Origin of the sequence: Streptomonospora arabica (assembly GCF_039531585.1) — a bacterium.
Taxonomy (GTDB): Bacteria; Actinomycetota; Actinomycetes; order Streptosporangiales; family Streptosporangiaceae; genus Streptomonospora; species Streptomonospora halophila.
In genome coordinates this window covers 171,482-402,167 of record NZ_BAAAQI010000002.1, presented here as the reverse complement: position 1 = coordinate 402,167, position 230,686 = coordinate 171,482, and the positions used below count along the sequence as shown (strand labels likewise).

Sequence of the window (230,686 nt, the reverse complement as noted above, 5' to 3'; positions counted from 1 at the left end):
CTGCCGGTCGGTCCGCGAGTAGGAGCCGGTCCAGGCCGCGACCCGCTGCGCGAAGGAGCGGTCGAACTCGCCGCGCAGGTGCCGCACCCGCGTGTACAACTGCGTGTAGGCGTCGGCGAGGCTGGGCACGTCGGTGCGGCAGAACCGGATCGTGGTCGCCGCGCGGTCCACCCACCCGGTCTCGTCCATGTGTGCGGCCGTGCCCTCGGCGACGGTCCGCACTGCGAAGCGCCCGCCCGCGGTCCAGCGCAGGAGCCGGACGGCCGCCAGGGCGGCCGCCGCGTCGTGCCCGTTGCGGTCCAATCTGCGGTGCCGGCGCAGGTTCTCCAGCGCTTCCTCGACGTCGGCGAGGTCCTGCGGTGCGAGCGTGTCGACGCTGTCGGGCCGCAGCAGCTTCGCGATCTCCTGGCCGAGGGCGGACAGGCGTGCGTGCAGACCGGCGGTCAGCACGCCGCTGCCGCGGGCCACCGACTCGGCGCCCAGCGACCCGAGGATCTGCTCGGCCTGCCCGCCGATCTCGGCGGCCGAGCGGTGGTCGTCGCCGTCCATCATCCGCAGCATGGCGGCCTCGCAGGCGCGGCCGAAGCCGGAGAGCGTATCCTCGTCCGGCGCCTCCGCGCCGAAGAACCGCTCCCCGGCGCGGATCCACGCGTCCCGGGCGGCCGTGCCGCCGGTCCGCTGCGCCTGCAGAAGTTCGGCCAGCACGAGCCCGGCGGGCAGCGCGTCGTAGGCCTGGCCCTTGTCCAGCAGCAGGAACACGACCTGGGCGACCGGGCCGACCGCGGACTCCAGCTCGGCGCGCAGGCCGTCGCGCTCGTCGTCGCGCAGTTCGGCGAAGCGGCCCACGCGGGCGTGGTCGCGGGTCCAGTCCAGCAGCGCAGCGGCGTCGATCCGGTCGTCCTTGTCCTTACCGAACCGCACCGCGGTGACCACCCGCAGCGCCTCCTCGAGGCGGATCAGCCCGCCCGAGGCGTTCAGCGTGGTGGTGGTGCGGATGTCGCGGAGGGCGTCGGCGAGCCAGCCCCACCGCCGCGAGTACAGCCGCGGGTCCAGCGCGACCGCGTTCAGTTCGCTGAGCAGCAGCTCCCAGTTGTTGACGCGGTGCACCATCCCGCCGAGCAGCCGTCCCAGCAGCGCGGGCCCGAGGTCCTCGCCCGAGCAGGGGGTCAGCAGCACCTGGTAGTCGGCGCCCTCGAGCGGTTGGCTGAGCCGGTCGAGAACGGCGAGCACCGTGGGGGCCGCGGCGACGCGGACCCGCAGGTGCCGGTTCTCGAACTCGGCGGAGATCTCCGCGGGCCCGTCCCAGACGGGGGCGGCGGTCAGCGCGACGGTTCGGGCGCGGGAGCGCGGACGGCCGCGCTCGACGCGGTCGGCCTCCTGTTCCAGTGCGCGGATCAGGGCACCGGCGATCGCGTCGGCGGTGACGGTCTGCTGCGCTGCGGTGTCGATCGCGGTCATGCGGCCTTCCCCGGCGCCGTGTGCGGCGTGCCGTGCGCCCTGTGTGCCCTGCTGCTTGTCCTGCTCACGTGGTCTTCCGCACGGTGATCTCGATTTCCACCTCGGCGTCCGCGCCGACACCGAGCTCGTTTCGCAGTGCCCGGATGACCTCGCCCGGGTCGTCGTCGGCGGACAGGCGGCGGGTGGCCGTGTGCTCGCCGGTCTCGGGGAGGGTGACCTGCTCCTTCCCGTCCGACCGGTCGACGTGTTCGGGCGGCCTGGGACCCGGGTCGGTCGGGGGTGTCGGGTCCTTGCGCACCAGCAGCGAGAACGCCTCCCGGCCGACCCGCTCCAGTTCGGTGGCGATCCTGCGCTGCTGCTCGTTGTTGCGGGCGTTCTGCCGCAGTTCGTTGAGGAGGTCCGCCGCTGCCCGGCTGTGCTCGCCGCCCTGCTCGGCGCGTTCGGCCAGCGCCTCGATGTTCTGCCACTGCGCCGCCGCCAGCGCCTGCGCCACGGCGGAGGCGGAGTCCATGCTGGCGCGGTAGACCTGCGGTTCCTGCGACAGTTCGGCGTGGGCGAGAGTGGTGACGAGTTCGGTGTCGTCGGCCTGGCCGCGCATGCGCCTGAGCAGGTCGTGGGTCGCCTTGGCGGTCGCCAGCCGGGGCGCGTCCTCGTCCAGCCCGAGCAGCGCGGCGCGCTTGCGCAGCTCGGTCAGCAGCGACTCGGTGGCGGCCTGCCACCGGTTGGCCTGCTCCTTGAGCTGCTCGGCGAGCCGCTGCACGGCCCGCGCGTTGCGCACCGGCTGCTTCGGCAGGTTGAAGATCCCGGCCGCCAGTTCGTTGGCGCGGTCGAAGTCCTCGGCGGTGGGCAGCTCCTGGCGTTTGAGGACGATGTCGCCTTCGAGCTGGCCGATGCCGACCGCGGTGTAGCGCTTGCCGCCGCGCATCCAGGCCCGGTCGGACTGGATGGCGTAGACGAGCACGACGAGGTCCACGACGTCGTCGGGCAGTCCGGAGCCTTCGGCGGTGTCGCGGATCCACTCCTTGAGGTGGCGGACCCGGATCTCGGTGGTGTCGGCCTGGGCGCTGCGCGCTGCCTTGTCCAGCGCGGTCATCCAGTCGTCGCGCAGCACGAAGACTTCGCTGACCTGCGCGATCCGCAGTTCGTGGGCGACGCGGCGCAGCACCGGCAGCGCCGTCTTCGGCGGTTCGTAGCGCTGCAGCTTGTCGGCCTGGGCCGCCTCGACCGCCTCCAGCACGGCGGAGAGGTCCTGGCGGCGCACCGGGGTCCGGCTGCTGCCGCCGGCGGAGAGGTCCGGGTGCTCGGGGAACAGGTGGCTGAGCAGTTGCCCGCAGACGCGTTCCAGCGCCGCGGGAAACTGGCTTCCGGCTTCCAAGCGGATATTGGCGGCCGGGGGGAAGGCGTGGATGTGGCCGTCGATGAGGGACGTGTAGTCGGTGTCGTTGGGTTCGACCAGCCCGTAGGCGCCGCGCATCAGACCGCGGAGCTGGGTCTCGAGCTGCGAGCGCTGGTTGTCGAGCTGCGCGGCGGCCTCGCGGCGGTCCTCGGAACTCCAGTCGGGCGCCTTCTGCTCGATGACGCCGGGCTGCAGCAGGTTCTCCACCATCAGCAGCCGCCGGGCGTCCTCCAGCCGGGCGGGCGAGAGGAAGTTCGGCAGCCAGGCCACGGTCGCGGGCGGCTCGCTGAACTCGTCGCGCAGCCGCTCGACCCGTTCGCGGTCGTCGGTGGGGTGCTTGTCCTCCTCGTCGAAGGGGTAGTCGATGACGACCCGCAGCGCGCCCGCGGTGTCGGGCACGAACCGCTCGCGGTGCAGCCGGTCCTCGGAGCGGACGTTGCCGTAGTCGAGCTCCACGACCCGGCGGGTGCCGCGCCAGACGACTTCGCTGCGGGTGGCGCCGGGTTCCAGCGCAAGCTCGTGCCAGAGCAGCCGCTTGAACAACTGGTTCAGCGCGTGGTCGTTGGCGGCGCTGTAGACCTGGCGCATCAGCGACTCGGTGTCCACGCGCAGCAGGTTCAGCGAGACGGTGGGGTTGGTGGTCTGGTTGCCCACCCGGATCTCGCCGAACTGGCCGTTGAGGTCGCGGAAGAAGTCGGCGACCCGCTCGATGTCCTGCCCGGTGCGCCGGGCGCGGATGATGCCGTGGTTCAGGCCGATGAGGCGGCTGGCGGTGAGGTCCTTCAGCGCCGGGACGTTGGGCGCCAGCCCCGACAGCAGCAGGGTCTTGACCAGCAGGTCCTCGGCGCGGAAGGGGGCGCGGACGTCGAGGTTCGCCGCCTCCTTCTCGCCGAGTTCGTGGCGGTGCAGCAGCCAGGGACGCACCTTCTGCCGGTAGAAGGTGCTGATTTTGGTGTACTCGGCGCTGAGGACGTCCTTGAACGGGCGGTCCTCGCCGTCGTCCAACACGTCGAACACCGCCCCAAGGGGGACGAGCTGGCCCACGGGCAGGCTGTCGCGGTGGTTGACCATGAGCTGGCGCATCAGCTTCAGCGCGCTGCGCTGGCGCTGGAGCGCGCCGGAGAGGTCGACCATGACGTGCAGCATCGCCGGCGTGAACGGGTAGAGCGCCCGGAAGTCCTCCCAGGAGTCGGCGTCGCCGCCCTCGGAGTCGAGTAGGGCGTCCTTGACCTCGGGGCTGGCGTGGCGGGTGTTCTCGAAGGCGGTCGCGATCTCGTCGGCCGCGCTCTCGTTCTTGGGGCGCAGCAGGCGGTGCCGCACGACCTCGGTGAGGTTGCCGTCGGCGAGCTTGATGTGCCCGAAGCGGCCGTCCCAGTACTTCAGCGTCTGGTCGACACCCGCGGTTCCCGCGCCGAGGCCGACGAGTTCGCGCAGGTCGCGCTGACGGGGCACGAAGCTGATGACGGGCGCGGGCCGGTGGCTCTCGGAGGACTCCACCAGCTTGGCGACCTTCTGCACCTCTTCGTTGATCTGCCATTCCTTGCCGATGAAGGCGGTGAAGCGCAGGATCAGCTCGTCCAGGAGCAGGATGACCGCGTCGCAGCCCAGCTCCTCCTTGGCGTGCCGGCTGATGATGGAGAGCCCTTCGTCCATGGTGACGAAGGCTTCGGCTTTGCCGTGGACGGTGTCGGTGTAGCGGGTGAAGTGGTGCTCGAGCAGGGCGCTGACGAGCTGGAGGCGGAGGCGTTTGGCGTCTTCGTCGTCGGTGCCGGAAGGGACGGCGAACGCCTGGTCGAGTAGTTCGGGTGTCCACTTGCGACCGGAGGACCAGTGGCTGGCGCCCCACTGGGAACTCTCCTCGGCGGAACCGTCTTCCGGGATCTCGGGCAGCCCGTCGATGAAGGCCTCGTCGCCGATGGTGGCGCGCAGGTTGCGGGCGTCGGCCAGCAGGCCGTCCGCGCGGTAGACCGGCGGCACCGGCGCGTCGGGGTACTCGGCGCGGACTTGGCGCACGTAGCCGCCCAGGATGGCGGACTCGACCGACTCGGCGTCCACCAGATGGCTCTTGACCTGGATGAACCGTTTGCCGTTCAACCAGTTCTCGTGCCGGTCGAGGATGGCGGGCATCTTGGGGATGTCGCGCACGGCCGGGTTCTGCCGCAGGACCGCGTTGAAGACGGCCATGAAGTGGCTCTTGCCGGATCCGAAGGAGCCGTTGAGGTAGGTCGCGCGGGACTGGTTCTGCGCCAGCGCCCCCTTGACAGCGTCCAGCGCCTCGTTGAAGCACCCGGCGAGCTGGTCGGTGATGACGTACTGCGCGAGCGCGTCGCTCTGCCCGGCGTCTACCCCTTCCGCGAGCTTGAAGACCAGGTCACCATCGTGGATGGCTTCCGGAACTTCGATGAGGTCGCTGAGGACGCGCTTCGCACCGGAGGCTGGGGGAGCGGACATGGCTGCGCGGCACCTTCCGATTCCGTCGTCGGGGAGTCGTCAGAACGTCGAAGGAGCGAGACCGGGCGGGGGCGGGAGCGCTCTAGGTCAAGCCTATGGGGCCGCTCTCGGACACGACACAGGGTTGCGGATCGTGTGTGTGACCGATAGCGGCCGGTGAGGCGTGCGTGAGCTGGTGGTAAGGCGGTTGTGCGGCGGTTGGGTGTCGTGGGAGTGGGTGCGGTTAGGCGCCGCCCTTCTTGGTGCTCTTCTTGCCGCCCTTGCCGGGTGACGGGCGCCAGGCCTCCATGTCGGAGGCGGTGATGCCGGTGGCGTTCTGCAGTGAGGACAGGTCCTCGGCGGCGAGGTCGGCGGGGGTCTCGCCGTACTCGTCGCGTTCGGTGTGCCACTGGCGGACCCACGGCATCAGCTCGGCGATGCCCGCGAGGAGCGGCGTCATCCGCTCGTGGTCGGCGGCCCAGCCGTGCTCGTTGATCCGGTTGTGCGCGAGCGTGCCGAGCGCGTCGGCCTGCTCGGCGTGGTCCCAGCCCGCCCAGCCGAGAACGAGGGTGCCGTCCTCGTCGTCCTCGGCGCCGGGGTAGGAGATGAAGCGCTCCTTGGGGACGTCGAGCTTGCCGCGGTTGGACCAGTAGGTGGGTTTGCGGAAGTCGCCGGAGGTGTACTTGGGCGGCACGGGGATGTTGAGGCGCTTCTCGGGCTCGCCCTCGGGGAGGTCGGCGTTGAGGGCGTCCTCCTCGCGCTGCAAGTCCCAGACGTCCTCCCACTGCTTGCGCTTGCTCAGGCCGGAGTCCTTGTAGCGGAGCGCGGCGAGGTGGGGGACGTGCTCGGTCTGCACGATGTCCTTGATGACGGCGGAGAAGTCCTTGTCGGGGCCGTAGATCGACGCGACTTCGGCGGCCTCGGGGTAGAGGTCGCGGACGCGGTTGGCCAGGGCGCGGAGAGAGAGGGTGCGGGGGCGCTCCTCGCCGTTCTCATCGGTCCTGAACCAGAGGCGGCGGTCTTCGCACCGGTCGAGCAGCCAGGACTTCAGGGCGGCCTGCTGCTTCTTCTCCCAGGGTTCGGTGGCCCAACGGCGCTTGTATTCGGGACGCTCGATGAGGCCGATGTCTTTGCGGGAGGTGATGAGTTCAATGCGCTTTTCGACAACCTTGCGGTACTCCTCCGGCCACTGAGAAGGAATAGAGGTTATGGGAGCGAATCTGTGGTTGTGATGCGTGAACCACGTGGTCGACAACTCACCTTGCTCTCTCCTCCTGGCCATAACTATTGCGAAGGCTCGCTCGGCTGAGTCGATCTCCGGGAGGGCGGAAATATCGGAAAACAGGATTTCATCTCGCTCGCTGTCTGAGATTAATCCGTAACGGAAATAGAATTCCCAATCCAGTTCTTCCTGAAGTGCGATCATTTTCCGCCGGTGCTTGTGGTAGTCAGAATGGGCATCCTTAAGGCGGTTGCGCGTGGGGGTGGAGGAATCTGCGACAGCAGAGGGATCCAAGATAGAGAGGTGTCGTGCGCGCGAATCGATTTCGCTGGACAGATCGAGTGGCAGCTCTCTCGGTAGGGGGAATCCCTGGAGCTTCGTTCCTGTAAACTCATAGCGGTGTTCCCAGGGTTCGTCTGCCCCCGCTTGCTCTGCTCCGGGCCGCCCCTTATTGTGACTGACTTGCTTCAACCAGAAGCACGCCGTCGATGAGTTGAGGGCTCCGAGCAACTCTAGGTGGTGCTGCTCGGTCGCGGAATCCGGAAATTTAATTACCGGAGCCGAACGGTTAAATACTTTCCCGCCCCGGTCGAGAGTGAAGTGGTTGTGTGTGGCGACGAAAGCAAACGTAATCGAGAGGGGGTTCGAGTAGGCGGAAGTGGTGTGCTGCATGTACTCCCACCATTGAAGGCCCGAATCCTCCATGTTTCCTTGGAATGTCCGGCGTGCGGCCAATAGTGTGCGCAGGGGCCACAGGCCACGCTGTATAGATTGAACTGTTGTGCCGTTTGTGTAGGGGTAACAGATCATATCGTGTGGAGAAATCGACCAGTCACGTACGACTTCCCCTATTGCTAGAGGGAAAAAGGAGTTTCTGTGGGCAACGGGAGGGAGCGTGCTCCGCAGGGGCATCATGTAGGCTTCGTCTGCACCTGCGCGTATCGCGCGGCCGATGGGTTTCTCGATCCGAGTTGAAAGTTTATTCCCGGATTTCTCGACACGCTGGATAAGATCGCCAGTTCCACCACCGCTCAAACTCCACGGGTGGTATGTGAAACTTCCCCATGGAAAATCTGTGACACTCACCCATTCCGATTCCGAATCGTTTGCTTCATCGAGTTGCCCAACGATTGCGCGCCAGACCATTCCCATTGCGGCGTTCTGAGGCTGTTCCGGCTCCCCGCGGATTCCCAGAACAGCCCGCACGAACGCCTTGTGCGAATTGAGCATATTGCGGCCGATCAGGATTGCAGTGGGTGTTCCGTGCCCTGGTATATAAGCGCCCGATGTATCGATAACGTGTGTCAGGCGGACCTCGTTGCGGAAGAATCTTTCGATGAGCTTCTTGCCGAACTCGCGCTTCATGAAGGAATTGGCAGTGATCTGACCCACGTAGCCGGCGCCGATCTTATCTCCACCAGCACGCTTGGCGAGATTGAAGAACCGCTCAGCGAACGGGACGGACAAAGCGTAGGTCCCGGAGCAGCTTGCGTACCTGGACCGGTAGTTCTCGTTCTCCTTCTTGTCCTTGACCGTGATGTATGGCGGGTTTCCTACTACTACGTGGTAGCTGTGGACGCCAAGCAAATCGTGGTCAGCGGCGTAGTCGGAGACATCCTCCGTGGTGTATCGGTGAACACGGTCGTGCGCCGTCACCTCGCCTTTACGGCCTGGTGCCCCCCGCCCGTGTATAAGCGAGTCACCGGCTGCGACGACGATCGGCCAATCCGGGTTGCTTGCCATGAGCCGGGCGATGCCGGCTTCTTTCATGGCGGCAATGAGGAGGCGGAAGCGGGCGATTGCGACCGCGAAGGGGTTCTTGTCGACGCCGTGGACGCTCCGCAGGGAGCGGCTGATCAGGTCCCACTCGGAAGCGCCCGGCTCTGCCTTGCGCCACTTGTCGAGCAGGCGGTGGAAGGCGCCGAGCAGGAAGTGGCCGGATCCACAGGTGGGGTCGATCAGGCGGAAGCCCTTGCTCTCCGCCTGGTAGATCCGGTTGCCGTCGAGGCCGAACTCCTTGACAGCGGGTTCCAGGGTGTAGTCGAGGATGAACTCCTCAACGAACTCCGGTGTCTGCAGCAGCGCGAAGTTCTTGCGTGCCGACTCCGAGAGGTCCTGGTAGAGGTCGCCGAGGAAGCGGGTGTCCCAGGTCTCGTCGGTGAAGTCGTGGACCAGGTGGCCGTCGTCGCCGACCTCGCGCCAGAAGTCGATGAGGGCCTTCGCAGCTTGGTGAGAGGGCGTGATCGTCCACATCGGGTTGTGGTTCCGGTCGAACAGGCCGGCGGTGATGCTGGAGACGCTCATCTCCTCGAACGTGTGCACCAGCCAGTCGCGGTCGGTGCGTTCGGGAGCGTCGGGATCCCGCTCGCGCCACTCCAGGACCCAGGCGTCCTTGAGTTCCTGCGCGATGTCGTAGCGGTTGCGCTCGTCGCGCGGGCCTGAGATGTACGGATGCTCCAGCAGGCCGTTGTCCTCGCAGAAGCGCACGAAGACCGTCGACAGTACCCAGGCGGCCGCCGCCTGGGTGACCCGCTCGTCCCGCCAGGTCTCGTAGGTGGCTGCGGTGCGCTCGGCCTCGAAGGCGCGTGTGTGTTCGCGACGCAGTGCGTCCTCGAAGAACTCTTCCTGTCCGTCTTCGCCGATCTCTTTGATGGCGGTGGGATCCTCGCTGCGCTCCCGGAGGTCCTGTTCCAGCAGCTTGACCTGCTTCTGCAAGTCCTTGAGCAGGGATGCATGGTCGACCACGGCGACTCCTGGCAGCGCGGGGGAGGGACGATGTACTGCCTCTATTGTCGAGGATCCCGTGCTTGTGGTCACCAGATCGACTGATCATGGCCAGCCGGTAAACCGCCTGCCGAGGGGTCCGGCGGCGCCCGGACCCCTCGCGTGTGCCAGCGGCGCTACAGCAAGCCGCCCTTCACGTCGGCGAGGAAGGCGGACCACTCCGATACAGGGAGTGTCAGGTAGCCCGCACCTCGGTTCTGCGTGTCGCGGACCTTCACCTGCTCCGATGACTCCGCGACCTCCACACAGTCCTGGTGTGCCCCGCCGCTGTAGCTCGACTTATGCCAGGTATCGCACTCACTCATGCTCCAGTCCTTCCAATGTCTTCAGGATTAGCCGCGCGGACTCCTCCGGCGACAGTGCCGCTGCCTGAGTCGCACCGTAGAGTAGACGGAACTTGCGGACATCCTCGGGGGTGTCGATGACCTGGCCCGAGTGCGCGGATTCGGCATAGACCACATCGGAACCGCCAGGTGGCGAGATGATCTTGAAGGGTCCTGCCAGACCCGAGTGCCGCCCACTGACGATCTGTATTGACACCCGTTCGCGCTCTATCAGTCGGGCCACATGCGACAACTGCTCCTTATGTAGGTCGATCGATCCCATTTTGCGAGTGATTACTGATTGATCGAGTACTGCCCAATGGAGTGGTTTTTGTGACGCTAGAAACCGTTCCGCACGTTCCATTCGGTTCCGCACGCTGATGGCGGCCTCTTCCTGGGTGACCCACGGTGAGAGAGTCGACACCGCCGCCTTCGCATATGCCTCTGTCTGGAGCAGTGACGGAAACATCACCGTCTGAGATTCCATGATCGCGGTCGCTTCCTGTTCGAGGTCCGCCAACTCGTCAAGCCAGACCGATCGACCGCTTCCCGTTAGTTCTTCCCATAGTCGGACAAGATGTCCATCTGCTGACAGAGCCTTGTCGACCTGGGCGATGAGTGAACCTTTGGGGGTTCGTTCGCCACGTTCGATATTCGAGAGGTGTGAAGAGCTAATCTCCAGCTCTTTCGCAAGCTTGGCCTGCGTGATGTCTGCGTTTTCGCGCAGCCGTGAGAGTTCGCGCCCGAACCTCCGTGCCACGTCTTGAGTTGCTCCACTCATGGTTGTCATCTCAGCACAGAAAAACTCCCTGAGCCTCACCTATCCCCAAAATTGCCCGGTATCCAGTTCGCTATAGATACCTCACCTGCTCCGATGCAAAGTGGACGCATGAAAAGACCCCGGCGACGGCTGGCACCGTCCCGGGGCTTGGTCACCAGCTACAGAGGAGCTGACGACATGTCCGACCCTATCCAGAACGCGGTGCATGCCGAGCCGCTGATTCAGCCGTCGCGCGCCGACCGCCCCCGCCCCTACGTCCCTTCGCAACCCGCCATCCCGCCCGACTACGACCGCTTCTGCGAGGTGCACACCCGGCACCGCGCCCTGTGGCGCCTCACCTACGCGCCCGGCCACCCGGCGCCCTACCAGGCACACCACCGCCGCTACGAGTCCACCGCCCTCGCCGCCAGCAACCTGGACGCGCTCGACTTCGCTCTCGCGCAGTTCGCGCCGCCTCCTCCGCGCACGCGGCCCTACCTCGACAACCCGGTCGACTCCGACCTCCGCAACGGCCCCGACCCGGCGGCGGCCCCCCGCAGCGGGGCGGGAACCCCCTCCCGCACGGCGGCTCCCACCCGCCCCCTGGACCTGCGCGAAGCACACGGCCTGCACCAGATCGCCGACGACCTCATCGCGAGCCTCCGTGAGGAGACCTACTGGACCGCCGCCGTCCGCGAGGCCGCGCTGGAGATCCTCGCCCGCGCCGCCGCGCTCCTCGGCGACCACTGCGGCCGCCGCACGCCCGCAGCCTCCGACACCACCGCGCCACACACCACCGCTCCCAACACCACCGTGCCCGCACCCTGCCTGCGCCCGGCCGCCCACGACGGCAGCCACCTGGACGCCTCCGGCCGCACCTGGCCCAACGCCGAGGAGGCCGACCGATGAGCACCCCCCATGCCTTCGCCGACCGGCTCCACCCGCCCACCGGGTATCAGCGCCCCCGCCGCCAACCGACGACGATCCACCCGGCCGCTCGGCGCCTCAACGCGCTCTTCCCCGGTGCCACCGCCTGGTACGGCACGCACACCGGCACCTGGTGGGCGGTGCTGCGCGGCGGCGACCGCCTGTTGGAGGCAGCGACCGCCGAAGCGCTCGAACAGCTCCTCGCCGCCCTCCTGCCGGGCCAGAAGCCGCCGCCCACAACCATCATGCGGAGTACGGTGACGGCCCCGGCGCAGCCCTCCGCGTCCACGCCGACGCCGCCCCCTGCGCCACCTCCCGCGCCACGGACCGCGCCGCCGGTGTCGGCACGTGCATGGGCTCCACGGTCGTCGGTCTCCGCGGCGTGGCGATCCGCCGCCCACGGCAACCCGACCCCGCCGCCCCGGGCCGCCGCACCGCCGCCGCGACCGCCCGACGGACCGTCTGCCGGGCCACCCGGGTACTCGCAACCCCGCTCGTCCGCCGGGCGCCCACTGACACCGGATCCGACGCCTTACCGACCCGAACGGCCGAACCCGGACTCGGCCACCCCGCGGGGCCGCCCGACCGCCCGGTTATGACCCGCGCCGCCGCGTACGCCGGAACCGCGGCGTCGTGACCCTGCTGCTTCCGGCACGTCCACCGAACCGCTCGCCGCAGGCGCCGCCCACACGCCGGCGCCTGCGGCGAGCGAGCAGCACACCGGCGACAACACTCCCCGCGGCCACGCCCCCCGCCGCCACCGCGCCGACCAGCGCCCGCACACCCCGGCGCGTCCGGCCGCGGCCCCCTGCTCGGCCTCTCGATCGCCTTTCCGCTCGCCTCCCCGCGCGCTCCCGCCCGCCGTCGTCACCGCTGTCGCCGTCATCGTCCGGCGGCGGCTCCGCGCTCGCTCGGAACTCCTCGTCCAGGATGCGGTGGAACCGCCGCGACCGGCGCGACTCGGCCGTGCGCAGCCGCACCGCACGCACCCGGTTCCAGAACTCCCAGCCGATCCGGCCCGCGAACAGCCCGCGGGCGAGCACCCGCACATGCTCGTCGCCCATGGCGCGGGAGTCGTAGGCCATCTCCCACTGCGACACGATCATGTTCGTGTACATGCTCCGCCGCTGCTCCGCCCGATCGGGCATCGGCAGGTTCGCGCCCCAGCACCGCGCGTACTCGGCGTCCTCCATGGCCATCCGCAGCAGCTCGCTGTTGGAGTCGCGCAGCGCCAACTCCCTGGACATGCGGGTCTCGCGGGCCTGCAGCACCAGCGTCGCCACGACCCCGAGCAGGGCCAGTCCGGCGAGCAGCGCCGAAGCCGCACCGTAGGTCTGCCCGATGAAGCTCAGGTCCTCCCAGTCGTCGCTGACCCCTTCGACCGCCCCGAGCCCCAGCGGAGAGAGGACGACCAGCCCGACGACCACGACCGCCAACAGCGCGACGACGACGGGCGCGAGCACCCGCACGGCAGCACGGTCGCCGCGCGCCCGGCGCGCGTGCGGACTCGACCTGCTCACTTTCCCCTGCCCGTCCTGCCCGTCCTTCCGGTCCCGCCCGTCACGGGCCGACCGCGGGGGCGGGCAGCGGCGCGATCTCGCGCGCGAAGTAGTCCAGTAGCGGTGTCCCCCCGTCGAACAGCGCGGCCAGGTCGGCGACGGCCGCGGCGACGGCGTCGCGGTCCTCGATCCGCCAGGCGCCGAACGCCCGCCCCTGGGAGTCGTAGCGCACCAGGAACAGCAGCCGGTCCCCGAGCACCACCACCTCCGGCAGCGGCGCGCGCTCCTCCAGGTGGGCCACATCCGCCGCCGACACGGCGCGCAGCGACTGCCCCGCCTCGGACAGCAGGCGCAGGAACTGCATCTCCCACTGCAGGTACGGCGATACCGGGTGCTCCACGATGCGGATCCGCCGCGTCTCCATGCCGACCTCGCGGTCCTTGGCCGCCATGGCCTCCGCGTCGGCGCGGTCGGCTTCGTTCAACTCCAGGGCCTTCTGCCAGTCCCCGGCGGCGAACGCCTCCCAACTGGCGTCGCCGGGCTCCTCGAAGTGCTGCGCCCGCTCCAGCTTCCAGAAGACCCCGCCGCGCTCGTAGGCGGCCCAGTACTCGGCGTGGTAGTCGGGGCGGTCGAGCGGTCGGGCGGGCAGGTCGCGCAGCCGCTCAAGCATCGGGGATCTCCGGCTTCGCAGCGGTCAGCGTGACGCGGGGGATCACCACGAGCCGCTCGTCGCGGCCGACGCTGACCCCTTCGGGCAGGCGGCCCTGATAGGAGTCGGTCGCGTCGCGGCCGATGATGGCGATGTCGCCGTTGTCGAGCTCCCAGATGTCGGGGCACTCCGGCCCGGCCTTGGTGGTACCCAGGGCACGGGGCGCCGGGCCGATCCGGCGGCGGAGGTCAGCACTCGGGTCGGCTTCCCACGGACGGGGCATCGAGGACTCCTCGGTGCGAAGGGGCGGGCTACTAGAACTGCCCTCACGCTGCGTGCACGAAACCGCGCGCCGGTGACGGACCCGACGGCGCGCCGAACCTGTCTGTGGAGCCGGATTCGGCGCCGAATCCGGCCGCACGGACAGGCTCGGCGAAAGCCGCCCCGCTACGCCGCCGCCGACGGCTCGGCCGCGAACCCCCGCGGCAGCAGCACCTGCTCCGCGTCAGTGATGATCCCCGCGGGCACGGTGTCCAGCGCGGCCGGCGCCTGCGGGCTGCGCATCGGGCAGAGCAGCCACAGGCCGTACGGGGAAGCGTCGCTCTCACGGGCCTGCCCGGTCAGCTCGGTCAGCAGCTTGCGCCCGGCCGGGTAGCGCGCCAGCGGGGTCGCACCGTGCAGGAACACCGTACGGTCGGTCCCGGCGGCGCGGATGCGCTCGCCGAGCCTCGCGCAGGCGTCCGCGGCCAGGTTGGCGAACGCCGCCGGCCCGCCGTCGCGGTCGGCTTCGAGGACCACGTTCCACGGCGGCCCGCCGAACTCGGTGACCAGCTCGTTCAGCACACCGACGAACTCCGCGGAGACGTCGAACGCCGCAACGTCCTCGCGCGCCGCCAGCAGCTCCGCCGCCGCCTCGGCGTCGGTCAGCCACGTCTTCACCGCCAGGTAGCCGCCCCGCGACGCCGACCGCCCCAACTGCCGCAGCAGCCCGGCCTGCTCCGCGTCCGACACGGCCGTGCCGGGGCCGTGCCCCGCCGTGTGCGAGGGCGGCGCGAGGGTCGTGACCTCCGGCGGCAGCACCCATGTGATCTCACCCTGCTCATCCGTGCTCTCGACCAGCTTGGGGTGCTTCTCCGACAGCACCTCCCACAACTGGGCGTCGGTGGGCTCCGGCAGCCGCGGGAAGCGCGCCTTCACCCGGTCGCGCACCTGCTGCGGCGAAATACCGGGCGGTCCGAGGTAGCCGACCGCCTGCGCCAACGTCAGCGCCCGGTCCAGGCCCATGGACGCCGGGTACAACTCGCGCCGGATGGTCACCTGGGCGTTCTCCGACGCAGCGGCGGCCAGGTGCACGAGGTCGTGGTCGGACAGCGAGCGCATCGCGTCCTCCTCGACCCCCTCCACCCGGACGGCGCGCAGCGCCGCCCGCACCTCCTCTGCCGTGGGCAGCGGCGCGGTGGCCTCGAAGCTCACCAGCTCGTCGGCGCGCGCGCCCAGCGCCGCTGCGTAGTCGAGCAGGTCCGCCTCCACCGGCACCGTGGGGTCGTCGTCCACGATCTGGGCGACCAGCACCCGCGACCCGTGGCGGCGCACCGTGAACCGGGGGTTCTCCCGCCGCCCCTCGCTCTCGACCGCCACGCGCACCACGGCCAGCGCCAGCGCCAACCGCACCGCGGCCGTGTCCTGGCCGGTGCCGCGCAGCTCCAGCAGTTCCTCGGCGATCTGGCGCACCTCGCGGACGCGGCCGTGGCCGGCCAGGATCTGCACGACGTCGTCGCGCACCGCCCCCAGCAGCGACGAACTGCGTGTCCAGTAGGCGTCGGCGGCGGCGAGCTGGCGCGCCACATACTCCTGGTCCAGCCCCAGCTCGTCGGCGACCTCGGCGAGGGTGGGCCAGGCCAGGCGGCGCGGACCGGACTCCGGCAAGCCCAGCAGGGCGCGCACCACCCGGACCCAGGAGGAGTTGGCCTCGGTCGCCCGCGGCACGAACTGGCGGATGACCTTGTCCAGGCTGGCCTCGCGCTTGGCGCGGTCGTCGGCGCCGGGCGGCAGCTTGGCGCTGACCTGGACGTCCGGCTCGGGCACACCCAGCCGGTTGCGCCACGCGGTGACCATGCTGACCAGCTCGTTGCGGGTGTTGAAGGCGACACCCCGCCTGCGGTGCAGTTCGACCGTCGGGCGGTCCATCAGGTCGCCCACCGTCTCGCAGCGCAACACACGGGTTGCGGCGTCCAGGGCGAGCGGGCTGAGCCCGGCCAGGTGCAGCGGGGTCTCCGCCGTGGCGGATTCGGCGTTGCGGCGCCGGGTCTCCTCGTCCTCGGCCGATCCGCTCGCGACGTCGGCGGACTGGAACACCTGTTCCCAGGCGTTGCGCATGTCCTCCAGGGAAGCGAAGCGCTCCTGCGGGCGCCGGTGCAGCGCCTGGTCGAAGAACACGCGCAGCGCGGGGCGGAGCTGCTCGGGAAAGGAGTCCTCGGCCAGCCGCGGACGCACGGTCCTCGGCGGTAGGAACGCGAGGTCCACTCCGTCCTCGCTCCACACCGGCAACTCGCCCGAGGCCATCTCATGCAGGGTGGCCGCCACAGCGTAGCGTTCGGCCGCCTCGTCGTAGTGCCGCTTGGGCTCGTCCACATTCAGGAACGGGTCGAGATACCCGCGGGTCCCGGCCGCGGTGTTCTCCACCGGAACACCCGCCAGGGAGAAGTCGAAGAGGACCAGCTCAAGGCCCTTCTTGCGGGTGCGTTCGCGCACGCCCAGGTTCGCGGGTTTGAGGTCGCGGTGCAGGACCCCCTGGCCCTCCAGGTACTCGACCAGGTCGAAGAGGTGGCGGCCGAACCGGTGCAGCTCCACCACGCCCAGGCTGGTCTCCAGGTACTCCGCGAGGGTGAACTCGCCGGCGAGTTCGAGCGGAAGCACGGTCCGCTCCCCGATGTCGATGACGCCCTCGGCGGCGAGCCCGACGATCCGCGGGTTGTTCAGCGATGCGAGCTGGGCCGCTTCACGGCGCAGCTTGTTGGCCGCGGAGTCCTCGTTCAGCGCGACCTTGAAGACCTGCTCCTCGAGGTCGGCGTTGCGGCCGAGCCGGCGCACCAGGAGCGCCCGCGACGTGGAGCCCTTGCCCAGGACGCTGGCGACCTCCCAGCCGTCGTAGACCTCCTGGCCCTTGACAGCCACCAGGGGGTCGGTGACGACCTCGGCGCGGTTGAGCTGCTCGTCGATCGTGTCGAGGCTGCGCAGGAACGCGCGCAGCGAGCCGGTGCGCTCGTTCGGCCGCCACCGCGTGGCCGCCCGCACGAGCGAGTCCATGGCGGGGGTGACGTCGTCGCTGGCGGCGGCCGGGGTCAGCTCGCCCTGCTCGCGGATCTGCTTGCTGACCTCGCCCGGGTCGTCCCCGGGCGCCCGGCCGCTGAGGACCAGGAACGCGACGGCACCGAGGCCGAACATGTCCATGGCCTGGGCGTCGCCCCCATGTCCGGGAAACTCGGGCGCCAGGTAGGGCAGCGCCGCCTCCTCGACGTGGGCGGTCAGCGCGCGCCTGCCCAGCAGTGCGGTCGCGTTGCTGGTCGAACGGAACGCCGGATGCTGGCGTGAGGCGACCTGCCAGTCGGCGATGCGCAGCCGGGGGTACGTGCCGTCCAGCTCCACCCAGATGCTGCACGGGGCCAGTGCCCGATGGAAGAGCTGGTTGCCGTGGGCGTGCTTGAGGGCGTCGGCCAACTGCCGGACCATTTCGACCCGGGTGCCGAAGTCCAGGTCGTCGCCGTGTTCGCGCACGAAGTGGTCCAAGCGCTGCCAGGAGTCCCTGTGTGCGAAGGCGATTGCCGGGCCGCGGTGCTCGATGACGCCGTAGGACTCGGCCCGGACGATGCCTTCGTGGGCGATGCCGTCCAGCGAGCGGAACTCCCGCTCGGCGGCGCGCCGCACCGACTCGCGGTCGTCGTCGGTGTCGGCGTCGTCATGGTGGAAGATGCGGATTCGGGCCTTCTTGCGGCGCAGATCGGCGTGGGTGCCCAGGTAATCGGTCCAGGTCGGACCGGAAGCATGAGTGCGGCTGTCGAGCGTGTAGCCGCTGAACTCGAGCTCGCGCTCGATCGGCTGCGCCCCGATCGCCTCCATCAGGCGCCGGACGTTCTTCAGGAACACGGAGGAGGGGCGCCCGTTGCGGCTGGGGCGGCTGAGGAACTCGTTCCACACGCCGCCGAGTTTGGTTTGCTGCTCCAGGCCGTCGCGGCCGAACACCCGCTCGCTCTGCACCTCGTCGAAGTCGCACACCAGGTCAGGAGACGAAAGGAAGACGCCGGCCTCGATGAACGGAATGCTGAGGCCCGGCTCCTGCAGACGACCCGCCGCCCAACGGAGCCGGCTCCGCAGTTCCTTGGACTTCTGGTCGGTGGCGTGCAGCGGGTTGTCGAAGGGGCGCTTGTCGATGGAGAAGAACCACGTGCCGCCCCGGTTCGTGGCGCGGCCGCGGTGGGCCTTCAGCTCCAGCAGGAACACACCGTGAGGCGCGACGAGGAACAGGTCGCACTCGTGCACGCGCCCGCCCCTGGCGGTGAACGAGAAGCACTGCCAGGCCCGGTAGGGCTCGCGATCGGGCATCTGCTGCTTGATGTGTTCGAGGCCCTGCTGCTCCCACTCGAACTCGGAGGGCTCTCCCCACCACCGTTCGGCCATCGAGCTTCCTTCCGGTCGGGGGGCCACCGCTGCGCCCAGGATAGAGGTGATCGAGGGGCAGGTACTCCGCCTGCCGTCGCCGCGCCCTCATGCGATGCGCGTACCGCGGAGGCTCTCGCGGGTAGCCGGGGCCGCGTCGCGGCACGACAGGCTGAGGAAGGGGCCGACGGCAAGACGGCGACCGGGGCCGCGGCCGTCCGGGAGAGCGCGCCGGTGTCCGCCACGAGCGCTGGGTGGGACGCATCCACCGACGGGTGGAACCGGACCACCCGCCGGACGCGCCTGTCCACCGGTCCCCGGGGCGCAACGGACCGTGGCGCCGCATCACCTACAGGACGGGAACACCGAGTTCCTTTGCCAGGAAGCGGTTGGTCTCCGGGTCCGTCGAGTACAGCACTGCGCCGCGCAGCCCGCGGGTCGCCAGGACTCTATAGGTGTGGCGGACCAGGAGGTCGAACTCGGGAGCGCTCTTGACGCTTCTGTCCATGTTCGCCGATGGATTCGTCTCCCAGCCGTTGCCGTTCCAGACGAGATCGGGCCCGAAAATGACCCCCGCGTAGTCGTACTCGAAGCCCTGCGCGGTGTAGATGCATCCCACCTGGTCGAAACCACCGTCATCGGTCGCCCATAGGGAGGACGGCGGTGCGCCCTTGATCGCCTTGTCCGTATTGGCGTTCCAAGGACGGTGCCAATCGTCGATCACCACGTCCGGTACCAGCGTCCCGTCAGGGCGCGGATCGTGCCACGGCCAGCAGTATCCGGCCGCGATCCGCGAACTGTATCCCTCGTCTAGTCTGGCCTGCAGGTACTCCTCCATGACACTGGGACTCGAGGCCACGTGCAGCTCGAAGTCGCCTTGGGGCCGCCACGGCTCCGGGGGATTGCCGTCCCCGTCGAGGCCGAGGAGCCGCTCGGTCCACGACAGGAACTCCGGCGACCCGCCGCACCGGAACTGGTGCCGAAGATCGATGGTGTGGACGCCGATCCCCATGGCTTCCGCTGCCTTGGTGATGAGCTCGACCGACCCCACCTCGCTGGGCCGGACCCGCTGATGTTCGTCGAGCAGGAAAACGGGGACGCGCGCTGCTCGGATCAGCTCCTCGACCTGCGGGGACTCCTGCGCGTTCGATCGGCGTCCGGAGCGGAGCCGGTGCGCCTCGTCGGCGATCACAGCGTCGAGATCATTGGGGGCGGCCCCGGCGAAGTTGTTGAAGTACTGATAGATCTGCCGAGCCCGGCGGCTGTTGTTGTCCGCCTTGTTCCGCAGGGTGATGTGAATGCCCTGCTGCCGGTGGCGTGGACCGCGCGATGGCGGCTTCGACTCAGCCAGTCGAGCAGTTCCAGGGCGATCACGCTCTTCCCCGTGCCTGGACCGCCCACGATGAGGACGACCTCCTTGCGGTCGCCCTTCTTGCTCTTTGTGACCCGCGACTTGACGTAGTCGTAGTCTTCGCGCTGCTCATCCAGAAGAGTGAAGACGGACCGGCTCCGGACCCCGGCGCTGACTGCCGACATGAGGGGTTCGGTCGGAGCAACGGGAGCGTCCAGCAGTTCCCGGGCATGAGCGTCCGCGTTGTCCGCGGTGAGGATTTCTCCCAAGGCCCTCTCGAAGAAGTGCTCCTCTCTGCACCCGTACATGCGTGTGAACGGGCGCATCTCGCCGACCTCGCTCAGTTGCTGAGCAGAGGGCGTGATCGCGTTGAGCACTGCCCTGTCGGCGTTGTGCATGTTGATCATGCAGAACACGTCCGCATCGCGCAGCAGCGGGATGAAGTCGAGCATGACCTGGCGATATCCCCAGACTTGGTTGGCCGGTGGACACGCAGCGGCCCGGTCCGGGTATTGCCGAGTCTGACGAGTTCGGAGTCGGAGTGGGGGGCGACCATCGACCACTGCTTGTTCTCCACGACGACGACCGACATCCGGCCATCGCCGGGACGCGAGCCAACGAGGACCATGTCCATGCGGATATCGGTGATCGGGGTGCTCATCTCGAGCAGCACCTGGACTCCCCCCAGCTCGGCCGAGGTCAGCCGCTCGACAACGGTGGGGATGCTGTTGCGCCACGATTCGACTTCTTCGCTGTCCACCGGCCTGCCGAAGATCTGCGAGAAGCGCCGCTGCATCTCAACGAAGAACCGCCTGTCGGTGATGTCGGAGGCGAGCTGATCTGCAGTCCCTTGATAGAGGTAGCGCGAGCCCATGGACCGGATCCTCCTTTCGGGGCGGTAATGGATTGGAGAGTTCAGGTCGAGGGCCGACCTTATACCGGATATCGGACACTTCCGTATCTCCGCAGGACAGTGAGGCCGGTGGTGCCGGAAGTCGCGTTCTGAGCAGCAGACGGCTATTACGCGGATCGGGAGCGACCTATATCCGGTATCCGAGTGCTGCCGAGGCGACCAGCGCAATGGCTCGGAGCGATGTTCAGCGCCGGGCTCCGCGATGCTGTGGAGTCGGAGCCGGCCGATGGCCGCACTTGTCATACCGAGAGCGGTTGCGACAGAGCGGCACCGGCAGGACACACCAGGGGCGCCGAGGCTCCGGAGGCGGAGGGTGTCCGCGCGGTCACCGATCGATCCGTGCTTGGGGGACGCCGCTGGGCCGCTCGGCCCCGCCTGGGAACGTCCGGCATAGGGGATTCGTCCCAGGACTTGCGGCCTTAACGGATAGTCGCGTATCTATCGGTAACAGCAGTCGAAGTAACGGTCGCATTCTTCCTACCCAGGCGATAGCGAGGCCGCATTCCGTGCTGACCCGCTCCACCTATTCCCATCCGACCTGGCAGCTCCGCGTCCTGAGAGAGACCCCGCACCGGCCCGGGAACAGCCGAAACGTCCACGGCGGCGCCGTTTTCTTCCCACCGGACCTCGTCGTGACGTGTGCACACGTCGTATGCAGTGCTGTGGGGCTGGTGTTCGCCACTGGGGTTGCAGCTCCCGATAATCCTGTTTATCTGGATTCTGTTTCGGATGATTGGCGCGGCGAGGCGAAAGTTGTGCCGGAGTGCTGGTTCGTTGATGAAAACGGTGTCGATCTCGCCGTCCTCCGGCTGACCACGCCGGCACCCTTGAGGGCGGAGGCGCCGGTGATCCGGCTGCCGAACCAGCTCAACGGCGGTCTGCTCACCAGCGTGGGATATCCGCCACGGCTGGAGGCCGGCGACCCGGTGGAAGTGCGCATCATCGGCCAGGGCGGACGCAGCAGCGGACTGCTGAAACTCGCCAGCGTCTCGGCCGTTGCCGGGCATATGGAACCGGGTTTCAGCGGGTGCGCAGTCAAGGACGGAACAGGCGCGGTCTGCGGCATCGTCGTGGATACACGGGTCGTCGGCAGGCGTGGCACCGGCGAAGCGTGGATGCTGCCGATGACCGAGATCCAGCGGCGCTGGCCGAGCGGCGCGCAGTGGCCCGAGCCCGATGCGCCCGTACGGCGGAGCGGCGGATACCCCGAGCTGACCACCGCCCTGATGCGGCTGGAGGTCTTCCGCCGCGCCCTCTCCGCGGACGAGATCGACTGGCTGTTCCCCCGCGGGCAGTGGCCGCCCCACGTCTCAACGGGCGGTGGCGCCGGTGACGCGGTGCGCAGCATCGTCGAGTCCGCTCCCGACCGCTGGGAGCTGCTCGCCTGCCTGCAACGGGTGCAGGATCTCCAACGGGACCTGGGCGACTACTCCGAAGCGACGGCGGATCATGTGCTCAGGGCCGCAGAACCGTTGGTGCGACAGCTCGACCGTGAGCTGACCGGAGCCGATACCTACGCGGCACTGCATGACTTCCTGGATGCCATTCCTCTGCGCGACGTGAACCGCCACCTGCACGCCTTCTACCGCGGTCACTACGACGGGATGAGTGAACGCCTGCGTGCAGGGGCGTCTGCTGAAACAGCATGGACCGCGTTCGTCCGGATGTGGACATGGCCGCGGCCGGACAGGGACTCGCCGCCTCCGCGTGCCGTCTGGGTGGAGCTGATGGTCCGTGAACGCCCATTTGGGCTCGTGCCTCCCGCAGTCCGCCGCTGGCTGGACGATCAGCGCAGCGACCACCGTCCCCACGACTGGGAACGCGCAGTTGGCCGCTACGCGGTCGCAGCCAAGGAGCTTGAGGCTTCCGACGATGCGCCGGTACGGCTCGTCGCATCCGTCATTCCGGCAGCTCAGGGATATGACCTGGCATTTTTTGTCGGCTTCCCCGAAACGGAGGGCGGTGGGGCCAACAGCACGATGCAGACGGTCCGTTGGCGGAGTGCGCCTCACCGGCTCCGCGCGGCCGACCGGAGCGCTCTATCGACCGCGATCGTGCGCGCGGCCAGGGATGTCGAGGAGACCCTCCCTTCCCCGTATACCGGGCGTTCCGTGGTGGTGGAACCTCTCGTAGCCATGGACGACCTCGACTTGGGCCTGGCGTCGCGCCGGATGGACGGCCGCGGTCGCGAGCCGGCGCATATCGGCTCGCAGTATGCGATCCGCCTGCATTTGAGGGACCGCCGAGTGGGCCGGCGTTTCGCAGACAAGTCCGAGCTGGTCGACGGCGGACGCGTGGTGTGGGTGCGCGATGTCCCCCCGGAATTGCTGGCCTCCGCTCTCTCCGCCCACGACGTCGTCGCCTGCGTGCTGGACAGGCCGCCCTGGCACGATCCCCACGCATTCGAGTATGCCGTCGACGGGCATGTTCCGATCATGCTGTGGGCACGCGAGGACGCAGTGGGGGGAATCGGAATCCGTGGGGCCAAGGGGACGCCGGTGATCCCGACGCCCGAAAGGGATTTCGGTCTCGGGCTGATCAGTGGACTTATCTCCCCAGGACACGAGGATGCGCTTGCCGGTGCCCAGCGGGATTTCGCCAGGTGGGGCCTCATCGGGCTCCCCAGGATTCTTCTGAAACTCCGCAGCAACAGTTACGACGAATCAGATTTCGATACGGCTGGGCTGAGCTATAGTATTGATTTCTTGTACGACACCATGGCCGATCTTGCCGGCGGCTCCCCGTTCAAAGGCCGCATGCGTCTGACCGCAACGCCCTACATTCCCGTCGAGTGACCTGGAAAGAGTCCATGGACCACGTCCCGCCCGAAGGGGGCGACGGCGCCGCTCCGCCGACCGCGGCCGCGTGGTGGGTGTACAAGGGGACGGGCCGCCCTCGCTCCGAGATCGAGTGCCCCGCTGCGCTGCTGCCCGACCCTCCGCCTTGGCGCAGATTCGGTGGAAGCTCGCCGTCAGGAGGGCTGCAGCCACCGCCTCCCGATGACGACGGCGAGGCAGAGCAGCATCTCGGGCCGGTCAGTGCTCCCGAGCCCGCGGTCATCAGCACCGCCGAGGTCGACGCCGTCAATGCGAGTCTGTTCCTGCGCCGCCCGCTGATCGTCACCGGACCGCCCGGAATCGGGAAGACCTCGCTGGCATACAAGGTGGCCCGGGAGTTGCGCCTTGGCCGGGTGCTGCGGTGGGAGATAACCACGCAGAGTGAGTTGGGTTCCGGGCTTTACCGCTACGATGCCATCGAGCGACTGCGTGATGTCTCGAGTCGCGGGTCCGATCACAAGCGCCCGGCCTCCAACGGCCCTCCCGACGATCTCTCGCAGTACTTTCGTCTGGGACCGCTCGGCACAGCATTACTGCCTTATGAACACCCCCGCGTTCTACTCGTCGACGAACTCGACAAGAGCGATCCCGATCTTGCCAACAATCTCCTGCATGTTCTGGAAAAAGGCCGCTTCCAAATACCTGAGATCGCGAACAGGATGCGCTCCTCGGTGCCGGTGTCCCTGCCTGCGGACGACCCCGGCCATACAGCCGAGGTGCACCCTGAGAAGATCATGTGCCGGGCGTTTCCGATCGTGGTCATAACTTCGAACGGTGAACGGGTGTTTCCATCGGCATTCCTGCGGAGGTGTATCCAGCTTCATCTGGACGACCCGGGGGAGGAACAGCTCGCGGACATGTTGCGGGTGCACTTCGCCGCAGGCGGTCAGGGCGGGCATGACCCGGCAGACGCGGAGATGATCGCCGAATTCCTGGAGTGGCGTCGGCGTATGGGAAGCCTGGCGGTAGACCAACTCCTGAATAACTCATATCTGCGCGGGTTTGCGCAGAGCTCGCAGGAGCGGGAACGGATAGTCGACCTCCTCTACCAAAGGCTCTCGGAGGGGTAAGGCGAATGTACAGCGACAGCGGGGCTCGGTCCGAGGATGCAGCCCTCACGCTGGCGTCACTGCGCGACTACATCTGGCTGCGCGCTCAGCAGACAGCCCGCCTGCCACCGGAAGAGCCTGAGGGTGGGCCTGCGTCATCCCGGTCGGCGCCTTTCCCGAGCGGCCATGGGCACATGCGGCCTCCCGAGGGCGCGGCCCCGGTCGCAGACGAGCCTGAGCCGTACGGATCCGCGGCAGGAGCGGACGGCGAGTCAGCGGAACGGATCCAACCGCCGAGTCCGGTCGGCGCCGAACCTCCCCCCGTGGCCGGTGACCTGTCCGCGGAGGCGGTACCCCCGGCCGGGCTGCCTGCACCGGAATCCAAGGAAAGCCTCGCATGGTCGGCCGCCCTTCCGCGGAACCGGCCGCGCCAGGCGCTGCGGACAGCATTGCGTCCTCTCGGCATGCGCTGCCCTGATCCCCGCCGCCGAGTCATCGATGTGGCGGCCACTGTGCATCAAGCCGCCGACGCGCGGGCGCGCCTGGGCCGGCTCCCTCACGGCGGCTGGCCGCCCGTCGAGCCGATCATGCGAAGCGAGCAGCGGCGGTCACTGCGGCTGACCCTCGTCATCGACGGCTCCTACACCATGCGGGCGCACCGCGGCCACGTCGATGACCTAGTCGCTCAGATCCGCACCGACGCAGGGGCGAGGGGCGTCCGCGTGCTGTATGCGGCGGTCGAGGGATGCGAGACCGAGGGACTTCGGCTGCAACACGAGGACCGGCGGCCGGGGCCGGCCCCGCGTGAACTGTTCGCCGGGGACGGCCACGATGTGGCGCTCGTCCTCACGGACGGCTGCGCCAAGGAGTGGGACGGCGCAGTGCTGCCGGGATGGCTGTACCACTGGGCCCACGACGCCGCTGTTGCCATATGGCATGTCTTGCCGCGGCAGATCTGGGACCGCACCGCGATACCCCCGCAGCTGCTCACGCTGCGCGCTCCGGAACCCCCCGTCCCGGGTACGGTCGTCCCCAACCATCGCTACAACCGGGTGGAGCGAGGCCCGAGTGCGCCCGATCGGGCCGTCGTCCCCGGCGAATTCGAGGCACCCGCCGCAGAGGCGGCCGGGGCAGTGTGGATCCCGGTGCTCTCCGCCGACCCGACACAGCTGTGGCGCTGGACGCGGTTCCTCGCCCGCGAGGACTTCCAGGGCGGCCTGCTGGCCGATGCGTTGGCTGTGCGCACAGTCGGCGACCCCGTCGGCGCGGTCGGTCCGAACCCTTCGGGTGCCCCCGCGCTATCCGGGCCGTCCAGGGCAGAGCCGGAGGAAAACGATCCCCAGGCCCGGGTACAGCGCTTCCTCTCGTACTCCTCGCCCGAGGCGGTCGACCTCGCCGCACGACTGGCCGCCGTGCCTCTAGCGGCGCCGCTGATCGAAGCGGTCCAGGACGACATGGCTCCGCCCCCCTCGTCGGCCGCTATGACCGAGGTTCTGGCGGGGGGACTCCTCTACCGCACCGGTGACGACACCGGCGACGTCGGCACTCCCGAATTGGAGTTCCACGTCGGCGTACGGGAACGCCTGATCGCGGCCGCGGGGGACAGCCGGGTCACCGACCGCGTGTTGAACACCGTCGCCGAGCGGTTCGGCGACCAGGTGCCGGTCTTGGCCGATCTGCGCAGCGCGCTGCGTACGGGTACCGGAGCCGTACCGCTCCGAACGCTGTCGACGACCGGTCGCCGCTTCACCGATGCGCTCCTGCCTGCTCTCGAACTGCTGCCCGATCGCAAGCACCGCGCCGTGGCGGCGGCTTGGCGCCGTACCTCCTCAGCGGGTGCCTCAGGCGAAGGAGGAGGCGATGAGGCCGAAAACAGCTCCGGTGAGTCCAGTCAGGCGCTACGGTTCACAAACGCCCTCGAGGGCGGTACCACCCGGCCCGTTGATTCCGATGCGCCTTCGACAGCGCAGTCGACCTTCACGGAAGCACCCATGCAGACGAATCTCCATCGCCCTCCCGTGAGTGAGTCCCCCATGGGCGGACCTCCGGATCCGCCGGCCCCCGCCGCCCCGGCCGAGACGGCCCCCCGGCGCCGACCGCGCGGTCGTGCCGTGATCGGCGGCCTACCGGGGCAGAACATGCACTTCACAGGTCGATCCCGCGAACTTGAAAGAATGTCCGCCGAACTCGATGAGTTCCCCGGCATGCCGCTTGTGCTGAACGGGATCGCGGGGGTCGGGAAGTCGGAGTTGGCCGCGCATTTCGCCTACACCCACTTCGACAAGTACGACGTCATCTGGTGGGTGCCTGCGCATACGTCGACCGAGGTCGAGTCGTCACTGGTGCGGCTGGGACACGCGCTCGGCGTCCCCGAGCCTTCGGGCCGCCTGAGGGAACAGGCCGAGACGGTCCTCGCTGCCCTGCCCTCGGGCACCCTGGTCGAGAACTGGCTTCTGGTCTACGACTCAGCGGGCGATCCCGAAGACCTCATGCCCATGCTTCCGACTGGACGCATGGGTCATGTGCTGGTCACCTCCACCAGCGGAAGGTGGGCCCACCGCGGTAGCGCCCGCACGTTGGAGATCCTGGAGTTCCAAAGGGAGGAGAGCGTCGAGCTGCTCCTCCGAAGGGGGCCCGAGACACTCACGCGCGAGGAGGCGTCCCGCCTGGCCGAGAAGCTCGGCGACTTCCCCTTGGCTCTTCCCCAGGTCGCTGCTTATCTAACGGACACTCTGACGCCCCCGATGGACTATCTCGAGATGTTCGACCGCCGTGCAGCCGCGCTCCTTTCGTCGGCAGCGCCCGTTGACAACTACCGGTATCCGCTGGTGGTGGCCCTGAACCTCTCGGTCGACCGGTTGGGCAGCTCCATTGGGCAAGGCGAGGGTGAAGTGTCGAGCCGCACCTCGCAAGAACAGGGGGCGGCACTGCGACTGCTTCAGCTGTGCTCGTTCCTCGCGCCCGCGCCCATTCCACGGGCGTACCTGTTGCGCGGCAGCGACATCGGAGGCCCAGCGGAACTGGAGCACCTCCTGGGTGATCCCCTCCTGCTGAACAGTGCGATGGCCCGGACCAGGGACTACTCGCTGCTGAAGTTTGACACCAAGAACAAGACCCTGCAGATGCATCTTGTCGTCCAGGTCGCTGTACAGGCTTCGATGACGGACGAAGAGCGCGCTTTGATGCGCGACTGTGCTCTGCGTCTGCTCAGCCGCAACCAGCCGATGTCGCCGGAGCGATCATCGAATTGGGATGCGTACCGCACACTGCTTACCCATGTGATCCACACCGAAGCCTGGAGGTCCGAAAATCCCCAGGTCCGCGACCTCGTACTCAACATGGTGCAGTTCTTGCGTTACTGCTCCAACTATGAGGGCGGTCGGATCATGGCCGAGCACGCGCTGGAGAACTGGCGGAACGACGAGTACCGCAGCCTTCTGGTGCGGCTGCACCGGACGGAGCTGCTTCTCCTTCTCGACAGGCTCGATGAGGCGCACCGGGAGGCTGCCGCCCTCGTGGAACGATTCGGCGCCCTGCTCGGGGAGGCTCATGAGGACACGCTCGGCGCGACCTGGATGCTGGCGGCATCCCTGCACCTCAGGGGTGAGCTGGTGGAATCCCACAGGTTGTTCGAAGAGGTCCTCGAACAGCGTACGGCTGCACTTGACGACGACGACCCGCTGATCTTCCACGCGGCGCACAGTCTCGCCTCCTCCTTCCAAGCGCAAGGACGCTACTCCGAAGCCCTGGAGATCGACCGGCGGAACCTGTATCGCCGGCGCGTGGCTCTGGGAGAGGACGATCGCGAAACCTTGCGAAGTCAAGCCTCCACCGCGGTCAACCTGCTGGCGCTGGGAGACCTCGAAGAGGCCGCCAGCCTCCTGGAAGACGCTTACGCGCGGTGGACGGACACCGTCGGACAGTCGAACGTCAACACCCTCGACACGCGTATCCTTCTCTCCGTCGCGCTGCGCCGAATGGGTCGGTATTCGGATGCGCTGGCTCACTCGGAAGAGGCGGTCGAACTTTACAGCCAGCACTACAGCGATTCATTCTCCTTCGCCATAAAATCACTTATTGTGCACGGGGAGAACCTTAGTCTGGTGGGACGCCCCGGTGAAGCGGTTCCGATTCAACAGGCGGCTCACCAGCGTATACTCAATTCTACTTCCATTGACAGGGCAAGGCTGGGATACGCGAAACTCGGACTCGCCCTGGCGTTGCGGCATACCGAACGCCAGGTCGAGGCGCACGAATTGGACGCTGAGGCACTCCGCCTGCTCACCACCACACTGGGGGAGGAGCACCCGGGCGTTCTCGCCTGCCGGATCAACATTGGGAACGACCTTTTCAACCGGGGGCAGATCCGCAGCGCCCGGGAATCCGACAGCGAGGCGGCCCGGATGTGCGATCGCCTCCTCGGAGACCGGCACCCGTATACGCTGGCCGCTCACCGCAATCTGGCGCTGACGCAGCAGGCGCTGGGCGAGATGAACGCCGACGGTCTCGTGGCGGAAGCGGCTGACCGCTATCGGAGGCGGTTTCCGCTTGGCCACCCGCTCATCGACTCCTTGCGGGAGGCGGCACGGGCCGAATGCGATCCGTTCCCCGCCCTCTAGCGAAGGTGGCACCCGTCCGGCCCGCCTTCCGCGTCGGCGAGTACGGCAAGCAGCGCTGTCCACTCACTGCAGGGGAAGCTCAGGTTTGCGCCGTTCCGGTCCGTGGAATCACGGAGGGACACCACCCCCTGGCCCTGGATAACGAGGAACAGAAGCTCGCAGCACTCGTTCATGGCAGCCGAATACGTTGACTTGATCCAAGTTTCGGTTGCTAATCGGCTGGTATTCTTGTTTTCGCTCACATGTATCCCGCGCGGTCGCAGCTGCACCATCGAGCAAGATCCAACACGGACTTTGCTCCTCGCATGCCCCTGTAGATCATAAAATACTGGTCCGAATTTTCCTCTAGCCTTATGGCGACCCTCTTGCTTGGGAGGCATGTCCGATGTCCGATATCGTGAGGCTGACCGTGGACGGTGACGACGTGATCGGTATCGCGACGGTTGATCCAGATGGCATCGTGCGCAGTTCAGGCGTTCCTGCGCTCCTTGACCGGATACGCGTCGAAGATATCGCCGATAAGGTGGCCGCCGTCTGCCGAAGGATCACTGACAGGTTGAATGCGGGGCCCATGCTTCCAGCTGAGACCACTGTGGAGTTCGGAGTCTCCGTCAGCAGCGAAGCCGGCACGTTCATCGCCTCGGCCGCGGGCCAGGGCAGCGTCAAGGTCATGATGACGTGGCGTCCTAGGGAAGGCGTCGAGTAGCCCCGGTGACCGCTGCCGTGCCGTCGCCCAACCCCGAAGGCGGTGACTCCCGCGGACGCCTTCAGTGCTGGGGTGGCCGGATCCGGCCGGACCCCGATGAGATCGTCATGGGGTGATCGGCGGTGGGGACGCCGTACCGAGAGGGCGGCTCCTGCTCCATCGAACTCGCCGCAGCCTGGCGCATTGTCCGGCAGTCGCGAGGCCGTGGGCGCGCTCCCTGGGGGAAATGGTGCCGTTCCTGGCACATTCCACGTGGAGATCCGCTAGGTCGGATGCGCCACCGACGCGATTCAGCGCTGAAAACCGGCCTGCAGCTTGAGCACTGCTCCGCCCCGGCGCCGGCTTCAAGGCTGCGGCGGCGCGCTCCCGGCGGCGGGCAGCACGACGGTGACGGTGAGCCCGCCCTCGGGGTTGGGGGTGCCGCCAACGGTGCCGTGGTGGCTGTGGGCGATGGCGCGGACGAGGGTCAGGCCGAGGCCGTGGCCCGTGGCCTGCGTACGTGATCGCTTTCGGTGGAACGGCTCGAACAGCCGCTCGGCGAGTTCGGGGCTGATGACCTCGCCGCTGTTGGTCATCGTGATCACGGCCGAATCCTCCTGCGCGGAGACCTCCAGCCGCGCCGTGCCCTCCGCCTCGTTGTGGCGGACCGCGTTGTGCAGCAGGTTGATCAGCAGGTGATGCAGCAGGTCCGCATCGCCGTCGACCACGACCGGACGCAGATCGCTGCGCACGTCGATCCGCCGGTCCGCCGCTTCCTGCCGGACCTGCTCCACGGCGTCCGCGGCCGCCTTCGCGAGGTCGACGGGCTGCGCGGCGTCGATGCCGTGATCAGCTCGGGACAGCGTCAGCAGGGACTCCACGGTCGTGATGCTGCGTTCGTTGGTCTTCAGGAGCTTGGACGTGAGGGCGCCGACGTCGTGGTCCTCGGGGTGGGCGCGGGCGACCTGGAGCATGGTGCGGGTGGTCGCCAGCGGGGTGCGCAGTTCGTGTGCGGCGTTGGCGGCGAAGCGCTCCTGGGCCTGGAAGCTGGCGTGCAGGCGGTCGAGCATGGTGTCGATGGTGTCGGCGAGGTCGGTGAACTCGTCCCGGGGTCCCCTGAGGCGGATCCGCTTGTGCAGGGTGGGACCGGCGATGACGCCGGCGGACCGCGTCATCCGGTGGACAGGGGAGAGGATGCGGCCCGCGATGAGCCAGCCGAGCAGGAACGCGATCAGGGTCATCGCCACCAGGGCGGCGACGGAGAGCTGCAGCAGGACCGAGAGGACGTCCTGCTTGCTGGTTATCGCGACGGCCTCGCTCGCCCCGGAGGGTCCGCTCGGCTGGACGGGTCTGGCCCGTTCCGCCTCGACGGCGGTCACCTGCACACTGGTCGCCGCGGCCAGGTTGTAGCTCGGGACGAACCACATCAGTGTGTACAGGATGGCGATGAGCACGGTGCCGAACGTGAGCAGCATGGCGCCGTAGAGCAGGGTGAGCCGGGTCCGGATGGTCAGCCGGCCCCGGCGGAGCCCCTCGGAGGCGCTCATGCCGCGGCGGCCAGGTAGTAGCCGACGCCCGTGGCCGTATGCAGCACGGGCGGGTCGCCGAGCTTGCGCCGCAGTGTCGAGACGGTGATGCGGACGGCGTTGGTGAACGGGTCGGCGTTGGCGTCCCAGGCCTTCTCCAGCAGCTGCTCGGCGCTGAGGACCGCCCCCTCCGCCCGCATGAGCAGCTCCAGGACGGTGAACTCCTTGGGCGTCAAGGACAGGGAGAGGCCACCGCGCTCGGCGCTGCGGCGGGCCGGGTCCAATCGGATGTCGCCGCGGGTCAGCACGGGCGGCTGCGCGGGTGCGGAGCGCCGCTGCAGCGCGTGCAGCCGCGCCACGAGCTCGGGGAAGTCGAACGGTTTGACCAGGTAGTCGTCCGACCCGAGCCGCAGCCCGGCGACCTTGTCGGCCAGCCGATCGGCCGCGGTCAGCATCAGAATGCGGCACTCGGGGTGGTCGGCCACCACGTGGCGGCACACGTCGTCCCCGTGCACCCCGGGGAGGTCGCGGTCCAGGACCACCACGTCGTAGTCGTTGACCGCGATGTGCTCCAGAGCCGTGTCACCGTCCAGCGCGATGTCGACCGCCATGCCCTCGCGGCGCAGACCGGACCGCAACGCATCGGCGAGGAACTCCTCGTCCTCCGCCACCAGCACCCGCACGCGGCTGTCCTCCTCGTTGATCCGGCTTCCTTCGCAATTCCTTGGAAGTTCCTTCAAATGCGTCCGCGCACCGCCGCCGGTGCAGGCGGGAACGGAACGCCACGCCGCGCTCATGATCCGCGCACCGGCATATGGGCGAGTTATGGGAACGGCCAAACACGGACGATAAGTCCCGACTGGCTTACTGCTCGTGGCGGTCGCAGCCAGCCACGGCGGCCGCTCCCGGTGGAACGATCCCCGGGATGCTCCGCGGAGCAGTCCAGCCGTACAGAACGGGATGTCCCATGTCTTCCTTCCGCAAGATCGCAACCGTCGTCGCCGGTGTGGCGCTCGCTGTCGGAGGGGGCGGTGCCGCCGCGTTCGCCTCCGGCACGGCTCCGGAGCAGACCGTGGAGGTGCCGGCGGGCGTCGACGCCAAGCCCGCCAAGCCGAGCGGGGAGGCCGAAAAGGGCGAGAAGCCCGCTAAGGGCGAGGCGATCCGCATCATCAAGGACGGAGACGGCGTCCGGACCATCAAGGGCGAGGGCGGCGAGGTTCCCGTCGACGCCGAGCCGGCCAAGCCGACCAAGCCCGCCGAGTAGAGGTAGCGCGGTCCAGCGCGCGGTCGCGGATGCCGGTTGAGGCGTCCGGGACCCGCCGGGCGGTTCGCGGGGCGGGCGCACCGCGAACCGCCTCCCCGCATGACAGACTGCGGCTCTCGTTCCGGCGCGCCGCCACCCGCCGCCTGGCCCGCCCGGGACTCGCCCGGCGGCGGTTCGTCGACCCACGTGCGGAGGCGGGGCACGCCCCATGGTCGGCGACGTCGCGCTCGACCGCGCTGCACGCCGACTTGGGCCCCGCACCAAGCCCACGACCACCTTGGTCGCCCCGGCGCCCTCTATGCCCCGTACTCCGACACCTCCACCCCCGAGGCGAACCCGGTGCAGTCACTGCGCGGGTCGGCGGCCGCGACGGCGAAGACCCCGCGCCCGGGCCCCGCGTCCGCGGCCAAGGCCTGGGAAGTGGATTCAACACAACAGGCGCGACACCGTTCACGGCGGCGTGTACGCCGCTGTCCCGGGCCACCGAGCCGGAACGTCCCCGCAAGTGCGAGCTTCCGCCCCGGAGCTCCTTCTTGATCAGGACCCGCTCTCCTGCAGGCGCCCGCGTACCACCCCGCGATCGACGCCGAGTCGCGCCAGCAGTTCCGCCGCGGGATCGGGCCGTTTCCGATCCAGGAGGACGTGCAGCAGATGGACGGTGTCGATATCGCGGGTCCTCGCTTTGGCGTTCTTGACAGCCTGGGAAAGCACGGCCTGGGCGGTCGAGGTCAAGGGCGGCGCCGTGCGCGCGGGCGCCGACAGGGCCGGGGCGAGGTCGCCGACATCCACGCCGATGGCGTGCAGCGCTTCCCGGTCGAGTTCCTCCAGGGCCGCGTAAGCGGCCTCCAGGTCCACGCCCAGCGCCCGGACCGAGGCGGATCCGGTCTCGTGGAGCAGGCCGAGCAGCAGGTGCTCGGTGCCCATACGTTTGGCGCCGCGTTGGCGCGCCTCCTCGCGGGCCGCGGTGACGACCACGACAAAAGGGCTGCTGGTGAACTGGTCGAACACCGTTCCTCACTTCCCGTGCTTGGTGTGGGCGGACTGGCGCGACATGCCCAGCGCGTCGCCGATCTGTTCCCACGACCACCCCTGCCGGCGGGCGTGGCCGGTGGCCGCGGCTTCCACCTGCTCGGCCAATCTGTGCAGCGCGCCCGCCGCCCGCAGGCCGAGGGCCGGGTCGTGTGCTTCGACGCGCTGGGTCAGGTCCTCACTGCCGTGTTCCATGTCTGTCAGATTAGTTTGACAAGCACGCGGTGTCAAAAGAAATTTACAGACATGAATCATAGAGGCATGACGACGACTGTTCTGCTGCGGTCAGGGATCTTCGCGGGTCCCCTGTTCGTGGCCGTCTTCCTGATCGAAGGCTTCCGGCGCCCCGACTACGACCCGCTGCGCCATCCCGTCAGCTCGCTTGCGCTGGGCGAGGCGGGCTGGGTCCAGACCGCGGACTTCCTCCTCGCCGGATCGCTGACGGTGGCATTCGCGCTTGGAGCCCATCGCGCGCTTCGCCGACACGAAACGAAGACCTGGGGCCCGTCGCTGATCGCGATCTGGGGGGCGGGTCTGCTCGGGGCCGGTGCCTTCCTCACCGACCCGGTCGGCGGCTATCCACCGGGCACTCCGGCCGTCCCCGTGCACGCCAGCACGCTTGGCACCCTGCACGATCTTCTCTCACTGATCGGATTCGCAGCCCTGGTGGCGGCGTGCGCCGCGTTCGCCCGGTGGTTCCTACGCTGGCACCGGCGGGCGTGGGCCGCCTACTCGGCCGCGACCGGCGCCGCCTTCGTCATCTTCGTCCTCCTGGCCACCGGTGGACTCGCCCAGACCGAACCGCTCGCCGCCGTCGGCGGACTGTTGCAACGAACCGCGGTCGTGATCGGTTGGGCGTGGATCACCGCGCTGGCCGTCCACCTGCTGCGACGCACGCACGACGACGCGGGCGGCTGATGGGGCAAGCAGCACGGGGGAAGGCTGAGATCGGCGCGGATGTCGGATGGTTTTGCGGAGTTCAACGACCACCGCCGAGGGCTTCGTTGTCTTCGCAGAGACCGAACCAGGCGGTGGCCGTCGGTGTGTCCGGAGGCTCCCTCAGGTCAAGGGCTCGCCGATCGAATGACTACGACAAGACGATCAGCGCCCAGGAAATCCGGACCTGAAACCGGGAGCATCAGCAGGCGGGAATATCGCGAGGCGACGAGCGCGGACGACTTCAAAAAACCATCTTGCACAAGGCGCTCCCAAGAATTGTCGCAACCACCGCGCTGTGGCGGGTCTACGGCGAGTGGCGGGTCGTCGGGGTGAACAGCCGCGGTGTCGGCGCCGAGTGCGGTGCTCTGCCCGACGTCTACACCAGCATCGGTGCCCACGACCGGTGGATCACGCGGGTCATCCGCTGACCCGAGCCCGGGTGCGGGCGCGCGGCCAAAGTATTCACCCGCGCGCCCGCACCCGGGAAGCCGTCCTCGGCCAGCCTGGAAAAGCGCTCACTGACCCCGAACTGCGGCAGCTCTCCTAGCCGGGGCCGGAATAAACCTGATGCCGGGCGATCAGGACCGGCGATTAACCATTGTCGGTCGTGGATTGAAAACGCGAGAATTCCGGGGCTCTGCCGGACAACTGCGATAACAGAGCCCTCGGGTCGCTCTGGTGATTTCAACGGCCACCGCCGAAAGATTCGTTGTCTTCGCAAAGACCGGAATCCGGCGGTGGCCGTCGGTGTGTCCGGAGACTCCCGCAAATCAGGGGCCTGCCGATCGGGTGGCCCCGCCACGGCGCTCAGGGCTCTGGTGCCCCGGACCTGCAACCGGGAGCATCAGCAGGCGGGAATCCCCGGGTAGGAGAGGTAGTGTCCGCTGTAAGTGTAAGCGTCACCCCCCGCGGTGCGGTACCAGTAGTTGCCGTAGCTGTTTTGGAGTCGGCACTGAATGTAGATGTGGGTGCCGGCCTGTACAGTGCCGATCTTGTGGCTGCTTCCATAGGGTCGGGTGCGATAGGGAGCATCGTACGCCGCCACGATCTTGATGCTCGCCGCCTGCGCTTCCTCCGCGCCGACTGCGGCCGGACTCGACTGTTCTTCCTCCGAAGGGGATACCGAGGCTGACGCCGAAGCCGCCGAAAGTGACAGTGCAGCAGCGAACGAAGCGATGAGCACGGACGACTTCAGAAATCCACTTTTCACAAGGCGCTCCCAAGAGAGTAGTCGTGACCACCGCGCTTTGACGTCGACTCCGCGGCGAGCCTTTCCCGATCGGGGATCGAAATACAACCAAGGCGGCCCCCGGGGCGTCAAGTGCGTAAAACGGCGCCATCTGAGAAGTGAGATTCGCGAATGATTATTCACGTCCTTGGGTGGGGAAAGTGTGGAGGGTATGGCGAGCGCCGCGTTTGCGCAGGTAGGTGGCACAGGGGTTGCGATGCAGAATTTCTGCACCGGATGCGCCGAATGACAGTGCAAGAAGAAACTCGCGCTCCCCGCTGACGGTTCCCTAACGTGTCCCGAGGTATTCCGGCGGATATCAACGCCGGAGGCGCGGTAGGAAACGGAGCGGCAGTGCGAACGGCGACAACTCAATCGAACGGAACGGGTGTGCGCGGATGGACGCGCGCGCTGACTGGTGCGGCGCTGTCCGCGGCCGTCTCCCTCGGCGCGCTGACCCAGGCCGGGGCGGCGCAAGCCGACGAAACGGCTGAGCCCCCCACCCCCAAGATCATCGGAGGGCAGCCCGCCGACCAGCCTTACCCCTTCGTCGGCTCCCTGCAGTACGAGCGGGACGGCAACCCCGACCACCACGGCTGCGGCGCGGCGCTCGTCGACGAGCGGTGGATGGTCACCGCCGCCCACTGCGTGGTGACCGAAGGAGAGGGCTCCGACCCCTACAAGCTGCGCGACCCGGACATCTTCCACGTCCGGCTGGGCTCCAACGACCGGACCGCCGGCGGGACCGTCGTCAAGCTCGACGACATCGTGGTCCACCCGGACTACGTCTACTACACCGACCATGAAGAAGGCCGGGACATCGCGCTGCTCAAGCTCGACTCTCCGGTGGATGTCGAGCCCGTCAGGCTGGAGCGCCGCATCCCCCGTCCCGGTACCGAAGTGCGCCAGGTCGGGTGGGGCTACACGTCCAACGACGACACCGACGACCCGGCGAACCTGCCCGAGGAATTGCAGCAGCTCGACACCACCCTGCTCTCGCCCTCGGACCGCCGGTGCCAGGTGGACGAGAACGGCGACGGCTCCTGGGGCGTCCGCAAGGGCGACGTCTGCACCGACAACCCGGACGGCGTCCGCGGCCCCTGCTACGGAGACTCCGGCTCGCCTCTGCTGCGCCGGGTCTACGGCGAGTGGCGGGTCGTCGGGGTGAACAGCCGCGGTGTCGGCGCCGAGTGCGGTGCGCTGCCCGACGTCTACACCAGCATCGGCGCCCACGACCGGTGGATCACCCGGGTCGTCCGCTGACCTGAGCCCGGGTGCGGGCGCGCGGCCGGACTGTTCACCCGCGCACCCGCACCCGCCCCACTCGCTCCACCCCGCCGAGACGCTGGCCCGGGCCTGTTCGCGGGTCGGATGGGCTGGGGAGTTCTGGAACCGGGCGCGTGGCGCTGGGTCTGCGCACCGCCGAAGCGCGGCGGTCGCGGCCGTCGCGGCGGTTCCACCGGATCCTGGACGAGGAGTTCCGGTGTAGTGCGGAGCCGCCGCCCGACGCGGAGGGCGGTGGGCGGCGACCCGCAGGCGGGTGCGGGCGACGGTTCCGCGAGGCGTGGCCGGCCGTGGGGGCCTTCGCCACCGGGCCTCGCTGGGCTGCTGCTCGATCGCCGCAGGTGGCCGAGGAGGGCGCGGCGCCTGCGGCGGGCGAGCCACCGGCGGTGGCGCCGGCGGCTCGGCGGAGGGCGCCTCCACCTCACCACCGCCACCTCCTCAACAGGGCATCGAGCGGTGACGGCGGGAAGAACCCGGCGGCGCCCGACGCTCAGAGGCCGATCTGGTCGGAAGACTCGTTGTGGTCGCTCAGCTGTCCCACCCGGTCGTAGCGGAACTCCGCCATGTCCTGGCGAGACATCACCCAGTACGTGCGGATGTCCTCACCTTCGGGCGACAGGCTCGCCCCCCATTCGGCGATCAGGCACCAATCGCGTCGCCCGAGCACCTCTGCCTTGTCGTAGATAAGGCAGGGGTCGTCCTGGATGTTGGCCGGGTATCCGCCCATCTTCAGCACCTCGCGGCCTTTCACCGACTTCTCGGTGTTCCGCCTGTTGGCCCGATTGGCACTGGCCAACTGCCGTCTGTAGGGAGAGAACAAGCCGTTCAGCTCATCGTCGAGGAGGAGCACGGCGTGGCTGGTGTCGGGCAGGCTCCAGTAGGCGCTGCACCGGAGGGGGAACGGGGCGCGGAAGTGATCCGGCTCCTCCGGAGACTCGTCGAGCGTCCACTCCCGCACCGGTGTGTCCGCGCCGACGTGCAGCACCGCGCGCGAGGTGGTCGACAAGTCGTGTTCCATGGCGGATTCCGCGTCCCTGGTGGCGAAGAGGAGCAGCGAGCCTTCACCGGGCAGCGCCAAACCCGGTGGGCTGGGCGGGAGGGCAGCGCAGTCGACCGAGGCGATGTAGTGCGGATAGTCGCCCAGGTCGACATCGAGCGGAACGCGCGGATGCCCGCCGTACCACCCCGCCGGGCGCTCTCCCGCCCGCAGTTCGGCGTCGTCCATCGGGGTGAACACCAGTTGGGGAAGAGCCAACCCGAGCCACCGGTCGGCGACGGTCTCGGGAACCCCGGATTCGAGCAGGTGAGGCTTGAGTGACTGCAGATCGTCCATGGGCGGTCAAGCTACACCGCCACAACGTCAATCCGCGCTGACGCAGGTTCCGGCCGTGATCACCGCCACCGGCCGACGCCTATCGCGCGGCATCTGCCGGATCCAGGCCGAAATCCGGAAAGAAACCGCGCAATGGATGCTCGGGGCGCCGACGGGGCCGGGGCGAGCCTCGTTGCCCAGTAGTACTTCGTTGAGTTCCTGCATTCCGTGTGTTGATCCTGGACGATCACAGGCATGGATCCGGCCGCCGTCGACGCGCGCTGCGAGGAGCTCGACGCGTTCTGCGCCGAGGCCTCCGCCTCGATTCCCCACCAATGGCAGTGCCACACGGCGGGCCGCCAGTAGGCCGAAGTGTCAGCGCCGCCGGTTGTGTGGTGGGCCCGGAAGCTCTCACGGATTCCCGGGGAGGTTCCGCCGTCCGCGGCGACCGATCACTGCAACGTTCATATCGGATCCCTGGCTGTTGTCGGCCGGCACGGGAGAATTTGCAGGCCGCAAACATGACCGACTTTGTGGACATCCGCGTCGGTGATGCACTCGAAACCATTCGCCAAGACATCGGCGCCCGATCGACATGGTGCCGCTCGACGGCGCCCTCAGCCTCTACCGCCCTCCTCGAACCACACTGCGCGGCGGCGCGCTCGTGATCGGCGAGAACGCCATCGAGGAATCGGCCGATTACCTCGACTACGTCAGCAATCCCGACAACAGCTACCTCTCCCCGCCCTTGCGGTTCGACCAGCAACGAGGCAACGAACTCTCCCTCCGGACCCGATAGACGCGCGCTAGGCACAAGCTCGACTGGCCGTACGACACTGCGCAGATGTCGGTGCTTGGTCAGACCAGGTCCACCGGGACCCTGCGTTTTCGAGGCGCATCCGATCCGACACCGCTTCCTCATCTGCCGATGTAAACGCCTGGAGAACTTGAGGCGCGAGAGATCGGGACTGCGTCCTTGGAATTTGAGCGGCGCAGGAAGCGGTAGCCGTACCGGGACCACGTGATTGGGTCGGACCGGGGTTTGGAGTTTTCTGTGAGCGTGCCGCCGCCACGGCGGGTCGGCGGGTGACGGTGCACGGTCGGGATCCGGATTTCTCAGAGTTCTCTCAGAAGCTTTCAGAAACCGGTCAATCGGGTCCGCCAGGATCGGCCCCATGACAGCGATTGAGGTACAGGGGCTGACCAAGCGGTACGGCCCCGAGACCGTGGTGGATGACTTGTCGTTCACTGTCGAACCGGGGAGGGTGACCGGTTTCCTCGGCCCGAACGGCGCGGGCAAGTCCACGACCATCAAGATGATCCTGGGCTTGGCTGCCCCTACCCGCGGTTCGGTCACCATCGGTGGCCGCCGCTACGACGAGCTTCCCGCACCGATGACCGAAGTGGGCGCGCTGCTCGACGCCGGCGCCGTCCACGGCAGCCGCAAGGCGTACGACCACCTGCTGGCGCTCGCAGTGAGCAACGGCCTGCCCCGGCACCGGGTCGACGAGGTGCTCACTCGGACCGGGCTGGAGAAGGTCGCCGGCAAACTGGCCGGCGGATTCTCGCTCGGCATGCGGCAGCGCCTCGGCATCGCCGGGACACTGCTCGGCGACCCTCGGGTGCTGATCTTCGACGAGCCGGTGAACGGACTCGACGCGGAGGGTATCCGCTGGGTACGGGACTTCATGCGCTCCCTCGCTCGGGAGGGTCGGGCGGTGCTGGTCTCCAGTCACCTCATGAGCGAAATGGCGCAGACCGCCGACCATCTGGTCGTCATCGGCCAGGGCAGGCTCATCGCTGACACCGGTATCAGTGAATTCATGCGCGCGGGCGGCGACGGCACCGTGCTCGTCCGCACACCCGACCCGGGCTCCTTCACGCGCCAGCTCGCCGCCGCCGGGGCCACCGTCCGCGAAGGCCTCGAATCCGCACTGGTCGTGTCCGGCATGACGAGCGAAGAGATCGGCAAGCTCGCCGCCTACCAGGGCGTCGCGCTCAGCGAACTCACCCCGCAGCGGGCCTCCTTGGAGGAGACCTTCATGGAGTTGACCAAGGACAGTGTTGAGTACCAGGGGGTCGTATGAGTTCGCCGGCCACTGCGGCGGGCACGAGTTTCGGCCGCACCCTCCGCGCGGAGTGGATCAAGTTTCGCAGCCTGCGCTCCATGCGGTACACGCTGGCCGGCCTGTTCGCGGCCGGATTCGGCCTTACGATGCTGTTAATGGGCTCCGCCGGACAGAAGTACCAGGAGGTCATGGTCGAAGGCGACGTTTGGGATCCGACCTCTTTCACTCTTCAGTCGTACATCCTCGCGCAGTTGATCATCGGTGTTCTGGGCAGCCTTGTCGTCACTTCCGAGTACGCGACCGGCATGATGAGCACGTCGCTGACCGCTACGCCCCGCAGAAACCAACTGCTGTCGGCCAAGGTGATGGTGGTCGCCGCCGTCGCCGTTACCGCAGGCACGGCGTTGATGTTCGCCGCCTTTTTCTTCGGGCAGGCCGTGCTCATCGCGCAGGACGTGCCGCACGCGGCGTTGGGCGACCCGGGTGTGCTCGCGGCCGTGGCCGGCGGCGGGCTCTACCTCGCGGTCATCGCGGTGCTCGCGGTCGGTCTCGGCGCGATCATGCGGGCTACGGCGGGGGCTCTGGTCGCTCTGGTAGGGATCGTCTATCTGGTACCGGGCTTCGCGGGCGCGTTCCCCCCGTGGGTGCAGCCGCTCTTCGACTTCTGGCCGACCTTGGGCGCTGCCGCGATCCTCGAGACGGTGCCGAACCCCGATTTCCCGAATCCCTGGCTGGGGTTCGGCGGGATGTGCCTCGGCGTTGCCGCCGTGCTGGCCGCCGCATTCGTCGTCTTCCGGCGCCGTGATGTGTGAGGCCCGTCGGCGGTTCCAGGTGTTCGTATCCTGACCGCTATGGAGAGAGCAGGCAAGGAGCGGAGCGGGCCGTGACATCCGGGAGAGCCGCCGAGCGGCTATTGGTGGTTGACGACGAAGCCACCGTCCGTGAACTGCTGTCCGCGGCGCTGCGTTTCGCCGAGTTCCAGGTGACTGCTGCGGCGACAGCCTCCGAGGCGGTCGCCGCAGCAGCCCGGGAGCCTCCCGATCTGGTATTGCTCGACGTCATGCTGCCGGACATGGACGGCTTCGAGGTGGTCCGGCGGCTGCGTGAACAGCATCCGCAGCGCCGCGGCGGGGCGATGCCCGTCCTTTTCCTCACCGCCCGCGATCGTCAGGCCGACAAGATCACCGGGCTCTCCCTCGGCGCCGACGACTACGTGACAAAGCCGTTCGACCTGGAAGAGCTGATAGCCCGCATCCGCGCGATCCTTCGCCGTACCACGGGTCAGCAGGCCCACGTGCTGGCGGTGGGCCCGCTTGAGCTCGACGCCGATGGACACCAGGTGACGCGGGCGGGGCGGCCCGTACGCCTCTCCGCCACCGAGTTCCGGCTGTTGAACTACCTGATGGAGAACGCCGGGCACGTGGTCTCCAAAGCACAGATCCTCGACCGCGTGTGGCACTACGACTTCGGTGGTGACGCGAACATCGTCGACACCTACATCTCCTACCTTCGGCGCAAGGTCGACACCGAGGAGCCCAAACTCATCCACACCGTGCACGGCGTGGGCTACGTCATGCGGGAGCCGCGACGGTGAGGCACTTGGCGAGCCGGCTGTCACTCCGGACCAGGCTGCTGCTGCTCACCGCGAACCTGCTGCTGATCGGGCTGACCCTCATCAGCGCCGTGGTCTCCGACCGCCTGGAGCACTACCAGCTGAACCAACTCGACAGCCAGCTGCGCTCGTTCACCACGCTTATCTCCCGCGCACCGGCCACCGGCCTGTCCGATACCAACGCCGTCACCGCCTACCCGGAGCTCCTCGACCCGGCGCTCGACGTGTTCGGCGTCCCGTACGGCGTGTACCTGGACGCGAACGGCAAGGTGGTCGGGAGCATCCGCTCCTCCCGGCTGGAGGGCGCCAGTCTGCCGCCACTCGGCGCGCTACACACGGTCCCCACCGACGGGACACCGGTCACCCTGAATGCCGCTGAGGGCCCGCAGCGCTGGCGAGCCGTCGCCCGGCCGACCGCCGCATTGGAGGGGGTGTTCATCGCTGCCGCGCCGCTCACCGAGCTCGACGCCATGATCACCCACCTCCGGATAACCAGCCTGGTCAGCGGTGCTGCGCTGCTCGCTCTACTCACGGCGGTCGGCTGGTTCGCTCTCGGGCGGGGATTGCGGCCGCTCCGCCAGATCGAGCACACGGCGGCCGCGATCGCGGGCGGCGACCTGACGCGGCGTGTCCCCGGCATCGCGGCGCCGAACACGGAGATCGGACACCTCGCGACATCGCTGAACACCATGCTCGGCCAGCTCGAACGAGCCTTCGCCGACCGGGCCGTGTCCGAGGCACGGATGCGTTCCTTCGTCTCCGACGTCAGCCACGAACTGCGCACCCCGCTGTTCGGTATCAAAGGCTCGACCGAGCTCTACCGGATGGGTGCTCTTCCCGAGCGTGCCGACGTCGACGAAACGATGCAGCGCATCAACCGCGAGGCTGCCAGGCTCACCGCTCTCACCGAAGGCCTGCTGCTACTCGCCCAACTCGACGAGGCGCCCGAGGACAAGCTCGACCGGGCTCCGATGGACCTGCGCACGCTCGCGGGCGAGGCCCGCCACGACCTGCGCGCCCTCGCCCCCTCCCGCCAGATCGAGCTCACCGGGCCGGGAGGTAGCGGCCCGCCCGGCCCTGCCCCGGTCTACGCCGACGAGGACCGGCTGCGGCAGGTCGCCACCAACCTCGTGGGCAACGCAGCCGCCCATACCCCGCCGGGCACCCCTGTCCGCATCGGCGTCGGCACGGTCGCCGACCGCGCCGTACTCGACGTGATTGACCAGGGCCCGGGAATGACGGCGGAGCAGGCCGACCGGGTTTTCGACCGCTTCTATCGGACCGACCGCTCCCGCAACCGCACGAGCGGCGCCAACGCGGGGCTCGGGCTCGCCATCGCCCGATCCCTCGCGCGAGCCCACGGCGGCGACATCGAGCTGGAGACATCCCTCGGCGACGGCGCCCGCTTCCGGCTCGCCCTGCCGCTGCAGGAGGTCGGTCAGACCGACAGCGGACTTTGACGTGAGAGGGCCGGCCCCTTCCCGCCGCATTGCTTGAAGATCGATCATGATGGCGCCGTCTCACGCCGCGACCGGCCTGCCAGCAGTTGTTCTCACCGCCGCCGCTTTCGACCGGACGCCGCTGGAGGAGGACCCGGCGATGGTGATGGCCGTCCTGGACAGGCCCCGCCGGTTCAACGGCATCAAGCGCCGCCTCGAAGGTGTGACCCAGCGGGGCCTGACCCAGGCCCTGCGCCGCCTGGAATACAACGGGATGCTCGAACTACTCCCGGAGCTGCTCAGAGACGTGGCCAATATGGAGAACTACTTGGTCGGATACGGATTTCGGTGGGCAGGAGCGTCCCCCTCGATGTAAGTACGCGGCGGAGAGGCGCCCGTACTCGGGCGTTCACCTCAGCGCGGAACGCGCGCGCAGGTAGCGGCAGTATCCCCAGAAGGCGGCGAATACGACGGCCACTCCGGCGTCGAAGAGCGCCGTGAACGGGCCCAGCGTCGCCAACCGGTCCATGAAAGCGAGCGTGCTCACCAGCAACAGGGCCTGGGCCACTGCGGCGACCAGGGCGAGTGGAACCGCGAATCGGGAGCGGAACAGCACCAGGACCGGCGCGGCGGCTGCGGCGAGCAGCGCGGTCGTCCAGAGCAGGCGCAGGACGATCGGGTAATCGGTGAAGTAGGCGATCCCGGAGGGACCCCACCCCTGGTCCTCGATGTAGGCGGTGTTGGGTTCGATGAGATTGAGGTAGTCCCAGAGGCCGCCGCCGGCGAGCAGCAGCATCATCCCGGCGATCGGCCACAGGTGCCACGGGGCGCGGGAACGGGCACCGGGTCCGGGGGCGGCGGCTTCACCGGTCGTCGGCCTCCGCTGTCCCGGCCGGTCCTTCTTCGCCGCCATGGGCGCTCCAAGCAGGTCGGGGGATCATTCTGCGGGAACCTACCCGAAGCGGAACCGATGCACGCGGTGCTTCGGATGCGTTGTGTACTCGCTCGTGCCACCGCGACCGGGATCGAGTCGGCGGCAAATTCACGGACCAGCGAGTACATTACTTTGGAGTACGTTCTCACCGGCGAAACAGGCTGCGGCCCGCTTCAGGATCTGGTTTTCGGCTTCAAGTTGCTTGCTGCGGCGGCGCAGCTCGGCGAGTTCCTTCTTTTCCGCACTTGTGGGCCGGGCGGCCTCGCCGGCCGCTTTCTCCTCGGCGGCGGCCCGGGCCACCCAGTTCTGCAAACACGAGCAGCTGATGCCGAGGTCCTTGGCGAGCTCGGCGGTGGACTTGCTGCCCTGGCGCGCCGGCTCGACAGCGCGGCGGCGGAGCTCGGGCGAGTGTGGAGAGGGCATGGGCGACATCCTTCCTGATGATCACGCCTGTCCTCACCTCAAGTGTCCGCGCTACGCAGGGAAGCTCACCTGGCCGTGGACGGCGCGCGCCGCGGCGACTGCCCCTCAAAAGTCGAAGGCTGACAACGCGGAGAACTGAGGAGGACTATCGAGCAACGCCCGCTACGGACCCCGTGATCTTGCCGTCCGGGTTGTGGACGGAGCAGGTCAGCACGTAGTCGCCCGCGTCCCAGCTGCTCTCCGAGGGCGTGTACCACATCAGGTAATACATGGACGAGTCATAGCCGACGCCGACGTAGGACGAGAACATGTCATCCTTGCATCCCGCCTGCGCCTCCGCGCCCAAGGTCTCCGCGCCCGGCCATGCACGGTTCCCGTCGACTTCGAGGAACCCGAATACCTCGGCATCATGCGGCTCCGCGCAGTCGACGATGAAGACCACCGCCGTGCTTTCCTCACTGGGGTCGTTGTAGCAGTCGCCCACCTGGATGTTGTCGATGTCCGTGGCTACCCCGGGAGGCGCGGTGGCAACGGTCGTGCCGTCCGGTTCCCCGGCCTCGGGCTCCACAGGCGGCTCTACGGTCTCGGACTTTGGATTTCCTTCACCGCCTTCGGACGCGGCGTCTCCGGCGTTCTCGGACGCCGTGCTCTCTCCGGCGCTCTCGGACTCCGCCCCAGATGCGGCGCCGCTGTCGGCCTGCGGGTCGCTTCCACCCTCGCTGGTACCCCCACCGCCTTCGAGGGGTACCAGGATGTTGTCGAGCAGCGCGCCCATCACCGCCGCCACCATGAGGGCGCCGGCGACCAGCAAGGCGCCGATACCGATCAGCCAGGGCTTCAGCCGGCTGCCCGGCTTGCGGGCAGGGGGCTGCCCGTAGGGCGTGTCCCATGTGTTCGGGGGCATGTCCGTGGGCGGTGACATGGTCGTATGCGGGTGCATGCCCGTGTTAGGGGACATCGCCGTCGTCGCCGTCACGCCCGCGGGCGCGCCGGTACCAGAGACGGCGGTCTGCGCGTCACGCATCGCCTGGCTGAGACTGTCCGGGTTGGCGGGGGTTCCCTGGCGGCCCAGCAGTGTCATCAGGACATCCACCGCACTGGGCCGCGCTTCGGGGTCCTTGCTCAGCGCCCTCCGCACCAACGGGCGCACCTCGTCTGGTACTGCGCTCAGGTCCGGCTCCACGTGCAGCACGTTGTGCAGCACGTTGGCCACCGTGTCCGCGTTGAACGGCGAAGCGCCCGTCGCCGCGAACACCAGAACGCCGCCCCAGGCGAACACGTCCGAAGCGGCAGTCGCCTGCCCGCTCGCGATCTGCTCGGGCGCCATGAACGCCGGTGTTCCGATCGGGGAGTTGGTGAGGGTGGCAGAGGCTTCCGTGTTCTGGGCGATCCCGAAGTCGATCACCCGTGCGCCACCGTCTCCGAAGAGGACATTGCCGGGTTTGAAGTCGCGGTGCACGATGCCGGCCTCGTGGATCGCGACGAGCGCCGTGCCGGTGGCGACGGCGAGGCGGCCGAGGTCTCCGCCTGACATGGGCCCGTCCTGGCGAATGCGCTGAGACAGCGACCGGCCTTCGACGTATTCACTGACGATGTAGGGCGATTCCGCCTCGAAGTCGGCCGCCAGCACGGTCGCTGTACAGAAGGAGGCGACCTGCCGCGCCGCCTCGGCCTCGCGGACGAACCGCTGCCGAATCCGGGGGTCCTCCAGCCCCGCGGCACTGAGGCACTTGATGGCGACGAGAGACCCGCCCTGCGCCTGTTCCGCGAGATACACCGTCCCCTGACCTCCCGCGCCGAGGCGACCGATCAGGCGGAGTCCTCCAATCTCGGTCGGGTCGTCGTCCTTCAGGGAGAGGGGGCTAGGCATGTGAGTGCTCTCCAGAGGGTCCATCGCTGGGAATTGCCCAAGGATCGACCATTTCGGTCGCTACAGGGATCTGACGCTACCCCGTGCCTAGCGGTTCGTGCGACAGGTGGAAAATTCCGTGACGGCCGGGTGGCAGGTGGGTCGGCAGCCGGCGACCGCCGACCCCGAGCACTTCGCAAAACCGAACCGGATTCGGCCGATGAAGGTCTTTGGAGCACGAGTCACGAGCTACTTTGCGGCTCGCCGTAGCTTCGGGAGAACTGGGACGGATAGGGTCGATTCGTCTATGTGATCACCGATGCCCTGGGTTCGGTGCACCCCGCGGAGCCGTCGATGCGCCGCTTCGATTCCAAGTACGCCGCGCGTCTGGCTGCCTACGGGACCGCGGCTACTCGTCTGTCGTTGTTGAGCGACCGGCGACTCGGTGACGTCGTCTCTTCAGCCTCTGCGGTTGTATCCGGCATCGGCGGCAGGTCCGCGGAATTGGACATCGACGGGACGCGGGTCTTCGTCAAGAGGGTGCCGTTGACCGAAGTCGAGGCCCAGCCGGAAAACGTCCGGTCCACGGAGAACCTCTTCGGCCTGCCGATGTTCTACCAGTACGGAGTGGGCTCGGCCGGGTTCGGTGCCTGGCGGGAGCTGGCGGTTCATACCATGACCAGCGACTGGGTCCTGGAAAGGGAGCACGAGGGTTTTCCCCTGATGTACCACTGGCGTGTCCTGCCCGATTCCCCTCCCGAAGGCTTCGTGGACGAGTTCGGTGGCATCGACGGCGCGGTCGCCCACTGGGAGGGCTCACCGGCCGTGCGCGAGCGGCTGGAGGCTATCGGCCGCTCCTCCCGCAGCCTGGTGCTCTTCCTTGAGCACGTGCCGCAGACACTCGGTGCGTGGCTGAGCGAGCACCAGGAGAATGCGACTTGGCTGGCGCCAGCTCTCTCTGGCTGTGGGTGGAGGACGCCTTGGCGCGGGGAGCGGCATTCATGAGCTCTCGCAGGCTCGTGCACTTCGATGCTCATTTCAACAACCTCCTGACCGACGGTCGGCTGATCTACTTCGCGGACTTCGGACTGGCCCTGAGCTCAGGCTTTGAGCTCTCAGCGGACGAGGAGCAATTCCTTTCGGACCATCTCGCGTACGACCGCCACTACACCGCGAGCCATCTGCTCCACCATCTCGCCGACCGCCTTCAGGGTGATACGGAGACAGACGTGTTCCTGCAGGAGTGGAGCGCAGGTCGAAGGACCAGCGGTGTTGTGCCGGAGATCGCGGCGATCATCATCGAACGGCATGCCCGGGCCACCGTCGTCCTGGACGGCTTCCACCGCCAGCTGCTTACGGAGAGCAAGCAGACACCCTTTCCGGCCGCCGAGCTCAACCGTGCCGCGGCCGCCGAGGAGCACACGGTTGAGGAACTCGGCTATCCCTCCTAGGGGTGAGGAGGCTGCGGGTCGAGACTGGCAGGAGCCGACAGTGCCCGGACCTCCGGGGCGGGCAGGGGCAGTACGTACCTCGACGCCCTTGGTTGGGTCCCCGCCCGGCAGTAGGTCGGCGTCGGCGTGGGCGGCTACCCAGGTGAAGAACGCCGAGAGGTGGGCCAGGTGGTTGTTGACCGTAGCCGGGGCCATCGGAGCCGGCAGAGCGCCATGGCGTTGGATGCCCTGCTCGGCGAGGTGGTCGCGCCAGGCGGTCACTTCGCGGGGGGTCACCGCTCCGAGGCGGTCGTGGCCGAACCCCTCCAGCATCCAGGTGCGGAACCCGGGCCTGATTCCGGGTGATCTTGGCGGCGACCTCCTCGGAGCGGCCCCCGCGCACCGCCGCGGAGACATAGGTCTGCGTCCACGCGGCGAGGGTGGTGTCGCTGTCCGCGGGAGCGCCGAGGACGGTCAACACCTTTCGTGAGGGAAACTCATGCGGATCCTGATCGGTGTTCGCCGGGGTCGTGGTGGCCGCCATGCGCGGTTGCCTTCACAGAAGAGCTGTTTCCTGAAGAGGACCGTAGCGGCCCCGGAAGTGTTCTACGGGCCGGGGAGTCTACGACCGGGGCAGCGGAGAATCCGCGTCCCTGTCATCAGGGGTCTGCACGAGTATCGGCGCTCAGCAGGGCAGCCCTCGTGAGAGGCTGAACCTCTCATCCAGCGGCGGAGTGGCCGGAAGCGGAGGTGAGAGCGGCGTGATCACGATACCGGTGCAGGCCGCAGACTACTTGCCGTACATCATGAGGGCGGCCGAGCGCGGGGGCTATCTGGGGCTCATGGTGGTACTGGCCCGCACGGCCGAGGCGAGAAGCCTGCACCAGGAACTCACCCGCGACTGGACCAGCATCCACGACGTCACCGGGCACGCATTAGCCGTCTTATGCCCAGAACCCCACCTCGAGCCGGAGCGCAGGGCTACCTCCGTCGAGGAGGCCCGCATGCATCAGCCCGAGGCAGTCCGCAGACATGAGTTCCTGAAGCGCGCCGCACTCCACGACATCCCCCCTTTCGACTACACCCGGCTGGTCACCCCCGGGATCCAGCGCACCCCCATCCCGCGCCACCCGCCGCAGCTCCAGCACGCCGCCTGGACCGAGGCCGTCTCACGCTGCGCGGGATTCTTCGGCGTGCCCGAACAACGATTGCCCGCGCTGCTCGTCGTCTGCCTCCGCGAAGACACCGACGTCCTCATTCAGCTCCGCGAGGACACCAGCGTGTACGAGCTGTGCAAACGGATCGCCTCCCACCCCGGCTACCTCCCCGGGGATTACGGACTGCTTGCGGAGCGGGATGAGATCAAGACCGCCCTCGACATGTGGGGAGTACCGGCGGTACGGAAGCAGACGCCGCCCGAACTGCACCGAATGCGGCACCTGGCCGAACTGCCGGCAGTACGAAAACAGACGAAGGGACTGCACCAACATCTGGATACGGTCGCCCACGTCGCCCCCGGCCTCCGCCGCGAGGTAGCGGAGGGCCTCCAGCGGCACATTGAGTCCGACGCACCGGCGGACGAGGTGCAGGCATGGCTGTCCGGCATGGCGCACCGTGCCTTCACCCATCCCCGCAAGACCGAACTGCTCCGCCTACACGCCAAGCTGCGCAAAGTGGCCCATGCGCTGGAAAAAGCGCGCCCGCATGAGTCAGACATCTGGGATTTTGGACGCGACAGGCTCGCCGAGATGAAGCGGCGACTTGCCGCCCGGCCCGGACTGGCGGCGGCGTGCGAGGACGCCGCGCGTGAGGTACTGGGGGATTGCGAGACCGGACCACTGGTGGATACCGAAGAGTACAGGTGGCTGTACCGGCAACATGACACACGGCGCATCCGCACCGTGTGGCCGGTCGGCCGCCCGCCGCGCCCGTCACCGGAGGAAGAAGGCGGAACGCGCAACACGCTCTGCGCGACGACCGTGCACGGCGCCGCGGTCCAAGCAGGGACCATCGACGCCCTGCACCTCCACATCCACGGTGACGGCGGCAACGCCACATCCCCGCGCCCCGAACGCGGCTGGCGCGCCTGGTTGCGGCGTGCCCGGGGCCGCGGAGGTGAGTAGTTGAGGTACGGGATGGAGTCCTGAGAGCGATCGCGGTCGTGAGCTGGGGTCTCAGCGTTCAATCATCACGGCTTCGCCACTGGAGCGGGATTCGGGGCTCTCACTTTGTCAGAGCGGCGAAGTCGACGTGTCGCTCCGGTAGACCGATGGCGGATTCTCCGCGTTCGCTTCAAGGCTCGATGGCATGTCATCGAGTGGCGGAGATTCCACGCCACTCAAACCCCAAGGTCACACCGAAGGTCGTGTTTCCAGAAGTCACCCGGCCAGTCTACTTCAGGAAATGCATGTTTCCAGAAGTAGAAACGACTCCTCCGGCGCGGCGCCGAGTCCACCGCGCCGAAGGAGCCCGGGTCCAGCCGACCCGTGCGGCGAGAGCGCCGATGACGGCCAGCACAATCAGGATGAGGACGGGATCGAAGCCGTTGCCGGCGTTGCCGGACGAACGTGCGGGGGTCGGCGACGGTCCGCGGTTGGCGCGATAGTGGCCGCGCACCGTGGTGCCGTCGGATCGGACGTAGCTGCGCACGCGGTGCCGGGGATAGCGGGAAGCCAGGACAGATCACAAGGCGAGCTGGTTGCGGTCGCCGTCTGTGGCGATCGGGGAATGTGGCCGTTCTGCGAGGGTGCTTCAGGTGGGCGCCGGCCGCCTCTGGGGCCGGCGCTCCCGCGCCCGTGCACCCTGGTGCACCCTCGGCGGGGGCCGGATGACGGGATGGAGCCTGGATAGAAACCGGCGGCGGCGAGGTGGTGCACACTCGCGTGCACCCTGGGCGCTAAAAAAGCCCTGCCTGTTCGATTTGATATCGCAGGTCAGGGCTCTTTTTCGTACAGAGCGGATGACGGGAATCGAACCCGCGTTATCAGCTTGGGAAGCTGAAGTTCTACCATTGAACTACATCCGCGTCGCTGCGGGGATTGCGGTCTCCCGCCGACTCAGGACAGCTTACCGGATGTCGGCGGGGAGCGGGTAACCGGAGCGCGGGGCGGCGGTGGGCCGGTGGGAGGCGGTAGGTTCTGGAGGGTGCTGCTCTCCGATCGCGACATCAGGTCTGAAATCGAGTCCGGGCGGGTCAAGATCGATCCGTACGACCCCGGCCTCGTCCAGCCGTCGAGCGTGGACGTGCGGCTTGACCGGTACTTCCGGGTCTTCGAGAACCACAAGTACCCGCACATCGACCCCGCTGTGGAGCAGCCCGATCTGACGCGCCTGGTGGAGCCGGACGGGGACGAGCCGTTCATCCTGCATCCGGGGGAGTTCGTGCTGGCGTCGACCTACGAGGTGGTCGCGCTGCCCGACGACATCGCGAGCCGCCTGGAGGGCAAGAGCTCGCTGGGTCGGCTGGGACTGCTCACCCACTCCACGGCCGGCTTCATCGACCCCGGCTTCTCCGGGCACGTGACGCTGGAGCTGTCGAACGTCGCGACGCTGCCGATGAAGCTCTACCCCGGGATGCGCATCGGGCAGCTGTGCATGTTCCGGCTGACCTCGCCGGCCGAGTTCCCCTACGGCTCGTCCCAGTACGGGTCGCGGTACCAGAACCAGCGGGGCCCGACCCCCTCGCGGTCGTACAAGAACTTCCGCTGGGGGACGGGTGAGGGAGCCGCGCAGGCGTAGTCGGGCGACGCCGACCGCCGACCGCCGACCGCCCCCGCGACCGCCTACCGTGGCGCCCCCACTCTTGCTGCCCCTCGCCGTGCGGCTCCCTCTGCGCGCCCTTCGACACGCGTCGCCCGGCCCGGCCGCTTCGGACTGCCGCTCACCCGCCCCATGCCGCCTCCACCACGCGGTCCTCCTGCTGACGACCGCCGCACTGCCGCCCCGCCCCCGCCGACCGCCCCCGCTGACCGCCCCCTCAGCGCGGTCCTACCGCGCGAACGCGTCCACCCCCGTCAGCTCGGCTGACAGCTCCCACAGCCGGGCGGCCTGCTCGGGGTCGACGGCGTACGCGCGCACCGCCGACGGCGTGCTCGCGTCCCCGGTCTCGACCATCTCGGCGATGTCGCAGTCCTCGCAGTACACCCCGCCCATTCCCGCGAGCTGCGGTGAGGTCGCCGCCCACACCTGGGTGGCCGCGCCCTGCTCGGGGGTCTTGAAGGCCGGGTTGATCGGATTGCCCTGCTCGTCGATCCAGCCCGCGGCCACCATCTCCTCCTTGGGGAGGTGGCGCTGCAGCGGGGTGAGGATGCCGCCCGGGTGCAGCGAGAACGCGCGCACCCCCGACTCCCGGCCCAGCGCGTCGAGGTGGACGGCGAAGAGCACGTTGGCGGTCTTGGCCTGCCCGTAGGCCTCCCACTTGTCGTAGGACCGTTCGAAGTGCACATCGTCCCAGCGCATGGGGGAGCGGTGGTGGCCGCGGGAGGAGACCGAGACGACGCGGGCGCCACCGCCGGAGGCGATGACGGGCCACAGGCGGTTGACCAGGGCGAAGTGGCCGAGGTGGTTGGTGGCGAACTGCGCCTCCCAGCCCGGGCCGACGCGGGTCTCCGGGCACGCCATGATCCCGGCGTTGTCGATCATGATGTCGATGCCGCGCCCCGTGGCCAGGAACCGGTCGGCGAAGGCGCGGACGCTGTCCAGGTCGCCGAGGTCGAGCTCGTCCACCTCGACGCCCTCGACGCCCACGACGCCCCCGGCGGACCCGCCGGCCTGTCCGCCGATCCCCGCGAGAGCCTCCTCGGCCGCCGCGCGGCGGCGGGCCGGGACGACGACGTGGGCGCCCGCCTCGACGAGCGCGCGGGTGGTCTCCAGCCCCAGGCCGGAGTAGCCGCCGGTCACGACGGCGAGCTTGCCGCTGAGGTCGATCCCCTCCAGGACCTCCTTCGCGGTGGTCCGGTTCGAGAAGCCCGAGCCGATCGGGCGCTGCGGCGTCTGCTGTGTGGTCATGGCCGCGATGCTAGGACTTCGAGTGCCCTCTAACTCAAGTGTCGCCGGCGTGTTCCGCCGCCGATCCCGCTCCCGGAACGGTTCGGGCCCCGCGCCCGCTCCGCCCCTCCGCATCCGCGGCGGCTCGGCCCCGCGTGCGGCGAAGGCTCCTAGCGCAGCGGTGCTCCGTACCCGCCGTAGCCCCCGGGCCCGGGCCCGGGCCGCCCGCCGTAGCCGCCGTTCAGCTCGCGCCGGCTCTGGCGCCGGGGGAGCACGTAGGCCGCGAACAGCCCGCCCAGGAAGCCGAACAGGTGGGCCTGCCAGGAGACGCCGGTCTGCTGGGGCAGCACGCCGAAGATGAGCGTCCCGTAGAACAGGATCACGCAGATCATGATCACGATGTCGACGGTGCGCCGTTCGACGATGCCGCGCAGCACGGTGTAGCCGAAGTAGCCGAAGACCAGGCCGCTGGCGCCCACGGTCAGGGTGCCCTGCGGGCTGAGCAGCCAGACGCCGATCCCGCTGGCCGCCATCACGATCAGCGTGGTCCACGCGAAGCGCCCCAGGCCGCCGATCGCCACGAGCGCCCCGAGCACCAGGAACGGGATCGAGTTGCTGATCAGGTGGGTGAAGCCGGCGTGCATGAAGGGGGCGGTGACAACGCTCCAGACGTTGTCGAAGGTCCACGACCGCAGACCGAAGACCATGTCGAGCGCGCCGCCCATGACGGTGTCGACGATCTCGAACACCCACATCGCGGCCAGCATCGCCGCGACGGTCAGGAAGCCGACTGTGCGTGAGTGCGTCACTCTCTCGACTTTACGCGACGGCCTCCAGCCCGACCCGGGAGCGGTTCCGGGTCTGTGGACGGAGGGTGTACCGGCCTATAGCAGAGAATCACGGTACACACACGCGAACGATCTGAGCGTAGCCGTTTTGAGCTGCCAAGACACCGGAACAGTGATCGTGGTCACCTCGGTATGAAGTGTGGTGTAGATCACATTCAGGCGGCATCGCGTGGTCCAAGTGCGGTGCGCACGTCCGCTTTCCGGGGGGTGCTCGACAGTAAACGTGTTATCTCTCCGTGACGATGCCGGCGGCAAGTCTTCGCACTTCGTCGGTAGGGTTCCTATCACCATAAATGGGACTTAAAGAGCGGTAAGGACGTGGCGCGCGTGCAGGGCCCCGATCCGGCAGGGGCACTCATGAAGGTGTGGACCGACAAGCCCGGTAACGGAAAGTAAGTCCGGCGCGCATCGCCGAGGCGCGCGCAGGGCCGCCTCCAGGGGCGTCCCTCGGGTGTGCCACTGGACAGAGCCAAAGAGGAGACCGTGCCAGCAGTACGCGCAGACAAGCTTTACAAGATATTCGGCAGGCGCCCGACCAGGGCGGTCGAGCTGCTGGCGGACGGTCGGCACCGCGACGACATCAAGTCGCTGAACGTCACCGCCGCGGTCATCGACGTCTCCTTCGAGGTGCAGCCGGGCGAGATCTTCGTGGTCATGGGTCTGTCGGGCTCCGGCAAGTCCACGCTGATCCGGATGCTCAACGGTCTGTTGCCGCACACGTCGGGGACCGTCGAGATCGACGGGACCGACATCACCAAGCTGGGCAAGTCGGAGCTGCGCAAACTGCGCAGCGACAAGGTCAGCATGGTGTTCCAGCACTTCGCGCTGTTCCCGCACCGCACGGTGCTGGAGAACGCGGCCTACGGCCTGGAGGTCCGCGGCGTGCCCCGCGCCGAACGCGAGACCAAGGCGCGCGAGGCGCTGGCGATGGTCGGCCTCGACGGCTGGGAGGTGAAGGTCCCCGGCCAGCTGTCCGGCGGGATGCAGCAGCGCGTCGGCCTGGCGCGGGCTCTGGCCGCCGACACCGAGATCATCCTGATGGACGAGGCCTTCAGCGCGCTCGACCCGTTGATCCGGCGCGACATGCAGACGCAGCTGCTGGAGCTGCAGGCGTCGCTGGGCAAGACCATCGTCTTCATCACCCACGACCTCAACGAGGCGATGCGCCTGGGCGACCGCATCTGCGTGCTGCGCGACGGGCGCGTCGCCCAGATCGGCAAGGCCGAGGAGATCCTCAACGACCCGGCCAACGACTACGTCGCTAACTTCATCGAGGACGTCGACCGCACGCGCGTGCTCACCGCCTCATCGGTCATGGAGAAGCCCATCCCGGTTATCGACCCGGGCCAGGGCCCCCGCACGGCGCTGCGGACCATGCGCGACAACCAGACCCCGTGGGCGTTCGTGGTCCAGCGCGACCGCAGGCTGATGGGCGTCGTCGGTGAGAGCGCGATCGCCGAAGCCGTGCGCGACAACGTCAAGGAGCTGGCCGGGCTGGTCGGCGCGGCCGAGCGCGTGTCGCCCGACACCGCGGTCGCCGACATGTTCGTCCAGGCCGCGGAGAGCTCTTACCCGCTGGCCGTGATCGACGACGACGAGCGGCTGGTCGGCGTCATTCCCCGGGGCACTCTGCTTGCCGCCCTGGCCACCCCCGGCGGCGGCGAGGAGAACGGTGCGGACGAGGCGGCCGAGACCGCGTCCGCAGCGGACGAGGCCTCTCGTGCCGACGAGTCGGCATCCGGTTCCGGTGCCGGCGACTCCGGCGCCGACGACTCCGGGGCCGAACCCGGCGACGACGCCCCGGCCACCGAAGGGAGCCGGCGATGAGCCTGATGTCCTACGCCGTTCCCGTGCCGCGCGTTCCGGTCGGCACCACCTTCGACGCCGCCATCGAGTGGCTGCGGGTGACCTTCGGCTCGTTCTTCGACTTCGTCGACCTGATCATCCAGGCGTGTGTCAGCACGCTGTCGACGCTGTTCTTCATGCCTTCGGCCACCCAGTTCACGCTGCTGGCCGCGGCGTTCGTCGCCGGCGGGCTGCTGGCGCGCAAGCACCGCAAGCCGACGCTGATCGCCATCGCGGTATGGGCCGGGTTCTACGTCGCCGAGCTGGCGGCCGGACTGGCCTCCGCGGTGATCACCTCGCTGCCGGCCCCGCTGTTCCTGTGGGCCATGAACCTGTTCGGCGCCGAGTACGTCTACCCGCCGCTGATCCTGGCTCTGCTGCTACTCACCGCGCTGGTGGCCATCAGCTTCACTGCCGCGCGCGAGCGGCGCCAGCAGGTCGTCGCCGTCGCGTGGACCGCCGCGCTGCTGCTGATCCTGGTCCTGCACTTCGTCCTGGGCGTGCAGCTGTCCCTGATTGTCGCGGTCCTGCTGTCCGCGCTGGCCTTCACCGTGGCGGGCTGGGGCATCGGCCTGTTCAGCATTCTCGGCTTCCTGCTGATCATCAGCATGGAGAGCTGGGAGAACGCGATGAGCAGCCTCGCGCTGATCCTGGTCGCGACCGTGGTCGCCGTGGCGGTCTCACTGCCCATCGGCGTGCTCGCGGCGCAGAGCCGCCACGTCAGCACCGTGGTCAAGCCGGTCCTGGACTTCATGCAGACCCTGCCCGCGTTCGTCTACCTGCTGCCGGCGATCGCCTTCTTCAGCATCGGCACCGTGCCCGGCGTCATCGCGACGGTCATCTTCGCGATGCCTCCCGGCGTCCGGCTGACCGAGCTGGGCATCCGCCAGGTCGACAAGGAGCTGGTCGAGGCCGGCGAGGCGTTCGGCGCGCCGGACTGGCAGATCCTGCGCCGGATCCAGCTGCCGCTGGCGCTGGCCACGATCATGGCCGGCATCAACCAGATCATCATGCTCAGTCTGTCGATGGTCGTCATCGCCGGCATGGTCGGCGCCGGCGGCCTGGGCAACGACGTCTACACGGGTATCGCGCAGGGCGACGTCCCGGTGGGCTTCGAGGGCGGTATCGCCGTGGTCATCCTGGCCATCTTCCTGGACCGGCTGACCGGTGCGGTGACCCGCTACTCACCCGCCGCCAGGGCGCAGCGCGCGTCCGCCTGAACCCACCATCCCCCTCCCCGCCGTCGCCCGCATCGGCGGGGTTCCCGGAATCACCCGCACAAAAGAGGAGGAATCGTGAGCGAGGCAAAACGCTTCACGAAGCTGATCGGAGTAGGTGCCGCGGCCGCGACGCTGGCGCTCGTCGCCGGCGCCTGCGGCGGTGGCGGCGAGGGCGGCGTGTCCACGGGCCCGTCGGAGGGTGAAGGCGGCGGTGACAAGGAGATCACCATCGGCCTCATCCCCTGGGAGGAGGACATCGCCGTCACCCACCTGTGGAAGGCGGTCCTGGAGGAGAAGGGCTACACGGTCAACATCGAGAACGTCGACGTGGCCCCGGTGTTCCAGGGCACGGCCGACGGCGACATCGACCTGTACCTCGACACGTGGCTGCCCAACACCCATGGGGAGTACTGGGACAAGTACGGCGACAAGGTCGAGGACCTCGGCGCCTGGAACGAGGGCGCCAGCCTGGAGCTGACGGTGCCGTCCTACATGGAGGACGTCAACTCCATCGAGGACCTCAAGGGCAAGTCCGACGAGTTCGGCGGCGAGATCATCGGCATCGAGTCCGGCTCGGGCCTGGTGCAGACCACCGAAGAGGAGGCGATGCCCGCCTACGGCCTCGAGGGCGAGTACAAGCTGGTCAAGTCCTCCACGCCGGCGATGCTGGAGGAGCTGCGTACGGCGATCAAGGAGGAGAAGCCGATCGTCGTGACGCTGTGGCGTCCGCACATCGTCTACGCCCAGGAGGACCTCAAGGACCTCGAGGACCCCAAGGGCGCGATGGGCGAGCCCGAGTCGATCCACAGCATCGGCCGTCCCGGCTTCTCCGAAGACTACCCGGACCTCGCCGAGTGGATCGGCAACTTCAAGCTCTCCGACGAGCAGATCGGCAGCCTCGAGCAGACGGTCATCGGTGAGTACGAGGGCGAGGAGACCGAGGGTGCGAAGGCCTGGCTGGCCGACAACCCCGACTATCTCAAGGAGGTCATGGGCGACGACGCCAAGGGCCTGGACTTCAGCTCCTAGCCCGCGCAGGTCGCCCGGCACCTGCGGGTGCCGCACCTCGTGCAGCGAACGGGCCGCGTCCTTCGGGGCGCGGCCCGCCGTGCTGTGCGGGGGAGGTCCGTTTGCAGCCTACGGGGCCCTGCGGCGGCGGGCGCCCGTTCGGCGGTCGCCGCCTAAGCGCGGGCTCAGCGCCCCGACGTGAGCGAGCGGTCGCGCGGGGGGATGCCCGCTGTACTCATGAACGCGTCGACCTTGTCCGGCGAGGTCAGCCCGGTGAGCGGCAGGTAGGGGCGGCTGGCGCGGCGCCCTTGGACCGAGGGGAACTGGCGCGGGCGGCCGGTGACGTCGCACAGGCCCAGCGACCGGGTGCGTCCGCGCAGCACGTAGTAGGAGCCGACGTCGGCGAACGGGATGCGCACGATGTAGCGCCCGCGCGTGTAGCGGAACTCCCCGTCCTCGACCTCGAGCACCGGCACCCGCAGCCGGAGGCCGTCGGCCAGCAGCGCCAGCCCGGCCACCAGCACCGCGGCGCTCAGCGCCACGGCACCCCAGCGCAGCGCCCCCTGAGCGTCCTGCTCGGGCAGGCCCACAAGCCCGGCGAACGCCGCCGCGGCACCTCCCGCGCCGGCCAGCGCCAGGACCGCGCCGCTCCACAGCTCCGCCCGTTTGCGGCCCATCGGGCAGGTCAGCCGAACGATTTCGGACACGGGAGCGCCTCTCTCACTGAGCAGGGGGACTGGCAAAGGGGACGCGGCAATCGGAACCATATCGGTTATCCGGGCGGTGCAACGGCGGTTTGCGGCGATCGGCGGCGCCTTTTCGGCGTGTGTCCAGATGCCTCCGCTGCCGGTGCCCGAACACGCCGATGGCGGCCGCTGCGCGCGGCCGCCATCAGCCCTGCGGTGTCCCGCTTCCGTGCCCGCCCCGGCGCCCGCCCGGTTAGGAGGCGGCGCCGCTCCTGACAGGCGTCGGGCACGTCGGAAGGCGAAGCTCTAGCAGTTGGTCTCGCGGTAGTCGGAGATGTCGGAGAACAGGCCGCCGCTGTCCGGAGGCGGGCAGAGGAACTGCTCGTAGCGCTGGTCACCGTCCACGTACAGCTTCAGCCAGGAGATGCTGTACTTCGCGATGGTCGTGTTCGACAGGTTCGGCGCGAAGTGCGAGGCGCCGTCCAGCTCCAGGTAGGCCTTGCCGGGCGAGCTCGGCAGGCTCTCGTAGAACGGGATGGAATGGCTCTGCACCGAGGCGACGGAGTCGTTCTCCGCGCCCACGACCAGGGTCGGCACGCTGACACCGCCCCAGCTCTTGTCCAGGTTCCACGCGGTCAGCGGGATGGCGGCCTTCAGCTCGGGGCGGTCCTCGGCGATCTCCAGCGTTCCGCCGCCGCCCATGGAGTGGCCCATGGCCGCCATGCGGTCGCCGTCGACGATGTCGCTCACGTCGCTGCTGTCGGCCAGGTAGTCCAGTGCGGCGCCGATCTGGCGTCCCCGGCTGGCGGGCTGGTCGTAGCGGGAGTTGGTGTCGATGGTGAAGACCACGAAGCCCTGCGAGGCGAGCCGCGGGCCGAGCCAGGACATCGACGAGGAACTGGCCGTGTAGCCCGGGGCGACGACCACACCGCCGTAGGTGTGGCTGTCGTCGGTGGGGTAGTAGATCGTGCCGCCGCCGAAGCCGCTCACCAGCGAGGAGACGTCCTCGTCGTCGGTGTCGAACGGTCCGGTGGGCGCCTCGATGCTCTCCTCTGAGGGGTCGGGGCCGATCTCGTCGGCCTGGGCCGGCGCGCTCACGGCGGCGGTTCCGCCGAGTGCCAGCGCCAGGGTCACGGCGATCCGCCCGGCGGTGTGCAGAGGGCCGCGGGAGGGGGACGCGGCGGACGGGGTGGCCGCCTCGGGCTGCTCGGCGGTGGTGTTCGGTGCGAACATGGGGAATGCTTCCTTTGCCTCGCGACGGGGGGCCGCAGGCTCCGCGGGGGGTCCGCGGGCGCGGCTCGCCGTCGGTTCCAGGGGGATCGGCGGCGCGGAGCGGGGCGGGGTTCGGGATCAGGGGGTTGGGGGATCCGCCGGCTCGGCCGCTTTCAGTCCGGGGGTCTCCGGACGCGCCTGCATGCTGTATGCGGGCATGGGGTAACTATCCGCAATCGCGGCGTCACGGCCTATCCGTTGAACCACCAGTGTCGGCTTCGCCGCAGGTCGCGACGGTGGAATCAGTGCCGTCCGCGAGGGGCGGGACGCGACGAAGTTCGGGCGGTTCGGGCGCGGCAGGCGGGCGGGCGAGGGGCGAACGAAGGGCCGGCTCCGGATGCAGTGCCGCACGCCCGCCGCACGGGCCGCCTACCAGAGCCCGGAGCGCTCCAGCGCGGTCCGGATTTCCGTGAGCGCCTCGACCGCGGCCTCGGCGCTCCCGGGGGTGTAGCGGGCGGCGGGGATCGAGCAGCTGACGGCGTCCTGAGCGGGCCGGTCGTAGCCCAGCGCGACCCCGATGCAGCGCAGCCCGACCACGTTCTCACCGTCGTCGGTGGAGTAGCCGCGCTCGCGGATGGCGGCGAGCTCCTCGAACAGGGCGGCGCGGTCGGTGATGGTCCTCGACGTGACGGCGTCCAGCTCGGCCGGGAGCAGTGCGTCGACCGCGGCGTCGGTGCGCTCGGCCAGCAGCGCCTTGCCCAGAGAGGTGCTGTGCGCAGGCAGTCTGCGCCCGACGCGGCTGAAAGGGCGCAGGTAGTGCCGCGACTCCCGGGTGGCGAGGTAGATGACGTCGGCGCCGTCCAGGCGGGCGAAGTGCACGGTCTCGCCCAGGCGCTCGGAGAGCGAGTCCAGGTACGGGCTCACCATCGCCGCACGGGGGTCGGCGTCGATGTAGCCGGTGCCGGCGAGCAGCGCGCGGATGCCGATCGAGTACAGCGACCCCGTGGGGTCGGTGCGCACCCAGCCGCGCCCGACCAGGGTCTGCAGCAGGGCGTAGAGGCTGCTGCGCGGCACGCCCATGCGCTCGGCCAAGACGCGCAGCGTGGCCGGCCGGTCGAGCCCGCTGAGTGCCTCGAGCAGTTCCACGGTGCGCGCGGCGGACTTGACCTCGCGCACGCTGCGCTCGGCCGCATCGTCGGCCACCACGACCTCCCGGTGTCGCGCCTGGTTCGGATTTCCTGCACTCCCTGTCCGCGTATCTGGATTCTATCCATATGCGTGGGCGCCACGGACGTGGTGCGGCACGGCCGAGCCCCGCAGTGCAGCCTGTCCGGTCCGGTTGCGGCCCCGTTGACGTGGCGTGGTCCGCGGAATAACCTCCTTCTACATAGAGAAATGTTGTCTACATATGGAGACAGTGTGAGTGCAGTGGCAGGGGCAGGCCACGGCGGGAGCCGTCCCGACTACGTCCGCGAGGTCGCCGAGCGCCTCGCGCACGGGATGGAGCGCGCCGTCCTGGCGTTCCCGCTGACCCCGTTCGACGCCGACGGCGGCTTCGCCGAGGGCGCCTCGGCCGCCTACCTGGACCACCAGCTCGCGAGCGAGCCCGGCGCCGTCTTCGCCGCCTGCGGCACCGGCGAGTTCTTCACACTGGGCCTGGACGACTACGAGGCCGCCGTGCGCACCGCCGTGCAACGCGCCGGAGGGCGGGTGCCGGTCGTCGCGGGCGCCGGCTACGGCATGCGGCTGGCCGCCGACTTCGCCGCGGCGGCCGAGCGCGCCGGGGCCGACGCCCTCCTGCTGCTGCCGCCCTACCTGGTGAAGGGCCCGCAGTCGGGCCTGGTCGAGCACACCCGGGCCGTCGCGGCCGCCACCCGGCTGCCGCTCATCGCCTACCAGCGCAACCAGGTCGCCTTCACCCCCGAGAGCGTGGCCGAGCTGGCCGAGGTGCCCAACATCATCGGGCTCAAGGACGGCCACGGCGACCTGGACCGGATGCAGCGCCTGGTGCGCGCCGCGCCCGACGACTTCCTGTTCTTCAACGGCGTGCCCACCGCCGAACTGCAGGCGCGGGCCTACGCGGCGACCGGCGTCCGCGCGTACTCCTCGGCGGTGCACGCCTTCGCGCCCGAGATCGCCACCGCGTTCTTCCGAGCGCTGGCGGCGGGCGACACGGCCGCGGTCGACCGGCTGCTCGACGGCTTCTTCATCCCCTGGGTGAGCCTGCGCGACAAGGGCACCGGCTACGCCGTGTCCCTGGTCAAGGCCGCCTGCCGGCTGCGCGCCGCCGAGACCGGCGTCGACGTCGGCCCGGTGCGGGCGCCGCTGGCCGAGCCCGCGCCCGAGCACCTCGACGAAGCGAAGCGGCTGCTCGCCGCCGGGCTCGACCTCGTCGGACGACACCGCGAACAGTGAAGGACCGCGATGCCTGAATCCACCGCCGGCCGTGTCCGCGAGGTCCGGGTCACCCCCATCCTCATCTCCGACCCGCCGCTGCTGAACCTGCAGGGCGTGCACCAGCCGGCCACCCCGCGCACGATCGTGGAGATCGAGACCGAGTCGGGCGCCGTCGGGCTCGGCGAGACCTACGGCGACACCGACTACCTCACCGCGATCCGCAGGGTCGCGCCGCACCTGGCCGGCGCCGACGTGTCCCGCCCCACCGCCCTGCGCGCGGTCGTGGACGAGGTTCTGGGCGCCGACGAGACCGCCTACGCCGAGGCCGGCACGCACGCCGCCGGCCTGCGCGGCAAGCGCGACCTGGCAAAGCTCAAGGCCAGCGTGTTCGCGGTGTTCGAGGTGGCCTGCCTCGACGCCTGGGGCCGCATCCTGGGCGTCCCCGTGCACGCCCTGCTCGGCGGCCGGGTGCGCGACCGCGTCGACTACAGCGCCTACCTCTTCTACAAGTGGGCGGCCCACCCCGGCGCCGGCCCCGACGAGTGGGGCGGCGCGCTCGACCCGCAGGGCGTCGTGGAGCAGGCCCGGCTGTTCGCGGACCGCTACGGGTTCGGCTCCATCAAGCTCAAGGGCGGCGTGTTCGACCCCGACCAGGAGATCGCGGCCGTGCGCGCGCTGCGCACGGCGTTCCCCGACACGCCGCTGCGCCTGGACCCCAACGGCGCCTGGTCCGCCGAGACCGGCGAGCGCGTGGCACGCGAGCTGACGGGGGTGCTGGAGTACCTGGAGGACCCCGCCGCCGGGGTCGGCGCCATGGCGCGCATCCACCAGCGCACGGGCATGCCGCTGGCCACCAACATGTGCGTCACCGGGTTCGACGAGGTGCCGGAGGCGTTCTCCCGCAACGCCGTGCAGGTCGTGCTCTCCGACCACCACTTCTGGGGCGGGCTGCGCGCCACGCTCGACCTGGCCGCGCTGTGCCGCACCTACGGCGTGGGGGTGTCCATGCACTCCAACACCCACCTGGGCATCAGCCTGGCCGCGATGACCCACGTGGCCGCCGCCGTACCCGACCTGCACCACGCCTGCGACACGCACCGCCCCTGGCAGCAGGAGGACGTCGTCACGCGGCCGCACGCCTTCAAAGGCGGCGCGGTGGAGGTCTCCGACGCTCCCGGGCTCGGGATCGAACTGGACACCGACGCGCTGGCCGACCTGCACCGCAGGTGGAGCGACAGCGACGTGCGGGACCGCGACGACGTCGGCGCCATGCGCGCCGTGCACCCCGACTGGACCGCGCCCCGCCTGCCGCGCTGGTAGCGGACCGCGCGGCCGAGGCCGGCGGTCGACGCGGGGCCGCCGCCCGGCGGTCGACGCGGGGAGGGGCGTCCACACACGCCCCCCGCGACTCTTGCAGGTCGGGAGTGCGGCTTCCTCGCAGGCGAAGGGTCCGGCCGCGCGGGCTCGGTCGGCCCGGGCGCGCCCGGATGCTGCGCGGCGGCGGAGCGGCGGGCGCGCCTGTTCGGCGCGCGTGGGGTGCAGACGCGGCCGGGCCGCCGGGCAACTTGCGGTCTGTCGGCTACCAGTGGTCCGGCCGCTCCAGGGCCTCCGGCAGCCGGGTGCGGGCGTCGCCGCGGGCGGCGTTGGCCTGCGGCTGGGTGAGGAACAGCGCGCCCGTGAGGTCGGCGCCGCCGAGGCGGGCGTCCCGCAGGTCGGCGCCGATGAGGTCGGTCCGGCGCAGGTCGGCGCCGCGCAGATCGGCGGCGATGAGCAGGGCCCCGCGCAGCCCCGTACCGCGCAGGTCGGCCTTGCGCAGGTCGGCGCCGACCAGGTCGGCGCCCGACATATCGCGGCCGCGGCGGGTCTCCCGCGCCCGGGCCAGCTCGCTCGCGCGCCGCAGCAGGGGCCTGGCCCGCTCCCGCAGCGCAGCCGGGTCGGCCTCGCGCAGTTGTGCGGCATCGGCCCGGGTCAGGCGCGCGGCCTCCTTCTGGAGCGCCCGGAGCTCGGCGCCGAGCGGCTCCGAGGTCGGCAGCGAACGGGCCTCGTCCAGGTACCACAGCAGCTCGTGCAGCTGCCTCATGACGCCGAAGGCGTCGAAGACGGAGCGCGCGATACCGGGGTCGTCGCGCCAGGACCGGCCCTCGAAGGTGACCCGCGAGACCTGCTGGCCGGCGCCGAAGCAGTCGAAGACGGTGCAGCCGCGGTACCCCTCGTCGCGCAGCCGGGCGTGGATGGTGCAGCCGTAGTCGGCACCCAGGTTGGAGCAGGCCCGCCCGGCCGCCTTGTCCACCGGGAAGTCCGCCGAGGCGGAGAACGGCAGTGCGGCGCAGCACAACCCGAAGCACGACGAGCAGTCGGCGCGCAGCGCCGAGCGCTCCGGCACGCCTTCAGCTCCAGCGGCGCCCTGCGTACTGCCCGGCAACTCGCCCGCCCTTCCGTAGCCGACTCCCAACGCCCCTGCTCCGCCGGTTCGGCGGCGCGGTGCCCCCGACGAGTCTAGGTTCGCCGGCGGCCCCGCCGGTGCGGCGGCGCCGCCGCACTCCGCCGCCGGGCTGCGCCGGGCTTCGGACGCTCGGACGCGGCGGCGGCGGAGCCCGCCCCCGGCTCGGGGTGCGTTGTTAGGCTGGCCGCCGGTCGCCCGTATCTCGTGCGTACATGCGCACGGGCCCCCATACCGGCCGCCGCGACGATTGGATCCTCCAGTGAGCAAGCGTGTTCCGGATTCCGTGCCCAATCCCCCCGCCTCCTTCGGCGCCGGATCCGGATCAGCCGGCTCCCGGCCCGTTCCCGCTGCGCCCGACGACGGTCCGGGCGCGGCGATGCCTGCCGGCGTCGTCGGCGCCGCCCGCGAACACGGCCTGGGCGAGCCCGTGAGCACGCACGCTTACGGCGAGGTGGACCACCGGCGCGCCGCGGTCTACGTGGCCGCCGCCGGAGCGACGGCGGTGGCCGTGCTCGTCGCGGCCGAGTCGTCGTTCGCGTCCGCGACCTCGGAGGTGCCGCGGCTGGCGCGGGTGGCGCTGCTGCTGCCGGTCCTTCCGTCCGCGCTGTGGACCGCCGCCGTGCTGCGCGGCCGCAAGGGCGTCTACCTCTTCGAGCGGGGACTGGTCCTGCGCGCCGGGCGGCGGCTGCGGGCGGTGGCTCTGGCCGACATCACCGCGCTGCGGCACTCCCCGCGCAACGGCGAGCCCGGGGACCTCAAGCTGTGGGTGCGCGACGGCCGCCCCGTCGTGCTGCCGGGACTCGACACCCCCGAGCCGGCGCGGCTGTTCGCCGCGCTCCGCCGCCATGCGGCCCGGCGCGGCCTGCCCGCCAAGCGACCCAAGCGCTAGGTCATCGCCGTCGCGCGGGCTGCGAGGTGGCCGCCGGAGAAGCGGCGGGGACGGCCGCCCCGAACGATGCCGCCGCGAACGCGTCCACTACAGTGCCGGGAAACGCCGCTGGTCGCGGTCGGGTGGGCGGGCCCGGGGCGGTCGGCCGCAGCCGCGGTCCGCTCCCCGGACGTGTGCTCCGCCGTGATCCGGGACAGCGGGAGCGGCCGACGACCCGCAGTCCGCGGAGGCCTCCGGCGGCTTCGTCGGCGCCACCGGCCGGGCCCTTCGCCGCAGCCGCCGCCCGCCGCGAACCCGAGGGCCGCCACCGTCGCGGTCGGCGCGTCCTCATCCGGGCCGCCGGCGAGGGAAGGGGGCCGCGGACGGGGTGCGACCGTGCACACGGCAGAACGGAGTACCGCAGTGGCCGAGCCCATCCTGCAGATCATCGTCGCGAGCACCCGGTCCACGCGCGTAGGAGCCGCGGTCGGCGGCCGGGCGGCCGGCGCCGGGAGGAACCATGTCTGACAGCGCGTCCAGCGGTGTGACCGTGCACGAGACCCTTCCACTCCGGGTGCTCGCGGGCCTGGGCGCTCGCCACGAGATCCCAAGAGAGACCGAGCGGCTCGGCGCCGAGCGCGTGCTGCTCGTCTCGACCCGCTCCGCGCGGGGCCCGGCCGACGAGCTCGCGGCGGCACTGGGCCCCGGCCTGGCCGCGCGTTTCGACGGCCCGGTCGTCCACACGCCTGTGGAGGTGACCCGCGAGGCGTTGGCCGTCGCCGAGCGAGCAGGGGCCGACTGCGTCGTCGCGATCGGCGGCGGTTCGGCGATCGGTCTGGCCAAGGCGCTCTCGGGCAGGACCGGTCTGCCGCAGGTCGCCGTGCCGACCACCTACGCCGGGTCCGAGGTGACCCCGAATCTCGGCGAGACCGAGAACGGCGTGAAGACCACGCGCCGCGATCCGGCGCTGGCCCCCGGCACCGTCGTCTACGACCCGCAACTCACCCTCACCATGCCCAAGGGCCTCACCCTGACCAGCGCCCTGAACGCCTTGGCGCACTCGGTCGAGGCGCTGTGGGCGCGCGACGCCACGGCGGCAAGCGACGGGCTGGCCTCGGAGTCCGTCGACGGCATCCTCACCACGCTGCCGGCGGTGCTGGCCGACCCCGCCGACATCGCGGCTCGCGAGCGCCTCCAGTCGGCGGCCTGGCTCGCGGGCCTGTGCCTCGCGCAGACCCGGATGGGGCTGCACCACCAGCTGGCGCACGTTCTGGGCGGGGCCTTCGACCTGCCGCACGCCGAGCTCCACGCGCTGCTGCTGCCGCACGTCATGGGTTTCAACCTGCCCGCTGTGCCGCGCACCGCGGAGCGGCTCGCGCGGATCGCCGGGGGCGACCCGGTCGCCGCCGTGTCGCGGCTGGCGCGCGGCCACGAGGGGCCGACCACGTTCGCGGAGCTGGGCGTGCCCCGCGACGGGCTGCGCGAGGCCGCCGAACGTGTCGCCGCCAACCCTTACCCCAACCCGCGGGCGGCCGACGCCGATGCGATCACCGACCTGCTGCGGCAGGCCTGGTAGCGGCTTCCGCGGGACGGGCACGACCGGTACGGGAGCCCGGCGGCGGACGAGATGCGGAGAACACGAGGCCGACGGTGGCGGTCTGTCGGACGTGCACTCCCGTCGGCCGGCTGCGGGCTCCGCGTGCAGAGGTCACTCCCGCGGGCGCAGCCGGGCGTTGGGGAGGTCGGGCGCCGAGAGGGTCGTCTCCCACTGCTGGGGGAAGGGGCCGAACCGGGAGGACTGGGACGGCCGGTCGGACGGGGCGCCGCCGTCGGCGCGCTCGGTCTGCCACTGCTCCCGGAAGCCCGCGATCTCCTCGTGGGTGCGTCCCACGAAGTTCCACCACATCACGATCCGCTCGTTCAGCGGCCGCCCGCCGAGCAGCAGCACGCGCGTGGCTCCGCGGTCCACGGCGTGCAGCGACAGAGTGCGGGTTCCGGGCGGGCGGTAGACGAGCTGCCCGGAGGCCGCGGCGGTACCGGCGACGGTCAGCGCCCCGGTGTCGACCAGCACGCCGTGCTCGAAGGCGGGGTCGACATCCAGCCGCAGCCGCTGCCCGGCCAGCAGGGTGATCTCGGCGCCCACCAAGGGGGAGAAGGTCGGCACCGGCGACGTGTGCCCGAGCAGGGAGCCCAGAAACACGAGCGCCCGGGCTCCGTCCTGCTCGACCAGCGGTGGCGCGTAGTGGTCGAACCCGGGGGCGGTGAACCGGTGGGCGTCGGGAAGCGCCACCCACAGCTGCGCACCGTGCAGGTCCGCGGTTTCGGGCGTGGAGTACTCGGAGTGGGCGATGCCGCTCCCGGCCGTCATCAGGTTGACCTCGCCGGGGCGCACCAGGGCGTGCGCGCCGGTCGTGTCGCGGTGCTCGACCTCGCCGCTGAACAGCCACGACACGGTCTGCAGCCCGGTGTGGGGGTGGCCCGGCACCCGCATCCCGCCGGACGCGGAGACGTCGTCGGGCCCGTAGTGGTCCACGAAGCACCAGGCCCCGATCAGGGACTGGGCGCGCTGGGGCAGCGTGCGCCGCACCCGCATGGCCCTGGGGCCGCCCAGCGGAACCTCCCGCGGCTCCAGCACCCGCCCGAGCGGCGTGTCGTCGGCGTCCGGCGCGGCCGGCGAGGAACAGGCCACCTCCCGCGGCGCCGCCTCCAGGTTGCTCATCGCCCCTCCTCCCCGGAAGCAGCCCACCCCGCCCCCACCATCAAGGTACCTGCGGGCCCTCCCCTGCGCTGCGCCCGCCGAAGGCGCGAGCGCGGGGTCAGGCCGCCTCGTCCAGGGTCCGGCGCTGGGCTCGGGTGAGGCGCAGGTCGGCCGCCTCCATCGCCTCGTCCACGTGGGCGACCTTGCTGACCCCGACCAGCGGGATGATCGGCGGGTCGTGGTCGATCATCCAGGACAGCACCACCTGGTTGCGCGTCGCCCCCACCTGGGCGGCCACGTCGTCCAGGGCCGCCAGCCGCGCCGCCGTTCCGGGGTGCTCGTAGGCGCGGCTGAGCTCCCTGTCGCTGCGGGAGTAGGCGCCCATGAGGAGCGGGGTGTAGGCGACCACGGCGGTGTCGCGGCCGGCCGCGTTCTCCTGGCGCACGAAGTCCAGGTGCTCGCTGTTGGCGTGCACGTGTGCCGTCTCCGGCAGCCCGAGGTCGGCGCGGGGCTGAATGTAGCTGTAGCGCAGCTGCAGCACCTGGTAGCGGTGCCGCCCTGCGGCCTCGGCCAGCCCGCGTGCCCGCTCCAGGCGCCAGGCCGTGTGGTTGCTCGCACCCAGCATGCCCACCGTGCCGGCGTCGACCAGTTCCGACAGGGCGTCGACGGTCTCCTCCAGGGGCACGCTGCGGTCCTCCACATGGGGGTAGTACAGGTCGAGGCGCTCCACCCCGAGCCGCTTGAGGCTGCCTTCCGCGGCGGCCCGCACCGCGGGGCGCGACAGCCCTTCCCAGGTGTCCTGCTGTCCCCCCGGGACGGTGGGCCGGGCACCGAGTTTGGTGGCGATGACCAGCTCATCTGGAAGGTCACCGACCCGCGCGGCGCGCCAGCGCCCCAGCAGCGCCTCGGAGTCGTCGGGGGTGCAGCCCGGTTCCCAGAACCGGTAGTTGTTCGCGGTGTCGACGAACGTTCCGCCCGCCTCGACGAAGCGGTCGAGGATGGCGAAGGAGGTGGCATCGTCGATGTCTCCGCCGAGCTTCATCGCGCCCAGGCACACGGCGCTGACGCGGCGCCGGGCCGCTCCCGTCCCGATGGTCCGGTACCTCATCTGGCGATCTCCTCGTCGTCGGCCGCGGCAAGCACGCCGCGGTAGTAGTCGATTTTGTGCCGGATGGCCTGCTGGCGCTCCTGGAGCTCGGCGATGCGCTCGGTGAGGCGGGCGTCATGGTCGGCCAGTATGTCCACTCGGCGGGGGATGGTGTGGTCGCCGTCGCGCACCAGCTCGGCGAAGTCGCGCAGCCGCGCGATGGGCATGTCGGTGTCGCGCAGGCAGCGCACCAGGTACAGCAGCTCGACGTCGGAGGCCCGGTAGCGGCGGTGCCCGGAAGGAGCGCGCTCGACCTGGGTGAGCAGGCCCTCCTTCTCGTAATAGCGCAAGGTGTCGAGGCTGATCCCGAAGCGCTCGGCGATCTCCCCCGGCGTGTAGTGGGCGGTGCTCATGAAGAGGAGTCTTGTACCTGGACTGCACTCCAGGTCAATCCCCCGGCTCTGCGCCGGTTCCGGATGGGCGGGCGAGGGCCGCGCGGCCCTGACCATCATGCGGTGGGCAACCCTTGCCGCTGCGTCAGGCCGCGGCGAGTCCCAGGCCGAAGCGGCCGCGGCCGGCAGCCCGCCGCTTGCACGGTCTCGTTGTCCCGATCGACGGCGGGGTATTCTAAAGCTAGAATAGACCCGTGGAGCTGACCCCGTCCGAGCTGACCGTCCTGGGGCTGATCGTCGAGCGGCCCCGGCACGGCTACGACCTGGAGCAGGTCATCGCCGAGCGCGGCATCCGGCAGTGGACGGACATCGGCTTCTCCTCGATCTACTACCTGCTCACCAAGCTGGAGAAGCGGGGCCTGGTCCGCGTCTCGCAGGCTCCCGCCGGTGCGAAGTCGCGCCGTGTCTTCCAGGCCACGAGCGCAGGGCGGGAGGCGGCGACGCGCAACGCGCTCGCGCTCATCGCAGAACCCAGGGTGGTGCCGCACCCGCTACTGGTCGGCGTCGCCAATCTGCCGCTCCTGTCCGAGCGGGAGTACACCGAAGCGCTCTGCACCAGGCTCGCGCAGATCGAGGCCCGTATCACGGCCGTCGAGGAAGCCGAGCGGGCGCAGAGTGCCCTCGCGCCGGCGGCGCGCGAGGTGTTCTCGTACTCGCTGAGCCTCCTGGAGGCAGAAAGGTCGTGGCTCGCAGCGCGAGTCGAGGTGCCCGATGCCGACTAAGACCGACTTCAAGCAGAGCCTCGACGCCTACCAGGCCAAACGCGGGCGTTTCCGGATCGTGGACGTACCCGACACGCAGTACCTCATGATCAACGGCCACGGCGACCCCAACACCTCTCCGGCCTTCGCCGAGGCGGTCGGAGCGCTCTACCCGGTGGCCTACAAGCTGAAGTTCGCCAGCAAGCGGGACCTCGGACGCGACTACGTCGTCATGCCTCTGGAGGGCCTGTGGTGGGCCGGGGACATGGACTCCTTCACGACCTCGCGTGACAAGTCCCGGTGGGACTGGACGCTGATGATCATGGTTCCGGACTGGATCGATCGGCGCATGTTCGCCGCGGCCGTCGAGCAGGCGGGGGCCGGGAACCACCCGGCGCGCCTCGGCGACGTCCGCCTGGAGTCGCTGTCCGAGGGGCGTTGCGTGCAGACGCTGCACGTCGGCTCCTTCGACGACGAGGCCGATGTGCTGGCGCGGATGCACCACGAGTTCATTCCGGACAACGGCCTGCGCATGGCCGGCACGCATCACGAGATCTACCTCAGCGACTTACGCAAGGCCGCCCCCGAGAAGCTGCGCACCATCCTCAGACAACCGGTCGACACCGCGCTCGGAACGGAGCGCCGAACGGGGCAGAACCGGCGCCGATAAGACCATGACCAGCGTGGATATGGTAGCCCGCTAGGGCTTCGACCCCGGAACCTACTGGACGCCGGCCGCCCAGCGCCGCGCCAACCCGCCCAGCAGTTCGGGCTCGGGGAGCGGGAGGCGGCGCCCGGACCGGTTGATGTCGGTCGGGCATGCCCTTGTCCAGCCCAGCCGCCACGGACAGGCACGCCGTCGCGCTGATGGCGGCGATGAGCACGACCTGCACCGCGGCCGACTGCGGCAGCAACCCCAGGCTCGCCAATCCCGCGTTGACCTGGAGGACGCCGAAGCCCAGCGAGGTGGCGACACCGAACATCGTGCCGAACACAGCGAAAATGTCCACAGCGTCGCCGATCCGGCCGTGGATGCGCTTGCCGAGCAGGGGGTAGAAGGTGCTGCGGATGGACAGCGGCAGGTCATGTCGGTAGGACAAGTAGGCCTGGCTTAAGCCGACCACGATGTAGCGGCCACCGCCCAGAACACCAGGCCGATCCCCATCCCCGCGGTGAACAGCATCGCGAACCACGTCATGTAGCGGTAATCCGGCTTGCTGTCCTCGGGACCGAGGCGGATACGGCCGAAGCGGCTGGCCCCCAGCCACGACCACGAACACCAGGAAGGCGCCGACGAGCAAGACGTAGTACCAGCCCAAGGTCGCGGCGATGGTGTCGTGGATCCAGGAGAAGGCCCGTTCCATGGCGGATGTGGCGACCAGCCCGGCGACCAGGAACCCCAGGATCGCCACGACCGATACTCCGAACACCACGGGGTGGGTCTGCACGCGGAACCGCATCGTCCATCCCTCATCCCATCCATGGCGACATGTCCCCAGGTCAGGGTTCACTCTTGGAACCGCCCGCCTCCGAGGGCCCAACGGCGCGTCGCCCCCCGGGATCGGTACGGTAGGCGGCGATCCGGCCGGGCCCCGGTGCGGCGGGAGCGTGCCTTGGCTGAGGCGGAGCCACGATCGGGATGGTGCCGATGGCCAGCGAAAGCGGACACGGTCGACCACGCGATCCATCCCCGTGCCACCCGCAGGCGGGTGGAGGTGACCGCCGGGCTGCAGTCCGGTTTTCGACGAGCCAGCGCGACAGCGGCGTGCCCGACCGGTCGCGCCCGACGGCATCGGCCACATGCCGCGTCCAGGCACTGACCACGTCCGCGACGCGGGGCGCTTCGGGCGTGTGGGGCCCGCGAGGGCTCCGGGGCTCATTCGGCCGCGGCGCGGGAGACGGCCGCATCCTCCCGGTGGCCGCCGCTGCGCCTCCCAAGCCAGGCCCCGGCTGGAGGGGGTGACAGATCGCAGAGAGAACGCGCCGGTCGGGGCCCGGAGCCGGTCGGCGGGGTCCGGGATCGTGTGTGCGGCAACCGGAGCCGCGGCCTGGAAGATGTGCTGTCTGCGCAGCTCAGCGGGCTACGAACCGTGCCTGCTGTGGTGCAGCATCCACTGGCTCGGGCCGGTATACTCGTCGCGGGCCGTTAGCTCAATTGGCAGAGCTGCTGACTTTTAATCAGTAGGTTCCGGGTTCGAGCCCCGGGCGGCCTACTCGTTTTTCCAGGTCACGCCCGCCATATCTCCGCGGGCCGCCCGATATCGACGGTCATGTTGCTCCGTCGGTGCTCTTATCGCGCGACCGTGTCGAATGCGCAGGTCAGCGGCCAATCGGACGCCTGCCGACTGCCCGAGAATCCACGACTCCTCCGGTCCCGCTGGAGCGATGCGGAGCACACGGCACGCTCCGGCACGGCCGTCCCATATCGTGCCACCGAGGCGCCCCACCTGCCTGCGTCACCCCACCGCAACGACGAGCTGACCGGCCCTCTCCCGCCAGCGGTGTCGATCCGCGCCGATCCAGCCTCGCGGTGGATGTACCGGGTTGCCGATCGAGTCGCCTTTCGGGTCTGCCATGCGGACCGGAGTCGTCAGTGATGCCGCGGTCGCGCCCGGGGATGGGCGGGTGTCCGAAGGTCAAACCCTGCCCTCAGGCACCCGCGGCCGATGTCGTCGACGGCGGTCCGCACAGGTGTCAGCGCGACTCCCCGCGTGCGTCGACGAGGCCCACTCGCCGGCCCCACGTCGTATGCGTTGACGCGCAGGCTCCTCCCGCGCGTCAACGCCACCCAGGTTGACCGTCTCGGCTGTCTGTATCGGGTGGAACAATGCCGCGCGAGCGACGACCCGGCACCAAGGCAGCGAGAAGGCAGGCGACACACCATGGAAGACGCTCGCCGTCTCGTCGAAGACGTCGTGAGCTTGTGTGGACGCCTTCAGTGAGGTCGGCCGGGGGTGCCTGAGGGCAGATCGAGCCCTTCGAACGTGGTAGGACTGCGCATTCCGATACTGGAGTGACGCCTATGGGGATTTACCAGCATTCTATCCATTCGAAGATTGCTGCGGACAATTCCTTGCGGGTTTTCCACGGGTCGGCTGTCGAGCAACTACAACCGCATCGTCGCCCACAGCGACTCCATCATGGAATTGGCCCGGCGGCATCGCTGACCGATTCTTCCTCGACGGCGGAACTCGGCGACCCGGTTCTGCAGGCAGAAACGGCTGATACCGAGGGCTTTGGCGAGCCCGACGGTTGACGTGCTGCCCTGGCGCGCCGGCTCGACAGCGCGGCGGCGGAACTCGGGCGAGTGTGGAGAGGGCACGGACGACATTCTTCCTGATGATCACGTCTGCCCTCACCTAAGGTGTCCGCGCTACGGGTGAAAGCTCATTCTGGTTGCGCACAAGTACTCCCGTGGGAGTACGCGTCACCTCCTGTGGGACGACGCAGCGACCGGTGCCCGCCGACATCGTGGTGGACACCAACCACTCATCGGAGATCTCGTGTCCCAACGTCCAGATTCCACAGTTGTCGAGCGGCACTCTGCGGGAAGCGATGTCATCCAAACGCTGACGACGCTGCAGCCATGCTCGCCGGTGTCGTCGAGCACTACGGCTCTGGCGAATCAGCCGTCGTCGCGCTCGACGACGTCACCATCGCGTTCCCAGCGGGAGAGTGCACGGCTGTGATGGGCCGTGTCAGACACCCCATCACCCGACCGCACGATGCTCCGCTCGACCGCCACGCCGACCAAGCGCGAGTTGAAGCGGATCGCGAATCCGGGCGGGTACCTGCGGACCACGGTCGTCAATCTTTACGTTCACTGCACAACGCGACGCCGGAGCACATACAGACATGAAATCGAATGAAACAGGACCAACGAAAATGTCGATGGGACGCCGCAATTTCCTCACTCGCGGGGCTGCACTTGGCGCCGGCGTTGGATTGGCCGCGCCGATCCTCGCGTCATGCACCAACGAGCAAGATGCTTCGGACATCTCGCACCGCGACCAGGACCTGTCATTCATCGGTACGGAAGAGACCTTCTCGACTCCCGAGTTGATGAAGCTGAACTCCATCAACGAGGAGCACATAGCGTTCCTTGAGGGAACAGGTCTTGCGAATCTGGGCCAGCGCCGCATCGATGATATGGACAAGGGGGGACTCAACGTTCAGATCCTCTCTGCGCATACGCCGGCTGTGCAGAATGTCCCGGGGCAAGAGGGCATCGACTTTGCCTATCGTCTCAACCGGAAGCTTGTAGAAGGGCCGATGGCGAGTTATCCTGGCCGATTCCAAGCGTTCGCAACCTTGCCATTGCAGAGCCCGGATGCGGCGGCGGACGAACTGGAGCGCTCGGTTCGGGAAGACGGCTTCTTGGGCGCCCTGACCAACGGACACATCACAAAGAAATTCCTCGATCATCCGGAATTTGAGCCCGTGCTAGCGCGTGCCGAATCCCTCGATGTGCCGATCTACCTGCATCCCGGGTATCCGGCCGAAGAGATCTACCAAATTTACTACAGCACGACACGGTCGGAATACACGAAGGAGTATCAAGACTACATTTTCAGTGGGTCTGGATATGGCTGGCACCAGGAGGTGCTGACCCAATGCATTCGGATGATCACATACGGGGTTTTCGATAGATTCCCCAATTTGAAGATCATCATCGGACACATGGGCGAAGGTCTTCCGTTCTACTACAAGCGGATCGCCGAAGACATGGGCGAGCCGACCGAAGACTCGCTTAAGAAGCCCATCGCGCAGTACTTCCAGGACAACTTCTGGATCACAACCAGCGCGTTCTTCCAGGATGAACTGCTCCACCTCCTGCTAAAGTACATCAGTGTGGATCGAGTGATGTTTGCAACCGACTACCCCTTCGCTAGCATCAAAGAAGGGACCGACTGGTTCCGAGCAGTCGATCTTCCGCGTGAAGATAAGGAAAAGATCGCGTTCCGCAATGCCGAGAAACTGTTCGGCATAAAGGTCTGACGCATCGGCGCCGCACCGAGGTATCCCGCTGACCGGGTGGCCCCTCGAACGCGCCGCCACCCGACGTGGCGGCGGCGATGCCACCATCGATACGAGAACAGGCGAACGTCGAACCTGGACACAGGCCAGGCGCCGAGTCGACGGCGCGCGCAAGAGCCCGGCACGGAATTGCATTCCTTCCGGCCAGGCATGGCCAAGACACTGGATGCGCGGTGGATTCGGGCCAGGTGCACAGTGCGCGATCGCGGGGCGGCGAGTGGTCACAGTGCACGGTCGGTGACGTGCGGCGCCTAATTCGGAGAAAGGTGCGAAGAAGAGAGCGGAGAATACTCGAATGAACGCATTCCTCAGGAAACGCCCGCTTCCGGACGCCCGGATCGGCGCCCCCGGAGGGTTTGCAGTGCCGTGCGGCGGCTAGGCATGGGTTGGACAGTGGTGCAGTAGGCCAGTGGAGGGCAGCCATGCGCGCAGTCACCGTCAGCCCCGGTCGCGATGAGCCGCTGGAGGTGCGCGAGCTGCCCGATCCCGAGCCGGGGCCGGGGGAGATGCTGGTGCAGGGCCTGGCGCTGGGAGTCTGCGGGACCGACCGGGAGATCATCGCGGGCGGCCACGGTGCCTTGCCGCAGGGGCGCGAGTGGCTCGTGCTGGGCCACGAGTCGCTCGGCCGGGTCCGCCGGGCGCCTGAGAACAGCGGGTTCGCCGAAGGCGATCTCGCTGTGGGCGTGGTGCGCCGGCCCGACCCGGTTCCGTGCGGGGCGTGCGCGCGCGGCGAGTTCGACATGTGCCGCAACGGCCGCTACACCGAGCGGGGCATCAAGGGGGTCGACGGCTACGGCGCGCAGGCGTGGTCGGTGGAGCCCGAGTACGCGGTCAAGCTCGACCCCCGCCTGGAGCGGGTGGGCGTGCTGATGGAACCCGCCACCGTGGTCGCCAAGGCCTGGGAGCAGATCGAGCGGGTGGGCGAACGCTCCTGGTTCGAGCCCCGCCGCGTCCTGGTCACCGGGGCCGGGCCCATCGGCTTGCTGGCCGCGCTGCTCGGCAAGCAGCGGGGCTTGGACGTGCACGTGCTCGACCGCGTCACCGAGGGCCCCAAGCCGCTCCTGGTGCGCGACCTCGGCGCGGAGTACCACTCCGAGGACATCGAGCAGGTGATGGACAAGCTCGAGCCCGACATCGTCGTCGAGGCGACCGGCGCCGCCCGGCTGGTCTTCGAGGCGATGGCGGGCACCGCCGCCTACGGAATCGTCTGCCTCACCGGCGTCTCGCCGGCCGGCCGCCGCATCACCGTCGACGCGGGCAGCCTCAACCGCGACATCGTGCTGGAGAACGACGCGGTGATCGGCTCGGTCAACGCCAACCTGCGCCACTACCGCCAGGCCGCCGACGCCTTGGCGGCCGCCGGCGAGTCGTGGCTGGAGCGCATCATCACCCGCCGCGTTCCCGTGGCGCGTGCGACGGAGGCGTTCACGCCGCAGCCGGGCGACATCAAGACCGTCGTCGCCCTCGACCCCTCCGCGGAGTGAGCGACCGGCGGGCGGGCGCCGCACTCCGAGCGGTCGTCTACCCGCGTCGAGCGACCGCGCCCCGAGCGTGCGGGCAGCCGGCGCTGAGCGAAGGGCGGCCCGGGGCTCAGCCCTGCGGGCGTGCCCGCAGCCCGTCGAGGCAGGTCGCGGTGATGGGGTCGGCCAGCCGGGCCAGATCGACCGAGGGATCGACGAGCCATTGCAGCAGGCACCCCTCGATGGCGGCGACCACGACGGCGGCCTCCGGCTCGCCCAGCCCCGGCCGCAGGTCGCCCTCGCTGCCGCCGCGCCGAAGCAGTTCCGCCACGAGAGCGCGGTACTCCCGGTAGACGGCGGCGATGTCGAACGCCGGCGGGGGCGGGTCGGCGTCCTCGGCGCGGCGCGCGGCGCCTCCCGCGCTCCACAGGTCCAGCATCACGGCGGTGAGGTCGGGCTCGGCCGCGAGCATGGCGACGGCGCCCTCGACCAGTTCGGCCAGCGCGTCGTTGGCGGGCCGGTCGCTGCGCCGCGCGTCGGCGAGGACCTGCGCCGAGCGCCGAGCGATCCGCTCGAAGCCGGCCGCCAGCAGCGCCTCGCGCCCCTCGAAGTAGAGGTAGACGCTGCCCTTGGCGATGCCGGCCTCGGCGGCGACGTCCTCGATCCGCGTTGCGGCGTAGCCCCGGCGAGCGAAGACGCGCACGGCGGCGTCCAGGATGTCCTCGCGGCGGGCGTCGCGGTCGACCCGTTTGGGTGCCATCGGGCCCCTTCCTTTCAGCGGCGGTACCGCCCTCGATGATCGCCCCGCAGGTCCGGGCGCCCGTCGGCGGGTGCCGGTCAGCGGGTGTCGCCGACGACACCCGCATCGGGCGGCGCGGGCGGCGCGGCCGGTACGGCGTGCACTTCGCCGGGCAGCAGGTGGCCGAGCAGCAGCTTGATCAAGCCCACCGGCGCCAGCCAGGCGATCTGCGGTGGGACGCCCAGCAGCGCGAGCGCCGCGGCGATGCCCAGCGTCGCCGCGGCGAAGGCGGCCGGGCGGCGCAGATCCGGGCGGGTCAGCTCCACGACGACGGCTGCGGCAAGGGTGAGCGTGTAGACCGCCGCCGCGTCGGCCCAACCGAAGCCCGGCACGGCCCAGGCGACCACCGCAGGCTGGACGTGCAGCGCGACGAAACCGAGCCGGTGGAGCCCGCCCCGGCCCGGAGCGTGGAATCGGCGCTTGGCCGACGCGGTGGCGTTGGCGACCGCGCCGCCGAAGTAGTCGAAGGCCACGAGGGCGGCGACGGCCGTCGCCGCCACCGGCCAGCCGGCCGCCGCGCCCGCTGCGAGCGCCGCCGCGGAGCCGGTGCCGGCGGCGCCGAAGGTCAGGGCGATCTCGCCCGCTCCGGCCTGCGGAGCCACCATCGCGTCAGCGACCCGGCGCATCGCACGCCTGACGACGCCCCCGTCCGAGCGGCGCTCCGGAGTCGCGCGCCCGCCGGCCGGGCCGGGCGGCTCGTCCCGCGCAGCCGTGCCCGTGCCGTCGGGATCGGTGTCCATCACAACCGGCCTCCTTATTATGACTGACTGGTCAGTCATAATAAATCGCAATGAGCTCCCGGTCAACAACGGCCCGGCGGCGGCGTGACCGGAGCCGCGACCCTGCGGCCCCTCCCGCAGCGCACCCGCGCCGGAGCCGTGCACCGGGATCGGTTCAGGGCTCGCCCAGGTGTCGACACCGCATGCGGGGCCAAACGAGGCGGGAGAGGGAGAGCGCGCATCGGACGGCCGCGAAGCGGCCGACCCCTGTCGGCGGAACGACCGGTTTCGGCTCCGGTTCAGGGTCGCGGTCAGGGGAGCGCCAGGGGGGTTCCCGATGGGAAATCGCGCCGTGAAAGGGCACGCTGGAAGCATGAACGACAACACCGGCAGCAAGAAACTGCGACGCAGCCGCCGCCAGCGGATCCTCACGGGCGTGAGCGGCGGTATCGGCGAGTTCGTCGGCGTCGACCCCAACATCGTCCGCGTGGTCTTCGTGGCCCTCACGATCTTCGGCGCCGGGACCGCGGTCCTGCTCTACATCGCCGCCTGGCTGGTGATGCCCGAGGAGGATGGCGAGGACTCGATGCTCGAGCACATCATCCGCAACTTCCAGGGCAAGAAGTCCGACTACTGATGTGGTCGCTGCGCGCACGACCGGACTTCGTCGCGAGGCTCCCCCGTGCCCTCGACGAGGGCGACGGGGAGCCGAGCGGGACGCGGCCGGAGCCGTCCGGCCGGTGCGGGCCGGAGCGGAACGTGTCGGCGGGGGCGCCCGAGAGCTCCGCGGACAGCGCTCCCGCCTGACGGCGGCTCGGCGCCGAAGCAGGTGGCGCTCGGCGCCGTGCGGGACCGTCCCGCAGCCGCCGGCCGCCGGCCCCGCACAGGTGCACGTGCCGCCCCCACGGGCCGCCGTGCAGCGCGTCGCCGCTCGCGCCGCGCCGCCGCGCTCCCGTCAGCCGGCCGCAGGAGCCGGCGCGTTCATCAGCTCGATCGCGCTGTGGGAGATCCGGGACCAGTGGAGGGCCAGCCACAGCGCGGTCAGCACCCCGACGGCACCGGCGGCGATGATGACCACCTGCGTGCCGGTGATCTCCACCAGCAGGCTCGCGAGCGCGATCCCGACGCCCTGGGCGGCCTGCAGACCCGCAGCCACCAGGCCGAACGCCAGTCCGCGCCCCTCACCGGGCACGCACAGCACGAACGCCGCGTTGGCGACGATCTGGTAGGACGCCGCCGCGCCCGAGAACACCATCAACCCGATCATCGCCCACAGCGGAGGGTCGGCGAGCCAGAGCAGCAGCGGCGCCGAGGCCGTCACGGACAGCGGGCCGAGCAGGTGCATGCGGGTCGTCGGGTTGATCAGCCGCGTCAGCACGAAGCCGCCGATCACGGCCCCCAACGACGGCGCCGCCATGATGAACCCGGCTGCCGTGGCGCCGCCGCCCGCCTCGTCGGCCAAGGGGTTGGCCAGCCCGTAGGGCATCATGTAGAGCCCGGCGAGCCAGGCGAACAGGCCCAGCGTGCGCAGGCGGGAGTCGCCGAAGACCAGCCGCGTGCCGTCGCGGGTGACCTGCCAGAGCGAGGGCCGGGCGTCGCGGTCCTGGTGCGGGGCGGGCCGGCGGCGCACCCCGGCGTAGACGATGGCGGCCGACACCAGGAACGTCAGCCCGTTGTACATCACGGTGGAGTTGGCGCCGATGACGGCGACGACCCAGCCGCCGGCGGCCAGTCCCACCAGCGTTCCGGCCTGGGAGGTCAGCTGGAAGATGGCCGAGCCGGCGACGTAGCGCTCGCCCTGCACGATCTCGGCCATCAGCGCCGCGCGGGCCGCTCCGAAGGGCACCAGCGGCAGGATGGACAGGAACAGCAGCGTCCAGATCGCCCAGATCGGCAGCCCGGGGATGCCCATCGCGGCCACCATCACCGCGCGGATCACGTCGCAGACCACGAGGACGCGGCGGCGCGGGAAGAGGTCGGCGAGGCCCGACAGCAGCGGGCCGCCGATGACCTGCGGGATGTAGGTGAGCGCGAGGGTGATCCCGGCGGCCAGGGCCGAGGACGTCTGCTGGTAGACGAGCACGGTTATGGCGACGTTGAGCAGGAAGTTTCCGGTGGTCGCCAGCGCGTGGGCCGACCACAGGGCCCTGTACTCGGGCACCTTGAGGACCTCGCGGTACCCGTCCCGCCAGTCGGAGAGCGGCTCGGGGGAGTCGTCGCCGCCGGACTCGGCGGCGCTTCCGGGGGAGTCGGGCGTCCCGGGGCCGGAGGGACCTGCGGGCGCGGGAGCACCGGAGCCGGAGTCGGCGACGGCAGCGGGACCTCCGGAAGGCGGGGGCGCGGCCGTGTCGGCGACGGCGCCGGCGTCGGCTTCAGGGTGCGGTGGGTTCGCCTGTCCGCGGACCTGAGAGGGGACGCGTGCTTCGCGGCTGTCCATGTGCGGATCGCCCACTCGGCGACTCCCTTACTGGTAACAAAGGTGTCACTCTAAGTCGTTGGTTGATGACCTACCGTTCCTGATGTGTGCGCTTTTCCGCAAGTCGTTCGACCCTATTCGTTTCTGTTTCGTTGTAGCCCTTAGGTTCACGCAGCGGATTCATGTACCGGAAGTGCCGTTTTAGTCGGGTATTGCCCGGGTAAAGTCGGCGGCCGGGAGGGAGCGCAGCGTAGTCGGGCGTGCGGCGCACGGCCGATCACCCCCAGCCGAGCTCGTGCAGGCGGTCGTCGTCGATGCCGAAGTGGTGGGCGATCTCGTGCACGACCGTGATCCGGACCTCCTCGACCACCTCCTCGGGCGTCGAGCACACGGTGCAGATCTCCCGCCAGTAGATCGATATCCGGTCGGGCAGGACCCCGAAGTAGGCGTCGCCGCGCTCGGTCAGCGGCACCCCCTCGTACAGGCCGAGCAGGCCGGGCTCGGGCGGGTCCTCGGCCACCGTGATCACCACGTTGTCGATGTAGCCGGTCAGGTTCTCGGGGATGGTGTCGAGGGCGTCTGCGACAAGCTCCTCGAACCGTGCGCGCGTCAGTTCCACCACGCATCGCATTGTGCGGCATAGGGCAGCGGGCGACGAGGCCGATACCGGCCGCCGCGCCGGGCGGACGAGAGGCCGGGCCCGCCGGCGCCCGCCGCGCGTGCGGGCACGACGTTGGCGGTAGGCGCGCACGGGCATGATGGGGAGGTGTTGTCGAGCGTGAGATCCCGTCTGGCAGAGGCCGTGCGAGCCGCCCCCGCCTGGTTCTCCCGCATGCGCCGGGGCCGCACCTGGCGCTACGGCGCCGTGGTGGCGGCCGCGCTGCTCGGAGGCTGGCTCGGGCTGACCCTCGGCGGCCAGATCGTGGCGCCCATCGGCCCGGCCGACGTCGAGTTCAGCATCAGCCCCGACTTCGACGGCAAGACGGTGGTCGACGTCTCACCGCTGGGCAAGCTGGAGTTCGACACGCACACCGGCCCCCTGAGCTTCCGCGCCTCCATCTCGGAGATCCGGCTGTCGGCGACCCGGGAGATGTTCCAGAACCCCGAGGCCATCAACCGCATGGCCGACAGCATCGGCGACGAGCTGCGCAGCGGTGTCATCCGGCTGTTCGTGCAAGCCGTGGCGGCCGCGGTCGTCGGCGCGGGCGTCACGGCGCTGATCCTGTTCCGCGACTGGCGGCGGGCCGGGATGAGCGCGGCGACGGCGCTTCTGGTGATCGCCGGCGCGGGCGGGCTCAGCGCCGCCACGTTCAACCCCGCCGCCATCGCCGAGCCCCGCTACACCGGGCTGCTGGCGGGCGCGCCGCAGGTGGTGGGAAGCGCCGAAAGCGTCGTCAGCCGGTTCTCGCGCTACCGCGAGCAGCTGGCGAGCCTTGTGGGCAACGTCTCCCAGCTCTACGAGGCGACCTCGGCGCTGCCGGTCTACGAGGACGATGCCGACACCATCCGGGTGCTGCACGTCAGCGACCTGCACCTGAACCCGGCGGGATGGAACGTGGTCCGGTCCCTGAGCGAGCAGTTCCAGGTGGACATGGTCGCCGACACCGGCGACATCACCGACCGCGGCAGCGCGGCCGAGGATGTCTTCGTCGACGACATCGAATCCCTGGACGTCCCCTACGTGTGGGTGCGCGGCAACCACGACTCGATGGGCACTCAGCGCGCGGTACAGGAGCAGGACAACGCCGTCGTACTGGACGACGAGGTCCAGCGGGTCGGCGGGATCGTCTTCTACGGCGCGGGCGACCCCCGCTTCACCCCGGACAGGGCGCTGGACAACCCGACCGGCGGCGAGCTCGCCGCGATCGGCGCCGAGCAGGTGCCGGCGGTCGAGGGGCACGAGCCGCCGGTCGACGTCGCGATGTTCCACGACCCGCGCCAGGGCCAGGCCTTCAGCGGCCGGGTCCCGCTGGTGCTGGCCGGAGACGCCCAGAGCCGCTGGACGGAACAACAGGGCACGGGCACGCGCTTCATCGTGCAGGGCTCGACGGGCGGCGCGGGGCTGCGCGCGCTGGACGGCGACTCCGACGAGCCAACGCCCTACCAGGCCTCCGTGCTGTACTTCGACCGCGAGTCCAAGCGGCTCCAGGCCTGGGACGACGTCACGCTCGGCGGCCTCGGTCTGTCCTCGGCGCAGATCGAGCGGCACATCACCGAGAACCCGGACCGCGAGATCACCCCGCCCACCAGCACGCCTCAGGCGCCCACGCCCCCCACCCCGTCGCCGACCGGCACGCCCGCCTCGGGGGAGGCCGGTGCCACGCAGACGCCGCCCGCGCGTCCGCAGGAGTCCGAGTCCGGGCCGGAGCCGACGGGCGCTCCCGGATGAGCCCGCGAGCCCGCCGACCGGGAGCCCGGCAAACCGCTTTGGCACCGCGGTGGAATCTCCCCTATGCTTGATCCGTCCCCGACGACCGGCGAAGTGGGAGTGACGACCGCGTTCGTCGTCGAGGCCCCCATCGTCTAGTGGCCTAGGACGCCGCCCTTTCAAGGCGGTAACGCCGGTTCGAATCCGGTTGGGGGTACGGCTCCGGCCAAACCACTGCCGAAGGTCTGGCAGAATGAGACGCGGAGCGCGGAACACGAAGATCCCGAAGAATCGGACATCCTCGACCCGCGCGACAACTGAACATGACACGAGGTCCTGTGGAGCAGCTAGGAGTGCTCGCCACCCTGTCAAGGTGGAGGCCGCGGGTTCAAATCCCGTCAGGACCGCGTCGCACACCGCTTGGTGTGCCTGGCCAGGTAGCTCAGTTGGTACGAGCGTCCGCCTGAAAAGCGGAAGGTCGGCGGTTCGACCCCGTCCCTGGCCACATCCTCTGAACACATGAAATGCCCCGTGAACCGCGGAAAGCGGCCACGGGGCATTTTGCTGCGCCGGTTGGTGCCCGTGGCGTCCGGTGGGTCTCTGCGGCCGATGCACGGCTGCGTCTCGCGCACCTGTCGGCCGGCTCAGTGCCCAAGGGCCTCTGAGATCTGCCGCATGGCGTGGTCCTCCTCTCCCCCAATGCGGACTGACGGCAACGTGTCGGGGATAGTTGACATGTCGGGAGATGCTTACATATCGTTCCCGTATGTCAGATGACGTCTTCCTCGCCCTGGCCAACCCCGCGCGCCGCCGTCTGCTGGAGCTTCTGGCGGACGGGCCGCGGACGGCCGGCGACCTCGCCGAGCAGTTCGATATGAGCCGCCCGGCCGTCGCCGAGCATCTGCAGGTGCTCCGCCGGGCGGCGCTCGTCCACGACGAGCCGGTGGGCCGCCGTCGGTACTACCGGCTGGAGGCGGCGCCGCTGAAGCAGGTCGGGGACTGGCTGCACCCGTTCGAGCGGTTCTGGCGCGAACGGCTGCGCGACATGGCCGATCTTGTCGAGAAGGAGATCCCCGATGACTGAAGGACGCACTGGCACGATCTCGGTCGACCAGTTCATCGCGGCCCCGCCGAGGAAGGTCTGGCGGGCGCTGACCGAGCCGGACCTGCACGCGAAGTGGTGGGCGCCCGGCGACGTCGCCGAAACGGTGGGGCACGAGTTCCATCTGGACATGCCCGGGTTCGGCGCCATCCCGTGCAAGGTGCTCGAATCGGTGCCCCATGAGCGCTTCGTCTACACGTTCAACGGCAACTGGACGCTGACGTGGCGGCTGGTCGCGGAGGGCGACGGCACCCGCCTGCTGCTGGACCACTCCGGCTTCGACCTCGACGACAAGCGCGAGAGTCAGGCGTACGACCGCATGGGGCCCGGCTGGCGCGAGACCGTCGTCCCCAGGCTCGCGGAGCTGGCCCCGGGCATCGACTGACCGGCCCGGGCGCCACCGAACCGGGCGCACCGGCGGTCAGGGGCCAGTCCGGGCGCCATCGAACCGGGGCCATCGAACCGGGCGCAGCCCGCACCGGCCGATCCTCCCCGAAAGCGCCTGCAGGCTCGGGCGGGGCGCCGCTCCGCTCAGAGTCCCTGGCGGCGCAACTGTTCGATCTGCCTGCGGTCGCGCTTGGTGGGGCGGCCCGCCCCGCGGTCGCGGCGCAGCACCGCGCCGGGCTGCTGCGGGGCGGGCTCAGGGCTGCGGTCGGTGTAGCAGCGGCGCGCGACCGGGGCGCCCACCCGCTTCTCGATCACCAGGGCGACGTCCACGATGCGCGTGACGCCGTTGAGGCGCACCTGCACCTCGTCGCCGACGCGGACGGGCGTCGCGGGCTTGGCGGGCCGGTCGTTGACACGCACGTGCCCGCCGCGGCACGCCTGGGCGGCGTCGGCGCGGGTCTTGGCCAGCCGCACGGCCCAGACCCAGCGGTCCACGCGGCCGCTGGGATGTCCCTGCGGCATCCTGGGGTCGGACTGTGCCGCGGGCTCGCCCTTCTGCGCGGGCGGGGTGGTGCGCTCCGGGTCGTTCACCTGTGATCCTTCCGGCAGCCGCCGCGATCCCCGGTCGCCGGCGGCGCTGCGCATCGGCTGGTGTCTCACCGGGCCGCCCGCGGTGCGCGGCGGCCCCTCTGCCCGCACTGTAGCCCGCCCCCGCGGGTGCGCGCCGCTGCTGTACCGCTGGGAGCCGGTGCGCCGGCGCGAGCAGCGGTTCGGCACCCCCTCCGGGAGCCGGCAGGCGCGCTTCCCAAATCGCGGTGCTGTAAGCGCTGCTGCGCGGCCCCGACGACGATGCCGCTGCTCGGCGAGTTCACCGGCAACCCGGACGGGGAGTCGGCCGAGGCGTTGGAAGACGCCCTGGCGGCGTTCGAGGGGACCGTGCTCGCGTCGCGCACGACCCGTGGTTCGCCCGGTCGCTGGACCGGTTCCTCGTCTTCCTCATCTTCCGCGCCGACGGCCGGGTCGAGGCCTCCGACGAGCCGGTCTGGGAGGAGGACCGGGTCCGGCGATAGCGCCCTACCAGGGCGGTTGGCGCACCGGTGCCGCACCGCCGCGCCCGGCCCGCCGACACGGGGGCGCGCCGTGCCCGTCGGACGCGAGCTCGATACGGCGGATCCGAGGTGCGGAGCACTCTCGACTGGCGCTAGAGTGGAGCGAGTGCGCAGCCGCCCGGCGGCTCGACCGCACCGAGGTCCTGTGGAGCAGCTAGGAGTGCTCGCCACCCTGTCAAGGTGGAGGCCGCGGGTTCAAATCCCGTCAGGACCGCCTCCTCCCGACCGGATTCCCGGTCCGTGTGAACCCCCGTTCCGCATCGGCGCCGCCGCCCGCGGCCGCGAAGGGACCCCGTGGCCTACCGCTACGCCACCGAGCGCCGCGACCACTCCGACCTGGCCTGCGGGAACGTGCTCCGCTCCGCGCCGGGCCACCCCGGGTTCCCCGTCCGCCTGGCCGACGAGCTGTTTCAGCGCGCCGCCGCCCACCTGCCCGCAGCGCCCCTTGCGCTGTGGGACCCCTGCTGCGGCAGCGGGCACCTCGCCGCCTCCGTCGGGACGCTGCACCGCTACCGGCTGTCCTGGCTGCTGGCCACCGACACCGAGCCCGCCGCGCTGTCCATCGCCGAACGCAACCTCGCTCTGCTTACGGGGCGGGGCCTGGCCGAACGCGAGCGCGTGCTGCGCGCCGAGGCCGCGGAGCTTCGGAAGCCGACCCTGCTGGACCGGGCCGACACCGCGGCGCGCCTGGCCGGGCGGCTGAGCGAACGCGGCGGCGACCTCGACCACCGTGTCGGCGCGGGCGACGTCTTCGACCCGACCGAGCCGGAGCGCCCCGTCGACCTGGTGCTCACCGACGTGCCCTACGGCGGCCTCACCTCCTTCACCGGCGCGCCGCCCGACGGCGAGCCCGTTCCCGCGATGCTGCGCGCGCTGGCGGCGGTCCTGCCCGAGCGCGCCGTGCTCGCGGTGACCGCGCGCACTCGCAAGGTCGCCCTGCCCGAGGGCGTGCGCGCGCTGGAGCGGCTCCGCGTGGGCAACCGCGCGGCCGTGCTCGTGCGCGCCGGCGACGCGCGCCGCTGAGCTCCGCTTCGCGCGTTTCGGCCTTCCGCCGAGCCCGCCGCCCCGGCACAGCGGGCGGTTCCGTCGGTGTTTCCACGGGAGCCGAAAATTCCGAGAGCGCATCGTGTGGAGGAAAGCCCCCTGAACGGGTATTCGGTCGATGGGTCCGGCTCGTCCTGGGGCGGATGCGAAAGCGCTCCGCCCGGTTCACGGCGACGCAAAAAGCGAGTGGTGACAGTGGATAATCGCGGTAAACCTGCAGGTCGGAATCCGGGTGCAGGAGAACTCCTGCTTCGGATCGATGGATATCTGATCCGGTCAACGGAAAACGCGGACCGGACGCGGTATTCGCGGCGAAACGGAAATCCGTCCCCGGCCGAACCGCCGATGCCGCCGACGCTGCCCGCGCCGCGCGGGTACGGGAGGCCGGAACAGGCGGCGCCCGGCGCGGCGGGACCCGTGGACGAGGAGGCGCTCGCCGAGGCCGTGGTGCGCCGGTCGGCCTCCCTGCTGCTCGGTCCGCCCGAGGGGCGCTTCTTCGAGCGCCTCCCGCTCGTCCGTCGCGCGCTCCTGGAGCTTCCCGCCATCTCCGCCCGCCGCTCCCTCACCGACCTCTGCGACCGCGTGGCCGCCGAGCCCGAGGCCGACCTGCGCGCCCAGTACGCCCGGGCCTTCGACACCCGGCAGCGCCGAACGCTGCACCTGCTCGACCACGCCGACGGCGACGCCCGGCGCCGGCGCCGGGTCCGCGCGCGCATCGCCGGCCTCTATGCGCACCGCGGCTGGCGAACGGTCGGCACCGAGGAGCCCGACCACCTGGCGGTGGTGCTGGAGTTCGCCGCCCGGTGCGACCCCGGCCGCGGAGAGCGGCTGCTCGGGCGGCTGCGGCCCGGGATGGAGCGGTTGCGTGCGGCGATGGCCGGACTCGGCACGCCCTATGCGGGGGTGCTGGACGCGGTGTGCGCCACGCTTCCGCCTGCCGGGCCCAGCGCCGCCCCCGTCGCCCTGGCGGACGCGGTGCACCTCGGCGGCGCCGACGGCACCATGCCCGCTGTTCCGAGGCAGGCCCGCGGATCGGAGGACGGTGCGGCGTGCTCCGGCGCGGCCTCCGGCGGGCGTGCGCGCCCCGAGGCCGGTCGCCGACCGCGGTAGTGCGAAAGCGGGCGGGGGAGTGCGGGTCGGCGGCGCGCGGAGGCCGGGAAGCGGACCGGAGCGCCTGCGGGCCGCCTGCCCCCCGTTGTGCCGGTCCACAAGGGGCGGCACGCGACGTCGTCCCCGGACACGGGATTGCGTAACGGCACGATAGGCATAAGGTAACGGATCGTGTCGATTCGTGAACAAGTGCCCGATTCGGGTACCCCTGTGCGGGTGCCGTCCCCCGTAGCAAAGGAGCACCACGGGCCGTGGAACAACTCAACCAACTAGCCAACGACCTCGTAACCACGTTCACAGACGCGTTCTGGGCCTGGTTGCTCATCCCCCTGCTCGCCGTCCTGAGCATCTACTTCACCGTCAGGCTCGGGGGCGTGCAGCTGCGCATGATCCCGGAGATGGTCCGGACGCTGCGCAGCAAACCCGAGGTCGCCCCTGACGGTAAGCGGGCGATCTCCTCGTTCCAGGCGTTCTCGATCTCCGCGGCCGCGCGCATCGGAACCGGCAACGTCGTCGGCGTGGCCGGTGCGATCGCGGTCGGCGGACCCGGCGCCGTGCTGTGGATGTGGATCGCCGGCCTCTTCGTCGGGGCCGCCAGCTTCGTGGAGTCCACGCTCGGTCAGCTGTACAAGGTGCGCGACCGGACCGGCTACCGCGGCGGTCCCGCCTACTACATGCAGCACGGGCTCAACGCCCGGTGGATGGGGATCATCTTCGCCATCGCCATCACGGTGACCTTCGGGTTCGTGTTCAACGCGGTGCAGAGCAACACCATCGCCAACGCCGTGGCCAACTCCGCGGGCGCCATCGGCTACGAGTTCGGCACCTGGGTGACGGCTGCGGTCGGCCTGCTGCTGGTGGCCGTGACCGCGCTGGTCGTGTTCGGCGGCGTGCGCCGCATCGCCCACGTCACGCAGACGCTGGTCCCCTTCATGGCGGTGTTCTACCTGATCATGGGCCTGGTCGTGGTCGTGCTCAACGCCGACCAGGTCCCCGCCGTCTTCTCCGAGATCGTGCAGAGCGCCTTCGGTCTGCGCGAGGTCGCCGGAGCGACCATCGGCACGGTGATCATCCAGGGCGTGCGGCGCGGCATGTTCTCCAACGAGGCCGGACTGGGCTCGGCCCCCAACGCCGGCGCCACCGCGGCGGTCACCCACCCGGTCAAGCAGGGCCTCGTGCAGACCCTGGGCGTCTACTTCGACACCCTGATCATCTGCTCCATGACCGCGTTCCTGATCCTGACCACCAACCCGACCCTCGGTGCCGAGCGCGGCCCGCTGCTGACCCAGGAGGCCCTGGAGACCGGTCTGGGCACGTGGTCGCTGCACGCGCTGACGGTGGTGCTGCTGCTCCTGGCCTTCAGCTCGATCCTGGGCAACTTCTACTACGGCCAGGCCAACGTCGCCTTCCTCACCGAGAACCGGGGTGTCATGACCGGCTTCAAGGTCGTCTTCCTGGTGGCGACCTTCCTCGGCTCGATCGGCACCGTGCAGATCGTGTGGAGCCTGGCCGACACCGCGATGGGCTTCATGGCCCTGGTCAACCTGGTGGCCCTCGCGCCGCTCGCCGGAGTGGTGGGGATCGTGCTCAAGGACTACGTGGCCCAGCGCAAGCAGGGCCTCGACCCGGTGTTCACCCGCGACCGGTTCCCCCAGCTGCGCGGAGTCCAGTGCTGGGAGGCCGAGCAGCAGCCCGCCGCCGACGAGGCGGGCGCGGGCAGCCGCTAGACCGCCGGCGTGCCGATCGCCCTGGGCGGTCGGCGCGGGACGCGAGCAGGGCGGTGCGGACCGAGAACAGGGAGGTGCGACCCCGCCTTGCAGGTGGGGTCGCACCTTCCTTGGAGCCCGCTCCGCTGCCCCCTCCCCGCCGAACCGCTTGCCGGAGCAAGCGGCCGGGCAGCGGAGCGGATCCGCCCTCGGGAGAAGAGACTGCCCGAAAGCGCGGTGCTGGAGAAGGGCGGACCGTTCCAGGGAACGATCTTCCCCCCCGAGATGCCCGCCGATGCCATAATCGAGGCCTATGCGAGGCGACCAGCACGGAGACCGGGGGCCGCTGGCCGAATTCCTCAATGCGCGGCGAGCGCTCGTCTCCATCCGTGATGCGGGCATCCCCCTCGGCGGCCCGTCGCGTCGGGTGCCGGGACTGCGGAGGGAGGAGGTCGCCCAGCTCGCCGGAATCAGCGTCGACTACTACACGCGGCTGGAGCAGGGCCGGCTGCGCACGGCGTCGCGGACCGTGCTGAACTCCATCGGAACGGCGCTGGGACTGGACGCCGACCAGCGGCTGCACCTGTTCAAGCTGGCCGACCCCGAGCTGGGTCTGGCCGTCGCCGAGGACGAGCAGCGGGTGAGCGTCGGCGTGGAGCGGCTGCTGGCCAACGTGGTGGGCATGCCGGCCCTGGTGTTCGGGCGCTATCTGGACATCCTGGCCTGGAACCGATCGGCCGCGGCGCTGCTCGGCGACCTGGCCGCCATGAGCGCGCGCCAGCGCAACTACGTGCGCATCGTCTTCTTGAATCCCGCGATCCGCAGTGTGTTCGTCGACTGGCGCGAACGTGCCCGCGAGGCGGTCTCGTTCCTGCGGATGAACAGCGGCGCCCGCAGCGAGCAGGCGCGCCTGCAGGAGCTGGTGGGCGAGCTGTCCGTGCGCGATGAGGACTTCCGGCGGTGGTGGAACCAGCACCTGGTCTCACTGCGGCCGTTCGGCGCCACACGCTTCGACCACCCGGCGGTGGGCGAGTTCTCGCTGGACTGGGAGGTGCTTGCGGTGGTCGAGGACGACGAGCAGTTCATCGGTCTGCTCAGCTCCGACCCCGAAAGCCCCGACCACGACGCCGTCATGCGGCTGGCCGACTGGGCGAAGGAGCGCGGCCTGCGCTCCTCGGCCCAGGCCGCCGGGCCCGCGGACCCCGCCTGACACCGGGCGGGAGTCCGCGCCGCAGTGTCCGGAAGCGGTCGGAAACCCCGGCCACGCGGGGGAGGCGGGCCGATAGGCTGCCGTGATCACGGCCGACCGGCGAGCCTGAGGGGAGAGCCTTCCGTGAGCGTGCGCGACCGAGTCGCGGGCATCGTGGAGGCGCGGTGGTTCCAGAACTGCGTCATCGCCGTCATCCTGGTCAACGCAGCGGTACTGGGGCTGGAGACCTCTTTGCCGGTCGTCGAGGACCACGGCGTGCTGCTGCACCGGGTCGACATGATGGTTCTGGGCGTCTTCGTGGTCGAACTGGGGCTGCGGATCTTCGCCTATCGGGGAGGCTTCTTCCGCGACCCGTGGAGCTGGTTCGACCTCGTCATCGTGCTGGTCGCCCTCATGCCCGCGTCCGGGCCGTTCTCGGTGCTGCGCGTGCTCCGGGTGCTGAGGGTGCTGCGCCTGCTGTCGGTGGTGCCGACCCTGCGCCACGTCGTGACCGGCCTGTTCAAGGCGCTGCCCGGCATGGCGTCGATCTCGTTCCTGGTCGCGCTGCTGCTGTACGTGGCCGCGGTGATGGCAACCAACCTCTTCCGCGCCAGCGCACCGCAGCACTTCGGTGAGATCACGACGTCGCTGTTCACCCTGTTCCAGATCATGACCGGCGACAGCTGGGGCTCCATCGCCCGCACCGTGATGGCGGAGCAGCCGGCGGCGTGGCTGTTCTTCGTGGCGTTCATCCTGGCCTCGACGTTCATCGCCCTGAACCTGTTCATCGCGGTGGCCGTCGAGGCCCTGGAGCACGACAAGTCCGGCCGCCGCGAGATCGAGGAGGACGACCCCCAGCAGGAGGTCCTCGCGGAGCTCCGCGCACTCAGAACGGAGGTCGCCGCACTGCGCAGGGAACGTGAGGCGGCCTGAGCGGCCCGCCCCCGCCACGGGCGGGCGCGCTGGCGGCTGCCGGCGGGGCTGCCCTCGCATCCTGCCCACCGCTCCGCCACCGGAATGAGCCCGTTTCCACGGGTGCGGGGTGAGCTGGGAGTATGCGCAGGCGCATGAAGCAGGTCACAAGTCGGGGCCTGTGAGGGTGCCTTCTCGGGGCGGGAGTCGCTAGTGTTCTAGGTCACAACGCCCGTGTTCGAGGGGGCCAGATGACCATTGTCGCGATCGAGCCCGCCACCCCGGAACGGTGGGCAGACCTGGAACGGCTGTTCGGGCCGACCGGAGCCTACGGCCACTGCTGGTGCGTCTACTTCCGGCGCAGGGCCAAGGAGTTCACCGCGAGCGTGTCGTGCACGCCCGCTGAGCGCGGTGGCAGCAACCGCGAGGCGCTCCAGCGCGTGACGCTCGACGGCAGGGTGCCCGGTCTGATCGCCTATGACGGATCCGAGCCGTGCGGCTGGGTGTCGGTGGCGCCGCGGGAGGACTTCGTGCGGCTGGCGCGTTCGCGCTCGCTGCGTCCGGCCGACCCCGACGAGCCCGATGTGTGGTCGCTGGTGTGCTTCTGGCTGCCGCCGCGCCGTCGCCGCAAGGGCATGGGGTCGCAGCTGCTGGACGGGGCGATCGAGCACGCCCGCGCCAGCGGCGGCCGCATCCTGGAGGCCTATCCCGTCGACACCGCAGGCGGGCGGGCGCCGAGCGCCGAGGTCTACACCGGCACCGTGCGCATGTTCCAGAAGGCGGGCTTCACCTGCGCCCCCCACCCCGGCAGCGGGCGGCCCGTCGCGCGGCTGACCCTCAAGGACGACTGACTCCCGCAGGCGGCCGCCCCGAGGGCTCCTCCGCCGCCTCGACGCCTGCGTGAAACCGCCCCGAGATCCCCGGGCACGACCCGACCGGCTCCCCGACCGCGCCCCGGCCGCGGAGCGGCCCGCTCCGCCCTGCCCCTCCGGCGCCGCCGGCGGGGCGGTGGCGTGCGGAACACGGGATGCGGCTTGCCTTGAATATACCCTAGGGGGGTATAGTATCGGGCGTAGTCGGGTGAAGGGGAGCGGCAATGGGTGGGAGGCGGACGACCGCGCCGGTCCGCGGCGCGCGGAGTGCGCGGGGGGAAAGGGCGATGAGCGTTCCCGCGCGCATCTCCGTGTTCGCGCTCGTGCTTGCGGCCGCCTTCGCGGCGGGACCGGGTACGGGCGCGCCCCGCCCGGCGGCCCCGCGGAGGGGGCGTGACCGGCCGGGCGCGGCGGTCCCGCCCGGGAGCGAGGGCGTGCCCCTCACATACCCCTTCCCCGTATGCGGCATAGGCTGGGCCGGGCAGAGGTTCCCGGCGGATTCTCCGGCGCGCTCCCGATCAGCACCCTCGCGACGTGCGGCACCGGCCGCGGAGGAGGTCACAAGGCGATGAGCAGCGAAAGCGTGGAACCGAAGCGCGCCCCGGCCGGGGCCGAACACCGGATCGAGCTCGCGATCGGCGGTATGACCTGCGCCTCGTGCGCGAACCGGGTCGAGAAGAAGCTCAACAAGCTCGACGGCGTCACCGCCGAGGTCAACTACGCCACCGAGAAGGCCCGGGTCACCTACGCCGACGGTGTCAGCGCCGACGACCTCGTCGCCCAGGTCGAGAAGGCCGGCTACACCGCCACCCCGCCTCCGCCGCCCGATGCCGAACGCTGCGCGGACTCCGCCGCGGCCGAGGGCGGGCCGGACGACCCGCTGCGCTCCCTGCGTACGCGCACCGCCGTCAGCCTCCTGCTGTCGGCGCCGGTCATCGCCATGGCCATGGTCCCCGCGCTGCAGTTCACCTACTGGCAGTGGGCCTCGCTCACCCTCGCCGCGCCGGTCGTGGTCTGGGGCGCCCTGCCGTTCCACCGGGCCGCCGCCAAGAACCTGCGGCTCGGCCAGGCCACCATGGACACCCTGGTGTCGATGGGCACGCTGGCCGCCTTCGGCTGGTCGCTCTACGCGCTGTTCCTCGGCACGGCGGGCGAGCCGGGCACGATGCACGCCTTCTCGCTGACCGTCGAGCGCGGCGGCGGCGCCGGGAACATCTACCTGGAGGTCGCCGCCGGCGTGACCTCCTTCATCCTGCTCGGCCGCTACTTCGAGGCCCGGTCCAAGCGCCGCGCCGGCGCCGCGCTGCGCGCGCTGCTCGAACTCGGAGCCAAGGACGTCGCCGTCGTGCGCGGCGGCCGCGAGGAGCGGGTGCCCGTCGACCGGCTCGCGGTCGGCGACGTGTTCGCCGTCCGCCCCGGCGAGAAGTTCGCCGCCGACGGCGAGGTGCAGGAGGGCACCTCCGCCGTGGACCGCAGCATGCTCACCGGTGAGTCGGTGCCCGAGGAGGTCGGCCCGGGCTCGCCGGTCGCCGGCGCGACCGCCAACGTCGGCGGCCGGCTGCTCGTGCGCGCCACCCGCGTGGGCTCCGACACCCAGTTGGCGCAGATGGCCCGGCTGGTCGAGGACGCGCAGAGCGGCAAGGCCGAGGTCCAGCGCCTGGCCGACCGCGTCTCGGGCGTGTTCGTGCCCGTCGTGATCGCGCTCGCGGCGGCCACCCTCGGGTTCTGGCTGAGCACCGGCGGCGCCGCCGAGGCGTTCACCGCGGCGGTGGCCGTGCTGATCATCGCCTGCCCGTGCGCGCTGGGCCTGGCCACACCCACCGCCTTGCTGGTGGGCACCGGCCGCGGTGCGCAGTTGGGCATCCTGATCAAGGGTCCCGAGGTGCTGGAGACCACCCGCCGCATCGACACCGTGGTGCTGGACAAGACCGGCACCGTCACCACCGGGCGCATGGCGCTGGCGGGTGTCGCGGCCGCGGGCGGAGTCGACGAGGCCGAGGCGCTGCGGCTGGCCGGTGCGGTCGAGGACGCGTCCGAGCACCCGATCGGCCGGGCGATCGCCGCGGGCGCGGTCCAGCGCGCCGGCGGGCTCCCCGGAGTCGACGGCTTCGCCGCCATCGGCGGCCGCGGGGTCGAGGGCGTCGTGGAGGGACGCCGGGTACTGGTCGGGCGCCCCGCCCTGCTAGCCGAACGAGGCATGGAGCTTCCGCAGGAGCTGGAGCGCGCGGTCGAGCGCGACCGGGAGCAGGGGCGCACCGCGGTCGCGGTGGGCTGGGACGGCGCCGCCCGCGCCGTGCTCGCCGTCTCCGACACGCTCAAGCCCACCAGTAAGGAGGCGGTCGCCCGGCTGCGTGCGCTGGGCCTGCGCCCGGTCCTGCTGACCGGCGACACCTCCGGGGTGGCCGAGGCCGTCGCGGCCGAGGTCGGCATCGGCGAGGTCGTGGCCGAGGTGCTGCCCGAGGACAAGGTCGCCGTGGTGCGGCGGCTGCAGGAGCAGGGCGGCACGGTCGCCATGGTCGGCGACGGGGTCAACGACGCCGCTGCGCTGGCGCAGGCCGACCTCGGCCTGGCCATGGGTACCGGGACCGACGTCGCGATCGAGGCGGGCGACCTCACGCTGGTGCGCGGCGACCTGCGGGTGGCCGCCGACGCCATCCGGCTCTCCCGCCGCACCCTGGCCACCATCCGCGGCAACCTGTTCTGGGCGTTCGGCTACAACGTCCTCGCGCTGCCGCTGGCGGCCGCCGGACTGCTCAACCCGATGATCGCCGGCGGCGCGATGGCGCTGTCCAGCGTGTTCGTCGTGAGCAACAGCCTGCGGCTGCGGACGTTCCGCCCGCTGGCGCGCGACGGCGAGGACGGGCGCGGTCCCGACCGCCCCTCCGACGCCGGCGGCGCGGCCGCACCGGCGCCGTCGGCCGCGTCGGCGCGCTGAGCTCGGAGGACGCGGGGTACGTCCGGAGGCGGCGGCCGTCCGCCGCCTCCGGACGCCTGCGGGCGCCGGGCCGGGCGAACGCGGACGGGTGCCGCCTACCGACCGGTGCGGGACAGGAATTCGAGGATGGTGCAAGCCCGTCACCGGTGGACATTGCGTCGCGGACCGGTCGCGCAGAGCTTTTTTCCGCACGTCGGTTGACGTAGGGTTCGTCGCCGAACCCCCTTCCCCTTTCGGGGAGTCCGGGCGCATCGGGGTGCGGTGGGCCGACCGGGCGCCGCCGCGCCGCCGCGCGTCACGCCCCGCGAGCCCGAGGACGGACCGAGTGACCGACGGATGCCCGTACGCCGAGCCGTACAAGCCTGAATTCCACCGGGATCCGGACCGCGTCTACCGGCGCGTGCGCGACGCCTACGGCCCGGTCGTGCCCGCCATGCTCGAACCGGGGGTCCGCGGCTGGCTGGTCCTCGACTACGCCACGATCATCGCCTGGTGCCGCGACACCGCCACGTTCAGCCGCGACGCCCGGCGCTGGAGCGACTGGCGCTCGGGTCTGATCCCCGAGGACGCGGGCGTGCTGGGCATGATGGAGCACCGTCCCAACGTGCTCTTCGCCGACGGGGCCGAGCACAAGCGGCTGCGCCGCGCTGTCACCGACAGTCTCGGCGGGATCGACTCCGCCGAGACCACCGCCTACACCGCCCGCGTCGCCGAGTCGCTGGTCGACGGGTTCTGCCAGCTGGGCGAGGCCGACCTCATCGACGAGTACGCCCGCGTGCTGCCGCTGACGGTCATGAACCGCATCTTCGGGTTCGACGAGGACAGCGGCCGGCGGTTCATCACGGCTCTGGCCGCCATGATGGACGCCGCCGACTCCGAGCGCGCCGGCGCCGAGTTGGAGCGCGTGGTCTCCGGGGTCATCGCCCGCAAGCGCAAGGAGCCGGGCGACGACGTCACAACGCGGTTGCTGGACCACCGCGCCGGCCTGAGCGACGAGGAGGTACTGCAGCACCTGGTGCTGATCGTGGGGGCGGGCAACGAACCCACGGCCAACCTCATCGGCAACGCCATGCGGATGATCCTCACCGACTCCGCCTTCTGCGACGAGATCGTCAGCGGGCGCATGGACGTCGAGGACGCGATCGAGCACGTGCTCTGGCAGGACCCGCCGCTGATCGGCTATCCGGTGCTGTATCCCGTCTCCGACGTCTCGCTGCCCAACGGCGGCACGCTGCCCGAGGGCTCGCCCGTCCTCCTCGGCTACGCGGCGGCCAACCGGGCGATGGCCGGCGCCAACGCCCAGGAGGAGGCGGGGGCCACCGCCAACCGCGCCCACCTCTCGTTCGGCGTCGGTCCGCACCGCTGCCCCGCGCAGGACCTCGCGACCATGATCGCGACGACCGGCGTCCGGACGCTGCTGCGCCGGCTGCCCGGCGTGCGCCTGGCCGTGCCGGCCGCCGAGCTGGAGTGGCGCAGCTCCCCGTTCTCCCGGTCGCTCACCCGCCTCCCGGTCTCCTTCACGCCGCAGTCCCCCACGCAGGAGGAGGTGCCCTGGAAGACGTCCCCTGCGTCCCCGGAGGTCGGCTCCGGCGGCTCCGCGGCGCCGGAGCGGTTGAGGCTGTCCGACTTCTTGGCGATGCTCCGGCGCGACCGGTGAGCGCGGACCGGCGGCCCCGCCGCGAGGGCCGCTGACGGGCCGCCGGAGCCACGGACGGCTCCCTTCGCCTGCGCGCTGCGAAGGCGGCACGGCCCGTCCGTCACCGCCCGTCCGGCGCCAGCCCGGCGGCGACGATGTCGACGAGGAGGTCGAGCACCTCGGGGTAGCGTTCCGGCGAGGCGAGGCGCCCGGCGTGCATGGGCAGCAGCAGGACCGCCTGGAGGACGCCGACGATGACCGCCGGATCCGCCCCCACGAGCGCGCCTTCGCCGCGCTTCTCGTCGACGAAGGAGAACAGGGCGGTGACCGGGTTCCCGGGAACGCCCGTCACCGACTCCGGGTCGTGGCGGCGGGCCACCGCCTCCATCTCCTCGGGGTGGGTCATCAGCCGGCTGTAGAGCGGGTCGGTGGTGAGCACGGTGACGGTGGCGTGCAGGAACCGCCGAAGCCCTTCGCGGGTGTCGGGCGCCGACAGCAGCGCGTCGTCGACCGTGGCGCGCCTGACCTCGGTCATGCGGTCGGTCATCAGCTCCAGGTATAGCGCCTCCTTGGAGTCGAAGAACTGGTAGAAGCTGCTCTTCGCGATCTCGGCGGGCCCTACCAGGTCCTCCAGCGAGGTCTTGCGCAGCCCCCGGGTCGTGAACAGCCGCCGCCCCGACTCCAGCAGCACCCCTTTGATACGGGCCTTCTCCTCGGCGGAGAACGCGGGAGGCATCGCGGCCTCCTTCCCTGGTCGGTGTTCCGATCGCGTCCGTGCGCCCGGTGCGGTCATATGGTTTCAGACGCGCTCGGGCGGCCGGTCGGCCGCCGCGGACGCGTTCCCGCGCAGCAGCGAGAGGCGCAGTCCGCGTAACTTGGCGACCGCGACGATGACGGCGGTCATCACCAGTCCGCCCGCCCCCAGCGGCAGCACTGTGGCCAGGCCGTCCGCCCCGGAGTTGGCGACCGTCCAGGCGATCTTCACCGCCAGCCCGCCGTCGATGACGACCAGCCCCCAGCCCAGCGAGCGCTGCCAGAAGGCCGCGCACAGTGCGGCGATCAGCGCGGGAGCCAGCGGGAGGGTCAGCCAGGTGATCCATGTCGGGTCGGCGAACAGCTCCTTCTCCATCTCCAGGACGCCCTGCATCCGCGGGTCGATCTCGTCCGGCGGCGGAGCGGGGAACCAGAAGAAGCTGGACAGCATCGCGATGATGGTCGCCGTGAGCGCGTAGGGGCGGCGCGTCCAGCAGAAGTAGGCGATCGGTAGGAAGAACAAAGGGCGGATGTACCAGCTCAGCGGGTTGAGGTGGCGCGGCCAGGCCCAGGTGAGGAAGTCGGTCAGCAGGTCCATGTCAGGACTCCCTTCGCAGGTGTGAATCCATAAAAACATAGAGGATATTTGTTTTCAACGGGCTACGGCCGTGCCGGGTGGGGCAGGGTTTCCGGCGGCCGCGGGATCCGTCGCGGCGGTGCTGAGAGGGAGCCTGCGCGTGTCAGCGCAGAGGGGCCGAGTCGCGGGAGGGGCGGCCGGCGGCGTCCGCACGCAGGCCCGCAGCAGCAGGTGCGCCGGCTGCGCCCGTTGTGCGGAGGGCCCACCGGGCGACCTCCTCGGCGGTGCGCTCCGCCGGGACCCCGGTGGTGTCCAGCAGGTCGACGGGCGGGTCCATCTCGTGCGCGGTCTCCTCGACCCACCGGGCGTAGTCGAGCATCTCGGCGATGCGGGGCTCGTCCCACTGCCGCCAGGCCGGCCGCGCGCGCAGCCGCGCGGCGAGCACCCCGGGGTCGCACATCAGCGCCAGGTAGCGGATCTCCGAGAACAGTGCGCGCTCGGGCAGCGCCTCGAACTCCGGAGGCACGACGGTGCCGCACAGCACGACCGGGCGGCCGTTCTGCTGGATCATCGCGGCGGTGCGCAGCCACGTGGTGCGAAACAGCGGGTGCTCGGTGTCGGAGTCGCGCAGCCCGCCGGTCCACAGCAGGTCCTGCTCCAGCACCACGAACCGCTGCGAGAGGCTCTCCAGCAGCAGGCGCGCGACGGTGGACTTGCCGGTGCCGCTGGGGCCGGTCACGCACAGCAGCGGCAGCCGCCGGAAGGGCTCGCGGTGGCCGCAGCGGGCACAGCACAGCACCGCGCCCGTCGGGTCGTCGGCGTCGACGTGCGGTCGGTCGGTGAACTCTCCGCAGCGTGCGCAGATCAGCGGGTTCACGCGGCCGTCCCGCGCACGGGGCCGCGCCGGCGGGCGGGTGCGGTGGTGGCGCGCACGCTAGTCGAAGAGCCCTTCCAGAAAGCTCTTGCGGCGCTTGTTGCCGTAGGGGCGGGGGGAGTCGCCGTAACCGTAGGGGCGGGGGGAGTCGCGGTAGCCGCCGCCGTGGCCGCCGTGGCCGCCACCGTGGTAGGGCGCGGGGGAGTCGCGGTAGGGCCGCACCGGAGCGGGGCCGCCCACGGGGCCGGCGGGACCGGGAGCGTGGCTGTAGTGGCGCTGTTCGGCGGAGATGATCTGCTCAAGCTCGCCTCGGTCGAGGAAGATGCCCCGGCAGTTCGGGCACTGCTCGAGGTGGATCCCCATACGGTCGAACGTCTGCATCTGGCCTTGGCACTTAGGGCATATCACGGTTACACAATAGCCGCAGGCGCTGTGGCGCGGATAAAAACCGGAATCCCGTTTGCGACCGCGGCGGCCGCAACCGGCCGCCCGATTCGGGAACTCCGCGTCGTCCCAGTTCAAACGGCTGCACCGGGTGCTCCGTCCGTCCACGGCGGTCGGCGGGGTGGACCCGGCGCCTCGGCCGGGCGCACCGCGCGCCCGTGAAGGCCCGCGACTGCTCCTAAACTCGCCTTGACCGCGCCCCCTCCGCCGGGCACCGCAATCCCACTACGAGGAATCCCCATCGATGACGAACGAGAGCAGTGAGCCGGGGCGCCTGCTGTCCGGCCGCTACCGCCTGACCGAGTTGATCGGCGAGGGCGGGATGGGGCGCGTCTGGGAGGGCGTCGACGAGCTTCTGGACCGGCCGGTGGCCGTCAAGGAGCTGCTCATCCCCCCGCAGCTGCCCGCCGCCGAGGTCGAGGTGCTGCGTACCCGGATGCTGCGGGAGGCCCGCCACGCGGCCCAGCTCAGCCATCCCTCGATCATCACCGTCTTCGACGTGGTCGAGATCGACGAGCGGCCCTGGATCGTCATGGAGCTGGTGCGCGGGCCGTCGCTCGGCTCCCTCATCAAGAGCGGCGGTGCGTTCGAGCCGGAGCGGGCCGCGGGCATCGGCGCGCAGGTGGCGGCCGCGCTGTCGCTCGCCCACGAGCGCGGCATCGTGCACCGCGACATCAAACCCGCCAACGTGCTCATCGCCCGCGGCGACCGCGCGGTGCTGACCGACTTCGGCATCGCGCACCTGGAGGGCTCCAGCCACCTCACGAGCACCGGCCTGCTCGTGGGGTCGCCGAGCTACCTCGCGCCCGAGCAGGCGCACGGCAAGCCGGCCACGCCGGCCAGCGACATCTGGGCCCTGGGCGTGACCCTCTACCAGGCGGTCGAGGGCACCACGCCCTTCCATCGCGACACACCCATGGCCACGCTGACCGCCATCGTCACCGCGGAGGTACCGCAGCCGGCGTCGGCGGGAGTGCTGGAGCCGGTCATCGAACGCCTGCTGCAGAAGGAGCCCGGGGACCGGCCCTCGGTCGACGAGGCGGCCGCACTGCTCCAGGCCGCGGTCGAGGACGCCCGCCGGGACCGGGACTCGGCGGCTCCGGCCGGGCGCCGGGACGACGCGGCGCAGCACGCCCCCGCCGGGGCGGCCCTGCACGTCGCGCATTCCGCGCCGGCGTCGGGCACCTCCCGCATCGGCGAGAGCGCCGACGCGGCACCCGTGTCAGCGGACCCGCCCGGACCCGTTCCGGCAGCGGGGCCGGCACCGGAGCGCGGCGGCCGCCGCGGCGGTGCTGCGCTGGCGGTCGCGGGCGGACTGGCGGCGCTGGTGCTGGTCGCGGGGACGGTGGCCTGGATCGGCAGCCGCCAGGGCGCCCCCGGGGAGGAGGCCGGCGCCGCGGGCGGCACCGCCGGGCCGAGCGCGGACTCCTCGGAAGCGGGGCAGGACGGCACGGGGCAGGACGGCACTGCGGCGGCGCCGGACTCCGGCGGGCAGGCGACGGAGGCCGCGGGCGACGACGGCGAGGACGAGCCGGAGCTGCCCGAGATGACCGAGCACGAGGACCCCACCGGGTTCTCCGTCGAGGTCCCCGAGGACTGGCCGCTGGACAACCGCAACGGCAGCAGCGTCTTCTTCGACATCCCCGGCGAGCAGGGCTACCTGCAGATCGACCAGAGCGACGCCCCGGCGTCGAACGCCAAGGACGACTGGGTGGCCCAGGAGCCGCGCATGTCGGCGAACTTCGACGGCTACTCGCTGGTCGGGATCGAGGCCCTCGGCGAGCCCTACACCGACGACTACATCAGCGCGGCCGACTGGGAGTTCACCTTCACGGGGCAGCACGGCACCGCCATGCACGCCGTGGACCGGGCGTTCCACACCGAGGAGAAGGGCTACGCGCTTTTCCTGGTGTCGACCGAGGAGGACTTCGCGCGCAACAAGGCGATCCTGGACGAGGCGGCCGAGTCCTTCGAGCCGGCCGAGTAGCGGCGGAGCCGCCCGGCCCGACCGGCCGTACGAGCGCGCGGCCCGATCGGCCCGGCCGGATCGGCCGCTTCGGGGCGGGGCGCGCCCGCCGGGGCCGCCTTCCGTGGCAGGCTCGCGGTATGCGCTGGAACGCCCGACAGTGCCGGGAGCACTTCGCCCGCGCGCGCGTCGCACGCCTTGCCACGGCGGACGCCGACGGTCTGCCCCACCTGGTGCCGGTCACGTTCGCCCTGATCGCCGGTCAGGGGCAGGACGCCGACACCGTCGCCTTCGCGGTCGACCACAAGCCCAAGCGCACGACCGCCCTGCGGCGCCTCGCCAACATCGCCGCCAACCCGCGGGTGTGCCTGCTGGCCGACGCGTACTCCGACGACTGGTCCCGGCTGTGGTGGGTGCGCGCCGACGGCCTCGCCCGCATCGTGGACCCGGGGACCGACTCCCAGAACGCGCCCCCCGAGCACCGCACCGCGGTCCGCCGCCTCCAGGAGCGCTACGCCCAGTACCGCGACGCCCCGCCCTCCGGTCCGGTCGTCCTCGTCGAGGTCACCCGCTGGTCGGGCTGGTCCTCCGACCAGCCCGACTGACCCGAGCGCAGCAACCGGCGGACGGACCGCGGGCGGACCGCGGACGGGGCAAGCGTCGCTCCGCCGGAGCCGTGCGGTGCCGCGGGCCGCGGCCTACTTCAGCAGCTGGCGGGCCATTACCAGGCGCTGGATCTGGTTGGTGCCCTCGTAGATCTGGGTGATCTTGGCGTCGCGCATCATGCGCTCCAGCGGGAAGTCCTTGACGTAGCCGGCGCCGCCGAGGAGCTGGACGGCGTCGGTGGTGATCTCCATGGCGGCGTCGGAGGCGTAGCACTTGGCCGCGGCGCCGAAGAACGGAAGGTCGGCGTCGCCGCGCTCGGACTTCGCGGCGGCGACGTAGACCATCTGCCGGGCGGTCTCCAGCTTCATCGCCATGTCGGCGAGCATGAACTGGATGCCCTGGAAGTCGGCGATCGCGGAGCCGAACTGCTTGCGCTCCTTGGCGTAGGCCACCGCGTGGTCCAGCGCACCCTGGGCGATGCCCACCGCCTGGGCACCGATCGTGACCCGGGTGTGGTCCAGCGTGCGCAGCGCGAGCTTGAGGCCCTCGCCGACGCCGCCGACCAGGCGGTCGCCGGGGATGCGCACGTCGTCGAAGTACAGCTCGCGGGTGGGCGAGCCCTTGATCCCCAGCTTGCGCTCGGGCTCGCCGAGGGTGAAGCCGGGGTCGTCGGCGTGCAGCACGAACGCGCTGACGTTGCCGCCGCGCTTGCCGTCGGGGTCGGTGACGGCCATGACCGTGTAGTACCGGCTCACCCCGGCGTTGGTGATCCAGGACTTCTGCCCGTTCAGGATCCAGTCGTCGCCGTCGGCCTCGGCGCGGGTGCGCATGGCGGCGGTGTCGGAGCCGGCCTCGCGCTCGGACAGGCCGTAGGAGAACATCGCCTCGCCGCCGGCCACGGGTGCCAGGTAGCGCTGCTTGACCTCCTCGGAGGCGCCCAGGATCAGCGGCATCGTGCCCAGCTTGTTCACCGCCGGGATGAGCGAGGAGGACGCGCAGGCGCGGGCGACCTCCTCGATGATGATGCAGGTCGCGACGGCGTCGGCGCCCACACCGCCGTACTCCTCGGGGATGTGCGCGGCGTGGAAGTCGGTGTCCACGAGCGCGTCGTGGGCCGCCTTGGGGAACTCGGACCGTTCGTCGACCTCGGCCGCGTGCGGCGCGATCTTGTCGTCGGAGACGGCGCGTACCGCCTCGCGCAGCTGCTCGTGCTCTTCGGTGATGCTGAACAGGTCGAAGTCGCCCATGACGCTTCCCGCCTTCCTCGGTCCCGGCTGGCCGTGTCGCCATCTGGCACTGCGTGTCCATACATGGCATCTAGTGTCATCATACGGATCGGGTGCGCCGAACGGAACGACGGCCGATACTCGTGGGAGGAGCACGGGGAACACGCAGCGGATCGACGGGGAATGGGGCCGAGGTGGCTGAGCGCGCGGAGGGCGATCGGGGCAGGCCGGGCGGCGCGGCCCGGACCGCGGTGGTCGAGGTGGCGGTGCGGCTGTTCAGCGAGGCCGGCTACGAGGCCACGACCATGGACGACATCGCCGCCGCCGCCGGGATGAGCAGGCGCAGCCTCTTTCGCCGGTTCGGGTCCAAGGAGGACATCCTCTTCGCCGAGCACGACGACCTGTTCGAGACCGTCGAGCGCTTCCTGGAGGCCGCGCCCGACGACGACCCCGTGGCCACGGTGCGCTCCGCCGCGCGCATGGTCTTCCAGGAGTACGTGCGCTCGCCCGAGATCACCGTGCCCCGCTTCCGCCTGGTGCGCGCCGTGCCCCGGCTGCGCGACCGCGAGATCGCCATGACCGCCCGCTACCAGGCGGCGTTCAGCCGCTTCCTGGGCCGCGGCGAGACGGCGGGGCGGCGGGCCCTGACCGGCGAGGCGCTGGCCGCGTCGGTGATCGCCGCGCACAACCACGTGCTGCGGTCGTGGCTGCACGCCCCGCAGGAGCCGGTGCCCTGGCGCCGGTTCGACGAGGCCATGGCGTTCGTGACCGGATCACTGGGCGCCCTGCTGCGCGAGCCTCCCGTTCCAGAGGGTGACGCGGGCGGCGCCGGCGGCCGGGACGCCGCGGCGCAGGAGTCGGTCCTGGTGGCCGTCTACCCCGCGGCCGCCTCCGGCGCGGACGTGCTCTCCCGCATCCGCTCCGCGCTGGGGCCGGAAGGCGGCTGAGCGGTCGGCGGGCCGTCCGCCTCGGCACGGTCCGGGCCGCGGCGGGGACTCCGGGCAGCTCTTCCCCGGCACCCCGCGCCCGGTCGGCTCGCGGTCCGTCGCCGAGGGCGGGGGCGCCGCCGTCCGCTGAGGGCGGGGGCCTCAGGCCCCTTCCCGCGGCCCGGTCCCGCCCGGCGCGCGCGGACCGCCCTCGGCGGTGGACGGATCGGGGGCCACGGCGCGCAGGAACCCGTCGGCGAACATCGCGCAGGCGTCGTCGACCGAGGGCAGCGCCGGGCCGAGGGCGCGGTCCAGCGCCGGGCGCACCATCATGTGCACCGCGGGCGGCCCGATGAGCAGTTGGATGATGACGGGCATGGGCAGCGGGCGCAGCCGTCCGGCCTCGATCTCGGCGGCGAACAGGCTGGTCATCCCGTGCAGCAGGCGGGGGACCGCCGCCTCCAGCAGGCGCGAGCCCGGGCCGTCGGGGCGGCCGAGGAGGTCCGCGACGATGGCGGGCAGCACCCGCGGCTCCTTCGAGAAAGCGGTGACGATCGCCCGGAAGAGGCTGTGGACGACGTCCTCGAAGCGCTCCGGGGGGTCCTCGGCGACCGCCTCGATGCCGATCACCGGCCCGTAGCGCTCGAAGACGGCCGACAGGAGGCCGTCCCGCCCGTGGAAGACCGTGTGCAGGCTGGGCACCGAGCATTGCGCGGCGGCCGCGACGGCGTCCAGGGTGACCCCGCCCAGCCCGCGGTCGCCGATGATCTCCGCCGCCGCGGCGACCGCGCGCTCGCGCACGGGCGGGCGGCCCCCGGGGTCGACGCCGGAGGCCAGGACGGCGGCGTCCAGCGCGGCGCGCGTTCCGCCGAGCCGGCGTAGCAGAGTGCTGCGCGAGATGTTGGCCTTCGCGGCGATGGCTGTCAGCGGGACCTCGGCGACGTCTCGACCCCGCTCCCGCGCCGCCGCCACGGCCGCGTCGACGAGGCCGGGCGGGACCCGCCGCGCGTCTTCGTTGCTCTGCTCCATCATGAAACTCGATACTACTATACATATCGAGCAGTTTCAGATACCCAGGCATCAGCGTCCCCGGCCGCCCCGGCCCGGGCGCCGGTGCCGCGGTCGCGCGGCATCCCGCAAGGCATCCGACCGCAGTGCACAGGACTGCGGAAGACGGGAAGGAGGAACGATGCGGAGTCGGACGTCGGCAGCAGTCGGCAGTGCCGTGTTCTTCGTCGTGGCGCCGGGCACGATGGTCGGCCTCATTCCGTGGCTGATCAGCGGCTGGGAGCTTCGCCAGCCGCTTCCGTACTGGATCGCGGCCCAGGTTCTCGGCGCCGTACTGATCTGCGCGGGCCTGTACGCGTGTGTGCACGCGTTTGCCCGCTTCGCCGCGGCCCGCGGCACGCCGGCGCCGGTCGCCCCCACCGAGCACCTGGTCGTGGACGGTCTCCACCGCTACGTGCGCAATCCCATGTACGTGGCGCTGACCGCGGTCAACATCGGTGAGGCGCTGCTGTTCGGCTCGTGGGGCGTGGCCCTGTGGGCGCTGGTGTTCTGGGCGGTCACCGCGGTGTTCGTGCGGCTCTACGAGGAGCCGACGATGGCCCGCTCCTTCGGGGCCGAGTACGCCGAGTACCGCCGCAACGTGCCCGCGTGGCTGCCGCGGCTGCGTCCGTGGCAGGCGCCGCGCACCGGCGCCGCCGGCTGAGCCCGCGCGGGAGCGGGAGGCGGGCCTCCGCCCCGGGGTGCCCGCGCGGCGCGATGTCCCGTGGGGCGGGGGCTCCCCGTGTTTCACGGGGGGCGAAGGACTGTTCGGATGTCAAACAGGTACACTTTCGGAGAGCGCGAAAAACGACGGTTCTTTAGCACATGGGAAACTGTTTGCCAGCTTTATGGTGTGTCCCATGTCACCGGTTCGCCAATGCGCGACAATTGTACTGTTTTGCTTCACTGGAGTTTAATAAGAACTGAACGCAAGACACGGTCGAGCCGGGACGGCGGCTTTCCCTGATCCCCCGCATCCCCGCCTGGAAAGGTTGCTCAGGCATGAGCGAAGACGGCAAAGAGCGCGCGGTAGAGCTGCGGTACGAAGGTGGGGCGCACACCCTGCCGCTGCTGACCGGCACCGAGGGTGAACAGGCCTTCGAGGCCAAGACCCTGCTGAGCCGGGCCGGCATGGTCACCCTCGACCCCGGGTTCGCCAACACCGCCGCGTGCCAGTCGAAGATCACCTATATCGACGGCGAAGCGGGCATCCTCCGCTATCGCGGCTATCCCATCCAGGAACTCGCGGCCGGAAGCTCCTTCCTGGAGGTCGCCTACCTCCTCATCCACGGCGAACTCCCCGGGCCGGGCGAGCTCAAGGAGTTCACCGAGCAGCTGCGCGCCAACGCCGCCCTGCCCGTCGAGATGCGGGCCATGATCGACGCTCTGCCGCGCGACGGCCATCCCATGATCCTGCTGGGCGCCGCGGTCAACACCATGGCGGCCTTCTACGCCGACACGACCGATCCCGACGACTCCGACCAGGTCGACCGCGCGACGATGCTGCTGCTGGCGCAGCTGCCCACCGTCGCCGCGCGCATCTACCGCAACTCCGCGGGCGAGCAGCCGCTGGAGCCCGACCACAGCCTCGGCTACGTCGAGGACTTCGTGCGGATGACCTTCGGTGGCGACAGCGGCAGCCGCGAGCTCGACGAGCTCTACGCCAAGGCGATGGACCTGCTGCTCATCCTGCACGCCGACCACGAGCAGAACTGCTCCACCGCCACCGTGCGCGTCGTCGGCTCCTCCCAGGCCAGCCTCTACGGCAGCGTCTCCGCCGGCATCAACGCCCTGTTCGGCCCCCTGCACGGCGGCGCCAACCAGGCCGTGCTGGAGATGCTGGAGGAGATCCGCGGCCTCGGCGGCGACGTCGACTCGTTCCTGGCCAAGGTCAAGGACAAGGAGAGCGGCACGCGGCTGATGGGCTTCGGGCACCGGGTCTACAAGAACTTCGACCCGCGCAGCAAGGAGATCAAAGAGCTGGCCGCCCAGATCCTGCACCGCCAGGAGCAGCCCGACGAGCTGTTCGAGCTCGCGCTGCGCCTGGAGGGCCGCGCGCTGGCCGACTCCTACTTCACCGATCGCAAGCTCTACCCCAACGTCGACTTCTACAGCGGCGTCATCTACCGCGCCATGGGCTTCCCGACCAGCATGTTCACCGTGCTGTTCGCCCTCGGCCGGCTGCCCGGCTGGATCGCGCACTGGCGCGAGCAGCGCCTCGACCCCGCCGCCCGCATCGCCCGGCCGCGCCAGCTCTACGTCGGCCCGGCGCAGCGCTCCTACAACGGCTGAGGCGCGGCGCACCCGTACCCGGCCGCGCGGCGGAGCCGCCCCGCCCGCGCGACCGGGTGCCTGCATGCGCACACCGCGCGCCGCACCACTGACGGGTATCGGCTTGCCCCGCCGCCGGTAATAATTGCGCCTCCGCGACCATCACCGCGCCCGCCCCCGGGCAGTGCGCCACTGTGGTCGATCGATCGGGGGAGACATGCTCGACTACCTGGTAGAGCACTGGTGGGTCCTCACCGTCCGGGGCGCCGCGGCGATCGTCTTCGGGCTCGTCGCGGTCCTGTGGCCCGGGATCACGGCGATCGCGCTGGCGACGGTCTTCGGCGTCTACGCCCTCGTCGACGGCGTCTTCGCGGGCTGGGCGGCCCTGCGCGCCGAGGAGGGCGACCGCCCGCCGCTGGTCTGGGAGGCGATCCTGGGCGTGGTCGTCGGTCTGATCATCCTCGCCTGGCCGCTGGCCACCGTGCTCGTCCTGGCGATCCTGCTGGGCCTGTGGGCGATCATCACCGGCGTGTTCGAGATCCTCACCGCCTACCGGCTGCGCCGGGAGATCCACGGCGAGTGGCTCTACATCTTCAGCGGCGCGCTCTCCGTCGCGTTCGGCCTGGTGATCTGGATCGTGCCCTTCGGCGGGGCGGTCGCGATGTCCTTCGCCATCGGCGCCTACGCCATCGTCTTCGGCGCGGCGCTCATCGGTCTGAGCCTGCGCATGCGCGGCCTGGGCCAGGGCTCCGGCGGCACACTGCACAGGGGCCCCGCACAGGAGGGGCCGCAGACCGGCGGTACGGCCTGAACCGGGCGCGCCCTACGCCCGCGGTCGCAGCCGCGGTTGCCTCCTGAGGGGGATGCGTGGCACGCCCGCGTACTCCACTCTGGCTGTACGGCCCCGCTGAGAAGGCGGCCGTCGTCCGATGGAGGGTGGGCCTGTGATGCCGGAACGCGTCGGGCGCCCGCGGCGCGGGCGAGGAGCACTCCGGTGATCCGGCGGGCGCGGGCCCTGCTGCGCGTCCTCCGGTCGGCCGGTCCCCCCGTCGGCACCGGGGCCGGGCCGCCTGCCGGCGCCGCCGCTGCTGCGGGCGGCGACGAGGCGGCGGCCTCCCGCAGCGGGAACCTGCTGATCGGTCCGCTGCGGATCCCCGAGGCGGCCGTCGACCTGCTGCTCGCCGCCGGTGTAGCCGTGCTGCAGCTTGCCGTGGCCTTCGGGCAGAACGGCGTCGAACCGGGCCTGGCGATCCTGCTCGCGGGCACCGCGGCGATGGCCCTGCTGACGCGGTTCCCGCACACCGCGGCGGTCGGGATGGGCCTGAGCGTCCTCGGCTACTACATGACCGTCACCGCCGACATCTGGGTCGCCTGGGCGGGGCTCGTGGTCGCGGTGGTGCGGTTGGGCGCGGTCGGCGCGCGCAGCGCCGCCCTGGCCGCGGTCGGCGCCGTACTGGCGGTCTCGGGCGTCGTGGAGGTGCTCGACTTCCAGGCATCGCGCGCGCTGTCGGTGCTCTCCTGGGCCCTGGTCGTGCTGCTGGTCGGCGAGATCGCCCGCAGCCAGCGCGCCTACATGCGCGAAGCCCAGCACCGCGCCGCCGAGGCCGAGCGCACCCGCGAGGAGGAGGCCCGCCGCCGCGCCGTCGAGGAGCGGCTGCGCATCGCCCGCGAGGTGCACGACGTGATCGCCCACAGCATCTCCCTGATCAACGTGCAGGCCGGTGCGGCCGCGCACCGCAGGGACGACCCCGGCGTCGCCTACGCGGCCCTCGACCGCATCAAGGAGGCCAGCCGCGACACCCTGCGCGAGCTGCGCTCGACGCTGGGCGTGCTGCGCCAGGTCGACGAGGACGGCGCGCCGACGGCGCCGGTGCCGTCCTTGGCGCGCGTGGACGACCTCGCCGAGCAGACGGCGGCCGCCGGCCTCCCGGTGCGCCTGGAGGTCACGGGCAGGCTCGCGCAGCTGCCCGCGGCGGTGGACCTGGCCGCCTACCGCATCGTGCAGGAGTCCCTCACCAACGCGCTGCGGCACTCCGGCGCCGCAGGCGCCGAGGTGTGCGTCCACTACGGCGGCGGCGAGCTGCGGGTCGTGGTGGCCGACGACGGCGGCGGCACGGCCCCGGGAACGGACCCGCAGGGCAACGGGCTGCGCGGGATGCGCGAGCGCGCCGCCGCGGTCGGCGGCGCGTGCAGCGCGGGCCCGCGCGACGACGGGCCCGGCTTCGCCGTCCGCGCCGCATTCCCGCTGCACGCGCCGGACGGTAGCGCTGCCACGCCCCCCGGCGGGGGTGCCGCCCGGCCTCTCCGCCCCGATTCCGGCTGAGGCCCCCGCGCGGCCTCCCCGGCGGCCCCGCGGCCTGGTAGGAAAGGGACAGCGGCCGGTCAGGGCCGCAACGACAGGGAGGCGGGGCACGCATGACGACGGTGGTGCTCGCCGACGACCAGACACTCGTGCGCGCCGGTTTCCGCTCCATGCTCGAAGGCGAGGACGACATCGCGGTCGTTGCCGAGGCCGGTGACGGCGAGGAGGCGGTGCGCGCCGCCCGCGAACACCGGCCCGACGTCGTGCTGATGGACATCCGCATGCCGGTTCTGGACGGGTTGGAGGCCACGCGCCGCATCGCCGCCGACGACGCGCTGCGCGGCGTGAAGGTCGTCATCCTGACCACGTTCGACCTCGACGAGTACGTCTACGGCGCCCTCAAGGCCGGCGCCGGCGGGTTCCTGGTCAAGGACACCGAGCCCGCCGAGCTGATCCACGGTGTGCGCGTCGTCGCCCGTGGGGACGCGCTGCTGGCGCCCTCGGTCACCCGCCGCCTCATCGGCGAGTTCGCCGGGCGCATCAAGGAGCCGCCGCCGGCGCCGCGGCTGAACTCGCTCACCGACCGCGAGCGCGAGGTGATGGCCGCGGTCGCCGAGGGCCTGTCCAACGAGGAGCTGGCCCGCCGGCTCACACTCAGCCCCGCGACCGCCAAGACCCACGTCAGCAGGGTGCTGACCAAGCTGGGCGCGCGCGACCGGGCCCAGCTCGTCGTCATCGCCTATGAGACCGGCATGGTGCGCCCCGGCTGGCTCGCCTGAGCGACCGCTGGGCAACCGGGTGACTGCACAGCCGGGTCGGCAGAACGGTCGCTCCATCGAGCACTCCGACCGGATGGCCGTGTGGCCGTCACGAGGGGTTCGATCACCGCGCAGGCGGCGTCGGCGTCCCCGCCGGGTCCGGTTTCGCACACACCAGGCGGTTCCGGCGGGGACGTTCTGCGCCGCTCGGCGAAACGCGGGCGGTGGCCTGTTCGCGATCGAGGTACTACCTTACGTACGCGGCCCGCTACCCGGCAGTCGCTAAAGACACGGTCGGCGGGGGCGGCGGGGCGGTCCCGCCGCCGTCGCTCCACCCGCTGCACGGCGGTACCGCCGAAGAACACCGGGATGGCCGCCGGGTCACCCAGGCGTTACCGGCCGGATACGGTCGCCGGTGCCGCGTCCGCTTGTGGAGCTCCGGCAACGGGGTAAGACTCGGAGGCAACGTGCCTCATGCTGCGCGAGCGCCGGCGCACAGCGTGCCGGCCGACCGCGTCGGCGCGGGGCGCCGCTGGGCCCGCAGAGGAACGGGAGCGTGCCGATGAACGAGTGCGCCGAACCCGACTGCACCGGTGTGGTCGACGACGGCTACTGCGACGAGTGCGGCATGGCGCCGGTCGCCCGCTCGGCGGTCGTCCCCGCTCCGCGGGCGGCCGGCACCGCCGCCGCGGCACCGCCCACCGCGCCGGCGCCGTCGCGGCCCTCCGCGCCGCAGGAGGTCGGCGGAGACGCCGAACGGGCGGCCCGGGACGGCCGGAGCCCCCGCAGCGGCGGCCGGGCCGCCGCGCCGCCGCCGTCGTCGGGGCGCTCGCCGAGCCTGCGCGAGGCCCGCCTGTCCGACTCCTCGGGCATCCCGGGCCAGCGGGCGCACTCGGGCGACGGCCCGGCCGTCGGCGCCTCGAGCCGTCCGGGCGCGCCCTCGTCGCGCGGCCTGCTGGGCCTGGGCATGGTCGAGGTGCCGCCCGTGCCCTACCGCGATCCCGCCGGCGCCGTGCTGAGCAACCCGGTGGTCGCCGAGCGGAGCCGGGTGTGCGGCCACTGCGGCGCGAGCGTGGGCCGCGCCCGCGGGAGCCGCCCCGGCCGCACGGAGGGCTACTGCCACTCCTGCCGCACCGAGTTCTCCTTCACGCCCAAGCTCGCGCCGGGCGACGTCGTCGCCGGGCAGTACGAGGTGCTGGGCTGCCTGGCCCACGGCGGGCTCGGCTGGATCTACCTCGCCCGCGACCACAACGTCGACGACCGGTGGGTGGTGCTCAAGGGCCTGCTCAACGTCGGCGACGCCGAGGCGCACAAGACCGCGGCCGCCGAGCGCGGGGTGCTCGCCGAGGTCGAGCACCCCAACGTGGTCAAGATCTACAACTTCGTGCAGCACCCCGACCCGCGCACCGGGGTGCCCGCGGGCCACATCGTCATGGAGTACGTCGGCGGGCAGTCGTTGTGGGACCTGCGGATGGAGCACCTGCACCGCAACCCCGGCGCCGACGGCCTGCCGGTGGACCGGGTGATCGCCTACGGGCTCGAAGCGCTGCGCGCCCTCGGCCACCTGCACAGCAAGGGGCTGCTGTACTGCGACTTCAAGCCCGACAACGTCATCCAGAGCGAGGAGCAGATCAAGATCATCGACCTGGGCGCGGTGCGGCGCATCGACGACCTGGTCACGCCCGTCTACACCACGGTCGGCTACCGCGTGCCCGAGCGGGAGCTGCGCGAGATCGGCCCCTCGATCGGCTCCGACCTGTACTCGGTGGCGCGCTGCCTGGCCGTGCTCAGCTTCCGGTTCGACTACGGGGGCGCCTACCGGGACGACCTGCCCGACGCCGCGTCCGTGCCGGTGCTGCGGCGCTACCCCTCCTACGACCGGCTGCTGCGCCGCGCCCTGCAGCCCGAGCCCCAACTGCGCTTCTCCGCGGCCGCCGAGATGGCCGAGCAGCTCACCGGCGTGCTGCGCGAGGTGCTCTCGGACATGCACGGCCGCCCGCACCCGGCCCCGTCGAACCTGTTCGGTGCGGAGCACCCGCTGTTCACCTCGGGCAACCTGGTGCGGGTCATCGACGAGACCGACCGGCTGCTCGGCCCGCCCGACCCGGGAAGCGTCGCGGCCGCGCTGCCGCTGCCGCTCGTCGACCCCGCCGACGAGGCCGCCGCGGAGCTGTCCGGGCTCGCGGCGCTGCCCGACGAGGACCTGGCCGCCGCCCTGGAGGGCGACGCCGGTCCCACCCCCGAGACCCGGCTGCTGCTGGCGCGCGCCCTGATCGGGGTGGGCCGCCGCGACGAGGCCGCCCGCCAGCTGCAGGAGTTCGGCGCCTGCGCGCCCGGCGACTGGCGGCCGTTCTGGTACTGGGCCGTCATGGCTTTGGGCGCGCACGAGTGCTGCGACGCCCGCGACCGCTTCGAGGAGCTGTTCGACCACCTGCCCGGCGAGGCCGCGCCCAAGCTCGGCCTGGCCGGCGCCTGCGAGCTCACCGGCGGGCTCGACGAGGCCGAGCAGCTCTACCGCACGGTGTGGCTGACCGACCGCTCCTTCGTCAGCGCCGGGTTCGGCCTGGCCCGCATCCGCCTGGCCCGCGGCGACCCCGCCGGGGCGGCGCAGGTGCTGGACATGGTGCCGGAGCTGTCCAGCGTCTACATCGCCGCGCAGATGGCGGCCGTGAGCGCACTGGTGACCGACCGCGAGCCCGCCTCGCTGTCGGAGGCGGTCTTCCTGGACGCCGTGGCGCGGCTGGGCCGCCTCGGCCTGCGCGGCGAGGCCCGCGACCGGCTCAACGCGCGGGTGCTGCGCACCGCGCTCGACTGGGTGGCGGCCGGATACGGCCCCGAGTCGCCGCGCGCGCGGCTGCTGGGCGCACCGCTGACCGAGGAGGGGCTGCGCGCGAACCTGGAGCGCAGCTATCGCGAGCGGGCACGCATCACCACCGACGCGGTGCGCCGGCGCGTCCTCGTCGACCGCGCCAACGCCGTCCGGCCGCGGACGCTGCTGTGACCGCCCGCCGCGCATTCGCGTTAGCCCCACCGCCCGGTGCGGGTATGTGCCCTGAGGGGGAGACGCGCTCCGAAGGGGCGCGGTCCGGGGGTGTACCGCCGCGCGGCGGCCGCGGCCGGACGAAGCCGACGGCCGGGGCCCCACGCCGCGCGCCTTCGGCGGCCGCGCCCGCGCGGCAGAGGGGAGGCGATGCGCAGCGTGCTGACCTGCCCGGTGTGCGGTGACCAGGTGTCCGCGGAGGACCGCTTCTGCGAGCACTGCGGCAATCCTCTGCCCGGCTCCGGGAACGGACGCGACGGCGCCTCCGGCGTTCGGGCGGCCGTGCACGCCGCGGCCGCCGCCCCTCCCGCACCGGCCGCCGAGGACTCCGCCCCCTGCGCGCGCTGCGGCGCGCGGCTGGACGCGGGCGCCTGCACGCGGTGCGGGCTGCGCCGGCGCCCCGGCGACCACAGCGAGCTCCAACTCGGCCCGGGCACCGCCGCCGGCGTGAGCGACCGGGGACTGCGCCACGAACGCAACGAGGACGCCATGGCCCTGCGTACCGCCGTGCTGCCCGGCGCCGGCGGCGGGCCCGGCCGCTCGGCGACCGCCGCGGTCGTCTGCGACGGGGTGTCCTCCTCGCAGCGCCCTGAGACCGCCGCCCGCGCGGCCGCGGCGGCCGGGTCGGCCGCGCTCGGCGAGTCGCTGGAGAGCGGGGTCGGCACCGCCGAGTCGCTCGGGGCGGCGCTGCACCGGGCGGGCCGCGCCGTCTCCGCGCTCGCCGACTCCGCGGTCCAGGCGCCCGCCTGCACCTTCGCCGCTGCGGCGGTGCCCCGAGGCGGTCCGCTGGGCGTCGCCTGGGTCGGCGACAGCCGCGCCTACTGGCTCGGCGGCGGACCCCCGGCCGCTCCCTCGGTGCAGCTCACCCGGGACGACTCCTGGAGCGAGGCCATGGTCGCGATGTCCGTGCTCACCCCTGAGCAGGCGGCGGACGCGCCGCAGGCCCACGCGCTGATCGCGTGGCTGGGCGCCGACTACGGCGGCGCCGCCGGACGGGTCGCCGCCTTCGACCCCGGCGGCGCGGGCAGCCTGCTGCTGTGCAGCGACGGCCTGTGGAACTACCTGCCCGATCCCGAGGACCTGGCCGCGCTCGTCCGAGGCGCCGGTCCCGAGCCGCTCGCGGCCGCGCGCGCCTGCGTGCGCCTGGCGCTGGAGCGGGGCGGGCACGACAACGTCACGGCCGTGGTGATCGACGTGCCCGGCCCGGCCGCCGCGGAGGGGGACGCCTGATGCCGTCGTCGAGCCGCCGCGCGCGAAGCGGTCGCGTGCCGGCCGGGGCCGCGCCCGGCCGGCTCGGCGCCCCGGCGGAGTGCCGCGGCGGGACCGGATACGGCGCCAGACCGTCCGGCGCCGACCGAACGGCGCGGTCGGCGGGGCGGCTCGCTCCCACGCACGCTCGGTGCGGCGGTTCTCCGCGGCACCCGGCCGGTGGCGGAGACGGGCGAGGCGCGCCGGACCGGGCGAGTGCGCACCGGTGCTTGCGGCGCGGCGCCGATTCCGGTTCCCGGCGGGCTCCGCACACGCCGCGCGGAACACGGGCCCCGGGGCGCGCCCGGGAAGGCGGGGCGCCGTGACCGGGCGGGCCGCGACCGCGGCGCCGGTGTTCTCCGTACGCGCGGACCGCGACGGGTGGCTGCGGCTGCCGCCCGGATGCGCCGACGTGCACGCTGTCGTGCACATCACCTGCCGCGCGCCCGCACCGGACGCCGTCCGCGCACCCGCCGCCGAGGTCGTCGTGGTCGACACATCCGACTCGATGCGCGGCGCGAAGCTGGCCGCCGCCAAGCGGGCCGTGTGCGCCGCCGTGGACGAACTGCGCGAGGGGGCCGCCTTCGCCGTCGTGGCCGGCTCCGCCACCGCGCGCACCGTCTACCCCGGCCCCGGCCGCCTCGCCGCGGCCTCCGCCCGCACCCGGGCCGAGGCGCACGCCGCCGTGGGCGCGCTCACCGCCGGCGGTGACGCCCGCATCGGGACCTGGCTGCGCACGGCCGGAGACCTGTTCGCGCCGCTGGCCGCCGGCACGCTCAAGCACGCGGTGCTGCTCACCGGAGGGCGCGACGGCGCCGATCCGGCCGCGTTCGAACCGGCGCTGCGGGCGCAGGAGGGCCGGTTCGCCTGCGACTGCCGGTGCGTGGGCACCGGCCCGGACTCCGCCGCGCCGCACCGCGTGGCCGACGCCATGCTCGGCACCTTCGGCGTGGTCGACCCCGAGCGGTTGGCCGACGACGTCCGCGCGGCGGTCCGCGCCGCCGCCGGCAAGGCCGTCGCCGACGTCGCGCTACGGCTGTGGACACCCCGCGGTGCCGACGCGGCCGCCCTGGTCCAGGTCTCGCCCGGCGTCTGCGACCTCACGGCACGCCGGGCGCCCGCCGGCGCGCTGACCGGCGACTATCCCACCGGGTCCTGGGGCGCCGAGAGCCGCGCCTTCCACCTGCACGTCCGGGTGCCGCCCGCGCAGGCGGGGCGGCGGATGCGCGCCGCCCGCGTGGGGCCCGTGCACGCCGGCTCCGATCCGGCGGACGGGCCCCGCGAAGACGTCGTCGTCGAGTGGGCGGACGGTCCCGGACCGTCCGCGCCCGCCGACGGTGCCGCCGCCCCCGGGACCGGAGCAAGCGAGCTGTCGCGCGCCGTGCAGGAGGGGTTGCGCGCGCGACGCGACGGAGACACCGATACGGCCACCGCCCGGTTGGGGCGTGCGGTGGCCCTGGCCCACGCCTCGGGCGACGAGGCCGCCGCCGCACTGCTGGACAGCGTGGTCGAGGCCGTCGACCCGGCCGCGGGAACCGTCCGGCTGCGCCCGGCGGTCGCCCGCGCCCACGAGGCGGAGCCCGAGACCCGCTCGACCACGACCATGCGCACACGCGCGGGCGACCGCGGACCGGGGGCCGTGTGAGAGCAAGAAGGGGCCGACCATGCCGACGTGTCCGGCCGGACACCTCTCAGCCGCCCGCGCCTACTGCGACGTGTGCGGGCTGCCGAACCCCGCACCGGCGACCGGGCGGGGAGCCGCCGACGCGGCCGCCGATCCGACCGGCTCCGTGTGCCCCGACTGCGCCGCCGAGCGCGCCGGCCGCTTCTGCGAGGACTGCGGCCACGACTTCGCCGCGGCCGACCGCACCGAGGCCTCGCCGCTGCCGCTGTCGCACGTCCCGCACGCCCGCTCGGCCGCGCACTCCGGCGCACCGGCCGAACGGGGCCCCGGCGGCGCCGCACCGCACCGGGACACCTGGTGGGCCATCGTCTGCGCCGACCCCGCCTACTACCACTCCATGGCCGATTTCGGCGTGCTCGACCCCGACGCCATCGCGTTCCCCGCGCATGCGCCGCAGCGCCGGGTGCCGCTGAACAGGGAGCGGGTCCGGATCGGGCGGCGCAGCCTCCGGCTGGGCGTCCACCCCGAGATCGATCTCGCCGGCCCGCCGGAGGACCCGGCCGTGTCCCACACCCACGCCGCCCTCCTCGCCCGTCCCGGCGGGAGCTGGGTGCTGGTCGACGAAGGCTCGACGAACGGGACCACCCTCAACGGGACCGCCGAGCCCGTGCCGCACGACACGGAGGTACCGCTGCATGAGGCCGACCGGATCTACGTCGGCGCCTGGACCGCGATCACCCTTCACCGCCAGCGGGGGTGAGGGGCGGTGAAGCGCAGCGTCGAGGCCCCCGAGATCGCCGACAGGCTCGCCACCCGGGCCGCGGATCGGGCGCGCGCCCTTGTGGGCCTGCCGCCGTGGCTGGGCCGGCCCGGCACCCGCGGCTGGGTGTGGCTGCTCAGCGCGCTGTGCCTGGTGCTGACCGGCGTGCTGTTCGCGGCCACCGGGTCGGCCATCGCCCGCGCACGCGAGGGCCTGGACATCATCGGCAGCGGCGAGGGGCCCAAGGTGGTGGCGACCGCCGACCTGTACTTCGCGCTCAGCGACATGGACGCCCAGATGGCCAACGTCCTGCTGATGGGCGCCGAGCACTCGCTGGGCGACGGGCGCGCGGCCGCCCTGGTGCGCTACGAGCAGCGGCGCTCCGACGCCGGCGAGGCGCTGCTGCACGCCGCCCAGCTCGCCGAGGGCGACGGGACCGAGGAGGAGAACGTCCGCGCGGTCATGGAGGGGATGAACCGCTACGAGCACCTGGTCGCCCAGGCCCAGCTCATCAGCGACGAGGCCGGCCGCCCCGCGGGCTCGCCGCCCGAGGAGGTCGTCCGGCTCTACCGGCAGGCCGGCGAGCTGATGCGCCGCGACCTGCTGCCCAAGGCCTACAACCTCACCCTCGACAGCGGCGCCACCGTGCGCAGCACCTACCAGGAGAACAGCTCGGCGTCGTCGGTGGGCATCGCGCTGGTCGCGGCCGCCGCCACCGCGCTGCTGGCGTCGCTGGTCGCGCTCCAGATCTTCCTGCGCCGGCGGTTCCGGCGCCGCTACAACCTTCCGCTCGCGGCGGCGACCGCCGGCGTGCTCGTGCTGGGACTCGCCGCGATCGGGATGCTGGAGGAGCAGGCCGCGCACCTGCGCAGCGCCAAGGTCGACGGCCTCGACTCGGTGCTGTCGCTGTCGCGTGCGCGGGCGATCAGCACCGGCATGAACGCCGACCAGAGCCGGTGGCTGATGGACCCCGGCCGCGCCGTCACCTACGAGCAGAACTTCCTGGAGGACGCGCGGATGGTGGTTCTGCTGGTGCCCGAGGGCTCCGAGCCGCCGGGCGACCTGGAGGGCTACACCGCCGAAGTCGCCGATGCCGTGCCCGACCACACCGCCTACGACGGCCGGATGCTCGGCCTCCTCGGCGGCGAGATCCGGTCCGGCGGAGTCGAGGGCCGCGAGGAGGTGCAGCGGCGCACCCTGCGGGACTACAGCGCCTTCCTCCGCGCCGACCAGCGGATGCGCTCCCTGGCCGAGGACGGGAGGATCGGCGCGGCCGTGGACGCCCACATGTCGGGTGAGGAGTCCGTCGAGGACTTCTTCGACCGCTACGAGCGGTCCCTGGTGCAGCTCACCGCGCTGCACATCAACACGTTCGACACCGCCGTCGCCGACGCCCGGGCGGGGCTGCGCGGCTGGGACGCGGTCCTGCTGGGCGCGTGCCTGGGATTCGCCGCCCTGGTGGTGCTGGGGGTGCGGCCGCGGCTCGCGGAGTACCGCTAGCCGCGGCCGGACCGGCCGAGCAGGAGAGGAGGCGAGCGCCGATGGGGCTGCGCCGACTGGCGCCCGCCGTCGCGGCCGTCGTGCTGCTGTCCGCCACCGGGGCCTGCACCGACCCGGTGGGCGGGACCGTCTCGATCGTGGACGCCGCGCGGCTGCGCATCGGGGTCAAGGACGACCAGCCCGGCCTGGGGATGCGCGCGGACGGGGGCGGCATCGAGGGCTTCGACGTGGACGTCGCCCTCTACATCGCCGAAGAGCTGGGAGTGCCCGCGGAGGACGTGGAGTTCGTGGGGGTGACCTCCGAGGAGCGCGAGCGCGTGCTCGTGAGCGGCGAGGTCGACCTGGTGCTGGCCACGTACTCCATCACCCAGCTTCGCAAGACCGTCGTCACGTTCGGCGGCCCCTACTACGTGGCGCACCAGGACATCCTGGTCCGCGCCGGCGACACCTCGATCACCGGAGTGGCCGACCTGGAGGGACGGCGGCTGTGCCAGGGCGCCGGGTCCAACTCCGCCAACCGGGTGATCGAGGAGCGCGGCATCGACGCCGTGCGCGTGGAGCGCCCGACCTACAGCGACTGCATCGGCCTGCTGGCCGAGGGCGACGTGGACGCGGTCTCGACGGACGACCTGATCCTGGCGGGCTACCTGGAGGACGCGCCGTCGGACTTCCACCTCGTCAACGCCCCGTTCACGAACGAGAAGTACGGGGTAGGCGTCGCCAAGGAGGACATCGCGGGCTGCGAGGAGGTCAACCGGGCCATCACCCGGATGTACCAGGACGGCACCGCGGCCTGGCTGCTGCGCAAGTGGTTCGGCGACAGCGGGCTGGACGTCAACACCAGCGTTCCGCAGTTCGAGGGGTGCGGCTGAGCGCGGCGGCGGTGGCGGTGCGTGCGCGGCCGGGGGAGCCGCCGGAACGGGGAGACTCCGTACAATCGCCGGACCACCGCCCACACGCGTGGGTTGCGGACATACGGGAGCCGGTGCGGCGCGTAGCGTATCCGCCGGGGCGCACGAGTGGAACGCACGGGCCGCGGGCGGCGTCGATGAGGTGTGATTCCGGCGGAAGGAGTGGAGCAGGGTGACGATCGTGGAGTTCCTCAACGAGCGCCTGGAGGAGGACGAGCGCGCGGCGCATGCGGCGTCACCGGGCACCGGCGGCCCCGAGCGCGCCCGCGCCGACGTCGCCGCCAAGCGCGGCATCGTGGAGGGGTACACCGCCACCTACCGCGAGTGCATGGACTCCCTGAACGACGGAGCCCAGTCCGCCGCCGAGGAGGACGGGGCCTGGTCGGCGCTGCACGCCTGGCGCCGCGCGCTGGAGCATCTGGCGGCGGTGTACGCGGCCCATCCGGACTACGACTCCTCCTGGAAGCACTGACTCCCCGGCAGCGCTGGAGGGCCGGCGATCTGCGGCACCGCCGGGCCGAAGCGACGACCCGCCGGAGGGCCGTCAGTCCGCCGGTGCCTGCGCCCTCGCCTCGGCGCCGTCCGGTTCCGGCCAGCGCCAGCCCCACGCCCACAGAGCCACCCACAGCCCCGGAGCCACGAGCACTGCGCCGAGGAGGAGCACGTAGACCTGGTCGACCCCGGCCAGCCGCCCCTGCGCCGCCGTTCCCGCCAGCAGCACGAGGCTGAACACTGCGGGCAGCCGGCTGGTCCGGGCGGCCGCCGCGATCGCCGCGGCCGCGGCCGCCTGCGCCGCACCCGCGAAGAGCACCGGCCCCAGCAGCGGGCCGTGCAGCAGCGCTGCGGCCTGTACCGGAGGGGCACTCGGAGCGCCGACCGTGACCGAACCGGCCAGAACGGCGGCGACCTGCACGAGCACGGCCACCCTCAGCCACCACAGCGCAGCGGGCCGCCATGCGCCGCCCGCGAAGCGCCACCGGGGACGGGCGGCGGCGCCGCGCTTCCGCTGCGGCGCGTCCTGCTCGGGCGGACCGGGCGGCGGGTGCTCGGGCGGCGCCGGATCCGCACCGGCGGTCCCGGTCCTCGGCGGCGCCGGCCGCTGCGCGGGCGGGCGCGGCGGGGCGGTCCACTGCGGTGGAACGGGAACGGCGGGCGGCACGGGCTCGGGCGGGCGCTGGACCGGGATCCGCGCCGGGCCCTCCCCGGAGGCCGCGGTCTCCTCGGACGCCGGCGCCGCGCCGTCCCGGCGCGCCGGGGGCGGGTCGCTCTGCGGCGCGGGCGCCGCCCGGGCGAGGACCAGGGCACGTGCCGAGCGCAGTCCGGCCGCCGCCGACGACAGCGCCGAGGCGGCCAGCAGAGCCGGCGCGGCCGCCGACAGCCCGCGCACCACCGGTGAGCACAGGCGCGCGCCCTGGGCCGCGAGCAGCGGGAAGGGAGTCCACACCGCCGCCCCCGCGGCACGCGCGCCCGCGCGCCGCGCGGCCCGGCGGGCCGCGTGCCCGGCTGTATCGGCTCCCATGAGGACCGCCCCTCGTGCCGTCGGCTGTTCGCGGCCGAGTCTGCCCGTGCCGCGTGCGCCCGTCGTCGTGCGGCGGGCGGCACCGCCCCTACCGCGCGGAGCGCAGGGAGGCGCCCGCGCCTACTCCTGTGCCGCACCTCCCGCTGTACCGCCGCGGCACGCGAGAGGCACCGCGTCGACCGCGTTGAGAACACTCCCCTGCCCGACTGTGGCACCGGTTACACACTCACCGCCAGTATCCGCCCCGAGCGACGCGGTTCGGACACGGGCCGGGCCGTTCGGCGAAGGCGCCCGCGGCCCGGGCGCCACGTCCGCGCGGGGACCGCCCGCGCGCCCCGCGCACTACAGGTCCAGTTCGTTCACCGCCAGCGTGTAGCCCTCGCTGTAGGTGGGGAACTGGAAGATCCCGTCGCGCAGCCGGTCCACGCCGATGCCCTCGCGGATCGCCAGTGCGGCCGTGTGGATCCACTCGCCCGCCAGCGGTGCCACCGCCCAGGCGCCCACGAGGGTGCGGCTTCCGCGGTCGGCCACCACGCCGACGCGGCCGCGGGGCGAGGTCTCGTAGGTCCAGGGGCGGGCCAGCCCGGCGGTCAGGTCGACCTCCGCCGATACCGGGTCCAGCCCCTGCTCGCGCGCCCGGTCCGCGGTCAGGCCAACGGCGGCGATCTCGGGGTCGGCGAAGACGACGCGCGGGACCCCGGTGTACTCGGCCGTGCGGTCGCCGCCGAGGATGTTGGCGGCGACGACTCCACCCTGGTACTTGGCGACGTGCGTGAACAGCGCGACGCCGGTGACGTCGCCGACCGCCCACAGCCCCGGCGCCGCTCGGCAGCGCTCGTCGACCTCCAGACCCGCCGCCCCGGTGCGCACCCCCACCGCGTCCAGCTCCAGGTGCTCCAGGCGGGGCCTGCGGCCGGCGGCCAGCAGCACCACGTCGCCCACGGCCTCGGAGCCGTCGTGCAGCTCCAGCACGCTGTCGCGGCCCCTCCGGTAGGCCTTGCGCGGCTCGGCACCCGTGCGTACGTCGACCCCGTCGCCGCGCAGCAGTTCCGCCGTCAGCTCGCCCACCCGCGGTTCCTCGCGGTCCATCAGCGACGGGCCGCGCTGCACGAGCGTCACCGAGCAGCCCATGCGGGCGAAGAACTGGCTCATCTCCACGCCCACCGCGCTGCCGCCGACGACCACGGCGCGGCCGGGGATCTCCTCGACGGTGGTCGCCTGCCGGTTGGTCCAGACCTCGACCTCCTCAAGGCCCTCGATCGGGGGCCGGGAGGCGGACGACCCCGTCGCCACGATCACGTCGGCCGCGCTCAGCCGGTGCTCGCCGACCTCGACCACCCACGGGTCGCGTCCGACGAACCGGGCGGTGCCCTTGAACACCGCCGCGCCCTGGGACCGGTAGCCCTCGACCTGCTTGGAGTCGTCCAGGTGGCGGATCATGGTGTCGCGGTAGGAGCGCATGCCCGCCCAGTCCGGTTCGGGCCGCTCCAGCCCCGCCGCCCCGGCCGCTCCGGCGGCGGCCTCCAGCGGGCGCAGCAGCGTCTTGGACGGGATGCAGGCCCAGTACCCGCATTCGCCGCCGATGAGCTCGCGCTCGACCACGGCGACGCGTTTTCCGGCCTGGATCAGCTGCGACGCGGCGACCTCGCCGCCCGGACCCATGCCGATGACGACGGCGTCGTACTGCTCGTCCATGTGGGTGCTCCTCTGCTCGACGAGTGCGGCCCGCCCGGGCACCGGCCCGGCAGTGCCGCCCGGGGGTGCGGACCTCTCCGATGGGCCGCGGCCGGTGCGCCGGAGGTCTCCGGTGCGCCGTGCGGACGAGGGACTGCTACCCGCCTTCGCCGCACAGGACGCGCGATGCGGCGCGTCGGAGCGTGTCCGCCCCTGAGCCCCGCCCGGGCGCGCCCGCGCACCGAGCGGGTCGGGCGAGAGGGCAGGATTCGGGGGTAGGGGTGTGCCCCGGCGGCCCGGGCGGGCGATCCGGCCCGGAGGCGGCCCGGGAGCACGACACCGAACGGACCAGCGAGGAGCGAGACCGATGCCCGACACGACCGCGACCGACCGCACGCGCCCGGACCGCCTTCCCGAATGGGCGGCACTGGGCGAGCACCGTGCGATGCTCGGGGAGGCGCACCTGCGCGACCTGTTCGCCGCCGACCCCGAACGCGGCGGCCGGTACACCGTGCAGGTGGGCGACCTGCACGTGGACTACTCCAAGAACCTCGTCACCGACGAGACCCTGCGCCTGCTGCGCGCCCTGGCCGAGGCATCCGACGTGGCCGGGTTGCGCGACGCCATGTTCCGGGGCGAGCGGATCAACACCACCGAGGACCGGGCCGTGCTGCACACGGCCCTGCGCGCGCCCGCCGACGCCGTCGTCCGAGTCGAGGGGGAGGACGGCGGCAACGTGGTGCCCGAGGTGCACCGCGTGCTGGAGAGGATGGCCGGGTTCGCCGAGCGGGTGCGTTCAGGGGTGTGGCGGGGGCACCGCGGCGACCCCATCAGCACGGTCGTCAACATCGGCATCGGCGGCTCCGACCTCGGCCCGGCCATGGCCTACGAGGCGCTGCTCCCCTTCACCGGCTCCGAGGCGGCGGGCGAGCGGGGTGTCGAGGTCCGCTTCGTCTCCAACGTCGACGGCGCCGACCTGCACGAGAAGCTGCGCGGCCTGGACCCGGCGACCACCCTGTTCATCGTCTCCTCGAAGACCTTCACCACGGTGGAGACCATCACCAACGCGACGTCGGCGCGCGCGTGGCTGCTGTCCGGGCTGGACGGCGACGTCGCGGCCGTCGCGCGGCACTTCGCGGCGGTCTCCACCAACGCGGAGAAGGTCGCCGAGTTCGGCATCGACACCGAGAACATGTTCGAGTTCTGGGACTGGGTGGGCGGCCGCTACTCGATGGACTCGGCGATCGGGCTGTCGCTGATGGTGGCGATCGGCCCGGAGCGCTTCCGCAAGATGCTGGAGGGCTTCCGGACCGTCGACGACCACTTCCGCACGGCGCCGATCGAGGCCAACGCGCCCATGCTGATGGGCCTGCTGGGCATCTGGTACGGCGCCTTCCACGGCGCGCAGTCGCACGCGGTCCTGCCCTACAGCCAGTACCTCGCCCGCTTCCCCGACTACCTGCAGCAGCTCGACATGGAGTCCAACGGCAAGTCGGTGGACCGCGCGGGCCGTCCGGTTACCTGGCCGACCGGCCCCGTCGTGTGGGGCACGCCCGGCACCAACGGCCAGCACGCCTACTTCCAGCTGCTGCACCAGGGCACCAAGCTGGTGCCCGCCGACCTGATCGGGTTCGCCCGGCCCGTTCCCGGCATGTCCGCCGAGCTGATCGCCCAGCACGACCTGCTGATGGCCAACATGTTCGCCCAGGGGCAGGCGCTGGCCTTCGGCAAGAGGGCCGAGGAGGTGGCGGCCGAGGGCGTACCGCCCGAGCAGGTGCCGCACCGCACCTTCGCGGGCAACCGCCCGACCACGACCGTCCTCGCCACCGAGCTGACGCCGTCGGTGCTGGGGCAGCTCATCGCCCTCTACGAGCACAAGGTGTTCGTCCAGGGGGCCGTCTGGGACGTGAACTCCTTCGACCAGTGGGGTGTCGAGCTGGGCAAGGCGCTGGCCAAGCGCATCGAGCCGGCGCTGACGGAAGGTGCCGACGTGGCGGGGCTGGACTCCTCCACGGCGGCGCTGGTGAGCCGGTACCGGTCGCTGAACGGATGACCGCCCGGCAACAGGCGGCCAGGCCTGCCCGGAGCGTCGGGCGCGCGACCGGCCGGCGAAATGTGCACGGGCGAGGGAACAGGCGGACAGGGAGGGAGACCGCATGGGTGGACTGCTGCTGATCCGCCACGGCCGGACCGAGTGGAGCGTCGCGCGCCGGCACACCGGGCGCACCGACGTCCCGCTGACCGGGGAGGGCGAGGAGCAGGCGCGCGCCCTGCGCCCGCTGCTCGCCTCGCAGCGGCTGTCGCGTGTCCTGGTCAGCCCGCTGCAGCGGGCGAGCCGCACGGCGGAGCTGGCGGGTCTGCACGGCGGCGTGGCCGACCCCGACCTGATGGAGTGGGACTACGGCGGCTACGAAGGCCGCACCACCGGGGAGATCCAGCGTGAGCGGCCCGGCTGGTACATCTGGCACGACGGCGTGGTGCCGGGCGACGCCGAGCACCCGGGGGAGTCCGTGGAGGCCGTCGGGGACCGGGCCGACCGGGTGCTGGAGCGGCTCCGTCCCGTTCTGGACGACCCTGGAGCCGCGGACGCCGCGCTGGTGGCGCACGGCCATTTCCTGCGCGTGCTGACCGCCCGCCGCCTGGGGCTCCCCGCGGACCGCGGCGCGCTGTTCCGCCTGGAGACCGCGGCGACGGCCCGACTGGGAGAGGAGCACGGGCGCCCGGTGCTCACCGACTGGAACGTGGTGCCGCGGCGCGAGTAGCCGGGCGGCCCGCACCGGCACACGCCGGGAGCCGCCCGGCCCCGCCCCCGCGGGCCGGGGCGGGAGGGGGCGGCCGGCGGACCGCGTCGGCCGCGCCGTCTCCCTCGGGATCGGGATCCGGAAGGCGCGTTGCGGCGTGGCCGCCTCAGCGTGCCTCCGGATCCGGCGCGCCGCCGTCCTCGTCCCAGGGCAGGCGGGCGTGCAGGCGGAAGCCGCCCTCCTCGCCGGGGCCGTGGCTGAGCCGTCCTCGGGCGAGGGAGACGCGTTCGGCGAGTCCGAGCAGGCCCTGCCCCCCGGCGTGCGACCCGGCGGGATCACCGGGTTCCCGTTCGGGCGATCCGTCGTCGCCGAGCGGACCGGAATCCGTCGCCCTGCTGTCCGCAGCGGCGTCCGGCCCGGCGCGCCCGCTCACCGCTTCGGGCTCCCGTGCGCCCCCGCTCCCGGCGGCGTGCACGGCGCTCCCCGCGTCCGGCGCGGTGTTGGCCACCTCCACCGACAGCCCTTCCCCGGGGCCGCCCCGCAGGCCGACGCGCACGCGCGCGCCCGGGGCGTGGCGGCGGGCGTTGGTCAGCCCTTCCTGCACGATCCGGTAGGCGGTGCGGCCGACGGTGTCGGGGGCGCGCCCCCGCACCTCGTCGTCCAGCTCCACCCGCATCCCGGCGGCGGCCGACTCCGAGACCAGACCGCGTACGTCGGCCAGCGTCGGCTGCGGCAGCTCGCCCACCGGGGCCCGCAGCACGCCGATCACCTCGCGCAGGTCCTGCAGCGCCCGGTGCGCGCTCTCCCGGATCACCGAAGCCGCGCCGGCGATCTCCGCGGCGGGCGCGTCGGGGCGGTACTCCAGCGCGCCCGCGTGCACGCTCAGCAGCGACAGCCGGTGGCCGAGCACGTCGTGCATCTCGCGGGCGATCTGCTCGCGCGCGTGCATCTGGGCCTGCTCGGCGCGCAGCCGCGCCTCGGTCTCGGCCCGCGCCGCCCGCTCGCGCAGGGACAGCACCAGCTGCCGCCGGTGGCGGACCGTCGCGCCCCAGCCCAGCACCGCCACGACCAGCACCGACGTGAACGCGACGATCACCTGCAGCTCGCCGTCGTCAGGCAGCCGTTCGGCGGGGACGAGGTTGACGAACACCGCGAAGTAGGCGATCTGCCCCGCCACCGTCGCCGCGCCGCACAGGGCCGCCGTGCGGGCGGAGCGGTGGACGGCGACGGTGAACAGGGCGGCGCACTGGGCGCCGTCGGCGAGCGAGGCATAGGCCGACAGCGGGATCAGTCCGAGCGCCAGACCCACCGGCCAGCGCCGGCGCAGCCACACCGCGGCGCAGGCGACCGCGCAGACGACCTGCTCGCGCAGCACCGCGGTCGCGGTGACCTCGGGATCCTCCGAGAGAGCGATCGTCCAGGCGAGCCCGTAGACCACGGCCGCCAGGAACAGGCCGATGTCGACCGCCCACTCGCGCGGCCCGCGCCTGCGGCGGGGCGCGGTGCCGGTCGGTGCGCTCTCCATGGCTGCCGAACCTACTCGGCGGCCATGGGCCGTGCCGCTCAGGCAGCCCGTTCGGCTACTCGCGGCGCGGCGGACGATGCTTTCGGCCGGCGCCAAGCCGCCGATCCGAGACTTCGGTCGGGGCAGGCGATACCGGCGGCCGACGCGCCGGAGCGACCGCTCGGCCTAGCGTCGGAGCATGGCACGGATCGCGCCGCTCGCCACCGCTCTCCTCGGCCTCGTCCTGTGCTTCCAGGCGGCCGTCGGGCTCGCCGGGGAGCTGGGCGCCGGGGCATGGCGCGCTGCCGGGCGGCTGTCGGTCGTCGGCCGGCTGCCGTGGCTCGACGACTACGCGGTGTTCGTCAGCGTGTCGCTGCTGGTCGCGGGGATCGCGGCGCTTGTCGCCGCCGGACGGGGACACGGCCGATGAGGTCGGTGGCGCGGGCGTCGGAGCGGAGCGCGGCGCGGCCGGTCGACCGGGATTGGGGGTTCGGACAGCTATGGCTGAGGAGAGAGCTGCGATGGAACGGGACGCGCCGGCACCCGGCAAAGCCACCGTCGTCGCGCCCGCCAGGAGCGAGCGCGTCCTGATGTGGGGCGGGCTGCCGCTCCTGGGTGCCGTGCTCGGCGCGCTGCTGAAGACCCTGGCCGAATGGTTGGCGACCTGGCCGTGGACCCCGTTCGAGGGACCGGTGCAGCTGATCAGCACGCTGCCGGACACGCCGACGCGCATCGGCGGCGCCGTGGTGGGGCTCGTCGCGGGGCTCGTGCTGGCGCTCATCGGCGAAAGCGAGTCGGGCACGGTGACCGTCGACGGTGGCGAGGCCGTCGTCGAGTCCGGCGACCGCCGGGTCGCCTTCCGGCGCTCGCAGGTCAGCGCCGTGTTCAAGGAGGGAAAACGGCTGGTGGCACTGGGGCCGCGGACCGAGGAGCTGGCCGGGCAGGCAACCGACCTGGACGCGCGCCGGCTCGCCGCCGCGTTCCGGAAGCACGGCTACCCCTGGCGCGAGGGCGGCGACCCCTGCGCCGCGGACTACCGCCGCTGGGTCGAAGGGGTGCCGGACCTCTCGGCGAGCGCCCACGGCCTGTTCGCGGCGCGGGCCCGCGCCCTGCGCAAGGACGGCTCCGACGCCGCCCGGGACGCCGAGGAGCTGCGGGCGGAGCTGGGAAAGCTGGGGCTGGTGGTGCGCGACGAGCGCAAGACCCAGTACTGGCGCGCGATCGCGCCGCGCGACGACACGGGATCCGCCTCCGAGGGGCCCTGAGCGCGCGGGGGCCCGTCCGGGGGCGGCGCGGGAGCCCGTCCGGCGGGGCCCGGCGACAACGGCGACCGGTGCCGCGCTCGGGCGGTCGGCGAGGCGTCGCCCCGCCGGCCGCCCGGCGGCCTCGTCGTCGCGAACCGCTTCGGTGCTCGTCTGCGGCGCGTCACGCCGACGGGCGAGCGGACGCCAGGTAGGTGGCGCAGCTTTCCAGCAGGAACTCGGTGCCCTGGCGGGAGATCTTGGCCGTCTGGGGGCTGTCGCAGGTCTGGTGGACGGTCAGCGCGGTGCGGCCGCCGCCCAGGTCGGTGAAGTCCATCGCCATCCGCTGGGGCTCCAGCCCGGCCTCCTGGGCGGCGCCCATGTCCTCCACGAGGCGGCTGTGCCTGACGACCTCGACGTAGCTGCCGCTGACGGGGTGCAGCTCGCCGGTGGGCGTCTTGATGTCGGCGCGGAACCCGCCGCCGGGGCGCACGTCCAGGACGACGGACTCGGGTACGGCGTTGAACACCTTCGCGAACGCGTCGGGTTCGGTCCACGCGTCCCACACCGCGCTGACGGGGGCGTCGTACTCGCGGGTGACGGTGTAGCTGCTGCCGTCGGCGTTCTCGGTGCCGGTGGTGCGGGTCATGGCGTGCTCCTTCAGGTCCGCGCGGCCGCGCCGCGTTCGATGTGACACCACTTTCGACCGGAGCAACCGCGCGAACTCATCGCTCGCCGGGAACGGGTCCGGGTGGTCCCGTTCGGCAGGACCGAGCGGACGATCGACGCCCGGTCCTTATACCGCACGTATCCCGCGTAGCCCGTCGCCCCGCCCCGGCTCCCCCGTCCGCGGGAGCCGGGGCGGGCACCGCGCTACGCGCGGCGGGGCAAGAAGGGGCCGGGGTGGCGGAGCGCGGTGACCACGCCGCGGGTGATCCCCTCCTTGAGCGCGGCCGCGGACCGGCCGACGAGGGCGGCGCGCACCGGTGTGTCGTCCGCGCGCAGGAACTGGGTCACCGCGTCCCGGCGCCCCAGGCTGATGTTGACCGCCACGTAGCGCAGCCGGACGGGTCGGGGCGCGCGTCCGCGGGCGGTGTCGGCGGCCACGCGCCCGGCGTGCACCCCCATCGGCAGGCCCGTCTGGCACGTCATGCGCGCGACACCGCCCCGGGTCATCGCCGCCGCGGCGTCTCCCGCGGCGATCACCTCCGGATGCGAGACGGAGCGCAGAGACGCGTCGACGAGTATGCGCCCCGTGTCGTCGACGGCCAGGCCCGCCTCGGCGGCCAGCGCGTGGACCCGGAACCCCGCGGTCCACACCAGTGTGTCGAAGGCGATCGCGTCGGACTCCCCGTCCCCGACGAGGGCGCGGCCGTTCTGGACAGCGGTGATCGCGGTGTGCTCGCGCACCGCCACCCCCAGCCGCCGCAGCGAGCCGCGCAGGTGCCGCAGCGCGCGTGGCGCCAGCCAGTCGGCGATCGCATCGGCCGAGACGAGCTCGACGCGCGCGTTGGGATAGGCCTCGGCCAGCTCGGCCGCCGTCTCCAGGCCGGTCAGCCCGCCGCCGGCCACGACGATGCGGTGGCGCGTGTGGCGCGTGTGGGGCGCGGCCGGGTGCTCGGGTGCGGCGTCGGCCGTGTGCGCAGCGGCTTCGGGGGCGCCGCCGGCCGCGGCGGCCCCTCCGACGAGCGCCGGGGCCGCCGCGGAGCGGACCGGGACGGTTCCCGCGCCGGTGCGGCCGCCCCCCTCGGCGGGCCGCGCTCCCAGGCGCGCACGGAGGTGGTCGCGCAACCGGGCGGCCTGCTCCGCGTCGGCGACCGCGAACGCGTGCTCGGCCACGCCCGGAACGTCGTGGGTGTCCCACGAGCTTCCCAGCGCGTAGACGAGCGTGTCGTAGTACAGCCGCTCGCGGACCGGCGACCCGCCCGACGGTGAGGCCGGGTCTCGGTGCTCGTCCAGGTGCACGGTGCGCGCGTCCGCGTCGATCGCGGTGACACGCCCGAAGACCGCTTCGACCCCGCTTCCGCGCAGGAGGTCGGCGATCCGGATCTCCGGCAGCCGCTGGCCCGCGGCGACCTGGTGGAGGCGGGTCCGCTCCACGAGGTGTTCGGCGGCGTTGACCAGCGTGACGCGCGCCGGGGTGCCGCGCAGGTAACCGGCGGCGCGCTTGGCGGCGGTCAGGCCTGCGAAGCCCGCGCCCAGGACGACGATGCGATGGGGTGTCATGGCGTTCCTTCCTTCCGCTTCCCTGCGGTTGGTCCGCGGAGGTTGAACCGGCGCCGCGCGCGGGCCGTGACAGCCGGAGGCGGGCGGCGTCCGTGATCTGGGCCACATTCCGGCCTTCGGTCGCGGCCGCCGCGGCGACCGCGCTCGCAGTGGGAGGACGCGGATCGCGCCTCGCACGCGGATGCGGCGGCTCGGCCGATCGGCGGCGACTCAGCCGTCGGTCCGGGCGTCCCGATGCTCCGCGGCCACCTGCCCCGCGAGGAACTCCAGCTTCTCGGGATGCAGCACGGCCCGGACCGCCGTGATCCGCCCGTCCGGGCCCACCTCCAGCCAGGTGGCTCCCATCAGCTCGCCGCCGACCCGCAGCACCGCGCCGAGCTCGCCGTTGACCGGCCGCAGCTCGATCTCCAGTCCCGTCGTCTCGGGAAGCGTGCTCACCCCGGCTGTGAAGCGCGCGACCTTCGAGCGGCCCGCGACGGGGTTCCGTGCGGCGCGGACCCGGCCGCCGCCGTCGGCCCAGGCGGTGACGTCGTCGGCGAGCATCCGCTCCAACGCCGGGACGTCGCCCTCCGCGGCGGCGGCGAAGAACCGCTCCAGAAGCCGCCGCTGCTGGGCGGAGTCGGGCGTGAAGCGGCGCTGCGGCGTGCCGACGTGCTCGCGGGCGCGCCGCAGCAGCTGCCGCGAATGGGACTCGTCGACGTCGAGGAGTTCGGCGATCTCGCGGTGCGTGTGCCCGAACGCCTCGCGCAGCACGAAAACGGCGCGCTCGGGCGGGGTCAGCCGTTCGAGCATGACCAGCACGCCTACTGACACCGAGTCGCGCTGCTCCGCCGTCTCCATCGGCCCGAGCGCGCCGCTGTCGGTCAGCACGGGTTCGGGAAGCCAGGGGCCGATGTAGCGCTCGCGGGTCGCCCGCGCGGAGGTGAGCCGGTTCAGGCAGAGGTTGGTGACCACCTTGGTCAGCCAGGCCGCCGGTACCCGCACCACCGAGGGATCGGCTCCGTTCCAGCGCAGGTACGCGTCCTGGACGGCGTCCTCGGCCTCGGCCGCCGACCCGAGCAGCCGGTAGGCGAGCCCGAGCAGCCGGGGGCGCTGCTCGGCGAACACTTCCGCCTTGGCCGCCCCGGACATGGGGGCGGTCGGAGCGCCCGCCGCTGCGGACGCGGACGCGGCCCCGGCGGGGTCGGCGCCTGTCCGGCCGCCGCCGTCCGCCGGCGCGGGGTCGGCGGGCCGCGGGTCGGGCTCGGATCGCGATGGGGCCACAGCACGATGCTAGGCCGCCGTCGTGGATCACGGTTTTTGCCCCGCCCGATCGGGGCCCGGCCTGTCAGGGGGCGGAGGCGGCCGACGAGCGGCACGAAGCCGCCGGTGCGGGCGGCGTGGCCGCGGTAGGCGTCGCCGTGGTGCCTGCGCGGCCCGGGTGGACGCACGTCCGCCCGGTGCGGGTGGCCGCTTCCGGTCGTCGGCCGGGCGCCATCGGTCAGTGTGTCCGGGGCTCGCCGGCTCCCCGACCCCGGCCCGACGCCTTGCCGCGGGGCCGCACCGGCTCGACCGCCGGTGTGCGCATGTGCTCGTAGACGACGCTGGTCTCCACGTCGGCGACCTCCGGGCGCTCGGTCAGGCGGTCGATGACGAACGCGTACAGGCCGTCGGTGTCGGCGACCGCGACGTGGATCAAGAAGTCCTTGCTGCCCGAGGTCACGAACAGGCCGACGGTCTCGGGCAGCCGTGCCGCCCACTCGCGGAACGACTCGATGTTGCGCCGCGACGGCGGGCGGATGCGCACCGCGATCATCGCCTGCACGCCGCGCCCGATGGCCTCCAGGTCCACCTCCGCCCGGTATCCTCGCAGCACGCCGCGCTCGCGCAGCGACCGCACGCGCTCCAGCGAGGTCGACGGTGCGACGCCGACCGCCGCGGCCAGGTCGCGGTTGGTGCGCCGAGCGTCCTTCTGCACTTCGCGCAGAATCGCCCTGTCGAGTTCGTCCAGCTCCACGGTTTCCGCTCCTTCGCCGAACGAAGTTCGGCAGTGCTTTTCAGACGTCGCACGTATGGCTAGCTTCGTTCAGAGTACGCGTATGTCGAACGCCCGGAACTCCTGCGCGCGCAACGCGCGCGGTGCGCCGCACCACGCCCGCGACCAGGCCGAGGAACCGTATGACCGACCAGCTCACCCGCCCGGACCCGGCGGAGACCACCCCGTTCCGACTCGACCCCGACGACGTCGACATCGACACCCCCACCCGCGGCCTGCGGGTGAAGTGGGTGATGGTGATCGACCGCGGCCTGGACCCCGGCCTCGTCGCCAACACCGCGAGCTGCCTGGCCGCCGCCGTAGGCCGCGAGGTGCCGCAGATGATCGGCCCCGGCGGCGCCGACGCCTCCGGCAGAGCGCACCGCGGGCTGCCCTGGACCGGCTGCACCGTCCTGGCCGGCGACACCGCCGAGGTGAGCGGCATCCGAGAGAAGGCCCTGAGCAAGTCCGGCCTGCTCGTCGTGGACATGCCCTCGCTGGCCCAGGTCTGCCGCGTCTACAGCGGGTATTTGGACGCACTCGCCGAGACCGGCGCCGACGACCTCCGCTACCACGGCGTGGCGCTGGTCGGCCCGCGCAACAAGGTCGACAAGATCGTCGGGCGCCTGCCGCTGTTCACGTGACGGCGGCCGGGCAGGCGCTCCGGCGCCCTCGGAGCCCGCGACACACGAGGGGAAGGGGCCGCGGCCCCTCCCCCTCGCTGGACTCCGACGTCGGGTCTCAGTCCAGCGGCTCCGTCACCGTCCCGGCGGCGACGGTCCTGCCGCCCTCGCGCATCGCGAACCCCAGGCCCGGGCGCATGGCCAGGGCGGTGCCCAGCTCGACCTCGACGTCGACGGTCTCACCGGGACGGGCGCGCTCCGCGCCGCGCAGCCGCAGCCGCCCGGGCGCGTCGGCCGTGCGGATGTAGAGCTGCGGCCGGTACCCGTCGCCGATGGAGGTGCGGCGGCCGCCTTCCTCGGCTGTGAGCAGGTGGACCCGGGCGGCGAAGCGGTGGTGGGCCGACTGGGTGCCCACGGCCGCGAGGACCTGCCCGCGCCGACCGCCTCGACGGTGTCGCCGACGGCCACCCTTCCCTGCTCGATCGACCCGGTGGCGACGGTGCCGCGACCGGTCACCGACAGCCCGCCCTCCACCGGCAGCAGGAACGGCGCGTCGGTGTAGCGCTCGGGCACCGGCACGTGCTCGTCGACGGCGCGGAGCAGCTCGGCCACGGAGGCCGTCCACACCGGGTCGTCCTCCAGGGCGCGCAGGCCGGAGACCCGCACGACGGGTGAGTCCGGATAGCCGTGCTCGGCCAGCAGCTCGCGCACCTCCAACTCGACCAGGTCGGCCAGCTCGCGGTCGGCGCCGTCGGCCTTGTTCAGCGCGACGACGACGTGTGCGACCCCGACCCGCCGGGCGAGCAGCACGTGCTCGCGGGTCTGCGGCATGACCCCCTCGTGCGCGGAGATCACCAGGATCGCCCCGTCGAGCTGGGCCGCGCCGGTGAGCATGTTCTTCACGTAGTCGGCGTGGCCGGGCATGTCGACGTGCGCGTAGTGCCGGGTGGCGGTCTCGTACTCGACGTGGGCGATGCTGATCGTGATGCCGCGCGCGGCCTCCTCGCGCGCCCGGTCGATCCGGTCGAAGGGCACATAGTCGGCCCCCGCCGACTCGCTCAGCACCTTGGTGATCGCCGCGGTCAGCGTGGTCTTGCCGTGGTCGACGTGCCCCATCGTGCCGATGTTGATGTGCGGCTTGGTCCGCACGAAGGCCTTCTTGGCCATGGTGGTTCCCTCGATGCTCGCTGCGGAAGCGGCCCGCGCCGTGCCCACCCCTTCCCGCCGGGCCGCATCACAACGACCGGGAAGGGGTCAGCGCTCGGCGCCGTCGAACAGGTCGCGCAGCGAGGCCGCGCTCCGGGCACGCTCCGCGGCGCGCGCGACCGCGGGCGTGAGCGAGGAGGCGTGCCGGAACATGCCCGCCATGATCCACCGCGGTCCGCGCGGCGGCAACGGGTTTTCGGCGGACGCGCGGCGGTCGGGCGGAACCGGGGGCCTCAGTTGTACGGGCTCGGTGTCACCGGAGAGAGGCTCGTGCCCTGGATCTCGGAATCGGCGCAGACGGTCAGCCCCGGGCCCAGCCCGGCGTAGGACAGTTCGCCGCTCTCGCCGATCGCGTACTCGATGCCGGCGGCCTCGGTGGGCTCGCACTCCTCGGGGACGTAGTTGCCGGTGGTGGCGTGGAACATGGTGAACTCGGCGACGTCCCCCTCGTCGAGCACGAACGGTTCGCCGGGCTCGCTGCGCTGGCGCGCCCAGGCGCCGACCTGCTCGCCGTCGCCGTCCACCCAGCGCACCTCCACCGACCCGGGCATCAGGCACGCTCCGGCGCCGTCGGAGACGCGGGCGAGCGCGAAGTCGAAGGCCATGGTGCCGGCCGCGGCGTTGCGGCCGTTCTCGATCAGCTTGAAACGGTGGAACCCGCAGTCGGGCCCGGTCCCGGAGTCCCCCGCGCCGGAGGTGCCGACGGTGCCGACGGTGCCGACGGTGCCGGCGGTGTCGGCGGCGGCGAGCGGCGCACCCGCCAGCAGGGCGGGCACCGCCACCCCGGCGACTACGGCGGTGCGGAGACTGCGGGCGGCGGCGGTCGTGAACGTGCGTGCGGACATCGCTCCCCCTTCGCGGACGATTCCGTCCGGGCTGTTGTGCTGTCACTGTTGTGACCGCCGCTTCGGCGCGCCTGTTCGTGAAGCGGAGCCGAGAACACGGCCTGAACCGGACGTCGCCGCAGGTAAACCGAATCTCGGCAGGGTGTGCCGGCGCGCTTCGCGGGCGCCGCCGTACCACCGCACGCGGGCGCCCGAGGGCGGCCGAACGGCGGTAGGTTTGCTGCCATGACTGTGCGGAGCGCCGTGCGCACCCTCCCGATGGCCGCCCTGCTCGCCCTCGCCGCCTGTGCACCGAGCGGGCCCGGAGAGGAGAGCGCACGGCCGGCCGCCGCGGAGGAGTCCGCCGACTCCTCCGGCGAGCAGGCCGCTTCCCCCCAGCCGCCGCCCGCGCACGCGGCCTTCGACTACCAGATCGGCGGGGCCTACCCCCTGCCGGAGGGCGCGGACGCGGTCATCCGGGACCGGCTCGACGCGCCCGCCGACGGCGTCTACAACGTCTGCTACGTCAACGGGTTCCAGGTCCAGCCCGGAGAGCTCGACCAGTGGCGCGAAAGCCGTCCCGACCTGCTGCTGCGCGACGCCGACGGCGAGTTGGTCGTCGACTCCGACTGGGACGAGGCGCTGATCGACATCTCGACCGCGGACAAGCGCGAAGCGGCCGCGGAGGTCGTCGGCGCGTGGATCCGGGGCTGCGCTCAGGACGGGTTCGACGCCGTGGAGCTGGACAATTTGGACTCGTGGACGCGTTCGGAGTCGCTGCTCGACCGCGCGGACGCGGTCGGGTTCGCCGAGCTGCTGACGGCCCGCGCCCACCGCGAAGGCCTGGCGGCCGGGCAGAAGAACGCGGCAGAGCTGATCCGGGACGCGGACGGCGGTCCCGTGGCCGGCTTCGACTTCGCGGTCACCGAGGAGTGCGGCCGCTGGAACGAGTGCGACGTCTACGCCGGCGCGTATCCGGACCGGGTGCTGGACGTGGAGTACCGCGAGCAGGACATGCCCGCCGCCTGCTCCTTCGGCGACCTCGGGGTCTCGGCGGTGCTGCGGGACCTGGACGTGGCGACGCCGGAGTCCGCGGAGTACGTCCACGCCACCTGCGACGAGTTCGGCGGAGCCTGGAGTTCGTAGGGGATCCGCCTTTCGCGTGCGCGTCACTGGAGCAGCGTCAGCTGCTCGCCGCCGGCGCGGCCGCCGTCGGACACCGCCGAAGCGGAGCCGTCGGCCGGTGCGGGGCGGTGGCGCGGCGTGTCGCCGCTGTCGGGGCGCAGCAGGCCGTGGCGGCGTGCGGCGTCGCGCACGCGCGCGCCGACCAGGTCGCGGTAGGGCTTGGGAGCGTAGGCGCCGCGGCGGTACAGCTCGCGGTAGCGCGGCACCAGGTGCGGGTACTCGCGTGCGAGCCACCGCATGTACCACTCGCGCGCGCCGGGGCGCAGATGCAGCAGGATCGGGGTGACGTTAGCGGCGCCGGACTCGGCGATCGCGGCGACGGTCGCCTCGATCTGCTCGGCGGAGTCGGTCAGGCCGGGCAGGATCGGCGCCATCAGCACGGAGCAGCTCAGCCCGCGGTCGGCGCACCGGCGGACGACGTCCAGCCGCGAGGCGGGGCGCGGGGTGCCGGGCTCGACGGTGCGCCATACGTCCTCGTCGAGGGAGCCGACCGACACCGCCAGGCCCACGTCGGTGACCCGGGCCGCCTGTTCGAGCAGGTCGAGGTCGCGCAGGATGAGCCGCCCCTTGGTGAGGACGGAGAACGGGTTGGCGAAGTCGCGCAGGGCCGCGATGATCTGCGGCATCAGCCGGTAGCGGCCCTCGGCCCGCTGGTAGGGGTCGGTGTTGGTGCCCATCGCGATCGGCTCGCCCGCCCACCGCGGGTTGGCCAGCTCGCGCCGCAGCAGCTCGCCGGCGTTGACCTTGACCATGATCTTGGAGTCGAAGTCGTGTCCGGAGTCGAGGTCCAGGTACTCGTGCGTGCGCCGGGCGAAGCAGTTGTGGCTCACCACGCCGTTCGCGAGGAAGTCCCCCGTTCCGGTCGTGATGTCGTACAGCGTGCGTAGTTCGCCGGTGTCCTCGATCGAGACGACGTCGAGCCGGGGGTCCGACTCGAGTGCGGCATCGTCGATACCGCGCTTTCGAGTGATCGCGGGGTCCGTCGTCTGGAGGAACCGCAGCCGCTCGCGCAGACCTCCGGTGAGCCGCACGACCTGCGCGCCCGACACCGCGGCGGGTTCCTCGACGGTGTGCTCGAAGCCGAAGTGCTTCATGCTCAGGCCGACCGCCGCGATGATCTCGCTGTCGGCGCTGGAGATGCGCAGGACGCCCTCGGAACAGTCGCCTTCGGCGTCGAACGCCCCCGCGAGGAACCCCTTGCGCCATTCGTCGCACGGTGCGACCGGCCATTCCACGATCTCGGACATGCGCTCGGACGAGGTGCCCTGCGCGGTGCGGATCGCCGTGATCGCTCGCCGGTTCTCCGGCGCGGCGGCGGGGTCGAAGCGGACCGCGCTCACGCCGAGACCGGCGAGGCAGCCTGCGGCGCGATCCGCCGCTTCGCCGTCGGCGAGCGCCCGGCGGAGTCGGAACACGCGGGCTCCGTCGGCCGGACGCCCCGTTCCCGGATGGCCGAAACCGCCGGGAGGCGCATCGCCGCGGAGGATCCCGCAGAGATAGCCCCTCCTGTAGGCGCCGGCGCCCTCAGGCGGATCCGCGTAGCGGCCCGTGCCCAGCAGCCCGGTCCCTTCGGTCAGGTGCGGCCGGCGGCGGTGGCCGGAGGCGCCTCCGGCGACGTATGTCCAGCCGCGGCCGGTGAGGAACCGGTGGTCGCCGCTGGCCACCAGCACCGTGCCGTCGGCCAGCGTGATGCGGTAGGCGCGCTTCACCGTCGTCCAATGCGCCTGCACCGTCGTGGGTGTGTAGCGCCGGCGGCCGCCCGCGCGGCGCGTCCCGTAGATCCGATCGCCGACCCTGATCTCCGCCAGCGGTCTGGTCCGGCCGTCTGCCATGAGGATCGGGGTGTCGCCGGACAGGCAGTAGACGCAGGCGTGACTGCAGCCCCGATAGGGGTTGACGGTCCAGCGGAACGGGACCGCGGCCTCGCCGGGGACGCGGTTGATGATCGATCGGGCGCGGATCTCGACGGCCACGGCGTCGCCGCCGTCGCCGCCGAGGACCGGCCCGGGTCCGGGATCGGCCAGCCCGGCCCGCCCGGTGCCGGAGGGCTCGGGCGCGACGTCCGCGCGCTCGAACAGCGCGGGCTCGTCGTGCTGGTCACGCAAGGATTCCCATCGCATGCCCTCAATACGAACACAGGTTCGAATGCGTGTCCAGTGGCCGTCCACGGGCCTGTGACGAGGCGCTTCACGGCCGCACGCGCGCTCCGGGCCGCGGTGGCCGTGAAGCCGGGGTTTCGACCGCCGAGTGGGCGCCGCGTGAACTGCGGAACTCCGCGGCGCGGTGATGGGCGGGAGGGCGGTGCAATGCGGGCCGGCGCCTTCGCTCCCGCCCGTCCGGGGTCACCAGGGGACGGCGCCCTCGTCGTCGAAGAAGCCGCCGCGCGGTCCGTCGTCGGGCAGGGTGGCGAGCCGGATCGCGATCGCGGCACCCTGCTCGGGCGTCCGCGGCGCGTTGAAGCCGGTGAAGTCGGTCGCGACGTAGCCGGGGCAGGCGGCGTTCACGATGACGTTCGTGTCGGCGAGCCGGCGGGCGTACTGCGCCGTGAGGCTGTTGAGCATCGACTTCGACGGTGCGTACGCGGCGAGGATCGGACCGGTCTGCAGTGTCAGCGAACCCATATTGCTCGACATGTTGACGATGCGCGGCGAGTCGGCGCGGCGGAGCAGCGGGAGAAGCGCGTTCGTCACCCGGACGACCCCGAGCACGTTCGTGTCGATGACGGTGCGGACGACGTCGAGGTCGAGCGTCGTCGGGTCCTGTATGCCGTCGTCGGTCCGGCCGGAGATGCCCGCGTTGTTGACGAGCACGTCGAGCCGTCCCGCCGCCTTCTCGACGGCCGCGGCCGCGGCGGCGACGCTGTCGTCTGAGGTGACGTCGAGGGCGACCCCGAACGCGTCGGCGCCCGCGGCACGCAGGCGGTCGACGGCCTCCTCGCGCCTGGCGTCGTCGCGCGCGCCCACGGCGACCGTGAAGCCGGCCGCTCCCAGGCCCTGTGCGATGGCGAAGCCGATTCCCTTGTTCGCGCCGGTGACCAGCGCGGTCTTCGTGTCGTTCACGGGACCAATACTCGGCGAGCCGCGCGCTCGCCGTCCAAGACCGATTCGCTCGGCTGTGATACTCGCCCGGTATCAGGCGGTAGGCTCCGCACGTGGACGATCTCGAGACCCGCGAGCTGCGGTACTTCGTCGCCGTTGCCGAGGAGCTGCACTTCGCACGCGCCGCCGTTCGGCTGGGGATCGCGCAGCCGCCGCTCTCGCGCGCGATCCGCCGGCTGGAGCAGCGGCTCGGCGTCCGGCTCTTCGACCGGGACCGCCGGGGAGCGGCGCTGACCTACGCCGGCAGCGTGCTGCTCGGCGAGGCCCGAGCGGCCCTCGACGCGGTCGCGGCCGCCGCGCATCGGACGCGGCGTGCCGGGGATCCGACGCGGCGGCTGGTGCTCGTGACCAAGGCCGGAGCGTCCCACGAGCTGCTGCAGCGGCTCCTCGACGCGCTCGCGAGCGATCCCGAAGCGCCATCGGTCGAGGTTCTGCTGTGCGAGGTCGGCGAGCAGGCGCGGCTGCTCCGCGACGGGCGCGCCGACGCGGCCCTCATGCACCGGCCCTTCGACGACCTCGCCGGGTTCGACACCGAGGACCTCTACGTCGAAGGCCAGATCGCGCTCCTTCCCGCGGGGCATCCGCTCGCCTCGCGCGACCGGCTCACCCTGGCCGATGTCCGCGACGTGCCGGACCTGCCGCTGGCTCGCTGGCCCCGGCTCGACGGGTCCTACCCGGAGGGGCCCGGACCGGAGGTGCACACCCAGTCGCAGCTCGCTCAGCTCGTTGCGCTGGGCAGGACGCTGCTGGTCATCCCCGCCTCCAGCCGCGCCTGGCAGTGGCCCGAGCACGTCGCGGTGCCCGTCGTCGACGCGCCGGACGTCACCACGGTGATCGCGTGGCCGCCGAGCAGCCGCTCACCGGAGGTCGCGTCACTCGTCCGCTCAGCGGCCGGGCTCCGCCGCGCCGCGGAGCCCGCGCCCGCGGACTGAGGCCCCCCTCAAGCTCCTGTCGGACCGGCCACCGGGGGGGATCCGCCCGGCGGGCCGGAGAGCGGGCGCCCGCCGGGACGGGCCGCTAGCCCTCCGCCGGTGCGGGGAACACCTGGTAGAGGCGGTTGTCGGGGACCGGGCGGCGCCGCCACTCGCGCGGGTATCCCACCGAGACCTCCTGGAACCGGACCCCGTCGTGGTAGGTGGTCCGAGGGATGTGCAGGTGGCCGTAGACGACCGCGGCGGCGTCGTACGCGAGGTGCCATCCGGCGGTGTGGACGCTGCCGCACCACTGGGCGAACTCGGGGTAGTGGAGGACGTCGGTGGGTTCGCGCACGAGCGGGTAGTGGTTGACCAGGACCGTGGGACCGTCGACCTCGGCCAGGCGGCGCTCGCTGTACTCCAGCCGGGCCCGGCACCAGGCGTCGGGGGAGGGGTAGGGGTCGGGGTGGAGCATGAACTCGTCGGTGCAGACCACGCCGGTACTGCGGGCGTAGGCCAGCCCGTCCTCCTTGGTGGAGGTGCCGGGCGGGTGGAACGTGTAGTCGTAGAGGGTGAACAGCGGGACCACCGTGACCGGGCCGCCCGCGCCGCGCCACACGGGGAACGGGTCCTCAGGGGTGTGCACGCCCAGGCCCCGGCAGATGTCCACAAGCTGTTCATAGCGCTCGGCGCCGCGCAGTTGCAGCGGGTCGCGCGGAGTGGTCCACAGCTCGTGGTTGCCGGGCACCCACACCACCTCGGCGAACCGCTCGCGCAGCATGCGCAGCGCCTCCTCGACGGCGGCGGGGGTCTCGGCGACGTCCCCGGCGACGATCAGCCAGTCGCCGCCGGTGTAGGGGCGCAGCCCCTCCAGGACCTCGCGGTTGCCGCTGTGGGACACGTGCAGGTCGCTGATGGCGAGCAGGCGCGGATCGCCCGCGGCTCCGGCGTGGTCGGCGTGTCCGGCGGGCTCGTCGGCGGCGTTCGGTTCGGGCATCGGCCCTCGGCTCTCCCAGGCTCGGTTCGGCTCGTCTGCCGTCATCCGAACAGTCTCGGACATTCTCCGCGAACCCGTGCACCCGGCCCTCAGGCACGCACCCCTGCGGCCGGTCCGCGCGCGGACCGGCCGCAGCGCTCAGTCCGTCCCGGCCATCGCCGCGAGGCGGCGGGCGAGCACGGCGGCGGCCTCGCGCAGCTCAGGCGGGTCCAGGACCTCCGCCTCGAAGCCCAGCCGCGCGACGTGCATGGCGATCGACTCCAGCTCGTCCGCGCCGCCGACGAGCAGGCACCACCCGTCGCCGTCGTCGTCGACGCGCGCGACCTGGGGCGGAACCAGCGCCCGCACCTGGTCGGCGCGGGCGTGGATCCGCACCCGGGCGAGGTACCGGTACGGCGCCCCGGTGACCGACCGCTGCACGTAGGCGACCGGGTCCGGATGCTCCCGCGCACGGAAGCGCCACGTGGTCGCCGCCACCTCGCGCATCCGGTCCAGCCGGAAGGTGCGCCAGTCGTCGCGGTCGGGGTCCCAGGCCATCAGGTACCAGCGGCGGCCGGTGGTGACCATCCGCACCGGTTCGACCGTGCGCTCGCTCTCCTGGCCGTCGCGGCCGACGTAGCCGAACCGCACCCGCACGGCGTCGCGGCAGGCGCGCGCGAGTGTCACCAGCACCTCCGCGTCGACCTCGACGCCGGGGCCGACAAGGATCTCGGTGGCGCCGTGCACCGCCCGCACCTCGGCGCGCAGCCGGGGCGGCATCACCTGGTCGAGCTTCGCGAGCGCCCGCAGCGCCGCCTCGCTCGCTCCGGCGACCGTGCCGCCCGACGCCAGCCGCAGGGAGACCGCCGTCGCGGTCGCCTCCTCGTCATCGAAGAGCAGCGGCGGCAGCCGGGTGCCCGCGCCGAGCTGGTAGCCGCCGCCGACGCCCGGCGCCGCCTGCACGGGGTAGCCGAGCGCGCGCAGGCGCTCCACGTCGCGGCGCACCGAGCGGTCGGTGACCCCCAGCTCGGCCGCGAGCTCGGCGGCGGTCCAGGACGGCCGCCGCTGGAGCAGCGCCAGCAGCCGCAGCACGCGTTCGGTCGTCGCTTCGACGGTCATAAACGCATCGTTCCACAGATCACGGAACGGTCCTGTCCGCTATTGGGAGGAGGCTGGAGCCATGACCGATCACACATGGAACAGCCTGCTGAGAGAGCAGCTCGACTGGCACTGGAGCAACCAGCTCCGCGGGCGCCTCGACGGGCTCACCGACGACGAGTACTTCTGGGAGCCGGCGCAGGACTGCTGGAACGTGCGCCCGCGCGGGACCGGCACGGCACCGGTGCAGGGCGGGTCCGGCGCGATGACCATCGACTTCGCGTTTCCCGAGCCCGACCCGGCACCGCTCACGACGATCGCCTGGCGGCTCGGGCACGTGATCGTGGGCGTGCTGGCGATGCGCAACGCCTCCCACTTCGGCCGCGCGCCCGTCGACTACTGGTCGTTCGAGTACGCCGAGACGGCGACCGCGGCGCTGGCCCAGCTCGACGCGGAGTACACCGCGTGGCAGGCCGGGGTCGAGTCGCTCGGGGAAAGCGGCCTCGCCCGCCCGTGCGGCGAGGCGGAAGGGGAGTACGCGGAACACTCCATGGCGGAGCTGGTCGCGCACATCAACCGCGAAGTGATCCACCACATGGCGGAGGTGTGCCTGCTCCGCGACCTGTACCTGCACACCCGCCGACACACACGGCAGGAGGCGAGCTGACATGGCCCGCGACATCCAGATCACGCTCGACTGCGCCGACCCCGCCGCACTGGCGGTCTTCTGGTGCGAGGCCCTGGGATACAAGGTGCAGGACCCGCCCGCGGGCTTCGCGACGTGGGAGCAGGCGCTGGAGGCGATGGGCGTGCCGCCGGAGAGGCGCAACGACGCCTCGGCGGTGGTCGACCCCGCGGGCTCGGGGCCGCGGCTGTTCTTCCAGCGGGTGCCGGAGGGCAAGCAGGTCAAGAACCGGGTGCACCTCGACGTGCGAACCGCACCCGGGCTCGACGGCGACGCGCGGATGGCGGCCCTGGAGGCCGAAGCCGAGCGGCTCGCCTCGCACGGCGCCGCACGGATCAGGCGCGAGGAGCCCGCACCGCCGCTCGGGGCCGGCCACATCGTGATGGCCGACCCCGAGGGCAACGAGTTCTGCCTCGACTGACGCGGATGCGCGGCGGTACCGGCGACCGGTACCGGGCTCCGCCGCGCACCGCGCCGGCTACCGGTCTCCGCGCCGCCGTGCGATCGGACGCCCCGACGGCCAGGGCGCGGTCGTGGGAACCTCCAAGGCCGACAACGGCGCGATCCGACGGTCAACCCGGTGAACGTCGCCGGTCACAGCACTAGAGTGGGCTGCGGGGCCCCGGGCGCACGCCCGTGCGGCGTGGGACCGCGCGCCGGTAGGAGACCCGCCGGACGTCCGGGCGGCCGATCGCCCGGGCCCCGCTGAAACCGGCGCACGGCCGCGGTCCCGCACGCGCGCGACCGTCGCCTCCGCCGCCGGACCGGAGGGGAGCCATGACCTGGTACACGCCCGAGCCCGTAGCGGCGGACCTGGCCGACGACCTCGTACTGAGCTGGACCGCGCGCATCGAGGGCCGCCACCGCCTGGTGCCCGACGGGTGCGTGGACGTGCTGTGGATCGACGGGGGCCGCCTCGTCGTGTGCGGTCCCGAGACCACCGGATGGACGTTCTCCCTGCCGCCCGGCACCGCCGCGGTGGGCGTCCGCTTCCGCCCGGGCCGCGTCGGCGCCGTGCTGGGGCTGGACACCGCCGCCGCCCGCGAGCGCCGCATCCCGATCGAGGACGTCCTCGGCTCGGCCCGCCGGCGCCGACTGCTCGAACAACTCGACGAGGCCGGCGGCGACCGTGAGCGCGTCGCCGTGCTGGAAAACCTGGTCCGCAGCAGCCGGCGGGACATCCCGCCCGCAGACCCGGTCGTCACCGCGGTCGCGGGCATGCTCACCGCCGACCCCTCCACACCGGTCGCCGCGCTCGCCGCCGAGACCGGGCTGAGCGAACGCCAGCTCCACCGGCGCAGCACGGCGGCGTTCGGCTACGGGCCCTCGGTCCTGCGCCGCATCCTGCGCCTTCAGCGGTTCCTGCGCCTGGCGCGCCACCCGGCCGCGCCCGCCGACCTCGCCGGTCTCGCGCACACCGCCGGGTTCACCGACCAGTCGCACCTGTACCGCGAGTGCCGCGACCTCGGCGGAGCCCCACCGCACGAACTCGTCGGCCGCCAACCGCGCCGGTCCGGCGGGCACAGCGGCGCGCTGCCCGCCGCCGCGCTGGGCGCCGGGATCGTCCCCGCCGCGGTGTCCGATCCGTACACGACCGCGGGCGCCGGGCCCCAGCAGAATCGTCGCCATGGACACCGCGAACACGGCGACGAACGCCGATACACCCCAGCCCGACACCGCGGAGACCGCCGAGCGCTACCGCGAACGGTCCGCTGAGTTCACCCGGCGGGTCGAGGGCGTGCCCGAAGGCCGCTGGGAGTCCCCGACGCCGTGCGCCGGATGGACGGCGCGCGACCTGCTGCGCCACATGATCGACAACCACACGAACATGCCGGGCCACGTGGGGATCGCGATCGACCTGCGGATCCGGGTCGAGGACGACCCGGTCGCCGCCTGGCACGAAGCGCGCACGGCCCTGCAGGAGGTCCTCGACGACCCGGAGCAGGCGGCCACGGAGTTCGACGGCTACTTCGGCCGCACCAGCCTGGCGCGGACGATCGACGACTTCCTCGGCTTCGACCTGGTCGTGCACGCCTGGGACCTCGCCCGCGCCACCGGGCAGGACGAGACCCTGCCCGCCGCCGAGGTCGCCCGCGTCTTCGAAAGCGCGCGCCAGTTGGGCGAGACCCTGCGTATGGAGGGAGTCTGCGGTCCCGAGGTCAGCGTGCCCGAGTCCGCGTCCGAGCAGGACCGGATGCTGGCCTACCTGGGCCGCCGCCCCTGATCCGGGCGCTCGGTCGGGCCGCGCGCGCCGGGCGTGCGCGCGGCCGGGTCCCCCGGGGTGCGGCCCCCGGGGTCGGCGGGAGGGGCGGGCAGCCTCTCGTCAGCCTCCGGCGCCGTCTCCGGGCTCCAGGAGCCGCATGACGGCGCCGAGCTGGCGCACCTGCTCGCGCGTGAGGCGGTCGAAGACGCGCTCGCGCACCCGTGTGACGTGCCCGCCGGCGGCCTCGCGCAGCACCTTCAGCCCCTGGTCGGTGAGGATCGCCCAGAAGCCGCGGCGGTCCTCCTCGCAGGGCTCGCGGCGCACGTAGCCGGCGCGCTCCAGCCGTGTGATCTGGTGGGACAGGCGGCTCTTGGACACGATGACGCTGTCGGCCAGGACCCGCATCCGCATCCGCATGCCGGGCGCCTCCGACAGGGCGACGAGGATCCCGAACTCGACGAGGCTGACCCCGCTGCGCGCCTGCAGATCGCGGTCGAGCTCCTCCTCGATGCGGGACTGCGCTCGGAGCAGCGAGCGCCAGACGGACTGCTCCTCGGCGTCGAGCCAGCGCACGCCCTCCTCCCCTGCGGTCATGGGCGCCATCGTACTCACGCCCGCCCTTACCCGGTCCCGCCGTCGGCACCGGCGGCCGGCGGCCCGTCCGCCGGAGCCGGCGAACCGGCGAGACCGCTCTCGGCCAGCCATCGGCGTGCGGCGTCGAGCACGGGCACCGGCAGCTCGTGGCCGCCGCGGTGCTCGTGCAGCGTGACCGCGGCGCCGCGCTCGCGCAGCTGGCCGGTGAGCAGCCGCGCCTCCTCGATGGTGGTCATCGGGTCGATGCGGCCCGCGCCCAGGAACACCGGGGTCCCCGACAGGTCGGCCATCGGGGGTTCGCGGTCCTGCAGCGGCGCCGCGGCGGCGAACAGGGCGGCGCCCGCCAGCGCGCCGGGGTGCAGCAGCAGGGTGGCCGCGGCGATGTTGGCGCCGTTGGAGAAGCCCGCCGCGACGACGCCGCGCGGGTCGAGTCCGTACTCGGCGACGGCGGACTCCACGAAACCGGTCAGCTCGCCGGAGCGCGCGATGACGTCCTCGGTGTCGTAGACGCCCTCGCGCAGGCGACGGAACCAGCGGTTGAGGCCGTTCTCGCTGACCTTGCCGCGGGGCGACAGCAGGGCCGCCCCCGGCGCCAGGGCGCGGCCCAGGCCGAGGAGGTCGTGCTCGTCGGCGCCGGTGCCGTGCAGCAGGAGCAGCGTCGGCCGCCCCGGCTCCTCGGCGGGCACGTAGACGTGGTGGAAGTCGGCGGCCGCGCTCATCGGGCGGCCTCGTCGCCGCTCGCGGCGCCGGCGGCCGGCGTGGCGGAGTCCTCGTGGGCGGAGTCCTCGTGCTCGCCGACGACCAGCTCCGGCAGGTGCCGCTCGATCTCGTCGCGCTGCGGCTCCAGCCACGGCGGCAGCTTCAGCCTGCGGCCCAGCTGCAGCAGGGGCTCGTCGTAGTCGAAGCCGGGGCCGTCGGTGGCGATCTCCAGCAGGACGCCGCCGGGCTCGCGGAAGTAGATCGAGGTGAAGTAGGAGCGGTCGCGGATCTCGGTGACGCCCACGCCGTCGCCGGCCAGGCTCTGCTGCCAGCGGACCTGGGTGGGCTGGTCGGGGGCGCGGTAGGCGACGTGGTGCACGGTGCCGGCGGCCACCAGGCCGTTGCGGGCGCCGCGGTCGGCCAGGACGTCCACGACGGTGCCGACCCCCTGGCCGGCCTCGCTGGTGTGGAAGCGGTAGCGGCCGCCCAGCTCGGCGGCGAGCTCGAAGCCGAGCTTGCCGTTGAGCATGCCGGCGGTGGCGTCGAGGTCGTGCTCGGTCAGGGTGACCCCGCGGATGCCGCGGACGGCGTACTCGACCGGGATTCCCGCGCCGTCCCAGGGGTCGGTGTCGTGGAAGTCGGCGCCGGCGACCAGTTCGATGACGAGGCCGTCGGGGTCGCGCAGGCTCAGCACGTCCTCGCCGAGCCGCTCGGCGGGCCGGCTGGTCTCGATGTCGAGGGATGCGAGGTGGCGCTGCCACCAGCCCAGCGACCCCTCGGGCACCGAGAAGGACGTGGTGGTGGCCTGGCCGGCGCCCAGGCGCCCCTTCGGCGCGTCGGGCCAGGGGAAGAAGGTCAGGATCGTGCCGGGGTTGCCCGCGCGGTCGCCGTAGTACAGGTGGTAGGTGTCGGGCGCGTCGAAGTTGACGGTCTTCTTGACCAGCCGCATGCCCAGCGCGTTCAGATAAAAGTCGGCGTTGGCCTGCGGGTCGCTGGCAATGGCGGTGACGTGGTGCAGCCCCGCCGGTCGCACGTCCATGGTCGGCCCCCTCCGGTTTGGTTGTCCTTTGGACTACATCCCCGAAAACAGTTGAATCTTAAACCATATTCCGCGGGTGAGTCCAGAGGACGCGGGGTGAGGGGGGAGTGAGGAGCCGGTCAGGCGGGTCGGTGGCCGCGGAGTAAGGAGCCGGTCAGACGGGTCGGTGGCCGCGGAGTGGGCACAACCGGTCCAGTCGACGCGCAAGGGGGCGGGTTAAGGGGGCGGGTTCTCGCACGGCGTCCCGCGCCGTCGCCCTAGGCTGGCGGTATGACGGCCCCCGCTGACTCGGACGCCGCGAAGATCCGCGTGCTGATCGTCGATGACGACCCGCTGCTGCGCGCCGGGCTGAGGATGATGCTCGGCGGCGCGCCCGACCTGGAGGTTGTGGGAGAGGCGGGGGACGGCGCCGCCGTCGCGGAGATGGTCGCCGGCCTGCGGCCCGACGTCGTGCTGATGGACATCCGGATGCCGGCGGTGGACGGGCTCGCGGCCACCGAGGCGCTGCGCGCCCGGCCCGCCGCGCCCGAGGTCGTCGTCCTCACCACCTTCGACGCCGACGAGCACGTGCTGCGTGCGCTGGGAGCGGGCGCAGCCGGGTTCGTGCTCAAGGACACGCCGCCCTCCGAGATCGTCGAGGCGGTGCGCCGGGTGTCCCAGGGGCAGCCGGTGCTGTCGTCGTCGGTGATCCGCCGCCTGATCACGCACGCCACCGGCGACGACGGGCGCGGTCGGCGCCGGGAGCGGGCGCGCGAGCGGCTGCGCTCACTCAACGAGCGCGAACGCGAGGTCGCCGTGGCCGTCGCCGAGGGCCGCTCCAACGCCGAGATCGGCGCGTCCCTGCACCTGAGCGTGCCCACGGTCAAGACCCACGTCTCCCGCATCCTGGCCAAGCTCGACCTGAACAACCGCGTGCAGGTCGCGCTGCTGGTCCATGATGCGGGCCTGATCCCCGAGCACGACGACGCGGAACCCGGGGGCGACGGCACCCGCTAAGCGCTCCCGGCACCGCCGGCCCGCCGGCGGTGCGGCAGTGCGGCGGCGGTGCGGTCGGTGGCGGTTGCCGGGTGTGCGGATAATCGGGGTATGCAGGGGCGTGAGAAGGAGACGGTGACGGACCGGACGCTGGACGTCCTGGAGGCGCTGGCGCACACGTCGCGGCTGGCCGACATCGCAGCGGCCACGGAGCTGCCCAAGCCCACGGTGCACCGGATCCTGCAGCGGATGGTGGCGCGCGACTTCGTGCGCACCGACGGCCAGGGCCACTACACGGGCGGGCCGCGCGTTCTCTCGCTGGCCGGGCGCTACATGCGCCGGCTCGACCTGCCCCAGCACGCTTACCCCGTGCTCTCGCGCCTCCAGCAGAGCACCGAGTGGACGGTGCACCTGGCGCTGCTGACCGGGGACGAGGCCGTCTACGCCGCCAAGCTGGAGGGCACCAAGCCCTACCACTTGGCCTCGCGGGTGGGCATGCAGCTGTGGCTGCACAGTACGTCGGTCGGCAAGGCGATGCTGGCGCACATGCCCGACGACCGCGTGCATGCGCTGCTTCAGCGCGCCGGCATGCCCCGCCGCACACCCGACACCATCTGCGACGAGGACAGCCTCCTCGCCGAGTTGGAGGCAGTGCGCGCGCGGGGCTACGCGGAGGACCGCGAGGAGAACGAGACCGGCGTGCGCGCCGTCGGCGCGGCGATCACCGACTACACGGGAGAGGTCGTGGGCGGCGTGAGCGCCGCGGCGCTGGTGCACGTGCCCACAGAGGGCACCGCCGCCTGGCGCGGCGACCAGGTCGCCGCAGCGGCCCGCGAGATCTCCGCCCTCCTGGGTACGCCTTGACCGCCACCGCCACCGCCACCGCCGATCGCGCCCGTGACGGGGGCGGGGAGGGTGGTGGGTGGTTGGGTCTGCGGTGATCGGTTCGGGTGATTGCCGGTGGCCGATGCAACGAGGGCAGTGAGGGCGGTGGGGGTTGCGCCCGCGATCACCGGTTCGGGTGCTCGCTGATTGCGCACGGGACGGGGCGGCGAGGGTGATGGGTGGTTGGGCCAGCGCCTATCGGTTCGGGCGCTCGCCGGTTGCGCGCCAGATGTCGGCGGCGAGGGTGGTGGGTGGTTGCGCCTGTGGTCATCGGTTCGGGTGATTGCCGGTGGCCGACGCAACGAGGGCAGCGAGGGCGCAGATGGCGGGACCCGCGATCACCGGTCCGGACGCCCGCCGGTTGCGCACGCGACGGGAGCAGCAAGGGCGGCGGAGGGTGGGGGCCTGCGGTGATCGGCTGGGCGTGCTCGCCGGTTGCGCACTCGGCGTGGGCAGCGAGGGTGGTGTGTGGTTGGGCTTGCGGTGATCGGTTCGGGCTATTGCCGGTTGCGCACGGGACGGGGCGGCGAGGGTGGTTGTTGGCTCAGCTCGCGATCGCGGTAGACGTCGGCAGCGAGGTCGCAGATGGCGGGACCCGCGATCACCGGTTCGGGTGCTCGCTGATTGCGCGTCCGACGGGGGCAGCGAGGGCGGTGGGTGGTTGGGGGCCCGCGGTGATCGGTTCGGGCGCTCGCCGGTGGCCGACGTAACGCGGGCAGCACGGGCGGGAGGGGGCGAGGCGGCGATCAGATGTTGCCGCCGGCGCCGGTGCGGAACCCGCCGGTGCGGCGGGGCGGCCGATCCCTTGATGTGGGCCACACGGGTGCGACAAAGCGGGCATTAGGGAGCGGCGCTTCGGTCTGCCGTGCGACGAGACTGCCCTGATGCACTCCGCGGCCTTCTGGCACGCCGCAGCACGCCTTCACCCGAGAGGATTTCCGCCGGATTGCCCGGTTTGCACCCCGCTTGGGGAGGTCCGCGGCGTCGCCGAGAGCGACGAACCCCGCCGGATGCAGCCCTGAGGGCCCCAAAGTGCGGTTTTCGGCGGTCTCGTCGCCGTGTGGGCCTGCATGCCAGCCTGGAAACCGGGATGAATAGGACAAAACGCCGCACAAATTTCCGAATTGCGGAATCCAAGCCGAGTGGCGGTGCAGCCCGCTGGTTCGAGCGGGCATCGCGTATCCGCGGGACCACCCCCGCCCCGTATATCCGAAATGTCCACTCCAGTCGGCCCAGAGCTCTCGCCCGCGGCCCGTCGCCGCGCGCGCCACCGGCAGTCGCCCGGACCGGTGGTCGCGGGCCGAACCACTCACCGCCCTCGCCGCCCACGTCGGACGCGCAACCGGCGAGCACCCGAACCGATCTCCGCGGGCACAACCCTGTGCCGCGTTCGCTGCTTCGTTGCGCGCGTCACCGTCCGGCGCCCGGACCGGTGGTCGCGGGGCGGCCCCCGTCGCCCTCGCCGCCCCGTCCCATGCTCAACCGGCGGGTATCCGAACCGATCTTCGCGGGCGCAACGTTCTGCCGTCCTTGTTGCCCTCGCCGGGTGCGCAACCGGCGGGCGCCCGAACTGATGAGCGCGGGCGCAACCTTCTGCCGCCGTTGCTGCCCTCGCGTCGCACGCGCATCCGGAAGAACCCGGACCGGTCTCCGCGGGACCAACCCTCTACCGCCCTTGCTGCCCTCGTCGGATGCGCAACCGGCGAGCACCCGAACCGCTCCCCGCGGGCCCAACGCCCCACCCCTCCACCGCCGGTGCCGATGTCATGTCGTGTGACCCCCTTCACATCTCGTCACACCTATGCGAATATGCGTGGAACGCAGTGGAACGCCGTTTCATTCAATGAAACGAAAGGACGCAGAGCCTCTCGAAGGGACGGAAAGCCTGTGCACAGCGGGGGAGACCGGCCGAGCGCGGCCGACTGGATGGACGCCGGTGTCGGCGCCGGCTCGGGCGGCGCCGACGAGGGGCCGACGCGCATCGTGTCTTCGGGCGAGCTGACCGAACTCGCCGAGGCCGCGCTCCTGAACATGGGCGCACCGCGCGGCACCGCGCTTGCGGTGGCGGCGTCCCTCGTCGACTCCAACCTGGTCGGCCACGACTCCCACGGTGTCCGGCGGCTGCCCATCTACGCCCGCGCGGTGGACCTGGGGCGGATCGAGCCCGGCGCCGTGCCCGAGGTCGAGCCCGCCGACGGCGCGGTGCTGACCGTCCGCGGACACCGCGCGTTCGGGCAAGTCGCCGCGGCCGCCGCCGTTCGGGCGCTGAACGGTGTCGTCGAGGGCCACGGAATCGGCATCGCCGCAGTCCGCGACTGCAACCACATCGGCCGGCTCGGCGAGTACGTCGAGTCCCTTGCCGAGTCCGGCTACATCGGCATCGCGCTGTGCAACGTCGACCCCACGGTGGCCCCGTTCGGCGGGCGTGAGCGCAGGCTCGGCACCAACCCGCTGGCCTGGGCGCTGCCCTGCGGCCCGGCCGGCGACGGTGCAGGGGAGGGGACCGTGGTGATGGACTGGGCCACATCCGCCGTCGCGGAGGGCAAGCTCGCCATGGCCCGCGCCCGCGGCGAGCGCGCGCCCGAAGGCGTGCTGATGGACTCCGCCGGGCGCGTCTCCACTCAGCCCGCCGACTTCTACCAGGGCGGTGCCCTGCTGCCCTTCGCGGGGCACAAGGGCTACGGCCTCAGCGTGATGATCGAGGCGGTCGGCGGCCTGCTCTCCGGCGGCGGGATCTCCTGCCTGCCCGGCTACAGCGGCGACAACGGCACGGTCCTCGTCGGCATCGACCCCGCGCGGTTCATGCCCGCCGACGCCTTCCGCGCCCAGGTCGAGGACTTCTGCGCCGAGCTGCGCAGCACACCCGCGGCCGAAGGCGCCGACGAGGTGCTCGTGCCCGGCGACGTCGAACGGCGCGCCCGCGCCGAGCGGGCCGAGAACGGCATCCCCGTCCCCTCCTCGGTATGGGAGGAGCTGAACGCCCTGGTGCCCGACCGCTCCGGCGGACACCGGACCGCCGATCCGCGGGCGGGCGGCGGCCCCGCCGCCGACCCGCCCGAGCAGTCACCACGGTGAATCACCGGCCGACCGGGCCGCACCCGGTCGGCCCGCCGCGCCCCGCGGGGCGCCCCCGGTCGGCGAACGCCGACCCCGGCCACGACCGAATACGGGGGAGAGACGGAGCAACCGCCATGACCGACCAGGACGGGGCGAGGACCCCGGACAACATCCCCGCGACGTCACCCGAGCACATGCGGCGCGTCGTCCTCGCGTCTCTCGTGGGCACGGCGCTGGAGTGGTACGACTTCTTCATCTACGGCACAGCCGCCGCCCTCGTCTTCAACGCGCTGTTCTTCACCGACGCCGACCCGGCCGTCGGCACGCTCGTCGCCTTCGCCAGCTTCGGCGTGGGCTTCGTCTTCCGGCCGCTGGGCGGGTTCGTCTTCGGCCACATCGGCGACGTGCTCGGCCGGCGCACGACCCTGGTCATCACCACTCTGGTGATGGGCCTGTCCACCGGCATCATCGGGCTGCTGCCCACCTACCCCCAGATCGGGCTGTGGGCTCCGGTGCTGCTGACCTTGCTGCGCATCTGCCAGGGGCTGGGCGCCGGCGCGGAGTTCGGGGGCGCCTCCACGCTGCTCTCCGAGCACGCCCCTGCCGGAAGGCGCGGGTTCTTCGGCTCGTTCGCGCAGACCGGCGTGCAGATCGGCCTGGTACTGGGCACCGTGGTCTTTTTGATCGTGGGCTTCCTGCCGGACGACGCGCTGATGTCGTGGGGCTGGCGGGTGCCGTTCCTGCTCAGCTTCCTGCTGATCGGGGTGTCGCTGTACCTTCGGCTGCGCGTGGCCGAGTCGCCGGTCTTCCTGCGGGCGGTGCAGAAGCGCACCACCGTCAAGGTCCCGATCGTGCAGGCGCTGCGCAATTACCCCGGCAGCTTCCTGGTCGGCATCGGCGCGCACATCTGCGACACAGCGGTCGTCTACATCTTCGCGACGTTCAGCGTCTCCTACCTCACCACCCAGCTGGACCAGCCGCGCTGGGTGGCGCTGACCGGCGTCATCACGTTCGGAATCGCCGTCATCCTGCTGCAGCCGGTCTTCGGCGCACTGTCGGACCGCATCGGGCGGCGGCCGCTGAACATCTTCAGCGTCCTGTTCACCGCCGCGTTCGCCTATCCGTTCTTCCTGATGCTCAACACCGGCGAGCCCGTGGTGATCTGGTCGGCACTGCTCATCGCGACCACTCTGGGCGTGGCACCTATGATCGCGGTGCAGCCGGCGTTCTACGCCGAGCTGTTCGGCGCCGGAGTGCGCTACACCGGCTTCGCCGCCTCCCGCGAGATCGGTGCGGCCATCGCCGGGTTCTCACCGGTCGCGGCGACCGCGCTGCTCGCCCGTTCCGGCGGCGACCCGTGGCTGGTGGCGCTGCTGATGATCGGCGCGGCGGCGGTGTCGCTGGTCGCGTTCATCTTCTCCCGCGAGACCCGGGAGATCGACATCGCCGCCTTCGAGACCGACCAGACGAGCATCGTCTCGGCCTCCTGGCGCAGCGACCGGCAACCGTCGGCCGAGTAGCGGGCGCGGGTAGCGGGGCGCCGGGGAGCGGCCGGGCGGGGTGCCCGGCCGCTCCCCACGGACGAAGCGTTGATGCGGAGGTGACCATGACGACGGCGACGCCGCGGCTGAACCGCGCCGCCCGCGGGCTGCTGCCCACCGAGCTCACGGCCGAGCTGCCGCCGCCCGGGACCGGAACCGGGATCGTGCACCTGGGGCCCGGCGCCTTCCACCGGGCGCACCAGGCCGTGTTCACCCAGCTCGCCATGGCGGCCGAGCCCGGCGACTGGGGGATCTGCGCCGCCGCCTCGCGCGGCCGGTCGACGGTGGAGGCGCTGCGCGGCCAGGACAACCTCTACACCGTCACCGAGCGGGCGGCCGACGGCGCCGACCGGGTCCGCGCGGTCGGTGCGATCACCGACACCGTGTCGGCGCTGGACGAGCCTGAGCGGCTGGCGGCCGCCCTCGCGGCGCAGGCCACCCGCGTCGTCACCCTGACCGTCACCGAGGGCGGCTACCGCCACGACCCCGCCACCGGCCGCCTGGCATCGGACGACCCCGAGACCGCCGCGGATGCGCTCGGGCGCGCACCGCGCACCGCCGTGGGACAGCTCGTGCGCGGCCTGCAGGCGCGCAGCCGCGCGGGTGCCGAGTCGCTGACCGTGCTGCCCTGCGACAACCTGCCGCGCAACGGAAGGCTGCTGCGCGGGCTGGTCGAGTCCTTCTGCGAGATGCTGCCCGAGAGCGAGGCCGCCCCCTTGCTGGAGTGGGTCGGCGAGCGGGTGGCGTTCTGCTCGACGGTGGTCGACCAGGTCGTACCCGCCACTGAGCAGGCCGACCTGGACCGGGTCGCCGAGGCGCTGGGCGTCGCCGACGCCGCCGCGGTGGTCGGCGAGCAGCACCGCTCGTGGGTGGTCGAGGACGCCTTCGCGGGTCCGCGACCGGCCTGGGATCGCGTGGGCGTCCAGTTCACCCCCGACGTCGGTCCCTACGAGACGGTCAAGCTGCGCTGCGTCAACGCCCCCCTGTCCGCGACGGCGTGCCTGGGGCTGCTGCTGGGTGCCGAGACGGTCACCGAGGCGGTGGGCCGCCTGGACCTGCGCCGCTATCTGCGCGCGCTCTACCGCGACGAGCTTGCGCCCAGCGCCGCGGCGGCCGGCGGCAGCCCGCCCGAGTTCGACGCGCTGCTGGCGCGCCTGGGCAATCCGAACCTGCGCCACCAGCTCGCCAAGATCGCCCAGCAGGGCATCGGCAAGCTTCCCCAGCGCCTCGTCGCGCCGGCCGCCGAGCACGTGCGCCGCGGCGAGGACCCGCATCTGACATGCCTGGCGATCGCCGCATGGGTGCACCTGCTGCGCGTGCCCGTCGGCGCCCGCCCGCGGCTGGACCCGGTCTCGGAGGAGATCGCCGCGGAACTCGCGCCCGCCCGCTACGCCACCGAGGCCGTCGACCTGCTGCGCGAGCGCCTGTACGGGCTGTCGGAGGAGTCGGGTTCGCGGCCAGATGTCGGCGACCGGGTCGCCGAGGCCCTGCGCACGGTGGAGGTGCGGGGCGTCCACGCGGCGGTCCAGGAGGCCGCGGGATAGCCGGGATGGCAGGGAGAGGCGGGAGCGCAGGCGGGATCGCCGGAGGCGGGCCCGGTGCGCAGGGTGCGTATGGGGTAAGGGCGGCCGGTGCCGGGGACGGGTGTGCGGGTCGGGCGGCGTGGAGTGGTCAGCGGGCGTCGGCCGGCGAAGCGCCGATCGGTGAGGCGTCGAGCGGAGCGAGACCGACCACCGAGCCACCAGCTCACCAAGTCCCGAGTCACCGAGCAGTCGGAGCGAGGAGGAGCGGATGCGGATCGAAGGCGCTGTCGTCGTCGTCACCGGCGGCGGAACGGGGATCGGGCGGTCGGTGTGTCTTGAGGCGGCCCGGCGCGGTGCCGCCGGAGTCGTGCTGACCTACGCCCGGTCGGCCCAGGAGGCCGAGGACACCGCCGGAGAGGTGGAGGCCTGCAACGTACCGGCACTGCCCGTGCGGGCCGACGTCGCCGACACCGCTGCGGTCGAGGCGATGGCCGCCCGCGCTGTGGAGCGCTTCGGACGAGTGAACGCGCTGGTCAACAATGCCGGAACCACCCGCGCCGTGCCGGCGGAGGACCTCGCCGGACTGACCGACGAGATCTGGCACGAGATCCTCGACGTCAACGTGGTCGGCGCCTTCCGGTGCGCCCGCGCGCTGGAGCGCCCACTGCGGGAGGCGGGCGGCGCGATCGTCAGCACCTCGTCCATCTCGGCCTTCCGCGCGGGAGGTTCGTCGATCGCCTACGGCGTCAGCAAGGCCGCGCTGGAGCAGCTCACCCGTGCCCTCGCCGCGGCGCTGGCGCCCGATGTGCGCGTCAACGCGGTCGCTCCGGGTACGGTCGCCACCCGCTGGCAGACGGACCTGCGCGGCGAGGAGGGCTTCGCCGCGTTCAGCCGCGAGGAGCGCGAGGTCGTCCCCCTCCGTGCCACCACCCAGCCCGAGCAGGTGGCCCGCTCCCTGCTGGCCATGCTGGAAATGGACGCCGTCACGGGCGAAACCGTGGTGATCGACGGCGGCAAGCACGTGCTCTACTGACCGGCGCCCCGGGGTGGGACCATGGAGCGCCCCCTCCCTCGCCCCGAGGAGACGCGTTGCCCCCGTCGACTCCCTCCGACCCCTCCGGCTCGATGTCCCGCATTGTCCGGGCGCTGATGGCCGCGCTCGGACTGACCTCGTTCGGGCTCGGCGCCGTCGCGGTGTTCACGACCGAGAACGGCACCGGCGCGGCCGCACTGATCCTGTTCGGCGGTGTGCTGCTGGTGCTCGCGCTCTTCGGTGACCGCATCGACACCCTGGAGTTCGGCGGAGCGAACCTTCGGCTGCGCGCCGCTGCGGCGGAGAAGTACGCGCTGGCCGAGGAGTCCGACCAGCGCGGGGACACCGCCGCAGGCGACAGACTGCGCGATGAGGCGCGTGCGCTGATGAAGACCGCCGGCACCATTGCGGCCGACTACCGGTCGACCCGGCGAACCATGCCGTCCGGGCCCGTCCGGACCGCCGCCATGGAGGAGATCGTCGAACGGGCTCGCGGTGTGGCCCGCTCGGGATCGACCGACCCCGGGCAGGTGCGCGGTTGGCTGCGTTCGGCCGACGAGGAGCGGCGCGTCACCGCCCTGGGCATGATGCAGGCCGACCCGCGTCTGCGCGACTTCGAGGCGCTCCTGCCGCTGGTCGAGGAGGCCGGAAGCGCCTTCGAGCAGTACCACGCACTCCTGCTCGCCGACGAGATGGCCGACACCCTCGCCCCGGAGCAGCGCCCGCGACTCGCCGCCGCTGTGCTGGCCGGCAAGGGCAAGTACGACTTCGGCCGCAACCGTCGCGTGTTGGCCGATGCGCTGCTGGTGCGCTTGGAGGACGGCGACGGCGCCGAGTAGCCGGTCCGCACCGCGGCGGCTGCGGAAGGGGCGTGGTGGGGGATCGGCGGTCGTCGGCCGGGGTGCTCGCCGGTGCGCTCTGGCACGCGGTGCCGCGGTGGGGGAGTCCTGCTGCCGCGACCGCCGTCCGGGGCTAATCGCCGAGGCGGCGGATCAGGTCGACGGTGGCTTCGATGAGCCGGTCGGCCTCGTCGCGGGAGTCGGCGACGACGATCTCGCGGCGCGCCTCGCCGATGACCGCGGTCAAGACGCTGACGGTGAGCCGCTCCAGTGCGGAGTCGCCGGCCTGCAGCAGCGCCGAGTTCTGGCGCACCCACTCGCGGTTGCGGCCGCGGCGCAGCATGTCGAACCCGGGCGGACCGTCGCCGGCGAGCAGCAGCAGGCCCACGTCCCGCCGCTGCCAGGACCCCTCCAGGAAGGCGCGGGCGCCCGCGATGAAGAGTTCGAGCGGGTCGTCCTCGCCGTCCGCGCGCGCTCGGGCCACGGCGGTGCCCGCCTGCTCCTCGTCGTAGGCCTGCTGGTCCTCCCACAGCGCAAGGAAAAGCTCGGTCTTGCCGCCGAAGTGGTGGTAGAGGCTGCCCACGCTGGAACCCGCGCGCTCGACCACGTCGGCCACCCCGGCATCGGCGAAGCCCTTCGCCGAGAAGACCTCCCGGGCGGCCTCCAGCAGGACGCTGCGGGTGCGGGTGGTGCGGCTCCACTGCCAGGCGCCCGCGCGCCCGCCCGTGCGTGGGCCCGTCCTGCGTGCCATGTGCGCCCTTCCGGTCCGCGGGGCTGCGTGCAGCGGCGACGCCCCGGAGCTGGCTGCGTGCGGATCCACGGTAGCGAAGGAGTGCCGGCGCTCGATTCGCGTCGCGCGGAACACGGCACGCGGCGTACGCGGGCGCGATCGGGCGCGTGAGTGCGCCGACGGAGGGGGCGCGCGGCCGGGCGGAGCGGTCGGGTCGCCGCCGCACGGCCTCGGCCTGCCCCGGACCTCCGGCCCGAGCAGGAGCCGCCGGCCCGGGCGGGATCTCGGCATCGGCCGGTCGGGAGTGGCCTTCCACCGCTGTGCGGACGTCGTCGCTTCCGGCCCGCCGGGGCTTGTTGCGCCGGGCGGCCGTGGGCACGCCCGCCGCCGCCCCGCGGGGCGGCGGCCGGCCGTCCGGCGGCGGCCTACAGCTCGACCACCTGCCGGACGGCCTCGCCCGAGGCGAGGCGGTCGAAGCCCTCGTTGACCTCGTCCAGCCGCAGGCGGCCCGACAGCAGTTCGGTGACCGGCAGCAGCCCGCGGCGGTACAGCGCGATGTAGGCGGGGATGTCGCGGGCGGGCACCCCTGATCCCAGATAGCTGCCGCGCAGCGTGCGCTCCTGGGCCGCCAGCGTCACCGCCGGGATCGACACGTGCCGGTCGGGATGCGGCAGCCCGACGGTGACCGTGGTGCCGCCTGGCCGCGCGGCCAGGTACGCCTGCGCCAGCACGTCGGCGCTGCCCGTGGTGTCGACGACCTTGTCGGCGCCGCCGCCCGTCAGCTCGCGCACCTCGTCCACCGCGTCCGGGCCGCCCGGAAGCCGTTCCGCGGCGCCCAGGCGGGCCGCCAGCTCGCGCTTGGCGGCGACGGGGTCGATCCCGATGATCTGCGCGGCGCCCGCCACGTTCGCGCCCAGCAGCGCCGACAGCCCCACTCCGCCCAGGCCGAACACCGCCACCCGCTCGCCCGGCCGCACATCGGCCGCCTTCAGGGCGGCGCCGACGCCCGTCAGCACCGCGCACCCGAACAGCGCGGCGACCTCGAAGGGCAGGTCGGCGTCCACGCGCACCGCGGAGTCGGCGGAGACGACCGCGTACTCGGCGAAGGCCGAGACCCCCAGGTGATGGGCGGGCCGCTCGCCGTCGGGGCCGCGCCAGCGCCTGCCCCCGCCCACGAGGTCGCCGGCGTTGTTCGCGGCGGCGCCGCGGACGCACAGCGCCGGGCGGCCCTCCAGGCAGCGGGGGCAGCCCCCGCAGGGGGCGACGAAGTAGAGCACCACGTGGTCGCCGGCGGCGAACCGGTCCCCGGCACCGGCACCGAGCGCCACCACCTCGCCCGCCGCCTCGTGGCCGAGCACCATGGGCACCGGGCGCGGCCGGTCGCCGTTGACCACCGACAGGTCGGAGTGGCAGAGCCCGGCGGCGCGGATGCGCACCAGCAGCTCGCCGGGGCCGGGCGGGGCGAGTCCGAGCTCGCGCACCCGCAGCGGGCGCGAGCGGGCGTAGGGGGCGTCGGCGCCGATCTCCTCCAGGACGGCGGCGCGCACGGCCGCGGGGGCGGATGCGTTCACGGGCTCCTCCACTTCACCGGGTCATCGCGGACCGGCTGCCGCCGGTCCTCGGGTGCCGTTCACCTCGGGCGCGTCCGAGGCGGACGCGCGTCCCCGCCCGTCCGCGGCTTCGCCGGCTACCCCGGTTCCTCGGGCTTGGCGGGTCTCTCGGTTCTCTCAGGCTTCTCGGGCCGCTCCAGTTCCTTCAGCGCGGCGCGCAGCCGGCCCTCGACGGGGACCGGCCTGCGGGTCCCCCGGTCGACGAAGACGTGCACGAAGCGCCCTTCGGCCACCACGGAGCGCCGGTCACTGCGGTAGAGCCCTACCCGGTAGTGGACCGAGGAGGTGCCCAGGCGGGCGACCGCCAACCCGACGGCCAGGACCTCGGGGAAGCCGATCTCGGCGGTGTAGGAGCACTGCGACTCCACGCACAGGCCGATGACCTCGCCGCCCCGGTAGTCCAGCCCGCCCTGCTCGATGAGCCAGGTGTTGATGGCGGTGTCCATGAACTCGTAGTGGACCGTGTTGTTCATGTGGCCATAGGCGTCGTTGTCGGCCCACCGCGTGGGGATCTCCGTCCAGTGGGCGTATTCCGGCGCGGCCCCGCCCGCAGCGCCGGTCCCCGCACCGGCGGCGTCGTCGGCAGTGTCCACCGGTCACCCCCGTCCAGCATCGCGACATACCGCATGGTATGTACCGTATCGCGTGCCCGCGGGCGACGTTCACGCGGGGAGTCGGCGGCGCCGGCGCGGTGCCCCCAGAAGGGCCGACGGGAGGAGGCGGCGAGGAGACCAAGCAAGGAGGGCGGAGGGCGGTCGAGCAGGGCGCCGGACGGCCGCTCTTGCGCGGCACTCGGCGTTGGGGTAGAAGGCGGTGTGTCGGCCGCGGGCCGGACGCCAACCCCGGCGGCCGGGCATCCGGCGCGCCGCTTGCGACGATGGACGGTGATGGCATGGCACACGGCCGGAGCGACCGCGGTGCGGCCGGGAGCGACGGCGCCGCGGGACTGCCGGACTGGGCCCGCGAGCCGGTCCTGCTCGGCTGCCACGGCGGCGCCGGGACCACCACGCTGCGCATCCTGCTGAGGACCCCGTGGGAGCTGGGGACCTACTCGGTGGAGCGCAGCGAGATCGACACGTTCGGCCGTCCGCTGGTCCTGGTCACCCGTGACAGCGTCGCGGCCGCCGCCCGCGCCGCCGAGGTCGCCGACCACGTGGCCGCGAGCGGGGCGGCGATCGCCGCTGTGGCCGTGGTCGCGGACGGCTCGGGCCCCGAGCCCCGTGCAGCCGCCGACCTGCTGAGCCGCGCCGGGCGGCACGCGAGTGCCCTCGTCCGCATTCCCTTCGTCGCGGGCCTGCGCCAGGTCGACGTCGCCGAAGCCGACCGCGTGCGGCTGCCGAAGAAGGCGCAGCAGGCGCTCGCCGAGATCACCGCCGCCTGCGACCGAGCCGCCGCCGCGACCCTCGCTCCTTAGCCGCAGACCCCGGAGAGCCGGCAACGCTCCGCCACTTCGGGGCGGTGGCGTGGGGGCGCTGCGCGTGCGGCGGGCCGGAAGGCTCACTCCTGAGAACCGCGGTCGGTGCACACCTCTTTCGAGGCGGCGGCGAGGTCGATGGACTGGACGGCCACCACTCGGAAGCAGTACTCGACATCCGGGTTGAGGCCGGTGATCTCGACACTGGTCTCGCCCGCCGGCACGCTCGCCATGCCGGAGTCCTCGCCAGCGCCGACCGGGCCGCCGACGACATGGTGCGTTGCCGCGCCGCCGGTGCTGTCCGCCCAGGAGAGGGCGACGCTGATCGTGCCGTCCCGGATCTCGACCGAGGTCGGGGCTATGTCGGCCGGGCCGGTCGCGTCGCCGCTCGGCTCGGTGCCGTCGGAGGCGTCCTGTGCGGCGTCCTCGGCGGCGTCGGCCGCCTCCGCGTCGTCGGCGGCCAAGGGACCGCCGCCTGCCGGCGGCGCGGACGGCTCCGGTGAGGCCTCGGCGGCCGCCGGCGGATGCCCGGAGGACGCCGGCGCGGACGGCAGCAGCGGAGAGGCCAGCCACGCCGCGCCGGCGACCACCGCAAGAAGGGCCGACGCCGCCAGCGCGTACAACGCGACCCGTCCCGCTCGCCGTCGCTTGCGGTTCCCGGAAACCGGCGGGAGGAGAGCATCGAGAGGCGGGCCGCCGGTGGAAGGGAGCTGCGGGGGGCCGATCGGCGGGCGCTGCCACGGCGGGACGCCCGGCGGCGTCCCGCCGGGTGCGGCGGCCGTCCCGCCGTCGAACGCATAGGGCGGCGGCACCGCACCCCGTGTGGCGGGTGCGACCCCGGGATCGAGCGCATAGGGCGGCTCGGGAACGGCGTCCAACCCGGTTACGGCGGCGTCGTCGGCGTCCCCGGAGGGTTCGGGGAGGCTGTGCCCGTCGGCCCCGGCGGCGGAGCCGGCGTGCCGCCGGGAGTCTTCGGCGCCGGACGCGTCTCGGTCCGGAGCGTCCGCCGCTGCGGAACGGGCGGGCCCGGGCCCCGGGCCCGCCGACCGCTCGTGCGGTAACAAAGCGGGTGACGAGGCGACCTCCGCCGCCGGTACGGGAGGCGGTAGCGGCTCCGGGAAGGGGAGGCCGGTGCCGGGCGGTCTTTCGCGCCGGTGCTCGCTGGAAGGGTCGTCGGTGGCCAGCAGGGGGTTTGCGGGGTGCTCCGGGGAACCGCGTGCGAAGTCGGGTGGGGCCGGGTCCGCGTGCGTGCCCGGCGCCCCGCTTCCGGCGGCGGGCGGTCCCTCGTGCCCGTGACCCTCAACGGGGGTTTCGGTGGCGTGCAGTGGGGCGTTGGAGGGGCGCTCCGGGGGCGGAGGTGCCCAGGGGCCGGTGTCGGTTCCGGACTGCGGCGGCAGGGCATCGGCGCCGGCCGGTCTTTCGCGCCGGTGCTCGCCCACGGGGCCTTCGGCCACGCCTAGCGCGGGAACCGCGGGGCGCTCCGGGGTCTGCGGTGTCCAGCCGTCGGCGCCGGGGTCGGCCTGGCCCCCGAGCCTGGTCGGCGGGGCCCCAATTCCGGCTTCGGGGGTCTTCTTGGGTCCGTGCTCGTCCACGGGGTTTTCGGCCGTGCCTGGCACGGGAACCGCGGGGTGCTCCGGGGAACCGCGTGCGGGGTCGGGTGGGGCCTGGTCCGCGTGTGCGGCGCCGGGGTGGGCTTGGTCCGCGGGCGCGTTCGGGGTCCGAGTTCCGGCGGGCGGTCCCTCGTGCTTGTGCTCACCGATGGGGGCTTCAGTGGCGTGTAGCGGGGGGCCGGAGTGGTGCTCCGGAGGCGGTGGTGCCCAGGGTCCGGTGTCGGGTCCGGACGGCGGCGGCAGGGTATCCGCGCTGGGGCCGGTGCCGCGCTCGGGCGTGTTCGGCGGCACGGATTCGGCGCCGGCCGGCTCCTGGTGTACCGCCGTGTCCCGGTGTGCGGGCGGCTCCGGGACGCCGGTGTCCCGGACGCCCGTGCCCGCGGCGGCCGCGGTCTGCTGGAGGCGGCGCCTGCCGGGGCTCAGCGCCGCCGGTGCTGTGCCGGGCGGCGGACGGTGGTCCGGTCGCGGGCCCGGGCGCCGGGTGGTGGGCAGCGGAGGAGGCGCTTCAGCGGGGTCCGCCGCGTCCTCGCCGCGCAGCAGCGACGCGAAGGCGGCCGCATCGCCCACCCGTTCCGCAGGGTCGGCGGCCAGCGCGCGGCGCAGAACGTCCTGGATCCGCTCCGGCACGTCCTCGCGCGGTACCCGCGGGGGAGCGGACCCGAGCACCCGCACGCGGTAGGAGGCCGCCGGAGCGCCTCGCTGCGCCTCCTCCGCTGCCTCCCCCGCGCCGTCGGCGAACGGCGGGTGCCCAGCCAGCAGCGTCCACACGGTGGAGGCGAGCCGGTACACGTCCGACGCCGGTCCCGGAAGCGCGCCGGCCAACTGCTCCGGCGGAACGTGCTCCACCGCCCCGTCGCGGTGGTGCGCCGGCGGGAAGGGGTGGTCGCGGGGCAGCGCCGAACCGAAGTCGATCAGCGCCGGGCCGAACCGCGCCCGCAGGATGTTCTCCGGCGCCACCGCATGGTGCAGCAGCCCGCGCGCGTGCACCGCCGCGAGCGCGCCGGCCACGGCGGTGCCCACCGCTACGGCCTCGGCGACCGCGACCGGCCCCTGCTCGGCCAGGATGCGCCGGTAGTCGCCGTCGGGGCAGTCCTCCATGACCGCGTACGGGCGGCCGTCGCCGGCCGTGCCGTGCTGGAGCAGCGAGTGGACGCCCCGGTTGGACGAATGCATCCGCCACAGCTCGATCTCATCGCGCTCCTCGCGGGGCCCGCGGGCGCGGGCGAACTTGACGACGACCCGGGTGCCGCCGGGGTTGCGCCTCGCGCGGTAGAGCACGGAGTCGTCGCCGCAGTACAGCGGCTGCGGCGCGAACACCCCGGGCACGTTCAGCACCGCGTCGCCTGCGCGGCTCGGCGCATCACCCACGGCGCACCTCCTGTCCTTCGCCGAACGGCCGTCGTCGGACGCGGGCCGAGGGCGCCGCCCTGCGATGCCGTGCTGTCCTCATCGGCGCCTCCAGAAAAGCGGTCGCGGGTCGACCCACCACAGCAGGCGGCGGCCCCGGCCCGCGCGGCGGCGCAGCGCGGCCGTGTAGGCGCGCACCTCCGCGGAGGCGGCGGCCGCCTCCGCCGCGCCGACCCGGTCGGCGCGCTCCTGGGGCGGCACGAAGGCCATCGCGTTCAGGGCCCGCCCCAGCGCCCACTCGCGCCTGCCGCCTCCGGGCGGCGGAAGCAGGCCGTCGGACCGTGCCAGCACGTCGGTGACGGTGTCGGCGGGGCGCGGTGCCGCGCCGGCCAGGCGCAGTCCGTCGCGCAGCTCCCACCACGCGCCCGCGAGCCTGCGCCGGGGGTCGCGCGCGCCGAGCCGGACCCCGCGCCGCACCCCCCGCAGGACGCCGGCGACCAGCGCCGCGAGCACCACGGCCGTCGCCGCGCCCGCGCCGCTGCGCCCGGCGAACTCCCAGGCGTAGGCGACGTCCAGCGGGGTGCCGGTGATCCGGAGGAACCCGCCCTCCTGCTGCGCGGCGCCCGCGCCCGCCTGCCCGCCGGAGCCGCCGCCCGCGCCCGCCTCGGATCCGGTGTCGGCGCCGTTGCGCTTGGGATCGCCCGGAGTGACGTCGAACGGCGCCCAGCCCACGCCCTTCAGGTAGACCTCGCCCCAGGCCACGGCGTCGCCGGAGCGGATCAGCCGGCTGTCGCCGCCGTCGATCGCGGTGCCCTTGCCGAAGCCGACGACCACGCGGCTCGGCAGTCCCGACGCCCGCGCCAGCAGCGCGAACGCGCTCGCGAACTGACCGGAGGTGCCGCCGCCGCCCTGCTCGTGCGGCGGCACCAGCAGTTCGGCGAGGTTGGCGTAGCCGTGCCCGCCGGGCGCCTCGGGTGCGAAACCGTAGTTGGCGCGCAGGTGGCCGGCCAGGCGGTTCGCGCGCTCGTAGGGCGTGCCGTCGCCATAGGCCTCGGCGATCCGCTCGATCTCCTCAGGGGCGCCCGCGGGAAGTTCCAGGTACTCCGCGAACTCCTCCCGGTCGGGCTCGCCGGCCTGCTTCAGGTCGGGCTCGCGGTACTCCGGCGCACTGCCCACCACCCGGTAGTGGAGCCCCGCGGCCGCGCCGCTGCGGGTGCGCAGTGTGGCCGACGCGGGCTCGAAGGCGACCGGGGTCCCCTCCACCCGCCGCGGCAGCCCGGCCGCCGGAAGCCAGTGCCCGGGCAGCTCCTCGACGTCGACGGTCACCCGCCGCGGCCGCCCCGGCGGAACCTCGTGCTCGGGCTCCGGCAGGACCTGCGAGGAGGCGCGGTAGCGGCCGGCGGGCAGCCAGGTGACGCCGTCGAAGCCGGACAGCGTGACCCACCGCAGCTCCGTCGGCTGATCGGAGGCGACGCGCAGCAGCCGCCGGCCGGGCTCGGCGGACCAGCCGGCGAGGTAGCTCAGCGGGCTCACCGCCGCGGTGTCCTCCTCGGGCGGCACGACCGCGGCGCGGGGGTCGGCCGGGCGGATCGGCGCGCCGTAAAGGGCCAGCGGTCCGACGTAGGCGGTCAGCCCGGCCACCAGCGCCAGCACCGCGCTCAGGCTCAGCGCCCGCGGCAGCGCGCCCGCGATGCGCCCGGACCGGGTGCGGCGGGCGGTGATCGGAGCCACCGCGGCGCCGGTGCCTGCGGGGCCGGCTCCGCCGCCCGGTCCCGGCGAGGAGTCGGCGGCGGCCGCCAGCAGCACCACCGCCGCCAGTGCGAACAGCGCCGCGGGGTAGTAGGCCGGCTTGATGTCGGGACCGTTGAGCACGGCGGCGCCCGCCAGCGCCACCAGCGGGCACAGCAGCGCCGTCAGCGGGGATCCGGCCCGCACCGCCAGAACCGAGGCGGCGCCCGCCAGCCACACGCCCAGGGCCGGCAGCGCCAGCGTGTCGGCGGCCACGGCCGTCGGCAGCGAGGTCGTCAGGATGCGGGCGCCGGAGTGGGCGACGGCGTCCACGGTTCCCCACCACAGGTCGTCGCGGGGCCCCGGTACCGCGGCCACCAGCACCGCCACGCCGCCGAAGGCGAGCGGAAGCCCGGCCGCCAAGGCGGCGACCGGACCCAGCCGGCTACGCAGCAGCGCCGTGACCAGCACGGCCGCCGCCGACCACCCGGCGAGCAGCGCGGCGACCGGCGCGGGCTGGACATAACCCGGCGCCACCGCGAGCCCCGGCGCGGCACCCGCCGCGACCAGCGCCGCCAGGACCACCGCCGCCCGCGCCGCCGCGGCCGCCCGGTTCACGCCGACCACCGCTCACCGTTCCAGCGTGCGGTCAGGTCGCGGGCGTCGCCGGCGTCGACCACCGTCACGCCGGGAACGGCGCCGAGCGGTCGGCCGTACCGGCGCAGCACGATCAGCACCAGCCGCGGGTACACCTCGCCCAGCCGCGCGAACATCCGCGCCTCGGCCGCCGTGATCGACGCGCTGACCAGCACCGCGGTGTCGCCGAAGGGGCGGTTGCGCAGCCGCCACAGCTCACGGGCGAGGTCGGCGCCCGGGTTCGGGTGCGCCTCGGCGAGCAGGTCGAGCATCGGCGCCAACCGACCGGTGCTCTCGACCGACCGTCCGCCCACCAGCCGCAGCTCGCAGGCCCACCGCCCCTCGACCGCCGCCGCCACGACCGAGGCCGCCGCGCTCGCGACCTCATCCAGGGCAGCGAGCTCGTCGCCGGCCGCGCCGCCGCGGTCGTCGGCCACGACGCTGATGCGCGTGTGGGAGGTGTCCAGGTGCTCGCGCACCATGAGCTTGCCCTGGCGTGCCGTGCTGCGCCAGTGGATGTGCCGCACGTCGTCGCCCGCTACGTAGTCGCGCAGGGTGTGGAAGCTGACGCTGCCCGCGCGCCCGCCGTCGAACACGCCCTGCGGGTCGTCGCTGCGGCCGACGGGCATCGCGCCCAGCGTCTCCCACCGGGGGTGCACCCAGATTCGGTCGGTCCCGCCGGAGACGCGCCGGGCAGCCGCCAGGCCCAGCGGGTCGCGCCGCCGCGACTCCAGCGGTCCCAGGTCGAGCACGCCGCGCCGCTCGGCCCGCAGCCGGTAGCCCGCCGGCCGGGGGTCGCCGGACCGGGTCGCGGGCAGTTCCACCGACCGCGCTCCGGTCGGGCCGGCGACCCGGTCGGCGAGCAGGTGCGCGCCCCGGCCGCGGCCGTCCTCGTCGGTGCCCAAGACGACCTCGACCTCGTCGCCCGGCGAGACCCGCGGTGTGGCGACCGAACGCCGCACCTGCATCGGACGCAGCCGGCCCACCAGGGCCACCGACACCAGGACAACGGCGAAGGGCACCGCGCCCAGCACCAGCAGCTCCCGGTAGCCGAACCCGGCGCCCGCGACGAGCAGGGCGGCGCCGCCGGCCAGCACCAGCCAACCGCGGGCGGTCGGCAGCACGGCGCCGCTCCCCGGCCGCTCCCGCGCGTCGCCGCCCGCCTCAGCCATCGGCCAGCCGCACGGCGTGGGGAGCGGGCGTGCGGTCGACGATCTCGCTGAGGACGTCGGCCGGGCTGCGCCCGCTGATCGCCGAGCCCGCGGCCGGCACCAGCCGGTGGGCCCACACGGGCACGGCCAGCGCCTTGACGTCCTCGGGCGTGGCGTAGTGGCGGCCTTCGGTGAGCACGTACATGCGCAGCGCGCGCATCAGCGCCGCCGTGGCGCGCGGGGAGACGCCGACGTGGATCTCGTCGTGCGCGCGGCTGGCGTGGGCCAGGTCCAGCGCGTAGCGGTACACGGCGTCGTGGATGTGTACCCGCGTGGCGGCAGCGGCCATGCGTGCGAGCTGTTCGCCGCCGACGACCGCCGTCAGCTCGTCGGTGCTCTTGAGCCGGTCCCCGCGCATGATGGCGAGCTCGGAGTCGGTGTCGGGATAGCCCAGGGACAGCCGGATCAAAAACCGGTCGAGCTGGGCCTCGGGCAGCCGGTAGGTGCCGTCCATCTCGACCGGGTTCTGCGTGGCGACCACGAGGAAGGGGCGCGGCACGGGGTAGCGCCGGCCGTCGACGGTGACCTGGCGCTCCTCCATCACCTCCAGCAGCGCCGACTGCGCCTTGGGCGAGGCGCGGTTGATCTCGTCGGCGACGACGACGTTGGCGAAGACCGGGCCGGGGTGGAACTGGAACTCGCGGGTGTCCTGGTTGAACACGGGGACGCCGGTGACGTCGGAGGGCAGCAGGTCGGGGGTGAACTGGATGCGGTGCCACTCCCCGTCGGTCGCCGCGGCGACCGCGCGCGCCAGCGTGGTCTTGCCGACGCCGGGCACGTCCTCCAGCAGCACGTGGCCCTCGCTGAGCATGGCGACGAGGGCGAGGCGGACCATGTCGGTCTTGCCGAGGACGGCCGAGCCCACTTCGGCGGCCAGCCGCCGGAAGGCCGCCGCGTGCTCGGCGGCCTCCGACCCGGTCAGCGTCGGGGCGGGGGAGTCGGCGCCGGACCGGGGGACGCTGTCGGGAGCGGTGCGGGGGGCCGAGGTCGTCATAGTGGAGTCTCCGCATCGTGCGGTCGGGTCGGGCGGTGCCGCGGTGCCGGGAGGCCGGGCGGTGCGGTACCGGGGCAGCGGGGGCTCCGTCGCGCCCGGTGCCGGCCGCGCGGCGGAGGCGTGTCTTCGGAGCGCAGGGCGGGCCGGGGCCTGTGCAGTCGGCCGGCGTCTGAGGAGAGCGCCGTTCGGCGCGTGCCCGTGCCGAGGCCGCCGCACGGCGGCGCCCCGGGGCGAGACGGTGCGCGGTGCCACGCCGGCGGAGCCCCGGCGGCCGATCGGAGCGGCCGCCGGGGCCGACCGGGCGCAGCGGGGCGGGGTGCCGCGCGGCGGCTCCGGTCGCCCGGCCCATGGCGGCGCCTCCTCCCTGTCGTGCTGCGGACAGTCGGGTTCGGGGGGGGCCAGGGGTGCGCCACGCCTGCGCGCTCGCCGCCCGCCCGGCGCCGCGGCTCGGTCCGGGCGGGCTCGGCGGAGCCTTGCGCAGGCGCCCCGTCCCCTCCCTTCGGTCACACGCGTCAGGACGCGGGCTCGGCATCGGCGTCCGGTGTGGTGTCGGAGGCGTCGTCCTGCTCCGGAGTTCCGCCGGGTCCCGTTCCGCCTGTTCCGCCGTCGGCGGGTGCCTCCGGCTGTTCGGACCCGTTCTGCGGTCCGCCGGTGCCCCCTTCGGGCGGGGCGTCGCCCGGGCCACCGCCGGAGCCGCCGCTCTCCGGCGGCACGTCGTCTCCGGGATCGGGGTCGGTCCCGGGATCGGTGACCGGGGGTTCGGGGTCTTGGGGGCCTTCGGGGGGCGGAGTGTCGCCGGGATCCGCGGGATCGGGGGTGTCGCCGCCGTCCTCGGGCTCCTCCGTACCGGTTCCGCCGCCGTCGCCGTCGTCTCCTCCTTCATCTCCGCCGTCGGGACCTCCGCCGGGAGCCGCGCCGCCGTCGTCCTCCTCCCCGGGGGCCTCGTCGTCTCCCTCGGCGGAGTCGTCGTCATCCCCGCTCTGGTCGCCGTCGCCGCCGTCGCCCTCGTGGTCCTCGTCGTTCTCGTCGTCCCCGGACTCCGGGGGTTCGGGGTCCTGGGGATCGAGGATGCCGCCGCCGGGCAGGTCGGGCAGACCGCCGTCGTCCGAGCCGTCCTCGGACTCCTCGTCATCGTCGTCCCCGCCGCCGGATCCGGGGCCCTCGCCGCCGTTTCCGCCGGGGGGCAGGTCGGGCAGGCCGCCCCCGCCCCCGCCGCCCTGCTCGCCCTGCTCCCCGCCCTGGCCGTCGCCCGGCGCCCATTCGCCGTCGGGCAGGTCGGGAACGTCCTGGGGCCGGGGCGGCTGTTCGGCGGACGGCTCCTCGTATCCGTCCTCGTGCTCCTCGGGACGCGCCTCCTCGCCGCGGCCGCCTTCGGGGCGGCCGGGAGGCTCGGGCAGGTCCTCGGGCGTGCTGGCATCGGGCAGGTCGGGCTGCTCGGGCACGTAGCCGCCGCCGTCGGGGCCCTCGACGTAGGGATCGGCGCTGTCGCCGCCCGGGCGCTCGCCCTGGTTCTCGGCGCCGCCCGGGCCGTCGGCCCGGGGATCGGTGTCGTACTTGCTCACCTTGCGCACACCGCCGTCGGAATCGACGACGAGGGCCGACTCCGACTCGGGCGCGTTGATGAACAGGTGCTCGTCGCGGACCTCCAGCTCCAGCGGGCTCTCGCCGGCGTCCGGCACGCGGATGGTGGTGCGCTGCCGCCCGTCGCTGGAGAACCTGCGGACCAGGCCCTCCTCGGAGTAGGGCACGTAGACGTCGCCGGCGAAGGGCACCGCGGCGTCGGGGCGGGTGCCGTGCACGGTGAACGTCCGCACCCGCGGGTCGTCGGGCAGGCCTTCGACCGCGACCACGGACGAGGTGTCGGGGACCGTGACCGCGGCGAGTCCGCCCTCGGTGCGGTCGGTGACCTCGGCGCCGCTCACGCCGACCGGCGACTCCACCGTGTCGGCCGACCCGCCGGTCACCACGCTGAGCTCGTCGGAGTCGGTGTTCACCGCCAGTGCGCCGGAGTCGAGCACGGTGATCGCGAGGTCGTCGCCGGGATCGCCCACGGGCACGCTCTCGACGACCTCCGGCTGTTCGGAGCGGGTGTCGATGCCCACGACGGTGCCCTGCGACGGGGAGGCCACCCACAGCACGCCCTCGGCGTCGAACTGCCCGCCGACCAGGCGGCCGCCCAGGCGCAGCGGTTCGCCCGCGGGCCGCAGGGTCTCGGGGTCGACGCGGCGGACCTCGCCGCGCTCCTCGGCGATGATGACCGCGGCGCCGCGGCCCAGGACGAAGCGGTTGTCGTCGGCCGAGCCGATCCCGGACTCACCGGTGAACTCCATGCGCGCCAGGTTCACCGAGGTCAGCGAGCCGGCTTCGAGGTCGTGCAGCACCAGGTGCCGGTTGTTCTGCGCCAGGCGCACCGGATGGTCCTCGGCGCCGTCGACGGAGTGGACCAGGTCGACCCGGCCGTTGTTGGCGTTGACGCGGATGACCTCGCCGGTGACCGCGCTCCACAGCCAGGTGGAGCCGTCCGAGAGGTCGTCGAGGCGGCTGAAGGCGCCGACACCGAACACCGCGCTGCCGACGAGCGCGGTGGCCAGGCCCGCGACGGCCGCGCCCGCTGCGGGTCGGCCGAAGCGTGTGCGCGGGGAGCCGTGCTGGTGGCGCAAGGGGGTCTCCTGTCCATTCCTCCGGGGGTGAAGAACGCGGGGCCATGCCCTGCGGCGGCGCCGCCGCTGCCCGAAGTGTCCGCCGGACCGGGGAGGGGCACCGGTCGGCCGTGCTGTGAGCAGCGGAGACATCTGGTCGATGCGGTTGCGCTCGTGCCGCCCGCCACTACTCTCAGCTATGGAGCTGCGTCGCCTCGTTCGGGAATACGAATTCTCGGACCTACCGCTCCAGGAACTTTACTCGGATCCCCACCGTGAAAAAAGGCGATCCCGGGGTTGTGGATTTCCGAGTGGCGGCCCCCGCGCGAGGCTTCTCCCTGCCGCCGCGGCGCGGGCTCACGCCCGCCGGCAACGCGCGCTCGGCGGTGCGCCGGGCGCGCACGCACGCCGGGCGCGGCGGGGCTCCCCGCCGTTCTCGGGGCCCGGCCGCAGGCGCCCGGAGATTCCGAACGCAAATCGCAGGAATCCCCCGGTCAAGGCGGCGCATTCCGCGCACGCGCCGGCCGCCGCGCGTCGGCGGACGCATGCCGGTCCGATCGCGCCGGGCCGACTGTTCGCCGCCGGGAATTCATCCCGGCGTCGGCGCCCGGATTCTCCGGGATGCCCGATGGGCCGCCGCGGAATCGCGCTACGGCGAAACCCTTGATCCAGGCCGCCACCCATAAGGCAGTATCGGACCATGAAGATCCTCTGGGTGTTCGCCCACCCCGAACGGCGCTCCCTCAACGGTTCCCTGATGGACGAGGGGCTGGACGAGCTGGAGGCGCTCGGCCACGAACACCGCGTCTCCGATCTCTACGGGATGGACTTCAAGCCCGTCGTCGACCCCGCCGACTTCCGCGGGGTCGGCGGCGCGGGCTGCGACCGGCTGTTCGTCGGGGACGCCCAGGAGCGCGCCTACCAGGAGCAGCGGCTCGGCGCCGACGTGCGCGGCGAGCAGGAGAAGATCGAGTGGGCCGACGTCCTGGTCTTCCACTTCCCGCTGTGGTGGTTCGGCCCGCCCGCGATCCTCAAGGGCTGGTTCGACCGCGTGCTCGTGCAGGGCTTCGCATTCGGGCTGAAGGACGACCGGGGGCGCACCAGGCGCTACGGCGACGGCGGGCTGGTCGGCAAGCGCGCTCTGATCGTCACCTCCGTGGGCGCGCGCGAGTCCGGGTTCGGTGCCCGGGGCGTGCACGGCCAGGTCGACGAGGTGCTGTTCCCCCTGCTGCACGGCACATTCTGGTACACCGGCGCGGCAGCGCTGCCGCCGTTCGTCGTCTACGGCGCCGACCGCGCCGACAACGAGGCGTTCGCCGCCAACGCGGCGCAGCTGCGCAAGCGCCTCGCCGAGCTGGACACCGCCGAACCCATCGCCTACCGGCACGAGAACAGCGCCGACTACGACGACGACCTCGTGCTCAGCCCGGACACGGCGCCCGGCCGAACCGGCCTGAGCGCGCACCGGGCCGATTTCGGCCCCGACGGGCGGCCGCCCGCCGCCGAGTCCAAGGACGGCACCGGTCCGCGGGTCCCGGGCCGCCCCTCTGCGTGAGACGCCCGGACCGCGGCGGTGCGGGCCCGCCGTCCCCGGCTCCCGCACGGGCGGCGGCCGACGCGGGCCGGATGCTCCTATGGATGTCAAGCGGCTTGCGTGAGGTCGTGTAGGGCGGTTGGGCCTGCGGTGTCGGCATCTCGATCCGGCTTTGTCAGGACCCGGTAGACCTCGCGTGCGGTGGCTCTCCGCACGGACCGACATATCCGGTAATGGACAGTCCATCGGCGTCGGTCAGTCCGTGAGTCAGATCCAGCGGAGAAGCCACTACACATCCTCACTGTCAGTCCTCGGCGCGCAGCACCTGGCGGAAGAAGGTGCGGTAGCTCCGCATGGTCGTGCGCAGGTCCTCGGTGTCGGGTTCGGCTCCCTCGGCCCAGCGCCCCTCCAGCGTGCGCTTGTGCGCCGCCAGCCGCTCCTGCAGTGTGCGCAGCACCTCGCCGACGAGCTCGTCGGCGGTGCCTACGGCTGCGCGCGGGTCGTCGACGAAGTCGCTCTGCGCGTCGCGCCACCGCTGCTGGAGGCGGCGGGCCTCCTCGCCGGAGAACAGCTCGGCGCCCCGCTCGTCGGTGTCGGCGCCGCTCCGGGACGGCCGTCCGTCAGCGGAGGGGCGGGCCGACTGGGCGGGCGCGGCCGACCCGGCGGGTGCCGGGGCCCCGGACGCGCCGGCCTCCGCGGGCTTCGACGCGGCGGGTGCCGCCCCTTCGGCGGGGGCCGCGGGCGCCTTCGCCTGCTCGGTGTCCGTACCCGATCCGGCGGTCTCGGCGGCCTGGGCCGGCGCGGCCCCCTGCCGCCGCCTGGCGGCCGAACCCGCCCGCACACCCACGAAGGCCTTGGCGGGGGTCTTCGGCGGATGCGCCGCCGACTCGGACCCGGAGGCCCCGCTCCCGGCGGAGGACGGCTGTGCGCCCGCCGAGGCGCCGGCCCTGCCGTCGCCTCCGGACCGCGCAGCGCCGCCGGCCGCCGCCCTGTCCTGCCCGCGATCCCCCTCGCGGCCGGAGCCCGACCCGGTACCGGCCCCTGCCGCGGCGGCGCCGGAATCCTCCGGTTCCTGCCGGCCGCGCTCGGCGCCGGGGTCCGCCGCGGCCTCGTTCTTGCGCTTGAGCGGGTTGTCCATCTCCGGAACTCCCTTCGGCCGGGCGCGGGCGCACCCGGAGCGGCTGGCGGTCAGGGGTCAGCGGGCGGCGGGATCGCCGGGGTCGGCGGTGTCGGAACCGGCGGAACCGGCGGAGGCCGTGGAGCCGTCGCCGAGCAGCTCGTGGAACAGAGCGCGGAAGTGCACCATCGCCGATCGCAGGTCCTCGGTCGACGCTTCGCCGGCCGCGCTGCGCTCGCTCGCGGCGCGCGCCCGGCGGTAGCGGTCGACGGTGCCGCCGTGCTCGACGGAGAGGTCGGCGATGCGGCGGTCGTCGTCGCCGGAGGGGTATCCGCGCTCGGTCATCAGCCGGTCGACCAGGCCGTGCGCCTGGCGGACGGCGTCCTCCGGCGAGTCGACGAACCGCTCCTGCACGCTGTCCCAGTCCGCCTCGAACCTGCGGCGCGCGCCTTCGGAGAGGGGCCGCAGGCCGAGCTCGGCGTGGCGCCGCTCGCGTTCGGTCAGCTCGCGCTCCGCGGCGCGGCGGTCGCCGTGCTCCTGCACGGCACGCTCGTACTCGGGGCCGAAGCGCGAGCGCAGCCGCCTGCTGCGCTGCCACGGCACGGCGAGGACCGCCGCGGCCGCGATCAGTACGAGGACCACGACGATCGTGATCACCAGGCCGGTGTCCATGCCGATCGGCCTCCTCGATGCCGTCCGTACCCCGCCCGCCGCGGGCCGGGTTGGCCTTCGACCGAGGGCTACCCCGCCATTGCCGGGTAAATCGCGGACAATGGGCCGGTCACGGGGCCGATGCGGGCCGCGAACGCTCCGGCCTGGGGCGATGCGGTGGCCGCGACGGCGATGTCGCGCCGCGGTAAGGGTCCGCCGCGGGCCCGCTCCGCCGTTCGGACGGGCCGTCGAGGCGCGAACGCCGGTCCGTAATGGGCCTGCGGCGTTCGCAGGAGCGTCCGCCGGACGCGCCGGACCGGCCGGACCGGTTGAACCGTCCGGTCTCGGCGCGCTCGGAGCCGCCGCGGTGCGGGAGAGGACGAAGCGCCCCTTCCCGGGCCGCCGGAGCGGCGCGGGAAGGGGCGCGGTCGGGCGGGCGCGGTTGCGCGACGGCGCACGGCGGCGTCGCGGCCGCGTCACGGGCCTCCGGGATCCACCATGTCGCGGGGCAGGGGGGCGTGGGGGCCGGAGGCGTTCGGACCCGCGTCAGCGGGGCCCGGGCTCAGAGCCTGTGGACGTAGGCGAGGCCGTTCCTCTGGGCCGCGTCGGCCAGGTCGTCGGCCGAGACCGTGTGGTGGCCGCCGTAGCCACCGAGCCACGGGTCCCAGATGGTGAACGTGTCCTTCTCCTTGTCGTAGCCGCGAACCGAGACCACGTGGCCGAAGTTCTCGTCGGCACCGATCCAGGACGCCTCCGCGCCCCACACGCCGAGCGGGATGGCCTTGTGCAGCACGCCGACGTCGTAGGACACGGCGTCCATGAGCGCTTCGGGGTCCTGGGCGGTGGACCAGGACATCTCGTAGCCCTCGTCCTCCAGATAGGAGTCGTAGACGCGCTCCATGTCGGCGCCGGAGGTACCGACCGAGTCGGTGCCCATCTTGTCGGCGAGCGTGTCCTGGGTGACGTACACCCCGAAGGTGCGCAGGCTGAGCTGCACACTCGCCGGAGCGCACCAGGAGGGCTCCTTCTGCTCCCAGGCCTTGTGCTTGACCTCGTAGCGGACGGGGGCCTCGGCCAGGGGCGACGCTGTGGGAGCGGGGGCCTGGGACGTGCCGACGACCGTGGAACCGGGAGAGGGCGCGGTAGCGGGCTCGGCCGCGGCGGGAGCAGCCCCGGCGATGAGGACGCCGGCGGCGCCCAGCGCGCCGACGGCCAGACGGAAACCGTGCATGTGACCTCCAGACGGGCGCGCGGCGGTCGAGGCGACCGTCAGCGCGCCTGCGGCAGAACGGAACCGGAGGACCGTACCGTCCGCCCAGCGGGGCTTCGATCGCGGGGGTGCGCCGGGAACCGGCGGCCGTTCGGGCGCGTCGCAGGCCCGGCGGAGGCTGTGCGCGACCGCCGGGCGGCGGCGGGCGTCAGACGTGCGCCGGCGCCCGGCGGCTGGCCGCTCAGACCCGCTCCCGCCGCCTGCTCAGGTAGTTCTGCGCCAGCACCACCACGATCAGGAACGACCCGCTGACCACCTGCTGGTAGGCTGAGCTCAGCCCGCCGATCCCGTTGATGATGTTCTGGATGACGTTCAGCAGCAGCACGCCCACCAGCGAGCCCGACACGAAGCCGTAGCCGCCGGCCAGCAGGGTGCCGCCGATGACCACCGCCGAGATGGCGTCCAGCTCGATGCCGATACCGAAGATGGTCACGCCCGAACCCAGCCACACCGCGTTCAGCGCACCGGCCAGCCCGGCGAGCAGACCGGAGAGCGTGTAGGCGGTGATCTTGGTGCGCGCCACCGGCACGCCCATCAGCGCGGCCGCGTCCTCGTTGCCGCCGACGGCGTAGATGTTCTGGCCCCATCCGGTGCGGCGCAGGGCCACCCCGCCGACGGCGAACAGCACCACCACCAGCAGCACCGGGTAGCCGATGCCCAAGAAGCGGTCCTGGACCATCGGCGTGATGGCGAGCCCGTCGGGCACCACGTAGGTCTCGGTGCCCTCGTCGGAGACGGCCAGCATCAGTCCCCAGGCACCCAGCATCGTCGCCAGCGTGACGATGAAGGGCGCCAGCCGCGCCTTGGCGATGAGCACCCCGTTGAGCGCGCCGATCAGCGCGCACACCGCCAGCGGAAGGGCGAGCGCGGCCAGGCTGCCGTACTGCGACGCCCACGCGGCCAGCACCCCCGCCAGCGCGAACACGGTGCCCACCGACAGGTCGATGCCGCCCGTGACGATCACGAACGTCATGCCCAGCGCGATGATGGCGGGGAACGCCGCGCCGACGGCGATGTGGTTGAGGTTGCCCAGGCTGAAGAAGCCGTCGATCGTCAGTGCCGCGACGGCCAGCACGGCCACTAGGACCACCAGCGCGCCGTGCCGCTGGACGAACTCGGCGGCCGAGCCGCCGCCCCGCCCGGAGCCGAACACCGGGCGTCCTCCGCCGCTGCCGCTGCCGCTGCCGCTGCCGCCGCTGCCGCCGGGCCCGCCCGGGAGGCCGGTGCCGGGCGCGGCCGTGCTTTTCACCGTGGTCATTTCCTCCCACGCTCCCTCGCCACGTAGACCGCCGCGATGATCACCGCGGTCTGAGCGATCTGCGTCCACGACGGCGGCAGGTCGTGCTTGATCAGGGTCGAGACGAGCAGCTGCATCAGCACCGCGCCCGCTACCGTGCCGGCGATGCGCACACGCCCGCCCTGCAGCGGGGTGCCGCCGACGACCACGGCCGTGATCGCCGACAGCTCGATCAGCCGGCCGATGGAGTTGGGGTCGCTGGCCTGGAGCCGCGCCGTGGCCAGCACGCCCGCGACGGCCGCGAAGAGCCCGCAGAGCACGTACACGGCCAGCAGCGTGCGCCGCACCGGCAGCCCGGAGAGCTCGCCCGCCCGGCGGTTGCCGCCGATGGCCACGATCCGGCGGCCGAAGACGGTGCGCCGCACCACGAACACGACGACCGCCACGAGCACCGCCGAGATCCACACCAGGTAGGGCACGCCGAACGCGTCGCCCGCGCCCAGCTCGCGGATAGCGGGGTTGCGGATGCCGTCGAGCTGGGGCAGCAGCACCAGCGACAATCCGCGGCCGCCGATCATCATCGCCAGCGTGGCGACGATGGCCTGCACTCCGGCGAAGGCCACCAGAGCGCCGTTGACCGCGCCCGCCGCGGCCCCCGCTACCAGGGCCACCAGCACGGCGACGACGGGGCCGTAGCCCAGGTACAGCGAGATCATCGCCGCCGCCAGCGCCATCACCGACCCCACCGACAGGTCGATGCCGCCGGTGGCGATCACCAGCGCCATCCCCAGCGAGAGGATGAGCACCGGGGTGACCTGCACCGCCTGGGTGCGGAAGTTCTCCAGGGACAGGAAGTGCGGGGTGAGGGCGATGTTGAACACCAGCAGCGCCGCCACGCCGATGTAGACGCCGTACTCCTGCAGCCAGGGGACGACCCGCGTGCGGTCGATGCGCACAGCGGGCATGCCGATCGCGGTCATCGGGCACCCTCCCTTCCCGGCGTCGTGTCGCCTGCGGCCGCGCCCGCCCGCGGGCCGGCGCGGTCGGCACCGCCCTCGTGCTCCTCCGGGCCGCCGGGCCCGCCGGCGCCTTCGGCCGCGGCCCCGCCTGCGTCCCCGCGGCCGCCGCGGTCGGCGTCCGCGTCGGCGGTGTCGGCGTCGGCGTCGGCGATGGCCCGCATCAGCGCGCCCTCGCTGACCTCGTCGCCGCTCAGCTCGCCCACGACGGAGCCGTCCTTGAGCACCACCACCCGGTCGGCGCCCTCGATCAGCTCCTCCAGGTCCGAGGAGATCAGCAGGACCCCGAGCCCTTCGGTCGCGAGCTCGTCGACCAGGCGCTGCACCTCCGCCTTCGCGCCGACGTCGATACCGCGGGTGGGCTCGTCGAGCAGCAGCACCCGGGGGTTGAGCGCCAGCCAGCGCGCCAGCAGCACCTTCTGCTGGTTGCCGCCGGACAGTTCGGCGACCTTCTGCCGGGTGCCGGCCGACTTGATGCGCAGCCGCTCGACGAACACGTCCACCACCCGGTCGATCCGCCGCTCGGAGACCAGCCCGAACCGGGACAGCCGCGGCATCGCCGCCAGCGCGATGTTCTCCCGCACCGACAGCTCGGGGATGATGCCCTCGCTCTTGCGGTCCTCGGGCAGCATGCTGATACCGGCGGCGATCGCCGCGCCCGTCGACCGGCGGCGCAGCGGGACGCCCGCCACGGTGATCCGGCCCGACCGCAGCGCCGCCGCCCCGGCGATCGCGCGGGCGGTCTCGGTGCGGCCCGAGCCCAGCAGCCCGCCCAGCCCCAGCACCTCGCCGGGGCGGATCGCCAGGGAGACGCCGTGCAGCCGATGCCGGTCGTCCAGCTCCTCGGCGACCAGCACCGGCTCCCCGGCGCGCCGCTCGTGCGGTCCGCCGAAGGTGGTGGCGCCCTGCCGCTCGACCTGCTCGGCCTCCCGCCCGAGCATGAGCGAGATGAGCCGCAGGCGCTCCAGGCCGGCCAGCTCCCCGGTGTGGACCACCCGGCCGTCGCGCAGGACGGTGACGCGGTCGCAGATCCGGTACAGCTCGTCCAGCCGGTGGCTGACGTAGACCACCGTGATGCCCCGCTCACGCAGTCCGCCGATCACCGTGAACAGCGTCTCGACCTCGCGCGGCTCCAGGGAGGACGTCGGCTCGTCCATGATCACCACGCGGGCGTCGGCGACGACCGCGCGGGCGAGCGCGACCATCTGCCGCGCGCCCATGGACAGCCCCTGCAGGGGCCGCGTCACGTCGACCTCGACCCCGTAGTCGCGCAGGATGCCGGCCGCCTCGCGGTGCATGCGCGCGAAGTCGATCAGCCCGAAGCGCCGCGGCTCGCGCCCCAGGAACAGGTTGCGCGCCACGCTGAGCAGCGGGATCAGGTTCACCTCCTGGTAGATGGTGGAGATCCCGGCCTGCTGGGCGCGCAGCGGCGTGTCGAACCGGGCCGCCTCCCCGAGGTAGCGCACCTCTCCGCCGTCGGGGGCGTAGACGCCGGTGAGGACCTTGATCAGGGTGGACTTGCCGGCCCCGTTCTCGCCGACCAGGGCGTGCACCTCGCCGTGGGAGAGGTCGAAGTCGACGTCGTCGAGGGCCAGCACCCCGGGGAACCGCTTGGTGAGTCCGCGGGTCCGCAGGACGGGACCGGCGGCGCCGGACCCGCCCTGCTCTGCGGTAGCGGTCATCGCCACCGTCTCCTCCTCATGTGCTCCGTCGCCGGCGGGGCCTGCCGTGCCGCGGACACCGGTCCGGGACTAGTACGCATTGGGCAGCTCTTCCTCGGCGTTCTCGGCGTCGTACTCCCGGTCGGAGATGATCAGCTCGACCGGGACCTCCTCACCCTTGCCGAAGGACTCGTGGGCGTCGAAGGCCAGCGGGCCGAAGCGCGGGTTGGACTCGACGACGCCGTGGATCCAGCCGTCGATGATGAGCTGCACGGCCTCCTCGGTGCCGTCGACCGTGACGATCTCGACGTCGCCGGGCTGCTTGCCGGCGCCGCGCAGCGCGGTGACCGCGCCGATGCCCATCTCGTCGTTCTCGGCGTAGATCCCGTCGATGTCGGGGTTGGACTGGATGAGCTGCTCGGTGACCGACTGGCCGCCCTCGCGGGTGAACTCGCCGGTCTGCTCGAAGACGATCTCGATGTCCGGCGCCTTCTCCTCGACGCGCTCCTTGAAGCCCTTGGTGCGCTCGGTGGTGACGTTGTTGCCGGCGGCGCCCAGCAGGATGGCCACCTTGCCCTTGCCGCCCAGCGCCTCGATCATCTGGTCGGCCGCGCGCCGGCCCTGCTCCACGAAGTCCGACCCGATGAAGGTGACGTAGTCGTTGCAGGCGTCGCCGTTGATCTGGCGGTCGATGGTGACGATGGGCACCTGCTTGCGCTCGGCCTCGGCCAGCACCGGCTCCCAGCCGTCGGAGTTGAGCGGGGCGATGATCAGCACCTCGGCGCCCTGCGACATGAGGTCCTGCACGTCGCTGATCTGCTGGGCGAAGTCGGACTGGGCGTTGGCGGTGATCAGCTCGACGCCGCGCTTCTCGGCCTCCTTCTTGATGGAGGCGGTCTCGGTGATGCGGAACGGGTTCGACTCCGCCTCGGACTGGGAGAACCCGACCTTCATGTCCTTGAGGTCGAACTCGTCGATGCCGGCCTGCTCGGCGGAGCAGGTCTCGTCGCTGCCCGCGGCCTCGTCGAGCACCTGGGCCTGGGCGGCCGCGTCGCCGCCGTCCTGGCCGCCCGCGGCCTCGTCCTCGCCGCGTGCGCAGGACGTGGCCAGCAGTGTCAGCGCTGTGCAGGTGACCGCGGTGAAGACCGTAGCCGTGCGGCGCGGGGAGCGCCCGGCGCGGTCGGAGGGGTCGGTTGCCATTTCCAGCCTCCACCAGTGAAGGGATGTGCGGGCCGGTCGGTCGCGCCGTGCGCGCGTTCGCCGAGCGGTCGCGGATGGATGGGATCGCGTGGACGGGATCGGGTGAGTGATCGAGCGGATGGGATGGGCGCGGGCCGGCGGCGGGCCGGCCGGCCCGTGCGTATCGGTGGGGAAGGCGGTCCGCGGGTGCGGCCGGAGCGCCGCCCGCCGGGGTCGGGGGCGGGCGGCGCCGGGCCGCTGCGCGGTGCCGGGGCTAGCTCGCCCAGGGCTCCTCGATCGCCCAGGTGGCGTCCTCGTCGAAGAGCTGCGCGGTCTCGTAGGGCTCGGGTCCGCCGACACCGGCGAGCCAGAGCTCGGAGTCGTAGTGGCGCAGGTACTGGTCGGGGAAGTTGTAGGAGCGCAGCGAGACCCCCGAGCCGGAGAGGCCGGGCTCGGCGCACCAGGTGGCGTCCTCGCGGAAGAGCTCGGAGCCGTCGGACGCCTCGCGCCGTACCCGGGAGGCGCGGTGGCGCAGGTACTCGTCGGGGTAGTTCGCGGACTCGAGGGAGTAGCACGTGTCGTCGGCCAGGCCGGGCACGATCCGCCACGTCGCGTCCTGCTTGAGCAGGTCGGAGCTGGACTCCTCGACCACCTCGGTGAACCCGAGCGCGTCCTGGTGCCGGATGTAGCGGTTGTCGTAGCCGGGAGTGGTGACACGCAGCGAGTGCTCACCGGTCGGCAGGTCGGCCGGCTCGATGACCGGGCGGCCGGCGATCAGATCCTCGTGCGCGGCGCGTATCCGGTCCTCGTCGACCTTGATCTGCTGCCGGTCGTAGGTCCACAGGCCGTTGAGCTCGTTCTCCACGTCGGTGATCTCGGTGTAGATCGCCGCGGAGATCCCGTTGGTGCGCTCCAGCCGCTGGAGCCCCGCTGTCAGTCCGACGTAGCGCGAGGTCAGCGACGCGCTGTCGGAGACCATCTCATAGCCGAACCCGTCGCCGGGGCTCCACTCGTGGCCCTCGACCCGCAGGCCCAGGCCGCCGTACTCGCCCAGCACCGAGGCGCGGGACGCGGTGGCGGGCGTGGGATCGCCGGGACCGACGTAGATATGGGAGTCGACGACGTCGCCGTTGCCGGTGTCGTACCAGCCGGAAGCGCCGGTGACCAGGCGCGACGGGTCCATCCGCTTCACCTCGTCGGCGATGCGGGCGCCGTCGTACTGCCCCCAGCCCTCGTTGAAGGGGATCCACTGCGTGATCGAGGGGAAGCTGCGGTGCTGGTCGACCATCTCCCGCAGTTCGTGCTCGTAGCGGTCCTTGGCCGCCTCGTCGGGGCTGTGGGCCATGGAGGGCATGTCCTGCCAGACCAGCATGCCCATGCGGTCGGCCCAGTAGTACCAGCGGTCGGGCTCGACCTTGACGTGCTTGCGGATGGTGTTGAACCCGAGGTCCTTGGCCGCCTTGATGTCGGACCTCAGGGCCTCGTCGGTGGGCGCGGTGGAGATCCCGTCGGGCCAGTAGCCCTGGTCGAGCGGGCCCATCTGGAAGACGTACTCGCCGTTGAGGACCATCCGCCGCGTGCCGTCGACCATCTCGGTGCCCACGGAGCGCATACCGGCGTAGCTCTCGACCCGGTCGCGGACCTTGGAGCCGCGCTTGAGCTCGACGTCGACGTCGTAGAGGAACGGGTCGTCGGGCGACCACAGGCGCGCGTCGGGCACCGGCACCTCGATCTTCGTGCCGGGTTTCCCGCGCGCCCTGCCCACGACGTTCTGGCCGTCGCGGACGGTCACCTGCGCGGTCACCCCGCCCCCGCCCGCGGTGTGCACCACGGCGTCCAGCTTCTCGCCCGCGACGTCGGGGGTGAGGTCGACGCGGGTGGTGTGCGCCGGCGCGACCGGCTCCATCCACACGGTCTGCCAGATCCCGGAGTAGGAGGTGTAGAAGATCCCGCCGGGGTCGTTGCGCTGCTTGCCGACCGCCTGCTGGCCCGAGTCGGTGGGGTCGTGCACCCCGACGATGATCTCGTTGCCCTCGCCGCGGCGCAGCGCGTCGGTGATGTCGAAGGTGAACCGGTCGTAGCCGCCGCGGTGGGCGCCGACCCTGGTGCCGTTGACCCACACTTCGGCTTTGTAGTCCACGGCGTCGAAGTTCAGCTTGACGTGCCGGCCCTTCCAGGAGTCGGGCACGGTGAAGGTGCGGCGGTACCACATGCGGTCGGTGTCCTCGGCGATGCCGGAGAGCGCCGACTCCACGGGGTAGGGGACGAGGATGGTGCGGTCGAGGGACTCGCCGAAGGGCGGCTTCTCGCCCTCCTGGGCGGGAGCCCACTCCCACTCGCCGTTGAGGTTGCGCCACTCCTCGCGCACCATCTGCGGGCGCGGGTACTCGGGCAGCGCGTTGTCCGCCGAGACGTCGTCGGTCCAGGGGGTGGTCAGCGGGGGCTCCTGCGGCTCCCATTCGGCCGCCTGTGCGGGGGAGGCCAGGGTGAGCGGCATGAGCAGTGCGGCGGCGGCCGCTACCAGCGCGGTCAGCGGGGAGCGGCGGCGCCCGCCGCGCAAGCGGGGGCGGGGTTCGTCGGACGGGGACGGGGGATCGAGGTCAAGGGGGAAGCGTCTCATCCGAAGCCTCCGGGTATGGGGGGTTCGGTCGAGCGGGCGCCGGCAGGTCCGCTGACCGAGGTCCCGTGGTTTTACAACGTGGGAAACCCGGTTCCATCCATGATGAGAGCACAGTCACACGTGGCTGTCCAGACCCCGATTCATCGCCGTGCGCAGTCCGCGGAAGTCCCACCGCAGTGCGCTCGATTCACAGACATGCGGTGAGCAGCGCCCATGTACGGGGTCGTCTCCGGTGTTGTATAACGATGGAAAAGTCAGTATCGACACCGGGCACCGAGCACCGGGAAGCGCCGAGCGGGCCGAGGGCCCAGTCGGCCCGTAGGTCGGTAAGCGCCTTCATCCGGCGCCGCGCCGTGCCGATCGCTCCGCAGGGGCGGAGTAGCGCACGGATGGGAGCGGGGCAGGCGCGCGTGCGAAGGAGACGCTGTGAACATCAGCCTCAAGGACGTGGCCGCACGCGCGGGCGTGTCGGTCAAGACGGTGTCGAACGTGGTCAACGGCTACCGGCACGTCACGCCGGCCACCCGGCAGCGGGTGCAGCAGGTCATCGACGAACTGGGCTACCGGCCCAACCTCACGGCGCGCCACCTGCGCAAGGGGCGCACCGGGATCATCGCCCTCGCACTGCCCGAGCTGGGCAACCCCTACTTCGCTGAGCTGGCCGACGCCGTGATCAGCTACGCGGCCGGCCTGGACTACATCGTGCTGCTGGACCACACCAACGGGCGCCGCGACCAGGAGGTCCTCTTCGCCCAAGGCTTTCGGGCGCGGCTGATCGACGGGCTCATCCTCAGCCCGATCGAGCTGGAGAACGAGGACCTGCTCGCGCGCGGGAACGACGCGCCCCTGGTGCTGCTGGGCGAGCGCGAGTACGAGGCGCCCCACGACCACATCGCCATCGACAACGTCGCCGCGGCGCGCACCGCCACCCGGCACCTGCTCGACCTGGGCCGGCGCCGGGTGGCCTTCCTCGGCGCCCGCCACGGACGGGTGCGCCGGGTCGCGCACCTGCGCCTGCGCGGCTGGCGCGCGGCGATCGCGGAGTCGCCCGGTGCGGCGGCCGGCGACGAGCTGGTCGCCGCCACCGACGGCTACACGCGCGGAGACGGAGCCCAGGCGATGGCCCGCCTCCTCGACTCGGGCGTCGCCCCCGACGCCGTGTTCTGCTACAACGACCTGATCGCCATCGGCGCGATGCGTACACTCATCGAGCGGGGCCTGCGGGTTCCCGAGGACGTCGCGGTGGTGGGCTTCGACGACATAGACGACGGCCGCTACTGCTCGACCAGCCTGACCACCATCGCCCCGCACAAGCAGGCGATCGCCCAGGCGGCGGTGGACGCGCTGCTGGCCCGTCTCGACGGGGGCGACGAGGCCGCGCAGGCCGATCCCCGCTACATCCGCCCGGGGTTCGCCCTCATCCGCCGCGAGAGCACGCTGGGCCGCCCCTAGAGTCCGGCCGACCGCGGGTAGGGGTACCACTACGCGAATCCGGGGCGTCGCCACCATCGCGGCGGAACCGGCGCCGCCCCTAGTGTTCCGGCTATGCCCGACCTCTTTGCGATCAGCCCTCCGGCCCCCCGAACCGCCGGGTCCGGCGCCGGCCGAACGCACCAGCCGGAAACGGCCGTCCAGCGTGGTTGACGCCATCAACGAGATCGTCTCCGGTGCCATGGCTTCGCCGTGGGCGCTGTTGGCGATCTTCCTCGTATGCGTCCTGGACGCCTTCTTTCCCGTGGTCCCCAGCGAGACGACGGTCATCGCCGCCGGGTCGCTGGCCGCCTCCGGCGATACCGACCTCGCCGCCGCGATCGCCGTGGCGGCGGCGGGCGCGTTCGTCGGCGACCACGTCTCCTACGTGATCGGGCGCCTGCTGGGCACCCGCGCCACCGCTCGCCTGCTTCCGGGCAAGCGGGGCCGCGCGGCCCGCGAATGGGCGGCCGGCGCGCTTCGGCAGCGCGGCGGGCTGATGATCGTGGCGCTGCGCTTCGTCCCGGGAGGGCGCACCGCGACGACGCTCACCGCCGGAACTCTGGAGTACCCCCTCGCCCGGTTCAGCGCGTTCGCCGCGCTCGCCGCCGTGCTGTGGGCCCTGTACTCGGGCTTGATCGGATTCGCCGCCAGCGAGACCTTCGAGGGCAACCATTTGCTCGCGGTCACGATCGGCGTGGGATTCTCCGCCGGTATCGGCATAGTCACCGAAGCCGTGCGCTTCGCCGTACGCCGGCGCCGCCGGGCGGCCGAGCCCGTCGCCGCTACGGCGCCCCCGGCCGCAGCGGCCGGTCCCGAGGTCGCGAACAAGGCTCAGTGAACGCCGGCACGCCATCCGGCCCCGCGCGAGGCGGGTCGTTGCGCCCGCGGCCGGGCGGTGCGGCCGCCGCATACGGCTCGCCCGCGCACGGTCGTCGCCCGCGGCGGTGTCCGGGGGGCGACCGAGGGCCGGCGAGGTCTCCGGAGGGCGTCCAGGCCGCAGAGCGCTGCGGACACGGCGGCTACCGGCCGAGCGCGCGCACCGCGTGCACCGTGCGTGCCAGAGCGCCGACGGCTCCGAGGACGGCTTCGGCCGCGCCGGTGGCACACAGCTGGGGGAACGAGACGGTCCACGCGCCCGGAGCGGGTCCGCGGCCGCGCCGGGAGCGGCGCGGCGGTCCAGGCGTGGCGCCCTCGCGTGCGCTGCGCGCCCCCGGTGCGTCCGGGTTCCGGTCGGTGCGGCGCGGTTCCGGCTCGGGCCGGTCGGACGAGAACGCAGCGGAGGACTGAGGGGCGGCGTGCCAGGGCCCGGCTCCGGGCGGCGGGGCCGCGTGGCGAGGGCCCGCCGGGGTCGGCGCCGGGGGGATGTCGGCGAAGATCTCCGGACGCGTACCGGCGAGGCGGCGGATCAGGGAGGCGAGTGCCGCGTTCTGGGCGGCGTCGAGCGCCTCCGGGTCGGCGTGGGGCCCCTCCGGCGACGGAGAGGCGGATGCCTGCCGGCCGGCACCGGGAGGTGTGGTGCGGTGACCGTAGGTGGCGCCTGCGGACATTGCTGTGCCTTTCGGAACACGGGAGAGGGAGCCGCCGGGTACCGCCGTGCGGCGGAGTCGAAAAGGACGGGGGTAGCGGAGTCCGGGGGGTTCGAGGGTTCCGGACGGTGGCCCGTTCCGTTGCGGGGACCCGCGATCCGGGGAAGGTCCCGTCGGTGGTGCGAGTTTATCCGCGTGCACCCGGCGAATTCCGGGATACCGGTTTTCGCGGCCGATCGGATTTGCCGTTCGCCGGGTCTCTGCAGGTCGATGCGGGCACAGCTAGGAATTCTGCGGGTGCACCCGCCGGCCGGACCGGGGATTTCAGGCGATAACCGGAGAAACGCGTCGGTGGTCGCGAAACGGCTCTTCCGGCGCGTGCGGTGCTGTTGTGATCACCGGGCGCAGCGAATTCCCGGGCCACATCCCCCGCGCTGCGTCGGATCGGTGCGGGCCCACGCCCGTCGGCTCATGGCCGTGCGGAGCGTCGCGCGGCGCCTCCGCCCGCAGGGGCACTCCGGCCGACGTCCCGGCCGCCCGCGCCGGCGACCGCCTCCCGGGCGGTCTCGACGATCGCGGCCAGCCGGGCGTGGTGCGCGCCCGGCCAGTAGACGCGCCCGCACTCGCGGCAGCGGGCGAAGTCCGCGTAGGTACGGCGGGTCCCCGGTTCCAGCAGGTGCTCGACCGCCTCCTTCGTCGCGGGAACCAGCGGGCCGTTGCAGGCGGTGCAGCGGCTCCACGGCGCAAGCGGCGGTGCGAAGCGGTCCAGCACGTCGCGCAGTTGGTCGTCGGGACCGTGTCCGCGGACGAAGGCCGCGGCCTCCAGCGCGCGTCGGTGCAGCAGCCGGCGGTCCTGGGTCAGCAGCGCGCGCCGCTGCCGGTTGGCCATCGCGACCAGGGTGTCGTCGTCGAGGTCGTTGCCGTAGGCGGTGTCCACGCCGACCAGGCGCAGGCGCCGGGCGAGCGCGCCGAGGTGGACGTCGAGCAGGAAGCGCGGAGGACTGGCCGGCAGCCGCTGCGGGCGCTCGACCGGCAGGACGTCCGCGGTCTGTCCGGGCCCGGGGCGGTGGCCCGGACCGACGGGGCACCCGTCGGCGAGCAGGCCGCCCACCTCGGTCAGCGGTACCCCGGTCGACTGGACCAGGTGGCCGAGGGTCGCCGTGGGGTCGCGGTCCACGCGGACCTCGGCGCTCCGGTGGCGGGACGGGAGCAGGAACCGCAGCCCGTCCGCGAACCGCACGAGCACCTGAGGCCGGTCGTCGCGCGCCATGCTCCCAGGATGCCAGGCCGGCGTCCGACCCCCTGAGCCCCGCGCGCGGAACCGCAGGTGACGCCGCTGCACGCCTCTGACCTGGAGAGTTGCGGAATCCTGAGAGAACTCACATGATTCTGTAAGAATTCACATAAAGTCCCGGTAACGCCTTGTTTGTAACGAGGGGGTCACGACACCATGGAGGTACTCGGGCTACCTCCCACCGGGTGCGGCCCTCTGTTCCCGTCACGAAACGCATACCGTGTCAGCTGAAACACGCTCCGCGTCCACCGTATCCACTCCCGCCGCGGCGCCTCCCGCAGGCTCGGAACGCCGGTTCCTGCCGGAGGTGCAGGGGCTGCGCGCCGTGGCGGTGGGGCTGGTGCTCGTCTACCACCTCGACCACGACCTGCTGCCCGGCGGCTATGTGGGCGTGGACGTGTTCTTCGTGATCTCGGGGTTCCTGATCACCTCGCTGCTGCTGCGCGAGGCGCGCACCGAGGGGCGGGTGTCGCTGGGGCGGTTCTACATCCGCCGGATCCGGCGCATCCTGCCCGCAGCGAGCGTGGTACTGGCGACCACCGGGCTGGCGGCGTTCTGGCTGCTGCCGGAGCCGCGGCTGGCCGAGACCGCCGAGGAGCTGGCGGCCAGCGCCCTGTACGTGGAGAACCTGTTCCTGGCCGACAAGTCGGTGGACTACCTGGCGGCCGAGAGTGCGGCCAGCCCGGTGCAGCACTTCTGGTCGCTGGCGGTGGAGGAGCAGTTCTACCTGCTGTGGCCGCTGCTGTTCGTGGCCTGGGCGGCGGGCGGCCCGCTGTGGGGGCGCCGGCGGGCGATCCTGGCGGTCACGGCCGGGGTGTTCGCGGTGTCGCTGGGGTTCTCAGCGGTGCTGACCGCCTCCGACGCCCAGTCGGCGTACTTCCTGCCGCAAACGCGGATGTGGGAACTGGCCGCGGGCGGCGTGCTGGCGGTCGCCGCCGCGCGCATCTCGTGGCCGGCGGCGGCGCGCTGGGTGCTGGGGTGGGCCGGTCTGGCCGCGATCGGCTATGCGGCGCTGAACTACAACGACCAGACGCCGTTCCCGGGGCTGGCGGCGCTGGTGCCGGTCGCGGGGGCGGTGGCGGTGATCGCCGCCGGGCAGAACGGCGAGCGCTGGTCCACCTACGCGCTGCTGGCCGGCCGTCCGGCGCGCTTCGGCGGCGACCTTTCCTATTCGCTGTACCTGTGGCACTGGCCGGTGATCGTGTTCGCGCTGGTGATGACGGGCTCGTCGGAGCTGGAGCCGCTGTATGCGGGGCTGGCGGCGGTGGTCTCGGTGCTGCTGGCCTGGGCCACGAAGGTGGCCGTCGAGGACCCCGTGCGCCGGTGGGGGCTGCTGCGCTCGGGCAGGCACGCGGCGGCCTTCGCGGTGGCGGCCGCGGTGGTGGTCGGCCTGATCGGCGCCGGTCAGGCTGCGCGGTACACGTGGCTGCAGAACGCGGAGTTCGATCCGGTGCAGCATGTGGGGCCGGCGGCGCTGGGCACGTCGGAGCCGGCGGGATCGGGTGATGCGCCGCTGTATCCCTCGCCGGTGGCCGCGGGTGACGACCTTCCCGACGTCTGGGCCCGATGCCAGGCCGATCCCGGGGCCGTGAAGCTGCAGTCGTGCGTCTACGGCCCCGACGACGCCGATACCACCGTCGCTCTGGTGGGCGACTCCCACGCGGCACAATGGGCGCCCGCGCTGCGCAGGATCGCCGAGGAGCGCGACTGGCGGCTGCACGTCTACGCCAAGTCCTCGTGCTCCTTTACCCTCACCACGTTGGGGCGCGACGGCAAGGCGTACAGCGAGTGCACCGAGTGGAACGAGGCCCTCTTCGACGAGCTGACGGGTGAGGTCGAACCCGACATCCTTTTCACCACCTCCAGCGCCAACAACGAGGCGGCCTCGGCGGCGACGCAGTCCGAGGGCGCCGTCGACATCGCCGCCGGCATGAACCGGCTGTGGGGGCCGCTCGAGGACGCCGGAACCGACGTCGTCGCCATCCGCGACACCCCCCGCATGGCAACGCGCCTGCCCGAGTGCGTGGCGCTGCACAGCGAGGACCTGTCGAAGTGCGAGAGGTCGGCCGAGGACGCCTTCTCCAACGAGGACCCGCAGCTGCTCGCCGCCGAGAACGACGCCGACGCCGACGTCGTCGACCTCACCGACGAGTTCTGCATCGGCGACACCTGCCTCCCGGTGATCGGCAACGTCCTGGTCTACCGCGACAGCAACCACATCACCGCCACCTACTCCGAGCTGCTCGCCCCCAAGCTCTCGCAGGCACTCGACGGAGTCCTCCCGGCCCCCTGACCCCCGCCACCCCGCCCGGCAACCGGATCCGGAGGCGGCCGAGGCGGCCGCCGCGGTGGCGGGACGCGAGGGGGAGAGCCCGGGGGATCGCGCCGGAGCCGAACGAGGGCGCTGTCCGGCGCGAACCGCAGGTCGGGGGTGGGGCCCGCATGTCCCGAGCCGGTCGGGAGAAAACCGGTGGACTCCCGCGGAGTGCGGAGGTTGAATCGTTCCGCGCGCTCCGCACCCGGACGCGCGGCCCGCGGCGCGGGCCTTCCCAGCCGGAGCGAAGGGAACATGACGCCAGCCAAGCTGCACGCCGGTGAACCCGACATCGACGACGACCTCGTCCACCGGATGGTCGCCCGGCGCTTTCCCCGGTGGGCGGGCCTTCCCGTCGCGCGGGTGGAGTCGTCCGGGACGGAGAACGCGATGTTCCGGCTGGGTACGGACATGGCCGTGCGCCTGCCGCGCCGGGAAGGGGCGGCGGACGCGGTCGGCCTTGAGCAGCGGTGGCTGCCCTACCTGGCCGAGCACCTGCCGACAGCGGTACCCGTCCCCCTCGGAATGGGGGCGCCGACAGCGGGCTTCCCGTGGAACTGGTCGGTCCTGCGCTGGCTGGACGGCGAGAACCCCACTGTCGACGGCCTCGCGCGAGCGGGCGCGGAGGCGGACCGCGGCACGGCCGCCCCTACCGGCACGGGCGCCGCCGACCCCGTGCGCCTGGCCGAGGACCTGGCGGCCTTCATCACCGCGCTGCGCTCCGTCCCGACCGCCGGCGCTCCGGAGTCCGGCCGCGGGGGACCGCTGGCCGAGCGGGACCGCGAGACGCGCGCGGCGATCGACGCCCTGCACGGCACCGTCGACACCCGCGCGGCCACCGCGGTCTGGGAGGCCGCCCTGCGCCTGCCCGACCCCGCCGGTGCGTCCGCGTGGCTGCACGGTGACCTCTCGCCGGGCAACGTCCTGGTGCGGGAGGGCCGGCTTGCCGCCGTCATCGACTTCGGCGGTGTCGGGGTCGGCGACCCTGCGGCCGACCTGATCCCCGCCTGGAATCTCCTGCCCGCCGGTGCCCGCGAGCCGTTCCGCCGCGCGGTCGGCGCCGACAGGACCGCCTGGCAGAGGGCCCGTGCCTGGGCGCTGTCCATCGCCCTAATTCAGCTCCCCTACTACCGCGCCACCAACCCGCCCCTCGCGGCCAACTCCCGCCACGTCATCGGCGAGGTCCTGGCCGAGTACGCCGCCGGCGCGTGAGGGGTGCGTCCGGACGCCACTACGACGCGGCGGGCGGAGAGGGGCGGCCGTAGGTCATGCGGCGCAGGAGCCACTCCGCGGGGCCGCCGCGGAGCCCGGCACGCCGCATGGCGTCGGCGAGCAGGACCGTGGCCAGCCATACCCCGGCACCCAGGGCGACCGCACCGGTGTCGTTCCACCCGGGCCCGAGGCCCAGAGCGTAGGTCGGGACCAGCACGGCCCAGGCCGCCGACTGGAGCAGGTAGCAGGTCATCGAACGCTGCCCGGTGGCCGCCAGCGCTGTGACGACGGGGCCGCGCCGAGCGCCGGAGCGGTTGTCCAGCCAGTGGGCGGCCAGCGCGATGAGGGCGGCGTAGCCGAACCCCGCCGCGTAGCCGGTGAGCAGGTGCAGCCAGAAGACCGCGGTTGCGGTGACCGGGCCGACGTGCCACACCTCGACGTTGATCAGGGCCTGCGGCGCACCGCCGGCGACCCCCGCCGCGATCCCCCAGGCGGCGGCGCGCCGCAGCAGGGGCAGGTGGTCCTGCGGCCGCTCCAGCAGGCGGCGGCGTCCGGCCCACACGCCTACGAGGAACGGGAACACCGAGATGGCGACCATCAGCGGCAGGAAGAACGGCAGCACGGCAAGGCGCATGAGCGCGTCCGACAGCCAGGTGACCTCGGCCCCGGCGTTCTCCGAGGCGGCCGCGAAGAGCTGCGTGGACACCAGGGCGTAGGCCAGGGTGCCCGCCGCCATCCAGGCGGCGGCGTGGACGAGCAGCCGCCGGTCGCCCATTCCCATGGCCGCGGTGAACACCAGGGCGATCAGGCCGTAGGCGGCGATGATGTCGCCGTAGAACAGCAGGCCGGTGTGCGCGACGCCGATGGCCACCAGCGCGAGCCCGCGCCGGCGCAGCAGGCGGCGGACCCACGGCCACTCGCGTCCCTCGGCTGTTCTCCGGCGGTGGATCTGCGCGAGCCCGTATCCGAAGAGGGCGGCGAACATGGGGTAGCCGCGGTTCTCGGCGAAGAGCGCCATCACGGCGGTGACGCCGATGTCGGCCGGGCCCTCCAGAGAGAATCCGCCCGCGCCCGCGACCTGCCGGAACAGGTGCGCGTGTACGGTCGCGATGATGAGGAGCATGACGCCCCGGGCCAAGTCGGGGGCGAGCGAGCGCTGCCCGGCGGGCAGCGCTCCGGGGGCCGACGGCGATTCGCCGCGGGCGGTGTGGGACATCGACCGGTCCTCGCAGGTGAGGGGAACAGCAAGCTACGCTTGCGTATCTAATTACAAGAATAAGCTACGCGAGCGTTGCTAGTGGGGGTGGCGGAGTGAGTGACCGGATCCGGACAGGCGACGCCGGAGAGCCGCAGCGCGCCCGGCGGCGCCGCGGGGCGGAGTTGGAGGAGGCCGTCTACACGGCCGCCCTGGAGGAGACCGCCGAGCTCGGCTTGGCGCGCGTCACCATGGAAGGCATCGCCCGCCGGGCCGACACGGCCAAGACCTCGCTGTATCGGCGCTGGTCGTCGCCGGAGGACATCGTGCTCCGCGCGCTGTACCGGGCCTATCCGGTGGAGCAGCCCTCGCCGGGCGCCGACGATCTGCGCGGCGACCTCGTCGCGGCGCTCACCCTGATGCGCGACGGCCTGATGCAGCCGCTCTACGGGCGGGTGATGTCGTCACTCCTCAGCGAAGCCCAGCGCCGTCCCGACCTGCACGAACGCCTGTATGCAGAGGTCTTCGACGCCCGCGGCAGCCGCTTTACCCGCACTGTGCTGCGGCACTACGCCGACAACGGGCAGATCGACCCGGCCCGGCTCACCCCCGTTGTGGTGGACATCGGCGAGGCTTTGATGCTCAAGTACGGCATCGACTCGATGGAGGTGCCCGGCGACGACTACATCGCCGCCATCGTCGACCAGGCCATCCTCCCCGCGGTCGGCCGCGGCCCCGACGCGCGGGACGAAGACCGGCGGGGCCGCCTTGAGTAGCCGCTGGGTTGTCAGTCGGCGCCCATGGCCATGGCGGCGTCCGATGGTTCCCGTCAACTGGGAGGACGGCGCCATGGCCGACTGGTCGGAACGAGTGATCACGATCGTCGGCGAGTCGCCTGAATCGGACGGCTGTGGGGATTTTCCAGCCGGCTCGTGATCACGCCGCTTAGGAATGGGGTCGGCGACGGAGAGTCGATCAAGGATGCTGGGCCCGAAGCGTCGCCGCAGTAAAGCCGGTGGCGGCCAGGACTGGACGGCGGACGTTCTCCTCGGTGCTGGGGTTGTTGCCGCCCGAATTTTCGCCACCGGGCCGATGGCCATGCGTGACAGGTCGACGCACGTCAAGCCGAGATGATGGTTGCAGAAAGGCTGGAGGGAGTGGGTTAGTCAAACTGAGTGATGAAGGTGCCGGCTCCGTCGGCATAGTGTTCTGCGTAGATGGCGTTGTTCGGATACACCGAGACGCGTACGTTGCCGACATGGCCGGGGTTGGCCGTCTTCCAGGAGGTCCATGCATAACCTCCGATGCTGTGGTAGTAGACCCTGACCTTCATCGTGGATCCGCAATTGCCGACGGTGTGGGTCTGGGCTGAATGCTTGGTGATGTAGCCGTAGGCCTTTCCGCCGTAGCCGGAGCACGGCCGTCTTTCCGTCGAATCAGCCGAGGCCGGGCTGGCAAATGCTAGTGCGCTGATTGCGGTCAGTGCGCCGACAAGAACGGTTTTGGCTCGCGAGCGGCGTGCCAGCATGGAATCGCTCCCATTGGTCCACTTGGTGTTGTGACGAATCGAACGTAACATGGGGGCATTGGCGTCGCTATCCCCCTGGATGATTGAGTGCGATGCCTGGGAAGGCCATGGACACAACGGAGCGTGTCGCGGAGTCCTGTCGGCGAATGAAGACCGGACACCTTCCGGACAGCATTCATGATCGCTCCCGTCCGGCCTACTCGTGGGAGCACATGGAGGCGGCGAACGCCTTCAGGCCGGGCGCCGAAGCAGCCAGGCCCAGAAACCGCGGCGCGGATGGCGCGCCTTGATGCTGCCGGACTTCACCGTGCCGCTGACCCGCAGCCCGGGTGCGCCGGCCGCAGGCGGCCCTTTCACCTTGTTCACGACGGTGCCGCTGGAGGCCGACGCGTCGTCCAGATTCACCCACCAGCCGTGCGGTACCACCAGTACGACCGAACCCGACTTCGCGTAGGCCTCGACGGCGACCTCGCGGTGCGGGCACTCGGCCGCCGTGAAGTCGAGCTTGACCGTTCCGGACGTGCACTCGACCGTGATCCGCTCCGGCACCTGCCAGTAGCCGTCCCGCTTCAGGCTGCCGCTCGTGGTCTCCAGCACCAGCGGAGGCGCCTCGACGCCGGATCGGGGCTGCGCGGGCTCGGACGGCAGATCGGCGGTGAGCGGTTCCAGATCGGCCCGGGTCTTGGCCGCGTACACGGCGGTGAGGCGCTCGTCCAGTTCGGCGAGCTCAAGGCGGCCCACGGCCACCGCCTCACGCAACCGTTCAGCGGCGGCGTCGCGATCGGCGTCGGCGATTCGCAGAGCCGGCGCCGGTCTCTCCTGTGCATCGCTCACGTCCGGCTCCCAACCCGTTCGAGTCGCGCCCTCTACCGCCTTATGAGCATACGACCCGCCGGCCGACGCTCGCGGGTCGCCGGCGGAGCGGGGCGCAACGGCGCCTTCGGTCCCGCGGCGGCGGATCGGCGGTACGCGGCACCGGCTAGGCCCCGCTCTCGGCGCGGTCGCGCGACCGGACCCAGGCGGTGAACGCCTCCACGGCGTTGACCACCGCCTCGAAGCGCAGGGAGTGGACGATGTCGAACGCGTGCTGGGCGCCGGGAAGCTCCGCGTAGACGACCGGCTCGGCCGAGACCCCGCGCAGCGCGGCCGTGAACCCGCGGGCGCCCTCCACCGGCACGACGGTGTCCCGGTCGCCGTGTACGGCGAAGAACGGGGGCGCGCCGGTGTGCAGGTGGTCGGCGGGCGAGGTGGGCGGGTCGGCCGCGGCGCCCGGCCGGGCGTAGTAGCGGCCGTAGTAGCCGTACAGCGAGACCGCGGCGGTCACCGAGGTGTCGGCGTCCTCGAACCCGGGCTGGAACGCGGCCTCGCCCGGCGTCAGCGCAGCGATCGCCGCCAGGTGGCCGCCGGCGGAGCTGCCCGCGGCGACCAGCACCGACGGGTCGGCGCCGTAGCCGGGGCCGTGCTCGCGCGCCCACGCGATCGCCTTCTTGAAGTCGGCCACGTGCTCGTCGAAGCCAGCATGCGGCCGCAGCCGGTAGTTCGCGCTGACGCAGACCCACCCCCGGCTCGCCAGGCGGTAGAGCAGCGGGCGCCCCTCGCGGTCCTTGCGGCCGCTGAAGTAGCCGCCGCCGTGCGCGTAGACCAGCACCGGGCCGCCCGCCGGCCGCGAGCGGTGGCGGTAGACGTCCAGCCGGTGGCGCTTTCCGGCGTCGCCATAGGCGATGTCGGCGATGCGCTCGACGTCGCGGCGGCGCACCAGGAACGGGCGGAGCAGGATGCGCGCATAGGGCGGGCGGCGCCGCAGCCCCGCGGCCAAGTCCTCCCGGACCGCGGACCGCCAGTCCGCGCCGAGGCCGTCGTCCAGCGCGCGCTCCAGTACCCGGCGAGCGCGCGTCCCCCTGCGCACGATCACCGCGAGGCCGACGGCGGTCAACCCCGCCAGGGCGGCCACCGTCCAGGCGGCGGCACTGCGGAGGTCGCCCTGGGCCCAGGCCAGCCCGGTCGAGGCGAGCAGGCAGTACAGGGCGAAGACGGGCATCTCGTTGATCACCAGTCCCAGCCGGAAGCTCACCGCGTCCCACGGGGGCGGACGGCGCAGGGGAGCCAGCGCGAAGGCGGTGCACACCGCGACGATCGCGACGGACACGAGGTAGCCGTAGGGCAGGTAGCCGAAGGGCATGGTCACCCCCGAGTGCGGCCGGTCGGCGGGCCGGCCCCGGGGGACCGGCGGTGTTCGGCACTCATGGACGGCGCGCCGTGGGTGCCAGAACGAGGATGACCACGACGCCCACGACCAGGTGCATCCCCAGGAGCACGACCATGCTCGCGGTGTCGGCGGCGGAGACCACCGGTCCCGCCAGCGACAGCAGCAGCACCGCGGCCGCAACGGAGGTCCAGATCGGTCCCGGCCGTCGCGTCAACCGCTCCAGCACCGCGAGCAGCGCCCAGCCGGCCAGCCCCATCATCAGGGCCGAGGCGCCGATGGACACGGGACCGATGGGACCGACGGTCCCCGCCCGGTCGCCCGCGACCTCGATCCCCGCGATCGGGACCGCCACCGCCCACACCGCCAGTGCCGCGACGGCCGCCCCGACCCCCGCCAGTACGCGGCGCAGGAGGCGGCCGCCGCCCGCGGGGGCGGTGTTCTCAGAGGCGTGTGCGGCCTCGGATCGACTGGTCATCCCTCTGTCTCCTTCCGCCCGCCGGGGACGCCTGTCCCGCGGGCCGGACTGCTGTGCGGCGGGGCCGCCGGCTGCGCCGCCGTCCCACCCGGACCTTTGCAGACTCCCAAGGGGGCCGGTGCCTGCGCATCGGGCGGGCGAACATCCTCGCCTCGACTCCCGACGGGAGCACCCCCTACTTCGGTCGGTGTCGGCCGCGCGGCCCCGGCGGTTAGCCTTGCCCGGTGAACGAGGAGGTCATCGCCGCTTCGGCGACCGAACCCGAAGTCCCGGCGGCGCGCAGGCGGCGCGCCGCGGTCGGCGTAACCGCGGTGTCGGCCGTCCTGGTCGCCCTGACGATCTGGGCCCGCCACGGTGCGCAGCCCGACGCCGCGACGCTGACCCTGGACATCGCTGTCGGCGCGCTCGGGTGCGCGCTCACGCCGCTTCTCATGTGGCGCCCGGTGACCGGCGCGCTGGGATTGGCGGTGCTGGCGGCGCTGTCACCGGCGGTGACGCCTCCGGCCACGCTCGCGGTGCTGCAGGTCGCGCAGCGGCGGCGGCTGCCGGTCGCCGTCGCGGTCGCCGCGACGGGCGTCGCCGCGCACGCCGTTCAAGGATTGTGGCAGCCCAACAGCGGGCTCTCCTACGGCTGGTGGCTGGTGCTGATCACCGCGGGGTACGGCGGGCTGGTCGGCTGGGGCGCTCTGGCCCGGGCCCACCGCGCCCTGGTCATGTCCCTGCGGGAGCGGGCCCGGCGGGCCGAGACCGAGCAGGGCCGGCGGGTGGCCGAGGCTCGCATGGCCGAGCGCACCCGCATCGCGCGCGAGATGCACGACGTGCTCGCCCACCGGCTGTCGCTGCTGGCCACCTACGCCGGCGCGCTGGAGTACCGCCCCGACTCGCCGCCCGAGCGCCTCGCCCAGGCTGCGGGGGTGGTCCGCACGGGAGTGCACCAGGCGCTGGAGGAGCTGCGGGAGGTCATCCTGGTGCTGCGCGACGAGGACGCGGCCGAGGAGGCCGCACGTGTCGCCGGCCGCAGCCCGGTGCTGGCCGACGTCCCCGCACTCGTCGAGGAGTCGCGCGGCGCCGGGGTCCGTGCGCGGCTGCGCGACGAGGCGGCCGACCCCGAGAACCTGCCCGCCGCTGTCAGCCGGACCGCCTACCGCGTGGTCCAGGAAGGGCTGACCAACGCCCGCAAGCACGCGCCGGGGCGGCCGGTCGAGGTGGAGCTGAGCGGGCGTCCGGGAGAAGGGCTCGCGGTGACGGTGACCAACCCGGTCGGGGGAGCGGACGACGGGAGCGGTGCGGACGGCGCGAACGGCGCGAACGGCGCCGACGGTGGTGCCGGAGCTGCCGGTGCGACCGGTGCGACCGGTGTGACCGGTCACTCGGACGCTCGGGCGGTCGGCGGCGGGCGCGGCGCCGCGCCCGCGGAGGCGCAGCGTGCCGCGGCGCAGGCAGCGGCGGCGGTGGGCAGCGGGACGGGTTTGGTGGGCCTGACCGAGCGCGTGCACCTCGCCGGGGGCGTGCTCGACCACGGCCTCCACGGCGACCGGTTCCGCCTGCACGCCCGGTTACCATGGCCCGCATGAGTCGTGCGCTGCGGATCCTCATCGTCGACGACGACGCCCTGGTCCGCGGTGGGCTGTCGATGATGCTCGACGGTGTCGACGGCATCTCCGTGGCGGGCGAGGCGGCCGACGGCGACGAGGTCGCGGCCGCCGTCGACAGGCACACGCCCGACGTGGTGCTGATGGACCTGTGCATGAAGCGGGTCGACGGCATAGCCGCCACCCGCAAGGTGCGCGCGCGGCCGCACGCGCCCGAGGTCATCGTGCTGACCACCTTCGACAGCGACGAGAACATCCTGCACGCCCTGCGCGCCGGAGCGGGCGGGTTCCTGCTCAAGGACACCGCGCCGCCGGAGATCGTCGACGCGATCCGCAAGGTGGCCGTCGGCGACCCGATCCTCTCTCCCCGCATCACCCGACGCCTGATGGACCGCGCCGCAACCCAGGCGGGCACCTACGAGCAGGCCCGCGCATCGCTGGAAACCCTGAGCCCGCGCGAACACGAGGTGGTGGTGGCGGTCTCGGAGGGCCGCTCCAACGCCGAGATCGCGGCCCGCCTCTACATGAGCGTCCCGACGGTCAAGGCCCACATATCCAGCATCCTCACCAAACTCACCCTCGACAACCGCACCCAGATAGCTCTCCTGGCCCACGACGCGGGGTTGGCGTAGGGAAAGCCGAAGGCCGTGATCACAAGGGCGCGCAACCATTACGCCGCGTCGAGTAGAGAACGGACTTCGGGAACATCGGCGAACTCCGTGAGCCGTGCCAGCACCACGCGCGACCGCTCGGCCGTCCGTTCGCTCGCGACCTCAGTGGACAGTGAGAGCATCCGCGACGCCGTCTCGGCGGCTGCTTCAGGCTCCCGGGCATCGGCGTAGGCGACGGCGAGCCACGACAGGTAGAGGGCGAGTTCACGTGCATGCGTGGCGTCGTAGCGCTGCAGGGCGTCGTGCAGCAGGGGCACGGCGCGCAGCGGGCGGCGTAGTTCGGTGTAGACCCGCGCGTCCATGACTTTGAGCTCGTCGTCCGTCACCCAATAGGCCCACTCGGGAGCGGGGAATTCAGGTGCCTCGGTGAGCGCGTGGTGGGCGGCGTCCAGGGTGCGCATGGCTTCTTTAACCTCGCCGATCGCAGCGTGCGCCCACGCAACCCGATCGAAGAACAGCGCACGCGTCTTGGGGTGAGCGTTCGGGCCTGCTTGGTCCAGAGCGGCGCGGGCCAGCGCGAGCCCGTCTTGCTGGCGTGCGGTGTTGGTCCACTGGTATGCGAGAGAACCGGCGACGTTGGCGACCAGAACCATGTCGGCCGCTTCCTGGGCGGCCGCCATGCCGATGCGGTACGTGGACTCGGCGCGTGTGTGCTCACCTGCGTCGGACTCGATCCAGCCGACGATCTGGGCCAACTCCCCGATCGCTACCAGCAGCGAACGGCCGACTTCGTCGCTGTGGGTTCCCTCGCGGTAGATCCGCAGCGCGGCCGACATTTCTCGCCGCGCGGGGGCGATCAGGTCACCACCGGCCAGAACGTCGTCAGCTAGGCGAAGCGCATGCACGCGCGCGGTGAGGTCTCGCGCCGCACCGGCACCGATCCGACGTCCATCCGGATCGTCGATGTGCGCCAGCGGATCGCCATCGGGCATCAGAGCGCTGAGCGTCGCCGCGGGATCAAGGGTCGTATCGGAGGATTCGCGCTCCACAGTGGCACGTTCCAACTGATTTCGGGGTATTTCGAGTGAATTCGCCAGATAAGGAAGCCAGAAACAAGGGATTCGGCGCCCGGCTTCCCAGCGGTAGACCTCCTGTCGGGTGACAGTCGTTCGTCCCGAGACCTCGCACAGCACCTCGGCCAACCGGGCTTGGGACCAGCCGCGTTCCCGTCGGGCACGGCGGATCATCTCGCCGAATGTCGTTGAAGACATGGGTCCAGTCTGGCCTACAAATTGGCCCACAGGTAGGCCGATCCGCTAATCCACAAGCGGAGAGAAGCTGGCGGATGAAAATGACCCCCGCGACGCGTGCGAGGCGTCCGGGGGCGCGGCCGCCAGCTAACTAGGAGCTGATGACATGAGGCAGAGTAGCCGTCAACGCACGACGTCCGCGAGGTGGGGGCGTTCGCCCGAGCACACCGCCGCCCATGCGGCTGCCGCCAACCTCCAGGCCCGTCACCCGGGCTCTGTGATCTGGTTCGGCGAGATCTCGCACCGGTACTACGTCATGGACCCCGCCGGTCTCCATGAGTTCCCTGACACGGACGCCGTCCGGGTGTACCTCTGGGGCGGCCTTGGGCGTCGACGGCTCCACGCCGAGGACCGCGCAGTCCGCTTCGGGGACGGCCTCGACGACCTCCGCAGTGACCTCAGCGGTCCACTGCGCGCGCTTGTCGCAGTCCGTCCGGACGCGCGCCCCATTCCCGCACCCATGGCGGGGGCGAGGTGAGCCCCGTGGGCACGCGCGACACCGATGACGTGCTCCTCGCCATGCTGAAGGCCCGCTACGGCGACCAGTGGAATATTCGCCGCACCGAACACCTGTGGCTCGCCACAGCCGAGGACCCGGATACCGACAACGCTCCCACCATCGTGCAACCCGACGTCGAGACGTTCGTCCGCGAGTTGGAGGATCCACCGGCCCGAGCAGGCCGCCCGTCGCTGCTTTCGTCGTCGTGGGTCGCGTCCCATTTCGACAAAGCCGGCGACGGCGCCTACGTCTCGCGTGCGTCTCCGAGGCTGTAACCGGCCCTCCCATCCGGTTGCCGGTACCGTCACGCCGCCCCTTGCAGCCGAGTCGCCCCCGGATCCGCCCGACCGCCCGCTGAGGTGGATCCGGGGTCACCCGTCGATGTATCGCCTGATCTGCCGGGCGATCGCCTGCGCCAGTCCGACCGGTACGGCGTTGCCGATCTGTCGGGCGACCTCGGTCTTTGTGCCGCACCACACGAAATCCGGGGGGAAGTCCTGGAGCAGCGCTGCTTCGAGGTGCGTGATCGGGCGGTTCACCCGATGCCCGTCACCGGGTTCCCACTGTGGGTGGAGATACTGCCCCTTCTCCGGCTTGAAGAACTCGGTGCGAATGGTCAGGGACGGGTGATCCCACCGCATGCGTCCCATGACATCCGTCGTACCCGTGGTCTTGTTGCGCCAGCAGTTGGGCTTGAGATTCTCGGGCAGATTGAAACGGCCCCCGCCGGGAGGGATGTGATCGTAGCGCTTCTTCGAGAGCTGCGTCGGGTTGCGTCCAATGTGCAGGTCCAGCCACTTGAACTCCCCTGGAAGCGGCATTCCGAAGCGTTTCGTCGCGGTGTCGGGCAGCAGGGTGGTGGACGGCCACTCGGGGAGCTCGCCGATGCGTTCGCGTACGGTGCGCCACGGCAGGACCCGGTCGTCGAGCTGAGGCGTGCGCGAGTGGGTGGGTTCAGGCAGGGGGACTGTGCCGATCCGGGAACCGATGACTATTGTGCGGGGGCGCCGCTGCGGGACGCCGTAGTCGGCGGCGTTCAACAGTCCATAGGAGAGCGTGTAGTCCTTCAGCAGGCCGTCTTCGGCCTCGGAGACCAAGAGCTCGAACTCGCTGCTCCGCATGAACCGATCCACGTTCTCGATGACAAAGATCTTGGGTCGGGCGTTGCGGACCACGCGGATGTACTGCTTCCAGAGCTTGTTGCGGGGATCGTCGACGTCCCTGCTGCCGAGGTTGGAGAACCCCTGGCAGGGGGGACCGCCGATGACCACGTCGACCTCGGGAATCGCCTCGTCGGGCAGGGCCTCGATGTCTCCCGAGAAGTCTCCGGACTCGGCCGCGTTGAAAACGTGGTCCTCACCGAAGTTAGCGGCGTAGGTCGCGGCCGCATGCAGATTGTGCTCGACCGCAAGCCGAGAGTGGAACCCCTCCTCGGAGAAGCCCGCGGACATGCCGCCACATCCCGCGAACAGGTCTATCAAGGTCGTCGTCACGGGACGATCGTACGTGTCTGCGAATCGATAAGCACCTCAGAACCCCGGTTATCTCCTGTCTAACGGAGATTTCCCTTACGGTGGCCCCATGAGCCGCGCATCATCCGAGTCCTGGGCCTCCAGTGACGGTGTACGAGCCAGCATGCGGTCCAACAAGGGACGTGACACCAAACCCGAAGTCGCGTTGCGCCGGGCGGTCCACGCCATGGGCCTGCGCTACCGTGTGTCCGCCCGGCCGCTGCCGAACACACGGCGAACAGCGGACATGGTGTTCACGCGAGCGAAGGTGGCCGTCTTCCTGGATGGGTGTTTCTGGCACGGCTGCCCTGAGCACCACACCGTCGCGGCCACCAACGCAGGATTCTGGGCCGAGAAGGTTCGCAGAACACGCGACCGAGACGAGGAGACCGACCGCCTCCTGAGTGAAGCCGGATGGGTCCCCGTGCGGGTGTGGGAGCACGAGGACCCGCGCGAAGCGGCCGAACGCGTGGCGGAACAGGTCAAGGCGCGGGTGTAAGTGCCTGTGGGCCACCGGTGCGACCCGCCCGCACTCGTCAAAGGCTGAAGAAACCGATCCCGGGTTGCTGAGCGGTGCCGACGAGAAGCGCACGATCCAGGAGCGTGTTGAACTCCTCGCAGCTCGTCTCCGGCAGCAGGACGCAGGCGTGGCACGCGGCGCGGTTGAGATTGTCGGTTCCGCCGGTGTGGGCCTCCATGCAGAGCGGGTCCGCTGAGCACCAGGACGCTCGGTCCAGCGCCGCCCGTATGGAGGCTCCGAGGTTGCCCGACTCCACTTGGGCGACGATGCCGCCGAGACTGCCGGCTGAGTCGCTGGTGGCCGTGTAGACGAGGAACCCCGACATGCCGCCGTCGGCGTAGAGCCGCTCGCGTAGCGATGCTGCGGGGTACCCCGAGTCGAGGCTCCACTCGTTGAGGACGATGTGTGCCAGCGTGTGGATCATCATGAAGCGGGGAGATATCGTACGGTCGGGCGTCTGGTCGGCCCGCACGAATCGCTCGCGATATGCGGTGTCGACGACCCCGACCCGCTCGACGACCTCCGGCCGCGATTCCCACCGGAGAAGCTTCTCCTCGTCGATGCGGAGAAAGACACCCTCACCGATGACCTCGATGGCTGGCAGCCAGTTGGGGGGATCGTCCTCCGGATGGAGCTTCGAGCGGCGCTCAGGGGCCACCGGGCTGGGCGGGGCGATCCGTGTGAACCCCTGAAGAACCCGCACCTCACGCAGCCGTTTGACACGCATGACGCGGTCGACGGCGAGGCCCTCCAGGCCGGGGGAGTCCTGCCAGGGTACGCAGACGAAGTCCTGGTCACGAGACCTCTCCTTCGTCTCTCTGAGCAACGCCTGATATTCCGCGGACTTCAATTCGGAATCCGAGGACAGGTTTTCCCCGGATTCCTCGCGCCGTCGTTGCTCGACGGCGTAGGCAAGCTCCTCGACACTGAATCTTCGGTCGTCCGCCAGCTCGAGTTCCTTGATCCGGTCGACCGGATCGGGGGCGTTGCGGAGGGAACGCCAGTGTTTGCCGACGAGCTTCTGTACACCTTCCGACCACGGCGGAATCGATATGGCCGAATGAACGTCGGAGAACCAGACGGCCGAAGAACCGCGCTGCATGGCTCGGGGGGACTCGTCGCAGAGCTCGTCTTTCACGTCGACGAGCCATGGGCGTCGTCCTCTGCAAGCGGTGATTCCGTGCAGCGCCCCCTTCCGCAGTGCTCCCTCCATGGTGACCGGGGGCACCTCGCACGAGCAGGAGATCTCGATGTCGCCCAACGAAGCGCTGCGCCCTCCGGCTTTGAGGCTGAGTTCATGCTTCGTTTCCGATGAAGGACCGGCGGCTCTTCCCTTGTGCAACCACTCGAAATAAGGGAAGTCGGAGATGTGCCCCTTGGGGCAACACACGACGAATCGAGAGGGGACAAGTTCCCTGTCGCAGTTCTTGCATTTTGCGGGGCTCGCCGAGGCGCCGAAGAACCGGGCGTCGGCGAGTCGCCTGCACTCCGGGCAGGAGTGGCGCTCGGGGAACCTTACTACGGGGACGTCCCCGTACTTCTCGCTCTCGGACGCCGGAGGAAGACGGAAGTAGTCCACACCGAACCGTTTTTCGAGACGGCTTTCGTTGATTGTTTGTTCATGGATGTCGTCGGGCCATCTGTTGATCCCGGCCACCATAAACGACTCTCCGCCGATGGCGATCATGGAGCCGACGCCATAGGTGGTGATCATCTGAGCCCGGCGAACTCCGCCGAGGGGTCGTCTTCTCACCGCGTCCCCCTGTCCAGGTAGACGGTCGATTCCACATCCACGTCGCGCAAACTCCACAGAGTGGGAAAGAGGTCACCGACCTCGTCGTCGGACTCGTCCCATCTGCCCGCGTCGATCAACAACCCGGGGCTCCGGTAGTTGCCGTATCCCAGGTCAGGGTTTTCCTCCGCGAGTCTGTGCCATTGTTGGATTATTTCGTCGATCTGATGCTGTGTCGCGTCGCGCTCGTCCTCTCCCGCGACCCGCGCGACACGGTTCAGCACTCGATCGCATACGGCGCGGAGCTCATCGTCGAAGTCGGCGATCGCGGCGGCCGCCTCCGCGGGGCGTGCACGGGGGATCAGGAGTCGGGCCAGGGCCACAACCGTGGCGTGTAGACCTCGATCCCTTGCCCGAGCGGAGAAAGGGGTCACGCTTGTGGCCTCGACCTGGCGGTATAGGGCCGAATGGTAGCTCGTGAAACTCTCATAGTGAGATCGGTCCCGTGAACGTCCCGAGTTGAACAGCGTTACCACCAGTCCCGGCCACTTTCGTCCCACGCGACTGGTTGCCTGGATGTACTCGGAGGTGGACTGAGGCTGGCCCATGACCACCATCAGCCCGAGGCGGTTCACGTCGACGCCGACCGAGATCATGTTGGTGGCAAGGATGACACCGAGTGCGTCGGGATACGGCGTCTCCATATCCTGGAGATGCCCGGGTATCGCACTTGAAGGTTCGCGGCTGGTGAGCTCGATGTCGCGCCCGATCTCCCTGCGTGGTTGATTCAAGGTTCGGCTGAGGAGGTCAAGACGGTCGTTGACGTCGTCCTGTACCTGAAGCCTCGCGCCCGCGAGCAGACGCAGGCTGTTGAAGTAGCCCAGCAGAGTCCAGTAGGCGTCGCGGATCTCGTCGTCTCCGTCGATGGCCTGCGCGTGGTGCAGTAGGGCGGCGTAGGCGCGTACCAGGAGAGAGGTCTGGCTCGTGGCCGGTGCCATCAGGCCGACGTATCGACGATCGGCCTTGTCGGACGGCGGTGTCTCGACCGAAAAGTATGAGTCCCGTGCATCCAGCCCGGGCGGCGGAAACTGTTCGACGCTGCGATCGAAGAGTGCGCGCCCCTGGTGGACGGCGCGTCGGATGGTCGCCGTGGACGCGACGATCTTCGGACGATCTCCGAGAACGTCGACCGTCGTCTCGTACAGGCCGGCCAAGGTCCCGAGGGGGCCGGAGATCAGGTGCAGTTCGTCCTGGATGATCAGCTCGGGCGGGGGGGCACTCGTTTCGTGGTTGAAGAGGCTACCGATCATCGGCTTCCACGGAAGGCCGGCGAATTTGTCGGCGGTGGCGATGATGAGCGTGGGGCGCGCGGCATAAATCGTGTCGTCGACTACGTGTACCGGGAGCCCGTCGGCGAATTCGCACGCCGGATCGCCGCAGGAGATGACCAGGTGTTCCTCCTCGACCCGATAATTACCGTGGTCGAGCGCGTTGCCGCACCAGGAACACGATCTCAGCTGTACGGGGTTCTCCTCCTGTACCTGCTCGCCCCGCCTCAATTTGTTGAGGGAGGCCTTGGCCTCCTTGAGGGTGTTCGGCGTCGATCCGCGGCCCACCCACATGCCGATTGAGATCTCGGTACGCCCCAGACGGTCGGGGGCATTGCGCCGTAGCCGTTCCATGCAGCACATGAGTAGCGCCGCCCGTTCAAACTGCTGCACGGTCAGCAGCCGGAGGGTGTATCGCATCAGGACCGTGACGCCACCTCCGTGGGCGGGGTCGCGCAACCGTCTCAGGAACGTCGCGAACGCGATCAGGCCGAGGTACGCCTCGGTCTTTCCTCCACCCGTCGGAAACCACAGCACGTCGGCGACGTCGCGGTCCTTGTGCTTCCGGTCGGCCACGCCGCACAGGGAGAGCAGGATGAAGGCGATCTGGAACGGTCGCCAGGAAGGGCTTTCCTCATCAGGTGTCCGGGATGATCTGTCCTCCGATCTTAGCCAGTCCGTACGGGCCCGCTGAGTGGCCATGGTGCGGTTGGCGAGTCGGAACGCCTCCATCGCGGTGCGATCCCCGGCTTCGGCGAGGAGGTCGATGCCGGCGTCCATGCGATCGCAGGCCGTGGTGCACTTGTCCAGGTGCTCTGTGGCAACGGCCCTGAGGCTCGGCTCGGCCGGCTCAGAGGTCTGATCGCGACGCTCCCGTATCCATTGGCGGTAGCCGTTGGTCAGTTCACGAAGCACGGAGACGATCTCGGCGTCGGAGGCGGTGTTGGCAAGGTAGTCCATCCGCAATCGTCGCGTGTCGATAGCGGGGTTGGAGTCGGTCAGGCGCAGGTCGTATTCAGGGACGAAGGTGGTCCGGATCCAACTGGTCCCCGCGGCCCCGGTGAGATCGTTGATCGGGAACGTGTGTTGTTCCCACTCGACCGCGCAACCGTGACCGACGGCGAAGGTCGGGGCGTGGCGGTAGAGGAGCCGATAGGACTCGAGCTCCTCGTCGGCACCGGTGGCATTGGGCGACGGACGTTCGACGAACGGGGACTTCCGCCCCTCCACGGCTCTGACCGTGATGCGTGGTTGGAGGAACGCATGCTCGTCGCGTCGTTCCGTGGGGCCGACGCGATTCCTGTTCAGCAGAGCCACCGTCACCGCAGCGACCCCGTGTTGGTCAGGGGGGCGAACGAGACAGTAGAGATCGAGCCCGTCTGCCGGTTCCGAACCGGGAGTCGGCTCCGCCCCCGGTCGCAGGGGCAGAGTCCGTTTCTCGATGGCGAGGGCGTGGCGTCTCCAGAGCTCCTCGGCCACCGCACCGGTTCGGCCGCGTCGTCCCTCCGAGGACTGTTCGAGGGTGTAGCGGGCCGCCTCGACCTCGATCTCAATCCCGTCGGAGAGCGACGTATCGACGGCGAAGGTCAGTCCCATCGAGGACGGATAGCGAACGTTCGCCATCGTCACCGCGGGATCGACCGTCTCGCCGGCGTGGTGTCCCTCGGGTTCCTCCTCGGGCGGGACCTCGTCGCCGACGGCGTCCTGCGATTGCGGAAACAGGATGCCTGCCGCGTACTTGGTGATCGGGGGGTCGGAGATGGTCTCGTCCTCGCCGCCGGGGCCGACCACGTCTCTTTCGAGCCGACCGACGAGCTCGTCACGGAATGCATAGTGCCTGTCGAAGCCAGTGGTGGTCACCGTTTCTCCTTGTCTCCCCAGACGAGCCTTCCCAAGCCCACGATTCGCGGACGCAACCACACGCCCGACCACCCGAGCCCGACGTTGACAGCCGCGGCCTCTCGGCCGACGACCGTTTCAACACAGTCGACGCGAAGGTTCGTGACTTCCTCGGGGAGCCTTCGCCCTCTCCCGACGAGTGTTCGCATTCCCCTGGCGAAGGACTCGGAGGTAACCCCGATGGGTTCTCCGGCGTGATCGACGATGTAGTGGGGCTCCTCAAGGGTGGTATCAGGCGCCCGTCGAAGTCGGATGTCGTCACCGGCATGAACGCGGGTGGCCAGATGGTTCTGAACGTCGGCCGGCTCCGCCGAGTAACCGACGCTGCCCGCCGGATCGTCGGCGTGGACGTCGGAACCACGAATCTCCATGCCGAAGCGCGGGCCGGCCTTGAACCCAACGTCGGCCCATCGACCGTCCGGCAGCGGCTTGAGGTATCCCGTCGCAAGGTCGTCGACGGGCTTGATCAGGCACAGCAGATCGCGCGGTCGTGTCATCGCCACGTACAACAGGCGCGTGTGCTCGGCCTGCTCCACGACTCCGTCCCGTGGATGACCGGGATCCACGATGACGACCTGATCGAACTCCAAGCCCTTCACCCGATGCACGGTCGACACGACCAGCGAATCCGAGGGCGGTTGGGTCAGTTCGTCGGGTACGGTGCCCACGGCCAGCTTGCGACGCAGGGCCACGAGGTCGAGCGTCTCGCCCCGGCGGTCTGCGGCCGTTCGTTTGAGCAGTCTCCACGCATCGCCCGGGTCCGTTTCCGCATTGGCCAGAGCCCTCAGCACCTCCTCCTTGGCCGGCCCCTTCGACGCGAGCTCACGGTAGATCGTGGCGACCCACGACGGCAGCACTCGATCCTCGGCGGCGCGCTGGAGACGGTGAGGTACGCCGAGTTCGTGGAGTCTCCGCGAGATCAGTAGAGTCTGAGCGTTGGTCCTGCACAAGATCGCGGTCGACGAGTTCCGGCCCGCGAGTACTCGGGCCGCGTCGTCCAGCGTGCCAAGAGTGTCGCCACTGAGCAGGCGAGTGCGAAGCTCGTGAAGTAGTGGGGGAAAGACGGCGTCGACCTCGCCGACCTGCGGGCCGAGATCCAAGGCGGCCCTCGCCTCCGGCTCCCTGGCCCTGAAGTTGGCGGAAAGCGTGAACTCGGCAAGGTCGTCGAACCTTGTCCGGATCCACTCGTACAGGGCCGCAGCTCCCTGAAGACGCTCGGCCCGATCCTCGACCTGAAAACCGTAGATGCCCTGAGCGGGGTCACCGAGAAGGGTGAAACCCTCGACGTCAGACTCCAGGAGCGCCTTGACGAGTTCCGCACGGGCGCCGACGAGGTCCTGAACCTCATCGACGACCAGATGGCGAACCTCCGAGACCAGTTCGGTCGCATCCTCGTCGTCTCTGATCAGATGGGTGGCCGCCTCGATGCGACCTTCAAAACTCTTCTCCTTCCATGAACCGTCGGGATCGAGCTCGGACAACAGCCACGTCGCGTAGGAGTCGAACGTTCGGACGTCCACGTTTCCGGAGGCACCCTCCGCGTTTCTCAGACGGTTGCGGACCTCGCGGACTGCGGCGCGGGAGAAACTCAGGACGAGGACGTCGACGGCGTCCAACCCGTCTTCGAGCAGCTGGGCGACCCTGTGAACGAGGGACATCGTCTTACCCGAGCCGGCACCCGCGGTGACCAGCACGCGCGCGGACGCGGGTTGTTCGACGAGACTCCGCTGTTCGGCGGTCAGCTCCGGTTCTTCGGGCATCATCTCTTCCACAGGTACTCGAAGTCGCGGAAAGCAAGCCGTTCGCCGAAGTTTGTGATGTTGTCGGCGACGTTGATGATGAGGCACTCCTCCTTGCCGCCGTTGAGCGGACCGCGCAGCCCTCGGCCGATCATCTGTTGGTAAAGGTTGGGGCTGTAAGTGGGGCGGGCGACGATCACGGCCCTAGTGGCGGGGGCGTCGAAGCCTTGGGCCAAGACCCCGTAGTTGGCGAGGACCCGGATCTTCCGCCGGCCGAAGCGTTCGATGGTGTGTCGCCGGGCTCCGGGGTCGGACTTGCTGTCGATCGACGCGGCGGGTATTCCCTTGCGGCTGAGCAGCGCTGCCATGATCTGTGCGTGTGCGACGGACGTGGCGAAAAGAAGAACCGGCCAGTCCTCGGGAAGCTCTTGAACGGCGGCGAGTAGTCTGCGGTTTCGAGCGGAGTTCAGACCGAGTCGTCTCTCCGCCGATCCGGGGAGCCGGCGCCTGGACTCGAGCTCGGCGCGCTCACCGCCGTCGAGGTCGAGGGTCACGCCTTCCAACTCTCGATGGCTCACCTTGCTCAGGACGCCGAGCTCCTGAAGGCGTGCATACGGGTCCACGCCGAGGATCTCGGAACCGTCGTTGTCCAAGTCCAGGCGGGTCTGTTGATAACGCCGGACAAGCCGGGAGGTCTCCTCCGCGTTGCCCTCTTGAGGGCGAGTGCCTCGGAAAGGTGTGGCGGTCAGGCCGATGAGCGGGCAGCGGGTCCGGTGCCTGCTAAGCCCGAGGGCCTCCAGCACGGACGTGTAGCGCGGACTGATCGACACGTGAGCCTCGTCGACGACGACCGCCCGGGCGTTACGCAGCCACGTGTAGGCGTCGGTCTCCAGTACCGAGTCAAGCTTGGCGTCGGTGGCCACGACGACGTGGAAGCCGTCGTCGACGGGGATCGCCTCGTTTCCACTCCACAGACGATTGATGGTGAGTTCCCCGTCCGGCGGTCCGATGTGACGCCACACGTACTGCCAGGACTGGACCGCCTGTTCGCAGAGCTCCTCCGTCTGGGCGATCCACAGGACCGGAAGCGGGGCCGAATCCGCCGGGGAGGAGCGGAGCCATTGAACAAGGGCTTCGATGGCGACCCGGGTCTTACCCGCTCCCGTGGGCAGACTCAGCAGTCCGCGCTTTGCGGGCCTGGCCCGGAGGGTCTCCAGCACGCGAGCCACCATGTGTCGTTGGTAGAGGTGCAGCTCTTGGAAGTCCGTGGGACCGTGAACGGTGACCACCGGATCGGGTTGCGGCTGACGCATTCCCGCGTACCCCACGGGGAACCCGAGGTCGGTGACGAACGCACGTGCCTCGTGGCCGCCGGCGAGCTGGGCCGGCACCGCGAAACCGCGTTCCTCGAGCCTGCTTCGGAACTTTCGCAGGACCTCCGGGCCGTAGACGGTCAGTGCGAGTTCGCCGAGCATGCGCTCGGTCACCTCGCCCTCCTCGGCCTCGACTGCTGAGATGAGCCCTTGCGGGAGTGCCTCCTGTAAAGTCTCACGCCCCAGCATCGCCACAAGCTTCTCGGCGAGACCGGTCCTTCTGCGGACGTCGACCAGGAAGTCCTGGTGCTTCCGCTGCTCGCGGTTGCGGAGGATCTCACTGACGTCGTTGTCGGTGAGGCCGAGGTTGAGTAGCCTACTCAGCTCGCGGAGCAGAGCTGCGTCGTCGTGTTCGCCTTGGACCTCCCAGTAGACGGTGTTCTCCGCATGCCCGATCGTCGCCGACTCCGTGGTCTGCCCGGAAGGCGTGCTGACGAGCCGTTCCAGATCGGTGCACCGCACCAACTCGAGGCCCCGCAGCGGGCGGCCGTCCTTCCACTTCATCAGAGGGAAGACGTCCTCGAGGGGGGTGCCGACACCGACGGGCGTCGCGCGGTACTCGGCCTTGTAGACGTCGGAGAACGTCTTCATTCCCCAGAGTTCGACGAGACGCTGCGCGCTTTCCTCGTCGGGAGCCAGAACCACCGGCTCCCCGTGTTCCCGCAGCCGGCCGTATTGGGTGTCGTCGAGGGCAACCGCGATGTTCCTGGTGGGGACCTCGCACCAGCTCTGGCCCTCATGGCAGGACACTCTGCCGGGGCTGCTCAGCTGCGTGCTCGCCAGGGCGTAGAGCATTCCGGTCTCCACCGGGCTCCGGGCGGCCTTTGCGTGTTCGAAAGCGGCGGACCAGGTCTTGCCCTTGACCCTCTCCAGGGTGCGGGCGAGTCGCAGTGCCTCGCTCAGGCTTTCGTCGACCTCGGCGACGGGAAGGACGCGAGAGTGCTCACCGAGCTCCGGCCCCACGCACACGTCCACCGGGAAGGGCCCCAACGAGGTGTTCAGAAAACCGTCCCGCCGGAGCATCCACAGGAGGGGCGACTCAACCCAATGCGGATCGTCGTTCGGTCGGGTCTCGGCGTGGACCGTCCACGCGGTGACGAGACCCTCGGTGGGGAGCTCGCCGATGAAGCGGGTGCACGCCGCCCGGCTCAACCGACGGACCAGGCCGAGACTGCCTGCGGGGTTGGCACCGACGACACGGACGCGGCCCCTACCAGGTCGTGGCAGGTCGGAAGGGAGCGAAGCGTAGTAGGACTCGATCTTCTCTTCCTTGTAGTCGGCGAACCAACGCTCGTCGACGGGGTCGACCTCCGCAAGCGGCACGTCGGACATACCGAGTTCACGGAGCAACCCCATGTCGTCCCGATGCTCGGTGTCATCGAGCGTGATCGAACAGTCCTCCTCGTCGGCCGGGCGGACCACGCGGCCCGGTAGCAGGCACTCGGCCATCGGGACGAAGACGCCCGCCCGGTTGCGAACCTTGAGATCCTTGGGAGCGATCCCGTGCTCATGTAGGAGGCCGACGACGTGGCGTGGGCCTACCTGGCGAGCCAGGCGCCAGAACCGGTGCCAGTCGTCCGTCTCGTAGGACGCGACTCCGTGATTGATCTCCGCGGCGAAGCGGCCGAACGCGTTGTCCTCACGCACACCGAGGGTCTCCAGGCACTCAGCGATCTCGGAGTCCCGTTCCAGCTCGGGATCCACGAACTTCAGGTCGCCGGTGACCTCGTCCAGTGAGGATCGCCGGAAGACCTCGCCGTTGGCCGGCGCCACAATCTCGCCCTGTGACGTGCGCAGAATCTTCGCTTGCCGCGCCTGATCCGCGTAGGGGCGGCCCTCCGTGACCATGCCGGCCACGATCGACACGGCGACCGCCGATGCCGCCGCCGTACGGTCCTCGACCAGAGCCTCCAACCACTCCTCAACACTTGCGGGCTTGCGCTGGGCGCGCTCCATGATGGTCTCGACGCGCGATCGGCGGACGGTGTCGAGGACGGAGTGATGACACCAGTTGCTCGGTCGTCCGGGATGGCCGGCCCACTTCTCCAACCAATGGGCCTCCGGCTTTTCCCGGGTCCGCGTCAGCTCCGGCGGCTGGAGGTGGATCTCCGCTGGAGCTCGAAGCTGTCCGTCCAGGTCCGGGAGAGAGGGGCGATGGCCGGCCGCCTTATAAACCTGGTCGGTCAATTGCTTGTCCGCCCAGTTCCGGGATTCGCGTCCGCGTGCGGTGATCAGCGACAACGGAAGCCCCGGATCGTCGGGTGTGGCGAGCTCGGGGAGCGCGTCGACGACCAACCGAGCCGCGGCATCCATCAGTTCGTCGTTAAATGCGTTGTCCTTGAGGAGGTTCTGCCTGTCCTCGTTTGTCTTCCACGGCGCATTGAGGATTCCGCGCAGGGTCGTCTCATAGGTAGTGGGGAAGAATGCCCAGAAGCCACCGGTATCTTGGGGGCGACCGACCGGAACGGCCCAGGCGAGCGGAACCTCGGGTCGATCGTGGTATTCGCCGGCCGCTTTTCGGGCCGTTACCGTGGGGTGGTGGACGGTCTGAAAAACGCGCCACTCCTCGGGATCTTCGTATGCCTCGCCGCTCTTAACCTCGTGCAGAAGACGATGACTCCCTTCGCCGCTGACGCGAATATCCCGCCGGAGGTTCGCGATCGGAGGACGGCGATCCTCCAAGATCACGTGGCCGACATGCGGAGAGAAGACCGCGAACGCAGACGGGAAGTGTTCCAGGTCAGCCGCCAAGCGGTCGGCGTGCTGTTCATCCGCCAGGGGCAGCTTGACGATGGTACTGGCCCACTCCATGAGGTCGTCGAGATCCGGATCCGCCCTTCGCTCCTCCATTGGGTTGACGGGTCGGGCCACCCGCAGAATCGGAACCGGACCGTCTCCAGGGACCCGCTCACGGATACGTCGGCGAGCGTGATCGCGCGTCCATCCGAACGAACCGGATCGGCTCAGGAAGCGCGGTTCATCCGATACGCTGAGCACCGATTTGAAACCGAGTCCGAATCGCCCGATCTCCGCGCCCGCCTTACGGGAAAGATGCGAGGCGAGTATCGTCTCCGCCCCTTCGGGGGTCACCGGATTCCCCTTGTTGGCGCAGTACAACGCGTGCGAGGTCAGGACCACCTGGATGCGCCCGTCGTTCGCGCCACGCAGCTCGTCCGCACCGTTCTGGATCAGCTCATAGAGCTGTCGACGCCCATAGCCCCCTTGAGTAATGGAGCGTTCGATGTTGGCATGCTCCTCAATGAGCGTCGGGTTTGCCTCGTACGAGCGCAGGCAACTTTCCGACTGCTTGGTCACAACATCGACGACCTGACCGTCCGTCGCCCAGGTGAGTAGGGAGTCGCTGTTCCTATCTGATTCTTCTATGGGGTCCACTGAGACCGATCCTCGGGGTAGCGGTGAAAAATCGGTTGTGAATACCGATATAGGGGATTTTTGTATTTCAAAAGGAGTTGGCTAAGGAAATTCGAAGACGGGTTACGGCGGAAGGGTGTCCGTCCCGACTAACCGGCCAACCCATGCGGATTAGGCCTCAGGATTTGACTTTGGAGAGCACTCCCGGCAGGTCTCATATTCTGCGACCACTCGAAGTTTGCATCCGGAAGAAAACCTGCGGCGCCTTCGGCTGGAGTAGGTGGACATGGGGGGCTTCTGGTAAATGAAAAATGTGGTCGGGCTGGATGAGCCGGGATTATGCGGAGAAGGTAAGGAGTCACGACACGGGCGAAACGAGTGGTCAGTCGTCTTCGAGACTTGCGAGACGAAAGGAACCCTCCGGGACATCCTCCGGATTGTCGGCGTGGGACTCGATGAGCCAACCTTGGTCGATCAGTTCGTAGATCTCCTGGCGCCATGTGGGCACCCTGGCCACGCGTTCGAGCTGCGCAGGGCTCGCTGGCCACGGACTTATGTGAAGCAGATACTCGATCAGACGCTCCATCGGGCTCGCGCCCTTCACGGACTCCAGCGTCTCCTCGCTTGCGGCAACCTCGTGCTCCAGACGGTCCGATACGAGGCGATAGCACGCTTCCGGACCGGAGCCTTCCATCGATATCTCCCACCCCACCTGGCGAAGTTCGCGGATCCGCCGGGGCCAGGCGCGTATGGCCGCGACGCCTTCGAGACGGTGGGGTGGGATCGACTCCCCCGGATGGTTGCGGAAGTACAGCAGTAGCGAGGAGCGGGCCCCTCCCAGGATGCCTTGCCGGATCTCGGCGAGCGCGTCACGCGAATCGGCCATTCGCTGCCCGATTTCCGCTGTGATTTCCAACCATTCCGCCGGTCGGAGGGCTCCCTGCTGTCGGACATGCCGGACGAGACCGAGCGTGTCTTCGATGGCCTGCTCGACCTTCGCGAGTTCGTAGTCGAGTGGGTCCACATCCTGATCCTGCTGATCGTGGCTTGGAGTCGACAATAGACGAGGCCATCCTTTGTCGTGTCGGATAAGCAGACCTGGGCGCTGATCATTATCTGGTTTGTGGCGACGAGCGGGCATCGCCGTTACCCGTTCTTCAGGCTGGCAGCTCATCCGGAACGGGGAGGCGAAAACAACCGAAGCCGTTCGGTTGATCTCTTGTGTGTCGGAAGCCTAGGTCTATGGGTGCCTCGGTGTCAATAATGATGGTTTTGGGACCTGTGATTACCGAGTGGCTGAGAGTGAATTTCTTGGAGGTATATGCCTGTTTGGGTTTCATGTGTTCGTTTGTTGTATTCTGTCTACTTGATTTTGTTCGTAATTGGTTGCTTTTGTTTGGTGTCGATCGGTGAATGGCGTTCGGTGGAAGCAGGTCGGCGCTCGGGTGGGGCCGCGGTGCTACGCGTTCAACAACGGGGGTGGCTTGGAGCCCAAGAGAGCGGGAGTTGAGGCGTACCGGACTTTGGGGCAGGAGGGGCCGACCGGCCGACTTCAGCGTCGGCGGCTTGGTGGTGGCGATTCCGGTGCCGCAGGCCGCCGGCGCCGCGCAAGCGCCGGCGGCGGAGCCGGGGCGCCTCATCGACCAGCACGACCAGGTGCTCCTACTGCAAGAGGCCACCGAAATCCTCACTGTCCTCACTGCGCAGGCGGACGAGTGCGGCGCGCCTCGGAGGACACTCGGTCGAGACGCGCGGGGCACGCTGGATCGCGTTGACCTGCGTCGTGATTGGGCTAACGAGGCTCGTCATCGGGGCGTCGGGGGGTCGTCCCGTCCCTCTGACTGGTCCTGACAGGCGCCCTCGTTTCACGTCCTACCTTTCCAGCGGCAGGTTGAGTTCTACTCGCAGGTCGTCGGGGTTCATGTCGGGGGTGGGTTCGGTGAGGTAGACCTCCCATTGGGTGGTCGTGGGGTTGTGGCCCTGGTCGCCGACCCAGGCGAAGAGGCGGGCCCAGGACTGCGCGAGGTTGTCGAAGGCTCCGGTGTGGACCATGCGGGCGACTCGGCCGGCGGGCAGGGTGCCGGCCGCGACGTCGCCGGAGGGGGCGATCGGGCGGTCGGTGGGGAAGCCGACCTCGATGTCGACGGGGTCGCTGGGTAGGCCGCGGAACAGGCCGAACGCTGGGCCGGTGATCTGAGCGCCCTGGGAGGCGATGGTCGGGGCGAGCGTCTGGAACGAGCCGTCGTAGAACGACGGGAGGTCGTCCTGGGCGACGGTGCCGCGGATGACGGCGGTGGTGACGCTCTCGGTGGCGACGATCGCGGGCTCGAACTCCGACTCGAAGCCGGCGGGGCCGCTGGCGGGCTGCTGCATCGGGACGCCTTTCGTGATTGACGGTAGGTACGCGGGTGCTGATGGGCGGGCGGCGGTACCGACCTCGCCGTCCGTGCCGACGGCGATATGGCGAGGGCCTTCTTCCAACATCCGACCGCCCACCCGATTACCGACTCCGGCCGCGCCGTGAACTCATCGCTGGATTCACTGTTCGAGGGGCGCCGGTCTCCTCACCTTGCTCGCCCTCCCCGCCCCTTCGCCTCGCTGCCCCTGCTGCCCCGCTGCCCCTGCTATCGGCGGCGAACGCCGATCTACCCGCGCCCCCGGCTCCGCAATCGCGCGCCCCGCCGATCCCCGCCGATCCCCGCCGATCCTCCCCCGGCCCGTTCGCATCCCCCGCCCCTCCCGGCACACGCGCCCACAGGTCCCCGCGGTGCGGCGGGCTACCATCATCCCCATGACAGCCGGGAACACGGGACGCAAGCGCCCCACGATCAGCGACGTCGCCCGACGCGCCGGCGTGACGAAGGGTGCTGTCTCGCGGGCGCTGAACAGCGGCACCGGCGTCAGCACCGGCACGCGCGACCGCATCCGCCAGGCGGCGGTCGAGCTGGGGTGGAGTCCCAGCTACGCCGCACGCGCGCTCAACGGCAAGCCGCTCGGCACGATCGGCCTGGTCGTGCGCCGCTCCCCGGAGATCCTCGACTTCGACGCGTTCTTCCCGTCGTTCCTGTCCGGAATCGAGTCCGTGCTCTCCGGCGAGGAGCACGCCACGGTCATCCGCTTCGTGCCGGACGCCCAGACCGAGGCCGCCACCTACGAGCGGCTGTTCGGCGACCGCTTCGTCGACGGGTTCCTCGTGACCGACCTGCGGGTGGACGACGAGCGCCCCGCGATGCTGCACCGACTGGGCGCACCCGCCGTCGTGGTCGGCGCGCCCGAGGGCTCCTCGGACCTGCCCACCATCACCAACGACGCCGAAGAGGCGATCCGCGGCCTGGTGCGCCGCTTCGCCGACGCCGGCCACCGCCGCATCGCCCACGTCCAGGGCGACCGCCACATGCTGCACGCGCTACAGCGCCGCCGCCACTGGGAGCAGGCGATGCGCGAGTTCGGGCTGGAACCCGGCCCCGTGGAGTACGGCGGCTACACCATCGTCGGCGGGGCCCAGGCCACCGAGCGCATCCTCGCGCGCGGCGGCGAGCGCCCCACAGCCGTCTTCTACGGCAGCGACCTCATGGCCATCGGCGGGTACTCGGTGCTGGGCGAGTCCGGCCTGGCCATCCCCGCCGACATGGCGGTGGCCGGCTTCGACGACATCCCCCTGGCCTCGTTCGCCTCGCCGCCGATGACGACCGTGCGCAGCAAACACCGCGCACTGGGCAGCGCCGGCGCGCGCATCCTGCTCGACATGCTCAAGGGCCAGGAGCCGCCCCTGTCGACGGTGCTGACCGGCGAGCTCTGCATCAGGGATTCGTCCGGCGACCCCGCGTAACACAAGTAACGACTCTGTAACCCCCTCTCCTGTGCCGGAGTGATCTCCCCTACACTCACGCGGTAAACCGGTTTACTTACGTAGTCAGGGCCGCCTGAGCAGCACACGGTCCGCCAGCCCCGCCCCCCGCCTACCGACTCGCCGGCCATGCGGTCCAGGGTCGGCCGTCCTCGTGCCACGCGCCGAAGACGGTGCCGGGCCCGCATGACCACAGAGAAACGGAGATGGTCGTGAAGATTCCCGCCAAAGCAGTACTGTCCGCCTCGACCGCGCTCGGTCTCGTCGCCGCGCTGACCGCCTGCGGCGGCTCCGGCGAGGAGTCCGGAGACCAGACGCTGACCTACTGGGCCAGCAACCAAGGGGCGAGCGTGGAGGAGGACAAGAAGGTCCTCAAGCCCGCGCTCGACCGCTTCACCGAGGAGACCGGCGTCGAGGTCGAGCTTGAGGTCATCCCCTGGAGCGAGCTGTACAACCGCATCCTCACCGCGGTCAGCAGCGGCGACGCGCCCGACGTGCTCAACATCGGCAACACCTGGGCGGCCAGCCTGCAGGAGACCGGCGCCTTCGTCCCCTACGAGGGCGCCGACCTGGAGGCGGTGGGCGGCAAGGGCCGCTTCGTCGAAACCAGCTTCGCCACCGGCGGCGCCGAGGGCGAGGCGCCGACGTCGGTGCCGCTCTACGGCCTGTCCTACGCGCTGTTCTACAACCCCACCATGTTCGAGGATGCGGGCATCGAGGAGCCTCCCGCGACCTGGGAGGAGTTCGTCGACACCGCGAAGAAGCTGACCAAGGACACCGACGGCGACGGCAAGCCCGACCAGTACGGCCTGGCGATGGAGGCCGGCAGCGAGCGGCAGAACTCGCACTTCGCGCACATCCTGGGACAGCAGTACGGCGGGCAGCTCTGGAAGGACGGGCCCAACTTCTCCTCCGCCGAGCAGGTCGACGCGGTCAAGATGTGGGTCGACATGATGGCCGAGGAGGAGATCGTCGACCCCAGCAACGCCGAGTTCAGCGACGGCACCCAGTCCATCGGCGACTTCGTCGACGGCAAGGCGGCCATGATCATGATGCAGGGCAGTGCCCGCACCACCATGGCGGCCCGCGACTTCGACAACTACGAGGTCGCCCAGGTCCCGATGCTCGACCCGCTGCCCGGCAAGCCCATCCAGAGCCACGCGGCCGGCATCAACATCAGCGTCTTCAACGACACCGAGAACAAGGAGGGCGCGCTGCAGCTGGTCGAGCACCTGACCAGCCCTGAGGAGCAGGTCTACCTCTCGCAGGAGTTCCAGACGCTGCCGGTGGCCACCAAGGCCTACGACAACGAGGAGCTGCAGAGCGAGTCCATGCAGACCTTCCGCACCATCCTCACCGAGCACGCCTCCCCGATGCCGCTGATCCCCGAGGAGGGCCAGATGGAGACGGTCCTCGGCGAGTCGATCGCCGGGCTCTTCGCCGACGCGGCGACCGGCAGCAAGGTCACCGAGGCCGACGTCCGCGACGCCATGAAGGAAGCCGAGACCCAGATGGACGCCGCGAACTAGGCGGTGCAGTCCGCCGGCCGCCCCGCCCCTTGCGGCGGGGCGGCCGTTCGATGGAGGCGCTAGATGTCGACCACTGAAGAACCGCGGTCCGGTGCGGCCGAGGAGGACCCGCCGACGGAGGCCGGGCCTGCGAGCGGGTCCCGCAGGCGGCGCCCGCGCCGCCCGGGTGTGCTCCTGCCCTACGGCATGGTGCTGCCGGCGGCCGTGCTGGAGCTGCTGATCCACATCATCCCCATGATCCTGGGGATCTACATCGCGTTCACCTCGCTCACGCAGCTGACCATCCGGAACTGGACGTCGGCTCCGTTCGTGGGCCTGGAGAACTTCGTCCGGGGGCTCGACCCCAGCGGCGCGCTCGGTTCGGCCCTGTTCCAGAGCCTGTTCCGCACCGCCTTGTACACCGCCCTGGTGGTGGGGCTGTCCTGGGTGCTGGGCATGGCGGCCGCCGTCTCGCTGAACACGAAGTTCCGCGGGCGCGGGGTGCTGCGCACGCTCTTCCTGGTGCCCTACGCGCTGCCGGTCTACGTGGCCGCCATCATCTGGGCGTTCATGTTCAACCACCGGGACGGCATGATCAACCGGCTGCTGGTCCAGGACCTCGGCCTGCTCGACGACCGGCCGTTCTGGCTGATCGGCGAGAACGCGTTCTGGGTGCTGGTGGTGGTGTCGGTGTGGCGGCTGTGGCCGTTCGCGTTCCTGATGCTGCTCGCCGCGCTGCAGAGCATCCCCGAGGACATGTACGAGGCCGCGGCGATCGACGGCGCGTCGACCTGGAAGCGGTTCACCGGCATCACGATGCCCATGGTGCGTCCCGCCAACGCCGTGGTGCTGCTGGTCATGGGGCTGTGGACCTTCAACGAGTTCAACATCCCCTTCCTGCTCTTCGGTGACACCTCGCCCGACAGCGCACGCCTGATCTCGCCGCTGATCTACGAGCACTCCTTCGTCAACTGGAACTTCGGACTCGGCGCCGCGATGAGCGTGCTGCTGCTGGTGGCACTGATCATCGCCTCGGCCGTCTACGTCCGGATGGTCCTGCCCAAGGGGAGCAGCAATGACTGAGACACCCGGCTTCCGCTGGTTCCGCCGGATCACCCTGACCGTCCTCACCGTGTTCACGGTCATGCCGCTGTACGTGCTGGTGGTGACGTCGGTCAAGCCGCTGGAGAACGTCCGGGGGCTGTTCACCTGGGTTCCCGACCGCGTCACCTTCCAGCCCTACGTGGACATGTGGTCGACGATCCCGCTGGCGCGCTACCTCACCAACAGCCTGATCGTCACGATCACGGCGACGGTCCTGGCGCTGATCGTCGCCGTGCTGGCGGCCTACCCGCTGGCACGGCTGCGGTTCCGCGGCAAGCGCGTGTTCAGCATGACCGTGCTCTCGACCCAGATGTTCCCCGGCATCCTGTTCCTGCTGCCGCTGTTCCTGATGTTCGTGCAGGGCGAGGAGCTCCTCGGCATCCAGCTGACCGGCTCCTACTTCGGGCTGATCATCACCTACCTGACCTTCGCCCTGCCGTTCTCGATCTGGATGCTGGCGGGGTACTTCCAGGCCATCCCCGAGGGCCTGGAGGAGGCGGCGATGATCGACGGCACCAGCCGTATCGGGGCCCTCGTCCGGATCATCCTGCCGGTCGCGCGCCCGGGAATCCTCGCCGTCGCCGTGTTCGCCTTCATCACGGCCTGGGGAGAGGTGCTGTTCGCCTCGGTGCTGACCGATACCGAGACCCGCACGCTGTCCATCGGGCTCAAGCTCTACACGAGCCAGACCGACACCCTGTGGAACGAGTTGCTGGCCGCGTCGCTGACCATCTCCCTGCCGGTGATCGTCGCCTTCATGCTGGTCCAGCGGCACCTCGTCTCCGGGTTGTCGGCGGGTGCCGTGAAGTAGCGCCCCGGCGCCGCGCCCGGCCACCGCCCCGACCGCCCTTGCTAGCGTTGCCGCCGGCGGATCGGCGGGGGCGGCGCCGGGCGCTCCGTCGAACCGCCCCGCCGCCCCGTGAAACGGCTCGAAGGGCGGGTACACATGATTGAGGCGGAGGGCCTGCGCAGCGAAGCGCCGCCGGACGAGGCGGCGCTGGACCGGTGGCGCCGGCTGACGATCGTGCCCATGATGGCGGCAGCGGCGCTGTTCCTGGGCGCCTACGCCTGGCCGATCATCGACCCCGGCATCGCCGCGGGCTGGCAGAGGGCCTGCGACGCGGCGATGTTCGGCATCTGGGTGCTGTTCGGCGCCGACTACCTGGTGCGGCTGCGCCTGGCTCCGCGGCGTTGGGAGTTCGCCAAGCGGAACTGGTTCGACCTGCTGATACTCGTGGCGCCGATGCTGCGGTCGCTGCGGCTGGTGCAGATCATCATGGTGCTCGGCCTGCTCGACAAGCGGGCGGGGCTGACCCTGCGCGCCAACGTCGCCAGGTACGCCGGGGCCGCCGCCGTGCTCGTCGTGTTCTGCGCCGCGCTGGCGGTGCTCGACGCCGAGCGGGGCGTGGCCGGTTCCGTCATCCGGACGTTCCCCGACGCGCTGTGGTGGGCGGCCACCACCGTGACGACGGTGGGCTACGGCGACCTGTACCCCGTCACCGCGGAGGGCCGCCTGGTCGCCGGCGTCCTGTTCACCGCGGGCATCGCCCTGCTGGGTGTGGTCACCGCGACGCTGGCCTCGTGGTTCGTGGAGAAGTTCAACGAGGGCCAGGAGAGCGCCGCGGCCACGCAGAAGCAGATGGCGGAGCTGACCGAGGAGGTGCGGTCGCTGCGCGCCGAACTTGCCGCCAGGGGCGCGGGCGCCGGAACCGCCGCCGGGGAGGTCGGCTCGGGCCGCCGACCGTGACCTGACGGCCTCCCTCAGCGCGGCTTCTGGGCGCCTTCGGTAAGCCCCGCCGCCCGGTCTGCGGCGCGCGTCCGCCCCTCTTGGTCCTTCGAATGCGCCGTGTGTACTCAGGCGAACGCATCCGGTGAAGTCCCGGATTGTTTCCGAATGTCAGCGCGCACATTGGGTCGCTGAGCAGCCGCTCCGGCGCCCCCGAACCCTCCGCGGCCCGGGGGCGCTCCGTCGTCGGCGGGACCGCCCCGCGCGGCCGCGGCGGTCACTCGCGGGTGCAGCCGAGTACCTCGGAGACCTCCCCGGCCGTGCGCACGACGACAGGGCCCAGCTCGAACATGCGGTCCTCGGGCATCCGCGACTCGGGAGCGCTGACGCTGATACTGCCGGCCACCCCGGACTCGTGGTCGAAGACGGGGGCCGCCACGGTGCGGATTCCGGGGGTGCGCTCGGAGAAGGACAGGGCATAGCCCCGTTCGCGGATCGCCTCCAGCTCGATGCGCAGCCGGGCGGGATCGGTGATCGTCGCCGGGGTCACCGCGTCGATCGGCCCGGCGAGCAGCTCCTCGGCCGCCGGACGGGGCAGGAACGCCAGCATGGCCTTGCCCGGCGCGCCGTAGACCAGGGGGATCGGCACGCCCAGCTCGGTGTAGGTGCGGCGCAGTGCGTGGTGGCTCTCGACCTGGTCGATCACGGCGCGCTCGTTGCCCGGCAGCAGTTCGTGCAGCCCCACCGTCTCGTCGACGATCGCGCGCAGCTCGCGCATCGCGCCCAGGGCCGCATCGCGCAGCGTCGTGGGGAACGCCCCGCTGCGGGCCAGCTGGACCAGCAGGGGACCCAGGGCGTAGCGGCGCTGCGCTGTCTGCCGGACGAGCCCGTTGGCCTGCATCGACGCCAGGATGCGGTGCGTGGTGCTGGTCGACAGCCCGGTCGCGCGGGCGATGTCGCTGATGCCCATCTCCGGCCGGCGGGGGCTGAAGCATTTCAGGATCGCGACGGCGCGGTCGATCGCCTGCACGGCCGGTCGTGCGGCCCCGTTGTCCTTCGCACCTGCGCCGGTGCGGCCCTCGGTCGTCTCGCTCAATTCGGCCCAACCCATTGACGTTAACGTGCTTGCAATCGTACGTTCCTGTTATACGGGATCGCATCCCATTATACGGGATAAATCACGGAACAGGTGCGTGGATGAAGCCACTCGACGGATTCCGGGTTCTCGACCTCACCCGCTTCCTCTCCGGCCCCTACTGCACGATGGTGCTGGCGGAGATGGGGGCCGACGTCGTCAAGGTGGAGCAGCCCGGGACCGGGGACGACTCGCGTCGGCTGGCGCCCAAGGTCAACGGCGAGAGCTACCCCTTCGGCATGCCCAACCGCAGCAAGCGCAGCGTCTCCCTGGACCTCAAGGACCCGCGCGGCCGCGACGCCTTCCTGCGCATGGCCGAGCGCGCCGACCTGGTCATCGAGAACTTCCGGCCGGGCGTGGTCAAGCGGCTGGGCATCGACTACGAGTCCCTGCGCGAGGCCAATCCGGTACTGCTCTACTGCTCCATCAGCGGTTTCGGCCAGAGCGGCCCCTACCGCGACCGGCCGGGCTTCGACATCATGGCCCAGGGTGCGGTGGGCTTCATGCGGATGACCGGCCACCCCGACGGCGGCCCCGCCAAGGTGGGCATCGCGATCAACGACATCGCGGCCGGCGCCACCGCCATCTACTCGATCCTGGCCGCCGAGCTGAACCGGCGCGCCACCGGCGAGGGCGACTACATCGACATCTCCCTCGTCGACGCGGGCCTGGCCTGGACGGTCTGGGAGTCGGGCGCCTACTTCGGCAGCGGCGAGCAGCCCGCGCCGACCGGTACCCGGCACCGCCGCTCCACGCCCTACCAGGCCTACCGCACCGCCGACGGCTACGTGACGATCGGCGCCAACAACGACCGGCTGTGGCGCCGCCTCGTCGTCGACGCCCTCGACCGGCCCGCCTGGCTGGAGGACGAGCGCTTCGCCACCCTGACCGCGCGCATGGAGCACATCGACGAGCTCCAGGAGGAGATCGAGGAGGTCACCGCCGCCCGCACGACCGACGAGTGGATCAAGATCCTGGACCGCGCCGGTGTGCCCGGCGGGCCCGTGCTCACCTATGCCGAGGCCCTGGACGATCCGCACATCATCGCGCGTGGAATGATCAGTGAAGTGGATCACCCCATCATCGGTCCGATGCGGACGATCTCCCCGCCCGCCAAGTTCGGCTCACTGGAGTTCGGTATCCAGGGCCCCGCCCCCTGGCTGGGCCAGCACACCAGAGACGTCCTCGCCGACGCCGGCCTGAGCGACGACGAGATCGAGGCGCTCTACGCCGAGCGCGTCGCCTTCGACGAGCACCCCGAACTGCACGGAAGGTAGAAGCCCATGTCCGACGACCTCCAGGTGGAGCGCTCCGGCGCGGTGGCGACCCTGACCCTCGACCGGCCCGAGAGCCGCAACGCCATCAGCCTGCAGATGTACCGCGACCTGCCCGGCATCCTGCGCGGCATCGACGACGACCCCCGCGTCAAGGTGCTGGTGGTGCGCGGCGCGGGCACCAAGGCCTTCGCCGCGGGCGCCGACATCAGCGAGTTCCGCGAGGTCCGCTCCGACGCCGAGAGCGCGCGCTCCTACAACGAGCAGGTGGCCGCCGCGGAGCAGGCGCTGGAGGGCATGGCCAAGCCCACCGTCGCCATGGTGCACGGCTACTGCGTCGGCGGCGGCTGCGGGCTGGCGCTCGCCTGCGACCTGCGGTTCTGCGACACCGCCGCGAAGTTCGCAATCACCCCGTCCAAGCTCGGCCTCGTCTACAGCCTGGAGTCCACCCGGCGCCTGGTCGACCTGGTCGGCCCCGCGCAGGCCAAGTGGGTCCTGTTCTCCGGCCGGCGGATGGACGCCGAGCACGCGCTGCGCACCGGTCTGGTCGACACCGTGGCCGAGCCGGACGGGCTGTCCGAGCAGGTGTACGGCTTCGCCGAGCTGGTGGGCACCCGGGCGCAGTACAGCGTCCGCGCGGCCAAGGAGATCGTCCGCCGCATCGTGGCCGGTCAGCGCCGCGACGACGCCGAGACCACCGACCTGCGCAACTCCTCCTTCGACACCGAGGACTACGCCGAGGGCGTGCGCGCCTTCCTGGAGAAGCGCCAGCCGGAGTTCACCTGGTCGTGACGGCGGCGCGCCTCCTCCGCCGCCGCACGGCCCGCATCGCGACCGCGGGGCGCCGACCCGATGCCCGCCCCGCACCCACCGTCACAGCGACGGCACACCCACAGCGGAACCCCGCACCCCACCCCCCGTAACAGCCACTGTGCCGGCAAGGAGGCACCGCCATGCCGATCAACAAGCCCGTATTGCTACCGGTCCTGGCCTCACTGGCCTCGGCCGCCCTCGTGGCCGCGCTCACCGCCTGCGGCGCGGGTTCGTCGTCGGTCCAGGAGAACCCCGACGACTACCCGAGCCGCGAGCTCGACTGGACCATCGCGTTCGGCCCCGGCGGCGGCAACGACATCATGAGCCGCACCATCGTCGAGATCCTCAACAAGAAGGACCTGTACCCCGCCGACATCGTCGTGGAGAACCGCGAGGGCGGCAGCGGCGCCAAGGGATGGGGCCACCTGCTCAGCAACTCCGGCGACCCCTACGTCATCTCGTCCACCTCGGGGTCGTTCATCACCACGCCCCTGCAGGCCGACACCGGCTGGACCCCCGCCGACTTCACCCACATCGGGCTGTTCGCCACCGACGACACGCTGTTCGTCACCCCCGGCTCCAGCGACCTGACCACCTGGGAGGACTGGGTGGCCCACGCCAAGGACGAGGGGAAGGTGACGGTCGGCGGGATCGGCACGGTCAACGTCGACTACATCATCCAGGCCGCCCTGGCCGAGCAGGCCGGCTACAAGATCGAGTACGTGCCCTTCAACGAGGAGGGCCAGCTGCAGACGGCCCTGTCGTCGGGCTCGCTGGACGCGATCGTCTCCAACCCCGGCTCGATCATGGGCCAGGTCGAGAGCGGCGACGTCAACCCGCTGCTGTTCACCGGCAAGAAGCGGCTGAAGGCGCTGCCCGACGTCCCCACCGGCGAGGAACTGGGCTATGAGGACCTGGTCTCGATGCCGCGCGGGCTCATCCTGCCGCCCGACGCGCCCGACTACGCCCGCGAGTGGTGGATCACGACGATGAAGAAGGTCGTCAAGACCGACGCCTGGCAGGAGTACCTGGACAAGAACTACCTGACGGCGGACGTCCGCTGGGGCGACGACTTCACGTCCTACCTGGACGCCACCGGCACGCGCTTCGAGCAGGAGCTGAAGGAGCAGGGGGCCATCTGATGGCCGGGACGCCGACCTCGCGGGTGCGGCTGCCGTTCCAGCGCGCCTCCGCCGAACGCACCGCGGGCGGCCCCTCTGGACAGGGCCCGTCCCCAGCGCAACCGGAGGGCGGCGGCCCCGGGGGGCCCGCGGGCGGCCGGCGCCGCCCGCGGGTCTCGGGGGAGACCGTCTTCTATCTCATCGTCGGCGCGGTGCTGACCGGCTACACGGTCATGGCGTTCGGCATGGAGTGGCAGACGACCGCCGGCCGGGTGGGGCCCGGGCTCTTCCCGCGCATCATCGGCGTCCTCGGTGTCGCCGCCTGCGCGATCTGCACCGTGCAGAGCGTGCTCCGGCGGCGTCCGGAGGGCGCGGACGAGCGGGACGCGGGTGAGCAGACCGCGGACAGCGGGGACGGCGCCGCCGCGGCCGGCGGCGGGCAGGCGCAGCGGCGCCACCCCTGGGCCGTGGTGGCGCTCTGCGCGATCCTCGCCGCCTTCGTCACCGTGCTGGTGCCGGTGGGCGCGGTGGTCACCGGTTCCGTTGCGCTCATCGCGGCCCTGCTGGTCTGCGACCGGTCGCACCCGGTGCGGTCCGTGGTGATCGGAGCGATATTCCCGGTGGCGCTGTACGCCGTGTTCGTATACGGCCTCAACGCCCCGCTGCCCGCCGGGATCCTCCCGCTGTACTAGCGCCCATCCGCAAGCCGAGACCGCAGATCCCTCGGAGCCAGCATGGACATCTTCGCCAACCTGGTGAACGGCATCATCGGAGTGCTGTCGCCCACCACCCTCCTCTTCCTGTGCATCGGCGTGCTCGTGGGCATGTTCGTCGGCGCGATCCCCGGCCTGGGCGCTTCGGCGGGGCTGGCGATCCTGCTCCCGCTCACCTTCGGCCTCGACCCCACCACGGCGATCGTCATGCTCGCCGCCGTCTACTACGGCGCGATGTACGGCAACACGATCACGGCGGTGCTGATCAACACCCCCGGCGACTCGGCCGGGGTCGCCACCACTCTGGAGGGCCATCCCATGGCCCAGAAGGGGCGGGCCGGACCGGCCCTGGTGATCGCGGCGGTGGCCTCGTTCGCCGCCGGCACGATCGCGGTCGTGCTGCTGACGGTCACCGCGCCGATGATGGCGGGCGTCGCCGCGTCCTTCGGCCCGCCCGAGCTGTTCCTTCTCGTCGTGATCGGGCTGCTCACCCTCATCGTGCTCGTCGGCCGCAACTGGCTGCGCGGTCTGGTCTCGGTGCTGATCGGCTTCGCCATCGGCACCGTGGGGATCGACGTCGGCGGCGGCACGCAGCGCTACACCTTCGGGTCCACCGAGCTGATCAACGGGATCAACTTCATTCCCGTGGCCATCGGCCTGTTCGGGCTGGGCGAGATCCTGTGGACGCTCTACCGCGGCGGGCACCTCGACGGCGCCTCGCCGATGCGGCTGGACCGGCGCGCCGGCGCATTCTGGCCCAGCAGGCAGGAGTGGCGCCAAGCCCGGATGCCGATCGCGCGCAACACTCCGCTGGGGTTCGTGCTCGGCGTGATCCCGGGTGCCGGGGCCACCGTCGCCTCGCTGATCGCCTACAGCGTGGAGAAGGGCCTGTCCAAGCGCCCCGAGCGCTTCGGCAAGGGAGCCGTCGAGGGCCTGGCGGCGCCGGAGTCGGCCAACAACGCGGCGGCCACGGGCGCGATGGTGCCGCTGCTGACCCTGGGCATCCCCGGTTCGGCCTCCACGGCGGTGCTGCTCGGCGGCTTCCTGATGTGGGGGCTGCAGCCGGGGCCGCTGCTGATGGCCGAGGAGCCGCAGTTCGCCTGGGGCCTGATCGCCAGCATGTACCTGGGAAACGTGATGCTACTGCTGGTCAGCATCTTCTGCATCCCGATGTTCGCCGCTGTCACGAGGACGCCGTTCCGCACCCTGGGCCCGCTGGTCATCATCCTGTGCGCGTTCGGCGCCTTCGCCGTCAACGGCAGCGTCGTCGAGGTGGGCATCATGTTCGCCTGCGGCGTGCTGGGGTTCTTCATGCGCAAGCACGGCATGTCGCCGGCGGCGACGGTGATCGCGCTGGTGCTGGGGCCCATCGCCGAGGAGACGCTGCGCCAGACCCTCCTGCTCGACGGCGGGACGGAGGTCTTCCTGCACCGCACGCCGTCGCTGGTGCTGCTGGGCGTGATGGTTCTGGTGCTGTGCGCGCCGCTGCTGGGGGCGCCGCTCAAGCGCGGCGCGGCCCGGCTCGCGGGTCGGCGCCGCGCGGCGGGAGCGGCCGCGGGCGCCGGCGGCGAGCCGGGAGGCGGGCCGCGCGACACGGGTGAGCCGGGAGGCGAGCCGGGTGAGCCGGGTGGGTCGGACGGTCCGCACGGCGGTTCGGCGGGTGCGGCCGTCGGCGGCTCCGAGGACGATCGCCGGGACGAGGCTTCCGGAGGAGGCTGAGCAGCGCGGACGCCCGGACAATGCCCGCCGGTCCCACCCCTCCGGGGCCGGCGGGCGCACCGCGTTGGCGCGGCGCGGCGTGGTCCATTGGGGCACGGGCGCGGCGCCGTGTGGCACAGCGGGGTGCGGCGCAGTCCGTCACCCGGACGCGGCGCTCCGCCAGGCCCGTTCGCCCAGCAGGCGCAGACCGTTCAGCGCGACCAGGACCGTCGAGCCCTCGTGCCCGGCGACCGCGAGCGGCAGCGGAAGGGTGCCCGCCAGGTCCCACACCACAAGCCCGGATATGAACACCGAGGCGATCACCAGGTTCTGCACGACCAGCGTGCGCGCCCGGCGCGCCAGGCTCACCGCGGCGGGCACGGCGATCAGCTCGTCGCGCACCACGGCGGCGTCGGCGCTCTCCAGGGCGAGATCGGAACCCGCGCCGCCCATGGCCATGCCGCAGTCGGCCGCCGCCAGCGCGGGCGCGTCGTTGACCCCGTCGCCGACCATCAGCACCCGGTGGCCCGCGTCCTCGGCCGAGCGGACCGCGGCGACCTTGTCCTCGGGCAGCAGCCCGGCGCGGACGTCGGTGATGCCCGTCTCGGCGGCCGCGTGCTCGGCCGCGCGCGGGTTGTCGCCGGTGAGCAGCAGGGGCGGGGCGCCGGTCAGCGCGGTCAGCCGGGAGACGGCCGCTGCGGCTTCGGGACGCAGCCGGTCGGCGACACCCAGCACCCCCGCGGGCTCGCCGTCGACGAGCACCACCACCGCGGTCCGGCCGCGCTCCTCCAGCAGCCGGGCCTCGTCGGCCGCCGCCGCGGCGGCCGCGCCCTCGCCGAGCAGGCGCGCCGGGGAACCGGCCTCGACCCTGCGCCCCTCCACCGTCGCGGACACGCCCAGTCCGGGAGCGGCGGCGAACTCCGCGGCGGGGGCGATCGGC

187 protein-coding genes, 6 tRNA genes and 2 pseudogenes (2 of these 195 cut by a window edge) are annotated in these 230,686 nt (G+C 71.7%); 102 read left to right on the top strand and 93 right to left on the bottom strand.

What is annotated here, in order from left to right; genetic code table 11:
- From pglZ to ABD284_RS04835, 5 genes are all read right to left on the bottom strand, one after another.
- Window positions 1–1,458: the 5' portion of a BREX-2 system phosphatase PglZ gene (pglZ, locus tag ABD284_RS04855; protein ID WP_344141164.1), read on the bottom strand. The gene continues 1,365 nt to the left of window position 1, outside the view; 1,458 of the gene's 2,823 nt are visible here — the first part of the coding sequence; it begins with the start codon at window positions 1,456–1,458; its stop codon lies beyond the left edge, outside the window.
- A gap of 64 nt (window positions 1,459–1,522) precedes the next feature.
- Window positions 1,523–5,305, bottom strand: coding sequence for a BREX-2 system ATPase PglY family protein (locus ABD284_RS04850; protein ID WP_344141163.1), 3,783 nt, complete (start codon window positions 5,303–5,305; stop codon window positions 1,523–1,525).
- A gap of 223 nt (window positions 5,306–5,528) precedes the next feature.
- On the bottom strand, window positions 5,529–9,251 hold the full coding sequence (gene pglX, locus ABD284_RS04845; RefSeq protein ID WP_344141162.1) for a BREX-2 system adenine-specific DNA-methyltransferase PglX: 3,723 nt from the start codon (window positions 9,249–9,251) through the stop codon (window positions 5,529–5,531).
- A 155-nt stretch (window positions 9,252–9,406) separates the two neighbouring features.
- Entirely contained in the window at window positions 9,407–9,595 is a 189-nt protein-coding gene (locus ABD284_RS04840) for a DUF397 domain-containing protein (protein WP_344141160.1), read from the bottom strand.
- The gene (locus ABD284_RS04835; protein ID WP_344141158.1) at window positions 9,588–10,394 is read right to left on the bottom strand and encodes a helix-turn-helix domain-containing protein; all 807 of its coding nucleotides are present in this window, start codon (window positions 10,392–10,394) and stop codon (window positions 9,588–9,590) included. Before ABD284_RS04835 ends, ABD284_RS04840 begins: the two co-directional genes overlap by 8 nt.
- Window positions 10,395–10,571: 177 nt before the next feature.
- On the opposite strand from ABD284_RS04835, the gene ABD284_RS04830 reads away from it, so the two are divergent.
- Window positions 10,572–11,282, top strand: a complete 711-nt coding sequence (locus tag ABD284_RS04830) for a hypothetical protein (RefSeq protein ID WP_344141156.1) — start codon at window positions 10,572–10,574, stop codon at window positions 11,280–11,282.
- 611 nt (window positions 11,283–11,893) lie between these two features.
- Here ABD284_RS04830 and ABD284_RS04825 read toward each other — a convergent pair.
- The 7 genes from ABD284_RS04825 to ABD284_RS04795 all read right to left on the bottom strand — a co-directional run bounded on the left by ABD284_RS04825 (window position 11,894) and on the right by ABD284_RS04795 (window position 20,326).
- Window positions 11,894–12,769: a DUF6082 family protein gene (locus ABD284_RS04825; protein ID WP_344141155.1), complete on the bottom strand. Its 876-nt coding sequence runs from the start codon at window positions 12,767–12,769 to the stop codon at window positions 11,894–11,896.
- 91 nt (window positions 12,770–12,860) lie between these two features.
- The gene (locus ABD284_RS04820) at window positions 12,861–13,469 is read right to left on the bottom strand and encodes a DUF6879 family protein (protein ID WP_344141153.1); all 609 of its coding nucleotides are present in this window, start codon (window positions 13,467–13,469) and stop codon (window positions 12,861–12,863) included.
- On the bottom strand, window positions 13,462–13,731 hold the full coding sequence (locus ABD284_RS04815; protein WP_344141152.1) for a hypothetical protein: 270 nt from the start codon (window positions 13,729–13,731) through the stop codon (window positions 13,462–13,464). The genes ABD284_RS04820 and ABD284_RS04815 overlap by 8 nt, the downstream gene beginning before the upstream one ends.
- A 164-nt stretch (window positions 13,732–13,895) precedes the next feature.
- On the bottom strand, window positions 13,896–18,122 hold the full coding sequence (pglW, locus tag ABD284_RS04810) for a BREX system serine/threonine kinase PglW (RefSeq protein WP_344141151.1): 4,227 nt from the start codon (window positions 18,120–18,122) through the stop codon (window positions 13,896–13,898).
- Between the two features lie 328 nt (window positions 18,123–18,450).
- Complete coding sequence (locus tag ABD284_RS04805) at window positions 18,451–19,347, bottom strand: DNA/RNA helicase domain-containing protein (protein WP_344141485.1); 897 nt, start codon at window positions 19,345–19,347, stop codon at window positions 18,451–18,453.
- Complete coding sequence (locus tag ABD284_RS04800) at window positions 19,290–19,904, bottom strand: DNA/RNA helicase domain-containing protein (RefSeq protein ID WP_344141149.1); 615 nt, start codon at window positions 19,902–19,904, stop codon at window positions 19,290–19,292. Before ABD284_RS04800 ends, ABD284_RS04805 begins: the two co-directional genes overlap by 58 nt.
- On the bottom strand, window positions 19,856–20,326 hold the full coding sequence (locus ABD284_RS04795) for a hypothetical protein (protein ID WP_344141147.1): 471 nt from the start codon (window positions 20,324–20,326) through the stop codon (window positions 19,856–19,858). Before ABD284_RS04795 ends, ABD284_RS04800 begins: the two co-directional genes overlap by 49 nt.
- Before the next feature lie 206 nt (window positions 20,327–20,532).
- Between ABD284_RS04795 and ABD284_RS04790 the strand changes: the two genes are divergently transcribed.
- The 3 genes from ABD284_RS04790 to fxsT are packed head-to-tail and all read left to right on the top strand — an operon-like array spanning window position 20,533 to window position 28,870.
- Window positions 20,533–23,160, top strand: coding sequence for a trypsin-like peptidase domain-containing protein (locus ABD284_RS04790; RefSeq protein WP_344141146.1), 2,628 nt, complete (start codon window positions 20,533–20,535; stop codon window positions 23,158–23,160).
- A complete protein-coding gene (locus ABD284_RS04785; RefSeq protein WP_344141145.1) occupies window positions 23,157–24,272 on the top strand; it encodes an AAA family ATPase in 1,116 nt (371 codons plus the stop codon). The genes ABD284_RS04790 and ABD284_RS04785 overlap by 4 nt, the downstream gene beginning before the upstream one ends.
- Window positions 24,273–24,277: 5 nt before the next feature.
- Entirely contained in the window at window positions 24,278–28,870 is a 4,593-nt protein-coding gene (gene fxsT, locus ABD284_RS04780; protein WP_344141144.1) for an FxSxx-COOH system tetratricopeptide repeat protein, read from the top strand.
- Here the strand turns inward: fxsT and ABD284_RS04775 are convergent.
- Window positions 28,867–29,142 carry a DUF397 domain-containing protein gene (locus ABD284_RS04775; RefSeq protein ID WP_344141143.1) on the bottom strand — a complete coding sequence of 92 codons (276 nt, stop codon included), beginning with the start codon at window positions 29,140–29,142 and terminating at the stop codon, window positions 28,867–28,869. The genes fxsT and ABD284_RS04775 overlap by 4 nt on opposite strands.
- A gap of 113 nt (window positions 29,143–29,255) precedes the next feature.
- On the opposite strand from ABD284_RS04775, the gene ABD284_RS04770 reads away from it, so the two are divergent.
- Window positions 29,256–29,576, top strand: a complete 321-nt coding sequence (locus ABD284_RS04770; protein WP_344141142.1) for a CU044_2847 family protein — start codon at window positions 29,256–29,258, stop codon at window positions 29,574–29,576.
- A 344-nt stretch (window positions 29,577–29,920) separates the two neighbouring features.
- On the opposite strand, the gene ABD284_RS04765 is transcribed toward ABD284_RS04770, so the two are convergent.
- Together ABD284_RS04765 and ABD284_RS04760 are read right to left on the bottom strand one after the other, a co-directional pair.
- Window positions 29,921–31,102 (bottom strand): sensor histidine kinase, encoded by a 1,182-nt coding sequence (locus ABD284_RS04765; RefSeq protein WP_344141141.1) that lies wholly within the window; start codon window positions 31,100–31,102, stop codon window positions 29,921–29,923.
- On the bottom strand, window positions 31,099–31,764 hold the full coding sequence (locus tag ABD284_RS04760) for a response regulator transcription factor (protein ID WP_344141483.1): 666 nt from the start codon (window positions 31,762–31,764) through the stop codon (window positions 31,099–31,101). The genes ABD284_RS04765 and ABD284_RS04760 overlap by 4 nt, the downstream gene beginning before the upstream one ends.
- 284 nt (window positions 31,765–32,048) lie before the next feature.
- On the opposite strand from ABD284_RS04760, the gene ABD284_RS04755 reads away from it, so the two are divergent.
- The gene (locus ABD284_RS04755; RefSeq protein WP_344141140.1) at window positions 32,049–32,345 is read left to right on the top strand and encodes a hypothetical protein; all 297 of its coding nucleotides are present in this window, start codon (window positions 32,049–32,051) and stop codon (window positions 32,343–32,345) included.
- Between the two features lie 537 nt (window positions 32,346–32,882).
- Here the strand turns inward: ABD284_RS04755 and ABD284_RS04750 are convergent.
- On the bottom strand, window positions 32,883–33,353 hold the full coding sequence (locus ABD284_RS04750) for a Clp protease N-terminal domain-containing protein (protein WP_344141138.1): 471 nt from the start codon (window positions 33,351–33,353) through the stop codon (window positions 32,883–32,885).
- Window positions 33,354–33,359: 6 nt separating this feature from the next.
- Window positions 33,360–33,569 (bottom strand): hypothetical protein, encoded by a 210-nt coding sequence (locus ABD284_RS04745; protein ID WP_344141137.1) that lies wholly within the window; start codon window positions 33,567–33,569, stop codon window positions 33,360–33,362.
- A gap of 66 nt (window positions 33,570–33,635) precedes the next feature.
- On the opposite strand from ABD284_RS04745, the gene ABD284_RS04740 reads away from it, so the two are divergent.
- On the top strand, window positions 33,636–34,292 hold the full coding sequence (locus ABD284_RS04740; RefSeq protein WP_344141136.1) for a DUF998 domain-containing protein: 657 nt from the start codon (window positions 33,636–33,638) through the stop codon (window positions 34,290–34,292).
- Window positions 34,293–34,567: 275 nt separating this feature from the next.
- The gene (locus tag ABD284_RS04735) at window positions 34,568–34,741 is read left to right on the top strand and encodes a hypothetical protein (protein ID WP_344141135.1); all 174 of its coding nucleotides are present in this window, start codon (window positions 34,568–34,570) and stop codon (window positions 34,739–34,741) included.
- 416 nt (window positions 34,742–35,157) lie between these two features.
- Here ABD284_RS04735 and ABD284_RS04730 read toward each other — a convergent pair whose 3' ends face one another.
- The gene (locus ABD284_RS04730) at window positions 35,158–35,523 is read right to left on the bottom strand and encodes a hypothetical protein (protein WP_344141134.1); all 366 of its coding nucleotides are present in this window, start codon (window positions 35,521–35,523) and stop codon (window positions 35,158–35,160) included.
- A 408-nt stretch (window positions 35,524–35,931) separates the two neighbouring features.
- On the opposite strand from ABD284_RS04730, the gene ABD284_RS04725 reads away from it, so the two are divergent.
- Window positions 35,932–36,804 carry a S1 family peptidase gene (locus ABD284_RS04725; protein ID WP_344141132.1) on the top strand — a complete coding sequence of 291 codons (873 nt, stop codon included), beginning with the start codon at window positions 35,932–35,934 and terminating at the stop codon, window positions 36,802–36,804.
- A gap of 511 nt (window positions 36,805–37,315) precedes the next feature.
- Here ABD284_RS04725 and ABD284_RS04720 read toward each other — a convergent pair.
- The gene (locus tag ABD284_RS04720) at window positions 37,316–38,158 is read right to left on the bottom strand and encodes a DUF1963 domain-containing protein (protein ID WP_344141131.1); all 843 of its coding nucleotides are present in this window, start codon (window positions 38,156–38,158) and stop codon (window positions 37,316–37,318) included.
- 574 nt (window positions 38,159–38,732) lie between these two features.
- Between ABD284_RS04720 and ABD284_RS04715 the strand changes: the two genes are divergently transcribed.
- The 6 genes from ABD284_RS04715 to ABD284_RS04690 all read left to right on the top strand — a co-directional run bounded on the left by ABD284_RS04715 (window position 38,733) and on the right by ABD284_RS04690 (window position 43,633).
- The gene (locus tag ABD284_RS04715) at window positions 38,733–38,936 is read left to right on the top strand and encodes a hypothetical protein (protein ID WP_344141130.1); all 204 of its coding nucleotides are present in this window, start codon (window positions 38,733–38,735) and stop codon (window positions 38,934–38,936) included.
- A gap of 376 nt (window positions 38,937–39,312) precedes the next feature.
- Window positions 39,313–40,224, top strand: coding sequence for an ABC transporter ATP-binding protein (locus tag ABD284_RS04710; protein ID WP_344141128.1), 912 nt, complete (start codon window positions 39,313–39,315; stop codon window positions 40,222–40,224).
- Entirely contained in the window at window positions 40,221–41,018 is a 798-nt protein-coding gene (locus tag ABD284_RS04705; protein WP_344141127.1) for an ABC transporter permease, read from the top strand. The genes ABD284_RS04710 and ABD284_RS04705 overlap by 4 nt, the downstream gene beginning before the upstream one ends.
- Window positions 41,019–41,122: 104 nt before the next feature.
- On the top strand, window positions 41,123–41,800 hold the full coding sequence (locus ABD284_RS04700; protein ID WP_344141126.1) for a response regulator transcription factor: 678 nt from the start codon (window positions 41,123–41,125) through the stop codon (window positions 41,798–41,800).
- Complete coding sequence (locus tag ABD284_RS04695; RefSeq protein WP_344141125.1) at window positions 41,797–43,278, top strand: sensor histidine kinase; 1,482 nt, start codon at window positions 41,797–41,799, stop codon at window positions 43,276–43,278. Before ABD284_RS04700 ends, ABD284_RS04695 begins: the two co-directional genes overlap by 4 nt.
- Before the next feature lie 46 nt (window positions 43,279–43,324).
- Window positions 43,325–43,633 (top strand): winged helix-turn-helix transcriptional regulator, encoded by a 309-nt coding sequence (locus ABD284_RS04690; RefSeq protein ID WP_344141123.1) that lies wholly within the window; start codon window positions 43,325–43,327, stop codon window positions 43,631–43,633.
- 33 nt (window positions 43,634–43,666) lie between these two features.
- Here ABD284_RS04690 and ABD284_RS04685 read toward each other — a convergent pair whose 3' ends face one another.
- From ABD284_RS04685 to ABD284_RS04675, 3 genes are all read right to left on the bottom strand, one after another.
- On the bottom strand, window positions 43,667–44,170 hold the full coding sequence (locus tag ABD284_RS04685; protein ID WP_344141122.1) for a hypothetical protein: 504 nt from the start codon (window positions 44,168–44,170) through the stop codon (window positions 43,667–43,669).
- A 129-nt stretch (window positions 44,171–44,299) separates the two neighbouring features.
- On the bottom strand, window positions 44,300–44,614 hold the full coding sequence (locus tag ABD284_RS04680; RefSeq protein WP_344141121.1) for a transposase: 315 nt from the start codon (window positions 44,612–44,614) through the stop codon (window positions 44,300–44,302).
- A gap of 145 nt (window positions 44,615–44,759) precedes the next feature.
- A complete protein-coding gene (locus tag ABD284_RS04675; RefSeq protein ID WP_344141120.1) occupies window positions 44,760–46,508 on the bottom strand; it encodes a serine/threonine-protein kinase in 1,749 nt (582 codons plus the stop codon).
- Window positions 46,509–46,772: 264 nt separating this feature from the next.
- Here ABD284_RS04675 and ABD284_RS04670 point away from each other — a divergent pair, with 264 nt between their 5' ends.
- The 3 genes from ABD284_RS04670 to ABD284_RS04660 all read left to right on the top strand — a co-directional run bounded on the left by ABD284_RS04670 (window position 46,773) and on the right by ABD284_RS04660 (window position 50,016).
- Window positions 46,773–47,468, top strand: a complete 696-nt coding sequence (locus ABD284_RS04670; protein ID WP_344141118.1) for a hypothetical protein — start codon at window positions 46,773–46,775, stop codon at window positions 47,466–47,468.
- On the top strand, window positions 47,465–47,914 hold the full coding sequence (locus tag ABD284_RS04665) for a hypothetical protein (RefSeq protein ID WP_344141117.1): 450 nt from the start codon (window positions 47,465–47,467) through the stop codon (window positions 47,912–47,914). Before ABD284_RS04670 ends, ABD284_RS04665 begins: the two co-directional genes overlap by 4 nt.
- A 740-nt stretch (window positions 47,915–48,654) precedes the next feature.
- Complete coding sequence (locus ABD284_RS04660) at window positions 48,655–50,016, top strand: hypothetical protein (RefSeq protein ID WP_344141116.1); 1,362 nt, start codon at window positions 48,655–48,657, stop codon at window positions 50,014–50,016.
- Window positions 50,017–50,284: 268 nt separating this feature from the next.
- Here the strand turns inward: ABD284_RS04660 and ABD284_RS04655 are convergent, their stop codons facing one another.
- Together ABD284_RS04655 and ABD284_RS04650 are read right to left on the bottom strand one after the other, a co-directional pair.
- Window positions 50,285–50,542, bottom strand: a complete 258-nt coding sequence (locus tag ABD284_RS04655) for a hypothetical protein (protein WP_344141115.1) — start codon at window positions 50,540–50,542, stop codon at window positions 50,285–50,287.
- Between the two features lie 305 nt (window positions 50,543–50,847).
- A tRNA-Gly gene (locus tag ABD284_RS04650) sits at window positions 50,848–50,918 on the bottom strand.
- Window positions 50,919–51,037: 119 nt separating this feature from the next.
- On the opposite strand from ABD284_RS04650, the gene dcd reads away from it, so the two are divergent.
- Window positions 51,038–51,631 (top strand): dCTP deaminase, encoded by a 594-nt coding sequence (gene dcd, locus ABD284_RS04645; protein WP_344141114.1) that lies wholly within the window; start codon window positions 51,038–51,040, stop codon window positions 51,629–51,631.
- A 249-nt stretch (window positions 51,632–51,880) separates the two neighbouring features.
- Here dcd and ABD284_RS04640 read toward each other — a convergent pair whose 3' ends face one another.
- Together ABD284_RS04640 and ABD284_RS04635 are read right to left on the bottom strand one after the other, a co-directional pair.
- The gene (locus ABD284_RS04640) at window positions 51,881–52,900 is read right to left on the bottom strand and encodes an SDR family NAD(P)-dependent oxidoreductase (protein ID WP_344141113.1); all 1,020 of its coding nucleotides are present in this window, start codon (window positions 52,898–52,900) and stop codon (window positions 51,881–51,883) included.
- A gap of 149 nt (window positions 52,901–53,049) precedes the next feature.
- Window positions 53,050–53,688, bottom strand: coding sequence for a rhomboid family intramembrane serine protease (locus tag ABD284_RS04635; protein WP_386699737.1), 639 nt, complete (start codon window positions 53,686–53,688; stop codon window positions 53,050–53,052).
- A gap of 522 nt (window positions 53,689–54,210) precedes the next feature.
- On the opposite strand from ABD284_RS04635, the gene ABD284_RS04630 reads away from it, so the two are divergent.
- The 3 genes from ABD284_RS04630 to ABD284_RS04620 all read left to right on the top strand — a co-directional run bounded on the left by ABD284_RS04630 (window position 54,211) and on the right by ABD284_RS04620 (window position 57,821).
- Window positions 54,211–55,554, top strand: a complete 1,344-nt coding sequence (locus ABD284_RS04630) for a quaternary amine ABC transporter ATP-binding protein (protein WP_344141112.1) — start codon at window positions 54,211–54,213, stop codon at window positions 55,552–55,554.
- 5 nt (window positions 55,555–55,559) lie between these two features.
- On the top strand, window positions 55,560–56,792 hold the full coding sequence (locus ABD284_RS04625; protein ID WP_344141479.1) for an ABC transporter permease: 1,233 nt from the start codon (window positions 55,560–55,562) through the stop codon (window positions 56,790–56,792).
- A gap of 75 nt (window positions 56,793–56,867) precedes the next feature.
- Window positions 56,868–57,821, top strand: coding sequence for a glycine betaine ABC transporter substrate-binding protein (locus ABD284_RS04620; protein WP_344141111.1), 954 nt, complete (start codon window positions 56,868–56,870; stop codon window positions 57,819–57,821).
- Window positions 57,822–57,985: 164 nt separating this feature from the next.
- Here the strand turns inward: ABD284_RS04620 and ABD284_RS04615 are convergent, their stop codons facing one another.
- The 3 genes from ABD284_RS04615 to ABD284_RS04605 form a co-directional block, all read right to left on the bottom strand.
- Window positions 57,986–58,507 carry a hypothetical protein gene (locus tag ABD284_RS04615; protein ID WP_344141110.1) on the bottom strand — a complete coding sequence of 174 codons (522 nt, stop codon included), beginning with the start codon at window positions 58,505–58,507 and terminating at the stop codon, window positions 57,986–57,988.
- A 285-nt stretch (window positions 58,508–58,792) separates the two neighbouring features.
- Window positions 58,793–59,719 carry an alpha/beta hydrolase family protein gene (locus ABD284_RS04610; protein WP_344141109.1) on the bottom strand — a complete coding sequence of 309 codons (927 nt, stop codon included), beginning with the start codon at window positions 59,717–59,719 and terminating at the stop codon, window positions 58,793–58,795.
- A 408-nt stretch (window positions 59,720–60,127) separates the two neighbouring features.
- The gene (locus tag ABD284_RS04605; RefSeq protein ID WP_344141108.1) at window positions 60,128–60,901 is read right to left on the bottom strand and encodes an IclR family transcriptional regulator; all 774 of its coding nucleotides are present in this window, start codon (window positions 60,899–60,901) and stop codon (window positions 60,128–60,130) included.
- A gap of 216 nt (window positions 60,902–61,117) precedes the next feature.
- Between ABD284_RS04605 and ABD284_RS04600 the strand changes: the two genes are divergently transcribed.
- A complete protein-coding gene (locus ABD284_RS04600) occupies window positions 61,118–62,113 on the top strand; it encodes a 5-dehydro-4-deoxyglucarate dehydratase (RefSeq protein ID WP_386699738.1) in 996 nt (331 codons plus the stop codon).
- A 9-nt stretch (window positions 62,114–62,122) separates the two neighbouring features.
- The gene (locus tag ABD284_RS04595) at window positions 62,123–63,415 is read left to right on the top strand and encodes a glucarate dehydratase family protein (RefSeq protein WP_344141107.1); all 1,293 of its coding nucleotides are present in this window, start codon (window positions 62,123–62,125) and stop codon (window positions 63,413–63,415) included.
- A 259-nt stretch (window positions 63,416–63,674) separates the two neighbouring features.
- Here ABD284_RS04595 and ABD284_RS04590 read toward each other — a convergent pair whose 3' ends face one another.
- Window positions 63,675–64,478: a pentapeptide repeat-containing protein gene (locus ABD284_RS04590; RefSeq protein ID WP_344141106.1), complete on the bottom strand. Its 804-nt coding sequence runs from the start codon at window positions 64,476–64,478 to the stop codon at window positions 63,675–63,677.
- A gap of 319 nt (window positions 64,479–64,797) precedes the next feature.
- On the opposite strand from ABD284_RS04590, the gene ABD284_RS04585 reads away from it, so the two are divergent.
- Together ABD284_RS04585 and ABD284_RS04580 are read left to right on the top strand one after the other, a co-directional pair.
- Entirely contained in the window at window positions 64,798–65,427 is a 630-nt protein-coding gene (locus ABD284_RS04585) for a hypothetical protein (protein ID WP_344141105.1), read from the top strand.
- 499 nt (window positions 65,428–65,926) lie between these two features.
- Window positions 65,927–66,982, top strand: a complete 1,056-nt coding sequence (locus ABD284_RS04580) for a maleylacetate reductase (RefSeq protein WP_344141104.1) — start codon at window positions 65,927–65,929, stop codon at window positions 66,980–66,982.
- A gap of 132 nt (window positions 66,983–67,114) precedes the next feature.
- Here the strand turns inward: ABD284_RS04580 and ABD284_RS04575 are convergent, their stop codons facing one another.
- From ABD284_RS04575 to ABD284_RS04565, 3 genes are all read right to left on the bottom strand, one after another.
- Window positions 67,115–68,125: a pirin family protein gene (locus ABD284_RS04575; protein ID WP_344141103.1), complete on the bottom strand. Its 1,011-nt coding sequence runs from the start codon at window positions 68,123–68,125 to the stop codon at window positions 67,115–67,117.
- Window positions 68,126–68,222: 97 nt separating this feature from the next.
- Window positions 68,223–69,212 carry an aldo/keto reductase gene (locus tag ABD284_RS04570; protein ID WP_344141102.1) on the bottom strand — a complete coding sequence of 330 codons (990 nt, stop codon included), beginning with the start codon at window positions 69,210–69,212 and terminating at the stop codon, window positions 68,223–68,225.
- Window positions 69,209–69,604 carry a MerR family transcriptional regulator gene (locus ABD284_RS04565; RefSeq protein ID WP_344141101.1) on the bottom strand — a complete coding sequence of 132 codons (396 nt, stop codon included), beginning with the start codon at window positions 69,602–69,604 and terminating at the stop codon, window positions 69,209–69,211. The genes ABD284_RS04570 and ABD284_RS04565 overlap by 4 nt, the downstream gene beginning before the upstream one ends.
- Before the next feature lie 233 nt (window positions 69,605–69,837).
- On the opposite strand from ABD284_RS04565, the gene ABD284_RS04560 reads away from it, so the two are divergent.
- Both ABD284_RS04560 and ABD284_RS04555 read left to right on the top strand, forming a co-directional pair.
- The gene (locus tag ABD284_RS04560; RefSeq protein ID WP_344141100.1) at window positions 69,838–70,365 is read left to right on the top strand and encodes a PadR family transcriptional regulator; all 528 of its coding nucleotides are present in this window, start codon (window positions 69,838–69,840) and stop codon (window positions 70,363–70,365) included.
- Complete coding sequence (locus ABD284_RS04555; RefSeq protein WP_344141099.1) at window positions 70,355–71,014, top strand: GyrI-like domain-containing protein; 660 nt, start codon at window positions 70,355–70,357, stop codon at window positions 71,012–71,014. The genes ABD284_RS04560 and ABD284_RS04555 overlap by 11 nt, the downstream gene beginning before the upstream one ends.
- Here ABD284_RS04555 and ABD284_RS04550 read toward each other — a convergent pair.
- Window positions 70,950–71,818: pseudogene (locus ABD284_RS04550) on the bottom strand (BCCT family transporter). The gene ABD284_RS04555 and the pseudogene ABD284_RS04550 sit on opposite strands and share 65 nt — an antisense overlap.
- Before the next feature lie 666 nt (window positions 71,819–72,484).
- On the opposite strand from ABD284_RS04550, the gene ABD284_RS04545 reads away from it, so the two are divergent.
- The 4 genes from ABD284_RS04545 (at window position 72,485) to ABD284_RS04530 (ending at window position 76,865) form a co-directional block, all read left to right on the top strand.
- Window positions 72,485–72,557, top strand: a tRNA-Lys gene (locus ABD284_RS04545).
- Between the two features lie 809 nt (window positions 72,558–73,366).
- A complete protein-coding gene (locus ABD284_RS04540; RefSeq protein ID WP_344141096.1) occupies window positions 73,367–73,600 on the top strand; it encodes a hypothetical protein in 234 nt (77 codons plus the stop codon).
- A gap of 629 nt (window positions 73,601–74,229) precedes the next feature.
- Window positions 74,230–75,342 carry an amidohydrolase family protein gene (locus tag ABD284_RS04535; RefSeq protein WP_344141095.1) on the top strand — a complete coding sequence of 371 codons (1,113 nt, stop codon included), beginning with the start codon at window positions 74,230–74,232 and terminating at the stop codon, window positions 75,340–75,342.
- A 461-nt stretch (window positions 75,343–75,803) separates the two neighbouring features.
- Window positions 75,804–76,865 (top strand): glucose 1-dehydrogenase, encoded by a 1,062-nt coding sequence (locus ABD284_RS04530; protein WP_344141094.1) that lies wholly within the window; start codon window positions 75,804–75,806, stop codon window positions 76,863–76,865.
- 106 nt (window positions 76,866–76,971) lie between these two features.
- On the opposite strand, the gene ABD284_RS04525 is transcribed toward ABD284_RS04530, so the two are convergent.
- Window positions 76,972–77,601, bottom strand: coding sequence for a TetR/AcrR family transcriptional regulator (locus tag ABD284_RS04525; RefSeq protein ID WP_344141092.1), 630 nt, complete (start codon window positions 77,599–77,601; stop codon window positions 76,972–76,974).
- 77 nt (window positions 77,602–77,678) lie between these two features.
- Complete coding sequence (locus tag ABD284_RS04520) at window positions 77,679–78,380, bottom strand: hypothetical protein (protein WP_344141090.1); 702 nt, start codon at window positions 78,378–78,380, stop codon at window positions 77,679–77,681.
- Between the two features lie 352 nt (window positions 78,381–78,732).
- Between ABD284_RS04520 and ABD284_RS04515 the strand changes: the two genes are divergently transcribed.
- On the top strand, window positions 78,733–78,996 hold the full coding sequence (locus ABD284_RS04515; protein WP_344141089.1) for a PspC domain-containing protein: 264 nt from the start codon (window positions 78,733–78,735) through the stop codon (window positions 78,994–78,996).
- A 318-nt stretch (window positions 78,997–79,314) separates the two neighbouring features.
- On the opposite strand, the gene ABD284_RS04510 is transcribed toward ABD284_RS04515, so the two are convergent.
- Window positions 79,315–80,811 (bottom strand): MFS transporter, encoded by a 1,497-nt coding sequence (locus tag ABD284_RS04510; RefSeq protein ID WP_344141088.1) that lies wholly within the window; start codon window positions 80,809–80,811, stop codon window positions 79,315–79,317.
- Between the two features lie 241 nt (window positions 80,812–81,052).
- Complete coding sequence (locus ABD284_RS04505; RefSeq protein WP_344141087.1) at window positions 81,053–81,406, bottom strand: metallopeptidase family protein; 354 nt, start codon at window positions 81,404–81,406, stop codon at window positions 81,053–81,055.
- A gap of 201 nt (window positions 81,407–81,607) precedes the next feature.
- Between ABD284_RS04505 and ABD284_RS04500 the strand changes: the two genes are divergently transcribed.
- The 6 genes from ABD284_RS04500 (at window position 81,608) to ABD284_RS04475 (ending at window position 84,630) form a co-directional block, all read left to right on the top strand.
- Complete coding sequence (locus tag ABD284_RS04500) at window positions 81,608–83,164, top strand: metallophosphoesterase family protein (protein WP_344141477.1); 1,557 nt, start codon at window positions 81,608–81,610, stop codon at window positions 83,162–83,164.
- 123 nt (window positions 83,165–83,287) lie between these two features.
- Window positions 83,288–83,360: transfer RNA gene (locus ABD284_RS04495), tRNA-Glu, on the top strand.
- 115 nt (window positions 83,361–83,475) lie between these two features.
- Window positions 83,476–83,550: transfer RNA gene (locus ABD284_RS04490), tRNA-Asp, on the top strand.
- Window positions 83,551–83,574: 24 nt separating this feature from the next.
- A tRNA-Phe gene (locus ABD284_RS04485) sits at window positions 83,575–83,648 on the top strand.
- A gap of 261 nt (window positions 83,649–83,909) precedes the next feature.
- On the top strand, window positions 83,910–84,227 hold the full coding sequence (locus ABD284_RS04480; protein ID WP_344141086.1) for an ArsR/SmtB family transcription factor: 318 nt from the start codon (window positions 83,910–83,912) through the stop codon (window positions 84,225–84,227).
- Complete coding sequence (locus ABD284_RS04475) at window positions 84,220–84,630, top strand: SRPBCC family protein (RefSeq protein WP_344141085.1); 411 nt, start codon at window positions 84,220–84,222, stop codon at window positions 84,628–84,630. The genes ABD284_RS04480 and ABD284_RS04475 overlap by 8 nt, the downstream gene beginning before the upstream one ends.
- A gap of 146 nt (window positions 84,631–84,776) precedes the next feature.
- Here the strand turns inward: ABD284_RS04475 and ABD284_RS04470 are convergent, their stop codons facing one another.
- Window positions 84,777–85,154, bottom strand: a complete 378-nt coding sequence (locus tag ABD284_RS04470) for an RNA-binding S4 domain-containing protein (protein ID WP_344141476.1) — start codon at window positions 85,152–85,154, stop codon at window positions 84,777–84,779.
- Window positions 85,155–85,880: 726 nt separating this feature from the next.
- Between ABD284_RS04470 and ABD284_RS04465 the strand changes: the two genes are divergently transcribed.
- From ABD284_RS04465 to ABD284_RS04425, 9 genes are all read left to right on the top strand, one after another.
- A tRNA-Asp gene (locus ABD284_RS04465) sits at window positions 85,881–85,955 on the top strand.
- 80 nt (window positions 85,956–86,035) lie between these two features.
- Window positions 86,036–86,764, top strand: coding sequence for an rRNA methyltransferase (locus tag ABD284_RS04460; RefSeq protein ID WP_344141084.1), 729 nt, complete (start codon window positions 86,036–86,038; stop codon window positions 86,762–86,764).
- A gap of 438 nt (window positions 86,765–87,202) precedes the next feature.
- Window positions 87,203–87,895 (top strand): nitrate reductase molybdenum cofactor assembly chaperone, encoded by a 693-nt coding sequence (locus ABD284_RS04455; protein ID WP_344141083.1) that lies wholly within the window; start codon window positions 87,203–87,205, stop codon window positions 87,893–87,895.
- Between the two features lie 251 nt (window positions 87,896–88,146).
- Window positions 88,147–89,622, top strand: coding sequence for an alanine/glycine:cation symporter family protein (locus tag ABD284_RS04450; protein ID WP_344141082.1), 1,476 nt, complete (start codon window positions 88,147–88,149; stop codon window positions 89,620–89,622).
- Between the two features lie 292 nt (window positions 89,623–89,914).
- On the top strand, window positions 89,915–90,811 hold the full coding sequence (locus ABD284_RS04445) for a helix-turn-helix domain-containing protein (RefSeq protein WP_344141081.1): 897 nt from the start codon (window positions 89,915–89,917) through the stop codon (window positions 90,809–90,811).
- Window positions 90,812–90,934: 123 nt separating this feature from the next.
- Window positions 90,935–91,723 (top strand): ion transporter, encoded by a 789-nt coding sequence (locus ABD284_RS04440; RefSeq protein ID WP_344141080.1) that lies wholly within the window; start codon window positions 90,935–90,937, stop codon window positions 91,721–91,723.
- A 230-nt stretch (window positions 91,724–91,953) separates the two neighbouring features.
- On the top strand, window positions 91,954–92,553 hold the full coding sequence (locus ABD284_RS04435; RefSeq protein ID WP_344141079.1) for a GNAT family N-acetyltransferase: 600 nt from the start codon (window positions 91,954–91,956) through the stop codon (window positions 92,551–92,553).
- A gap of 589 nt (window positions 92,554–93,142) precedes the next feature.
- Window positions 93,143–95,509: a heavy metal translocating P-type ATPase gene (locus ABD284_RS04430; protein WP_344141078.1), complete on the top strand. Its 2,367-nt coding sequence runs from the start codon at window positions 93,143–93,145 to the stop codon at window positions 95,507–95,509.
- A gap of 325 nt (window positions 95,510–95,834) precedes the next feature.
- Window positions 95,835–97,166: a cytochrome P450 family protein gene (locus tag ABD284_RS04425; protein ID WP_344141077.1), complete on the top strand. Its 1,332-nt coding sequence runs from the start codon at window positions 95,835–95,837 to the stop codon at window positions 97,164–97,166.
- Window positions 97,167–97,266: 100 nt separating this feature from the next.
- Here ABD284_RS04425 and ABD284_RS04420 read toward each other — a convergent pair whose 3' ends face one another.
- The 4 genes from ABD284_RS04420 to ABD284_RS04405 form a co-directional block, all read right to left on the bottom strand.
- Window positions 97,267–97,881: a TetR/AcrR family transcriptional regulator gene (locus ABD284_RS04420; protein ID WP_344141076.1), complete on the bottom strand. Its 615-nt coding sequence runs from the start codon at window positions 97,879–97,881 to the stop codon at window positions 97,267–97,269.
- A gap of 63 nt (window positions 97,882–97,944) precedes the next feature.
- Window positions 97,945–98,496 carry a hypothetical protein gene (locus ABD284_RS04415; protein WP_344141075.1) on the bottom strand — a complete coding sequence of 184 codons (552 nt, stop codon included), beginning with the start codon at window positions 98,494–98,496 and terminating at the stop codon, window positions 97,945–97,947.
- 142 nt (window positions 98,497–98,638) lie between these two features.
- Window positions 98,639–99,352 carry an AAA family ATPase gene (locus tag ABD284_RS04410; RefSeq protein ID WP_344141074.1) on the bottom strand — a complete coding sequence of 238 codons (714 nt, stop codon included), beginning with the start codon at window positions 99,350–99,352 and terminating at the stop codon, window positions 98,639–98,641.
- A gap of 57 nt (window positions 99,353–99,409) precedes the next feature.
- Window positions 99,410–99,757: a TFIIB-type zinc ribbon-containing protein gene (locus ABD284_RS04405; protein WP_344141073.1), complete on the bottom strand. Its 348-nt coding sequence runs from the start codon at window positions 99,755–99,757 to the stop codon at window positions 99,410–99,412.
- Between the two features lie 280 nt (window positions 99,758–100,037).
- Here ABD284_RS04405 and ABD284_RS04400 point away from each other — a divergent pair, with 280 nt between their 5' ends.
- Window positions 100,038–101,780 (top strand): serine/threonine-protein kinase, encoded by a 1,743-nt coding sequence (locus tag ABD284_RS04400; protein ID WP_344141072.1) that lies wholly within the window; start codon window positions 100,038–100,040, stop codon window positions 101,778–101,780.
- A gap of 119 nt (window positions 101,781–101,899) precedes the next feature.
- Window positions 101,900–102,364 carry a TIGR03668 family PPOX class F420-dependent oxidoreductase gene (locus ABD284_RS04395; protein ID WP_344141070.1) on the top strand — a complete coding sequence of 155 codons (465 nt, stop codon included), beginning with the start codon at window positions 101,900–101,902 and terminating at the stop codon, window positions 102,362–102,364.
- Between the two features lie 93 nt (window positions 102,365–102,457).
- Here ABD284_RS04395 and ABD284_RS04390 read toward each other — a convergent pair whose 3' ends face one another.
- Entirely contained in the window at window positions 102,458–103,612 is a 1,155-nt protein-coding gene (locus tag ABD284_RS04390; RefSeq protein WP_344141068.1) for an acyl-CoA dehydrogenase family protein, read from the bottom strand.
- 173 nt (window positions 103,613–103,785) lie between these two features.
- Here ABD284_RS04390 and ABD284_RS04385 point away from each other — a divergent pair, with 173 nt between their 5' ends.
- Window positions 103,786–104,538 (top strand): TetR/AcrR family transcriptional regulator, encoded by a 753-nt coding sequence (locus tag ABD284_RS04385; RefSeq protein ID WP_344141066.1) that lies wholly within the window; start codon window positions 103,786–103,788, stop codon window positions 104,536–104,538.
- 141 nt (window positions 104,539–104,679) lie between these two features.
- On the opposite strand, the gene ABD284_RS04380 is transcribed toward ABD284_RS04385, so the two are convergent.
- On the bottom strand, window positions 104,680–105,549 hold the full coding sequence (locus tag ABD284_RS04380) for a TetR/AcrR family transcriptional regulator (protein ID WP_344141064.1): 870 nt from the start codon (window positions 105,547–105,549) through the stop codon (window positions 104,680–104,682).
- A gap of 157 nt (window positions 105,550–105,706) precedes the next feature.
- Between ABD284_RS04380 and ABD284_RS04375 the strand changes: the two genes are divergently transcribed.
- From ABD284_RS04375 to ABD284_RS04320, 12 genes are all read left to right on the top strand, one after another.
- Window positions 105,707–106,228: a methyltransferase family protein gene (locus tag ABD284_RS04375; RefSeq protein ID WP_344141063.1), complete on the top strand. Its 522-nt coding sequence runs from the start codon at window positions 105,707–105,709 to the stop codon at window positions 106,226–106,228.
- Between the two features lie 338 nt (window positions 106,229–106,566).
- Window positions 106,567–107,856 carry a citrate synthase gene (locus ABD284_RS04370; RefSeq protein ID WP_344141061.1) on the top strand — a complete coding sequence of 430 codons (1,290 nt, stop codon included), beginning with the start codon at window positions 106,567–106,569 and terminating at the stop codon, window positions 107,854–107,856.
- Window positions 107,857–108,052: 196 nt separating this feature from the next.
- Window positions 108,053–108,646 carry an HdeD family acid-resistance protein gene (locus ABD284_RS04365; protein ID WP_344141060.1) on the top strand — a complete coding sequence of 198 codons (594 nt, stop codon included), beginning with the start codon at window positions 108,053–108,055 and terminating at the stop codon, window positions 108,644–108,646.
- Window positions 108,647–108,829: 183 nt separating this feature from the next.
- A complete protein-coding gene (locus tag ABD284_RS04360) occupies window positions 108,830–110,158 on the top strand; it encodes a sensor histidine kinase (protein ID WP_344141059.1) in 1,329 nt (442 codons plus the stop codon).
- A 92-nt stretch (window positions 110,159–110,250) separates the two neighbouring features.
- A complete protein-coding gene (locus tag ABD284_RS04355) occupies window positions 110,251–110,916 on the top strand; it encodes a response regulator transcription factor (protein WP_344141057.1) in 666 nt (221 codons plus the stop codon).
- Between the two features lie 541 nt (window positions 110,917–111,457).
- On the top strand, window positions 111,458–113,896 hold the full coding sequence (locus ABD284_RS04350; RefSeq protein ID WP_344141475.1) for a serine/threonine-protein kinase: 2,439 nt from the start codon (window positions 111,458–111,460) through the stop codon (window positions 113,894–113,896).
- Window positions 113,897–114,085: 189 nt separating this feature from the next.
- Window positions 114,086–115,165 carry a protein phosphatase 2C domain-containing protein gene (locus tag ABD284_RS04345; protein ID WP_344141055.1) on the top strand — a complete coding sequence of 360 codons (1,080 nt, stop codon included), beginning with the start codon at window positions 114,086–114,088 and terminating at the stop codon, window positions 115,163–115,165.
- Between the two features lie 340 nt (window positions 115,166–115,505).
- Window positions 115,506–116,828, top strand: a complete 1,323-nt coding sequence (locus ABD284_RS04340) for a VWA domain-containing protein (RefSeq protein ID WP_344141054.1) — start codon at window positions 115,506–115,508, stop codon at window positions 116,826–116,828.
- A 19-nt stretch (window positions 116,829–116,847) separates the two neighbouring features.
- The gene (locus ABD284_RS04335) at window positions 116,848–117,567 is read left to right on the top strand and encodes an FHA domain-containing protein (RefSeq protein ID WP_344141053.1); all 720 of its coding nucleotides are present in this window, start codon (window positions 116,848–116,850) and stop codon (window positions 117,565–117,567) included.
- Between the two features lie 6 nt (window positions 117,568–117,573).
- A complete protein-coding gene (locus ABD284_RS04330; RefSeq protein WP_344141052.1) occupies window positions 117,574–119,067 on the top strand; it encodes a hypothetical protein in 1,494 nt (497 codons plus the stop codon).
- A gap of 41 nt (window positions 119,068–119,108) precedes the next feature.
- A complete protein-coding gene (locus ABD284_RS04325; protein ID WP_344141051.1) occupies window positions 119,109–119,939 on the top strand; it encodes a glutamate ABC transporter substrate-binding protein in 831 nt (276 codons plus the stop codon).
- A gap of 211 nt (window positions 119,940–120,150) precedes the next feature.
- Window positions 120,151–120,450 (top strand): DUF6221 family protein, encoded by a 300-nt coding sequence (locus tag ABD284_RS04320; protein ID WP_344141050.1) that lies wholly within the window; start codon window positions 120,151–120,153, stop codon window positions 120,448–120,450.
- 72 nt (window positions 120,451–120,522) lie between these two features.
- Here ABD284_RS04320 and ABD284_RS04315 read toward each other — a convergent pair whose 3' ends face one another.
- Both ABD284_RS04315 and ABD284_RS04310 read right to left on the bottom strand, forming a co-directional pair.
- Entirely contained in the window at window positions 120,523–121,497 is a 975-nt protein-coding gene (locus ABD284_RS04315; protein ID WP_344141049.1) for a hypothetical protein, read from the bottom strand.
- 342 nt (window positions 121,498–121,839) lie between these two features.
- Complete coding sequence (locus tag ABD284_RS04310; RefSeq protein WP_344141048.1) at window positions 121,840–123,192, bottom strand: dihydrolipoyl dehydrogenase family protein; 1,353 nt, start codon at window positions 123,190–123,192, stop codon at window positions 121,840–121,842.
- A gap of 346 nt (window positions 123,193–123,538) precedes the next feature.
- Here ABD284_RS04310 and pgi point away from each other — a divergent pair, with 346 nt between their 5' ends.
- Together pgi and ABD284_RS04300 are read left to right on the top strand one after the other, a co-directional pair.
- Window positions 123,539–125,224, top strand: a complete 1,686-nt coding sequence (gene pgi / locus ABD284_RS04305) for a glucose-6-phosphate isomerase (protein WP_344141047.1) — start codon at window positions 123,539–123,541, stop codon at window positions 125,222–125,224.
- 103 nt (window positions 125,225–125,327) lie between these two features.
- Window positions 125,328–125,933 (top strand): histidine phosphatase family protein, encoded by a 606-nt coding sequence (locus ABD284_RS04300; protein ID WP_344141046.1) that lies wholly within the window; start codon window positions 125,328–125,330, stop codon window positions 125,931–125,933.
- A 145-nt stretch (window positions 125,934–126,078) separates the two neighbouring features.
- Here ABD284_RS04300 and ABD284_RS04295 read toward each other — a convergent pair whose 3' ends face one another.
- Complete coding sequence (locus ABD284_RS04295) at window positions 126,079–127,437, bottom strand: sensor histidine kinase (protein ID WP_344141045.1); 1,359 nt, start codon at window positions 127,435–127,437, stop codon at window positions 126,079–126,081.
- A gap of 178 nt (window positions 127,438–127,615) precedes the next feature.
- On the opposite strand from ABD284_RS04295, the gene ABD284_RS04290 reads away from it, so the two are divergent.
- Window positions 127,616–127,846, top strand: coding sequence for a hypothetical protein (locus tag ABD284_RS04290; protein WP_344141043.1), 231 nt, complete (start codon window positions 127,616–127,618; stop codon window positions 127,844–127,846).
- Window positions 127,847–127,937: 91 nt separating this feature from the next.
- Window positions 127,938–128,681 carry a YqeB family protein gene (locus tag ABD284_RS04285; protein ID WP_344141042.1) on the top strand — a complete coding sequence of 248 codons (744 nt, stop codon included), beginning with the start codon at window positions 127,938–127,940 and terminating at the stop codon, window positions 128,679–128,681.
- A 160-nt stretch (window positions 128,682–128,841) separates the two neighbouring features.
- On the opposite strand, the gene ABD284_RS04280 is transcribed toward ABD284_RS04285, so the two are convergent.
- From ABD284_RS04280 to ABD284_RS04265, 4 genes are all read right to left on the bottom strand, one after another.
- Entirely contained in the window at window positions 128,842–129,306 is a 465-nt protein-coding gene (locus tag ABD284_RS04280; protein ID WP_344141041.1) for an SRPBCC family protein, read from the bottom strand.
- 224 nt (window positions 129,307–129,530) lie between these two features.
- Complete coding sequence (locus ABD284_RS04275) at window positions 129,531–130,883, bottom strand: NAD(P)/FAD-dependent oxidoreductase (protein WP_344141039.1); 1,353 nt, start codon at window positions 130,881–130,883, stop codon at window positions 129,531–129,533.
- Window positions 130,884–131,093: 210 nt separating this feature from the next.
- The gene (sigJ, locus tag ABD284_RS04270; RefSeq protein ID WP_344141038.1) at window positions 131,094–132,146 is read right to left on the bottom strand and encodes an RNA polymerase sigma factor SigJ; all 1,053 of its coding nucleotides are present in this window, start codon (window positions 132,144–132,146) and stop codon (window positions 131,094–131,096) included.
- A gap of 217 nt (window positions 132,147–132,363) precedes the next feature.
- Window positions 132,364–132,879 carry an Lrp/AsnC family transcriptional regulator gene (locus tag ABD284_RS04265; protein WP_344141037.1) on the bottom strand — a complete coding sequence of 172 codons (516 nt, stop codon included), beginning with the start codon at window positions 132,877–132,879 and terminating at the stop codon, window positions 132,364–132,366.
- 161 nt (window positions 132,880–133,040) lie between these two features.
- Here ABD284_RS04265 and ABD284_RS04260 point away from each other — a divergent pair, with 161 nt between their 5' ends.
- A complete protein-coding gene (locus tag ABD284_RS04260) occupies window positions 133,041–133,541 on the top strand; it encodes a DUF2000 domain-containing protein (RefSeq protein ID WP_344141035.1) in 501 nt (166 codons plus the stop codon).
- A gap of 97 nt (window positions 133,542–133,638) precedes the next feature.
- On the opposite strand, the pseudogene ABD284_RS04255 reads toward ABD284_RS04260, so the two are convergent.
- A pseudogene (locus tag ABD284_RS04255) lies at window positions 133,639–134,687 on the bottom strand (GTP-binding protein).
- Window positions 134,688–134,959: 272 nt separating this feature from the next.
- Window positions 134,960–135,571, bottom strand: coding sequence for a DUF4232 domain-containing protein (locus ABD284_RS04250; protein WP_344141033.1), 612 nt, complete (start codon window positions 135,569–135,571; stop codon window positions 134,960–134,962).
- Between the two features lie 225 nt (window positions 135,572–135,796).
- Between ABD284_RS04250 and ABD284_RS04245 the strand changes: the two genes are divergently transcribed.
- Window positions 135,797–136,696 carry an endo alpha-1,4 polygalactosaminidase gene (locus ABD284_RS04245; protein ID WP_344141031.1) on the top strand — a complete coding sequence of 300 codons (900 nt, stop codon included), beginning with the start codon at window positions 135,797–135,799 and terminating at the stop codon, window positions 136,694–136,696.
- Window positions 136,697–136,719: 23 nt separating this feature from the next.
- On the opposite strand, the gene ABD284_RS04240 is transcribed toward ABD284_RS04245, so the two are convergent.
- Together ABD284_RS04240 and ABD284_RS04235 are read right to left on the bottom strand one after the other, a co-directional pair.
- Window positions 136,720–138,855, bottom strand: coding sequence for an intein-containing Rv2578c family radical SAM protein (locus ABD284_RS04240; protein ID WP_344141029.1), 2,136 nt, complete (start codon window positions 138,853–138,855; stop codon window positions 136,720–136,722).
- A gap of 222 nt (window positions 138,856–139,077) precedes the next feature.
- Window positions 139,078–139,803, bottom strand: a complete 726-nt coding sequence (locus ABD284_RS04235; RefSeq protein ID WP_344141474.1) for an SDR family oxidoreductase — start codon at window positions 139,801–139,803, stop codon at window positions 139,078–139,080.
- Window positions 139,804–139,886: 83 nt separating this feature from the next.
- Between ABD284_RS04235 and ABD284_RS04230 the strand changes: the two genes are divergently transcribed.
- Window positions 139,887–140,765, top strand: a complete 879-nt coding sequence (locus ABD284_RS04230) for a LysR family transcriptional regulator (RefSeq protein ID WP_344141028.1) — start codon at window positions 139,887–139,889, stop codon at window positions 140,763–140,765.
- A gap of 85 nt (window positions 140,766–140,850) precedes the next feature.
- Here the strand turns inward: ABD284_RS04230 and ABD284_RS04225 are convergent, their stop codons facing one another.
- Both ABD284_RS04225 and ABD284_RS04220 read right to left on the bottom strand, forming a co-directional pair.
- A complete protein-coding gene (locus tag ABD284_RS04225; protein WP_344141027.1) occupies window positions 140,851–141,744 on the bottom strand; it encodes a metallophosphoesterase family protein in 894 nt (297 codons plus the stop codon).
- Between the two features lie 138 nt (window positions 141,745–141,882).
- On the bottom strand, window positions 141,883–142,842 hold the full coding sequence (locus tag ABD284_RS04220) for a helix-turn-helix transcriptional regulator (RefSeq protein WP_344141026.1): 960 nt from the start codon (window positions 142,840–142,842) through the stop codon (window positions 141,883–141,885).
- Between the two features lie 61 nt (window positions 142,843–142,903).
- Between ABD284_RS04220 and ABD284_RS04215 the strand changes: the two genes are divergently transcribed.
- From ABD284_RS04215 to ABD284_RS04200, 4 genes are all read left to right on the top strand, one after another.
- Entirely contained in the window at window positions 142,904–143,488 is a 585-nt protein-coding gene (locus ABD284_RS04215) for a DinB family protein (protein WP_344141025.1), read from the top strand.
- 1 nt (window position 143,489) lies between these two features.
- The gene (locus ABD284_RS04210) at window positions 143,490–143,927 is read left to right on the top strand and encodes a VOC family protein (protein WP_344141024.1); all 438 of its coding nucleotides are present in this window, start codon (window positions 143,490–143,492) and stop codon (window positions 143,925–143,927) included.
- Between the two features lie 356 nt (window positions 143,928–144,283).
- Window positions 144,284–145,222, top strand: coding sequence for a helix-turn-helix domain-containing protein (locus tag ABD284_RS04205; protein ID WP_344141023.1), 939 nt, complete (start codon window positions 144,284–144,286; stop codon window positions 145,220–145,222).
- Window positions 145,134–145,730: a TIGR03086 family metal-binding protein gene (locus ABD284_RS04200; protein ID WP_344141022.1), complete on the top strand. Its 597-nt coding sequence runs from the start codon at window positions 145,134–145,136 to the stop codon at window positions 145,728–145,730. The genes ABD284_RS04205 and ABD284_RS04200 overlap by 89 nt, the downstream gene beginning before the upstream one ends.
- Window positions 145,731–145,829: 99 nt before the next feature.
- On the opposite strand, the gene ABD284_RS04195 is transcribed toward ABD284_RS04200, so the two are convergent.
- From ABD284_RS04195 to ABD284_RS04185, 3 genes are read right to left on the bottom strand one after another with little or no spacing between them, the layout of a single operon-like run.
- Window positions 145,830–146,303 (bottom strand): MarR family winged helix-turn-helix transcriptional regulator, encoded by a 474-nt coding sequence (locus tag ABD284_RS04195; RefSeq protein ID WP_344141021.1) that lies wholly within the window; start codon window positions 146,301–146,303, stop codon window positions 145,830–145,832.
- Window positions 146,304–146,329: 26 nt separating this feature from the next.
- The gene (locus ABD284_RS04190) at window positions 146,330–147,022 is read right to left on the bottom strand and encodes an alpha/beta hydrolase (RefSeq protein ID WP_344141020.1); all 693 of its coding nucleotides are present in this window, start codon (window positions 147,020–147,022) and stop codon (window positions 146,330–146,332) included.
- Window positions 147,019–148,041 (bottom strand): ring-cleaving dioxygenase, encoded by a 1,023-nt coding sequence (locus tag ABD284_RS04185; RefSeq protein ID WP_344141019.1) that lies wholly within the window; start codon window positions 148,039–148,041, stop codon window positions 147,019–147,021. Before ABD284_RS04185 ends, ABD284_RS04190 begins: the two co-directional genes overlap by 4 nt.
- 270 nt (window positions 148,042–148,311) lie before the next feature.
- Here ABD284_RS04185 and ABD284_RS04180 point away from each other — a divergent pair, with 270 nt between their 5' ends.
- The 7 genes from ABD284_RS04180 to ABD284_RS04150 all read left to right on the top strand — a co-directional run bounded on the left by ABD284_RS04180 (window position 148,312) and on the right by ABD284_RS04150 (window position 157,894).
- Window positions 148,312–149,037 (top strand): response regulator transcription factor, encoded by a 726-nt coding sequence (locus ABD284_RS04180; RefSeq protein ID WP_344141018.1) that lies wholly within the window; start codon window positions 148,312–148,314, stop codon window positions 149,035–149,037.
- 90 nt (window positions 149,038–149,127) lie between these two features.
- Window positions 149,128–149,880, top strand: coding sequence for an IclR family transcriptional regulator (locus tag ABD284_RS04175; RefSeq protein WP_344141017.1), 753 nt, complete (start codon window positions 149,128–149,130; stop codon window positions 149,878–149,880).
- A 1,908-nt stretch (window positions 149,881–151,788) separates the two neighbouring features.
- Window positions 151,789–152,976, top strand: a complete 1,188-nt coding sequence (locus ABD284_RS04170; RefSeq protein ID WP_344141016.1) for an Ldh family oxidoreductase — start codon at window positions 151,789–151,791, stop codon at window positions 152,974–152,976.
- A 116-nt stretch (window positions 152,977–153,092) separates the two neighbouring features.
- The gene (locus ABD284_RS04165) at window positions 153,093–154,478 is read left to right on the top strand and encodes an MFS transporter (protein ID WP_344141015.1); all 1,386 of its coding nucleotides are present in this window, start codon (window positions 153,093–153,095) and stop codon (window positions 154,476–154,478) included.
- Between the two features lie 86 nt (window positions 154,479–154,564).
- Entirely contained in the window at window positions 154,565–156,043 is a 1,479-nt protein-coding gene (locus ABD284_RS04160; RefSeq protein WP_344141014.1) for a mannitol dehydrogenase family protein, read from the top strand.
- Between the two features lie 247 nt (window positions 156,044–156,290).
- Complete coding sequence (locus ABD284_RS04155) at window positions 156,291–157,055, top strand: SDR family NAD(P)-dependent oxidoreductase (protein ID WP_344141013.1); 765 nt, start codon at window positions 156,291–156,293, stop codon at window positions 157,053–157,055.
- 56 nt (window positions 157,056–157,111) lie between these two features.
- Window positions 157,112–157,894, top strand: a complete 783-nt coding sequence (locus ABD284_RS04150) for a hypothetical protein (protein WP_344141012.1) — start codon at window positions 157,112–157,114, stop codon at window positions 157,892–157,894.
- A 133-nt stretch (window positions 157,895–158,027) separates the two neighbouring features.
- On the opposite strand, the gene ABD284_RS04145 is transcribed toward ABD284_RS04150, so the two are convergent.
- The 3 genes from ABD284_RS04145 to ABD284_RS04135 form a co-directional block, all read right to left on the bottom strand.
- Window positions 158,028–158,645, bottom strand: a complete 618-nt coding sequence (locus ABD284_RS04145) for a TetR/AcrR family transcriptional regulator (RefSeq protein ID WP_344141011.1) — start codon at window positions 158,643–158,645, stop codon at window positions 158,028–158,030.
- 404 nt (window positions 158,646–159,049) lie between these two features.
- Complete coding sequence (locus ABD284_RS04140; protein ID WP_344141010.1) at window positions 159,050–160,195, bottom strand: zinc-binding dehydrogenase; 1,146 nt, start codon at window positions 160,193–160,195, stop codon at window positions 159,050–159,052.
- Window positions 160,196–160,311: 116 nt separating this feature from the next.
- Window positions 160,312–160,827, bottom strand: coding sequence for an acyl-CoA thioesterase (locus ABD284_RS04135; protein WP_344141009.1), 516 nt, complete (start codon window positions 160,825–160,827; stop codon window positions 160,312–160,314).
- Window positions 160,828–161,126: 299 nt separating this feature from the next.
- Between ABD284_RS04135 and ABD284_RS04130 the strand changes: the two genes are divergently transcribed.
- Complete coding sequence (locus tag ABD284_RS04130) at window positions 161,127–161,648, top strand: hypothetical protein (RefSeq protein ID WP_344141007.1); 522 nt, start codon at window positions 161,127–161,129, stop codon at window positions 161,646–161,648.
- Window positions 161,649–161,731: 83 nt separating this feature from the next.
- On the opposite strand, the gene ABD284_RS04125 is transcribed toward ABD284_RS04130, so the two are convergent.
- The 5 genes from ABD284_RS04125 to ABD284_RS04105 form a co-directional block, all read right to left on the bottom strand.
- Window positions 161,732–164,626 (bottom strand): protein kinase domain-containing protein, encoded by a 2,895-nt coding sequence (locus ABD284_RS04125; RefSeq protein ID WP_344141006.1) that lies wholly within the window; start codon window positions 164,624–164,626, stop codon window positions 161,732–161,734.
- Between the two features lie 78 nt (window positions 164,627–164,704).
- Window positions 164,705–166,960: a transglutaminase TgpA family protein gene (locus tag ABD284_RS04120; RefSeq protein ID WP_344141005.1), complete on the bottom strand. Its 2,256-nt coding sequence runs from the start codon at window positions 166,958–166,960 to the stop codon at window positions 164,705–164,707.
- Window positions 166,948–168,093 carry a DUF58 domain-containing protein gene (locus ABD284_RS04115; protein ID WP_344141004.1) on the bottom strand — a complete coding sequence of 382 codons (1,146 nt, stop codon included), beginning with the start codon at window positions 168,091–168,093 and terminating at the stop codon, window positions 166,948–166,950. Before ABD284_RS04115 ends, ABD284_RS04120 begins: the two co-directional genes overlap by 13 nt.
- A gap of 40 nt (window positions 168,094–168,133) precedes the next feature.
- Window positions 168,134–169,174, bottom strand: coding sequence for an AAA family ATPase (locus ABD284_RS04110; protein WP_344141003.1), 1,041 nt, complete (start codon window positions 169,172–169,174; stop codon window positions 168,134–168,136).
- A 512-nt stretch (window positions 169,175–169,686) separates the two neighbouring features.
- The gene (locus ABD284_RS04105; protein WP_344141001.1) at window positions 169,687–171,834 is read right to left on the bottom strand and encodes a hypothetical protein; all 2,148 of its coding nucleotides are present in this window, start codon (window positions 171,832–171,834) and stop codon (window positions 169,687–169,689) included.
- Between the two features lie 679 nt (window positions 171,835–172,513).
- On the opposite strand from ABD284_RS04105, the gene ABD284_RS04100 reads away from it, so the two are divergent.
- Window positions 172,514–173,368, top strand: a complete 855-nt coding sequence (locus ABD284_RS04100) for an NAD(P)H-dependent oxidoreductase (RefSeq protein ID WP_344141000.1) — start codon at window positions 172,514–172,516, stop codon at window positions 173,366–173,368.
- A gap of 283 nt (window positions 173,369–173,651) precedes the next feature.
- Here the strand turns inward: ABD284_RS04100 and ABD284_RS04095 are convergent, their stop codons facing one another.
- The 8 genes from ABD284_RS04095 to ABD284_RS04060 form a co-directional block, all read right to left on the bottom strand.
- A complete protein-coding gene (locus ABD284_RS04095) occupies window positions 173,652–174,485 on the bottom strand; it encodes a hypothetical protein (protein ID WP_344140998.1) in 834 nt (277 codons plus the stop codon).
- A 57-nt stretch (window positions 174,486–174,542) separates the two neighbouring features.
- On the bottom strand, window positions 174,543–175,136 hold the full coding sequence (locus tag ABD284_RS04090) for a hypothetical protein (RefSeq protein WP_344140997.1): 594 nt from the start codon (window positions 175,134–175,136) through the stop codon (window positions 174,543–174,545).
- A gap of 541 nt (window positions 175,137–175,677) precedes the next feature.
- On the bottom strand, window positions 175,678–176,346 hold the full coding sequence (locus tag ABD284_RS04085; protein WP_344140996.1) for a C39 family peptidase: 669 nt from the start codon (window positions 176,344–176,346) through the stop codon (window positions 175,678–175,680).
- A 220-nt stretch (window positions 176,347–176,566) separates the two neighbouring features.
- Window positions 176,567–177,643: an ABC transporter permease gene (locus ABD284_RS04080; protein ID WP_344140995.1), complete on the bottom strand. Its 1,077-nt coding sequence runs from the start codon at window positions 177,641–177,643 to the stop codon at window positions 176,567–176,569.
- Window positions 177,640–178,602 carry an ABC transporter permease gene (locus ABD284_RS04075; protein WP_344140994.1) on the bottom strand — a complete coding sequence of 321 codons (963 nt, stop codon included), beginning with the start codon at window positions 178,600–178,602 and terminating at the stop codon, window positions 177,640–177,642. Before ABD284_RS04075 ends, ABD284_RS04080 begins: the two co-directional genes overlap by 4 nt.
- The gene (locus ABD284_RS04070; protein ID WP_344140993.1) at window positions 178,599–180,320 is read right to left on the bottom strand and encodes a sugar ABC transporter ATP-binding protein; all 1,722 of its coding nucleotides are present in this window, start codon (window positions 180,318–180,320) and stop codon (window positions 178,599–178,601) included. Before ABD284_RS04070 ends, ABD284_RS04075 begins: the two co-directional genes overlap by 4 nt.
- A gap of 69 nt (window positions 180,321–180,389) precedes the next feature.
- Window positions 180,390–181,499 (bottom strand): ABC transporter substrate-binding protein, encoded by a 1,110-nt coding sequence (locus ABD284_RS04065; protein ID WP_344140991.1) that lies wholly within the window; start codon window positions 181,497–181,499, stop codon window positions 180,390–180,392.
- 253 nt (window positions 181,500–181,752) lie between these two features.
- Window positions 181,753–184,098: an AbfB domain-containing protein gene (locus ABD284_RS04060; protein ID WP_344140990.1), complete on the bottom strand. Its 2,346-nt coding sequence runs from the start codon at window positions 184,096–184,098 to the stop codon at window positions 181,753–181,755.
- Window positions 184,099–184,524: 426 nt separating this feature from the next.
- On the opposite strand from ABD284_RS04060, the gene ABD284_RS04055 reads away from it, so the two are divergent.
- Together ABD284_RS04055 and ABD284_RS04050 are read left to right on the top strand one after the other, a co-directional pair.
- Window positions 184,525–185,550, top strand: a complete 1,026-nt coding sequence (locus ABD284_RS04055) for a LacI family DNA-binding transcriptional regulator (RefSeq protein WP_344140988.1) — start codon at window positions 184,525–184,527, stop codon at window positions 185,548–185,550.
- Window positions 185,551–185,734: 184 nt separating this feature from the next.
- Window positions 185,735–186,409 carry a DedA family protein gene (locus ABD284_RS04050; protein WP_344140987.1) on the top strand — a complete coding sequence of 225 codons (675 nt, stop codon included), beginning with the start codon at window positions 185,735–185,737 and terminating at the stop codon, window positions 186,407–186,409.
- Window positions 186,410–187,566: 1,157 nt separating this feature from the next.
- Here the strand turns inward: ABD284_RS04050 and ABD284_RS04045 are convergent.
- Window positions 187,567–188,367 (bottom strand): Mut7-C RNAse domain-containing protein, encoded by an 801-nt coding sequence (locus ABD284_RS04045; RefSeq protein WP_344140986.1) that lies wholly within the window; start codon window positions 188,365–188,367, stop codon window positions 187,567–187,569.
- Between the two features lie 244 nt (window positions 188,368–188,611).
- Here ABD284_RS04045 and ABD284_RS04040 point away from each other — a divergent pair, with 244 nt between their 5' ends.
- The gene (locus ABD284_RS04040) at window positions 188,612–190,684 is read left to right on the top strand and encodes an acyltransferase family protein (protein ID WP_344140984.1); all 2,073 of its coding nucleotides are present in this window, start codon (window positions 188,612–188,614) and stop codon (window positions 190,682–190,684) included.
- A 276-nt stretch (window positions 190,685–190,960) separates the two neighbouring features.
- A complete protein-coding gene (locus tag ABD284_RS04035) occupies window positions 190,961–191,917 on the top strand; it encodes an aminoglycoside phosphotransferase family protein (RefSeq protein WP_344140983.1) in 957 nt (318 codons plus the stop codon).
- Window positions 191,918–191,936: 19 nt separating this feature from the next.
- Here the strand turns inward: ABD284_RS04035 and ABD284_RS04030 are convergent, their stop codons facing one another.
- Window positions 191,937–193,133 carry a DUF418 domain-containing protein gene (locus tag ABD284_RS04030; RefSeq protein ID WP_344140982.1) on the bottom strand — a complete coding sequence of 399 codons (1,197 nt, stop codon included), beginning with the start codon at window positions 193,131–193,133 and terminating at the stop codon, window positions 191,937–191,939.
- A gap of 95 nt (window positions 193,134–193,228) precedes the next feature.
- On the opposite strand from ABD284_RS04030, the gene ABD284_RS04025 reads away from it, so the two are divergent.
- Complete coding sequence (locus ABD284_RS04025; RefSeq protein WP_344140981.1) at window positions 193,229–193,888, top strand: TetR/AcrR family transcriptional regulator; 660 nt, start codon at window positions 193,229–193,231, stop codon at window positions 193,886–193,888.
- Between the two features lie 386 nt (window positions 193,889–194,274).
- On the opposite strand, the gene ABD284_RS04020 is transcribed toward ABD284_RS04025, so the two are convergent.
- From ABD284_RS04020 to ABD284_RS04005, 4 genes are all read right to left on the bottom strand, one after another.
- On the bottom strand, window positions 194,275–194,640 hold the full coding sequence (locus tag ABD284_RS04020; RefSeq protein ID WP_344140980.1) for a hypothetical protein: 366 nt from the start codon (window positions 194,638–194,640) through the stop codon (window positions 194,275–194,277).
- Window positions 194,641–194,871: 231 nt separating this feature from the next.
- Window positions 194,872–195,474: a DUF1707 domain-containing protein gene (locus ABD284_RS04015; RefSeq protein WP_344140979.1), complete on the bottom strand. Its 603-nt coding sequence runs from the start codon at window positions 195,472–195,474 to the stop codon at window positions 194,872–194,874.
- Between the two features lie 145 nt (window positions 195,475–195,619).
- Window positions 195,620–196,819 (bottom strand): alpha/beta hydrolase, encoded by a 1,200-nt coding sequence (locus ABD284_RS04010; RefSeq protein WP_344140978.1) that lies wholly within the window; start codon window positions 196,817–196,819, stop codon window positions 195,620–195,622.
- A 61-nt stretch (window positions 196,820–196,880) separates the two neighbouring features.
- Window positions 196,881–197,321: a DUF6069 family protein gene (locus ABD284_RS04005; protein WP_344140976.1), complete on the bottom strand. Its 441-nt coding sequence runs from the start codon at window positions 197,319–197,321 to the stop codon at window positions 196,881–196,883.
- 224 nt (window positions 197,322–197,545) lie between these two features.
- On the opposite strand from ABD284_RS04005, the gene ABD284_RS04000 reads away from it, so the two are divergent.
- Together ABD284_RS04000 and ABD284_RS03995 are read left to right on the top strand one after the other, a co-directional pair.
- Window positions 197,546–198,895 carry a sensor histidine kinase gene (locus ABD284_RS04000; protein WP_344140975.1) on the top strand — a complete coding sequence of 450 codons (1,350 nt, stop codon included), beginning with the start codon at window positions 197,546–197,548 and terminating at the stop codon, window positions 198,893–198,895.
- Window positions 198,883–199,545, top strand: coding sequence for a response regulator (locus ABD284_RS03995; protein WP_344140974.1), 663 nt, complete (start codon window positions 198,883–198,885; stop codon window positions 199,543–199,545). Before ABD284_RS04000 ends, ABD284_RS03995 begins: the two co-directional genes overlap by 13 nt.
- A gap of 38 nt (window positions 199,546–199,583) precedes the next feature.
- Here the strand turns inward: ABD284_RS03995 and ABD284_RS03990 are convergent, their stop codons facing one another.
- Entirely contained in the window at window positions 199,584–200,795 is a 1,212-nt protein-coding gene (locus tag ABD284_RS03990) for an NsdA family TPR-like regulatory protein (protein WP_344140973.1), read from the bottom strand.
- 522 nt (window positions 200,796–201,317) lie between these two features.
- Between ABD284_RS03990 and ABD284_RS03985 the strand changes: the two genes are divergently transcribed.
- The gene (locus ABD284_RS03985) at window positions 201,318–201,608 is read left to right on the top strand and encodes a hypothetical protein (RefSeq protein ID WP_344140972.1); all 291 of its coding nucleotides are present in this window, start codon (window positions 201,318–201,320) and stop codon (window positions 201,606–201,608) included.
- A gap of 96 nt (window positions 201,609–201,704) precedes the next feature.
- On the opposite strand, the gene ABD284_RS03980 is transcribed toward ABD284_RS03985, so the two are convergent.
- Entirely contained in the window at window positions 201,705–202,826 is a 1,122-nt protein-coding gene (locus ABD284_RS03980) for a DNA cytosine methyltransferase (RefSeq protein ID WP_344140970.1), read from the bottom strand.
- Between the two features lie 88 nt (window positions 202,827–202,914).
- Here ABD284_RS03980 and ABD284_RS03975 point away from each other — a divergent pair, with 88 nt between their 5' ends.
- Window positions 202,915–203,343: a very short patch repair endonuclease gene (locus ABD284_RS03975; RefSeq protein ID WP_344140968.1), complete on the top strand. Its 429-nt coding sequence runs from the start codon at window positions 202,915–202,917 to the stop codon at window positions 203,341–203,343.
- A gap of 37 nt (window positions 203,344–203,380) precedes the next feature.
- Here ABD284_RS03975 and drmB read toward each other — a convergent pair whose 3' ends face one another.
- The 6 genes from drmB to ABD284_RS03945 form a co-directional block, all read right to left on the bottom strand.
- Complete coding sequence (drmB, locus tag ABD284_RS03970) at window positions 203,381–205,117, bottom strand: DrmB family protein (RefSeq protein ID WP_344140967.1); 1,737 nt, start codon at window positions 205,115–205,117, stop codon at window positions 203,381–203,383.
- Window positions 205,114–208,284, bottom strand: coding sequence for a helicase-related protein (locus ABD284_RS03965; RefSeq protein ID WP_344140966.1), 3,171 nt, complete (start codon window positions 208,282–208,284; stop codon window positions 205,114–205,116). Before ABD284_RS03965 ends, drmB begins: the two co-directional genes overlap by 4 nt.
- Window positions 208,281–210,083: a UvrD-helicase domain-containing protein gene (locus tag ABD284_RS03960; RefSeq protein ID WP_344140965.1), complete on the bottom strand. Its 1,803-nt coding sequence runs from the start codon at window positions 210,081–210,083 to the stop codon at window positions 208,281–208,283. The genes ABD284_RS03965 and ABD284_RS03960 overlap by 4 nt, the downstream gene beginning before the upstream one ends.
- On the bottom strand, window positions 210,083–214,828 hold the full coding sequence (locus ABD284_RS03955) for a DEAD/DEAH box helicase (protein WP_344140964.1): 4,746 nt from the start codon (window positions 214,826–214,828) through the stop codon (window positions 210,083–210,085). The genes ABD284_RS03960 and ABD284_RS03955 overlap by 1 nt, the downstream gene beginning before the upstream one ends.
- Before the next feature lie 361 nt (window positions 214,829–215,189).
- Window positions 215,190–215,831 carry a hypothetical protein gene (locus ABD284_RS03950; protein ID WP_344140963.1) on the bottom strand — a complete coding sequence of 214 codons (642 nt, stop codon included), beginning with the start codon at window positions 215,829–215,831 and terminating at the stop codon, window positions 215,190–215,192.
- Between the two features lie 848 nt (window positions 215,832–216,679).
- Entirely contained in the window at window positions 216,680–217,180 is a 501-nt protein-coding gene (locus ABD284_RS03945; RefSeq protein ID WP_344140962.1) for a GyrI-like domain-containing protein, read from the bottom strand.
- 418 nt (window positions 217,181–217,598) lie between these two features.
- On the opposite strand from ABD284_RS03945, the gene ABD284_RS03940 reads away from it, so the two are divergent.
- The 5 genes from ABD284_RS03940 to ABD284_RS03920 all read left to right on the top strand — a co-directional run bounded on the left by ABD284_RS03940 (window position 217,599) and on the right by ABD284_RS03920 (window position 223,013).
- The gene (locus tag ABD284_RS03940; RefSeq protein ID WP_344140960.1) at window positions 217,599–218,636 is read left to right on the top strand and encodes a LacI family DNA-binding transcriptional regulator; all 1,038 of its coding nucleotides are present in this window, start codon (window positions 217,599–217,601) and stop codon (window positions 218,634–218,636) included.
- Window positions 218,637–218,860: 224 nt separating this feature from the next.
- Window positions 218,861–220,183: an extracellular solute-binding protein gene (locus ABD284_RS03935; protein WP_344140959.1), complete on the top strand. Its 1,323-nt coding sequence runs from the start codon at window positions 218,861–218,863 to the stop codon at window positions 220,181–220,183.
- 63 nt (window positions 220,184–220,246) lie between these two features.
- Complete coding sequence (locus ABD284_RS03930; RefSeq protein ID WP_344140958.1) at window positions 220,247–221,245, top strand: carbohydrate ABC transporter permease; 999 nt, start codon at window positions 220,247–220,249, stop codon at window positions 221,243–221,245.
- Window positions 221,238–222,077: a carbohydrate ABC transporter permease gene (locus tag ABD284_RS03925; protein ID WP_344140957.1), complete on the top strand. Its 840-nt coding sequence runs from the start codon at window positions 221,238–221,240 to the stop codon at window positions 222,075–222,077. Before ABD284_RS03930 ends, ABD284_RS03925 begins: the two co-directional genes overlap by 8 nt.
- A gap of 135 nt (window positions 222,078–222,212) precedes the next feature.
- A complete protein-coding gene (locus ABD284_RS03920; protein ID WP_344140956.1) occupies window positions 222,213–223,013 on the top strand; it encodes a potassium channel family protein in 801 nt (266 codons plus the stop codon).
- 256 nt (window positions 223,014–223,269) lie between these two features.
- Here the strand turns inward: ABD284_RS03920 and ABD284_RS03915 are convergent, their stop codons facing one another.
- Entirely contained in the window at window positions 223,270–224,103 is an 834-nt protein-coding gene (locus ABD284_RS03915; protein ID WP_344140954.1) for an IclR family transcriptional regulator, read from the bottom strand.
- An 86-nt stretch (window positions 224,104–224,189) separates the two neighbouring features.
- Here ABD284_RS03915 and ABD284_RS03910 point away from each other — a divergent pair, with 86 nt between their 5' ends.
- The 5 genes from ABD284_RS03910 to ABD284_RS03890 all read left to right on the top strand — a co-directional run bounded on the left by ABD284_RS03910 (window position 224,190) and on the right by ABD284_RS03890 (window position 229,767).
- On the top strand, window positions 224,190–225,404 hold the full coding sequence (locus ABD284_RS03910; RefSeq protein ID WP_344140953.1) for a CaiB/BaiF CoA transferase family protein: 1,215 nt from the start codon (window positions 224,190–224,192) through the stop codon (window positions 225,402–225,404).
- A gap of 6 nt (window positions 225,405–225,410) precedes the next feature.
- On the top strand, window positions 225,411–226,193 hold the full coding sequence (locus ABD284_RS03905) for an enoyl-CoA hydratase-related protein (protein ID WP_344140952.1): 783 nt from the start codon (window positions 225,411–225,413) through the stop codon (window positions 226,191–226,193).
- 161 nt (window positions 226,194–226,354) lie between these two features.
- Window positions 226,355–227,356, top strand: a complete 1,002-nt coding sequence (locus tag ABD284_RS03900; RefSeq protein WP_344140951.1) for a Bug family tripartite tricarboxylate transporter substrate binding protein — start codon at window positions 226,355–226,357, stop codon at window positions 227,354–227,356.
- Entirely contained in the window at window positions 227,356–228,027 is a 672-nt protein-coding gene (locus ABD284_RS03895; protein ID WP_344140950.1) for a tripartite tricarboxylate transporter TctB family protein, read from the top strand. The genes ABD284_RS03900 and ABD284_RS03895 overlap by 1 nt, the downstream gene beginning before the upstream one ends.
- A gap of 42 nt (window positions 228,028–228,069) precedes the next feature.
- Window positions 228,070–229,767 (top strand): tripartite tricarboxylate transporter permease, encoded by a 1,698-nt coding sequence (locus tag ABD284_RS03890; RefSeq protein WP_344140949.1) that lies wholly within the window; start codon window positions 228,070–228,072, stop codon window positions 229,765–229,767.
- 138 nt (window positions 229,768–229,905) lie between these two features.
- On the opposite strand, the gene ABD284_RS03885 is transcribed toward ABD284_RS03890, so the two are convergent.
- Window positions 229,906–230,686: the 3' end of a heavy metal translocating P-type ATPase gene (locus tag ABD284_RS03885; protein ID WP_417788580.1), read on the bottom strand. The gene runs 1,178 nt beyond the window's last position; the window shows 781 of its 1,959 coding nt (coding positions 1,179–1,959); its start codon lies beyond the right edge, outside the window; it ends in the stop codon at window positions 229,906–229,908.

What these genes read in the sequence shown, in the direction of transcription:
- ABD284_RS04720 (WP_344141131.1), bottom strand. Translation starts at nt 38,158, where the DNA reads ATGGACGATCTGCAGTCACTCAAGCCTCACCTGCTCGAATCCGGGGTT.
- ABD284_RS04555 (WP_344141099.1), top strand. Translation starts at nt 70,355, where the DNA reads ATGCCGACTAAGACCGACTTCAAGCAGAGCCTCGACGCCTACCAGGCC.
- ABD284_RS03935 (WP_344140959.1), top strand. Translation starts at nt 218,861, where the DNA reads ATGGTCGTGAAGATTCCCGCCAAAGCAGTACTGTCCGCCTCGACCGCG.
- ABD284_RS04840 (WP_344141160.1), bottom strand. Translation starts at nt 9,595, where the DNA reads ATGAGTGAGTGCGATACCTGGCATAAGTCGAGCTACAGCGGCGGGGCA.
- ABD284_RS04665 (WP_344141117.1), top strand. Translation starts at nt 47,465, where the DNA reads ATGAGCTCTCGCAGGCTCGTGCACTTCGATGCTCATTTCAACAACCTC.
- ABD284_RS04065 (WP_344140991.1), bottom strand. Translation starts at nt 181,499, where the DNA reads ATGGCAACCGACCCCTCCGACCGCGCCGGGCGCTCCCCGCGCCGCACG.
- ABD284_RS04815 (WP_344141152.1), bottom strand. Translation starts at nt 13,731, where the DNA reads ATGCCCCGTCCGTGGGAAGCCGACCCGAGTGCTGACCTCCGCCGCCGG.
- ABD284_RS04830 (WP_344141156.1), top strand. Translation starts at nt 10,572, where the DNA reads ATGTCCGACCCTATCCAGAACGCGGTGCATGCCGAGCCGCTGATTCAG.
- ABD284_RS04520 (WP_344141090.1), bottom strand. Translation starts at nt 78,380, where the DNA reads ATGGACACCGATCCCGACGGCACGGGCACGGCTGCGCGGGACGAGCCG.
- ABD284_RS03960 (WP_344140965.1), bottom strand. Translation starts at nt 210,083, where the DNA reads ATGCCCGAAGAACCGGAGCTGACCGCCGAACAGCGGAGTCTCGTCGAA.
- ABD284_RS03915 (WP_344140954.1), bottom strand. Translation starts at nt 224,103, where the DNA reads ATGGGTTGGGCCGAATTGAGCGAGACGACCGAGGGCCGCACCGGCGCA.
- fxsT (WP_344141144.1), top strand. Translation starts at nt 24,278, where the DNA reads ATGTACAGCGACAGCGGGGCTCGGTCCGAGGATGCAGCCCTCACGCTG.
- ABD284_RS03945 (WP_344140962.1), bottom strand. Translation starts at nt 217,180, where the DNA reads ATGCAGCAGCCCGCCAGCGGCCCCGCCGGCTTCGAGTCGGAGTTCGAG.
- ABD284_RS04745 (WP_344141137.1), bottom strand. Translation starts at nt 33,569, where the DNA reads ATGGAACACGGCAGTGAGGACCTGACCCAGCGCGTCGAAGCACACGAC.
- pgi (WP_344141047.1), top strand. Translation starts at nt 123,539, where the DNA reads ATGCCCGACACGACCGCGACCGACCGCACGCGCCCGGACCGCCTTCCC.
- ABD284_RS04060 (WP_344140990.1), bottom strand. Translation starts at nt 184,098, where the DNA reads ATGAGACGCTTCCCCCTTGACCTCGATCCCCCGTCCCCGTCCGACGAA.
- ABD284_RS04535 (WP_344141095.1), top strand. Translation starts at nt 74,230, where the DNA reads ATGTCGATGGGACGCCGCAATTTCCTCACTCGCGGGGCTGCACTTGGC.
- ABD284_RS04680 (WP_344141121.1), bottom strand. Translation starts at nt 44,614, where the DNA reads ATGCCCTCTCCACACTCGCCCGAGCTCCGCCGCCGCGCTGTCGAGCCG.
- ABD284_RS04775 (WP_344141143.1), bottom strand. Translation starts at nt 29,142, where the DNA reads ATGGTGCAGCTGCGACCGCGCGGGATACATGTGAGCGAAAACAAGAAT.
- ABD284_RS03940 (WP_344140960.1), top strand. Translation starts at nt 217,599, where the DNA reads ATGACAGCCGGGAACACGGGACGCAAGCGCCCCACGATCAGCGACGTC.
- ABD284_RS04175 (WP_344141017.1), top strand. Translation starts at nt 149,128, where the DNA reads ATGCAGGGGCGTGAGAAGGAGACGGTGACGGACCGGACGCTGGACGTC.
- ABD284_RS04475 (WP_344141085.1), top strand. Translation starts at nt 84,220, where the DNA reads ATGACTGAAGGACGCACTGGCACGATCTCGGTCGACCAGTTCATCGCG.
- ABD284_RS04575 (WP_344141103.1), bottom strand. Translation starts at nt 68,125, where the DNA reads ATGAGCAACCTGGAGGCGGCGCCGCGGGAGGTGGCCTGTTCCTCGCCG.
- ABD284_RS04740 (WP_344141136.1), top strand. Translation starts at nt 33,636, where the DNA reads ATGACGACGACTGTTCTGCTGCGGTCAGGGATCTTCGCGGGTCCCCTG.
- ABD284_RS04690 (WP_344141123.1), top strand. Translation starts at nt 43,325, where the DNA reads ATGATGGCGCCGTCTCACGCCGCGACCGGCCTGCCAGCAGTTGTTCTC.
- ABD284_RS04020 (WP_344140980.1), bottom strand. Translation starts at nt 194,640, where the DNA reads ATGCTGGCACGCCGCTCGCGAGCCAAAACCGTTCTTGTCGGCGCACTG.
- ABD284_RS04400 (WP_344141072.1), top strand. Translation starts at nt 100,038, where the DNA reads ATGACGAACGAGAGCAGTGAGCCGGGGCGCCTGCTGTCCGGCCGCTAC.
- ABD284_RS04195 (WP_344141021.1), bottom strand. Translation starts at nt 146,303, where the DNA reads ATGACCGCAGGGGAGGAGGGCGTGCGCTGGCTCGACGCCGAGGAGCAG.
- ABD284_RS04260 (WP_344141035.1), top strand. Translation starts at nt 133,041, where the DNA reads ATGACCGACCAGCTCACCCGCCCGGACCCGGCGGAGACCACCCCGTTC.
- ABD284_RS04380 (WP_344141064.1), bottom strand. Translation starts at nt 105,549, where the DNA reads ATGATGGAGCAGAGCAACGAAGACGCGCGGCGGGTCCCGCCCGGCCTC.
- ABD284_RS04705 (WP_344141127.1), top strand. Translation starts at nt 40,221, where the DNA reads ATGAGTTCGCCGGCCACTGCGGCGGGCACGAGTTTCGGCCGCACCCTC.
- ABD284_RS04080 (WP_344140995.1), bottom strand. Translation starts at nt 177,643, where the DNA reads ATGACCACGGTGAAAAGCACGGCCGCGCCCGGCACCGGCCTCCCGGGC.
- ABD284_RS04350 (WP_344141475.1), top strand. Translation starts at nt 111,458, where the DNA reads ATGAACGAGTGCGCCGAACCCGACTGCACCGGTGTGGTCGACGACGGC.
- ABD284_RS04285 (WP_344141042.1), top strand. Translation starts at nt 127,938, where the DNA reads ATGGAACGGGACGCGCCGGCACCCGGCAAAGCCACCGTCGTCGCGCCC.
- pglW (WP_344141151.1), bottom strand. Translation starts at nt 18,122, where the DNA reads ATGGCCGAACGGTGGTGGGGAGAGCCCTCCGAGTTCGAGTGGGAGCAG.
- ABD284_RS04435 (WP_344141079.1), top strand. Translation starts at nt 91,954, where the DNA reads ATGACCATTGTCGCGATCGAGCCCGCCACCCCGGAACGGTGGGCAGAC.
- ABD284_RS04430 (WP_344141078.1), top strand. Translation starts at nt 93,143, where the DNA reads ATGAGCAGCGAAAGCGTGGAACCGAAGCGCGCCCCGGCCGGGGCCGAA.
- ABD284_RS04505 (WP_344141087.1), bottom strand. Translation starts at nt 81,406, where the DNA reads ATGCGATGCGTGGTGGAACTGACGCGCGCACGGTTCGAGGAGCTTGTC.
- ABD284_RS04310 (WP_344141048.1), bottom strand. Translation starts at nt 123,192, where the DNA reads ATGGACGAGCAGTACGACGCCGTCGTCATCGGCATGGGTCCGGGCGGC.
- ABD284_RS04540 (WP_344141096.1), top strand. Translation starts at nt 73,367, where the DNA reads ATGGGGATTTACCAGCATTCTATCCATTCGAAGATTGCTGCGGACAAT.
- ABD284_RS04390 (WP_344141068.1), bottom strand. Translation starts at nt 103,612, where the DNA reads ATGGGCGACTTCGACCTGTTCAGCATCACCGAAGAGCACGAGCAGCTG.
- ABD284_RS03930 (WP_344140958.1), top strand. Translation starts at nt 220,247, where the DNA reads ATGTCGACCACTGAAGAACCGCGGTCCGGTGCGGCCGAGGAGGACCCG.
- ABD284_RS04565 (WP_344141101.1), bottom strand. Translation starts at nt 69,604, where the DNA reads ATGAGCACCGCCCACTACACGCCGGGGGAGATCGCCGAGCGCTTCGGG.
- ABD284_RS03910 (WP_344140953.1), top strand. Translation starts at nt 224,190, where the DNA reads ATGAAGCCACTCGACGGATTCCGGGTTCTCGACCTCACCCGCTTCCTC.
- ABD284_RS04625 (WP_344141479.1), top strand. Translation starts at nt 55,560, where the DNA reads ATGTCCTACGCCGTTCCCGTGCCGCGCGTTCCGGTCGGCACCACCTTC.
- ABD284_RS04445 (WP_344141081.1), top strand. Translation starts at nt 89,915, where the DNA reads ATGCGAGGCGACCAGCACGGAGACCGGGGGCCGCTGGCCGAATTCCTC.
- ABD284_RS04210 (WP_344141024.1), top strand. Translation starts at nt 143,490, where the DNA reads ATGGCCCGCGACATCCAGATCACGCTCGACTGCGCCGACCCCGCCGCA.
- ABD284_RS03920 (WP_344140956.1), top strand. Translation starts at nt 222,213, where the DNA reads ATGATTGAGGCGGAGGGCCTGCGCAGCGAAGCGCCGCCGGACGAGGCG.
- ABD284_RS04800 (WP_344141149.1), bottom strand. Translation starts at nt 19,904, where the DNA reads ATGCTCGACTTCATCCCGCTGCTGCGCGATGCGGACGTGTTCTGCATG.
- ABD284_RS04275 (WP_344141039.1), bottom strand. Translation starts at nt 130,883, where the DNA reads ATGACACCCCATCGCATCGTCGTCCTGGGCGCGGGCTTCGCAGGCCTG.
- ABD284_RS04325 (WP_344141051.1), top strand. Translation starts at nt 119,109, where the DNA reads ATGGGGCTGCGCCGACTGGCGCCCGCCGTCGCGGCCGTCGTGCTGCTG.
- ABD284_RS04090 (WP_344140997.1), bottom strand. Translation starts at nt 175,136, where the DNA reads ATGGACACCGGCCTGGTGATCACGATCGTCGTGGTCCTCGTACTGATC.
- ABD284_RS04820 (WP_344141153.1), bottom strand. Translation starts at nt 13,469, where the DNA reads ATGCTTGAGCGGCTGCGCGACCTGCCCGCCCGACCGCTCGACCGCCCC.
- ABD284_RS04100 (WP_344141000.1), top strand. Translation starts at nt 172,514, where the DNA reads ATGAAGATCCTCTGGGTGTTCGCCCACCCCGAACGGCGCTCCCTCAAC.
- ABD284_RS04675 (WP_344141120.1), bottom strand. Translation starts at nt 46,508, where the DNA reads ATGGACCCTCTGGAGAGCACTCACATGCCTAGCCCCCTCTCCCTGAAG.
- ABD284_RS04035 (WP_344140983.1), top strand. Translation starts at nt 190,961, where the DNA reads ATGACGCCAGCCAAGCTGCACGCCGGTGAACCCGACATCGACGACGAC.
- ABD284_RS04790 (WP_344141146.1), top strand. Translation starts at nt 20,533, where the DNA reads ATGGCTCGGAGCGATGTTCAGCGCCGGGCTCCGCGATGCTGTGGAGTC.
- ABD284_RS03905 (WP_344140952.1), top strand. Translation starts at nt 225,411, where the DNA reads ATGTCCGACGACCTCCAGGTGGAGCGCTCCGGCGCGGTGGCGACCCTG.
- ABD284_RS04070 (WP_344140993.1), bottom strand. Translation starts at nt 180,320, where the DNA reads ATGACCGCTACCGCAGAGCAGGGCGGGTCCGGCGCCGCCGGTCCCGTC.
- ABD284_RS04300 (WP_344141046.1), top strand. Translation starts at nt 125,328, where the DNA reads ATGGGTGGACTGCTGCTGATCCGCCACGGCCGGACCGAGTGGAGCGTC.
- ABD284_RS04010 (WP_344140978.1), bottom strand. Translation starts at nt 196,819, where the DNA reads ATGCCCTTCGGCTACCTGCCCTACGGCTACCTCGTGTCCGTCGCGATC.
- ABD284_RS04180 (WP_344141018.1), top strand. Translation starts at nt 148,312, where the DNA reads ATGACGGCCCCCGCTGACTCGGACGCCGCGAAGATCCGCGTGCTGATC.
- ABD284_RS04160 (WP_344141014.1), top strand. Translation starts at nt 154,565, where the DNA reads ATGACGACGGCGACGCCGCGGCTGAACCGCGCCGCCCGCGGGCTGCTG.
- ABD284_RS04355 (WP_344141057.1), top strand. Translation starts at nt 110,251, where the DNA reads ATGACGACGGTGGTGCTCGCCGACGACCAGACACTCGTGCGCGCCGGT.
- ABD284_RS04595 (WP_344141107.1), top strand. Translation starts at nt 62,123, where the DNA reads ATGCCTGAATCCACCGCCGGCCGTGTCCGCGAGGTCCGGGTCACCCCC.
- ABD284_RS04250 (WP_344141033.1), bottom strand. Translation starts at nt 135,571, where the DNA reads ATGTCCGCACGCACGTTCACGACCGCCGCCGCCCGCAGTCTCCGCACC.
- ABD284_RS04220 (WP_344141026.1), bottom strand. Translation starts at nt 142,842, where the DNA reads ATGACCGTCGAAGCGACGACCGAACGCGTGCTGCGGCTGCTGGCGCTG.
- ABD284_RS04375 (WP_344141063.1), top strand. Translation starts at nt 105,707, where the DNA reads ATGCGGAGTCGGACGTCGGCAGCAGTCGGCAGTGCCGTGTTCTTCGTC.
- ABD284_RS04205 (WP_344141023.1), top strand. Translation starts at nt 144,284, where the DNA reads ATGACCTGGTACACGCCCGAGCCCGTAGCGGCGGACCTGGCCGACGAC.
- ABD284_RS04155 (WP_344141013.1), top strand. Translation starts at nt 156,291, where the DNA reads ATGCGGATCGAAGGCGCTGTCGTCGTCGTCACCGGCGGCGGAACGGGG.
- ABD284_RS04295 (WP_344141045.1), bottom strand. Translation starts at nt 127,437, where the DNA reads ATGGAGAGCGCACCGACCGGCACCGCGCCCCGCCGCAGGCGCGGGCCG.
- ABD284_RS04130 (WP_344141007.1), top strand. Translation starts at nt 161,127, where the DNA reads ATGGCACACGGCCGGAGCGACCGCGGTGCGGCCGGGAGCGACGGCGCC.
- ABD284_RS03975 (WP_344140968.1), top strand. Translation starts at nt 202,915, where the DNA reads ATGAGCCGCGCATCATCCGAGTCCTGGGCCTCCAGTGACGGTGTACGA.
- ABD284_RS04215 (WP_344141025.1), top strand. Translation starts at nt 142,904, where the DNA reads ATGACCGATCACACATGGAACAGCCTGCTGAGAGAGCAGCTCGACTGG.
- ABD284_RS04225 (WP_344141027.1), bottom strand. Translation starts at nt 141,744, where the DNA reads ATGCCCGAACCGAACGCCGCCGACGAGCCCGCCGGACACGCCGACCAC.
- ABD284_RS04685 (WP_344141122.1), bottom strand. Translation starts at nt 44,170, where the DNA reads ATGGCGGCGAAGAAGGACCGGCCGGGACAGCGGAGGCCGACGACCGGT.
- ABD284_RS04315 (WP_344141049.1), bottom strand. Translation starts at nt 121,497, where the DNA reads ATGGGAGCCGATACAGCCGGGCACGCGGCCCGCCGGGCCGCGCGGCGC.
- ABD284_RS04500 (WP_344141477.1), top strand. Translation starts at nt 81,608, where the DNA reads ATGCGCCGGGGCCGCACCTGGCGCTACGGCGCCGTGGTGGCGGCCGCG.
- ABD284_RS04085 (WP_344140996.1), bottom strand. Translation starts at nt 176,346, where the DNA reads ATGCACGGTTTCCGTCTGGCCGTCGGCGCGCTGGGCGCCGCCGGCGTC.
- ABD284_RS04190 (WP_344141020.1), bottom strand. Translation starts at nt 147,022, where the DNA reads ATGAGCGCGGCCGCCGACTTCCACCACGTCTACGTGCCCGCCGAGGAG.
- ABD284_RS04835 (WP_344141158.1), bottom strand. Translation starts at nt 10,394, where the DNA reads ATGAGTGGAGCAACTCAAGACGTGGCACGGAGGTTCGGGCGCGAACTC.
- ABD284_RS04075 (WP_344140994.1), bottom strand. Translation starts at nt 178,602, where the DNA reads ATGACCGCGATCGGCATGCCCGCTGTGCGCATCGACCGCACGCGGGTC.
- ABD284_RS04580 (WP_344141104.1), top strand. Translation starts at nt 65,927, where the DNA reads ATGTCTGACAGCGCGTCCAGCGGTGTGACCGTGCACGAGACCCTTCCA.
- ABD284_RS04415 (WP_344141075.1), bottom strand. Translation starts at nt 98,496, where the DNA reads ATGGACCTGCTGACCGACTTCCTCACCTGGGCCTGGCCGCGCCACCTC.
- ABD284_RS04715 (WP_344141130.1), top strand. Translation starts at nt 38,733, where the DNA reads ATGGTGCCGCTCGACGGCGCCCTCAGCCTCTACCGCCCTCCTCGAACC.
- ABD284_RS04200 (WP_344141022.1), top strand. Translation starts at nt 145,134, where the DNA reads ATGGACACCGCGAACACGGCGACGAACGCCGATACACCCCAGCCCGAC.
- ABD284_RS04480 (WP_344141086.1), top strand. Translation starts at nt 83,910, where the DNA reads ATGTCAGATGACGTCTTCCTCGCCCTGGCCAACCCCGCGCGCCGCCGT.
- ABD284_RS04525 (WP_344141092.1), bottom strand. Translation starts at nt 77,601, where the DNA reads ATGGCACCCAAACGGGTCGACCGCGACGCCCGCCGCGAGGACATCCTG.
- ABD284_RS04335 (WP_344141053.1), top strand. Translation starts at nt 116,848, where the DNA reads ATGCCGACGTGTCCGGCCGGACACCTCTCAGCCGCCCGCGCCTACTGC.
- ABD284_RS04005 (WP_344140976.1), bottom strand. Translation starts at nt 197,321, where the DNA reads ATGACCAGTCGATCCGAGGCCGCACACGCCTCTGAGAACACCGCCCCC.
- ABD284_RS03995 (WP_344140974.1), top strand. Translation starts at nt 198,883, where the DNA reads ATGGCCCGCATGAGTCGTGCGCTGCGGATCCTCATCGTCGACGACGAC.
- ABD284_RS04515 (WP_344141089.1), top strand. Translation starts at nt 78,733, where the DNA reads ATGAACGACAACACCGGCAGCAAGAAACTGCGACGCAGCCGCCGCCAG.
- ABD284_RS04610 (WP_344141109.1), bottom strand. Translation starts at nt 59,719, where the DNA reads ATGTTCGCACCGAACACCACCGCCGAGCAGCCCGAGGCGGCCACCCCG.
- ABD284_RS04240 (WP_344141029.1), bottom strand. Translation starts at nt 138,855, where the DNA reads ATGCGATGGGAATCCTTGCGTGACCAGCACGACGAGCCCGCGCTGTTC.
- ABD284_RS04345 (WP_344141055.1), top strand. Translation starts at nt 114,086, where the DNA reads ATGCGCAGCGTGCTGACCTGCCCGGTGTGCGGTGACCAGGTGTCCGCG.
- ABD284_RS04110 (WP_344141003.1), bottom strand. Translation starts at nt 169,174, where the DNA reads ATGACGACCTCGGCCCCCCGCACCGCTCCCGACAGCGTCCCCCGGTCC.
- ABD284_RS04570 (WP_344141102.1), bottom strand. Translation starts at nt 69,212, where the DNA reads ATGAGGTACCGGACCATCGGGACGGGAGCGGCCCGGCGCCGCGTCAGC.
- ABD284_RS04395 (WP_344141070.1), top strand. Translation starts at nt 101,900, where the DNA reads ATGCGCTGGAACGCCCGACAGTGCCGGGAGCACTTCGCCCGCGCGCGC.
- ABD284_RS03895 (WP_344140950.1), top strand. Translation starts at nt 227,356, where the DNA reads ATGGCCGGGACGCCGACCTCGCGGGTGCGGCTGCCGTTCCAGCGCGCC.
- ABD284_RS04045 (WP_344140986.1), bottom strand. Translation starts at nt 188,367, where the DNA reads ATGGCGCGCGACGACCGGCCTCAGGTGCTCGTGCGGTTCGCGGACGGG.
- ABD284_RS04795 (WP_344141147.1), bottom strand. Translation starts at nt 20,326, where the DNA reads ATGGGCTCGCGCTACCTCTATCAAGGGACTGCAGATCAGCTCGCCTCC.
- ABD284_RS04185 (WP_344141019.1), bottom strand. Translation starts at nt 148,041, where the DNA reads ATGGACGTGCGACCGGCGGGGCTGCACCACGTCACCGCCATTGCCAGC.
- ABD284_RS04095 (WP_344140998.1), bottom strand. Translation starts at nt 174,485, where the DNA reads ATGGACAACCCGCTCAAGCGCAAGAACGAGGCCGCGGCGGACCCCGGC.
- ABD284_RS04530 (WP_344141094.1), top strand. Translation starts at nt 75,804, where the DNA reads ATGCGCGCAGTCACCGTCAGCCCCGGTCGCGATGAGCCGCTGGAGGTG.
- ABD284_RS04245 (WP_344141031.1), top strand. Translation starts at nt 135,797, where the DNA reads ATGACTGTGCGGAGCGCCGTGCGCACCCTCCCGATGGCCGCCCTGCTC.
- ABD284_RS04365 (WP_344141060.1), top strand. Translation starts at nt 108,053, where the DNA reads ATGCTCGACTACCTGGTAGAGCACTGGTGGGTCCTCACCGTCCGGGGC.
- ABD284_RS04765 (WP_344141141.1), bottom strand. Translation starts at nt 31,102, where the DNA reads ATGAGCGCCTCCGAGGGGCTCCGCCGGGGCCGGCTGACCATCCGGACC.
- ABD284_RS04640 (WP_344141113.1), bottom strand. Translation starts at nt 52,900, where the DNA reads ATGACCACACAGCAGACGCCGCAGCGCCCGATCGGCTCGGGCTTCTCG.
- ABD284_RS04710 (WP_344141128.1), top strand. Translation starts at nt 39,313, where the DNA reads ATGACAGCGATTGAGGTACAGGGGCTGACCAAGCGGTACGGCCCCGAG.
- ABD284_RS04145 (WP_344141011.1), bottom strand. Translation starts at nt 158,645, where the DNA reads ATGGCACGCAGGACGGGCCCACGCACGGGCGGGCGCGCGGGCGCCTGG.
- ABD284_RS04770 (WP_344141142.1), top strand. Translation starts at nt 29,256, where the DNA reads ATGTCCGATATCGTGAGGCTGACCGTGGACGGTGACGACGTGATCGGT.
- ABD284_RS03890 (WP_344140949.1), top strand. Translation starts at nt 228,070, where the DNA reads ATGGACATCTTCGCCAACCTGGTGAACGGCATCATCGGAGTGCTGTCG.
- ABD284_RS04280 (WP_344141041.1), bottom strand. Translation starts at nt 129,306, where the DNA reads ATGACCCGCACCACCGGCACCGAGAACGCCGACGGCAGCAGCTACACC.
- ABD284_RS04470 (WP_344141476.1), bottom strand. Translation starts at nt 85,154, where the DNA reads ATGCCGCAGGGACATCCCAGCGGCCGCGTGGACCGCTGGGTCTGGGCC.
- ABD284_RS04370 (WP_344141061.1), top strand. Translation starts at nt 106,567, where the DNA reads ATGAGCGAAGACGGCAAAGAGCGCGCGGTAGAGCTGCGGTACGAAGGT.
- ABD284_RS04030 (WP_344140982.1), bottom strand. Translation starts at nt 193,133, where the DNA reads ATGTCCCACACCGCCCGCGGCGAATCGCCGTCGGCCCCCGGAGCGCTG.
- ABD284_RS04420 (WP_344141076.1), bottom strand. Translation starts at nt 97,881, where the DNA reads ATGCCTCCCGCGTTCTCCGCCGAGGAGAAGGCCCGTATCAAAGGGGTG.
- ABD284_RS04165 (WP_344141015.1), top strand. Translation starts at nt 153,093, where the DNA reads ATGACCGACCAGGACGGGGCGAGGACCCCGGACAACATCCCCGCGACG.
- ABD284_RS04850 (WP_344141163.1), bottom strand. Translation starts at nt 5,305, where the DNA reads ATGTCCGCTCCCCCAGCCTCCGGTGCGAAGCGCGTCCTCAGCGACCTC.
- ABD284_RS04290 (WP_344141043.1), top strand. Translation starts at nt 127,616, where the DNA reads ATGGCACGGATCGCGCCGCTCGCCACCGCTCTCCTCGGCCTCGTCCTG.
- ABD284_RS03900 (WP_344140951.1), top strand. Translation starts at nt 226,355, where the DNA reads ATGCCGATCAACAAGCCCGTATTGCTACCGGTCCTGGCCTCACTGGCC.
- ABD284_RS03990 (WP_344140973.1), bottom strand. Translation starts at nt 200,795, where the DNA reads ATGTCTTCAACGACATTCGGCGAGATGATCCGCCGTGCCCGACGGGAA.
- ABD284_RS03925 (WP_344140957.1), top strand. Translation starts at nt 221,238, where the DNA reads ATGACTGAGACACCCGGCTTCCGCTGGTTCCGCCGGATCACCCTGACC.
- ABD284_RS04755 (WP_344141140.1), top strand. Translation starts at nt 32,049, where the DNA reads ATGTCTTCCTTCCGCAAGATCGCAACCGTCGTCGCCGGTGTGGCGCTC.